Annotated in this window: 172 protein-coding genes, 3 tRNA genes, 3 pseudogenes and 1 riboswitch; of the genes and pseudogenes, 103 read left to right on the top strand and 75 right to left on the bottom strand. The window is 70.6% G+C overall.

Features of this window, described 5'->3' with window-relative positions:
- Positions 1-158 precede the first annotated feature (158 nt).
- The 8 genes from ACFWN7_RS04425 (at position 159) to ACFWN7_RS04390 (ending at position 9,514) form a co-directional block, all read left to right on the top strand.
- Positions 159-1,283 carry a GuaB3 family IMP dehydrogenase-related protein gene (locus ACFWN7_RS04425; RefSeq protein WP_376937515.1) on the top strand — a complete coding sequence of 375 codons (1,125 nt, stop codon included), beginning with the start codon at positions 159-161 and terminating at the stop codon, positions 1,281-1,283.
- Positions 1,284-1,422: 139 nt separating this feature from the next.
- Positions 1,423-3,135, top strand: coding sequence for a glycerol-3-phosphate dehydrogenase/oxidase (locus ACFWN7_RS04420; RefSeq protein WP_376937514.1), 1,713 nt, complete (start codon positions 1,423-1,425; stop codon positions 3,133-3,135).
- Positions 3,136-3,230: 95 nt separating this feature from the next.
- Positions 3,231-4,070 (top strand): SURF1 family protein, encoded by an 840-nt coding sequence (locus ACFWN7_RS04415; protein ID WP_376937513.1) that lies wholly within the window; start codon positions 3,231-3,233, stop codon positions 4,068-4,070.
- 332 nt (positions 4,071-4,402) lie between these two features.
- The gene (locus tag ACFWN7_RS04410; RefSeq protein WP_376937512.1) at positions 4,403-5,359 is read left to right on the top strand and encodes a S1C family serine protease; all 957 of its coding nucleotides are present in this window, start codon (positions 4,403-4,405) and stop codon (positions 5,357-5,359) included.
- Between the two features lie 9 nt (positions 5,360-5,368).
- Positions 5,369-5,875: a DUF3817 domain-containing protein gene (locus tag ACFWN7_RS04405; RefSeq protein ID WP_376937511.1), complete on the top strand. Its 507-nt coding sequence runs from the start codon at positions 5,369-5,371 to the stop codon at positions 5,873-5,875.
- Positions 5,872-7,455, top strand: coding sequence for a glutamine-hydrolyzing GMP synthase (gene guaA, locus ACFWN7_RS04400; RefSeq protein ID WP_376937510.1), 1,584 nt, complete (start codon positions 5,872-5,874; stop codon positions 7,453-7,455). The genes ACFWN7_RS04405 and guaA overlap by 4 nt, the downstream gene beginning before the upstream one ends.
- A 308-nt stretch (positions 7,456-7,763) precedes the next feature.
- Entirely contained in the window at positions 7,764-8,192 is a 429-nt protein-coding gene (locus tag ACFWN7_RS04395) for a YciI family protein (RefSeq protein ID WP_376937509.1), read from the top strand.
- Between the two features lie 20 nt (positions 8,193-8,212).
- A complete protein-coding gene (locus ACFWN7_RS04390; RefSeq protein ID WP_376937508.1) occupies positions 8,213-9,514 on the top strand; it encodes an RNA polymerase sigma factor in 1,302 nt (433 codons plus the stop codon).
- A gap of 130 nt (positions 9,515-9,644) precedes the next feature.
- Here the strand turns inward: ACFWN7_RS04390 and ACFWN7_RS04385 are convergent, their stop codons facing one another.
- A complete protein-coding gene (locus ACFWN7_RS04385; protein ID WP_376937507.1) occupies positions 9,645-10,460 on the bottom strand; it encodes a Bax inhibitor-1/YccA family protein in 816 nt (271 codons plus the stop codon).
- Positions 10,461-10,618: 158 nt separating this feature from the next.
- Between ACFWN7_RS04385 and ACFWN7_RS04380 the strand changes: the two genes are divergently transcribed.
- Positions 10,619-11,728, top strand: a complete 1,110-nt coding sequence (locus ACFWN7_RS04380; RefSeq protein ID WP_376937506.1) for a glycerophosphodiester phosphodiesterase family protein — start codon at positions 10,619-10,621, stop codon at positions 11,726-11,728.
- A 404-nt stretch (positions 11,729-12,132) separates the two neighbouring features.
- On the opposite strand, the gene ACFWN7_RS04375 is transcribed toward ACFWN7_RS04380, so the two are convergent.
- On the bottom strand, positions 12,133-13,023 hold the full coding sequence (locus tag ACFWN7_RS04375; protein WP_376937505.1) for a DUF559 domain-containing protein: 891 nt from the start codon (positions 13,021-13,023) through the stop codon (positions 12,133-12,135).
- A gap of 507 nt (positions 13,024-13,530) precedes the next feature.
- On the opposite strand from ACFWN7_RS04375, the gene ACFWN7_RS04370 reads away from it, so the two are divergent.
- Both ACFWN7_RS04370 and ACFWN7_RS04365 read left to right on the top strand, forming a co-directional pair.
- The gene (locus ACFWN7_RS04370) at positions 13,531-16,068 is read left to right on the top strand and encodes an ATP-dependent helicase (RefSeq protein WP_376937504.1); all 2,538 of its coding nucleotides are present in this window, start codon (positions 13,531-13,533) and stop codon (positions 16,066-16,068) included.
- A gap of 22 nt (positions 16,069-16,090) precedes the next feature.
- Positions 16,091-16,633, top strand: coding sequence for an NUDIX domain-containing protein (locus tag ACFWN7_RS04365; RefSeq protein WP_376937503.1), 543 nt, complete (start codon positions 16,091-16,093; stop codon positions 16,631-16,633).
- Positions 16,634-16,750: 117 nt separating this feature from the next.
- Here ACFWN7_RS04365 and ACFWN7_RS04360 read toward each other — a convergent pair whose 3' ends face one another.
- Both ACFWN7_RS04360 and ACFWN7_RS04355 read right to left on the bottom strand, forming a co-directional pair.
- On the bottom strand, positions 16,751-19,327 hold the full coding sequence (locus ACFWN7_RS04360; protein WP_376937502.1) for a hypothetical protein: 2,577 nt from the start codon (positions 19,325-19,327) through the stop codon (positions 16,751-16,753).
- 114 nt (positions 19,328-19,441) lie between these two features.
- Complete coding sequence (locus ACFWN7_RS04355; RefSeq protein WP_376937501.1) at positions 19,442-20,266, bottom strand: DUF72 domain-containing protein; 825 nt, start codon at positions 20,264-20,266, stop codon at positions 19,442-19,444.
- Positions 20,267-20,446: 180 nt separating this feature from the next.
- Between ACFWN7_RS04355 and sucC the strand changes: the two genes are divergently transcribed.
- The 12 genes from sucC to ACFWN7_RS04295 all read left to right on the top strand — a co-directional run bounded on the left by sucC (position 20,447) and on the right by ACFWN7_RS04295 (position 36,745).
- Positions 20,447-21,613, top strand: a complete 1,167-nt coding sequence (sucC, locus tag ACFWN7_RS04350; protein ID WP_376937500.1) for an ADP-forming succinate--CoA ligase subunit beta — start codon at positions 20,447-20,449, stop codon at positions 21,611-21,613.
- A 17-nt stretch (positions 21,614-21,630) separates the two neighbouring features.
- Positions 21,631-22,533 (top strand): succinate--CoA ligase subunit alpha, encoded by a 903-nt coding sequence (gene sucD / locus ACFWN7_RS04345; protein WP_376937499.1) that lies wholly within the window; start codon positions 21,631-21,633, stop codon positions 22,531-22,533.
- 86 nt (positions 22,534-22,619) lie between these two features.
- Positions 22,620-23,186, top strand: a complete 567-nt coding sequence (locus ACFWN7_RS04340) for a hypothetical protein (protein WP_376937498.1) — start codon at positions 22,620-22,622, stop codon at positions 23,184-23,186.
- A gap of 55 nt (positions 23,187-23,241) precedes the next feature.
- Positions 23,242-24,684, top strand: a complete 1,443-nt coding sequence (locus ACFWN7_RS04335) for a hypothetical protein (RefSeq protein ID WP_376937497.1) — start codon at positions 23,242-23,244, stop codon at positions 24,682-24,684.
- Between the two features lie 30 nt (positions 24,685-24,714).
- Positions 24,715-26,118, top strand: coding sequence for a DUF6350 family protein (locus ACFWN7_RS04330; RefSeq protein ID WP_376937495.1), 1,404 nt, complete (start codon positions 24,715-24,717; stop codon positions 26,116-26,118).
- Between the two features lie 87 nt (positions 26,119-26,205).
- Complete coding sequence (locus ACFWN7_RS04325) at positions 26,206-27,753, top strand: APC family permease (RefSeq protein ID WP_376937494.1); 1,548 nt, start codon at positions 26,206-26,208, stop codon at positions 27,751-27,753.
- Between the two features lie 23 nt (positions 27,754-27,776).
- Positions 27,777-28,367: a phosphoribosylglycinamide formyltransferase gene (gene purN / locus ACFWN7_RS04320; protein ID WP_376937493.1), complete on the top strand. Its 591-nt coding sequence runs from the start codon at positions 27,777-27,779 to the stop codon at positions 28,365-28,367.
- A 16-nt stretch (positions 28,368-28,383) separates the two neighbouring features.
- The gene (gene purH / locus ACFWN7_RS04315; protein ID WP_376937492.1) at positions 28,384-30,039 is read left to right on the top strand and encodes a bifunctional phosphoribosylaminoimidazolecarboxamide formyltransferase/IMP cyclohydrolase; all 1,656 of its coding nucleotides are present in this window, start codon (positions 28,384-28,386) and stop codon (positions 30,037-30,039) included.
- Between the two features lie 254 nt (positions 30,040-30,293).
- A complete protein-coding gene (locus ACFWN7_RS04310; protein WP_376937491.1) occupies positions 30,294-31,388 on the top strand; it encodes a Glu/Leu/Phe/Val dehydrogenase dimerization domain-containing protein in 1,095 nt (364 codons plus the stop codon).
- Positions 31,389-31,416: 28 nt separating this feature from the next.
- Positions 31,417-32,673 (top strand): dimethylargininase, encoded by a 1,257-nt coding sequence (gene ddaH / locus ACFWN7_RS04305; RefSeq protein WP_376937490.1) that lies wholly within the window; start codon positions 31,417-31,419, stop codon positions 32,671-32,673.
- Between the two features lie 347 nt (positions 32,674-33,020).
- Positions 33,021-34,940 (top strand): ABC transporter ATP-binding protein, encoded by a 1,920-nt coding sequence (locus ACFWN7_RS04300; protein WP_376937489.1) that lies wholly within the window; start codon positions 33,021-33,023, stop codon positions 34,938-34,940.
- Complete coding sequence (locus tag ACFWN7_RS04295) at positions 34,937-36,745, top strand: ABC transporter ATP-binding protein (protein WP_376937488.1); 1,809 nt, start codon at positions 34,937-34,939, stop codon at positions 36,743-36,745. Before ACFWN7_RS04300 ends, ACFWN7_RS04295 begins: the two co-directional genes overlap by 4 nt.
- Before the next feature lie 41 nt (positions 36,746-36,786).
- Here the strand turns inward: ACFWN7_RS04295 and ACFWN7_RS04290 are convergent, their stop codons facing one another.
- Both ACFWN7_RS04290 and ACFWN7_RS04285 read right to left on the bottom strand, forming a co-directional pair.
- Complete coding sequence (locus ACFWN7_RS04290) at positions 36,787-37,017, bottom strand: hypothetical protein (RefSeq protein WP_376937487.1); 231 nt, start codon at positions 37,015-37,017, stop codon at positions 36,787-36,789.
- Positions 37,014-37,772 carry a hypothetical protein gene (locus tag ACFWN7_RS04285; RefSeq protein ID WP_376937486.1) on the bottom strand — a complete coding sequence of 253 codons (759 nt, stop codon included), beginning with the start codon at positions 37,770-37,772 and terminating at the stop codon, positions 37,014-37,016. The genes ACFWN7_RS04290 and ACFWN7_RS04285 overlap by 4 nt, the downstream gene beginning before the upstream one ends.
- Positions 37,773-38,023: 251 nt before the next feature.
- On the opposite strand from ACFWN7_RS04285, the gene ACFWN7_RS04280 reads away from it, so the two are divergent.
- The gene (locus ACFWN7_RS04280; protein WP_376937485.1) at positions 38,024-38,686 is read left to right on the top strand and encodes a response regulator; all 663 of its coding nucleotides are present in this window, start codon (positions 38,024-38,026) and stop codon (positions 38,684-38,686) included.
- Positions 38,686-40,482, top strand: a complete 1,797-nt coding sequence (locus ACFWN7_RS04275) for a sensor histidine kinase (protein WP_376937484.1) — start codon at positions 38,686-38,688, stop codon at positions 40,480-40,482. The genes ACFWN7_RS04280 and ACFWN7_RS04275 overlap by 1 nt, the downstream gene beginning before the upstream one ends.
- A 7-nt stretch (positions 40,483-40,489) precedes the next feature.
- On the opposite strand, the gene ACFWN7_RS04270 is transcribed toward ACFWN7_RS04275, so the two are convergent.
- Together ACFWN7_RS04270 and ACFWN7_RS04265 are read right to left on the bottom strand one after the other, a co-directional pair.
- Positions 40,490-40,849: an MGMT family protein gene (locus ACFWN7_RS04270; protein ID WP_376937483.1), complete on the bottom strand. Its 360-nt coding sequence runs from the start codon at positions 40,847-40,849 to the stop codon at positions 40,490-40,492.
- Positions 40,846-41,298 (bottom strand): GNAT family N-acetyltransferase, encoded by a 453-nt coding sequence (locus ACFWN7_RS04265; protein WP_376937482.1) that lies wholly within the window; start codon positions 41,296-41,298, stop codon positions 40,846-40,848. Before ACFWN7_RS04265 ends, ACFWN7_RS04270 begins: the two co-directional genes overlap by 4 nt.
- Positions 41,299-41,493: 195 nt before the next feature.
- Between ACFWN7_RS04265 and ACFWN7_RS04260 the strand changes: the two genes are divergently transcribed.
- The 3 genes from ACFWN7_RS04260 (at position 41,494) to nagB (ending at position 45,079) form a co-directional block, all read left to right on the top strand.
- Positions 41,494-42,708, top strand: a complete 1,215-nt coding sequence (locus ACFWN7_RS04260) for an NADP-dependent isocitrate dehydrogenase (RefSeq protein ID WP_376937481.1) — start codon at positions 41,494-41,496, stop codon at positions 42,706-42,708.
- Positions 42,709-42,931: 223 nt separating this feature from the next.
- Complete coding sequence (locus tag ACFWN7_RS04255) at positions 42,932-44,104, top strand: ROK family protein (protein WP_376937539.1); 1,173 nt, start codon at positions 42,932-42,934, stop codon at positions 44,102-44,104.
- Between the two features lie 189 nt (positions 44,105-44,293).
- Positions 44,294-45,079 carry a glucosamine-6-phosphate deaminase gene (gene nagB / locus ACFWN7_RS04250; RefSeq protein ID WP_376937480.1) on the top strand — a complete coding sequence of 262 codons (786 nt, stop codon included), beginning with the start codon at positions 44,294-44,296 and terminating at the stop codon, positions 45,077-45,079.
- A 208-nt stretch (positions 45,080-45,287) separates the two neighbouring features.
- On the opposite strand, the pseudogene ACFWN7_RS04245 reads toward nagB, so the two are convergent.
- The 3 genes and pseudogenes from ACFWN7_RS04245 to ACFWN7_RS04235 form a co-directional block, all read right to left on the bottom strand.
- Positions 45,288-45,404 (bottom strand): annotated as a pseudogene (locus tag ACFWN7_RS04245) (recombinase family protein); the annotation flags it as partial.
- A gap of 143 nt (positions 45,405-45,547) precedes the next feature.
- On the bottom strand, positions 45,548-46,087 hold the full coding sequence (locus tag ACFWN7_RS04240) for a DUF6326 family protein (RefSeq protein ID WP_376937479.1): 540 nt from the start codon (positions 46,085-46,087) through the stop codon (positions 45,548-45,550).
- A gap of 28 nt (positions 46,088-46,115) precedes the next feature.
- The gene (locus tag ACFWN7_RS04235) at positions 46,116-47,144 is read right to left on the bottom strand and encodes an NAD(P)-dependent alcohol dehydrogenase (RefSeq protein WP_376937478.1); all 1,029 of its coding nucleotides are present in this window, start codon (positions 47,142-47,144) and stop codon (positions 46,116-46,118) included.
- A 131-nt stretch (positions 47,145-47,275) separates the two neighbouring features.
- On the opposite strand from ACFWN7_RS04235, the gene ACFWN7_RS04230 reads away from it, so the two are divergent.
- The 3 genes from ACFWN7_RS04230 to ACFWN7_RS04220 are packed head-to-tail and all read left to right on the top strand — an operon-like array spanning position 47,276 to position 49,780.
- Complete coding sequence (locus tag ACFWN7_RS04230) at positions 47,276-47,974, top strand: DUF2306 domain-containing protein (RefSeq protein ID WP_376937476.1); 699 nt, start codon at positions 47,276-47,278, stop codon at positions 47,972-47,974.
- A gap of 4 nt (positions 47,975-47,978) precedes the next feature.
- Positions 47,979-49,103: a sensor histidine kinase gene (locus ACFWN7_RS04225; protein WP_376937474.1), complete on the top strand. Its 1,125-nt coding sequence runs from the start codon at positions 47,979-47,981 to the stop codon at positions 49,101-49,103.
- The gene (locus ACFWN7_RS04220; protein WP_376937473.1) at positions 49,100-49,780 is read left to right on the top strand and encodes a response regulator; all 681 of its coding nucleotides are present in this window, start codon (positions 49,100-49,102) and stop codon (positions 49,778-49,780) included. The genes ACFWN7_RS04225 and ACFWN7_RS04220 overlap by 4 nt, the downstream gene beginning before the upstream one ends.
- Before the next feature lie 487 nt (positions 49,781-50,267).
- On the opposite strand, the gene ACFWN7_RS04215 is transcribed toward ACFWN7_RS04220, so the two are convergent.
- Entirely contained in the window at positions 50,268-50,858 is a 591-nt protein-coding gene (locus tag ACFWN7_RS04215) for a TetR/AcrR family transcriptional regulator (RefSeq protein ID WP_376937472.1), read from the bottom strand.
- Positions 50,859-50,953: 95 nt separating this feature from the next.
- On the opposite strand from ACFWN7_RS04215, the gene ACFWN7_RS04210 reads away from it, so the two are divergent.
- Positions 50,954-52,039, top strand: coding sequence for a hypothetical protein (locus ACFWN7_RS04210; RefSeq protein WP_376937471.1), 1,086 nt, complete (start codon positions 50,954-50,956; stop codon positions 52,037-52,039).
- Between the two features lie 22 nt (positions 52,040-52,061).
- On the opposite strand, the gene ACFWN7_RS04205 is transcribed toward ACFWN7_RS04210, so the two are convergent.
- Positions 52,062-52,472, bottom strand: a complete 411-nt coding sequence (locus tag ACFWN7_RS04205; RefSeq protein ID WP_376937470.1) for a YrdB family protein — start codon at positions 52,470-52,472, stop codon at positions 52,062-52,064.
- Positions 52,473-52,495: 23 nt separating this feature from the next.
- Complete coding sequence (gene purU / locus ACFWN7_RS04200) at positions 52,496-53,368, bottom strand: formyltetrahydrofolate deformylase (protein WP_376937469.1); 873 nt, start codon at positions 53,366-53,368, stop codon at positions 52,496-52,498.
- 165 nt (positions 53,369-53,533) lie between these two features.
- On the opposite strand from purU, the gene ACFWN7_RS04195 reads away from it, so the two are divergent.
- Positions 53,534-54,856 carry an MFS transporter gene (locus ACFWN7_RS04195; protein ID WP_376937468.1) on the top strand — a complete coding sequence of 441 codons (1,323 nt, stop codon included), beginning with the start codon at positions 53,534-53,536 and terminating at the stop codon, positions 54,854-54,856.
- Positions 54,857-54,971: 115 nt separating this feature from the next.
- Here ACFWN7_RS04195 and nagA read toward each other — a convergent pair whose 3' ends face one another.
- Genes nagA through ACFWN7_RS04165 form a run of 6 tightly spaced genes read right to left on the bottom strand, consistent with a single transcriptional unit; the run spans position 54,972 to position 60,693 of the window.
- Positions 54,972-56,129: an N-acetylglucosamine-6-phosphate deacetylase gene (gene nagA / locus ACFWN7_RS04190; RefSeq protein WP_376937467.1), complete on the bottom strand. Its 1,158-nt coding sequence runs from the start codon at positions 56,127-56,129 to the stop codon at positions 54,972-54,974.
- Positions 56,126-56,914 (bottom strand): DeoR/GlpR family DNA-binding transcription regulator, encoded by a 789-nt coding sequence (locus ACFWN7_RS04185; protein WP_376937466.1) that lies wholly within the window; start codon positions 56,912-56,914, stop codon positions 56,126-56,128. Before ACFWN7_RS04185 ends, nagA begins: the two co-directional genes overlap by 4 nt.
- Positions 56,911-57,792: a class II fructose-bisphosphate aldolase gene (locus ACFWN7_RS04180; protein WP_376937464.1), complete on the bottom strand. Its 882-nt coding sequence runs from the start codon at positions 57,790-57,792 to the stop codon at positions 56,911-56,913. The genes ACFWN7_RS04185 and ACFWN7_RS04180 overlap by 4 nt, the downstream gene beginning before the upstream one ends.
- Positions 57,789-58,820 (bottom strand): 1-phosphofructokinase family hexose kinase, encoded by a 1,032-nt coding sequence (locus tag ACFWN7_RS04175; protein WP_376937463.1) that lies wholly within the window; start codon positions 58,818-58,820, stop codon positions 57,789-57,791. The genes ACFWN7_RS04180 and ACFWN7_RS04175 overlap by 4 nt, the downstream gene beginning before the upstream one ends.
- Positions 58,817-59,824 (bottom strand): ROK family protein, encoded by a 1,008-nt coding sequence (locus ACFWN7_RS04170; RefSeq protein ID WP_376937462.1) that lies wholly within the window; start codon positions 59,822-59,824, stop codon positions 58,817-58,819. Before ACFWN7_RS04170 ends, ACFWN7_RS04175 begins: the two co-directional genes overlap by 4 nt.
- Positions 59,824-60,693 carry an SIS domain-containing protein gene (locus ACFWN7_RS04165; RefSeq protein WP_376937538.1) on the bottom strand — a complete coding sequence of 290 codons (870 nt, stop codon included), beginning with the start codon at positions 60,691-60,693 and terminating at the stop codon, positions 59,824-59,826. Before ACFWN7_RS04165 ends, ACFWN7_RS04170 begins: the two co-directional genes overlap by 1 nt.
- A gap of 415 nt (positions 60,694-61,108) precedes the next feature.
- On the opposite strand from ACFWN7_RS04165, the gene ACFWN7_RS04160 reads away from it, so the two are divergent.
- From ACFWN7_RS04160 to ACFWN7_RS04135, 6 genes are all read left to right on the top strand, one after another.
- Positions 61,109-62,359, top strand: coding sequence for an extracellular solute-binding protein (locus tag ACFWN7_RS04160; protein ID WP_376937461.1), 1,251 nt, complete (start codon positions 61,109-61,111; stop codon positions 62,357-62,359).
- 46 nt (positions 62,360-62,405) lie between these two features.
- Positions 62,406-63,410 (top strand): carbohydrate ABC transporter permease, encoded by a 1,005-nt coding sequence (locus ACFWN7_RS04155; RefSeq protein WP_376937460.1) that lies wholly within the window; start codon positions 62,406-62,408, stop codon positions 63,408-63,410.
- 3 nt (positions 63,411-63,413) lie between these two features.
- On the top strand, positions 63,414-64,322 hold the full coding sequence (locus ACFWN7_RS04150; RefSeq protein ID WP_376937459.1) for a carbohydrate ABC transporter permease: 909 nt from the start codon (positions 63,414-63,416) through the stop codon (positions 64,320-64,322).
- A 622-nt stretch (positions 64,323-64,944) separates the two neighbouring features.
- Positions 64,945-66,258, top strand: a complete 1,314-nt coding sequence (locus tag ACFWN7_RS04145) for an ABC transporter substrate-binding protein (RefSeq protein WP_376937458.1) — start codon at positions 64,945-64,947, stop codon at positions 66,256-66,258.
- Between the two features lie 83 nt (positions 66,259-66,341).
- A complete protein-coding gene (locus tag ACFWN7_RS04140; protein WP_376937457.1) occupies positions 66,342-67,316 on the top strand; it encodes a carbohydrate ABC transporter permease in 975 nt (324 codons plus the stop codon).
- Positions 67,313-68,221 (top strand): carbohydrate ABC transporter permease, encoded by a 909-nt coding sequence (locus tag ACFWN7_RS04135; RefSeq protein WP_376937456.1) that lies wholly within the window; start codon positions 67,313-67,315, stop codon positions 68,219-68,221. The genes ACFWN7_RS04140 and ACFWN7_RS04135 overlap by 4 nt, the downstream gene beginning before the upstream one ends.
- Before the next feature lie 61 nt (positions 68,222-68,282).
- Here ACFWN7_RS04135 and ACFWN7_RS04130 read toward each other — a convergent pair whose 3' ends face one another.
- Positions 68,283-70,049 carry a beta-galactosidase family protein gene (locus tag ACFWN7_RS04130; protein ID WP_376937455.1) on the bottom strand — a complete coding sequence of 589 codons (1,767 nt, stop codon included), beginning with the start codon at positions 70,047-70,049 and terminating at the stop codon, positions 68,283-68,285.
- 131 nt (positions 70,050-70,180) lie between these two features.
- Between ACFWN7_RS04130 and ACFWN7_RS04125 the strand changes: the two genes are divergently transcribed.
- On the top strand, positions 70,181-71,203 hold the full coding sequence (locus ACFWN7_RS04125) for a LacI family DNA-binding transcriptional regulator (protein WP_376937454.1): 1,023 nt from the start codon (positions 70,181-70,183) through the stop codon (positions 71,201-71,203).
- A gap of 34 nt (positions 71,204-71,237) precedes the next feature.
- Here ACFWN7_RS04125 and ACFWN7_RS04120 read toward each other — a convergent pair whose 3' ends face one another.
- Both ACFWN7_RS04120 and ACFWN7_RS04115 read right to left on the bottom strand, forming a co-directional pair.
- The gene (locus tag ACFWN7_RS04120; protein ID WP_376937453.1) at positions 71,238-72,884 is read right to left on the bottom strand and encodes a beta-N-acetylhexosaminidase; all 1,647 of its coding nucleotides are present in this window, start codon (positions 72,882-72,884) and stop codon (positions 71,238-71,240) included.
- A 28-nt stretch (positions 72,885-72,912) separates the two neighbouring features.
- Positions 72,913-73,332 carry a VOC family protein gene (locus ACFWN7_RS04115; protein WP_376937452.1) on the bottom strand — a complete coding sequence of 140 codons (420 nt, stop codon included), beginning with the start codon at positions 73,330-73,332 and terminating at the stop codon, positions 72,913-72,915.
- Positions 73,333-73,501: 169 nt separating this feature from the next.
- A riboswitch (ZMP/ZTP riboswitch) is annotated at positions 73,502-73,582 on the top strand.
- Positions 73,583-73,647: 65 nt separating this feature from the next.
- Between ACFWN7_RS04115 and glyA the strand changes: the two genes are divergently transcribed.
- From glyA to ACFWN7_RS04090, 5 genes are all read left to right on the top strand, one after another.
- Positions 73,648-74,937: a serine hydroxymethyltransferase gene (glyA, locus tag ACFWN7_RS04110; RefSeq protein ID WP_376937451.1), complete on the top strand. Its 1,290-nt coding sequence runs from the start codon at positions 73,648-73,650 to the stop codon at positions 74,935-74,937.
- 8 nt (positions 74,938-74,945) lie between these two features.
- Positions 74,946-75,830: a bifunctional methylenetetrahydrofolate dehydrogenase/methenyltetrahydrofolate cyclohydrolase gene (locus ACFWN7_RS04105; RefSeq protein ID WP_376937450.1), complete on the top strand. Its 885-nt coding sequence runs from the start codon at positions 74,946-74,948 to the stop codon at positions 75,828-75,830.
- A 163-nt stretch (positions 75,831-75,993) separates the two neighbouring features.
- Positions 75,994-77,565, top strand: a complete 1,572-nt coding sequence (locus ACFWN7_RS04100; RefSeq protein ID WP_376937449.1) for a cytidylyltransferase domain-containing protein — start codon at positions 75,994-75,996, stop codon at positions 77,563-77,565.
- Between the two features lie 17 nt (positions 77,566-77,582).
- The gene (locus tag ACFWN7_RS04095; protein ID WP_376937448.1) at positions 77,583-78,455 is read left to right on the top strand and encodes an N-acetylneuraminate synthase family protein; all 873 of its coding nucleotides are present in this window, start codon (positions 77,583-77,585) and stop codon (positions 78,453-78,455) included.
- A gap of 23 nt (positions 78,456-78,478) precedes the next feature.
- Positions 78,479-79,801 (top strand): DUF6716 putative glycosyltransferase, encoded by a 1,323-nt coding sequence (locus tag ACFWN7_RS04090; protein WP_376937447.1) that lies wholly within the window; start codon positions 78,479-78,481, stop codon positions 79,799-79,801.
- A gap of 18 nt (positions 79,802-79,819) precedes the next feature.
- Here the strand turns inward: ACFWN7_RS04090 and ACFWN7_RS04085 are convergent, their stop codons facing one another.
- Positions 79,820-80,356 (bottom strand): gamma carbonic anhydrase family protein, encoded by a 537-nt coding sequence (locus ACFWN7_RS04085; protein WP_376937446.1) that lies wholly within the window; start codon positions 80,354-80,356, stop codon positions 79,820-79,822.
- Positions 80,353-81,660, bottom strand: a complete 1,308-nt coding sequence (locus ACFWN7_RS04080) for an APC family permease (protein WP_376937445.1) — start codon at positions 81,658-81,660, stop codon at positions 80,353-80,355. The genes ACFWN7_RS04085 and ACFWN7_RS04080 overlap by 4 nt, the downstream gene beginning before the upstream one ends.
- A 33-nt stretch (positions 81,661-81,693) precedes the next feature.
- Here ACFWN7_RS04080 and ACFWN7_RS04075 point away from each other — a divergent pair, with 33 nt between their 5' ends.
- Complete coding sequence (locus ACFWN7_RS04075; RefSeq protein ID WP_376937444.1) at positions 81,694-82,173, top strand: YbaK/EbsC family protein; 480 nt, start codon at positions 81,694-81,696, stop codon at positions 82,171-82,173.
- 62 nt (positions 82,174-82,235) lie between these two features.
- Here the strand turns inward: ACFWN7_RS04075 and galK are convergent, their stop codons facing one another.
- Positions 82,236-83,429: a galactokinase gene (gene galK / locus ACFWN7_RS04070; protein ID WP_376937443.1), complete on the bottom strand. Its 1,194-nt coding sequence runs from the start codon at positions 83,427-83,429 to the stop codon at positions 82,236-82,238.
- Positions 83,426-84,550 carry a galactose-1-phosphate uridylyltransferase gene (gene galT, locus ACFWN7_RS04065; RefSeq protein WP_376937442.1) on the bottom strand — a complete coding sequence of 375 codons (1,125 nt, stop codon included), beginning with the start codon at positions 84,548-84,550 and terminating at the stop codon, positions 83,426-83,428. The genes galK and galT overlap by 4 nt, the downstream gene beginning before the upstream one ends.
- Before the next feature lie 83 nt (positions 84,551-84,633).
- Between galT and ACFWN7_RS04060 the strand changes: the two genes are divergently transcribed.
- Positions 84,634-85,461: a DeoR/GlpR family DNA-binding transcription regulator gene (locus tag ACFWN7_RS04060; RefSeq protein WP_376937441.1), complete on the top strand. Its 828-nt coding sequence runs from the start codon at positions 84,634-84,636 to the stop codon at positions 85,459-85,461.
- A 15-nt stretch (positions 85,462-85,476) separates the two neighbouring features.
- Positions 85,477-86,409: an aldose 1-epimerase family protein gene (locus tag ACFWN7_RS04055; protein WP_376937440.1), complete on the top strand. Its 933-nt coding sequence runs from the start codon at positions 85,477-85,479 to the stop codon at positions 86,407-86,409.
- Between the two features lie 12 nt (positions 86,410-86,421).
- Here ACFWN7_RS04055 and ACFWN7_RS04050 read toward each other — a convergent pair whose 3' ends face one another.
- Positions 86,422-87,600 carry a MarP family serine protease gene (locus ACFWN7_RS04050; RefSeq protein WP_376937439.1) on the bottom strand — a complete coding sequence of 393 codons (1,179 nt, stop codon included), beginning with the start codon at positions 87,598-87,600 and terminating at the stop codon, positions 86,422-86,424.
- Between the two features lie 169 nt (positions 87,601-87,769).
- Positions 87,770-88,435, bottom strand: coding sequence for a fasciclin domain-containing protein (locus ACFWN7_RS04045; protein ID WP_376937438.1), 666 nt, complete (start codon positions 88,433-88,435; stop codon positions 87,770-87,772).
- A gap of 187 nt (positions 88,436-88,622) precedes the next feature.
- Between ACFWN7_RS04045 and ACFWN7_RS04040 the strand changes: the two genes are divergently transcribed.
- The 4 genes from ACFWN7_RS04040 (at position 88,623) to ACFWN7_RS04025 (ending at position 93,027) form a co-directional block, all read left to right on the top strand.
- Positions 88,623-90,335: a cytochrome c biogenesis protein CcdA gene (locus ACFWN7_RS04040; protein ID WP_376937437.1), complete on the top strand. Its 1,713-nt coding sequence runs from the start codon at positions 88,623-88,625 to the stop codon at positions 90,333-90,335.
- 62 nt (positions 90,336-90,397) lie between these two features.
- Positions 90,398-90,994, top strand: a complete 597-nt coding sequence (gene sigK / locus ACFWN7_RS04035; protein ID WP_376937436.1) for an ECF RNA polymerase sigma factor SigK — start codon at positions 90,398-90,400, stop codon at positions 90,992-90,994.
- Complete coding sequence (locus ACFWN7_RS04030) at positions 90,991-91,872, top strand: anti-sigma factor domain-containing protein (protein WP_376937435.1); 882 nt, start codon at positions 90,991-90,993, stop codon at positions 91,870-91,872. Before sigK ends, ACFWN7_RS04030 begins: the two co-directional genes overlap by 4 nt.
- Positions 91,873-91,977: 105 nt before the next feature.
- On the top strand, positions 91,978-93,027 hold the full coding sequence (locus ACFWN7_RS04025) for an LLM class F420-dependent oxidoreductase (protein WP_376937434.1): 1,050 nt from the start codon (positions 91,978-91,980) through the stop codon (positions 93,025-93,027).
- A gap of 284 nt (positions 93,028-93,311) precedes the next feature.
- Here ACFWN7_RS04025 and ACFWN7_RS04020 read toward each other — a convergent pair whose 3' ends face one another.
- Entirely contained in the window at positions 93,312-94,490 is a 1,179-nt protein-coding gene (locus ACFWN7_RS04020) for a hypothetical protein (RefSeq protein ID WP_376937433.1), read from the bottom strand.
- A gap of 122 nt (positions 94,491-94,612) precedes the next feature.
- Here ACFWN7_RS04020 and ACFWN7_RS04015 point away from each other — a divergent pair, with 122 nt between their 5' ends.
- From ACFWN7_RS04015 to ACFWN7_RS03995, 5 genes are all read left to right on the top strand, one after another.
- Positions 94,613-95,932, top strand: coding sequence for a sensor histidine kinase (locus ACFWN7_RS04015; protein ID WP_376937432.1), 1,320 nt, complete (start codon positions 94,613-94,615; stop codon positions 95,930-95,932).
- On the top strand, positions 95,929-96,612 hold the full coding sequence (locus ACFWN7_RS04010) for a response regulator (protein ID WP_376937431.1): 684 nt from the start codon (positions 95,929-95,931) through the stop codon (positions 96,610-96,612). The genes ACFWN7_RS04015 and ACFWN7_RS04010 overlap by 4 nt, the downstream gene beginning before the upstream one ends.
- A 914-nt stretch (positions 96,613-97,526) precedes the next feature.
- The gene (locus ACFWN7_RS04005; RefSeq protein ID WP_376937430.1) at positions 97,527-97,736 is read left to right on the top strand and encodes a hypothetical protein; all 210 of its coding nucleotides are present in this window, start codon (positions 97,527-97,529) and stop codon (positions 97,734-97,736) included.
- A gap of 5 nt (positions 97,737-97,741) precedes the next feature.
- Complete coding sequence (locus ACFWN7_RS04000) at positions 97,742-98,380, top strand: DNA-directed RNA polymerase subunit beta (protein WP_376937429.1); 639 nt, start codon at positions 97,742-97,744, stop codon at positions 98,378-98,380.
- 161 nt (positions 98,381-98,541) lie between these two features.
- Positions 98,542-99,429 (top strand): aminodeoxychorismate lyase, encoded by an 888-nt coding sequence (locus tag ACFWN7_RS03995; RefSeq protein ID WP_376937427.1) that lies wholly within the window; start codon positions 98,542-98,544, stop codon positions 99,427-99,429.
- A 19-nt stretch (positions 99,430-99,448) separates the two neighbouring features.
- Here the strand turns inward: ACFWN7_RS03995 and pstB are convergent, their stop codons facing one another.
- The 7 genes from pstB to ACFWN7_RS03960 all read right to left on the bottom strand — a co-directional run bounded on the left by pstB (position 99,449) and on the right by ACFWN7_RS03960 (position 107,489).
- Positions 99,449-100,228 carry a phosphate ABC transporter ATP-binding protein PstB gene (pstB, locus tag ACFWN7_RS03990; protein ID WP_376937426.1) on the bottom strand — a complete coding sequence of 260 codons (780 nt, stop codon included), beginning with the start codon at positions 100,226-100,228 and terminating at the stop codon, positions 99,449-99,451.
- Between the two features lie 25 nt (positions 100,229-100,253).
- Positions 100,254-101,363: a phosphate ABC transporter permease PstA gene (pstA, locus tag ACFWN7_RS03985; protein WP_376937425.1), complete on the bottom strand. Its 1,110-nt coding sequence runs from the start codon at positions 101,361-101,363 to the stop codon at positions 100,254-100,256.
- Positions 101,363-102,301 carry a phosphate ABC transporter permease subunit PstC gene (gene pstC / locus ACFWN7_RS03980; protein ID WP_376937424.1) on the bottom strand — a complete coding sequence of 313 codons (939 nt, stop codon included), beginning with the start codon at positions 102,299-102,301 and terminating at the stop codon, positions 101,363-101,365. Before pstC ends, pstA begins: the two co-directional genes overlap by 1 nt.
- Positions 102,302-102,403: 102 nt before the next feature.
- On the bottom strand, positions 102,404-103,498 hold the full coding sequence (pstS, locus tag ACFWN7_RS03975) for a phosphate ABC transporter substrate-binding protein PstS (protein ID WP_376937423.1): 1,095 nt from the start codon (positions 103,496-103,498) through the stop codon (positions 102,404-102,406).
- Positions 103,499-103,647: 149 nt separating this feature from the next.
- The gene (locus ACFWN7_RS03970; RefSeq protein ID WP_376937422.1) at positions 103,648-104,583 is read right to left on the bottom strand and encodes an NUDIX domain-containing protein; all 936 of its coding nucleotides are present in this window, start codon (positions 104,581-104,583) and stop codon (positions 103,648-103,650) included.
- Positions 104,580-106,754 carry an RNA degradosome polyphosphate kinase gene (locus tag ACFWN7_RS03965; protein WP_376937421.1) on the bottom strand — a complete coding sequence of 725 codons (2,175 nt, stop codon included), beginning with the start codon at positions 106,752-106,754 and terminating at the stop codon, positions 104,580-104,582. The genes ACFWN7_RS03970 and ACFWN7_RS03965 overlap by 4 nt, the downstream gene beginning before the upstream one ends.
- Positions 106,755-106,799: 45 nt before the next feature.
- The gene (locus ACFWN7_RS03960; RefSeq protein ID WP_376937420.1) at positions 106,800-107,489 is read right to left on the bottom strand and encodes a DNA-binding response regulator; all 690 of its coding nucleotides are present in this window, start codon (positions 107,487-107,489) and stop codon (positions 106,800-106,802) included.
- A 97-nt stretch (positions 107,490-107,586) separates the two neighbouring features.
- Between ACFWN7_RS03960 and ACFWN7_RS03955 the strand changes: the two genes are divergently transcribed.
- The 5 genes from ACFWN7_RS03955 to ACFWN7_RS03935 all read left to right on the top strand — a co-directional run bounded on the left by ACFWN7_RS03955 (position 107,587) and on the right by ACFWN7_RS03935 (position 114,354).
- Positions 107,587-107,904, top strand: a complete 318-nt coding sequence (locus ACFWN7_RS03955; RefSeq protein ID WP_376937419.1) for a hypothetical protein — start codon at positions 107,587-107,589, stop codon at positions 107,902-107,904.
- Between the two features lie 138 nt (positions 107,905-108,042).
- Positions 108,043-108,651, top strand: coding sequence for an FABP family protein (locus ACFWN7_RS03950; RefSeq protein ID WP_376937418.1), 609 nt, complete (start codon positions 108,043-108,045; stop codon positions 108,649-108,651).
- Positions 108,651-109,811, top strand: a complete 1,161-nt coding sequence (locus tag ACFWN7_RS03945) for a YgfZ/GcvT domain-containing protein (RefSeq protein WP_376937417.1) — start codon at positions 108,651-108,653, stop codon at positions 109,809-109,811. The genes ACFWN7_RS03950 and ACFWN7_RS03945 overlap by 1 nt, the downstream gene beginning before the upstream one ends.
- Before the next feature lie 422 nt (positions 109,812-110,233).
- Positions 110,234-113,593, top strand: a complete 3,360-nt coding sequence (locus tag ACFWN7_RS03940) for a hypothetical protein (RefSeq protein ID WP_376937416.1) — start codon at positions 110,234-110,236, stop codon at positions 113,591-113,593.
- A gap of 14 nt (positions 113,594-113,607) precedes the next feature.
- The gene (locus ACFWN7_RS03935) at positions 113,608-114,354 is read left to right on the top strand and encodes a phosphoglyceromutase (protein WP_376937415.1); all 747 of its coding nucleotides are present in this window, start codon (positions 113,608-113,610) and stop codon (positions 114,352-114,354) included.
- Between the two features lie 3 nt (positions 114,355-114,357).
- Here the strand turns inward: ACFWN7_RS03935 and phoU are convergent, their stop codons facing one another.
- Positions 114,358-115,017, bottom strand: coding sequence for a phosphate signaling complex protein PhoU (gene phoU / locus ACFWN7_RS03930; protein ID WP_376937414.1), 660 nt, complete (start codon positions 115,015-115,017; stop codon positions 114,358-114,360).
- A 186-nt stretch (positions 115,018-115,203) separates the two neighbouring features.
- On the opposite strand from phoU, the gene ACFWN7_RS03925 reads away from it, so the two are divergent.
- Together ACFWN7_RS03925 and ACFWN7_RS03920 are read left to right on the top strand one after the other, a co-directional pair.
- Positions 115,204-116,451 (top strand): sensor histidine kinase, encoded by a 1,248-nt coding sequence (locus ACFWN7_RS03925; RefSeq protein WP_376937413.1) that lies wholly within the window; start codon positions 115,204-115,206, stop codon positions 116,449-116,451.
- A complete protein-coding gene (locus ACFWN7_RS03920; RefSeq protein ID WP_376937412.1) occupies positions 116,448-117,128 on the top strand; it encodes a response regulator in 681 nt (226 codons plus the stop codon). The genes ACFWN7_RS03925 and ACFWN7_RS03920 overlap by 4 nt, the downstream gene beginning before the upstream one ends.
- 39 nt (positions 117,129-117,167) lie before the next feature.
- Here ACFWN7_RS03920 and ACFWN7_RS03915 read toward each other — a convergent pair whose 3' ends face one another.
- Positions 117,168-117,650, bottom strand: a complete 483-nt coding sequence (locus ACFWN7_RS03915; protein ID WP_376937411.1) for a hypothetical protein — start codon at positions 117,648-117,650, stop codon at positions 117,168-117,170.
- Between the two features lie 161 nt (positions 117,651-117,811).
- On the opposite strand from ACFWN7_RS03915, the gene ACFWN7_RS03910 reads away from it, so the two are divergent.
- Genes ACFWN7_RS03910 through rlmB form a run of 4 tightly spaced genes read left to right on the top strand, consistent with a single transcriptional unit; the run spans position 117,812 to position 122,052 of the window.
- On the top strand, positions 117,812-118,294 hold the full coding sequence (locus ACFWN7_RS03910; protein ID WP_159603022.1) for a CarD family transcriptional regulator: 483 nt from the start codon (positions 117,812-117,814) through the stop codon (positions 118,292-118,294).
- A gap of 40 nt (positions 118,295-118,334) precedes the next feature.
- Positions 118,335-119,540, top strand: coding sequence for a 2-C-methyl-D-erythritol 4-phosphate cytidylyltransferase (gene ispD, locus ACFWN7_RS03905; protein WP_376937410.1), 1,206 nt, complete (start codon positions 118,335-118,337; stop codon positions 119,538-119,540).
- A 44-nt stretch (positions 119,541-119,584) separates the two neighbouring features.
- The gene (gene cysS, locus ACFWN7_RS03900; RefSeq protein ID WP_376937409.1) at positions 119,585-121,024 is read left to right on the top strand and encodes a cysteine--tRNA ligase; all 1,440 of its coding nucleotides are present in this window, start codon (positions 119,585-119,587) and stop codon (positions 121,022-121,024) included.
- Complete coding sequence (gene rlmB / locus ACFWN7_RS03895) at positions 121,021-122,052, top strand: 23S rRNA (guanosine(2251)-2'-O)-methyltransferase RlmB (RefSeq protein ID WP_376937408.1); 1,032 nt, start codon at positions 121,021-121,023, stop codon at positions 122,050-122,052. Before cysS ends, rlmB begins: the two co-directional genes overlap by 4 nt.
- 9 nt (positions 122,053-122,061) lie before the next feature.
- Here the strand turns inward: rlmB and ACFWN7_RS03890 are convergent, their stop codons facing one another.
- Together ACFWN7_RS03890 and ACFWN7_RS03885 are read right to left on the bottom strand one after the other, a co-directional pair.
- Entirely contained in the window at positions 122,062-123,381 is a 1,320-nt protein-coding gene (locus ACFWN7_RS03890) for a DUF4032 domain-containing protein (protein ID WP_376937407.1), read from the bottom strand.
- Between the two features lie 99 nt (positions 123,382-123,480).
- Positions 123,481-124,581, bottom strand: coding sequence for an ABC transporter ATP-binding protein (locus ACFWN7_RS03885; protein ID WP_376937406.1), 1,101 nt, complete (start codon positions 124,579-124,581; stop codon positions 123,481-123,483).
- Between the two features lie 272 nt (positions 124,582-124,853).
- On the opposite strand from ACFWN7_RS03885, the gene ACFWN7_RS03880 reads away from it, so the two are divergent.
- The 3 genes from ACFWN7_RS03880 to ACFWN7_RS03870 all read left to right on the top strand — a co-directional run bounded on the left by ACFWN7_RS03880 (position 124,854) and on the right by ACFWN7_RS03870 (position 127,093).
- Positions 124,854-125,792: a DsbA family protein gene (locus ACFWN7_RS03880; RefSeq protein WP_376937405.1), complete on the top strand. Its 939-nt coding sequence runs from the start codon at positions 124,854-124,856 to the stop codon at positions 125,790-125,792.
- 108 nt (positions 125,793-125,900) lie between these two features.
- Positions 125,901-125,973, top strand: a tRNA-Thr gene (locus tag ACFWN7_RS03875).
- Position 125,974: 1 nt separating this feature from the next.
- Positions 125,975-127,093 carry a DMT family transporter gene (locus ACFWN7_RS03870; RefSeq protein WP_376937404.1) on the top strand — a complete coding sequence of 373 codons (1,119 nt, stop codon included), beginning with the start codon at positions 125,975-125,977 and terminating at the stop codon, positions 127,091-127,093.
- On the opposite strand, the gene ACFWN7_RS03865 is transcribed toward ACFWN7_RS03870, so the two are convergent.
- Both ACFWN7_RS03865 and msrB read right to left on the bottom strand, forming a co-directional pair.
- The gene (locus ACFWN7_RS03865) at positions 127,090-127,644 is read right to left on the bottom strand and encodes a nitroreductase family protein (RefSeq protein ID WP_376937403.1); all 555 of its coding nucleotides are present in this window, start codon (positions 127,642-127,644) and stop codon (positions 127,090-127,092) included. The two genes, ACFWN7_RS03870 and ACFWN7_RS03865, sit on opposite strands and share 4 nt — an antisense overlap.
- 3 nt (positions 127,645-127,647) lie before the next feature.
- Positions 127,648-128,049 (bottom strand): peptide-methionine (R)-S-oxide reductase MsrB, encoded by a 402-nt coding sequence (msrB, locus tag ACFWN7_RS03860; RefSeq protein WP_376937402.1) that lies wholly within the window; start codon positions 128,047-128,049, stop codon positions 127,648-127,650.
- A 191-nt stretch (positions 128,050-128,240) separates the two neighbouring features.
- Here msrB and ACFWN7_RS03855 point away from each other — a divergent pair, with 191 nt between their 5' ends.
- The 4 genes from ACFWN7_RS03855 (at position 128,241) to groL (ending at position 131,352) form a co-directional block, all read left to right on the top strand.
- Positions 128,241-128,540 carry a DUF3263 domain-containing protein gene (locus ACFWN7_RS03855; protein WP_376937401.1) on the top strand — a complete coding sequence of 100 codons (300 nt, stop codon included), beginning with the start codon at positions 128,241-128,243 and terminating at the stop codon, positions 128,538-128,540.
- Positions 128,541-128,569: 29 nt separating this feature from the next.
- The gene (locus ACFWN7_RS03850) at positions 128,570-129,118 is read left to right on the top strand and encodes a LytR C-terminal domain-containing protein (protein WP_376937400.1); all 549 of its coding nucleotides are present in this window, start codon (positions 128,570-128,572) and stop codon (positions 129,116-129,118) included.
- A gap of 205 nt (positions 129,119-129,323) precedes the next feature.
- Positions 129,324-129,527 (top strand): cold-shock protein, encoded by a 204-nt coding sequence (locus ACFWN7_RS03845; RefSeq protein WP_376937399.1) that lies wholly within the window; start codon positions 129,324-129,326, stop codon positions 129,525-129,527.
- 205 nt (positions 129,528-129,732) lie between these two features.
- A complete protein-coding gene (gene groL / locus ACFWN7_RS03840; RefSeq protein ID WP_376937398.1) occupies positions 129,733-131,352 on the top strand; it encodes a chaperonin GroEL in 1,620 nt (539 codons plus the stop codon).
- 212 nt (positions 131,353-131,564) lie between these two features.
- Here the strand turns inward: groL and ACFWN7_RS03835 are convergent, their stop codons facing one another.
- The 4 genes from ACFWN7_RS03835 to ACFWN7_RS03820 form a co-directional block, all read right to left on the bottom strand.
- Complete coding sequence (locus ACFWN7_RS03835; RefSeq protein WP_376937397.1) at positions 131,565-131,855, bottom strand: WXG100 family type VII secretion target; 291 nt, start codon at positions 131,853-131,855, stop codon at positions 131,565-131,567.
- A gap of 124 nt (positions 131,856-131,979) precedes the next feature.
- The gene (locus ACFWN7_RS03830) at positions 131,980-133,833 is read right to left on the bottom strand and encodes an ATP-binding protein (protein ID WP_376937396.1); all 1,854 of its coding nucleotides are present in this window, start codon (positions 133,831-133,833) and stop codon (positions 131,980-131,982) included.
- Between the two features lie 32 nt (positions 133,834-133,865).
- Positions 133,866-134,558, bottom strand: a complete 693-nt coding sequence (locus tag ACFWN7_RS03825; RefSeq protein WP_376937395.1) for a response regulator transcription factor — start codon at positions 134,556-134,558, stop codon at positions 133,866-133,868.
- 29 nt (positions 134,559-134,587) lie between these two features.
- Entirely contained in the window at positions 134,588-135,292 is a 705-nt protein-coding gene (locus ACFWN7_RS03820; RefSeq protein ID WP_376937394.1) for a helix-turn-helix transcriptional regulator, read from the bottom strand.
- 108 nt (positions 135,293-135,400) lie between these two features.
- Between ACFWN7_RS03820 and folE the strand changes: the two genes are divergently transcribed.
- From folE to ACFWN7_RS03795, 5 genes are all read left to right on the top strand, one after another.
- Entirely contained in the window at positions 135,401-136,054 is a 654-nt protein-coding gene (gene folE / locus ACFWN7_RS03815) for a GTP cyclohydrolase I (protein WP_376937393.1), read from the top strand.
- Between the two features lies 1 nt (position 136,055).
- A complete protein-coding gene (locus ACFWN7_RS03810; RefSeq protein ID WP_376937392.1) occupies positions 136,056-137,300 on the top strand; it encodes an NAD(P)/FAD-dependent oxidoreductase in 1,245 nt (414 codons plus the stop codon).
- Complete coding sequence (gene folP, locus ACFWN7_RS03805; RefSeq protein ID WP_376937391.1) at positions 137,297-138,223, top strand: dihydropteroate synthase; 927 nt, start codon at positions 137,297-137,299, stop codon at positions 138,221-138,223. The genes ACFWN7_RS03810 and folP overlap by 4 nt, the downstream gene beginning before the upstream one ends.
- Complete coding sequence (locus ACFWN7_RS03800; protein ID WP_376937390.1) at positions 138,220-138,939, top strand: pyrimidine reductase family protein; 720 nt, start codon at positions 138,220-138,222, stop codon at positions 138,937-138,939. The genes folP and ACFWN7_RS03800 overlap by 4 nt, the downstream gene beginning before the upstream one ends.
- A 107-nt stretch (positions 138,940-139,046) precedes the next feature.
- On the top strand, positions 139,047-141,008 hold the full coding sequence (locus tag ACFWN7_RS03795; RefSeq protein WP_376937389.1) for a discoidin domain-containing protein: 1,962 nt from the start codon (positions 139,047-139,049) through the stop codon (positions 141,006-141,008).
- A gap of 139 nt (positions 141,009-141,147) precedes the next feature.
- Here the strand turns inward: ACFWN7_RS03795 and ACFWN7_RS03790 are convergent, their stop codons facing one another.
- From ACFWN7_RS03790 to ACFWN7_RS03780, 3 genes are all read right to left on the bottom strand, one after another.
- Positions 141,148-142,791 carry a DNA repair helicase XPB gene (locus ACFWN7_RS03790; RefSeq protein ID WP_376937388.1) on the bottom strand — a complete coding sequence of 548 codons (1,644 nt, stop codon included), beginning with the start codon at positions 142,789-142,791 and terminating at the stop codon, positions 141,148-141,150.
- 62 nt (positions 142,792-142,853) lie between these two features.
- Positions 142,854-144,719 (bottom strand): helicase-associated domain-containing protein, encoded by a 1,866-nt coding sequence (locus ACFWN7_RS03785; protein ID WP_376937387.1) that lies wholly within the window; start codon positions 144,717-144,719, stop codon positions 142,854-142,856.
- A gap of 8 nt (positions 144,720-144,727) precedes the next feature.
- Positions 144,728-145,003, bottom strand: coding sequence for a multidrug ABC transporter ATPase (locus ACFWN7_RS03780; RefSeq protein ID WP_376937386.1), 276 nt, complete (start codon positions 145,001-145,003; stop codon positions 144,728-144,730).
- A 110-nt stretch (positions 145,004-145,113) separates the two neighbouring features.
- Between ACFWN7_RS03780 and ACFWN7_RS03775 the strand changes: the two genes are divergently transcribed.
- A complete protein-coding gene (locus ACFWN7_RS03775) occupies positions 145,114-145,494 on the top strand; it encodes a cold-shock protein (RefSeq protein WP_376937385.1) in 381 nt (126 codons plus the stop codon).
- Positions 145,487-146,242, top strand: a complete 756-nt coding sequence (locus ACFWN7_RS03770) for a DUF3027 domain-containing protein (protein ID WP_376937384.1) — start codon at positions 145,487-145,489, stop codon at positions 146,240-146,242. Before ACFWN7_RS03775 ends, ACFWN7_RS03770 begins: the two co-directional genes overlap by 8 nt.
- Here the strand turns inward: ACFWN7_RS03770 and ACFWN7_RS03765 are convergent.
- Together ACFWN7_RS03765 and serC are read right to left on the bottom strand one after the other, a co-directional pair.
- Positions 146,236-146,484 (bottom strand): DUF2530 domain-containing protein, encoded by a 249-nt coding sequence (locus ACFWN7_RS03765; RefSeq protein WP_376937383.1) that lies wholly within the window; start codon positions 146,482-146,484, stop codon positions 146,236-146,238. The two genes, ACFWN7_RS03770 and ACFWN7_RS03765, sit on opposite strands and share 7 nt — an antisense overlap.
- Positions 146,485-146,489: 5 nt before the next feature.
- Complete coding sequence (gene serC, locus ACFWN7_RS03760; protein ID WP_376937381.1) at positions 146,490-147,602, bottom strand: phosphoserine transaminase; 1,113 nt, start codon at positions 147,600-147,602, stop codon at positions 146,490-146,492.
- 67 nt (positions 147,603-147,669) lie between these two features.
- Here serC and ACFWN7_RS03755 point away from each other — a divergent pair, with 67 nt between their 5' ends.
- The 3 genes from ACFWN7_RS03755 to ACFWN7_RS03745 all read left to right on the top strand — a co-directional run bounded on the left by ACFWN7_RS03755 (position 147,670) and on the right by ACFWN7_RS03745 (position 150,298).
- The gene (locus ACFWN7_RS03755; protein WP_376937379.1) at positions 147,670-148,362 is read left to right on the top strand and encodes a metal-dependent transcriptional regulator; all 693 of its coding nucleotides are present in this window, start codon (positions 147,670-147,672) and stop codon (positions 148,360-148,362) included.
- Positions 148,363-148,741: 379 nt separating this feature from the next.
- On the top strand, positions 148,742-149,440 hold the full coding sequence (locus ACFWN7_RS03750; protein WP_376937378.1) for a C40 family peptidase: 699 nt from the start codon (positions 148,742-148,744) through the stop codon (positions 149,438-149,440).
- Between the two features lie 360 nt (positions 149,441-149,800).
- A complete protein-coding gene (locus ACFWN7_RS03745; protein ID WP_376937377.1) occupies positions 149,801-150,298 on the top strand; it encodes an HNH endonuclease in 498 nt (165 codons plus the stop codon).
- A gap of 224 nt (positions 150,299-150,522) precedes the next feature.
- Here the strand turns inward: ACFWN7_RS03745 and ACFWN7_RS03740 are convergent, their stop codons facing one another.
- The gene (locus ACFWN7_RS03740) at positions 150,523-151,563 is read right to left on the bottom strand and encodes a lactonase family protein (protein ID WP_376937376.1); all 1,041 of its coding nucleotides are present in this window, start codon (positions 151,561-151,563) and stop codon (positions 150,523-150,525) included.
- Between the two features lie 95 nt (positions 151,564-151,658).
- On the opposite strand from ACFWN7_RS03740, the gene ACFWN7_RS03735 reads away from it, so the two are divergent.
- Positions 151,659-151,733, top strand: a tRNA-Arg gene (locus ACFWN7_RS03735).
- 16 nt (positions 151,734-151,749) lie between these two features.
- Here ACFWN7_RS03735 and ACFWN7_RS03730 read toward each other — a convergent pair.
- The 6 genes from ACFWN7_RS03730 to ACFWN7_RS03705 form a co-directional block, all read right to left on the bottom strand.
- Positions 151,750-152,445 carry a TMEM175 family protein gene (locus tag ACFWN7_RS03730; protein ID WP_376937375.1) on the bottom strand — a complete coding sequence of 232 codons (696 nt, stop codon included), beginning with the start codon at positions 152,443-152,445 and terminating at the stop codon, positions 151,750-151,752.
- Positions 152,446-152,492: 47 nt separating this feature from the next.
- On the bottom strand, positions 152,493-152,765 hold the full coding sequence (locus tag ACFWN7_RS03725) for a hypothetical protein (protein WP_376937374.1): 273 nt from the start codon (positions 152,763-152,765) through the stop codon (positions 152,493-152,495).
- A complete protein-coding gene (locus tag ACFWN7_RS03720; RefSeq protein WP_376937373.1) occupies positions 152,762-152,941 on the bottom strand; it encodes a hypothetical protein in 180 nt (59 codons plus the stop codon). The genes ACFWN7_RS03725 and ACFWN7_RS03720 overlap by 4 nt, the downstream gene beginning before the upstream one ends.
- Before the next feature lie 123 nt (positions 152,942-153,064).
- Entirely contained in the window at positions 153,065-154,111 is a 1,047-nt protein-coding gene (locus ACFWN7_RS03715) for an ATP-dependent DNA ligase (protein WP_376937372.1), read from the bottom strand.
- Positions 154,112-154,156: 45 nt separating this feature from the next.
- Entirely contained in the window at positions 154,157-155,830 is a 1,674-nt protein-coding gene (locus ACFWN7_RS03710; RefSeq protein ID WP_376937371.1) for an alkaline phosphatase D family protein, read from the bottom strand.
- A gap of 88 nt (positions 155,831-155,918) precedes the next feature.
- Complete coding sequence (locus ACFWN7_RS03705) at positions 155,919-156,449, bottom strand: Lrp/AsnC family transcriptional regulator (protein ID WP_376937370.1); 531 nt, start codon at positions 156,447-156,449, stop codon at positions 155,919-155,921.
- Positions 156,450-156,593: 144 nt separating this feature from the next.
- Here ACFWN7_RS03705 and ald point away from each other — a divergent pair, with 144 nt between their 5' ends.
- A complete protein-coding gene (gene ald / locus ACFWN7_RS03700) occupies positions 156,594-157,694 on the top strand; it encodes an alanine dehydrogenase (RefSeq protein ID WP_376937369.1) in 1,101 nt (366 codons plus the stop codon).
- A gap of 24 nt (positions 157,695-157,718) precedes the next feature.
- Here ald and ACFWN7_RS03695 read toward each other — a convergent pair whose 3' ends face one another.
- On the bottom strand, positions 157,719-158,024 hold the full coding sequence (locus ACFWN7_RS03695) for a rhodanese-like domain-containing protein (RefSeq protein ID WP_376937368.1): 306 nt from the start codon (positions 158,022-158,024) through the stop codon (positions 157,719-157,721).
- A 91-nt stretch (positions 158,025-158,115) separates the two neighbouring features.
- Between ACFWN7_RS03695 and ACFWN7_RS03690 the strand changes: the two genes are divergently transcribed.
- Positions 158,116-161,880 (top strand): AAA family ATPase, encoded by a 3,765-nt coding sequence (locus ACFWN7_RS03690; protein WP_376937367.1) that lies wholly within the window; start codon positions 158,116-158,118, stop codon positions 161,878-161,880.
- A complete protein-coding gene (locus ACFWN7_RS03685; RefSeq protein WP_376937366.1) occupies positions 161,877-162,092 on the top strand; it encodes a hypothetical protein in 216 nt (71 codons plus the stop codon). The genes ACFWN7_RS03690 and ACFWN7_RS03685 overlap by 4 nt, the downstream gene beginning before the upstream one ends.
- An 8-nt stretch (positions 162,093-162,100) precedes the next feature.
- On the opposite strand, the gene ACFWN7_RS03680 is transcribed toward ACFWN7_RS03685, so the two are convergent.
- Positions 162,101-162,481, bottom strand: coding sequence for an FmdB family zinc ribbon protein (locus ACFWN7_RS03680; protein ID WP_376937365.1), 381 nt, complete (start codon positions 162,479-162,481; stop codon positions 162,101-162,103).
- A gap of 29 nt (positions 162,482-162,510) precedes the next feature.
- Positions 162,511-163,089, bottom strand: coding sequence for a 5-formyltetrahydrofolate cyclo-ligase (locus tag ACFWN7_RS03675; protein WP_376937364.1), 579 nt, complete (start codon positions 163,087-163,089; stop codon positions 162,511-162,513).
- Positions 163,090-163,163: 74 nt separating this feature from the next.
- On the opposite strand from ACFWN7_RS03675, the gene galU reads away from it, so the two are divergent.
- The 4 genes from galU to ACFWN7_RS03655 all read left to right on the top strand — a co-directional run bounded on the left by galU (position 163,164) and on the right by ACFWN7_RS03655 (position 165,927).
- Positions 163,164-164,063 (top strand): UTP--glucose-1-phosphate uridylyltransferase GalU, encoded by a 900-nt coding sequence (galU, locus tag ACFWN7_RS03670; protein ID WP_376937363.1) that lies wholly within the window; start codon positions 163,164-163,166, stop codon positions 164,061-164,063.
- A gap of 2 nt (positions 164,064-164,065) precedes the next feature.
- Positions 164,066-164,728, top strand: a complete 663-nt coding sequence (locus ACFWN7_RS03665; RefSeq protein WP_376937362.1) for a GNAT family N-acetyltransferase — start codon at positions 164,066-164,068, stop codon at positions 164,726-164,728.
- Positions 164,729-164,779: 51 nt separating this feature from the next.
- Complete coding sequence (locus ACFWN7_RS03660) at positions 164,780-165,799, top strand: hypothetical protein (RefSeq protein WP_376937361.1); 1,020 nt, start codon at positions 164,780-164,782, stop codon at positions 165,797-165,799.
- A gap of 55 nt (positions 165,800-165,854) precedes the next feature.
- A tRNA-Ala gene (locus ACFWN7_RS03655) sits at positions 165,855-165,927 on the top strand.
- 279 nt (positions 165,928-166,206) lie between these two features.
- Here the strand turns inward: ACFWN7_RS03655 and ACFWN7_RS03650 are convergent.
- Positions 166,207-166,365 (bottom strand): annotated as a pseudogene (locus ACFWN7_RS03650) (fumarylacetoacetate hydrolase family protein); the annotation flags it as partial.
- 83 nt (positions 166,366-166,448) lie between these two features.
- Positions 166,449-167,096: an IclR family transcriptional regulator gene (locus ACFWN7_RS03645; protein ID WP_376937360.1), complete on the bottom strand. Its 648-nt coding sequence runs from the start codon at positions 167,094-167,096 to the stop codon at positions 166,449-166,451.
- A 78-nt stretch (positions 167,097-167,174) separates the two neighbouring features.
- Here ACFWN7_RS03645 and ACFWN7_RS03640 point away from each other — a divergent pair, with 78 nt between their 5' ends.
- The 8 genes and pseudogenes from ACFWN7_RS03640 to ACFWN7_RS03605 all read left to right on the top strand — a co-directional run bounded on the left by ACFWN7_RS03640 (position 167,175) and on the right by ACFWN7_RS03605 (position 176,429).
- Positions 167,175-168,164, top strand: a complete 990-nt coding sequence (locus ACFWN7_RS03640) for a tripartite tricarboxylate transporter substrate binding protein (RefSeq protein WP_376937359.1) — start codon at positions 167,175-167,177, stop codon at positions 168,162-168,164.
- A 3-nt stretch (positions 168,165-168,167) separates the two neighbouring features.
- The gene (locus tag ACFWN7_RS03635) at positions 168,168-168,659 is read left to right on the top strand and encodes a tripartite tricarboxylate transporter TctB family protein (protein WP_376937358.1); all 492 of its coding nucleotides are present in this window, start codon (positions 168,168-168,170) and stop codon (positions 168,657-168,659) included.
- A pseudogene (locus ACFWN7_RS03630) lies at positions 168,659-170,379 on the top strand (tripartite tricarboxylate transporter permease). The gene ACFWN7_RS03635 and the pseudogene ACFWN7_RS03630 overlap by 1 nt, the downstream one beginning before the upstream one ends.
- A gap of 63 nt (positions 170,380-170,442) precedes the next feature.
- Entirely contained in the window at positions 170,443-171,702 is a 1,260-nt protein-coding gene (locus ACFWN7_RS03625; RefSeq protein ID WP_376937357.1) for a CaiB/BaiF CoA transferase family protein, read from the top strand.
- Positions 171,699-172,622, top strand: coding sequence for a hydroxymethylglutaryl-CoA lyase (locus ACFWN7_RS03620; RefSeq protein ID WP_376937355.1), 924 nt, complete (start codon positions 171,699-171,701; stop codon positions 172,620-172,622). Before ACFWN7_RS03625 ends, ACFWN7_RS03620 begins: the two co-directional genes overlap by 4 nt.
- Positions 172,622-173,692, top strand: a complete 1,071-nt coding sequence (locus ACFWN7_RS03615) for an isocitrate/isopropylmalate dehydrogenase family protein (RefSeq protein ID WP_376937354.1) — start codon at positions 172,622-172,624, stop codon at positions 173,690-173,692. The genes ACFWN7_RS03620 and ACFWN7_RS03615 overlap by 1 nt, the downstream gene beginning before the upstream one ends.
- Before the next feature lie 41 nt (positions 173,693-173,733).
- The gene (locus ACFWN7_RS03610) at positions 173,734-174,726 is read left to right on the top strand and encodes an NAD(P)-dependent oxidoreductase (protein ID WP_376937353.1); all 993 of its coding nucleotides are present in this window, start codon (positions 173,734-173,736) and stop codon (positions 174,724-174,726) included.
- A 224-nt stretch (positions 174,727-174,950) separates the two neighbouring features.
- Positions 174,951-176,429 carry an MFS transporter gene (locus tag ACFWN7_RS03605; RefSeq protein WP_376937352.1) on the top strand — a complete coding sequence of 493 codons (1,479 nt, stop codon included), beginning with the start codon at positions 174,951-174,953 and terminating at the stop codon, positions 176,427-176,429.
- A gap of 20 nt (positions 176,430-176,449) precedes the next feature.
- On the opposite strand, the gene ACFWN7_RS03600 is transcribed toward ACFWN7_RS03605, so the two are convergent.
- Both ACFWN7_RS03600 and ACFWN7_RS03595 read right to left on the bottom strand, forming a co-directional pair.
- A complete protein-coding gene (locus ACFWN7_RS03600) occupies positions 176,450-177,145 on the bottom strand; it encodes a DNA alkylation repair protein (RefSeq protein WP_376937351.1) in 696 nt (231 codons plus the stop codon).
- A 19-nt stretch (positions 177,146-177,164) separates the two neighbouring features.
- Entirely contained in the window at positions 177,165-177,902 is a 738-nt protein-coding gene (locus ACFWN7_RS03595) for an NADPH-dependent F420 reductase (RefSeq protein ID WP_376937350.1), read from the bottom strand.
- Between the two features lie 151 nt (positions 177,903-178,053).
- Here ACFWN7_RS03595 and ACFWN7_RS03590 point away from each other — a divergent pair, with 151 nt between their 5' ends.
- A complete protein-coding gene (locus ACFWN7_RS03590; protein WP_376937349.1) occupies positions 178,054-179,115 on the top strand; it encodes an LLM class flavin-dependent oxidoreductase in 1,062 nt (353 codons plus the stop codon).
- 5 nt (positions 179,116-179,120) lie between these two features.
- On the opposite strand, the gene ACFWN7_RS03585 is transcribed toward ACFWN7_RS03590, so the two are convergent.
- From ACFWN7_RS03585 to hrpA, 9 genes are all read right to left on the bottom strand, one after another.
- On the bottom strand, positions 179,121-180,326 hold the full coding sequence (locus ACFWN7_RS03585) for a cation:proton antiporter (RefSeq protein WP_376937348.1): 1,206 nt from the start codon (positions 180,324-180,326) through the stop codon (positions 179,121-179,123).
- A 10-nt stretch (positions 180,327-180,336) separates the two neighbouring features.
- A complete protein-coding gene (locus ACFWN7_RS03580) occupies positions 180,337-180,831 on the bottom strand; it encodes a cation:proton antiporter regulatory subunit (RefSeq protein WP_376937347.1) in 495 nt (164 codons plus the stop codon).
- 45 nt (positions 180,832-180,876) lie between these two features.
- Complete coding sequence (locus ACFWN7_RS03575; protein WP_376937346.1) at positions 180,877-181,755, bottom strand: metal-dependent hydrolase; 879 nt, start codon at positions 181,753-181,755, stop codon at positions 180,877-180,879.
- 7 nt (positions 181,756-181,762) lie between these two features.
- Positions 181,763-181,939 (bottom strand): hypothetical protein, encoded by a 177-nt coding sequence (locus ACFWN7_RS03570; protein ID WP_376937344.1) that lies wholly within the window; start codon positions 181,937-181,939, stop codon positions 181,763-181,765.
- A gap of 75 nt (positions 181,940-182,014) precedes the next feature.
- The gene (locus tag ACFWN7_RS03565) at positions 182,015-183,178 is read right to left on the bottom strand and encodes an acyl-CoA dehydrogenase family protein (RefSeq protein ID WP_376937343.1); all 1,164 of its coding nucleotides are present in this window, start codon (positions 183,176-183,178) and stop codon (positions 182,015-182,017) included.
- Between the two features lie 9 nt (positions 183,179-183,187).
- Positions 183,188-184,084: a DUF4349 domain-containing protein gene (locus tag ACFWN7_RS03560; protein WP_376937342.1), complete on the bottom strand. Its 897-nt coding sequence runs from the start codon at positions 184,082-184,084 to the stop codon at positions 183,188-183,190.
- A 172-nt stretch (positions 184,085-184,256) separates the two neighbouring features.
- Complete coding sequence (locus ACFWN7_RS03555) at positions 184,257-185,078, bottom strand: aldo/keto reductase (protein ID WP_376937537.1); 822 nt, start codon at positions 185,076-185,078, stop codon at positions 184,257-184,259.
- Positions 185,079-185,099: 21 nt separating this feature from the next.
- Entirely contained in the window at positions 185,100-186,308 is a 1,209-nt protein-coding gene (locus ACFWN7_RS03550; protein WP_376937341.1) for an MFS transporter, read from the bottom strand.
- 74 nt (positions 186,309-186,382) lie between these two features.
- Positions 186,383-190,351: an ATP-dependent RNA helicase HrpA gene (gene hrpA, locus ACFWN7_RS03545; RefSeq protein ID WP_376937340.1), complete on the bottom strand. Its 3,969-nt coding sequence runs from the start codon at positions 190,349-190,351 to the stop codon at positions 186,383-186,385.
- A gap of 163 nt (positions 190,352-190,514) precedes the next feature.
- Here hrpA and ACFWN7_RS03540 point away from each other — a divergent pair, with 163 nt between their 5' ends.
- Positions 190,515-191,351, top strand: coding sequence for an aldo/keto reductase (locus tag ACFWN7_RS03540; RefSeq protein WP_376937339.1), 837 nt, complete (start codon positions 190,515-190,517; stop codon positions 191,349-191,351).
- Positions 191,352-191,832: the final 481 nt, after the last annotated feature.

Raw genomic sequence — 191,832 nt, 5'->3', positions numbered from 1 at the left:
AGCACTCGATGTGCCAGCCGGGCCGGGCCGCGCCCCCCCCCCGCGCCCCCCCGGGCCCGGGCGTGGGGGCGGGGGGGCGCCCGCCCGGGCCGCCCCCCCCCCCCCCCCCACCGCTCGATGGGCGGCTGGCCGGGAAGCGCGTTCGATAGGGTTGGACGGTGACCCAGGAGATCGAGATCGGCCGCTCCAAGCGAGGCCGCCGCGTCTACGCGTTCGACGACATCGCGATCGTGCCGAGCCGGCGCACCCGCGATCCCGAAGACGTCTCGGTCGGCTGGTCGATCGACGCCTACCAGTTCGACATCCCCTTCATCGCGGCGCCGATGGACTCGGTCGTCTCTCCGCGCACGGCGATCATGATGGGCCGCCTCGGCGGTCTCGGCGTGCTCGACCTCGAGGGCCTCTGGACCCGCTACGAAGACCCCGAGCCCGTGCTCGCCGAGATCTGCAACCTCACCCCCGAGAAGGCGACGGCCCGGATGCAGCAGCTCTACGCCGAGCCGATCAAGCCCGACCTCGTCACCGAGCGCCTCGCCGAGATCCGCGCGGCGGGCGTCACCGTCGCGGGCGCACTCTCGCCGCAGCGCACGCAGGAGCTCTACGCGACCGTCGTGGCGGCGGGCGTCGACCTGTTCGTCATCCGCGGCACCACGGTCTCGGCCGAGCACGTCTCGAAGAATCAGGAGCCGCTGAACCTCAAGAAGTTCATCTACGAGCTCGACGTGCCGGTGATCGTCGGCGGCGCCGCCACCTACACTGCGGCCCTGCACCTCATGCGCACGGGGGCGGCGGGCGTGCTCGTCGGCTTCGGCGGCGGTGCGGCGTCGACCACGCGCGCGACGCTCGGCATCCACGCGCCGATGGCCACGGCGGTGGCGGATGTCGCGGGCGCGCGCCGCGACTACCTCGACGAGTCGGGCGGCCGCTACGTGCACGTCATCGCCGACGGCGGCGTCGGCAAGTCGGGCGACATCGTGAAGGCCATCGCGTGCGGCGCCGATGCCGTGATGCTCGGTGCGGCGCTCGCAAGGGCCACGGACGCCCCCGGCTGCGGCTACCACTGGGGCCCCGAGGCGCACCACGTGAAGCTCCCGCGCGGCCAGCGCGTGCAGGTCGGCCAGGTCGCTTCGCTCGAAGAGGTGCTGTACGGCCCGGCGCCCGCCGCCGACGGCACCGCGAACCTCGTCGGCGCGCTTCGCCGTTCGATGGCGACGACGGGCTACTCCGACCTGAAGGAGTTCCAGCGGGTCGAGATCGTCGCCGCGCCGTACCAGGGTGCATAGCGGGCCGGCGCTACTCGATCGCCGACCGCTCGGGTAGCGTGGAGACCGATCGCGCGGCCCCGCCGTGAGGCCGCGGGGACGGGGTGCGACGATGGCGACACAAAGGCCGGCGACACAGACTGTGACGACCCGGCGGTCGGTGACTCGTTCGACGAAGCTCGGGCCCGAGGAGCGGGCGGCGGCGATCGCCCGCCTGAAGGAGAAGGAGCTCGACATCCTCGTCGTCGGCGGCGGCATCGTCGGCACGGGTGCGGCGCTCGACGCGGTCACCCGCGGACTCTCCACCGGCCTGCTCGAGGCCCGAGACTGGGCGTCGGGCACGTCGAGCCGTTCGTCGAAGCTCGTGCACGGCGGCATCCGATACCTCGAACAGCTCGACTTCAGGCTGGTGCGCGAGGCCCTCATCGAGCGCGGCCTGCTGCTGCAGCGCATCGCGCCGCACCTCGTGAAGCCCGTGCGGTTCCTCTACCCCCTGAAGCAGCGGTTCTTCGAGCGTGTCTACATCGGCGCCGGCATGCTGCTCTACGACATCTTCAGCTACACCGGCGGTCGGCCACCCGGGGTCCCGCACCACCGGCACCTGTCGAAGCGGCAGGTGCGCCGGGCCATCCCGTCGCTGGCGCCGAACGCCCTCATCGGCGGCCTCACGTACTACGACGCACAGGTCGACGACGCGCGCTACGTGGCATCCCTCGCCCGCACGGCGTCGTTCTACGGGGCGCACGTCGCGAGCCGGGTGAAGGTCGAGGGCTTCATCAAGGTCGGTGAGCGGGTCGTCGGCGTGAAGGCGCACGACCTGCAGAACGACGAGCACTTCGAGATCCGCGCGAAGCAGGTCGTGAACGCGACCGGCGTGTGGACCGACGACACGCAGCGGATGGTGGGCGAGCGTGGCACGTTCAAGGTGCGCGCGTCGAAGGGCATCCACCTCGTGGTGCCGCGCGACCGCATCCAGTCGGCGATGGGCATGATCTTCCGCACCGAGAAGAGCGTGCTCTTCGTGATCCCGTGGGGCAGGCACTGGATCATCGGCACGACCGACACCGACTGGAACCTCGACAAGGCGCATCCGGCCGCGACGGCCGCCGACATCGACTACCTGCTCGAGCACGTGAACGCCCTGCTCACCGTGCCGCTCACGCGTGAAGACGTCGAGGGCGTCTTCGCAGGGCTCCGGCCGCTGCTCGCCGGTGAGAGCGACCAGACCTCGAAGCTCTCGCGCGAGCACATCGTCGCGCACACCGTGCCGGGCCTCGTCGTCGTGGCGGGCGGCAAGTGGACCACGTACCGGGTGATGGCGACGGACGCGATCGACGCGGCCGCCGACGCGCTTGACGGTCGCGTGCCGCCCTCGACCACGCAGGACATCCCGCTGCTCGGTGCGGAGGGCTACCAGGCGGCGTGGAACAAGCGCGGCAAGATCGCCCGGGCCTTCGGCGTGCACAAGGTGCGCATCGAGCACCTGCTGAACCGGTACGGCACGATGACCGACGAGCTCCTCGACCTGATCCGGTCGGATGCCGCACTCGGCGAACCGCTCCCGGGCGCCGACGACTACCTCGGCGCCGAGGTCGTCTATGCGGCATCCCACGAGGGCGCCCTGCACCTCGACGACGTGCTCGCCCGCCGCACCCGCATCTCGATCGAGGCGTGGGACCGAGGGGTGTCGGCCGCGCCGGTCGCGGCGAAGCTCATGGCGGGTGTGCTGGGCTGGGACGAGGCGCGCGAGGCCCTCGAGGTCGAGCGCTACCTGCAGCGCGTCGCCGCAGAACGCGCGTCGCAGGAGCAGCCCGACGACGAGTCCGCCGACCGGGTGCGCCTCGCGGCGCCCGACATCGTGACCGTCGACTGACGGGGATCGCTCGGGCGGACTGGGCTCTGATCCCGCGCGGATAGACTGGAGCGCGACGCACTCGAGACCGGGAGTCCGCGCGCCCTATGCTCCACATGATGTTGCGCCCGCGCTGGGTGCTCGCGCTCGTCGCCGCCCTCGGCATCGCCGCGGCGTTCGCGCTGCTCGGCCAGTGGCAGCTCGAACGCGCGGTCGAGCAGGCCGCCGTGGTCGAGCGCCCGACCGAGCAGGTGCGGCCGCTCGCCGATGTCGCACAGCCCGACGGCTACACCGAGCAGGCGGCCACCGGACAGCGCGTCGAGGTCGCCGGCACGTTCGTGCCCGGCGACACGGTGGTCGTCGAGGGCCGGCTCAACGACGGCGCATCGGGCTACTGGGTCGTCGCCCACCTCGAGGTGACGGATGCCGCACGCGGCGGCCTGCCCGTCGCCCTCGGCTGGGCGGCCGACGACGACGCCGCGCACGACGCCGCCGAGCGCTTCGACGCGGGAGTCGGCGCCGGCGGGGGAGCGGCATCGACGGTCGTCGGACGCTTCCTGCCGAGCGAGGCGCCGATCGTGCCCGACGACGACGCCGACCCGTTCGCGATGCAGACCGTCGCCGTCGCCCAGCTCATCAACGTGTGGGCCGACTACGACGACCGGCCCGTCTACTTCGGGTACGTGACGGCCGCCGACCCCGCCGCCGGGCTCGAGGCGATCGCCTCACCGCCGCCCGAGACATCCGTGGAGCTGAACTGGCTCAACGTGTTCTACGCGGTCGAGTGGGTCGTGTTCGCCGGGTTCGCGGTGTTCCTCTGGTACCGGCTCGTGCGCGACGCCGTCGAGCGGGAGCGCGACGAGGCCGAGGCCGAGGCCGAGGCGGCGGCCGATCAGGGGGCGGCAGATGCCACGGGCCCGACGTCGCCGGATGCCGCGGGCACGTCGTCGCACTGAGTCTCGACACTGCTCCACTGCCACCCGTTCCCGGCCGTGGCGCGACCGCGATCGCGGGCGGCTGCTCCCCTCGAACACCGAGGGTCGAGTCCCGGGTTCGTGCGGGTCCACCCGCAGAATGCCGTGACTCGGGAGCGGGGTGATGCGCGTGCTGCGTCATTCCGCGGGGAGGCTTCCTGCGAGTTCCGGATTTGTGCGGCTCTTCTCGCAGAAACCCGGGAATCGCGCGCGCCGCGGTTGCGTCGCTCCACGCGACGGGCGCGTCGCTCCACGCGACGGGCGCGTCGCTCCGCGCGACGGGCGTCATTCCGCCTGCGGCGAACCGCGGACGCATGGCCGCCCGGTGGGGTGATGATGTGCGTGTGGCCACCGAAGATCCGCTCGACGCCTACTCGAGAGTCGTCACCACGGTCGCACGCACGGTGCTTCCGAGCGTCGCGAGCCTCGCGGTGCGGTCCGCGCGGGGTGCCGGTGCGGGAAGCGCGAGCGTCATCAGCGACGACGGCGTGCTGCTCACGAGCGCCCATGTCGTCGTCGGGGTGAACTCGGCCGAGGCGACGTTCGGCGACGGCACGTCGGTCGCGGTCGACGTGGTCGGTCGCGACGTGCTCTCCGACCTCGCGGTGCTGCGCGCACGCGGGCCGGTTCCGGCGCCCGTGCCGCTCGGCGACGCGGCGGCGCTCCAGGTGGGGCAGCTCGTCGTGGCCCTCGGCAACCCGCTCGGCCTGGCGGGCAGCGTGACCGCCGGCATCGTCTCGAACCTCGGCCGTTCGCTGCCGACCGCGAGCGGCCGCGTGATCGACGAGGTCATCCAGACGGATGCCGCGCTCAACCCGGGCAACTCGGGCGGCGTCCTGGCCGACGGCAGCGGGCGCATGGTCGGCGTGAACACCGCCGTCGCCGGCATCGGGCTCGGCCTCGCCGTGCCCATCAACCGGGCGACCCGCGACATCATCACGACCCTCATGCGCAACGGCCGGGTGCGCCGCGCGTGGCTCGGCATCGTGGGCGCGCAGGTGCAGCTCGCGCCGGCGCTCGCCGCCCGCATCGGCTCGCCGACCGGCCTCCAGGTGGCGGGCGTCGCAGCCGACAGTCCGGCCGAGCTCGCCGGCATCCGGCGCGGCGACATCGTCGTCTCGCTCGACCGCCGGAAGATCGTGACCTCGACCTCGATCCAGAAGCTCATGGTCGAGAACGCGATCGACCGACAGGTCGAGATGACGCTCTGGCGCAACGGGGCGCTCGTCGACGTCTTCGTCGTGCCCAGGGAACTCGTCGACGCGCCGTAGACTGTCGGCATGCCCCTCGAGCCGAAACTCGCCGATCTGCCGCGCATTCGCGGGGCGCTCCGCTTCTACCAGGTGGCCTCGGTCATCACCGGCGTGCTGCTGCTCGCGCTCTGCGCCGAGATGCTGATGAAGTACGCCTTCGGGCTCGAACTCGAACTCGGCGGGCCGCAGGGGTTCCTCGCCTTCGTTCCGGGCGACACGGTCACGGCTGTGAACCTCTCGACCGGCATCCTCATGGTGCACGGCTGGTTCTACGTGGTCTACCTCTTCAGCGATTTCCGGCTGTGGAGCCTCATGCGGTGGCCGTTCTCGCGGTTCATCCTCATCGCCCTCGGCGGCGTCATCCCGTTCCTCTCGTTCATCCTCGAGGTGCGCGTCGCGCGCGAGGTGCGTGCGTACCTCGCTCGGCGCCCTTCGACGAGCTCAGGGACCGGTTCGACCCCGCTCGCTGAGCCTGTCGAAGCGCGCCCTTCGACGAGCTCAGGGACCCCCGACACCGTGGAGGCGCAGCAGTGACCGACCAGCCCACCGAGCAGCGACCCGTGCTCGTCGTCGACTTCGGCGCGCAGTACGCGCAGCTCATCGCGCGGCGCGTGCGCGAGGCATCCGTCTACTCCGAGATCGTGCCGCACACGATCACGGCCGCAGAGGTCGCCGCGAAGAATCCCGTGGGCATCGTGCTCTCGGGCGGGCCGTCGTCGGTCTACGAAGCGGGCGCGCCGGCGCTCGACGAGGGCATCCTGCGGCTCGGGGTGCCGACGCTCGGCATCTGTTACGGCTTCCAGGTGATGGCGCAGCAGCTCGGCGGCGAGGTCGCGCACACCGGCCACCGCGAATACGGCTCGACCGCCGTCACGGCACGCACCGACGACGACAACGCGCTGCTGGGTGGGCAGCCCGTCGCGCAGACGGTGTGGATGAGCCACGGCGACTCGGTCGCGGTCGCGCCCGAGGGCTTCGAGGTGCTGGCATCGACGGCGACGACACCGGTCGCCGCCTTCGCGAACGACGAGCAGGGCTTCTACGGCGTGCAGTGGCATCCCGAGGTGAAGCACTCCGAGTTCGGGCAGCGGGTGATCGAGAACTTCCTGCACCGTGCCGCCGGCATCCCCGCCGACTGGAACTCGGGCAACGTCATCGCCGAGCAGGTCGCCCGCATCCGCGCGCAGGTCGGGTCGGGGCGGGTCATCGCGGGCCTGTCGGGCGGGGTCGACTCGGCCGTGGCCGCCGCGATCGTGCACGAGGCCGTCGGCGACCAGCTCGTGTGCGTCTTCGTCGACCACGGGCTGCTGCGCCAAGACGAGCGCCGTCAGGTCGAGGAGGACTACGTCGCGGCCACCGGCATCCGGCTCGTCACGGTCGACGCGGTCGACACGTTCCTCGACGCGCTCGCCGGGGTGACCGACCCCGAGGAGAAGCGCAAGATCATCGGCCGCGAATTCATCCGCGCGTTCGAGCGGGCCGAGCGCGACCTCGTCGCCGAGGCCGAGGCCGACGGCGAGCCGATCCGCTTCCTCGTACAAGGCACGCTCTACCCCGACGTGGTCGAGTCGGGCGGCGGCGCGGGCACCGCGAACATCAAGAGCCACCACAACGTGGGCGGCCTGCCCGAAGACCTGCAGTTCGAGCTCGTCGAGCCGCTGCGCACGCTCTTCAAGGACGAGGTGCGCGCCATCGGCCGCGAGCTCGGGCTGCCCGAGGCGATCGTGGGGCGGCAGCCGTTCCCGGGGCCGGGCCTCGGCATCCGCATCGTGGGCGAGGTGACGCGCGACCGGCTCGAGGTGCTGCGCGAGGCCGACGCGATCGCGCGCGCCGAGCTCACGGCCGCCGGCCTCGACCAAGAGATCTGGCAGTGTCCGGTGGTGCTCCTCGCCGATGTGCGCTCGGTGGGCGTGCAGGGAGACGGCCGGACTTACGGCCACCCGATCGTGCTGCGACCCGTCTCGAGCGAAGACGCGATGACCGCCGACTGGACGCGCCTGCCGTACGACGTGCTCGCGCGCATCTCGAACCGCATCACGAATGAGGTGCGCGAGGTCAACCGGGTCGTGCTCGACGTCACGTCGAAGCCGCCGGGCACCATCGAGTGGGAGTGACGACGGCGCCCTCCTCGCTGCCGTGAAGCGCCGGCGCCTTGCCCGCGGTGCCGACTCCGGGCCGCGGCGCCAGTTCGATGACAGGCGGACCCTCGCACCACCGGGAGTGCGACCCTCGCATCGAGCGTGCACGTGCCGCCCTCGTTGGGGCGCTGGGTGCACTCTCGATGAGGGACGACGGTGATCATCTGGGGGGCGGCGGCACGAGGCATCCGAAATTCGCTTCACGCACGTGTCGATCTGCGCATTGCCCGTTCGACGCCATGAGTGAGAGGGTCGAAGCGGCCCCGCGAACGAAGGAGAGCACCGTGAAGTACATGCTGATCATGCGCGCGAACGACGAGGGTGTGAAGGCCTTCGAGGACATGCCGTTCGAGCAGGTCATCGAGGCGATGGGCAGGTACAACGAGTCGATGATGAAGGCGGGCGTGCTGCTCACCGGCGAGGGCCTCACCGACGCCGCCGAGGGCTTCGTCGTCGACTTCGCGAGCGAGACGCCGCTCGTGACCGACGGCCCCTACGGCGAGACGAAGGAGCTGTTCAACGGCTTCTGGATCCTCGAGGTCTCGTCGAAGGAGGAGGCCGCCGAGTGGGCGAAGCGCGCTCCGCTCGGGGCAGGTGCGTTCCTCGAGGTGCGCCGTGTCACCGAGCTGGAGGACTTCCCGGCCGACAACGAGTGGGTCCAGAAGGAGGCCGGCTGGCGCGAGCAGCAGGCCGAGCGGGCATCGAAGGCCTGAATCGTCGGAAGGCCTGAGCGATGACGGATGCCCCGACGGCGCGTCGGGCGGACGGCACCGAGTCCGCCCGGCGCGCCGTCGAGGCCGTGTGGCGCATCGAGTCGGCGCGCATCGTCGCCACGCTCACACGCGCGGTCGGCGACTTCGGGCTCGCAGAGGACCTCGCCCAGGAGGCGCTCGTCGATGCGCTCGCGCAGTGGCCCGAGTCGGGCGTTCCGAGAAACCCCGGGGCGTGGCTCACGACGGTCGCGAAGCGCAGGGCGATCGACGGCTGGCGCCGGCGGGAGCGGTACGACGAGCGGCTCGCCGCGATCACCCACGACCTCGAGCAGGAGCAGGCGGAGGCGACGGATGTCTCGGGCGCGCTGCCGTGGGATCCCGACCGCATCGACGACGACGTGCTCCGACTCGTGTTCGTCTCGTGCCATCCGGTGCTCTCACGAGAGGCGCGGGTGGCGCTGACCCTTCGCGTCGTCGGCGGCCTCTCGAGCGAGCAGATCGCCCGGGCGTTCCTCGTGCCGACCGCGACGGTGCAGCAGCGGATCGTGCGGGCGAAGAAGACGCTCGCGGCCGCGAAGGTGCCGTTCGAGGTGCCCGACCGGGCCGAGTTCGGTGAGCGGCTCGGCGGTGTGCTCGGGGTGCTGTACCTCGTGTTCAATGAGGGGCACACGGCGAGCTCGGGCGAGGACTGGATGCGGCCAGAGCTCGGCCGGGAGGCGATCCGGCTGGGCCGCGTGCTCGCCGAGCTGACGCCCTCAGAGCCCGAGGTGCACGGGTTGGTCGCGCTCATGGAGCTCACCGCGGCGCGGTTCCCCGCGCGGCTGGATGCGGCGGGCGACCCCGTGCTCCTGGCCGATCAGGACCGTGCGAGGTGGGATCGTGGGCGGATCTCTCGCGGACGTGCCGCGCTCGCGCGGGCCGACGCGGTCGGCCGTGGTCGCGGAGCATACGCCCTGCAGGCGGCGATCGCCGAGTGTCACGCCGTCGCGGCATCCGTCGATGAGACGGACTGGGACAGGATCGTGGTGCTCTACGAGGCCCTCGGCCGACTCGCGCCGTCACCGGTCGTGGAGCTGAACAGGGCGGCGGCGGTCGCGATGGCGACTGGCCCGGCGTCGGCGCTGCGGATCGTCGACGAGTTGGTCGCCGGCGGCAGGCTCGCCGGGTACCACCTGCTGCCGGCCACCCGCGGCGAGCTGCTGTTGCGACTCGGCCGGGCCGGCGAGGCCCGCGCCGAGTTCGCCGTCGCTGCGCGGCTGGCCGGCAACGACCGTGAGCGTGCCGCGCTCGAGGCGAAGGCAGCCGTGGACGGCGCTCCCTGAGCTCGTCGAAGGGAGCGTCGAGCGTGTCGGTTCCCTTCGGCGGGCTCAGGGAACGGCGAGTTCAGGGAACAGAGGCAACGCGGAACGGCCGCCCGAGGGCGGCCGTTCCGGTTGGTGAGTGCGAGCTTCGTCAGTCGCTCGACTGCGCGATGGCGAGCATCCGCAGGATCTCGAGATACAGCCAGATGACCGTGACCATGATGCCGAACACGCCGGTCCACTCGAACTTCTTCGGGGCGCGGTTGCGCACGCCCTGCTGGATGAAGTCGAAGTCGAGCACGAGCGAGTAGGCAGCCATGATGACGACGAAGATGCCGAGGATCACGCCGAGCGGGATGCCGAGGATCTCGACGCTGCCGCGGAGGCCCCACGGGTTGCCTCCGGCGCCGCCGAAGATCATGATCCCGAAGTTCACGAGCGAGAACACGAGGTAGCCGACCATCGCGATGAGGAAGATCTTCGTCGCCTTCTTCGACGCGCGGATCTTGCCCGACGCGAAGAGCGCGAGGGTGACGCCGACCACGACGAGCGTCGCGATGACGGCCTGCGCGACGATGCCGGGGTTGATCGCCTCGTACCACGCCGAGATGCCGCCGACGAAGACGCCCTGGACGCCCGCGTAGGCGAGCACGAGCGCCGGCGACGGCTGCTTCTTGAAGACGTTCACGAGGGCGAGCACGAAGCCCGCGATGCCGGCGCCGATCCAGAGGAACGGCAGCGACTCGGACGTGAGCCAGCCGATCGCCGCGCCGACGACGAGCAGGCCGAACGCGACCGCCGACTTCTGGATCGTCGTGTCGATCGCCATGACCTCGCGGTCGGGCAACGTCGCGGGCTGGTTGTACATCTCCTGCAGCTGCTGCGCCGACATGTCTTGCGCTGCGGCGACGGCTCCCTGCGACGAGAAGGCGGAGTTCCGCGAGAATGCGGGATTGTCGAGAGCCATGGGGTTTCCTCTGCTTTCGGCTGTCGTCGGTGCTGTGGACGGGCGACCGGATGCGGCATCCGTGCCATTCACCAATCTACCCGTCGTAGCGGGGATAACACCCGGAGTTCTTCGCGGATTCCCGCGTCCGCGTCGCGAGCGTGGCTACGCTGGGGCGCATGCTGCAGGACTCGGGCATGCTCCCGCTCGTGATCGGCCACCGCGGCGCGCCGGGGTACCGTCCCGAGCACACCCGCTCGGCGTACGAGCTGGCGTTCGCCCTCGGCGCCGATGCGGTCGAGCCCGACATCGTCGCCACGCGCGACGGCGTGCTCGTGCTGCGTCACGAGAACGAGATCTCGGGAACGACGGATGTCGCGACCCGCGCCGAGTTCGCCGCTCGGCGCACCACTCGCGAGGTCGACGGCAGACCGCTCATCGGGTGGTTCACCGAGGACTTCACGTGGGCCGAGCTCTCGACGCTGCGGGCCAGGGAGCGGCTGGGGACCCTGCGGCAGTCGAGTGCGAGCTTCGACGGCCGGTACCCGGTGCTGCGGCTGAGCGACCTGTTCGCCCTCATCGACACGGCCGCCGACGAGCAGCGCCGGATGCTGCGCATGGTCGCCGAGTTCAAGCACGCGACCCACTTCGCCGAGCTCGGGCTGCCGCTCGACGAACTCTTCGCGGCGGAGCTCGACGTGGCCGGGTGGGGTCGCGGCGACGATCGGCTCGTCATGGAGTCGTTCGAGCTCGACCTGCTCGATCGGCTCGGCGCCCGCGGCATCCGAGGGCCTCGCATCTTCCTCGTCGAGGCGAGCGGCGCGCCCTTCGATCTCGTTCGCGCTGAGGGGCGGCGCGCCTCTCGGTACGACGAGTTCGTCACCGAGGCGGGGCTGCTCGGACTCGCCGGGCGCGTCGACGGAGTGAGCGTCGGCAAGGCGCGGCTCGTCGGCGACACGGGGGTCGTTCGCGCAGCCGGTCGCATAGGCGATGCGGGGGCGGATGCCGCGGGCGGGCGCACCCGGTCGCGCACGCCGGCGAACGGCGGGCCGCTCGTGGGCGCAGACCTCGTGGATGCCGCGCACTCGGCCGGTCTGCGGGTGTACACGTGGACGCTGCGACCCGAGAACCGTTTCCTCGCGGCGCCCTTCCGTCGCGGCAAGGCGCGTGCCGCGTACGGCGACTGGTTCGGAGAGTTCGAACTCGTGATCGGCACCGGCGTCGACGGCATCTTCGTGGACCACCCCGATCTCGGGGTCGAGGCGCGGCGCGCGATCGCCGGCGCCTGACCGCGCCGCGCGTCCGGTGCCGGGGCGACGCAGCCGACACGCAACGGTGCACCCGTCGCGTACCCGCACACCCTCGTGGGCGAGGGCCCGCGTACCCGCACTCGCCGCATTCCCATGCATCCGCCGAGTCCCGGATTCGTGCGGGTTCACCCGCAGAAACGCGGGACTCGCGTGCAGGGGCGCCCGAGGGCCGCGTCTCGCGGCGTGCGCACTCACTTGCGAGTCCCGGATTTGTGCGGGCTCACCCGCAGAAACGCGGGACTCGCGTGCAGGGGCGCCCGAGTGCCGCGTCTCGCTGCGTGCGAAGTCTTTCGCGAATCCCGGATTCGTGCGGGTCCACCCGCAGAAGCGCGGGACTCGCGTGCGGTACCACCGAGCGGGCGGAACGGCCGGGCGGGTTCCGGTCAGGCGAGCCATCCGCGCGACCGAAGTGCCGTCGAGACCAGGTGGATCGCGGTGGGGTCGCTCATGTCCTTCCGGATCCGCACCACGAGCCATCCGGCCAGGGCGAGCGCGTTGAGCCGGTCGACGTCCCGGCCGAACTGCTCCGCGTCGAGTCGATGCTGCTCACCGTCGTACTCGACCACGACGCGGTACTCGACGTACACGACGTCACCGGGAGTGGAACTGCCGTCGAGCAGGCGGATCGGTGTGTTCAGCGCCGGCTCGGGAAGGCCTGCCCCGACCAGGAGTTCGCGCAGTCTCGACTCACGCGGCGATGCGGACCCGCCGCGCATGCGGCCGCGAGCCGCTCGCACGTTCTTCGCGCCGCGGCGGGAGCCGAATCGTGCGATTACGGCGTCGAGTTCCGCAGGCGAGCAGAGCGGGAGTGGCCATCCCAGCAGCCGATCGCCCGCCTCGACGAGCTCGTCGACCGCGAGAACACTGCCGAGTTGGCACCAGGCTTCGGCCGGCGCGAGCACGGACAGTCCGAGGTGCGGCCTGACGTCGGGTCGCCGTTGGGCGCGATGGCCGATCACCCCCGCTGTCTCCGCCTCCCGCTTCGCCGAGCTGACGTGAAGTCGCGTGTCCCGCTCGATCCGAGCGGGAACCGGCAGTTCCCAGAGCCGTGCGGCGGTGGCGTGGCTGAACCAGTGCTCGTGCGGCATGCGCGCGGCATACGCCAGGCACCGGTCGCGCAGGGATTCGGGGGCGGATGTCGCGCGCACCCCGCAGAACGGACGCACGAGGTCGGCTGCACGCAGTCGCGAGGGTCGGATGCCGCGTGCGGCGGCTTCGGCGATGTGGAACGGCGCGAGTCGGAAGTCGAGGGGGAGCGGGGCGCGGCGGGCCATGCGTCGACCGTGCCGCACCGCGTCGCACCGCCCGCCCGAAGTCGCCCGCCCGCGTGGATAGCGCCGCGAATCCCGGGAATGTGCAGGACGAGTCGCAGGTATCCGGGATTCGCGCGGGTGCTCGGGTGTCGGAGGGCATGCCCTCCATGTCGAGTCACGGGTTTCTGCGGGTGAAGTCGCAGAAACACGGGATTCGCGAAGGTGGGTGAAGCCGCAGAAACATGGGATTCGCGGAGGTGGGTGGCATCGCAGAAACACGGGATTCGCGAAGGTGGGTGGCGTCGCAGAAACACGGGATTCGCGGAGGTGGGTGGCATCGCAGAAAGACGGGATTCGCGGAGGTGGGTGGCATCGCAGAAACACGGGATTCGCGGAGGTGGGTGGCGTCGCAGAAACACGGGATTCGCGGAGGACGGTGGATGACGGGCGCGGGGGTGGGCACCACGGGGGCGTCCGGCCGGCGGCGTACGCGGCGGTGTCGGATGCCGCGCCTAGACTTGATGGGACATGACGCTGATCCTCGACCCCGACGACCCGGCCGGCTGGCGCGAGGCGCCTGCCGCGGCATCCGGAATCGGCACCGACGGCCCCGGCGCCACCGCCGCCGGCGACGGCGGCGCCGGCTCGCGCCTCACCGACGGACTCAACCCCGAGCAGCGCGAGGCCGTCGAGTTCCGCGGCCAGGCGCTGCTCATCGTCGCAGGCGCCGGTTCGGGCAAGACCCGCGTGCTCACGCACCGCATCGCGAGCCTCATCGAGAGCCGCGAGGCGTGGCCGAGCCAGATCCTCGCGATCACGTTCACGAACAAGGCGGCCGCCGAGATGCGCGAGCGCGTCGAAGGGCTGCTCGGCGAAGGGGCATCCGGAATGTGGATCTCCACGTTCCACTCCGCGTGCGTGCGCATCCTCCGCCGCGAGGCCGAGGCGATCGGGCTGTCGTCGACGTTCACCATCTACGACTCGGCCGACCAGCGCACCATCCTGAAGCGCATCATCAAGGAGCTCGATGCCGACACCCTCGGCTTCACGCCCGCGAGCGCGCAGGCGAAGATCTCCAAGCTGAAGAACGAGCTCGCCGACGTCGAGTCGTACGCGCGCAACGCGAACACGAACGACCCGCAAGAGGTCATGTTCCTCGAGATCTTCCGCCAGTACACGCGGCGACTGCGCGACGCGAGCGCTCTCGACTTCGACGACCTCATCAGCGAGACGGTCTACCTCTTCCGTGCGTTCCCGAAGGTCGCCTCGCTCTACCAGCGGCGGTTCCGGCACATCCTCGTCGACGAGTATCAAGACACGAACCACGCCCAGTACTCGCTCATCCGTGAGCTGACGCAGCCGGTGCCGGCCGAGCGCGTGGCCGAGATGGAGCAGCACGGGTTCAACACGAGAGCACTGACGGATGCCGCGGGCCGCATCCCCGGGGCGAGCCTCACCGTCGTCGGCGACTCCGACCAGTCGATCTATGCGTTCCGCGGTGCCGACATCCGCAACATCTCCGAGTTCGAGCGCGACTTCGCGGGTGCCAAGGTCGTGCTGCTCGAGCAGAACTACCGCTCCACCCAGAACATCCTGAGCGCGGCCAACGCCGTCATCGCGAACAACTTCGACCGCAAGGAGAAGAAGCTCTGGACGGCCGTCGGCGACGGTGACAAGATCACGGGCTTCACCGGGTACACCGCGCACGACGAGGCGCAGTTCGTCGCCGACGAGGTCGAGGCGCTGCACCGGAAGGGCGTCGCCTACCGCGAGATCGCCGTGTTCTATCGCACCAACGCGCAGACACGAGCGCTCGAGGAGATCTTCGTGCGCTCGGCGCTGCCCTACCGCGTCGTCGGCGGTACGAAGTTCTACGAGCGCGCCGAGATCAAGGACGCGATGGCGTATCTCATCGCGGTCGCGAATCCGCTCGATGAGCTCGCACTGCGGCGCATCCTCAACACGCCGAAGCGGGGAATCGGGCCCGCCACTGAGACCGCGATCGCGCAGTTCGCCGAGCAGAACCAGATGTCATTCCGGCAGGCGATGCGAGCGGCATCCGGCCTGGGCCTCGGGCCGAAGGTCACGAAGGCGATCACGGGGCTCGCCACGGTGCTCGACGAGGCGGCGGCCATGCTCGTGCCGATCTCGCCGGCATCGACGGCCGGCGAGGCGAGCTCCCCGTCGACGGGCTCAGCGACCGGCGCGGCGAAGGTCTCCGATGTACTCGTCTTCCTCGTCGAGCAGTCGGGCCTCATCGGTGCGCTGCGCAACAGCCGCGACCCGCAAGACGAGACCCGCGCCAAGAACGTCGAGGAGCTCGTGGCGCAGACCCGCGACTTCGATCGCGAGAACCCGGGCGCTACCCTCGTCGACTTCCTCACGCAGGTGTCGCTCGTCGCCGCCGCCGACGAGCTCGACGATGCATCGGGCACCGTCTCGCTCATGACGCTGCACACCGCGAAGGGCCTCGAGTACCACGCGGTCTTCCTCACCGGCATCGAGGAGGGTCTGCTGCCGCACCAGATGTCGGCCACCGAGCCGGGCGGGCCGGCCGAGGAGCGGCGGCTCTTCTATGTGGGCATCACGCGCGCGCGCAAGCGCCTGTACCTGTCGCTCGCGATGAGCCGGGCGCAGTTCGGCGAGGTTGCCGTGGCGATGCCGTCACGCTACTTGCAGGAGATCCCCGAGGGGCTGATCGACTGGCGCCAATCACCCGGAATGGCCACCAGCCGCGGCGGCACCCAGCCGCGCGCGCTCAACGCGCGCCGCGGGCACGGGCAGGGCGGCGGCGTATGGGGCACCCGCGACCGAGACCTCGAGCGGTTCAGCGTCACCCGTTCCGACAAGCCCAAGACCGAGTGGGCGAACCGGGTCACCGGCACGGTGCGCGACAACGGCGACCTCACCCTCGAGGCCGGCGACCGCATCCGGCACGTCGACTTCGGCGAGGGCAAGGTCACCCAGGTCACCGGCGAGGGCACGAAGCGCGTCGCGCACGTGAGCTTCGACACCTCGGGCGCGAAGAAGCTCCTGATCAAGGTCGCGCCGATCGAGAAGCTGTGACCTCGGCGAACGAGGTCCCGTCGTGAGCTGGCCCACGCGCACCCGCCGCACCGTGTACGAGAATCCGTGGATCAGGGTCACCGAAGACCAGGTGGTCCGGCCCGACGGCGGCGACGGCATCTACAGTGTGGTCGAACTGCGCAACGACGCGGTGTTCGTCGTCGCGCTGACCGACGACGACGAGGTCGTGCTGATCACGCTCGACCGGCACACGGTCGGCGAGTCAGTCGAGGTGCCAGCAGGCGGCTCCGACGGCGAAGACCCCCTCGTGGCCGCGCAGCGCGAGCTGCTCGAGGAGGCCGGCCTCGAGGCATCCACCTGGCGCGAGATCGGGCGGATGGAGGCGCTCAACGGCATCTGCCGGGCCGCCGAGGTCGTCTTCCTCGCGACGGGCCTCCGGGAATCTGCGCATCCCGGTCATTCACAGGCCGAGGAGGGCATCCGGCGCGTGCGCGCCGTGCCGTGGGCCGAGGTCATGCGGATGGTGCGGCACGGCGAGATCCGCGACGGCGAGACCGTGGCTGCGCTCATGCACGCCGCGCTCGCGCTCGGCCGCGTCGGCTGACGCTCCAGCCGGCGCACGGAGCCGGCGCGCGGAGCCGGCGCGCGGAGCCGGCGCGGGGAGCCGTCGCGCGGGGCCGTCGCGATGGTTCGCGCGGCCGCCCGGGAGTCGTTCGCCCCGCTACCCGGGCGGGGCGAGCCCGGCGAGCCGCAGCAGCTCGCGGTGGTACTGGTGCACCCGGTAGTACTCTCCATGCGTCCCGACCTCGCCCGTATAGCCGCTCGTGTCGATCTCGTCGGCCGCGCGGTCGACGGGATTTCCCGGCACGTTGGCGAAGGCGGCGAAACCGAGGAAATCGGTCAGCCGCCACAGGCTGATCCACTCGCGCGCCGGAACGCCCGAGCGGGCGGGCGCGGCGGATGTGCGCTCCCGGCCGGCCGCGGCATCCGCCCGCCATGGATCGGCGGCCCACAGCCGTGGTCGCTCGCACGCCGTCACTCCGAGCACGTGCGGGCCGAGCAGCTCGGGGAAGAACCGCCCGAAATAGGGTCGCACCTGCACCCCGAAGGTGAGGAGGGCGACCCGGTCGCGGAGCGCCTCCCAGCCGGGATGCGCGGCGAGCGAGAAGAGTGCGGACAGAGCGACGACGCCGCCCATGCTGTGCGCCACCAGCACGACCCGGGTCGGTGCCCCGGTCGTGCGGTCGGGCGGCTGCTGCAGCCACCACAGCACACGGCGCGACACCTCGGGCACGGCCCGCTCGGTGTAGCAGGGCGCGCCCAGCGGATGCCCGGCGCGGGGGAGGAAGCAGGCGAGATCCCAGACCACGGCGAGCGGGCGCGACCGCTGCGCCGGGCCGACACCCGACACCAGGGCGGCGATGACGAGCACGGTGATGACACCCCACACCCCCATCGCCACGTCGAGCCAGGGGAAGGCGGCCGTGACGATGCGATCCGCGAGGGTCTGCGTGTCGACGGGCGCGACCGGGTCGAGCAGCCGCGGGTAGGCGATCGTGAGCACGACCCCGCCGACGATCGCAACGGCCGCGACGATGACGAGCACGCCGACGATCGGCTCGGCGAGGTGCAGCCTGGCGGCGACGGCGCGCTTGCGCTCGCGGACGGGGCCGAGGAGGGTATCGAGCTCGGCGGATGTCCCGACCGCCATCGGTCCGCCGACGGTCTCGGCCGGAGGCGTCTCCGGGCGATCGGAGGCGGTCCAGGCACGGGCGCGAGCGTCGACGTTCCGCGGGCGGAGGAGGGCGCCGCCGATGACGAGGAGGCCGACGATGAGCGCGACCAGTGCCGCACCGCCGAACCACGGATGCAGCGCGGGCACGCTCAGCACCGGGTAGCTCGCGCCGGCGTCGTCGACGACGTCGGGTGGAACGACCGACCCGTCGCCGCGCGGGAGCAGTGCGCTGGCGCCGGCCCCGCCGTTCAGCCAGTTGCCGACGGCAACCGAGAGCAGGCCCGAGAGGAGCAGGCTGATCGCGAGCGCTGCCGTGAGGAAGACGGTCTGCCCGAGCCCGTGCCAGGCCTCGAAGCGGGCGCCGCGCGCGGGAAGCCGGAAGAACGCGCTCGCGAAGACGATCACGGTCGCGCCCGCGACGATGAGGACCAGCACGATGCCCGACACCGAGACGCCCGTGGCCACCCAGCGCTGCCCCTGCCACGCATCCCGACTCCCGAAGCCGACCACGATCAGCGCGATGACGTAGATCGCTGCGCTCGACGCGACGAGCACCGCCGGCCACCAGGCGAACCGGCTCGCCGCCTCGCGATCGAGGGGCATCCGTTCGAACGGCATCGTCCGGGTGGCGAAGGCGGTCACGATCGCCGCACCGACCACCGCACACGACGCGAGCGCCACAGGCCAGGCGGCGCCATCGCCGCCCACCGCCGCCTGGAACGACAGCATCGCCGCGACGAGCCCCACGCCGGCGGCCAGGTGGGCGAGGGCCAGCCGGTGCGTCGCGCCGGCGCTGTGCCAGAACCCGCGCCGGGAGAGCAGCGCCGGCGACGCGGGAGCGGCCGTGTCGCCGTCTCGGGCGGCGACGAAACGTTCCGCGACGTCGTAGCGGAGGCGCGAGATGCTCGACAGCAGCCACACGCCGACAAGCGCGACGATCGGGACAAACGACAGGAGGGCCATCCGGCGCCCCGGCGTCCAGCTCTCGAGCGATGCGAACGGCCGGGGGAGCACCGTGCACAGCAGCGTGTCGGTGCCGAAGCACTGCAGGGCCACGACGTCGATCGACAGGTTCGCCAGGGTCGCGACGAGGGCGAGGGTGAGCAGCACCCCGAAGACCCGGATCGCTCCCGCCCGGGCGCGGAGCCGCACGCGATCGGTGCCCGTCGGGAGCCGCCACGCCCAGGCAGCGGCGTTCGCGACGCTGAACGGCAGCAGGAAGGTCCAGCCGATGCGGGCGAGCACGCCGAGGATCGCGGATGCCGCTCCGCCCGGCTTGCCCGACGCCGCGACGCCGGGAGTCGTGCGCACCATGCCGCCCCAGGAGTACGCCTCCCGGGTGATTCCGCGCGGAACGTACCCGCGCGCACGGTTCGCTCCCGGCGCCGCGCGCCTGGCCTCGACCGAGTCGGCCGTCGGCCGCCAGAATCCGCCGAGCGCGTCCCCCGCGACCCGGCGCACCTCGTCGGCGGGCACGTCGAGCAGGTCGTGCGGGGCGGTGTTGTTGACTCCGTGGATGCGGAGTTCGAGCACCCGGTCGGCCTGCATCGCGTCGCTCGGCATCGTCGTCACCTGGCCACCGCGGGGGTGCTCATGCGTCTATGCAACCACCGCTCGGCCGCTGTGACCAGCACGGCGCCCCGGAGTCCTGAGAGACGAACCTGCGATCCGTGCGCGTCAGCGCGCGAGCCGCGCGATGAGCGCCATCGCGTCGTATGGGGCGCGCACCTTGACGTCGTTGTCGAAGTACACGAACGCGTCCCGACCGGCGGCCAGGTGCGCCCGCACCCAGGCCTCCCACCGGTCGAGGCCCTCGTCGTCGTAGCCCGACGTGTACAGCTCCCGGTCGCCGTGCAGCCTCGCGTATGCGAAGTCGGCGGTGGTCCAGTCGAGCCGCGGGTACTTCCCGGCGGTGTCCGCGGTGACGGATGCCACATGGTGGCCGTCGAGCAGCGACCGCCACGTTTCTGTGTCGAAGCTCGGATGCCGCACCTCGACAGCGTGACGGATGCCGTGATCGGGCGGGGCGGCGAGCGCGAATGCGGTGCGCCCCGACATCCGTCGATCGCGGTGCCGTGCGAGGGCCGCCGCCTCACCGTGCGTGCGCGGCAGCCGCGCGAGGAACGCGTCGAGCAGTCCCTCGTCGAACCCGAGATCCGGTGGCAGCTGCCAGAGCACGGGTCCGAGCTGGGCGCCGAGCGCGAGCACGCCCGACGCGAAGAAGTTCGCGAGCGGAGCCTCGATGTCGCCGAGCCGCTTGATGTGCGTGACGAAGCGCGGTCCCTTCACCGCGAACACGAAGTCGGCCCGCACCTCATCACGCCAGCGCACCCAGTTCGCGGGCTTCTGCAGCGCGTAGAACGAGCCGTTCACCTCGATCGAGGTGACATGCCTGGCCGCGAAGGCGAGCTCGTCGGCCTGGCGCACGCCCCGCGGATAGAACTCGCCGCGCCATGGCGGGTACACCCAGCCCGAGATTCCGATGTGGGCGGTCGCCGTCATCTCGCCAGTCTCGCAGCGGGTCGCGGGGCGTACCAGCGCCACGTCCCGGTTCGGAGCCCCCGCCCCGGGGGAGTACGATGGTCGTCGGTCCGCGTATCTCGATATCGAGAGACCCTCGGCCGGGCCGCACCCACCAGCCCCTGTGCGCGATCGCGCGTGCGGATCGATTGGAAGTAGAGCGTGGATCTTTACGAGTACCAGGCCAGAGACCTGTTCGAGAAGTACGGGGTGCCGGTGCTGCCCGGCATCGTCGCAGACACTCCCGAGGAGGTTCGCGCGGCGGCCGAGAAGCTCGGCGGCGTCGTCGTGGTGAAGGCCCAGGTGAAGACCGGCGGCCGCGGCAAGGCCGGCGGCGTCAAGGTCGCGAAGACCCCCGACGAGGCGGAGGCGGCGGCAGGCGCCATCCTCGGACTCGACATCAAGGGCCACGTCGTGAAGCGCGTCATGGTGGCGGGCGGCGCCCGCATCGCGCAGGAGTTCTACTTCTCGGTGCTCCTCGACCGCGCGAACCGCTCGTACCTCTCGCTCACGAGCGTCGAGGGCGGCATGGAGATCGAGCAGCTCGCGGTCGAGAAGCCCGAGGCGCTGGCCAGGGTCGAGGTCGACCCGATCGCCGGAATCACGCTCGAGAAGGCCCGCGAGATCGCCGTCGCCGCGAACTTCCCGGCCGACCTCGTCGACAACGTCGCCGACGTCTTCGTGAAGCTCTACGAGGTGTATGACAAGGAGGACGCGACCCTCGTCGAGGTCAACCCGCTCATCCTCTCGGAGGACGGCGAGGTCATCGCCCTCGACGGCAAGGTCACGCTCGACGAGAACGCGGAGTTCCGGCACGCGGGCCACGCGCTCCTCGAAGACAAGGCGGCGGCCGACCCGCTCGAGGCGGCCGCGAAGGAGCTCGACCTCAACTACGTGAAGCTCGACGGCGCGGTCGGCATCATCGGCAACGGCGCGGGCCTCGTGATGTCGACCCTCGACGTCGTGGCCTACGCCGGCGAGAGCCATGGCGGCGTGAAGCCCGCGAACTTCCTCGACATCGGCGGCGGCGCGTCGGCCGAGGTCATGGCGAACGGCCTCGGCATCATCCTCGGCGACGCGCAGGTCAAGAGCGTGTTCGTGAACGTCTTCGGCGGCATCACCGCATGCGACGAGGTCGCGAAGGGCATCGTCGGCGCCCTCGCCGAGCTCGGCTCCGCGGCGAACAAGCCGCTGGTCGTGCGTCTCGACGGCAACAACGTCGCCGAGGGCCGCCGCATCCTCCAGGAGGCCGCGCACCCGCTGGTGACGCTGGCCGAGAACATGGACCAGGGCGCCGACAAGGCCGCCGAACTGGCGAACGCCGCGTAAGCAAGGGACGCAGAGAAATGACGATCTTCCTCAACACGGACTCCAAGGTCATCGTCCAGGGCATCACCGGCGGCGAGGGCTCGAAGCACACGGCGCGCATGCTCGCGGCCGGCACCCAGGTGGTCGGCGGCGTGAACGCACGCAAGGCCGGCACCACGGTGCTGCACCGCGACAAGGACGGCAACCCCGTCGAACTGCCCGTGTTCGGCACGGTCGCCGAGGCGATCGAGCAGACGGGGGCGGATGTCTCCATCGCCTTCGTTCCCCCGGCGTTCACGAAGGGCGCCGTGGTCGAGGCCATCGACGCCGAGATCCCGCTGCTCGTGATCATCACCGAGGGCGTGCCCGTGCAGGACTCGGCCGAGTTCTGGTCGTACGCGAAGGAGAAGGGCGAGAAGACCCGCATCATCGGGCCGAACTGCCCCGGCATCATCAGCCCCGGCGAGTCGCTCGTCGGCATCACCCCGGCGAACATCACCGGCAAGGGCCCGATCGGCCTCGTCTCGAAGTCAGGCACCCTGACCTACCAGATGATGTACGAGCTGCGCGACCTCGGCTTCTCGACCGCGATCGGCATCGGCGGCGACCCCGTCATCGGCACCACGCACATCGACGCACTCGCCGCGTTCGAGGCCGACCCCGAGACGAAGGCGATCGTCATGATCGGCGAGATCGGCGGCGACGCCGAGGAGCGCGCGGCCGACTTCATCAAGGCCAACGTCACGAAGCCGGTCGTCGGCTACGTCGCCGGGTTCACCGCGCCCGAGGGCAAGACCATGGGCCACGCCGGCGCCATCGTGTCGGGCTCGGCCGGCACCGCGCAGGCGAAGAAGGAGGCCCTCGAGGCCGCGGGCGTGAAGGTCGGCAAGACGCCGAGCGAGACGGCGAACCTCCTCCGCGAGGTCTACGCCGCCCTCTGACGCCCCAGCATCACGTCACAGAGCCCCGCCGGCCATCGCCTGCGGGGCTCTGTCGCGCGCAGGCGAGTGCGTGAGAGGGTGACTCCATGAGGGAGTCGACACCGGATGCCGCGGGGGTGCCCGGCCGGCACGCGTCGTCACCCCGTCCGAAGCCGACCTTCGCACGTGAGCTCGTGCGAACCACGTTCGTCACCGAGGAGTCGGTGTACGGCGTCATCCTCGTCTCGGGCATGATCGTCGTGGCCAGCTTCGGCGGCGGCGGGGGTTCCTACGAGGTGTTCTGGAAGGTGATCGGCACGGTCATCGTGTTCTGGGCCGCCCATGTGTACGCGGGCACGGTCGCGCATCACGGACTCGACGACGACCGCGTCATCGGGTTGCGCGAGGCGTTCAGGGAATCCGTCCGACGCTCGCTCGGCCTGCTCGCGTCGGCCATGATCCCGTCGTTCATCCTGCTGCTCGGCGCGACCGACGCGATCGACGATGCGCTCGCCGTGTGGTGCGCGCTCTGGGCGGGCGTCGTCGTGCTCGCCGTGCTCGGCTGGGTCGCCTTCGCACGCCGAGGCGCCGCCTGGCCGATGCGGGCGGCCGGCGCGCTCGGCACCGCGGCGTTCGGCCTGGCGATGATCGCGCTCAAGGCGTTCATCCATTGAGGGTGATGCGCCACGGGCCGCGGTGCGGCTAGGTTCGTCCCAGAAGGGGGCGCTCATGTCGGGTGGGAACGAGGCCGAGCTCGAAGCGCGCATCGCCGCGCTCGAGGCCGAGAACGAGGAACTGCGCGCGAACGCCCGCGACGAAGGGGCGGCGACGAGGCCGCTGACGGATGCCGCGGCATCCGTCGACGCACGACCGCCGCGCCGGCGCTGGGGTCGTACTGCCGCGGCCATCGTGCTCGTCGTGCTCGGCGTGCTGCTCGCCCCGGTCGCGGTCGTCTCCGCCTGGGCGCGCCTCGAACTCGTGGACACCGAACGGTTCGTGGCGACGTTCGCCCCGCTGGCCGAGGATCCGGCGGTGCAGCGGTTCATCGCGTCGGAGGTCACCGGTGCGATCGAGCGGCAGGTGGACATCCCCGAGCTCACCAAGGACGTGTTCGACGGCATCCGTTCGCTCGACCTCCCCGAGAACGCGAAATCGGCGCTCAGCCTGCTCGAAGCGCCCGCCGCCGAGGGCCTGAAGTCGCTGCTCGAATCGACCGTCACCGGGATCGTCGAGTCGCCCACGTTCGCCGACACCTGGGCCACGGCCCTCCGGTTCACCCACCGGGAGTTCGTGGCGGCCGTGCAGGGCGATCCGGATTCCGCGGTGTCGATCAGCGGCACGGGCGAGCTGAGCGTGCAGCTCGGACCGGTGATCGAGGAGGTCAAGCGACTGCTCGCCGAGCAGGGGATCGGCTTCGCGGAAGCGATCCCCTCCGTGCAGCTCAGCATCGTCGTCGCCCAGGCCGACAGCCTCGTGCTGGTGCAGTCCCTCTACGCGCTCGCCGTCGGCGTCGGAACGTGGCTTCCGTGGGTGTCGATCGCCCTGCTCGTCGCCGGGGTGCTCGTGGCGCGGAATCGGTCGCGGGCGCTGCTGTGGACCGCGATTGCGTTCTCGGTGAGCATGATCGTGCTGGCGGCGGGGTTCGGCATCGGTCGCGTCTACGCCATCGCGACGCTCAGCCCGTCGATCATGCCGGCGGACACCGTCGGCGTCCTCTTCGACGAACTGACCGAGCTCATGAGGTCGGTCACGGTCACCCTGATCGTGCTCGGCGTGCTCATCGCGCTGATCGCGTGGAGCACGGGTCCGTGGCGACCCGCCGTCGCGATGCGCGGCTTCGCCGCCGCAGGCTTCGACGGCCTGCGGTCCGCCGCCGCGCGTCACGGACTCACGACCGGAGGGTTCGGCGAGCGGCTCGACCGGATGCGCGGCGCAGCGTATGCGGCGATCGCGGTGATCGCCGCCCTCGTCATCCTGTTCGTGCGTCCGCTGACGGTGTCCCTGGTGCTCTGGACCGTCGTGCTCGCCCTGCTCGCGCTGCTCGTGGTGCAGGTGCTTCGGCGTCCGCCGGGTTCGCCGGAACCGGCGCCACGGGTGGGTCGGACGCCCGCGACGGCGACGCCGGAGCCGGTGCTCGCGAGTCTGCCCGATCCTGCACGTCGCACCGACTGACGGCGCGGCGCCGGGCTAAGCTCGCGGGCGATGAGACGCACGACGATCGCCCTGCTGGCCGCCCTCGAGGCATCCGTCGCGGCGCTCATCGGACTCGGCGTCGTCGTCGTGCCGCTCATCCTGCTGTGGGCGCTCCACTTCGGGCTCGCGGTCGACATCACGGTGCTGCTCCGCGCGGCCGCCGACGTGTGGCTGCTCGGCCACGGCGTCGACCTGGTGGTGCAGCTCGACCCGGTCACCGCCGCCCGCACCGCACTGCCGGGGGCCGCGGACCCGTTCCCGATCACGATCGCCCTGCTCGGATTCGCCCTCGTCTCGGTGGCGTTCGGCCGCCGCATCGGCCGCCGCTCGGCGGCGGGCGGGCACTCGTTCTCCGGTGGGATCGCGGCGATCCTCGTCTACGCGGCCGTCGGCGCGGTGCTCGCCGTCGTCGCGGGCGTCGACGCCGCGCGCGCCGATCCGTGGCAGGCGGCCCTGCTGCCCGCGTTCACGATGGCCCTCGGCGTCGTGATCGGAGCGGCCGGCGAGGCGCTCCGTCGGGCGTCGTCGACGGATGCCGCGAGCGGCCTGGTGCGTCGCGCCCTCGTGTCCCTTCCACTCGTGCTCGTGGCAGGCCTCCGTGCGGCCGTGCGCGTCGGCGCCGGCGCCGCCTTCGGCGTGCTCGCGCTCGGCGGGGTGCTCGTCGCGGTGCTCATCGCCCTCGACTATGCGACGATCGCGGGCCTCTACCAGGCACTGGGTGCCGGCGTCGACGGCGGCATCGCGCTCACCGTGGCAGAGCTCGCGCTGTTGCCGAACCTGGTGATCTGGGCCGCGGCGTGGCTGCTCGGCCCCGGATTCGCGATCGGGTCGGGCACCCTCGTCTCGACGAGCGGCACCCTGCTCGGCCCCGTGCCGGGCATCCCGCTGCTCGGGGCGCTGCCGGCCGAGGCTCCGGCACTCGGCGCGCTCTGGCTCATCGCACCCGTGCTGCTCGGCTTCGTGGGCGCGTGGGTGGTCGCGGCGACGGGTCCTGCGGTCGAACGCGCGAAGGCGCGGACGCCTTGGTGGATGCCGCTCGCGGTCGGCTTCGGGGCTGCCGCCGCTGCAGCCCTGGTGCTCGGACTCCTCGCCTGGTGGTCGGGCGGCGCTGCGGGCCCGGGCCGGCTTGCCGATGTCGGTCCCGATCCGTGGCCGGTCGCGGGCGTCGCCGCCGCGACCGTCGGGCTCGGCGCGATCGTCGGCGGCTACGCGGCGCGGGCACGCTCCGGCCGCGAGGCCGGGCGGGGCTCCGTCGCGCTCCGCACCCGCGACGAGCGGGAGCCGCGCCCCGGGTCGATTCCCGCGCACGACGAGCGGGAGCCGCGCCCCGGGTCGATTCCCGCGCACGACGTGCCCGAGCGGGCGCACCGCGAGTTCGTGTGGGGGTCGAACGGCCGCCGCGACCTCGAGTAGCGGCATCCGGTCGCCCCATGCGGCATTTCCGTGCGGTGCACGCGCTGGGTGCTAGCCTGCGCGTGACGGCGTGATCGAGGAGGATCCATGTCGAACCCGACTGCACCAGCTGCTCCGCCCCGCGAGGGCAAGGGCCTCGCCGCCGGCACCCTCGGACTCTGGGGTTCGACGGTGATCGGACTCGCCTCCACCGCCCCCGTGTATTCGCTCGCCGCGACGCTGGGGTTCGTCGTGCTCACGGTGGGCGCCCAGGCCCCGATCGCGTTCATCATCGCCTTCGTGCCGATGCTGCTCATCGCGTTCGCCTATCGGGAGCTCAACCGCGACGTGCCCGACTGCGGTACGGCGTTCACCTGGGCGACGAAGGCGTTCGGACCGTGGGTCGGCTGGATGGGCGGGTGGGGCGTCGCCGTCGCAGGCACGGTCGTGCTCGCGAACCTCGCCCAGATCGGCGGCATCTACTTCTGGTTGCTCGTCGCGCCCGACCTCGCCGAGAACGGGTTCGTGGTGACCGTCACGGGCGTGGTGTTCATCGCGCTCATGAGCTGGATCAGTTGGCGTGGGCTCGAGATCGGCGAGCGGATGCAGAACGTGCTGCTTGCGGTGCAGTACCTCGCGCTCATCCTCTTCGTGGTCTTCGCGACCTGGCAGGTCGTCACAGGTACCGCACCGGAGGGCTCGACCACGCCCGAGTGGAGCTGGTTCGACCCGTTCGCGTTCAGCTCGTTCGGCGCGTTCGTCGAATCGGTGCTCCTCGCCCTCTTCATCTACTGGGGTTGGGACACCTGCCTCTCGCTCAACGAGGAGACGCGCGATCCGAAGCGCATCCCCGGGCGGGCCGCGGTGATCACGACCCTCATCCTCCTCGTGACCTACGTGGGTGTCACGGTCGCCGCCATGTCATACGCCGGGCTTGGCGACGCCGGGATGGGGCTCGGCAACGAGGGCAACGCCGACGACGTCTTCTTCGCCCTGAAGGACGCGCTCTTCGGCCCGTGGGCGTGGCTCCTCGTGATCGCCGTCATGATCTCGGCCGTGTCGTCGACGCAGACGACGATCCTGCCGACCGCACGCACCACGCTCGCGATGGCGGTGTACCGGGCGCTGCCGAAGCGCTTCGCGACGGTGCATCCGCGCTACCACACCCCCTCGTTCTCGACGATCCTCATGGGCGTGGTCGCGAGCGTGTTCTACGTCGGCATGACGCTCATCAGCGACAACATCCTGCAGGACACGATCCTGTCGCTCGGGCTGGCGATCGCGTTCTACTACGCCATCACGGGGTTCTCCTGCGTGTGGTACTTCCGGCGCTCCCTGTTCTCCTCGTGGCGCCATTTCTGGAACCGGCTCGTGTTCCCGCTCGTCGGAGCCGTGCTGCTCACCTACGCCTTCGTCTACTCCGCCATCGACATGCTCGACCCCGAGTACGGCTACACCGTGATCTGGGGAGTCGGCGGCGTGTTCGTGATCGGCGTCGGATCGCTCGCCCTCGGTGCCGTGCTCATGATCGTGTGGGCGTTCTTCGCCGAGTCGCGGCCGTTCTTCCGCGGCGAATCGCTGAACCGGTCGACCGAGGTGCTCGTTCCCGACGAGGACCAGCCCACCTACCGTTCCATCGACGGCGGAGTCGCCTGAGCCGCACCCGGTAGGCTCGGAGGGTGCTGCAGCTCGTCGTGCTGATCTCGGGCACGGGATCCAACCTCCGCGCCCTCCTCGAAGCCTCCGAAGACGCCGAGTTCCCCGCTCGCGTCGTGGCGATCGGCGCTGACCGCGAAGCCGACGGGCTCCTCCTCGGCGAGGAGTTCGGCATCCCCTCGTTCACCGTGCCGTTCACGGCCTACGCCGACCGCGAGGCGTGGGGCGGGGCGCTCATCGAGCAGGTGCGGCAGTGGGGACCCGACCTCGTGGTGCTCTCGGGGCTCATGCGGCTCGTGCCGCCCGCGGTCGTCGACGCGTTCTCGCCCTTCCTCATCAACACCCATCCCGCGTACCTGCCCGAGTTCCCCGGCGCGCACGCGGTACGCGACGCGATCGCCGCGGGGGTCGATCAGAGCGGCGCGAGCCTCATCGTCGTCGACAACTCCGTCGACGGCGGGCCGATCATCGCGCAGGAGCGCGTGCCGGTGCTGCCGGGCGACACCGAACAGGCCCTGCACGACCGCATCAAGCCGATCGAGCGGCGCCTGCTGATCCAGACCGTGCTCGACATCGCCAACTCGCACCTCGACCTGAAGGAACTGAGCAGATGAAGGAACCGAGCAGATCATGAGCGGCCCCACCCACGACCCGAGCCTCTACCGCGAACGCGACCTCGTGCCGGTGCGCCGGGCGCTCCTCTCGGTGAGCGACAAGACCCGCATCACCGAGCTCGCCGCGGCCCTCGCCGCTGCCGGCGCCGAGATCGTCTCGACCGGATCGACGGCGCAGACCGTCCGCGACGCCGGGTTCCAGGTGACGGATGTCGCGAGCGTCACGGGTGCCCGCGAGATGCTCGACGGCCGCGTAAAGACCCTGCACCCGTCGGTGCACGCGGGCCTCCTGGCCGACCTCCGGCTCGAGCACCACGAGCGGGAGCTCGGCGACCTCGACATCGAGCCGTTCGAGCTCGTGGTCGTGAACCTCTATCCGTTCGCCGCGACGATCGCGGCCGGGGCATCCGAGTTCGACGCCGTCGAGCAGATCGACATCGGCGGACCGGCCATGGTGCGCGCCTCGGCGAAGAACCACGCGAACGTGGCCGTGGTCGTCTCGCCGGAGCGCTACGACGAGGTCATCGAGGCGATCGCCTCGGGCGGCACGACGCTCGCGCAGCGCAAGGCGCTGGCCCGCGAGGCGTTCCGGCACACCGCCACGTACGACATCGGGGTCGCCTCGTGGCTCGGCAGCGTCGTGGCGCAGGACCAGCCGGCCGACGAGTCGCCGTTCCCGGCCTGGGTCGGCGGATCGTGGACGAAGTCAGCCGACCTGCGTTACGGCGAGAACTCGCACCAGAAGGCGTCGCTCTACGCCTCGCAGGGCGGCCGTCCCGGCATCGCGCAGGCGGTGCAGCTGCACGGCAAGGAGATGTCGTACAACAACTACGTCGACGCAGATGCCGCGGTGCGGGCGGCGTTCGACTTCGACGAGCCCGCCGTGGCGATCATCAAGCACGCAAACCCGTGCGGCATCGCCGTGGCGTCGGCCCTTCGACCCGCTCAGGGCGGCGCCGAGGCCCCTTCGGCGAGCTCAGGGAGCGCCGACCCCATCGCCGACGCGCACCGGCGCGCGCACGAGTGCGACCCGGTGTCGGCGTTCGGCGGCGTGATCGCCGCGAACCGGCCGGTGACGCTCGAGATGGCCGAGACGGTGTCGGGCATCTTCACCGAGGTGCTCGTCGCGCCGGAGTTCGAGCCTGCGGCGGTCGAGCTGCTCACGCAGAAGAAGAACCTCCGGCTGCTCACGCTGCCCGACGGGTTCGCGCCGACGGCCGTGGAGCTGCGCCAGGTCTCGGGCGGGCTGCTCCTGCAGCAGGCCGACCGGCACTTCTCGCCCGCCTCGGGGTGGACCCTCGCCGCGGGCGAGCCCGCCGACGCGGCGACCCTCGCCGACCTCGAGTTCGCCTGGAAGGCCTGCCGCGCGGTGAAGTCGAACGCGATCCTGCTCGCGTCGGGCAAAGCCTCCGTGGGCGTCGGCATGGGCCAGGTGAACCGGGTCGACTCGTGCCGGCTCGCAGTGGAGCGGGCGGGCGAGCGGGCCGCGGGGTCGGTCGCGGCATCCGACGCCTTCTTCCCCTTCGCCGACGGGCTGCAGATCCTGCTCGACGCCGGTGTGCGGGCGGTCGTGCAGCCCGGCGGATCGGTGCGCGACGAGGAGGTGGTGCAGGCCGCTCGCGCGGCCGGCGTGACCATGTATTTCACCGGCGAGCGCCACTTCTTCCACTGAGCGCGACTCCTTCGCTCCCGCGCACATCCCTTCGTCCTCCCACCCCCCGGCGTTTGCATGACATTCGCCGATTTGTAGGACGCGGGGTCGGGCAACCGTCATGCAAACGGACGGATGTCATGCAAACCCGGGAGGGGGTGGCGGGTGCCGCCTCGGAGGCAGGTGCCCGCGGCGGTAGGCTTGAGGTGAGCGGCGCTCATGAGGCGCGCGCCACCGGTTCCGCCCACGAAGCGGATGATGAAGGAGAACGATCGATGACGATCACCCACGCCTCGGCCACCCCTGCAGCCGAGGTCAGCGCAGCACTTCCCACCGAGGCCCCCGAGCACGAGCGCGTGCTGATCACCCGCGGGCCGCGATCGGGCCTCACCATCATCGTCGCCGTGCATTCCACGCGGCTCGGGCAGGCCCTCGGCGGCGCCCGCATCTGGAACTACGCGCACTGGACCGACGCGCTCGCCGACGCGCTCCGCCTCTCGCAGGCCATGACCATGAAGAACGCGGCCGCCGGACTCGCCCGCGGCGGCGGCAAGTCCGTGGTCGCGGTGCCGCACGGCGTCACCCTCGACGAGGATGCCAGGCACAACGCCATGCTCGACCTCGGCGATGCGGTCGAATCCCTCGGAGGCGCGTACATGACCGCCGAAGACGTCGGCACGAGCGCCGAGCTCATGGCCGTCGTCGCCGAGCGCACCGAGCACGTCTGCGGCCTTCCGCCCGAGCAGGGCGGAGTCGGCGAACCGGCGGATGCCACGGCCGCCGGCGTCCACGCGTCGATCCTCGCCACCCTCGGCCATGTCTTCGACAACGCCGATCCGGCGGGCCGTCACTTCGTCATCGCCGGCCTCGGACAGGTCGGCGGCCGCCTCGCGCGGAGCCTCGCGGCAGCGGGCGCACGGCTCACGGTGACGGATGTCGCGGAGTCGAAGCGCGCGCTCGCCGACGAGCTCGGCGCCGCATGGGTCGCACCCGGCGAGGCCCACCTCGTCGAGGCCGACGTCTTCGTGCCGTGCGGACTCGGGGGCGTGCTCACCCGCGAGGTCGTGGACGCACTGCGCGTGCGCGCCGTCGTCGGCGCCGCGAACAACCAGCTCGCCGCCCGCGATGTCGCCGCACGCCTCACCGAGCGCCGCATCGTCTGGGCGCCCGACTTCGTGGTGAACGCCGGCGGCGTCATCTACCTCGATGTCGCGAGCACTCCCGACGCCGACCAGGCCGGGCTCGACGCGCGCATCGCGGGCATCGGCGACACCGTGGCATCCGTGCTGCGCTCGGCCGACGAGCACGGCACGACGTCGCTCGCCGCCGCCGAACGACTCGCACGCGAGCGCCTCGAAGCCGCGCGCTGAGGTGCCACGCGGCCGATAGGCTCGTGCGATGACGTCCCCCGCCGCCACGCCCCAGCCCGCCCCTGCCCGGTTCAGGCCTGCGCCGTCGCAGGGGCGGCGGGTGCTGGCGGTGCTCGCGTCCGCGGCATCCGTCGCCGTCGCCGCGATGCTCGTGGCGGTGCTCGCGTTCTTCATCGGCAACGGCCAGTCGCCGCAGGTGTTCGGGCAGCTCTTCGGGCACTTCTCGCTCGCCGCGCTCATCGTGTGGGTGCTGCTCGCGATCGCCAACGGCCTCGGGGCGACGAGGGCGTGGTTCCTCGCGCTCATCACCGGATTCACGTCGGCCTGCCTCGCCGCGCTCATCGCGACGACCGTGAGCGCGAACGCCGCAGGCAATCCGTTCTCGGGCGCGATCTTCCTGTTCGTGATCGGCTCGCTGGTGAGCCTCAACCTCGTGTTCATCCTCGCGGTCGTCGTCGGCGAGATGTTCCTCGCGCCGCGCGTCCTCCGCGGCGTGCTCGGCCATGCGCCACGTCGGGCGCCGCGCCGCGTCGCGCTCGTTCGCATCCCGGCGTCGAACCTCGACGAAGGAGAGCTCACCCATCTCGAGCGGCAGCCCGTCGACAAGGCCCGTGCCGACGAGCAGTGGGACAACTACTGCGCGGCGCTCGTCGCCGAGGGCTGGGAGACCGTCGAGGTCGACGGCGCGCCCGACCTGGCCGACTCGGTCTTCGTCGAGGACGCGGTCGTGTTCTTCGGCGACCTCGCCGTGATCACGAGCCCGGGTGCCGAGTCACGCCGCCCCGAGGTCGAGGCGGTCGAGCGCACCGTGCGCACCATCCCCGGCGTCACGGTGCAGCGCATCGAGCTTCCCGGCACCCTCGACGGGGGCGACGTGCTCAAGGTCGACGGCACGGTGTACGTCGGCGCGTCGAGCCGCACGAACGCGGAGGGCATCCGCCAGCTGCGGACACTCCTCACGCCGCACGACTACTCGGTCGTCGCGGTGCCCGTGACGAAGGCGCTGCACCTGAAGACCACGATGACGGCGCTTCCCGACGGCACGATCATCGGCGACCCGGCGCTCGTCGACGTGCCGAGCCTCTTCCCGGCGTTCCTTCCGGTGCCCGAGCCCGAGGGCGTCGCCGTGGTCGAGCTGTCGGGCGAATCGCTGCTCATGTCGTCGTCGGCGCCGCAGACGGCGGCCATGCTGTCGAGCCTCGGCTACCGGGTGGTCACCGTCGACATCGGCGAGTTCGAGAAGCTCGAGGGCGGGGTCACCTGCCTGTCGGTGCGGGTGCGATGACCGAATTCCTCTTGCACGCGGCATCCGAATCCCCGTAGTCTGAGGGGCTGGCCGCCGCGTGACATGACGCGGCCACGCGACGACGCAGACGATGACACAGACGATGACGCAGGAGGACACCATGCAGACAGACAGCTACGCCCGCCAGGTCGCGGTGAGTGGCACTGCCCGCCCGGTCGTCCGCCGCGAGGCGATCTCCGGGTAGCTTCACGCCCCCACGCAGGCGCAGCCTGCCCGTTCGCGGCCTCCGCCGCTTCCCGACGTCTCTTCGCACGTCCACCTCGCTCTGTTCTCGCCGATCGGCTCGCTCAGCGACGCCTCGGTGCCTCCCTCCGGAAGGAACCGGCTTGTCCGCCATCCCGCACCACCAGGACCCCAGCTCGACGCGCGTCGGCACCGTGCGCGCGCTGTTCCGGCTGCGCGAGTTCCTCGGCCCCGCAATGGCCGCCATCGTGGGCAGCATGGCCGCGTACCTCGTGGCGCAGCTCATCGCCCTCGCCATTCCGCAGGTGCTCGAGTCGATCGTCGACGGCCCGCTCGCCGACGGCGACCGGGCGGCGGTCGTGCCGCTCTCGCTGCTCGTGCTCGCGCTCGGCGCGGGCGAGGCCGCGATGTTCGCCCTGCGCCGCTGGCTCGTGCTCACGCCGACCACCCGGGTGGAGGCGCGCATGCGCAACGCGCTCTATGCCAAACTGCAGGACCTTCCCGTCAGCTTCCACGACCGCTGGCCGAGCGGGCAGTTGCTCTCGCGCGCCGTGAGCGACCTCGGCCTCATCCGTCGGTGGCTCGCGTTCGGCCTGGTGCTGCTCGTGATGAACCTCGTGGTCATCGTCATCGGCGCGGTGATCCTCATCTCGATGAGCTGGGTGCTCGGCCTGGTGTACCTCGCGTGCTCGGTTCCGCTGTGGATCGTCGGCTACCGCTTCGAGGGCCGCTACTCCGAGGTGTCGCGCCGGAGCCAGGACCAGTCGGGCGACCTGGCCACCGCGGTCGAGGAGTCGGTGCACGGCATCCGGGTGCTGAAGGCGTTCGGACGCGGCAAGCACGCGCTGAGCTCCTTCCGCGCCCAGGCCGAGCAGCTCCGCACGACCGAGATCGAGAAGGCGCGCCTCGACGCGAGCATCTGGGTGTGGATCCTCGTCGTGCCCACCGTGGCGCTCGCGATCTGCCTGGTGATCGGGGTGTGGCTCGCGTCGCAGGGGCAACTCACGGTCGGCCAGCTCGTCGCGTTCTTCGCGACCGCGGCGGTGCTCGCGTGGCCGATCGAGTCGATCGGGTTCCTGCTCGCCTTCTCGCTCGACGCGCGCACGGCGACCGACCGGTTCTTCGACATCATGGACAGCGAGAACACGGTGGTCGACCCCGAGCGCCCGGTCTCGGTCGATCGCCCGCGCGGCGAGCTCGCGTTCAACGACGTGCGCTTCCGCTACCAGGATTCCCCCGAGCGGTTCGGCGACCTGCTCGACGGCGTCGACCTCGTGCTGCAGCCCGGCGAGACGATGGCGCTCGTGGGGCTGACCGGCTCGGGCAAGACCACGCTCACCGCGCTCGCCACGCGGCTCTACGACGTCACCGGCGGGTCGATCACACTCGACGGCGTCGACATCCGTGCGCTCTCGCGTGAGGAGCTCCGCACCCACATCGCCATGGCCTTCGAGGACGCGACGCTCTTCAGCACGAGCGTGCGCGACAACGTGCTGCTCGGCCGCCCCGAACTCGCGGGCGACGCCCCCGAGGTGCGCGCCGAGGCCGAGCGGGTGCTCGACGAGGCGCTCCGCATCGCCCAGGCGGGGTTCGCCTACGACCTGCCCGACGGCGTCGACACGACCGTCGGCGAAGAGGGCATGAGCCTCTCCGGCGGGCAGCGGCAGCGGCTCGCGCTCGCACGCGCGGTCGCGGCATCCCCGTCGGTGCTGGTGCTCGACGACCCGCTCTCGGCGTTGGATGTCGCGACCGAGGCACGCGTCGAGGCCGAGCTGCGCGACGTGCTCGCATCGACGACCGCGCTCATCGTCGCGCACCGCCCGTCGACGGTCATGCTCGCCGACCGCGTCGCGCTTCTCGAGGACGGGCGCATCACCGCCGTCGGCACGCACTCGGAGCTCCTGCGCGAATCCGCGCACTACGCGTTCGTCATCTCGAGCCTGGTGGACGAGGAGCGGCGCGCGACGGCGGAGGCGGCATCCGTCTCCGAGGGTCTCGATACGCCCCCGGCTCCGCCGGGTGCACCTCGACCGGCGGAGGAACGAGAGGAGGCGACCCGATGAGCACCGTTCTGGGCGTGCAGGGCGAGGAACGCCACGACTTCACGAAGGCCGAGTCCAAGCAGATCCGGCAGCGCTCGCTGCGGCTGCTCGGGTCGCTGCTGCATCCGGTGCGCGCGCGGCTGTGGGCGACGATGGCGATCATCGTCGTGTCCACCGGCGCGCAGGTCGCGGGGCCGGCGCTCATCGCGTACGGCATCGACCGGGGCCTGCCCGCGCTCCTCGAGGGCGACTGGATGCCGGTCGGCGCCGCCGGTCTCGCCTACCTGCTGACGGGTGCGGCGGGCGCGCTGCTCATCGCGTGGTACATCCGGCTCGTCGCCCGCGTCAGCCAGGCCGTGCTGATCGACCTGCGCACCCGGGTGTTCCTGCACACGCAGAAGCTCTCGCTCGAGTTCCACGAGTCGTACACGTCCGGCCGCATCATCTCGCGACAGACGAGCGATCTCGACGCCATCCGCGAGCTGCTCGACGAGGGCATCAACGCGCTCGTCCGCGGCGTGCTCTACATGGTGTTCACCGCGATCGCGCTGGTGTGGCTCGACTGGCTGTCGGGTCTCGTGCTGGTCGGCACGCTCGTGCCGCTCGCGTTGCTCACGCGGTGGTTCCAGGTGCGCTCGCAGCGGCTGTTCCGCCGTTCGCGCGTCGCGAGCGCGAAGCTCATCGTGCAGTTCGTCGAGACGATGACGGGCATCCGCGCGGTGCAGGCGTTCCGTAAGGAGCGCCGCAACGAGCGGGTGTTCGGCGACCTCACCGAGGACTACCGCGACGTGAACGCCCGCGTGCTCGGCCTGTTCGCGGTCTACAACCCGTCGCTCGCCCTGATCGGCAACGTCGCGGTCGCGGTCGTGCTGCTCATCGGCGGCTTCCGCGTGGTCGACGGGGCGCTCGAGGTCGGCGTGCTGCTCGCGGCGGTGCTCTACACGAAGCGCTTCTTCGACCCGATGGAGGAGCTCGCGATGTTCTACAACTCGTACCAGTCGGCGGCATCCGCCCTCGAGAAGATCTCGGGAGTGCTGGAGGAGCAGCCGAGCGTGCCCGACCCGGCGAACCCGGTCGACCTGTGGAAGGCGCACGGACACGTGCGGTTCGAGGGCGTCGAGTTCGCCTACACGCCCGATCGCGTCATCCTGCCGCGGTTCGACCTCGACGTTCCGGCCGGGCAGACCGTCGCGCTCGTGGGCTCGACGGGTGCGGGCAAGTCGACGCTGGCGAAGCTCATCGCGCGGTTCTACGACCCGAGCGACGGCGTCGTGGAGCTCGACGGCGTCGACCTGCGCTCGCTGCACCCGAAGGACCTGCGGCGCGCGATCGTGATGGTCACCCAGGAGGCGTACCTCTTCTCGGGGTCGGTCGCCGACAACATCGCGCTCGGCAAGCCCGACGCGACCTTCGACGAGATCGTGGCCGCTGCGAAGGCGGTGGGCGCGCACGAGTTCATCGAGGGGCTGCCGAGCGGGTACGACACCGACGTGAACAAGCGCGGCGGCCGGGTGAGCGCCGGACAGCGGCAGCTGATCTCGTTCGCGCGCGCGTTCCTCGCGAACCCTGCCGTGCTGATCCTCGACGAGGCGACCTCGTCGCTCGACATCCCGAGCGAGCGGCTCGTGCAGGAGGGCCTCACGACCCTCCTCGCCGACCGCACGGCCGTCATCATCGCGCACAGGCTGTCGACGGTCGCGATCGCCGACCGGGTGCTCGTCATGGCGCACGGCCGCATCGTCGAAGACGGCTCGCCCGCCGAGCTCATCGCCGGGTCGGGGCGCTTCGCGGCACTGCACGCGGCGTGGCGGGACTCGCTCGTGTGACGCCCGCGCGCGGCATCCGTTGGGGCCGGATGCCGCGCCACTCACGCCCAGCCGAGAGTGCACACGCCGCCCCCAGCGGGGCGGGAGGTGCACTGTCGGCAGTGGCAGCATCCCGTTGAGCAGCGGATGTCGCGGCCGGTCACGGCGGGCAGCACCCCGATCGGCGCCGACGCGAAGTCGTCGAATCCGGTCGCCGTCGCCGCCTCGTTGAGGTATGCCCATGCGCTGTCGGGGCGCTCGGTCGCGCCCATGACCCGGGTGACGAGCGTCATCGCGGGCGCGACACGAAGGCGCTCGGCTCGATGAGGATGCGGTACCGCGACGGTGCAGCCGCCAGGGTGGCACGGATGCCCCGCGCGAGCGCCGCGAGCCCGGGCACCGGTTCGTCGTACGCGACCGGCAGCCCGCCGCCCAGGTCGAGTGTGTCGAAGCGAATCCCGTGGGCGCGCTCGAGCCGGCGCATGAGCGCGAGCGCGCGACGGATGACGTGCGCCCGGGGTTTCGCCGACACCGCCTGGTCGCCGACGTGGAGCGTGAAGCCCGCCACGCGCAGGCGCGCCCGCAGGCACTGCTGCACGAGCGGCACAGCGCCCTCTCGCCGCACGCCGAACCGCTCGGAGAGGTCGTTCCGCCCCAGGGCGTTCGGGTATGAGAGGCGCACCAGCACCGCGGCATCCGGCAGCTCCTGGAACTTCAGGGCCTCGGCGGCGCTGTCGACCACGAACGTGCGGATGCCGCGGAGGTACGCGCCGGTGATGTCGGCGACGGTCTTGACGGGGTGAGTGTGCAGGCAGCGACCGATCGCGACGCCCTCGCGCTCGAGCAGGTCGATCTCGCCGCGGGACGCGACCGCGAAGCTCGCACCGAACGCGTCCACGGCGCGGATGACGGCGGGATGGGGGAGAGAACCCGTCGCGAAGTGGATCCGAACTCCCGGCAGCTCCCGGCGGAGCGCGAGCAGCTGGGCGGTCACGCGATCGACATCGAGCACGAACAGCGGGGTGCCGGCTGCGAATATCGTGGTCATGAGAGGCGTCCCTTCGCGGGGGAGTTCGGAGACGACGGCGTCATCGGATGCCGCATGCGGCGATCCTCGTCGCGGCCGCCCCACACCGCATCGGGGCGGCCACCGATCCGCCGCGGTGCTGCCCCCGGGCTTCACGACGCCGCACCTGCCCCCACAACTGGGTGAGACGGCCGCAAGGCGCACGCGGTACGCTCGGCAGAGGCGGGTGACGCCCTCCCGAACGGTTGAGCCTGCCTGCGGACGGAGGAACGATGAACGACGCCCACCCCCTGCGCGTCGCGATCGCAGACGACGCCCTGCTGCTTCGTGAGGGAATCGCGAAGGTGCTCGAAGACGGCGGCATCGACGTCGTCGCCTCCGTCGGCACGGGCGACGAACTGCTCGAGGTCCTGCAGGGCGGCGGCATCGACGTGGCCGTCCTCGACATCCGGATGCCGCCGAGCTACCGCGACGAGGGCATCACCGCGCTCGAGCAGCTCCGCGCGGGCGGCTCGACGATCGGCGTGCTCCTCCTCTCGATGTACGCGACCCCCGAGTACGCCCTCCGCGTGATGGGCGCAGGCAGCGGCACGGGATACCTCCTGAAGGAGCGCGTGTCCGAGCCGCAGACCCTCGTGCGCGCCGTCGAGACCGTGGCATCCGGCGGCTCGGTCGTCGATCCCGAGGTCGTCGAGCAGCTCGTCAAGCGCACCCGGGCGGATGACCCGCTCTCGCGCCTCACCGAGCGCGAACGCTCGGTGCTCGAACTGATGGCCCAGGGCTACTCGAACGGCGGCATCGCCCAGACCCTGTTCCTCGGCCTGAAGACGGTCGAGACGCACGTGCGCAGCATCCTGCAGAAGCTCGACCTCGAGGAGTCGCCCGAGCATCACCGCCGCGTGCTCGCCGTGCTCACGCTCCTCGGCGAACGGTGATGGCGCCCGGCCGGAAAGGCCGGATCGCCAGACGCACCGCCGTCATCACCGTCGTGGTGGCGCTCAGCCTCACGATGGAGATCGCCGGGTTCCTGGCGACACCCGCGGCCGAGCGCGACGAGGTGTCGTACACGACGCTGCACGCGATCGTGCCGCTCGTCTTCGCCGCGTGCGCCGGAGTCGCGTGGGCGATCAGTCCCACCCGCGTCCCGCCGCGGCTCATGATCGCGTTCGTCGTGCTCTGGATCCCGCAGTCGATCTACTTCGTGATCGGCGCATGGGCATGGGTGTGGCCCCTCGTGCGCGGCGTCGACCTCGGCTGGGCGGTGGTCGCCGGCATCCTCGTGCTCGTCTACCCGAAGGGGTTGCTCAGCGACGGCTTCGACCGCTGGATCGCGGGCATCGCCATCGTCGCCTCGGTCGTGAACCTGCTCACGGTGCTGCTCTTCGCCAGCCCCGACGTCGTCGACTGCGCGTCGTGCGCGCCGAACCCGTACCAACTCGCGGACGCACCGCTCCTGTTCGGCATCGTCGACATCGGCTATCGCATGATCGGCGGCCTGCTCGCGCTCGCGATCGCCGGCCGCCTGCTCGTGCGCTGGGTGCGCGCGAGCGTGCCCGCGCGCACCGTGGCCTTCCTCATGCCGCTCGCCCTCTTCGCCTGGGCGACGACGCTCGCCGCGCAGGCCGTGACCTACGCGGTGGCGACGACGTCGGATGTCGTGCTGCAGACGGTCTCGCTCATCGCGATGGCGTCGATTCCCGTGAGCTTCGACGCGGGCGTCGCGCACACCCGGAACATGCGCGCACGGGTCGCCGACCTCATGCGCATCACGCGCGAGGGCGCCGATCGCGGACTCTGGGCGGAATCGCTCGCGCGCACCCTGCGCGACGCCTCGGTGCGCGTCTACTGGTGGGACGAGGAGCGCGGCCGGTATGCGGATGCCACGGGCACGCCCATCGAGGCATCCGACGCCGATCCCCGTGGCAGCCACAGCATCCTCCCCGTCGCATCGCCGCTCGGCGCGCCGATCGCGCTCATCCGCCACGACCGGGTGCTCACCGACAACATGCGCCTGCTCGACGGCGTGTCGAGCGCGCTCCGGCTCTCGGTCGACAACGGGCGGCTCCGCTCCGAGGTCGAGCGCACGCTCGAGCAGGTGCGCCAGTCGCGCACGCGCATCGTCGAGGCGGGCCTCGAGGCGAGGCGCCGCATCGAGCGCGACCTGCACGACGGCGCGCAGCAGCACCTCGTCTCGCTCGGGATGCGGCTCCGGCTCGCCGCGAACCAGGCGAGGGATCGCGGCGTCGAGCCCGTCGGGGTCGAGCTCGACGGCACGATCGGCATGCTGAACCAGGCGCTCAAGGAACTGCGGGAGCTCGCGCACGGCATCCACCCGAGCCTGCTCTCGTCGGGCGGCCTCGCCCTGGCGGTGCCCGAGCTCGCGGGGCGGTGTCCCGTGCCCGTCAGCGTCGAGGTGCAGGCCGAGGGGCGCCTGCCCGAGGTCATCGAGTCGACGGCGTACTTCGCGCTCGCCGAGGCGCTCGCCAACGTCGCGAAGCACTCGGGCGCGACCCGGGCCTGGGTACGGGCCCGCGTCTTCGACCACGAGCTGCAGCTCGTCGTGCGCGACAACGGCACCGGGGGCGCCTCGCTCGACCGCGGCACGGGCATGCTCGGCATCGTCGACCGCGTCGACGCGGTCGGCGGCACGATCGAGCTCGAGAGCCCGCCCGGGGCGGGCACCACGCTCACCATCCGGATCCCGCTCGGCGGGCCGCTCCGAGGGGAGTGAGCCGGCGTCAGGGCCGCCAGCGGCTCGCCGCGAGGTCGATGCGGTATCCGTCGGCGTCCTGAGTGGGCCGCAGCGGGGTGCCCTCGGCCTCGTAGTGCGGGCGGGCCATCCCGGCGTGACAGGTCGGTGGACGACCGCCGGCACGGACGACCCGCCACCACGGGACATCCGACCCGTACCTGGCCATGACCTGGCCCACCGCGCGCGCGCCGCGAGACCCGAGGAGCGCGGCGACGTCGCCGTAGGTGGCGACGCGGCCGGGCGGGATGTCGGCCACGACGGCGAGCACCGCCTCGACGAACCCCCCGGTGCCCGCTGAGTTCGTCGAAGCGGATGCCGCTTCGATGGACTCGGGCGCCGGAGTCACAGTTCGAGCGCGCCGATCACGTCGCCGTAGGCGGTCTCGCCCACGTCGACGAAGCCGATGCGGTGGAAGAACGCCTCGGGCCCCTCCTCACCCGGCTCCCACAGCACGGTGATGCGGTCGAAGCCGCGTCGCTTGGCCTCCTCTGCGAGGGCGGTCGCGAGGAAGCGGCCCACGCCCTTGCCCTGCACCTCGGCGTCGACGTTGATCCGCCAGATGCACGCCCGGAACTCCTCGTGCACGTTCTCGGGGTCGAAGTTGCCATGGATGAACCCGACGACGTGATCGCCCATGAGCGCGACGCGCTGCCACGCCGTGGCAGGGTTCACGACCGATGACTCGGCCGAGTACGTGACGGGAGCGATGAACTGCTCCTGCCCGGGCTTGAGGGAGAGGGAGTTCGCCGCAACGATGTTCGACGCCGACAGTTCTTCGAGTCGCAGGTCAGCCATGCTGCCAAGGCTAACCTGTGGCGCGCCGGGTCAGGTAGCCGACGCTGCGGCACGGGTGCGATCGCGCGAACGGATGCCGCGGCATCCGTTTGTCTCGATGTCGAGATATCTCCGCCGAGACGCTAAGCTTGACGGCGGCGTGTCCGCCCGCCCATCAGGCTTCGCAATCCCCCCGAGAACCAAGGAGAGATCCTCTTGTCCAAGATCAAGGTTGAAGGCACGGTCGTCGAACTCGACGGCGACGAGATGACCCGCATCATCTGGCAGGCCATCAAGGACTCGCTCATCCACCCGTACCTCGACGTCGACCTCGAGTACTACGACCTCTCGATCCAGAAGCGCGACGAGACCGACGACCAGATCACCATCGACGCGGCGCACGCCATCCAGAAGCACGGCGTCGGCGTGAAGTGCGCGACGATCACGCCCGACGAGGCGCGCGTCGAGGAGTTCGGCCTGAAGAAGATGTGGCGCTCGCCGAACGGCACGATCCGCAACATCCTCGGCGGCGTGATCTTCCGCGAGCCGATCATCATCTCGAACATCCCGCGCCTCGTGCCCGGCTGGAACAAGCCGATCATCGTCGGCCGTCACGCGTTCGGCGACCAGTACCGCGCCACCGACTTCCGCTTCGAGGGCGAGGGCACCCTCACGATGACCTTCACCCCGAAGGACGGCTCCGAGCCGCAGTCGTTCGAGGTCTTCCAGGCGCCCGGCGGCGGCGTCGCGATGGGCATGTACAACCTCGACGAGTCCATCAAGGACTTCGCGCGCGCCTCGCTGAACTACGGCCTCGACCGCAACTACCCGGTGTACCTCTCGACGAAGAACACGATCCTCAAGGCCTACGACGGCCGCTTCAAGGACCTGTTCCAGGAGGTGTTCGACACCGAGTTCAAGGAGAAGTTCGACGCGGCCGGCCTCACCTACGAGCACCGCCTCATCGACGACATGGTCGCCGCCTCGCTGAAGTGGGAGGGCGGCTACGTCTGGGCGTGCAAGAACTACGACGGCGACGTGCAGTCCGACACGGTCGCGCAGGGCTTCGGCTCGCTCGGCCTCATGACCTCCGTGCTCGCCACGCCCGACGGCAAGGTCGTCGAGGCCGAGGCGGCGCACGGCACCGTCACGCGCCACTACCGGCAGCACCAACAGGGCAAGCCCACCTCGACGAACCCGATCGCCTCGATCTACGCGTGGACGCGCGGCCTCGCGCACCGCGGCAAGCTCGACGGCAACCAGGAGCTCATCGACTTCTCGCACACCCTCGAGGACGTCGTGATCAAGACGGTGGAGTCGGGCGCCATGACGAAGGACCTCGCGCTCCTCGTCGGCCCCGAGCAGCCCTACCAGACGACCGAGGAGTTCCTCGCGACCCTCGCAGGCAACCTGAAGGCGCGACTGGCCTGATCGCCTGCGCCCGCGAACGGGTCGGATGCCGCGGCATCCGGCCCCTTCGGCGTTTCTGCCGCACGCCGTCACCTTCAGGTCACAAGTCGATAACAGCCCGCTGCAAGCGGTCGGGAGCACTTGCCACAGGTTTGTTCGTAAGCTTTACATAACAAATGTGACAGATGCGCTACGAAGCCCGGCCCTCGAGGCGACCGCGGCCCTGCAGGGGGCCGGCTCCGACGTGCTCACCGTGCCGTTCGGCGGCGCACCGATCTTCACGAGGTCGCGTGCGCTGCGGCCCACGGGCAAGGTCCTCCCCGGGCACGCTCGCAGCCACAACCGTGCGCTCGTGCTCCAGACCCTCTACACGGCTGGTGCGCAGAGTCGGGCGGATGTCGCGCGCGAGACCGGGCTGACCAGGGTCACCGTCTCCGACCTCGTCGCCGACCTCATCGCCGAGGGCCTCGTCGTGGAGCTCGGCCAGCGCGAGGACGCACGTCCCGGCAAGCCCGCGACCCTGATCGACGTCGACCGCGCCGCATTCCACATCATCGGCATCGACCTCTCCGAGCACCAGCGCTTCCTCGGCGCCGTCGTCGACCTCGAGGGCGGCATCGTCGCGCGCGCCGAGATCGCTCGCGACGGCGCGACGGGCGAGCAGGCGGTCGCTCTCGTCATCGAGCTCGTGCGACGCCTGCTCGCGAGCACCACGACGCCGGTGCTCGGCATCGGCGTCGGCTCGCCCGGCGTCGTCGACCCGCACGGCGTGGTGCGCTCGGCTCCGAACCTCGGGTGGAGCGACGTCGCGCTGCAGGCGCGTCTCGCCGAGGAGTTCGCCCTGCCCGTGCACGTCGCCAACGACGCCAACGTCGCCGTGCTCGCCGAGCACGGCGCCACCGACCACGACGACCTCCTGCTCGTGAAGATCGGCCACGGCGTCGGCGCGGGGCTGATCATCGGCGGGCGCCCTGTGATCGGCGGCGGCTTCGCCGCAGGCGAGATCGGCCATGTCGTGGTCGGCACAGACGGCGGCCCCCGGTGCGCATGCGGCAAGCACGGATGCCTCGAGGCCTGGCTCGCGGTGCCGAGGCTCACCGCCCAGCTCGACGAGCTCGACGCCGGCGCGCCCGACGCGGCATCCGCTCGCGACGACGTCCTGCGCGAGGCCGGCCGGCGGCTCGGCATCGTGCTCGCCCCCGTGGTCGCGGCGCTCAACCTGTCGGAGGTCGTGCTGAGCGGCCCCGCCGAACTGCTCGACGGCGTGCTCCATGAGGCGACGGTCGACACGCTCCGGCTGCGGACGATGGCGGCGCCGGGCCGCGACCTGAGGCTCCGGATGACCGAGCAGGCGGAGGACATCGTGCTCCGCGGCGCGGCCGTCATGGTGCTGTCCGGACAACTCGGAGTCTCGTGAGGGACTCCATGCTGCGCGGGTCGAGACCCCGTGAGGCTCGGCATCGTCACGGGGGCACGCACGGTATCCTGAACGCGTGGGCCGAGGACTCGGCCTTCTCGCATTCCCCGATCTCGCGCGGCCGGTGCATGACATCCCAGTCGGATTCCCGGCGGCCGCGATCGACGTCGCCCTCGTAGGAGTACACCAATGGCAGAAGTCGTGATCACCCAGGACGAGGATGCCGCGGGCACCCTCGTCGCCGACACGATCGTCTCCCTCATCCGCTCGAAGCCCGATGCCGTGCTCGGCCTCGCGACCGGGTCGACACCGCTCGCGAGCTATCGCGCACTCGCGCGCCGCATCGCCGACGACGCGATCGAAGTGCACGGCGTGCGGGGCTTCGCGCTCGACGAGTACGTGGGACTTCCCGCAGGGCACCCCGAGAGCTACCGCGCCGTGATCGCACGCGAGGTCGTGGAGCCGCTCGGCCTGACCCCCGACCTCATCCGCGTGCCGAACGGCGACCCGGCCTCGATCGAGCACGCGGGCGCCGACTACGAAGCGGCGATCACCGCGGCCGGCGGCGTCGACCTGCAGATCCTCGGCATCGGCCGCACGGGGCACATCGGGTTCAACGAGCCGGGCTCGTCGCTCGCCTCGCTCACGCGCGTGAAGACCCTCACCGAGCCGACCCGCTCGGACAACGCGCGGTTCTTCGATTCCCCCGACGACGTGCCGATGCACTGCATCACGCAGGGCATCGGCACCATCCTGCGTGCCCGTCACCTCGTGCTCCTCGCGTTCGGTGAGGCGAAGGCGCATGCCGTGGCCGCCGCCGTCGAGGGACCGATCTCGGCGAGCCAGCCGGGCTCGGCGATCCAGCTGCACCCGCACGCCACGGTCATCATCGACGAGGCCGCGGCGTCCGAACTGGAGAACCTCGACTACTACCGGCACGCCTGGGCGAACAAGCCGGCCTGGCAGGGCATCTGATCTCCCGATCCGCCCGGTCCTGGGCAGAACGGGTGAGCCGGGTCAGCGGATGCGTCCCGCTGCTCACACCGGGCCGGACCCGGAAAGCGGCAATCCGACGTGCCCGGCGATCACCTCGAACGCGTTGCGCCCGGAGCCCATGGAGACGCCCGGGCCGGGGTGGGTACCGGAGTCGTCAAGGTAGATCTGAACTCCGGAGCGGTAGCCGGTTCAGCACGCGAAGGCCCGCGCCGCGGTCGCGCAGCACCTGGGCGCAGCCGAGCATGTTCTGTGTCGATCGGCCGAGCCGATCCAAGGTCGTGATGACGAGCGTGTCCCCGGGTTCCTTACGGTAATCCTCCCCTCCATCAAACCCGTCGCGCGTCACCTACCGCTTCGTCCCAGTAGTAGTCGGTGTCCCACACCCGAGAGCCCACGCCGCGGCACCGAGGCAGACACCTGCGAACAGCGCGGTGACCGTTCCTCGGTTCAGGCTCGCTGCCGGAAGCGGTCGGCCTCACGGTCCGGGCTGGTCGCCATGGTCGCCGACGGCGCGGTGCGGGGCCAGGTCCAGGCGTACCGCAAGATAAGGGCGAGAACGATCACTTCCAGTGCGACGCCAACGACGTAGAAGTACATCCAGGACTCGCCCACCTGGCCCACCGCGTTGAATGCCGCGAAGGGGACCTGTACCGAGGCCACGATGAGGTTCGTGATGCGGTTGGCCCGGGCGGGCAGCGTCATCGACAGCACGACCATGAAGATCGGGATCGCCAGGAGGGTCAGCGCCGTGATCGCCCAGGTCTGGGTGATGTCGAACTCCCAGACGACACCGACGAGGATGTCATCGACGGTGCCGGGCTTGTAGAAGGCGAGAATGTCCACGTAGACGTACAGGAACATGAAGCTCGTCCACGCTGCCGCGAGCTTGACTTTGACCGGTGTCCGCGGGTCTTCCAGTGTGGTGGTGGCATGTTGACGTGTTCTCATCAGATACTCCGATGTTGTGGTGAGGATCGGCAGGTCCACGATCGTTGGCCACGACCGCGGGCACTTTCTATTCGTCTGTTGGGATATGGGTGGTGTCTGGTTCGGGGTGAGTGACGTGCAGCACGACGTTGCCCCGCTTGCGCCCGGTGTCGACGTAGCGGTGCGCCTCGACAATGTCGGCCAGGTCGAAGGTACGGTCGATGACGGCCTGGTAGCGACCAGAGTCCGCGAGGCTGACGAGGTGTGCGAGGTCGTCCGCGCCGGGTTTGCCGACGTCCCAGGTGACGAGTTTTCCCGAGCGTCGGCTCTGCCCGCGGCTGCGCAGCATTGACCACAGGTCGCTGATGACGAGCAGGAGTGCCCCGCCGGGGTTGATGGATGCCTCGACCCGGCCGAAGGGGGCGTTGCCGACGCAGTCGACGATCACGTCGTACGTGTCGCCGCCCGCGGTGAAGTCCTGTCGGGTGTAGTCGATGACCCGGTCGGCGCCGAGTGACGTGACCAGTTCGGTGTTCTTGCCGCTTGTCACGGCGGTGACGTCGGCGCCGAGCTGCTTCGCAAGCTGGATCGCGGCGGTGCCGACCGCCCCGGATGCTCCGTTGACGAGCACCGAGGTGCCCGGCCCGATCGCGACCTTCTTGAAGAAGCCCTGCGCGGTGATGCCGCCGAACACCAGCGTGACCGCCTCCCCGAGGGTCATGGTGGCGGGAGCCCGGGTGATCACGCCGTCGGCGGGCAGGCACGCGTACTCGGCGTGACCGCCGAACGATCCGCCCATCATGGCGATGACCCGGTCGCCGGGGGCGAAGGCGGTGACGCCGGCACCGACGGCCTCGATCACGCCCGCGGCATCCATGCCCAGGATGGGGCGGCTGGGCCGGAACACGCCGAGCCCGACGGCGGCGAGCATCCCGAGGCCGGCCGGGATGTCCCGAGAGCGAGCCCGGTGATCGGCGACACTCACCGTGCTCGCGTGCACCCGGATGAGGACCTGGCCGGGCTTGGGTGAGGGGATGGCGCGTTGATCGAGGTGAACCTCCTCTGGGGCGCCGAAGCGGCGGTAGACGGCCGCGGTCATGGTCGTGTTGGTTGTCATGACTCGATGCTCGCCGTCTCGGGGATGCGCGTCATCGGCCGAGAGGTCCGGATCCGGTCGGCCGAAAGTACGGCTCTGAGTCCGTGCTGAGGGCCGATGTCCGGGGCGCTCGATCAGGCGAACATCGAGTCATGTCGCAACGGATGACGACCACCCGCCCGGTTGCCGAGCAGAAGGGCAGGCGGCGGCGATCGAGGAGCGGGTGGCTTGCAATAACGGGCCTCCTGCTGCTCAGTGCACTCCCCGTGCTCGGCGGTGTGCTTCGCCTGAGGGAGGTGAGCGCCGACCCCGAAAGCACACTGCTGTCGGCCTCATCGGTGCCGATAGTTGCGCACATCGTGGCGATGAGCGTGTACTGCCTTCTGGGCGCGTTCCAGTTCTCTCCGGCACTGCGAACTCGGCGCGGTTGGCACCGTAGCGCCGGCCGTGCACTGATCCCCGCTGGATTCATCGCGGCACTGTCCGCCGTCTGGCTCGCGGTCTTCTTCGGTGGCCCCCCTGATGAGCTCGCACTCGCGATGATTCGTCTCGTGTTCGCCGTAGCGATGACAGTGTTTCTTGTGCTGGCAGTGATCGCGATCACGCGTCGCGACTTCATTGCGCACGGTGCATGGATGACACGCGCCTACGCGATCGCTGTCTCCGGCGGGAGCCAAGCGCTCGTCTTCGCGTTGTGGACGCTCATCGTCGGTGAGGTCGACGCATTCGGTGAGGCATGGCTCGTTGCCGCGGGCTTCGTGATCAACGGTGTCGTGGCGGAGTTGCTCATCCGGCGCCGGTCCCGCTGGCGGATGCGCGGGGTGTCGGGCCGTGGTGCGCTTGTATCATGACGTGGTGACCGGGCTCGTGCGTTCCGCGTGGAGTGCGCCGAGCGCCGTGCCCTCTCCGCCGCGCCGGGTCTGGCGGGATTGGGTTCTCGTGGCCCTCGTCGCCGTGGTGGCGGTGGTCGAGGGCACCCTCAGAACCGACCTGTCTCAGCCAGTGCTCGCGATGGTCGCGCTGCTCGCCGTGCTGCCGACCGTGCTGTGGCGCCGCACGAGGCCGCTGCTCATGCTCGTGATCGTGTTCGTCGTGATGGTGCCGATCGGCCTGCTGCTGCCTGATTCGAGCCTCTACTCGGGACTCTTCGTCATGGTGCTCGTCTACGCCCTGTTTCGTTGGGGTTCGGGGCGCGACCTGGTGATCGGGTCGGCCATCCTTCTCTCGATCCTCGGACTGTTCTTCGTTCGCGGGAGCGGTCTCGACGACCTGATCGGCGGGTTCGCGCTGCTGCTCACGGTCGCGCTGCTCGGTATCGCGTTTCGCTACCAGGCGGGATCCCGGCAACGTCGCCTCGATCGCATCCGGATGCTGGAGCGCGAGCACCTTGCCCGTGACCTGCACGACACGGTCGCCCACCACGTCTCGGCCATCGCGATCCGCGCCCAGGCGGGCCTCGCGGTGGCGGCACGGGATCCGCGCGCAGCGCAGGACGCGCTCGGCATGATCGAGGCGGAGGCGGCCAAGACCCTGAGCGAACTGAGGTCGATGGTGCGGGTGCTGCGGCAGGGCGAGCCGGTCGAGCTCGCGCCGAGCCCGCGGCTGGGTGACATCGAGCAGCTCGCTGGAACGAGGCCGGGCGGCGCAGCAGTCACCGTGAAGGTCGCAGGCGACGACGGCAGCATCCCGCCGCCCGTGGCCGCCGCGGTCTTCCGTCTCGCGCAGGAGTCGGTGACCAACGCCCTCCGTCACGCGCGGCAGGTTACCCGTGTCGACGTGCTCGTGGAGGCGGACGAGGGCGGGGTGCGGCTGAGCGTGACGAACGACGGAGACATCGCCGCGTCGCCGACGCCCGGCTTCGGCATCACCGGCATGATGGAGCGCACCGCCCTGCTCGGCGGCACCTGCCAGACCGGCCCGGCACCCGGCGGCGGGTGGGCCGTCACCGCGGTGCTGCCTCGTGTTGGATGGGCACCGTGACCATCCGCGTACTCATCGCCGACGACCAGGAACTCGTGCGCACAGGGCTGAGCATGATCCTCGACGCGCAGCCGGACATCGAGGTCGTGGGTCAGGCAGTCGACGGCAACGAGGCCGTCGCGCTGGCCCGAAGCCTGCGTCCGGATGTGTGCCTGTTCGACATCCGGATGCCCGGCCTCGACGGCATCGAGGCGACCCGCGTGCTCGCCGGCCAGGGCGTTGACGACCCGATGGCGGTCGTCATCATCACGACCTTCGACCTCGATGAATACATCTTCGCGGCGCTGCGGGCAGGCGCCAAGGGTTTCCTGCTCAAGGACGCCGGCTCGGTGCTGCTCGGCCAGGCGATTCGGGCCGCAGCACACGGAGATGCCCTCATCGCCCCCAATGTCACGGTGCGGCTGCTCGAGGCGTTCGCCGGAGCGGCGCCCGCCGCGCCGCTGCTGCAGCCGGTCGAACCGCTCACCGATCGCGAGGAGCAGGTGCTCGCGAAGGTCGCGATGGGGCTCAGCAACATCGAGATCGCGAGCGAGCTGTACATCACCCTCAGCACAGTGAAGACGCACGTCGCGAGCCTGATGACCAAGCTCGGCGCCCGCAACCGTGTCGAGATCGCCATCTGGGCGCATCAGACGGGGCGGATGCGCCCACGAACCACCGGCGGGGGCCACTCATGAGCAGGTCCTCCAGCGGCACAGCCCAGTCGCACATGCGGATCCACTTGCGGGCGCTCAACGCGTTGAAGTCGAGCTACTCGCGCGCCATGCCCTCGCCCGGGTGAGAACCTCGAGCACGACGTCAGCCTTGGCGTCCGCGTAGTGATTCATATCGCTCCACTGTTGTGATCCGGTCACCGGCGTCGCGGGCGATCTCGTTCGGCACGCCGAGGACGACCACCACCTTCTTCAGTGCCCGACCGGGCGGCACGCGGTGGACCGATCGTCGAGTCGTTCCAGGCCACGATGAACGGCTCCGCGGGGAGCGGACCGGCTCGGCACTCGATCGACGCGTGGGCGGTCAGCGCCATGCCGCCCGCCGCTCGTACGCCTCCAATGTCCGCACGCGCAGCCCCGCCCGCGCGAGGTAGCAGGCACAGACCCAGCCGTTCTGGCCGGCATCAATCACAATGGCGGCCGGCGCACTGGCGGATCCGTGTTCGGCGGGTCAGTGGGGGAGCGCTTCGGTCAACGCGCCGAGGTAGGCGTCCTCGTCGAAGTCGGCGACGATCGCGCGCTGCACCATGAACCCGGGCACGAGGCCGAGCGCGACCGGCGCAAAACGCGCCGCCCACGCGTCTGGGTCGCCCTCGACGCGACCGGGCACGGCGGTGGCCCATTCGACGAATTGCGTGCGCACGGTCGCTCGGACACGGCCGAGCACGCCCTCGACGAGTTCGCGGATCTCGGCGTCGACCGCAGCCTCGGCCCAGAGTTGCACGATGACGCCGCTGAACGGCTCCCGGCGCAGCCCGTCGAGGATGGTCGCCATGACCTCGCCCGGAGCGAGCGGGTCGCCGCCGGCCCGTCTGGCCTCGAGTTCGCCCTGGCGGGCGGCGAGGACGCGTCCGGCGACCGCGGCGAACAACTCCTTCTTGCCCGAGAAGTGGCCGTAGATCGCTCCGGCCGAGAGGCCGACCTCGTCGATGATGTCGGCCATCGATGTGCGCTGATAGCCGTTGACGGCGAAGCAGCGCAGCGCGCCGTCGATGATCTCGTCGCGGCGTGCGGTGCGATACGCCTCGGTCACCTTCGGCATGCTGGCCTCCAAGAAAAAGAATGCTCGTTCCTTGACAAGGATACGGCCGGAGCGGAAGATGATAAAGAACGAACATTCGCTTTCTTGGAGGAACGATGTCGAATCCGGATGCCACGACGACGCGCACTCCGATCGGCCGGGTCGTCGCGGTCGCACTCGCACTCGCCGCGGTCGTCGCCGTGATCGTCCTCGCGTTCTCGTGGCCGGCCGTTACCGCGGAGCCGAAGAACCTGCCGATCGCGATCGCAGGGCCCGCCGACGCGGTCTCCCCCGTTGAGCAGGCGGTCGACGACCAGTCGGCCGGCGCGATCTCCTTCGAGGAGGTCGACGACCGCGACGGGGCCATCGCCGGGATCGAGACTCGCGAGGTATACGGCGCCATCGTGCTCGGACGAGAGCCTGAGGTGCTCGTGTCGTCGGCGTCGAGCCTCGCCGTCTCCCAACTGCTCGGCGGCGTCGCCGCGCAGCTCGAGGAGGGCGTGAACGCGCAGGCCGCAGCGGCGGCCCAGGCCGCGGGCGCTCCCACGGCGCCGCCGCACATCGAGGTGACCGTGACCGATGTCGTACCGCTCGCCGACACCGACCCTCGCGGCACCGGCCTGACCGCGGCGCTGTTCCCGCTCGTGCTCGGCGGCATGCTCGGCGGCATCGTGATCTCGCTCGCCGTCATCGGAGCGATGCGCCGCGTGGTCGCCGTGCTGGTCTACGCGGCGGTCGGCGGTCTCGCGCTCGCCGGCATCCTGCAGGGCTGGTTCGGTTCGCTGCAGGGCGACTACTGGCTGAACTCGGCGGCGATCGCACTCGCGCTCGCCGCCGTCGCCGCGCCCATCACCGGGCTCGTCGCACTCATGGGCCGATCGGGGATCGCCGTCGGAGCGGTGACGATGCTGCTCGTCGCGAACCCGATCTCGGGCGCGGCGTTCCCCAAGGAGTTCCTCCCCGTGCCGTGGGGCGAGGCGGGCCAGTGGTTCCCGCCGGGCGCCGCGGCCACCCTCATGCGCGACCTCTCGTACTTCCCATCGGCCGACGCGACGTTCCCGTGGCTCGTGCTGGCCGCGTGGGCGGCCGGCGGCATCCTGCTCTCGCTCATCGGGCACTTCCGCGAGGCGGGCGGCGCGGAGCCCGACGCTGAGGCATCCGTCGCCGAGGAGTCGCACCGCGAGGCATCCGTCACCGTCTGACCGACGCGGGAGGGGCGCGGACTCAGCCGCCGAGCTGCTTGCGCCCGTTCAGGATGCCGCTGACCGCGGCCACGACGGAGAACACGACCGCCACGACGGGCTGGCCGAGCATCCACCAGCCGATCGCCGCCGCCGAGAACACGGCGATCTCCACGAGCGCCTTGCCGAACACGTCGACGTGGAGCACCGCCTTCGGCGAGACGAAGAGCGCCCACGCGAGGATCGCGAGCAACGGCGCGCCGATCCCGACGAGCACCCCGGGCCACGGGAGCGGAAACGCGAGGAAACCCCAGATTCCGAGCGAGACGAACGCGAAGAGCTCGAGGAGGAACCGGAGCACGTCGTTCGGTCCGACCTTCGGCTGCTGGGCGTGCCGCTGGGCGTGCCGCTGTTCGTGCCGCTGGTCGTGCTGCTCTCGCGGTGCGTCGTTCACGACGGTCAAGCCTACCCGCGCGCTCAGCGGAAGATGATCGTGCGGGCCCCGTCGAGGAGCACCCGCCGTTCGGCGAACCACTTCACGGCCTGCGACAGCGTGCGGCTCTCCTCGTCCTGACCGATGGCGACGAGTTCAGCGGGGCTGCGGGAATGGTCGACGCGCACGACGTTCTGCTCGATGATCGGCCCCTCGTCGAGATCGCTCGTCACGAAATGGGCCGTGGCGCCGATGAGCTTCACGCCGCGGGCGTGCGCCTGCCGGTAGGGGTTCGCGCCCTTGAAGCCCGGCAGGAACGAGTGGTGGATGTTGATGCAGCGTCCGGCGAGGGCGTCGCACAGCTCGGGCGTGAGGATCTGCATGTAGCGGGCGAGCACCACGAGCTCGATGTCGTGCTCTGAGACCGCGTCGAGCACGCGCTCTTCGAACCCGGCCTTCGACGCGGCATCCGTCACCGCGTGCGATTCGAACGGCACGCCGTAGAAGTCGACGAGATCGCGCAGGGTGCCGTGGTTCGAGAGCACCATCGGGATCTCGACCGGCAACTGCCCCGCGCGCTGGCGGAACAGCAGGTCGTTCACGCAGTGGCCCGCGGTCGACGCGAGCACGAGCGTGCGGAGCGGACGCCCGACCTCGTCGAGGTGCCAGGTCATCTGCCACGTCTCGACGACCGGTGCCAGGGCAGCCTCGAACTCGGCCCGGTCCGCGGGCGACTCCACCTGCACGCGCATGAAGAACCGCCCCGTGTCGAGGCTCGCGAACTGCTGGCTCTCGGTGATGTTGCCGCGTGCCGCCACGATCGCGCCGCTCACCGCGTGCACGATGCCGGGGCCGTCGGTGCAGGCGAGCGTCACGACCCAGTGGAACTGGTGCGAGGGTGCGGCATCCGAGGTCATCCGCCCAGAGTACTGCGTCGGGCGCGGTGTCCTGTGCCGGGCGTCGGGTAGGATGGTCTCGGTCGTGGCACACCCCGCGGCCCTGGGCGCGCACACGAGCGCGTAGTCGACCCGCACGGTGATCACACCCGCAGCGGGGAACGCCGTCGGAGAGACATCCCACCAATGTCGGTCACCGAACCCGTGCGCACACGCGCACCCGAGCGCACTCGCGCATCCCGACCCACTCGCTCATCCCAACCCACTCGCGCATCCCAACCCACTCGCGCATCCGAACTGCCCTGGCCGGGCCTCGTCATGCTCGCCGCGGGCGTGTTCATGTCCATCACCATCGAGATGCTGCCGACCGGGCTGCTCCCCGAGATGAGCGCAGGGCTCGGGGTCGCCGAACCCCTGGTCGGCCTGCTCGTGTCGGTGTTCGCGTTCGCGGTCGTCGTCACCTCGACGCCGCTCACCGCACTCACCAGCCGGATGCCGCGGCACGGCCTGCTGGTGATGGTGCTCGTCGTGCTCGGACTCACCACGCTCGCCTCCGCGTTCGTGCCCGAGTACTGGATGCTCGTCGCCGTGCGCGTCGTCGGCGGCGTCGCGCACGGGCTCTTCTGGGCGCTCGTCGCCGCCTACGCGGCACGGCTCGTGCCCGACCGCCTCATCGGCCGCGCCATCTCGGTCACCCTCGGCGGCGGCACGCTCGCCCTCGTCGCCGGAGTGCCCGCCACGACGGTGCTCGGGCAGGCGCTCGGCTGGCGTCCGGTGTTCGGCATCGTCGCCGCGCTCACCCTTGCCGCCGCCGTCGCGGTGTGGCGGTTCCTGCCGCCCGTCGGCACGGACGCCGGAGCAGCCCCGACCGCGGCGCGGTTCCGCCGCGGCGACGTGGCGCTCGGGCCAGTGCTGCTCGTGTGCGCGGTGACCGGGCTGACGATGCTCGGACAGTACGCCGTGTTCACCTACGTGGCCCCGCTCATCACGGATGTCGTCGGGCTCGACTCCGGAGCGGTCGGTCCGCTGCTCTTCGTGTACGGCGTCGCGGGTGCGGCCGGACTCGCCGTCGCCGGATCGCCGCTCGCGGCCCGGCCGGTGCGGGCGATGGCCGGTGCGATGGCGCTCGCCGCGGTGGCGCTCACCGTGCTCGGCCTCGCCCCCGGGGTCTGGCCGTCGCTCATCGCCTTCGCGGTGTGGGGTCTCGCCTTCGGTGCGATCCCGCCGCTCCTGCAGACCCGGCTGCTCCAGGCAGCGCCCGCCGGCCACCGCGACGCCGCGAGCGCCCTCTACACGACGGCCTTCAACATCGGCATCGGCGGCGGCGCCCTCGTCGGCGCGGTGCTGTTCGACTGGGTGGGCGTGCGGAGCCTCCCATTCGTCTACGCGGCGGTGCTCGTCGCGCTCACGGCCGTGCTGTCGCGCGAGGTCATGGGCCGGATGCGCCGGGGGCATCAGTCCACGATCGTCGCCCCGGCCACCGGGCCCGTGCGGTCGCCCGCGGCGTAGAGCTCTGAGGCGGCACCCGCGGCGCCCAGCCCGTGGGCGACGTGCTTTCCGGGTGCGGCTGATGCTTCTCCGTCGCGTGAACAGAAGCCGCGAACCGCGTCCACCGATGGGGCGCTCAGGCGAGGCGCACGCCCGCGCCCCACACCGCCTCGACGGTGTGGTCGGGCGACAGCAGCACGGCGTCGGCCGCGTAGCCGGGGGCGAGGCGGCCGAGGTCGCCCGCGCGCCCGATCGCCGCCGCGGGCGTCGCCGTCAGCGCGCCGACGGCGTCTTCGAGGGGGATGCCGCTGTCGATGACGGCGTGGCGAAGGGCCGCGTCCTGCGTGAGCGTGGAGCCCGCGATGGAGCCGCCCTCGAGGAGGCGTGCCACGCCGCCGTCGACGATGACCCCGAGCGACCCGAGCACGTACTCGCCGTCTGCGGCGCCCGCCGCTGCCATCGCGTCGGTGACGAGTGCGACGCGGCCGGGGGCGCCCGAGAACGCGAGTCGCACGACGTCGGGATGCACGTGCACCCCGTCGTTGATGATCTCGAGCGTCACGTGGTCGGCGTGCATCGCCGCCACGACCGGCCCCGGCGCTCGATGGTGGATGCCGCGCATGCCGTTGAATGCATGCGTGAGGATCGACGCCCCGGCATCGAACGCGGCGAGCGTCGCCTGGAAGTCGGCGCCCGTGTGCCCGACCGCGACGGCCACGCCCGCGTCGACGAACCTGGCGATCGCCTCGGGCGCACCGGCGTGCTCGGGCGCGATGGTGATCTGCCGCAGCATCCCGTTCGACGCCTCGAGCAGGTGATCGACGGATGCCGCATCAGCGGTGCGCAGCAGGACGGGGTCGTGCGCCCCGCGGAACTCGTGATCGAGGAACGGCCCCTCGAGGTGCGCGCCGAGCACGCGAGGGTCGGATGCCGCGACGCGGGCGATCGTCTCGAGGCGCCCCGTGAGCGCATCGACGGGCGCCGTCACGAGCGAGAGCACCGAGCGGGTCGTGCCGTGGGCGTTGTGCACGGCGAGCACGGTCTCGATCGCCGCCTCGCCCTCCTCGACGGAGGCGCCCCCGGCGCCGTGGCAGTGCAGGTCGATGAATCCGGGCACGAGGTGGCGGCCCGCGGCATCCGTGACCGAGGCTTCGGCGGATGCCGTATCACGCCAGGTGTCGCCGATGCCCGTCTGCGCCACGCGGTCGCCCTCGAAGCGCACCCACGCGTCGGCGACCGTGTCGTGCCCGCTGACGAGCCGGGCTGAGTGGATGACGGTCGCGGAAGTGCTCACTCGGCAACGATAACGTCGAAGCCCCGGTCGGCGAGACCCGCCAACTGCTCGGACGTCGCCCCGCGGTCGGTGATGAGCGTCGAGAAGAGACGGCCGGTGCCGATCGCCGCGAACGCCCGCTTGTCGAGCTTCGACGAGTCGGCGACGATCACGGCGTGCGCAGCCCGCGACGCCATGAGCGCATTGACCGCGGCCTCGCGTTCATCGTGCGAGGTCGGGCCCACGACGGGGTCGATGCCGTTCACGCCGATGAACGCGTAGTCGAGGGTGATGCTGCCGAGCACGGCATCGGTGTACGAGCCGACGAGCTCGTACGACCGCGCGTGCACGACACCGCCCGTGACGACCGTCTTGATCTGCGGGCGCATCGCGAGCTGCATCGCGATGTTGATCGCGTTCGTCACCACGGTGAGGCTCGGGTCGTGCGAGGGCTCCATGATGTCGGCTCGGGCCATGAGCGCGTCGGCGATCGCCGTCGCGGTGGTGCCGCCGCAGAGCCCGATCACCGCCCCGCGCGGCACGAGGGCGCTCGCAGCGTGCGCGATCGCCGCCTTCGCGACCGGGTTCTGCTGGTTCTTGTACCGGATCGGCAGGTCGTACGCCACCGAGTGGGCGACGGCGCCGCCACGCGTGCGGGTGAGGAGCTGCTGCTGCGCGAGGGCGTCGAGGTCGCGACGTGCGGTGGCGGGGGAGACGTCGAGACGGTCGACGATGGCGTCGACCTCGATCTGGCCGCCCTCGGCGAGCAGGTCGAGCACGGCGCTCAGGCGTTCGGCGCGATTCATCCGTTCTCCTTCGCGCTGGAGGCGAACGGGGCGGAGGCGAGCGGGGCGGAGGCGAAGAGCGTGAGCAGGCGCGCGGCCTCGCGCTCGACGGCGTCACGGCCGGCCGCGGTGTACTTGCGCGAGTCCACGACCGACGGATGCTGCGACAGGTGGTCCCGGATCGCCGCGGTGTAGCCGGCGTTCAGGTGGGTCGACACGTTGATCTTCGTGAGACCGGCGCGGATGCTGCGCACGATCGTGTCGTCGGAGACGCCCGACGACCCGTGCAGTACGAGCGGCACCGGCACGGCGCCGGCGAGCCGCTCGACGAGGTCGAGGTCGATCGCGGCGGTGCGCTCGGTCATCGCGTGCGACGAGCCCACCGCGACCGCGAGTGCGCCGACGCCGGTCTCGGCGACGAAGTGGGCGGCCTCGCCGGGGTCGGTGCGCACGCCGGGCGCGTGGGCGCCGTCCTTGCCGCCGATCTCGCCGAGCTCGGCCTCGACGAGCACGCCCGCGGCATCCGCATGCCCGACCACCCGGCGGGTCGTCGCGACGTTGTCGGCGAAGCCGAGCTTCGCGCCGTCGTACATGACCGAGCCGAAGCCGCGGTCGATCGCTCGGAGGGCGAGCTCGGGGTCCTCCGCGTGGTCGAGGTGCACCGCGATCGGCGCCGTCGACGCCTCGGCGATCGCGAGGGTCGCGAGCGCGATGGGCTCGAGGGCGCCGTGGTAGCGGATGCAGTTCTCCGACAGCTGCAGGACGACCGGCAGGCCCGCCGCTTCGGCGGCGCCGGCGAGCGCCTCGGCGGTCTCGAGGTGCACGACGTTGAACGCGCCGACGCCGCGTCCGGCGGCGTGCGCCTCGTCGAGGATGGTGCGGGTGGGGGTCAGGGTCACGAGTGCTCCTCGGTGATGATGCGATTCTCGGTCGGCTGGGTGCCGGCGGTCGGCTGGAACTCTGCTGTCGGACGGAACTCTGCGAACGGCGCGACGACGACCTCGGCCTCGAGCTCCGGATGCCGCGGCGAGAGCTCGCCCGCAAGGGGCATGAGCACGGCACTGGCCGACCACGCGGTCGCGCGGCGGGCGAGGTCGGTGCGGGCGCGGGCCGCGGCATCCGTGTCGGCTCCGAGGTCGTCGCCCGAGGCGAGCGCCGCGACGATGGCGGCCACGGCGGCGTCGCCGGCGCCCGTGGCGTTGCCGTGCAGGGGTCTCGGCAGCCGGGCGTGGATGGCGTCACCGGTTCGCCCGGCGACGACGAGCCCGTCGGCGCCGAGCGAGACGACCACGAGGCGTGCCCCGAGCTCGAGCAGGGCGCGCGCGCCGTCGAGCGGGTCGGAGCGGCCGGTGGCCCACTCGAGCTCTTCGCGGTTCGGCTTCAGCGCGTGGGCGCCGGCCCGTGCGGTGGCGAGGAGTCCGGGGCCGCTCGTGTCGGCGACGACCGGGGTGCCCGCGCGAACGAGGTCGGCGACGAGGTCGCCGAGGTCGTCGGTGCCGAAGCCGGGAGGAAGACTCCCCGACACGGCGACCGCGCGGGCGTTCCGCCCGAGACGAGCGGCCTCGCCGAGGAGGGCGGCGGCATCGGCGGCGTCCAAGGTGGCGCCGACCTCGTTGAGGATCGAGGTGTCGCCGCTGCGGTCGTCGACGACGGCGATGCTGCGCCGGGTGGGCGCGGTGACCGGCAGCAGTCGGTGCGGGACGCCGGATGCCGCGAGCTCGGCCGTGAACTCCGCGCCGGTCGCGCCGCCCGCCGTCGCCAAGGCGAGCACGTCGTGCCCCTCGGCGTGGAGCACGCGGGCCACGTTCAGGCCCTTGCCGCCCGCGCGGGACGCACCGGCGGGCACCCGATGCGTCTGGCCCGGCGTGAGGCCGTCGACGTGCCAGGTCATGTCGAGCGCCGGGTTCGGGGTCACGGTGAGGATCACGGCGTGCCCTCCCGGTCGATCGCCGCGGCGAGGTCGCGAGCGGCGAGCGCGGTGCCGAGCAGGCCCGCGTCGTCGCCCAGCCTGGCGTGCAGCAGCACGGGCCGGCGATGGAAGCTGAGCAGCGCGTCGAGACGCTCGCCGAGCGGCTCGAACAACGCGGCGCCGGCCTGCGCGAGCCCGCCGCCGATCACGACCGCCTCGGGGGCGAGGATCGCGACGAGTCGGGCGAGCTCCTCGGCGAGGGCGCGGACCGCGTCGTCCCAGATGCGCCGGGCGTCGGCGTCGCCGGCTTCGGCCGCGGCGAGCACCTCGCGTGCGCCGCGCACCGCGACACCCGACGCCGCCGTGTACCTGCGCGCGATCGCGCTGGCCGACGCCATGGTCTCGAGGCATCCGATCGCCCCGCACGCGCACCGTTCGCCGAGGGGATCGCTCAGCGCGTGACCCAGCTCGCCCGCATAGCCGCCGCCGGCGTACGGACGGCCGCCGAGCACGAGCGAGCCGGCGATGCCCGTGCCGATCGCGAGCACCACGACGTCGCCGTAGCCCTGCGCCGCGCCGAGCCGGTGCTCGGCGTCGCCCGCCGCGCGCACGTCGTGCCCGAACGCGACCGGGAGCCCGAGCGCGCGCTCGGCGAGCTCGCGGATCGGTGCGTCGCGCCAGCCGAGGTTCGAGGCGAAGACCCCGACGCCTGAGCGCTCGTCGACGAGCCCGGGCACGCTCACGCCGGCCGCGACCGGGTGCACGTCGGACGCCTCGGCCAGGTGCTCGCCGACGAGTGCGGCGAGCGACGCCACGACCGCGCCGGCGGGGTCGCTCTCGTCACGCGGGGTCGGCGTGCGGCGCAGTCCCAGGAGCCGGCCGTGCCGGTCGACGAGCGCGGACTTCGTGTCGGTGCCGCCGACGTCGAAGGCGAGCACCGCCTCGCCGGCGCCGAGGAGGGCAGCGGGCGTGGTCGTCGGGGTCGCGGCGACCACGGCGTCCGGTGCCTGGAATCCGTGCATCAGCCCGCGAGGATGACCGAGCGGGTGAGGTTGCGAGGCGAGTCGGGGTCGAGCCCCTTCGCCCTGGCGCGCTCGAGCGCCACGCGCTGCGCGCGGACGAGCTCGGCCATCGGGTCGAGACGGCCCGCCTCGAAGCGGGCGCCGGTCGCGGCGACCTCGTCGCCGAGGCCGGCAGGCGCGTCGCCGAAGTGCCACGTGACACGGCCGGGCGCCGCGATCGAGATCGGTCCGTGCCGGTACTCCATCGCGGGGTACGACTCGGTCCAGGACTGCGAGGCCTCGCGCATCTTGAGCGCCGCCTCGTGGGCGAGGCCGACGGCCCAGCCGCGGCCGAGGAAGGTGTACTGCTCGGCTCCGACGAGCTCGGGGTCGAGCTCCTCGCCGATCGCGCGCTCGGCGTCGGCGACGGCGCCGCCGAGGTCCTCGCCGAGCGACGCGCGGAAGAGGGCGAGCGCCGTCGTCGCGAAGCGGGTCTGAACGACCGAGCGCTCGTCGGCGAACGGCAGGGTCACGGCATCGTCGACCAGATCGACGAGCGGGGAGGACGCGTCGCCGATGACGCCCACGGTGCGCACGCGGCCGCGAATGCCCTCGACCAGCTGGAGCACCTCGCTCGTGGTGCCCGAGCGGGTCAGCGCCACGACCGCGTCATAGCCGCGGTCGACGAAGGCCTCGGATGCCGCGAAGGCATCGGTCTCGCCGTGGCCGCCGGCTTCGCGGAGCCATGCGTACGACTGCGCGATGAACCAGGAGGTGCCGCAGCCGACGACCGCGATGCGCGCGCCGGATGCCGGGAGCAGCGCCTGCTCGGCCGTGAGCGACGCCGCACGGGCCCAGGTCTCGGGCTGGGAGGCGAGCTCGGCCGCCATGTGGGCTGCGGGGGCGGCGGGGGTCTGTGGTTCGCTCACGATCGATGCTCCAGGTGGGGTGAGTGGTCCGTCACGCGGCGAGCCGCGGCGGCATGACGATTCAATGATTACAGATGACCATTCCGGATGTCTATCGATCAGTCGAGCGATTGTTTTTCGCATGACGGACCTGCTGCCGGGTTTGTGAGGAACCTGAACAAAATCTCGTAACAAATGTGTTTCGCGGCTTGACGGCCGCGAGGCATCCGTCATAGATTGCCCTGCGTCGAATGAACGAAGATGATCGTTATTCGGCGAAACAGTCAGGAAGCATCAAGGTTCGGGTTCGCTCGACTCCACGATTCCCGACCGTACGCACCGTCGCGCGAGGCTCAGCTGCGTCAGGTGCCCCCATCCACCAGAGTGAGGAAGCACAATGAAGAAGTCACTGCGTCTCAGCGCCGCAGTCGCGGTCGCCGCGGCCGCGTCGCTGACGCTCGCGTCCTGCGGGTTCGGCGGCGGCACGGGCGGCGACACTGCCGCCGACGGCACGACGACCCTCGACATGCTCGTCCCGAGCTACTCCGACGCGACCCAGGCGAACTGGGAGACGGTCATCGCTGGCTTCGAGGAGGAGAACCCCGACATCGACGTCAAGCTCGAGGTGCAGTCCTGGGACAACCTCGAGTCGGTCATCACCACCAAGGTCCAGGGCGGCGAGGCACCCGACATCTACAACGGCGGCCCGTTCGTCGGCTTCGCCGGCGACGGCCTGCTCTATCCGGCAGACGAGGTCGTCTCGTCCGAGACCCTCGCCGACTTCGATGAGGGCTTCCTCAAGACCGTGGAGTTCGAGGGGGCGCCGTACGCGCTGCCCTTCATCGCCTCCGCTCGGGCACTCTTCGTCAACAACGCGCTCCTCGAGCAGGCGGGCGTCGCGGCGCCGCCCACGACGTGGGACGAGCTGCTCGACGCCGCAACGAAGGTCTCCGCGCTCGGCGGCGGCGTCGCCGGCTACGGCATGCCGCTCGGTTCCGAGGAGGCGCAGGCCGAGGCGGCCGTGTGGCTCTGGGGCGGTGGCGGCACGTTCGGCGATGCATCGGAGATCACCATCGACGACCCGGCGAACCTGCCGGGCGCCGAGCAGATCAAGAAGATGATCGACGCGGGCGCCACCCAGGCCGACCCCGGAGCGACCGATCGCACGCCGTTGTTCGACATCTTCGTGCAGGGCAAGCTCGGCATGCAGGTCGGGCTCCCGCCGTACGTCGGCAAGCTCGCCGAGGACAACCCCGAGCTCGACTACTCGATCGTTCCGATCCCGACGCAGGACGGCAGCCCGATGACCGTCGGCGTCGGCGACCAGCTCATGGCTTTCCAGAACGACGGCGACAAGCAGGACGCGATCACGAAGTTCTTCGACTACTTCTACACGGCCGACGTGTACGTGCCGTGGGTGCAGGCCGAGGGCTTCCTGCCGGTCACGAAGTCGGGATCGGAAGAGCTCGGCGGTGAAGAGGCGCTCAAGCCGTTCCTCGACGTGCTCCCCGACGCGCAGTTCTACCCGACCACCAACCCCGCCTGGTCGTCGGCGGATGCCGCGTTCAAGGCGCTCTTCGGACAGATCCAGACCAAGCCCGCCCAGGAGGTCCTGACCGAGATCCAGACCCAGGTCGACGCGGGCTGATCCGAGCACGATCCCAGCACCCGGAAGGATCGGTGACCACCGAATCATGAGCACCACATCCGATGTGTCATCGACCCAGGCGGGGGCGGCCGACGGCCGCTCCCGCCCCGGCGGCCGAGGCCGCCGGCCGGGCGCCTCGCCCACCGGCGGCGAGCCCGGGCCCAAGCGTCCCGGAGGGCGAGAGCTCCTTGCATCCCTGCCCTGGATCGGCCCCGCGCTGATCCTCATCTTCGGCGTCGTGCTGTTCCCAGCCGTCGTCATGTTCTACAACTCGACCCGGGACATCTCCATCTCGGGTGTGGACAAGGGTTCCGTCGGCCTCGACAACTACATCGAGGTCTTCACGTTCCCGTACTTCTGGCCGATCTTCCTCCGCACGATCGTGTGGGTCGTCGTGGTCGTCGCCGTGACCGTCGTCATCTCCCTCGGGCTCGCCCAGATCCTGAACAAGGCGTTCCCCGGCCGCCGGATCGTGCGCCTCGCGGTGATCATCCCGTGGGCGGCATCCGTGGTGATGACGACGATGGTCGTCTACTACGGACTCGAGCCGTACTTCGGCATCATCAACAAGTTCCTCGTCGACATCGGCCTGATCGCCACGCCCGAGGGCTACGGCTGGACCCGCAACCCCGAGACGGCATTCGCCTGGTCGATCGTGGTCGCCATCTTCGTGTCGCTGCCGTTCACCACGTACACGATCCTCGCGGGACTCCAGACCGTGCCCGGCGAGGTGCTCGAGGCGGCCAAGATGGACGGCGCGGGCCCCGCTCGCACCTACTTCGGCGTCGTGCTCCCGCAGCTTCGCAGCGCCCTGAGCGTCGCCGTGCTCATCAACATCATCAACGTGTTCAACTCGCTGCCGATCCTCAAGGTCATGACGGGCTCGATCCCCGGCTACGACGCCGACACGATCATGACGATGATCTTCAAGTACATCCAGAACCAGCACAAGGTCGACGTCGCGAGTGCGCTCTCGGTCGTCGCCTTCGTCATCGTCATCGTGATCGTGGCGGTGTACGTGAAGGCCGTCAAGCCCATGAAGGAGGTCTGAGAGATGGCCGTCACCGCCCCCGCCTTCGAGACGATCGCCCCGCCCGCGGCATCCGCTCGCAAACGGCGCTACACCGAAGACCAGGTGCCGCTCGGCAAGCTGCTCCTCCGCATGCTCGCAGGGCTCATCGTGCTGCTCGTCTTCATCCTGCCGTACGTCATCATGTTCTTCGGCTCGGTGAAGACGAAGGCGCAGATCCGCTCGGTCGATCCCACCTACTTCCCCACGGAGTGGCACTGGGAGAACTACATCAACATGTGGTCGACGCCCGAGACGCCGCTGCCGCAGAACCTCGTCTCGACCATCATCATCTCGGTGTTCGCGACCCTGCTCGTGCTCCTCGTCGCGATGCCCGCGGCCTACTACACGGCGCGGTTCAAGTTCCCGGGCCGCATGGTGTTCCTCTTCCTCGTGATCGTCACGCAGATGCTGCAGCCCGCGGTGCTCACCTCCGGCCTCTTCCGGCAGTTCGTCGCGCTCGGCATGATCGACACCTGGGCGGCGATGATCTTCATCAACGCCGCGTTCAACCTCTCGTTCGCGGTGTGGATCATGCACTCGTTCTTCGCGGGCGTGCCCAAGGAGGTCGACGAGGCGGCGCAGATCGACGGCGCGGGCCGCATGACCGTGCTCTTCAAGATCAACCTGCCGCTGGTCTGGCCCGGCATCGTGACGGCGATCGTGTTCACGTTCGTCGCCTGCTGGAACGAGTTCGCGGCGTCGCTCGTGATCCTCTCCACGGCCGGAAACCAGCCGCTCTCCGTGGCGCTCACGAAGTTCGTCGGTCAGTACGAGACGTCGTGGCAGTACGTGTTCGGCGTGTCGATCGTGGCGATCATCCCCGTGGTGGTGCTGTTCATGCTCATCGAGAAGCGCCTCGTCGGCGGCCTCACTGCGGGCAGCGTGAAGTAGCCTGTTCCGGCCATCCCGTTCCCGCGGCATCCCGGTGGGAGCCAAGCGCGGCGACCCGCTCTCCGACCGGCGCACGCGCTTCGATCCGGACCCCGCGGCCCGATACGTCGACGGTGTACGACTCGTCGGCCGCGCCCGTGGCGCCGGTCTCAGCGGGCGTGACGTCGCGATCGACCATCACGAGCGAGATGTCGGATGCCGCGGCATCGCCGTCCTCCGGAAGGTCGTAGCCCGTGGCGGGCGCGCAGTTCGACGCCGAAGCCGGCGCCGACCGACCGTGCCGCGTCGGGCGCGACGATGCGAGACCGTGCGTCGAGCCGGAACGGTTCGACGGAGTCCTGCAAGGTCGGCGAGGCCGGGGCTGGAACGATGCCGGTCACGGTCACTCCGTCCTGGCCGGGCGACCGCCCTCGCATCGTCGGGGTCGCCGTGGCGAATCGTGTTCGCGCTGTACATTTCGTGCTAACGGTGTCGATTCGGACTTGAAATCCAGCGAAAAATAGATATTGTGAACGCAAACATTATTCTGACGGAGATGGAACGCACGCGAGTGCACCGCGTCAGCCGATGGATCCGCCCCGCGCACCACGGGGCGGCGATCACCTCAAAGAGGAGCGACAACATGACATCCAAGATTCGCTTCGCGCGTTCCGCCGCTTTCGCGGCGGTGGCGGCGATCTCCGCCTTCGGGCTCGCGGCCTGCAGCGCCGGTGGCGGCTCGACGGGCGGCGGCGACGGCGAACCGGTCGAGATCACCTACCTGCACCGTCTCCCCGACGGCGAGGGCATGACGCCGGTCAACGAGATCGTCGATCGGTGGAACGAGGAGAACCCCGACATCCAGGTGACGGCCACCAAGTTCGACGGCGCGGCGACCGACATGATCCTGAAGCTCGAGACCGACCTCAACGCCGGAACCGGGCCCTGCCTCGCGCAGCTCGGTTACGCCGAGGTGCCGCAGATGTACGTCAAGGGCCTGGTCGAGGACGTGGCCGACGAAGCCGCCAAGTACGCCGATGACTTCTCCGCCGGCGCGTACAGCCTGATGACCGTCGGCGATGCCGTCGTCGGCCTGCCGCAGGACACCGGCCCCCTCGTGTACTTCTACAACGCGACCGAGTTCGAGAAGCTCGGCCTCGCCGTTCCCGAGACGATCGAGCAGCTTGCGAGCGAAGCCGCAACCTCGGCCGCCGCGGGCAAGTACATCGCCGCGTTCACGCCCGACGAGGCGCAGTACTGGCTGTCGGCCCAGGCCGCCGCCGCCGGTGACACCTGGTTCACCACCGAGAGCGACGAGTGGAAGGTCGACACCGAGGGTGAAGGCTCGCAGACGGTCGCCGCACTCTGGCAGGGCCTCGTCGACAACAAGCAGGTCGTGGTGACGGAGCGCTGGGGCGAGGGCTTCCCGGCTGCGCTCAACGACGGCAGCCTCATCGGCCACGTCGGCGCCGCGTGGGAGGCCGGCTTCCTCCTCGACTCGCTCGACGGCACGCCCGCCGAGGGTCAGTGGCGTGTCGCGCAGCTGCCCGACTTCGGTGCGGGCGCGATGACCGGCCCTGACGGTGGCTCCGGCGTGGCCGTCATGAAGGGCTGCGAGCACCCTGCCGAGGCGATGGAGTTCAACGCCTGGTTCAACACGCAGGTCGACGACCTCGCTTCGCAGGGCCTCGTCGTCGCCGCGAACGGCACGCCTCAGACCAGCGAGAAGATGCTGCGCCAGTTCGGTGACCAGGACGTGCTCGCCGAGCTCGCAGAGGCATCGGCCAACCTGAACCCCGACTTCGTGTACGCTCCCGGCTTCGCGTCGCTGACCCCGATGAACGAGACCGCCTCGGGAGTCGCCGGCGGCTCGGCCACGGTCGCCGACATCTTCACCACGGCGCAGACCACCGCGGTCGCGACGCTCGAAGACCTCGGTCTGCCGGTCGCCGAGTGACGATCGGAGACGACTGACACCGCGCCGGCGGAGGACACGACACGTCGTGCCTCCGCCGGCGCCATTCATCGGACGGGAGAACCATGACCCTCACCACCCCCGCGGCCGCCCCTGCGGCCGCCGACGCGCCCGCGCCCGCGCCCACGAGAGGTCGCCGACGTCGCGGCCGGCGGGAAGCGGTGACCGGATGGCTGTTCATGCTGCCCTTCGCGATCCTCTTCGTCGTCGTCTTCCTGATTCCGATCCTCGTCTCGATCCAGTCGTCGCTGTTCGCGCAGCAGCCCTCGGGCGATGGCCTGTACGGCGGCGGCGAACTCGTCGACACGTTCGTCGGGTTCGACAATTTCGCGCTCGCGATCGGCAGCGCATCGTTCTGGACCGGCATGGGCAGAGTCGTGCTGTATGCGGCGATCCAGATCCCGGTCATGATCATCGCGGCACTCTTCCTGGCATTGCTGCTGGACTCGTTCATCGTGCGCCGTCCCGGCTTCTTCCGCCTCTCGTTCTTCCTTCCGTTCGCCATCCCGGGCATCATCGCCGCGATGATGTGGCTTTACCTCTACACCCCTGAGGTATCGCCCTTCATGGACTACCTTCCCGAGGGCACCGACCTCATGGGCCCGGGAATCGTCCTCTTCTCGATGGCGAACATGACGACGTGGACCTACACGGGCTACAACATGCTGATCTTCCTGGCCGCGCTGCAGGCCATTCCGCGCGACCTGTACGAGGCGGCGCGCATCGACGGGGCATCCTCGTGGCAGATCGCGACGCGCATCAAGGTGCCGCTCGTGCGCGGCGCCGCGCTCCTCGCCGTGCTGCTGTCGATCATCGGCACGATCCAGCTGTTCAACGAGCCCGTCATCATGGAGAGCGCGAACCCGTGGATGGGCAAGGCCTTTACGCCGATGATGCTCACCTACAACTCGCTGCTCGGCGCGGTCTCGCCGTCGGGCACCGGCATCGCCTCTGCCTATTCACTGCTGATGGCGGTCATCGCCGGAGTGCTCGCGATCGTGTATGCGCTGCTGCAGCGCCGGAAGGGAGACGTCGCATGAGTGCGACGACGCTGATCGAGACCGTTCGGAGCCGTTCGGCGAAGTCCGCTGCGGATGCCCCGCCGAAGGCGGTAGCCCCGAGCCCCATTGCGAAGGCGTTCGGCATCATCGCCCTCGTCATCGCCACCCTGTACTTCCTGGTTCCGGTCTTCTGGCTCTTCGTCGCCTCGACCAAGAACAACCGTGACCTGGTCTCGACCTTCGGGTTCTGGTTCGCGGAGTGGAACCTCGCCGAGAACTACGAGAGCCTCATGGCCTGGACCCAGGGACTCTTCTGGCAGTGGGTCGGCAACTCGATCTTCTACTCGGTGACGGCCGGCGTGGTCGGCACCCTGTTCGCCGTCATGGCGGGGTACGCGATCGCCAAGTTCGCGTTCCCCGGCAGGAAGATCGCGGTCGGCGTCATCATGGCGGGTCTGCTCATGCCCGTCGCGCTGCTCACCGTGCCGCTGTACATCGAGTTCCACGCGCTGGGCCTGGTCGACACCGTGTGGGCGATCATCATTCCCTCTGCGGTCTCGCCGTTCGGGGTCTTCCTCGGCATGGTCTACGCGCAGAGCTCGGTGCCGACGGAGCTGCTCGAGGCCGCTCGCATCGACGGGGCCGGCGAGGCACGCATCTTCTTCACCATCGTGCTCCGGCTCCTCGCCCCGGCGATGGTGACGATCTTCCTGTTCATCTTCGTGGCAACCTGGAACAACTTCCTGTTGCCGCTTCTGATGGTGTCGTCACCGGAACTGAAGCCCGTCACGCTGGGCCTGTTCGGCATGGTGAGCTACTTCGACCCCGACAAGGGCGCCGTCATGCTCGGTGCGCTGCTGGGCGTGATCCCGCTGATCATCCTCTTCTTCAGCCTGCAGCGCTACTGGCGGTCGGGCCTGGCCGCGGGCGCGGTCAAGGGCTGATCGCCAGCTCCAAGAACAGCGAGGCCCGCGGCATGCCGCGGGCCTCGCTTTCGTCATGCCATCAGGAGCCGATGAACTCCTCGCGCTCACCGAGCTCGGGCCGATCCCGCACCTCGACGGCGGTGCCGAGGCGGTCGAGGTCGAGCACGCGCACGTCGTTGCGCCCCTCGCGCCACAGGGGCGCCGGCGCGTACAGGGTCACCTGGGGCCCGGCCTCCCAGTAGCGTCCGAGCAGGAAGCCGTTGAGCCAGACCATGCCCTTCGCTCCGCCCGGGAAGGCCAGCCACGCGTCGGCCGGCTCCGAGACCTCGATCACAGCGGATGCCACGCCGTCGGCGCCAGCGTTGCCCATCGGATGCCACGCGCCCAGCGGCAGCACGCGGTGCGTCCATCCGTGCACGAAGCGATTGCCGAGCCGGACCCCGTGCAGGATGCCCTTCCGCTCGCCGATGTGCGGACCGTAGTTGATGCGACCCAGGCTCTCCACCGCGATCGTGACCACGGCCGTACGTGCGCTCCCCCCGATCTCGACGCTCGTTCGTCCGTCGCGCTCGAGCGTCGCGATGCGCCGACCGTCGACGAAGACGCCGGCGCGATCGTGCAGCCCGTCGATGGTGAGCACCGCGCCCTCGGGGAGCTCGGCGACCGCCTCGTAGACGACGACTCCGTCGGCGACGCCGAGGTCTTCGAAGGTCAGCGTCGCCGCCTGCGGTTCACCGGCCGGGATCGATCGCAGCGCCTCGATGAGTGAGACCTCGGCTGTGAGCGGCACGGACTGTGCGGGCTGGAATCGCGGCGCAGGGGGGATCGCCGGCAGCGGACCGTCATGGAACGGTGCGAACGACGCGCGCAGTGCGTCGAACTTCGCCCCGAGCGTTCCGTCTTCCGCGATGGGTGCGTCGGAGTCGTAGCTCGTCACGGTCGGTTGCAGGACGCGGTCCCAGTTCGCCCCGTTCCACAGCCCGAAGTTCGTGCCGCCGTGCGCCATGTAGAGACTGACGGAGCCGTCCGCTGCGAGCAGGTCATCGACCGTGCCGATCATGCTCTCGGCGCTGCGCACATGATGCCGCTCGCCCCAGTGATCGAACCATCCGCCCCACAGTTCGCTGCACATGAACGCCGCCCCGTCGGGCGCGAGGCGGCGGGCCTTGGCCACGCCGGTGCCGAAGGTGAAGGTCGGCAGCGCACCCTCGACCGAACCGTGTCGCTGCATGTCGGCGGTGATGCCGTCGGCCGTGGTGAACAACTCGACGATGCCGTGTGCGCGCATCAGGTCGCGCTGGTGTTCCAGGTGGGCGCGATCCGACCCGAACGAGCCGTACTCGTTCTCGATCTGCACCGCGACGATCGGACCGCCGTGGGCGGCCTGCAACGGCACGAGCCGGGGGAGCAGCTCCGCATACCACGCCTCGACCGCCCGCAGGTACTCCGGGTCGCTGGTGCGGATGCCGCGCGTTCGCCCGGTGAGCCAGGCGGGAAGACCGCCGTTCGACCATTCCGCACAGATGTACGGACTGGGGCGCACGTACACGTCCAGGCCGACCTCTCCGGCGAGCCCGATGTATCGCTCCACGTCGCGCCAACCGTCGAACCGAGGCTCGCCTTCGGTCTCCTCGTGGAAGTTCCATGGGATGTAGCTGTCGACCGTGTTCGCCCCCATCGCCGCGAGCCGGCGAAGCCGGTCCTCCCACTGGTCGGGGTGCACCCTGAAATAGTGGATCGCGCCGGCGAGCATCCGGTGGGGCCGACCACGCCGCCACAGCGAATTGTCGCGGTATGTGAGCGCAGCGACTGGCGCAACTCTTGCTCGAGTGTCGGTCGCGGTCATGCGGCGGCCTCCTTGGACTTGTGGGCGGCAAGGCCCTTACGTAAAGAATGTTTGCGTTCACATTATCGTGATTTCCGCGGTTGTGCGCGGTGCCATCGCCGTCGCCGGGGAACGCTCACTACGATGAGCACATGCCACGTCGCCCACAGCAGGACCGAGCACCGAGTCAGGTCGATGTCGCGCGAGCGGCAGGGGTCTCGACGCAGACGGTGTCCCGAGTGGTCTCGGGGCAGTCGAATGTGCGCCCCGAGACCGCGCGTCGTGTCATGGCGGCAGTCGATGAGGTCGGGTACCGGCTGCACGCGGCGGCCGCGTCGCTCGCGACCGGGCGCACTCGGACGATCGGCGTCATCTTCGTCTCGACAGCCCGCTACTCGACCAGCGCGATCCTTCTCGGCATCGAGGCGGTCGCCGCCGAGGAGGGATATGCGGTGACCACGGCGAGCGTCGCCCACCGCGCGGGGCCCGCCGCGTTCATCGGCGCCTTCGATCGCCTCGAACGCCAGGGGGCGGAGGGGATCGTGATCCTGGCACCCGTCGGGTACCTCGCCGAGACGCTGGGCTCCCGCACCGAGCGCACGCCCACCGTCGGGCACCGCCAGACGGACGGCTCGGGTCCCGACGCGCTCGTCGACCAGCGGGCGATCGCTCGCGTGGCCACCGAGCACCTGCTCGACCTGGGCCACCGCTCGGTCTGGCACGTCTCGGGTGACGAGTTCTGGCAGGAGTCCAACGCGCGTCGCGAGGAATGGGAGGACGTGCTCCGCGAGCGCGGGCTGACGCCGCCTCCGGTGATCCCGGGCGACTGGTCGCCGGAGTCGGGTTACCGTGCCGGGCGCACGATCGCGGCCATCCCCGATGCCACGGCGGTGTTCGTCGCCAGCGACGAGATGGCGTTCGGCGTGATCCGCGCCCTGCACGAGGCCGGACGAACCGTGCCCGACGACGTCTCAGTGGTCAGCGTCGACGACATCGCACTCGCGGCGTATGCGGCACCCGCACTCACCACCGTCCGTCAGCCGTTCGAAGACGAAGGGCGCGCCTCGGCGACCCGCGTGATCGAGATGATCGAGAAACGCGAGCCGGTCGCGGCGGAACCGCTCCGTCCGGAACTCATCGTCAGGGCCTCCTCGGCGCCGCCGCGCCCGGCGTAGCCTTCACGGCGACAGGCGGCGCCGTAGCGGAGCCTCACCAGGGCAGGTCGCCCGAGCGGTGGAAGTTCACGCCGAGCTCCTCGAATCGTTCGAGGAAGGCGACGAGGCGCGGGGCGAACTCGTCGAAGTCGCGGTGCGCGTCGCCTGCCGGCGCGGGCGACCAGCCGATCTCGGCGAGGGCGCAGAGACGCGGGAAGGCCATGAACTCGACGTCCTCGATCGAGGCCACCGTCTCCGTCCAGAGCGGTCCCTCGATGCCGAGCACCTCGTCATCGCCGACGCCCTCGAAGATCCGGGCGGGATCCCAGCCGTAAGCGTCTGCGACATCCGTCGTTCCGGCCCAGCTGACCCCGAGCACCGAGTCGGCGGGGTAATCGGGGTACACCTGATCGAGGTACGCGACGTCGGGCGGAGACATGACGATGGCGCCCCCCTGATCCAGGAAGGACCGCACGCGCTCGGTGCCGAGTTCGTCGGGCTCGGTGTAGCCCCAGTACTGTCCGATCGTGCCGGCGGGAAGGGCATCGGAGTCACCGAGTTCCTGCCAGCCGACGACGGTCTTGCCCGCTTCCGCCGCAGCCGCCGCGGTGAGCTCCATGAAGTAGACGTACTCCTCCTGGGTGTAGCCCGACACCTCGTCGCCGCCGAGGTGGAGGTAGGGCCCGGGAGCCAGTGCGGCGAGCTGGCGGATCACGTCGACTGCCATCCGCTCGGCTTCGAGGCTGGTCGGGCAGAGGGAACTGCCTCCGCCGGCCGCGAGCGTGTGCGGCGGCGGGGCGACGCCGTCGCAGGTGAGCTCGGGGTATGCGGTGAGGGCCGCGTGCGCGTGGCCGGGCATATTGGCCTCGGGCACGATCGTGACGTTCCGCTCGGCTGCGTACTCGACGATCCCCGCGAACTCCTCCTGCGTGTAGAAGCCGCCTGGACCCCCGTCCACCTCGTACATGCCGCCGACCTCGGTGAGCAGCGGCCAGCCTTCGATCTCGATGCGCCAGCCCTGATCATTCGCGAGGTGCAGGTGCAGCGTGTTGATCTTCAACATCGAGATCTCGTCGATGAATCGCTCGACCTCCTCCACCGAGAAGAAATGGCGGGCCACGTCGAGCATCGCGCTCCGGTAGGCGAAACGCGGGTGGTCGAGGATCTCGACCGCGACCACCTCGAGCGGCTCGGCGAGCACATCGCCGCGCTCGACGGCGGCCGGCAGGAGCTGCCGCAGCGTCTGCATGCCGTTCCACAGCCCTGCGCCGGTGGCCGCGCCGATGCGGATGCCCGTCTCGTCGACTCGCAGCCGGTACCCCTCGGCGGCGTGATCGTCGGGGACCTCGCCGGCGGCGAGCACGAGTGCGATGTCGCCCGGCTCGGCCTCGTCGTTCACGATCGGCAGTTCGAGGCCGCTCGCCGGGCGCAGCAGGGCGGCGAGCTGCTCGGCCACGACCTCCGCCTCGCTCGCTTCGGCATCGATCACGACCCGCGCGTCGGGCGCGAGCCGGAACGCCTCGCCCCTGACGCCCGTGATCTCGACCGGTTGAGGAACGACCGCGATGTCAGGCGCCGGTGGGGGCGGCGCGGTCGCCGCACCGATCAGGGCCGCTCCGGCCCAGACCGCGCCGGCCGCCGCGAGCGCTGCCACGAGCACCCATGCCGCGCGCCGCTTCACCGTGTTCGGCTCCCTCGACATGTAAGCCGAGCGCGGGCCGCGGCATCCGTCACCGCGCCGCTTCCTCGGGTTCCGCGTCGTCCGTGGCGTCGGGCGCCGTGGTCCAGAGCCCGAGCACGTTGCCCTCGGTGTCGCGGAAGTAGCCGAAGTAGCCCATGCCCGGGATCGTGGTCTTCGCCTGCACCACCGCGCCACCGGCCGCGACGATCTCCTTCAGGGCGGCGTCGATGTCGTCGACGTCGGCGGTGATGACCGGGTGCCGCAGATCGTCTGTGCGCTCCATCAGGCCGCCGTTGATCGCACCAGGTTCGAGCGGCTGCTGCGTCGCCTCGTCGACCGGCGTGGTCACCACGGTCGTGTAATCCATCCCGGGCACGCCGTCCAGCTGCCAGCCGAAGGCGGCACGATAGAACGTTCTCGCCCGGTCCTGGTCGTCGGCCGGGATCTCGAAATGCACTACTCCGGACATCGTCCGCCTCCTGCTCGCATCGTGGGCACGGCACGCCCGCGCCTGTTCCGGAGCGTAGTCCCAGGCGCGACCCGCCGAAAGCGGCTGAGGACGGGTGAGCTCGAGCGGCGGCCCGCGCACGCGTCGATGTCGACGGGAGCGCGCCGGCCGCGGCATCCGTTGCTATGCTTGCGAGCGTCGCGACTGGCGTTGAGATGGACACCATCGGGGAGCGACTGGCACGCACCGACCGCACGCCTGGGCCGGTACGCATTCCTCGGCGCTGGCGCGCGCGAGGCAGCATCCCCGCAGGTCCCAGTCACAAAGGAGCCAGTCTTGGCCGAAACCGCCGTCTCCCAGTCCGTCTTCAACGCGCCGCTGTCGGAGGTCGATCCCGAGATCGCCGAGGTGCTCGAGCAGGAGCTCGGTCGTCAGCGCGACTACCTCGAGATGATCGCGAGCGAGAACTTCGTGCCCGTCTCGGTGCTGCAGTCGCAGGGGTCCGTGCTCACGAACAAGTACGCCGAGGGCTACCCCGGACGCCGCTACTACGGCGGCTGCGAGTACGTCGACATCGCCGAGTCGCTCGCGATCGAGCGCGCGAAGTCGCTGTTCGCCGCCGAGTACGCGAACGTGCAGCCCCACTCGGGCGCCACCGCCAACGCCGCCGTGCTCGCGGCGATCGCGACCCCCGGCGACACGATCCTCGGCCTCGAGCTCGCGCACGGCGGTCACCTCACGCACGGCATGAAGCTCAACTTCTCGGGCAAGCTCTACAACGCGGTGTCCTACGGCGTGAACCCCGAGACCTTCCGCGTCGACATGGACGTGGTGCGCGACAAGGCCCTCGAGCACAAGCCGCAGGTCATCATCGCCGGATGGTCGGCCTACCCGCGTCACCTCGACTTCGCCGCGTTCCGCGAGATCGCCGACGAGGTCGGTGCGAAGCTCTGGGTCGACATGGCGCACTTCGCCGGACTCGTGGCCGCGGGCCTCCACCCGAACCCGGTGCCGCACGCCGATGTCGTGAGCTCCACCGTGCACAAGACGATCGGCGGCCCGCGCTCGGGCTTCATCGTCGCGCGCGACATGGAGCTCGCGAAGAAGCTCAACTCGAACGTCTTCCCCGGTCAGCAGGGCGGCCCGCTCATGCACGTGATCGCGGCGAAGGCCACGGCGTTCAAGGTCGCGGCATCCGAGGAGTTCAAGAACCGGCAGGAGCGCACCATCCGCGGCGCGCAGATCCTCGCCGACCGCCTGACGTCAGACGACTCGCGCGCGGCCGGGGTCGACGTGCTCACGGGCGGCACCGACGTGCACCTCGTGCTCGCCGACCTGCGCAACTCGGCGCTCGACGGCCAGCAGGCCGAAGACCTCCTCCACGAGGTCCTCATCACCGTGAACCGCAACGCGGTGCCGTTCGATCCGCGCCCGCCGATGGTCACCTCGGGCCTGCGCATCGGCACCCCCGCGCTCGCCACGCGCGGCTTCGGCGACGCCGAGTTCACCGAGGTCGCCGACATCATCGCGCTCGCGCTGCAGGGCGGGGCGGATGTCGCGGCGCTGCGTGCGCGGGTCGAGGCGCTCACGGCGGCGTTCCCGCTGTACCCGGGCCTCGTCCAGTAGGCGGCGACATGACCGCCATCACGCTGGACGGCGTCGCGACCGCGTCGGCCGTCAAGGCCGAGCTCGCCTCGCGCATCAAGCTGCTGAAGGCGCACGGGGTCGTGCCGGGGCTCGGCACCCTCCTCGTGGGAGACGATCCCGCGTCGCGCTCGTACGTCGCCGGCAAGCATCGCGACTGCGCCGAGGTGGGCATCGAGTCGATCCGCGTCGACCTGCCGGCGTCGGCGACAACGAACGACGTGCGCGCGGCGATCGCCGACCTGAATGCGGCATCCGAGGTCACCGGCTACATCGTGCAGCTGCCACTGCCCGCCGGGCACGACGAGAACGCGATGCTCGAGCTCATCGATCCCGACAAGGACGCCGACGGTCTGCACCCGACGAACCTCGGCCGGCTCGTGCTCGGCATCGAGGGCGAGCTGCATTCGCCGCTGCCGTGCACGCCCGCGGGCATCGTCGAGATGCTGCGTCGCTACGACGTGCCGATCCGGGGGCGGCACGTGACCGTCGTCGGCCGCGGCCTCACGGTGGGACGCCCCCTCGGGCTGCTGTTCACGCGCAAGGGCCTCGACGCGACCGTGACGCTCACGCACTCGCGAACGCAGGACCTGGCGGCAGAGGTTCGCCGGGCCGACATCGTCGTGGCGGCCGTCGGGGTGCCGCACCTCGTGAAGGCCGACTGGGTGAAGCCGGGTGCCGCGGTGCTCGACGTCGGCATCACGCGCGTGCAAGACGAGGAAACGGGTCGCGGAAAGCTGACCGGCGACGTCGACCCCGGTGTCGCGGCGGTCGCCGGGCACCTGTCGCCGAACCCCGGCGGGGTCGGCCCGATGACGCGCGCGATGCTGCTCGCGAACGTCGTGAAGGCCGCGGAGTTGCGCTTGCGCCGATAGCGGATCGCTGAATTCGACGAGCGAACGGATGCCGCGGGCAGGTGCCTGCGGCATCGGCGTCGGCGTCGATGGAAGTGGACATCGAATCCGTGGTCGCCTGACCGTCGCCGGACGTTCACCAGGCGTGCACCGGTTGGTCGCATCGCGCGCATAGCTTCGACCCATGAGCTCGACCGACCCCGCCGGGCCCGGCCCGCGACCGGCTGGTGCGCGTGGGGACGCGCACGGCCCTGAGGAACATCACGGGCAGAGGGTCGGCAGGCCGGCCGTGACGGTGTCGCAGGGGGCGGCGACCGAGACGGCCGGTCAGGCGGGGCGGTCCGAGCTCAGCCATTCCGGGGCGATCGCGATCATCCCCGCGCGCGGCGGATCGCGGGGGCTGCCGAGCAAGAACGTGGCGCGCGTCGGCGGGGTGCCGCTCGTCGCGCGGGCCGTGCATGCCGCGCTCGCGGCGGAGAGCATCGAGCGGGTCGTCGTCACGACCGACGACGACGAGATCGCGGATGTCGCCCGCGCGGCCGGGGCGGAGGTCGTCGAGCGCCCGGCCGACCTGGCGAGTGCCACGGCGTCGAGTGAGAGTGCGCTGCTGCATGCGCTCGAGGTGCTGGAGGGTGCGAGCGACGTCACCGTGTTCATCCAGGCGACCTCGCCGTTCATCGATCCCGCCGACCTCGACGCCGCCGTCGAGCGCGTGGCGGTCGGCGAGCGCGACATGGTGTTCGCCGCGACGCCGACGCACGGGTTCCTGTGGCACGAGCAGGCCGACGACGCGAGCGGTGCGAGCGCGGTCGGCGTGAACCACGACCCGTCGAACCGTCCGCGCCGGCAGGACCGCGAGCCCGAGTTCCTCGAGACCGGGGCGTTCTACGTGCTCCGCACCGACGGCTTCGTCCAGGCGCGGCATCGGTTCTTCGGGCGCATCGGCGTGCAGCGCGTGCACTTCGACACCGCCATCGAGATCGACGACTCCGCCGACCTCGCCCGGGCTCGGGCGCTCGCGCCGCGCGTCGACCGGCGGCTCGCGCGCGGGGTCGCGGCGGCGCTCGCGCGACGTGCCGGCGCCGGCACCGGGTGGGTAGCCGATCCGCGGCATCCGTTCGTCGACGTCGATGCGGTCGTGACCGACTTCGACGGCGTGCACACCGACGACACCGCGACCATCGACGAGCTCGGACGCGAATCGGTGCGCGTCAGCCGGGCCGACGGCGCGGGCGTGGCACGGCTGCGCGACGCCGGCATCCCCGTGCTCATCCTCTCCGCCGAGGCCAACCCCGTGGTGTCGCGGCGAGCCGAGAAGCTCGGCGTCGACTTCCTTCAGGGCATCTCCGACAAGGGTGCCGCGCTGCGCGAGTGGGCGGCGCCGCGCGGCATCCGCCTCGACCGCATCGCCTACCTCGGCAACGATCGCGGCGACATCCCGGCGCTGGACATCGTGGGCTGGCCGATGGCGGTGCCGGATGCCGCGCCAGACGCGCTCGAACGCGCTCGCCACGTGCTCGAGCGGCACGGCGGGCACGGCGCGGTGCGCGAGCTCGCCGAACTCGTGCTCGCCGCCCACGCCGCGACGACCGCCGCCGCGGCTCCCGTCGACGACGACTGGCGGGGCGAACATGTTGCCCGCGCCGCCGCACGCGAGGCGCGCGAGCTCGACCCGGCCCACCCGACCCGCCGGCAGCGCGAGGCGCGAGCCGCGGCATCCGCCGTCTACGACCCCGCGCCCTCGGCGCGACCCTGAAGAGAGAAGAGCCCCGAATGTCCGTGCGCATCGGCCACGCCGCCATCGGCGAGTACGAGCCCGTCTACGTCATCGCCGAGATCGGCCTGAACCACAACGGCGACCCCGAGATCGCGAAGCAGCTCATCGACGTCGCCGCCGCGTCGGGTGCCCAGGCGGTCAAGTTCCAGAAGCGCACACCCGACATCTCGACGCCCGAGCACATGAAGCTCACCCTGCGTGAGACGCCGTGGGGAGGGATGACGTACCTCGAGTACCGTCACCGCGTCGAGTTCGGCCGCGACGAGTACGCCGAGCTCGCGGAGCACGCAGCCTTCCGCGGCATCGACTGGTTCGCGTCGCCGTGGGATGTGCCCGCCGTCGCCGACCTCGAGGAGTACGGCGTCGTGGCGCACAAGATCGCCTCGGCGTCGGTCACCGACGTCGAGCTGCTCGAAGCGGTGCGCGACACGTGCAAGCCCGTCATCCTCTCCACCGGCATGTCCACCCTCGACGAGATCGACCGCGCCGTCGAGATCCTGGGCACCGACCGGCTCGTGATCCTGCACGCCACATCGAGCTACCCGATGCCCTCGGAGGAGGCGAACCTCCTCATGATCCCCGCGCTCAAGAGGCGCTTCCCCGGAGTGCCCGTCGGCTACTCGGGTCACGAGCGCGGCCTGCAGATCTCGCTCGCCGCGGTCGCCCTCGGAGCGGTCGCCGTGGAGCGTCACATCACGCTCGACCGCGCGATGTGGGGCTCCGACCACGCCGCATCGCTCGAGCCGCAGGGACTCGACCACCTCGTGCGCGACATCCGGATCATCGGTGAAGCCCTCGGCGACGGTGTGAAGCGCGTGTACCCGGGCGAGGAGGCCGCGAAGGCGAAGCTCCGCCGGGTGCTCGTGTGAGCTCCGGCGGTCGAGTGGGCCCGATGGGCCGTATCGAGAACCGAGCGGATGCCGCGACGCGGCGCCTGCTCGTCGTCGCCGACTCCGACTCCTACGTGAAGTGGGGTGCAGCGCTCGCGTCGACGATGCCCGCGACGTGGACGACGAGCCTCGTCGTCCTCGCATCGCCCGTGCTGCCGAGCCGTCGGCAGCTCGCGGATGCCCTCGCCGGCACGCGGTTCACGACCGGCGACGTGCACGTGCTCCACCTCGACGACCTGGGCGCGCTCGTGGACCGCGACGACCCGCACGCCGTGCTGCTGTCGCTCCGCGGGCCGTTCGTGCGCGTGGTCGCGCCGACGCTGGAGAGTCGGAGCAATCGCCCTGTGCTCCTGAGCGGGTTCCCCGGCCTCACGATCCCCGCCGTGCCGAAGGCCGTGGTCTACCGCGAGCAGACCGACCTCGTCGTGCTGCACAGTCGTCGTGAGGTGCGAGAGTTCCGGGCGAACGCCGCCGACCTCGGCGTCGACCGGCGCTTCGGGCTCGCGACGCTCCCGTTCCTGGCGGACGATCGGATCCCGGCCGGCGGTCGGGGAACGGCAGGCGATGCCGGGCGCGCCGCGGCATCCGATCGAACCGACCTGGTGTTCGCCGCCCAGGCGAAGGTGCCGACCGAGCGCGACGACCGCGTGCGGGTGCTCGAGGCACTCGCCGAGTATGCGCGCCGGCATCCCGGACAGCGCGTCGTCGTGAAGGTGCGTGCGCGGCGGGGCGAGGCGCAGACGCACTTCGAGGAGCACGACTACGCCGACCTCCTCCACGTCGCCGACGGAGTGCCGTCGAACCTGGTCGTGGAAGACGGTCCCATGGCCGAGAAGCTCGCCCGTGCGAACGCCGTCGTGACCGTGAGCTCCACCACAGCCCTCGAGGCGGTGGCGCTCCGCCTGCCGACGCTCCTGCTCGACGACTTCGGCGTGTCGCCGGCGATGATCAACACCGTGTTCGAGGGGTCCGGGCTGTTCGGTTCGCTCGACGACCTGGTGCACGGCCGCTTCAGGCACGCGGATGCCGCATGGACGAACGACAACTACTTCCATGGCTGCGACGCGGACGACTGGTTCGGGCGACTCGACGCGTTCGCCGAGGCCCGCGAGATCGTGCCGCTGCCGCGCCTCGAGCGGCGGCACGACCTCGCCGGCGGACTGCTCCGCAACGCGTACGAACGGCGACGGATGCTCGGGTCGCACGATCGCGAGCCGCTCGGCGCTGCCGCGTGGGGATTGGGACTGGTGGCTCGGCACGTCGTGCGCCGCCTGCGCCGCCTGCAGGGCGTGGGCGGTCTGCCGAACGCCGCCCTTCGAGGCTGAGACGCCTCGTCGCGCCGCTCAGTCCACCGGGGCGGTGTGCTTCTCGACGTGACGCAGGTAGGCGTCGGCGTTCCGGCGGATGCCCGCTCGCTCATCGTCCGTGAGCTCTCGTCGCACCTTGCCCGGAACGCCCGCCACGAGCGAGCCGGGCGGCACGACCGTGCCCTCGAGCACGACGGCTCCCGCCGCGACGAGCGAGCCCGCGCCGATCACGGCGCCGTTCAACACCGTGGCGCCCATGCCGATGAGGCAGTCGTCCTCGACGGTGCATCCGTGCAGCACGGCGCCGTGGCCGACCGAGACGCCTCGCCCGACCGTGAGCGGGAACCCGGCGTCGACGTGGCACACGACGGTGTCCTGGAGGTTCGCGCCCTCACCGAGCCGGATCGGCTCCGCCTCGGCACGGAGCACCGCGTTGTACCAGACGCTCGAGCCGGGTGCGAGGTGCACGTCGCCGACGATGACCGCGCCTGCGGCGACGAAGGCGCGCTCGTCGACGACGGGGGACGGGATGCCGGCGATCGTGAGGATTCGGGCCGAGGGGTCTGCGCTCATTGCGTCAGCCTACGTCGCACGGCGCGGCTCGCGAGACGGTAGGCAGCCCCGACGGCGAGCACGATGACGCCGGCCACGATCGACGGCAGCGGCAGCGTGACGACCAGCACGAGGCATCCGACTGCACCGGCGATCGACAGCCAGCGGGGGATGCGACGCTCCGCCCGCGGCTGGGTGATGGCGGAGAGATTCGCAACGACGTAATAGATCAGCACGCCGAACGACGAGAATCCGATCGCGCCGCGCAGGTCGGTGGCGAGCACGAGCACGATGACGGCGGCTCCGGCCGCGAGCTCGGCGATGTGCGGTACTCGAGAGCGCGGATGCACCGACGCGAGCACCGCGGGCAGTTCGCCGTCGCGCGCCATGGCGAGTCCGGTGCGGGCGATCCCGGCGATCAGCACGAGGAGTGAATCGAGCGCGGCGACGCCCGCGGCGATGCGCACGACCGGCTCGGCCCAGCCCCATCCGGCGGCCGCGACGACGTCGGCGAGCGGTGCGTCGGATGCCGCGAGCAGACGGGGCCCGAGTGCGAAGAGCGCGGCGGAACCGACAGCCGCGTAGACCACCACGACGACGACGAACGCCAGGATGATCGCCCGCGGGATCGTGCGCGCCGGATGCCGCACCTCCTCGCCGAGCGTCGCGATGCGTGCGTAGCCCGCGAACGCGAAGAAGAGGAGCCCGGCCGACTGCAGGATTCCGTACACCGTGCCGGGCAGCCCGGGTGCGAACGGCGGTACCACGGCGTCCCCGTACGTCGCGCCGAGCGCCGTGCTGCCTGTTGCCGCGGCAGCGACCCCGGCGATGACGACGAGAGCGAGCACGGCGATCACGGCGGCGACGAGCACGGCGCCGACGCGCGCGGTGCGGGTGATGCCGAGCAGGTTCACGCCGACGAGCGCGACCACGGCGGCGACGGCGATCGGTCGCTGCCATCCGGGCGGCGCGAGGTAGGCGGCTGCCGTGAGTGACATCGCAGCGCAACTCGCCGTCTTTCCGATCACGAACGACCAGCCCGCGAGGAACCCCGGCCACGGTCCGAGCCGTTCGCGCCCGTAGCGGTAGGCGCCGCCCGACTCGGGGTGCTGCACGGCGAGCTGCGCGGTCGAGCCGGCGTTCGCGAACGCGACGAACGCCGCGACGGCGAGACCGGTGAGCAGGCCCGCGCCCGCAGCCTGGGCAGCCGGGGCCCAGACCGCGAACACGCCGGCGCCGATCATCGCGGCGAGCCCGATCGCGACGGCGTCGGCGAGGCCGAGGCGGCGGGCGAGCCGTTCGTGCGAGGGCTGGGCGGAGGACACGGTCGCACTCTACGCGGATCGTAGGATCGGTTGATGACCACCCTCTCGCACCCCTCGGTCGACCGCGTCGCCGATGCGCTCGCCGTCCACGGACTCACGCCCGGGATCGTCTGGCTCGACGACGCCGTGACGACGGCGCAGCTGGCCGCCGACGCGCTCGGCGTGGAGGTCGGCCAGATCGCCAACTCGCTCGTGTTCACGATCGACGACGAGCCGATCCTCGTGCTCACCTCGGGCGCCCACCGCGTCGACACGGAGTGGCTCGGCGCCGAGCTCGGCGGGGTCATCCGCCGCGCCTCGAGGGAGACCGTGAAGGCGGCGACCGGCCAGGTCATCGGCGGGGTCGCTCCCGTGGGGCATCCGTCGCCGGTGCGCACGGTCGTCGACGTGCAGCTCGCCGACTACCCCGTGGTCTGGGCGGCCGCCGGCCACGCGAAGACCGTGTTCCCGACGTCGTTCGACGAGCTCGTGCGCATCACGGGCGGAACTCCGCGCGCGGTGACGCGAGACTGACCCTCCTCGCTCGACACCTGCATGGGCCGATGCGGGTGATGGCGACGGCCGCGTCGCGGCAGCTACGCGTCCCGTCGGGCACCCTGGCTCGGGCGCGCCGTGAACATCGCCGGCTCGCGGAAGCCCTGTTCGGCGAACGCCGCGGCGACCTCTCGCGTCACGACCGGCACGAGCGCGTCGATCATGAGGGCGATCGCCGCGCCGCCGAACCCACCGCCGGTCATGCGAGCGCCGATCGCGCCGTTCGCCTGTGCGGTGGCCACCGCGAGGTCGAGCTCGGGCACCGAGATCTCGAAGTCGTCGCGCATCGACACGTGCGAGGCATCGAGGAACGGGCCGATCGCTCCCGGACCGTGCTCATGCAGCGTGCGCACGGTGCCCTGCACGCGCTGGTTCTCGGTGACCACGTGCCGCACGCGGCGGAAGGTCTCGTCGTCGAGCAGCGACTTCGCGCGCTCCAGGTCGGCGGGGCGGAGGTCGCGCAGCGATTCGACCCCGAGGGCCCGGGCGCCCGCTTCGCACGAGGCCCGGCGCGCCGCATACCCGCCCGTCGCGTGGTCGTGCGACACGCGCGTGTCGATCACGAGGAGCGAGAGGCCGTCGGCGTCGAAGCCGAGCGGGATCACATCGGCGTCGAGGCTGCGGCAGTCGAGGAAGACTCCGGCATCGGCTTCGCCGAGCAGCGAAGCCGACTGGTCCATGATGCCCGTCGGCGCGCCGACGGCACGGTTCTCGGCGAGCTGCCCGACCTTCGCGAGCGTCGGCCGGTCGAATCCGAATCCCCAGTGCTCGTCGAGCGCGAGCGCGACGGCGCACTCGATCGCGGCCGACGATGACAGGCCGGCGCCGATCGGCACATCGGATGCGACGTGGAGGTCGACTCCGCGCGAGTGCTCGAGGTCGGCGCCGAACTCGCCGAGGGCCCACGCGACGCCGAGCGGGTACGCGGCCCAGCCGTTGACGGCATCGGGGCTGAGCTCGTCGAGGTGCACGGTCACTGCCTCGGGCGAGAACGACGACGCCACGCGGATGACGCGGTCGTCGCGGTCCCCGAGGGCGACGGCGGTGCGGCGGTCGATGGCGAACGGGAACACGAAGCCGTCGTTGTAGTCGGTGTGCTCGCCGATGAGATTGACCCGCCCGGGTGCCGACCAGACGCCGGCGGGCTGCCGACCGAACCACTCGGCGAATCCGTGCGCCGCCGCTGTCGAGGCCGTCGTCGTCGCCGACCCGGACGCGCCAGCCTTGTCGTTCATGCTTCGACCCCTCCGATCGCGGCGCGCAGCGCCTCGGCTTGTGCCTCGGGGGCGACGTCCCCGATCCATGCTCCCATCGCGGCCTCGGAGCCGGCGAGGAACTTCAGCTTGTCGACGGCACGGCGAGGGCTCGTGAGCTGCAGCATGAGCCGCACGTCGTCGCGGCCCTCGTGCACGGGCGCCTGGTGCCAGGCGGCGATGTACGGCGTGGGGGTCTCGTACAGCCGGTCGACGCCGCGCAGCAGTCGAAGGTAGAGCGAGGCGAGCTCGTCGCGCTCGGCGAGGGTCGTCTCGGCGAAATCGGGCACGTGCCGATGGGGGAGCAGGTGCACCTCGACCGGCCAGCGCGCGGCGAAGGGCACGAACGCCGTCCAGTGCTCGCCCGAGACGAGCATCCGGGGGCCGCCGCGCTCGCGTTCGAGGATGTCGGCCATGAGCGACGGCCCGTAGGCGTCGATCGACGCGAGCAGTCGCTCGGTGCGCGGCGTCACGTAGGGATACGCATAGATCTGACCGTGCGGGTGCGGCAGCGTCACGCCGATCTCACGGCCGCGGTTCTCGAACGGGAACACCTCCTCCACACCCGGCAGCGCCGACAGCGCGGCCGTGCGTCGCGCCCACGCCTCGATCACGGTCCGGGCCCGTGAGACGCTGAGCGTGCCGAACGAGCCCTCGTGCTCGGGGCTGAAGCACACGACCTCGCAGCGGCCGACCGACGGCAGCGAGCGCTCGAGCCCGATGCGACGCAGGGAGGCGAGCGCGTCGGCGCTGGAGGCATCCGGCGCGGCCGGTTCGGGACCGAACGACGGCGACCGGTTCTCGAACACGGCGACGTCGTAGTCGCTCGGGATCTCCGACGGGTTGGTCGGCGTCTGCGGCGCGAGCGGGTCAGCGTCGGCGGGCGGCAGGAACACGCGGTTCTGCCGGGCGGCGGCGATCGAGATCCACTCGCCCGTGAGCGGATCCTGCCGCATGTGGGCGGTCGCCGGACGAGGGTCGAGTGCCCGCTCGTCGATGGCGCGCTCGGCGCGAAGACTCGTGTCGGCGTCGTCGAAGTAGATGAGTTCGCGTCCGTCGGCGAGGGTCGACGGGCGAACCACGATGCGGGGGTCGGTCTGCACGCCGCCACGATACGCGACTTTCGTTTCGCAAACAAATGAGTTGCGTATTGCAAAGCGATCGCGAGCAGAGCAGAATTGCTTCCGTGACGGATGCCGCGACCACGACGACCGCGCCACTCGACGCCCCCCGACGACGCGAGCTCGCGCTCGCGCTCGTCGAAGAACGCGGGTTCGTACGGGTCGCAGAGTTGAGCGCCGCATTCGGCGTCACGACCGTGACCGCGCGCGCCGACCTCGATGCGCTCGAGCGCGACGGCGAGATCCGCCGGGTGCACGGCGGCGCGGTTCCCGTCACATCGGTGCTCGAGGCGGAGCGGCCCGACCGCGAGCCGACCTTCGAGGAGGCGCTCGCGGCATCCGTCGCACCGAAGCGCTCGATCGGCGAGCACGCCGCGTCGATGGTGAGGAGCGGGCAGAGCATCATCCTCGACGTCGGCACCACCACCCTGCAGATCGCCCGCGCACTGCGCGCCCGCCAGGAGCTCGACGACCTCGTCGTCTTCACGAACGGACTCTCCATCGCCCTCGAGCTCGAAGACGAGATCCCGCGGTTCACCGTCGTGGTCACCGGCGGGACGCTGAGGCCCAAGCAGCACTCGCTCGTGCATCCGCTCGCGGGCTCGATGCTCGACGAGGTGCACGTCGACCTCGCGTTCATCGGCTGCAACGGCGTCGACCCGCTGCACGGGGTCACGAACGCGAACCTGCCCGAAGCGGCGGTGAAGGCGCTCATGCTCCGGGCGTCCGCCCGGTCGATCGTCGTCGCCGACGGATCGAAGCTCGGCGAGGTGCATCTCGGCCGGATCGCGCCCATCGACGCCTTCGACGCGCTCGTCACGGATGCCGCGGCGCCGATGCCGCTCGTCGCCGAGCTCGGCGCCGCCGGGCTCGCGGTGGCGCTCGCAGGATGACTCTAAAGTGGATCCATGACTCTTCCCACGGGCGAGCAGTTCGTCCTCGAGACGTCGACGGCGAGCGGTGACCTCCAGGCGACGATCACCGCCGTCGCAGCCGGCATCCGAACCCTCAGCATCAACGGCATCGACCTCGTGCCCGCCTACGGTGAAGACGCGTCGCCGCCGTCCGGCGCGGGCATCGTGCTCGTCCCGTGGCCGAACCGCATCCGCGACGGTCGCTGGAACCACGACGGCGTCGACCGCCAGCTCGCGATCACCGAGCCGGCCCGCAACAACGCGATCCACGGACTGCTCCGCAACACCGAGTACAAGCCGATCGCCCGCGAACGCGACTCGGTCACGCTCGCCGCGACGATCTATCCGCAGCTCGGATACCCGTTCCTGCTCGGAACGGCGGTGCACTACGAACTCATCGCCGACGGCCTCGAGGTCACGCACTACGTCGAGAACCTCGGCGCCGACGCCGCCCCCGTGGCGATCGGCACCCACCCGTTCCTCAAGATCGGCGGCGTGCGCACCGAGGACCTCACCCTCCGTCTCGACGCAGCCAGCCACATCGAGGTCGACGACCGCCTGCTGCCGACGGGCGAGGTTCCCGTCGACGGCACCGACTGGGACTTCCGCGAGGGGCGTCGGGTCGGCGACGTCGAGCTCGACGACGCGTTCGGCGAGCTCGCGAGCGAAGACGGTCAGGTGCTGCACACGCTCACCGCCCCCGACGGCCGCAGGGTCTCGATCTGGGCCGACGACGAGTTCGACTACGTGCAGGTGTTCACGACCCGGGGGTTCCCGGGCGAAGAAGGCGATGTCGCCATCGCGGTCGAGCCGATGACCGCGCCCGCCGAGGCGTTCAACTCGGGCCGAGGCCTGCGCTGGCTCGACCCGGGCGAGGAGTGGCGGCTCAGCTGGGGCATCCGCTTCGAGGGCTTCAGCGCCGACTGACGCGCGGCGGGCCTATCCGGCGACGCACGAGCCCGAGTCCACCGGCTCGTCGAGTGCGGGCGCCTCGGCGGCGAGCGGTGCCAGCGTCGTGACCGGGATCGCGTAGCCGACGTTCTCGACCGACTCGGACTTCGCGAACACGACGCCGCCGACGGCTCCGTCGCCCGTGATCACGGGACCGCCCGAGTTGCCGTGGTCGACGTCCGCGGCGAGCGTCATCACGTCGCGCGTCGAGGTGCGCCCGCCCTCCTCGATCGTGATCGGTCCGACCGACATGACGCGTGCGGCCCGCAACTCGAACGGGCCGCCGAACGGGTAGCCGCCCACCGCGACATCCGCCCCCGCCGCCGCGTCCGCGACCGCGAGCGGTGGCGTCGCGAGCCCCGGCACGGCGATGAGGGCGAGGTCGTTCGCCGGATCGAACGCCACCACGCGGCCGGCGACCGCGGGTTGGCCGGGCGCCTCCACGATCGGCTCGGTCACGCCGGCGACGACGTGCGCGTTCGTCACGACTCGGTTCTCGGCCACGACGAAGCCGCTTCCCGAGAGGTTCTGGCCGCACTGGAATGCGGTGCCCGTGATGCGCACGACGGATGCCGCGGCGCGGGCGACCTCGGCGTCGTCGATGCCGCCGCTCGGCAGCTCGGGCGCCTCCGAGGGGCCGTCGAGCACGTCGAGGAGCCAGGGGATCCCCTCGCCGACCGCGGAGGTGCGGAGCTCGGCGAGGAGCGTCCGCGCCGGCGCCGGCGTGATCCGGTCGAGCGCCGTGAGCACGCGGGAGCCCGCCACCGCGGGGGAGAGCACGGGCACGCCCATCGCCGAGACGCCCGACGCGACGAGCGCCACCACGAAGGCGGTGACGATGAGGTTGCCGATCGCGCCGAGCACCCGGTCGAGCACGCCGAGCTTGATGGCACGCGCGCCGTGACGGAGGGCGCTGCCGACGATGGCGCCGAGCCACGCCCCGAACAAGAGGAGCACGAGCGCCGCACCGATCGCGGCGGGGGCCCGCCACTCGGGCGTGGGAACGATGGAGGCGACCCACGGCATCGCGAACCAGGCGGCGATGCCGCCGAGCACGAGGCCGACGAGGCCCGCGGCCGTGCGGAGGAGCCCGGCGCGGGAGCCGTGCACGACGGCGGCGATGAAGCCGACGACGAGCAGCACGTCGAGCAGCAGGCTCCAGCCCATCGTCGCCCTCCGTTCGGGTCGTGGCGCGGCGGTGCGCGAATGCGGAACCCCAGCCTGCGGCATCCGCCTCGGAGTCCGCTGAAGGCGCACCGAGCGCGCCCGCACGAACGAGCGGCCCCGGCGTCGAGAACTCCGACGGGGCCGCTCGCGCGTCGCACGATCGCGGGCGCTACACGGGCATCAGCACCGAGTCGATCAGGTAGACGGTCGCGTTCGCGGTGTGCACGCCGCCGCAGATGACCGCGGCGTCGTTCACCATGAGCGCATCACCCGAACCGGTGACCTCGACCGTGCCGCCCTGCACCGTCGTCTGCGTGCCGACGACCTCGTCGGGCGAGAGCTGGCCGGGCACCACGTGGTAGGTGAGGATGCTCGACAGCGTCGCCGCGTCGGTCTTCAGCGCCTCGATGGTGGCGGGGTCGATCTTCGCGAACGCGTCGTCGACCGGCGCGAACACGGTGAACTCGTCGCCGTTCAGGGTGTCGACGAGGTCGACCTCCGGGTTCAGCTGGCCCGACACCGCCGCGACCAGGGTCGTGAGGAGCGGGTTGTTCGAGGCGGCGACGGCGACCGGGTCGGTGGACATGCCGACGACAGAGCCGGGCCCGTCGGGCACCTGCTCGGCGTAGGCGGCGCAGCCGGGGCCGACGAGGTCGGCCGCGGGGTCCATCTCCATGGCCTCCTCGGTGGGCTCGGCGGTCTCTTCCGACATGGTGGGCTCATCGCTCTCGGCGGTGGGTGTGCCGCTCATACAGCCGGCGAGGCCGAGCACGGCGAACGCCGTGATCGAGAGGGCCGCGAGGGCGGTGCGTGTGCTGCGGGTCGTGGATCGCATCGGTGGACTCCTTCGTGGGTGCCGGCCCGCTGAGCGGGGCCTGCGAGGGGTTCGGTGCGGGTTCACCGGCGGATTGGACGGATGCCGCGGCACGCCCGAACGCAGGGGCGCACGCGCCGTGGCATCCGACCAATCGGTTCGACGCTCCGCTGCGAACCACTCGGTGACCCCGTGAAAGCAGGCATCCGTGATCACCCTCGCCCTCATCGGCCTCCTCGGCGGCCTCATCACCGGCATCTCGCCGTGCATCCTGCCGGTGCTGCCCGTCATCTTCCTGTCGGGCGGCGCGCAGAGCGCGAGAGGAACGACGGATGCCCCGCAGGCGGGCCGCTGGCGCCCCTACCTCGTGATCGCCGGCCTCGTGGTGAGCTTCAGTGTGTTCACGCTCGTCGGGTCGCTCATCCTCGCCGCCCTCGGACTGCCGCAGGACGTGCTGCGCTGGGCGGGCATCGTCGTGCTCGTGCTCATCGGCATCGGGCTCATCGTGCCGCGGTTCGAGGAGATCCTCGAGAAGCCGTTCTCGTGGATCCCGCGCAAGGACGTCGGCACCGAGCACGGCGGGTTCCCGCTCGGCCTCGCGCTCGGCGCCGTCTACGTGCCCTGCGCCGGCCCCGTGCTCGCCGCGATCACGGTGGCCGGGTCGACGGGTCGCATCGGCGTCGAGACGGTCGTGCTCACGCTGTCGTTCGCGATCGGCGCCGCGTTGCCGCTGCTGATCTTCGCGCTCGCCGGTCGTCGCGTCGCCGAGCGGGTGAAGACGTTCCGCACGCATCAGAAGACCATCCGCACCGTGGGCGGCGTCGTGATGATCGCGCTCGCCGTGGGCCTCGTCTTCAACCTGCCGCAGCTGTTGCAGCGGCTCGTGCCCGACTACACGAGCACCTTCCAGCAGGAGCTCGCCGACTCCGAGGAGATCACCCGTGCGCTCGACCTCGGCGGGCTGGTGAACGAGGAGAACGAGAAGCTCGACCAATGCACGAACGGCGCGTCCGAGCTCGAGTCGTGCGGCACGGCGCCGTCCATCACGGGCATCGAGCGGTGGTTCAACACCGACGACGGGGCATCCGTCGACCTCGACGACCTGCGCGGGCGGGTCGTGCTCATCGACTTCTGGGCGTACTCGTGCATCAACTGCCAGCGCTCGATTCCGCACGTGGTCGCGTGGGACGAGGCATACCGCGATGCGGGCCTGTCGGTCATCGGCATCCACTCGCCCGAGTACGCCTTCGAGAAGGAGGCGCGCAACGTCGAGGCGGGCATCGCCGCGTTCGGCATCGACTACCCGGTCGGGCTCGACAACTCGCTCGCGACGTGGACGAACTACCGCAACCGCTACTGGCCCGCCCACTACCTCATCGACGCCGAGGGCGTCGTGCGGCACATCTCGTTCGGCGAGGGCAACTACGCCGCGACCGAGGGGCTGATCCGCCGGCTCCTGGAGGACGCCGACCCGGATGTCGCGCTGCCGGGCGTCACCGACCAGGCCGACGAAACCCCCGAAGCCGGTTCCACGACGCCCGAGACGTTCCTCGGCACCACGAAGCAGGTGAACTTCGGCGGCGACGAGCCCTACCGGCGGGCGACGACCGACTTCTCGTTCCCCGAGGAACTCCCGTCCGACAGCTTCGCGCTCGACGGCGGCTGGGCACTCGACACCCAGTCCATCTCGCCGTCGGGCGGCGACGCCAGGGTGCGCCTGGACTACACGGCGAGCGAGGTGCGCATGGTGCTCGGCGGCTCGGGCACCGTCACCGTCGACGACGGGCGCACGACGCGCGAGATCGAGGTCTCGGGCGTGCCCCGGTCGTACGAGCTCGTACTGACAGATGCCGCGGCATCCGGCATCCTCACCGTCGCCGTGTCGGCCGCCGTCGACGCCTACTCCTTCACGTTCGGATGACCCATGCGCTCACTCCTACGCCCCCCGCCGCGGCGCACGCGACGCGGCACCGCCGATCTGCCATGCTTGAACGCGTGGCTGACGGCGGTGGCGACCTCACGGCATCGGCGCCCGGCCCGACCGTCGACGAACTGCTCGCGCGCGTCGGCAGCGGCGACCGGGAGGCGTTCGGCGTGCTCTACGACGCGACCTCGGCCCGCGTCCTCGGGCTCGTCAGACGGCTCGTCGTCGACCCCGCCCAGGCCGAGGAGGTGACGCAGGACGTGTACCTCGAGATCTGGCAGACCGCCCCCCGATACGACGCCGCGCGCGGCAGCGCCGTCGCGTGGATGTTCACCCTCGCGCACCGCCGGGCGGTCGACCGCATCCGCTCGGCGCAGTCCGCCCGCGACCGCGACCTTCGCATCGGCGCGCGCGACCTCGACGTGCCGGTCGACACCGTCGCCGAGGCCGCAGAGACCCGCCTCGAGCACGAGCGCGTGCAGGTCGCGCTCGGAGCGCTCAGCGACCTGCAACGCGAGTGCGTCGCGCTCGCCTATTATGGCGGCCTCTCGCAGAGCGAGATCGCCGATCGGCTGCACGTGCCGCTCGGCACCGTGAAGACCAGGTTGCGCGACGGGATGATCCGCTTGAGAACCGCATTGGGGGTGAGGACATGACCGGGCCGAACGACCAGGACGACCGCGAGCGCGACGAGCGCCGCGGGCGCCACGACGATCTCGCCGCGTACGCCCTCGACGCGGTGGATGCCGAGGAGCGGGCAGCCGTCGAGCGTGCGCTCGCGGCGTCGGCCGAGCTCCGAGACGAGGCCGAGGCCTACGCCGAGACGGCCGCCCAGCTCGCCGGGCTCGCCCCGCCGGTCGCCCCACCGGCCGAACTCAGGGCGCGGCTCATGGCAGTGCTCGACACGACGCCGCAGCTCGCGACGGATGCCTCGCCGGCGACGACGACGGATGCCTCGCCGGCGACGGATGCCGCGGCCGGCGCCGCCGACGCGGCCGGCGCGGACGCGACCGCCGTCGCCCCGGCAGCGCCGGCCCCGGCCGCGGCCGCTCCGGGCCGTGCGGAGACCGAGGCGCGCCGCCGCTGGTTCCAGCGGCCGGGTGCGATCATCGCGGCGGCGGCTGCCGCCGTCGTGCTCATCGCGGGTGCCGTCATCGGCATCGGCTGGCCCGGTCCCAACGGTTGGGGCGCCCAGCAGGAGAGGGCCGCGATCGCCGCGGCCCCCGACGCGGAGACGACGACGCTCGAGGCCCTGGGCGGCGGCGAGGTCACCCTCGTGGCCTCGGCGTCGCGGGGGCGCTCCGTCGTGGTGGCCGAGGGTCTGCCCGATGTCGGTTCCGAGCAGACGTACGAGCTCTGGTACATCGACGACGCCGGCGCGGCCCCGGCAGGAACCTTCGACACGACCGGTGGCGAGACGTGGCGGGTGCTCGACGGCTCGTTCACGCCCGGCGTCGCCGTCGGTGTGACGGTCGAACCGGCGGGCGGTTCCCTGCAACCCACGACCGAACCCATCGTCCTCATCGCCACGTAGTGGGGAGTGCACAATGGCGGCTGCGCGCCGTGCGGCGTCCGTTATGGTCTGAGGTGCCCGTCGGCACCACGCCGGGCCACCGCCACACACGACGAGGAGCGACGGATGCGCGTCGGCATGTTCCTGAACTACGCGGGCGGCTTCCGAGAGGCGGCCGACGAGGTCGTGGAGCTCGAGCGGGCGGGCATCGATCTCGTCGCGGTGCCCGAGGCGTACTCGTTCGATGCGGTGAGCCAGCTCGGGTTCCTCGCGGCACGCACCTCGACCATCGCGCTCGCCTCGGGCATCCTGCAGCTGTACACGCGCACGCCGACGCTCACGGCGATGACCGCGGCGGGCCTGGACTACGTCTCGGGCGGCCGGTTCGAGCTCGGCATCGGGGCATCCGGTCCGCAGGTGATCGAGGGTTTCCACGGCGTGCGCTACGACGCACCGCTCGCGCGCACCCGCGAGCTCGTCGAGATCTGCCGGTTGGCGTGGCGGCGCGAGCCGGTGATCCACGAGGGTGCGAAGTACCGCATCCCGCTTCCCGCGGGCGAGGGCACGGGCCTCGGCAAGCCGCTGAAGCTCATCAACCACCCGCTGCGCGACCGCATTCCGATCACGATCGCCTCGCTCGGCCCGAAGTCCGTCGAGCAGACCGCCGAGATCGCCGACGGATGGCTTCCGATGTTCTTCCACCCCGAGCGCGCCGGCGAGGTGTGGGGCGACGCGCTCGCCGCGGGTGCCGCGAAACGCTCACCCCAGCTCGCACCGCTCGACGTGTTCGCCAGTCCGGCGCTCGCCATCACCGACTCGGCGGATGTCGCGGCCGCCGCGCTCGCCGCCGTCAAGCCGCAGCTCGCGCTCTACGTCGGGGGCATGGGTGCGCGCGGCAAGAACTTCTACAACGACCTCATCGCGAGCTACGGCTTCGAGGCGGAGGCGACGAGGATCCAGGACCTCTACCTCGAGGGGCGCAAGGACGAGGCGATCGCCGCGGTGCCCGACGAACTCGCGCGGGCGATCTCCCTCATCGGACCGGCGTCGGAGGTCGCCGAGCGGGTCGCGGCGTTCCGCGCGGCGGGCGTCACGACCCTCGCGGTGACGCCGCTCGCCCGCACCTCGGCCGAGCGCGTCGCCCTGATGTCGGGTCTGCGAGCGATCGTCGGCTGAACCCTTCCCGGCACCCCAGCGCCGTTCCGTCACCCGTTCCCCCAGAACGGGTGTGGATGCTGGCGGTCGACCGGCGCGAGGTCTACCGTGAGAAACACCTGCACGAGGTGGTGCAGGAAGGGGAACCTGGGGAGGAGCCGCCGTGACGGGAGTGTTCGAGTTCTACCGGGAGCAGTCGGCGCACATGCGCGCGTGCACCACGACCCGCGTCGATCCCCGATAGCTCGAACACCCGTCGGGCGGTGCCCGGCGCCGGCGGGCAGCCGCCTCGACGACGTGTGCGGCTACCCCCGCGGCGTCGCGGGCGGCCGGGTCGTGTCGCCGCGCCACGCGGCATATGCCCACACCGCGAGGGCCAGCATCGGCCCCCAGAACCAGAGCGGCAGCACCAGGTTCAGCAGCACGCCGTCGATCACGCCGGCGTTGCCCATCATCCGGAGCATCGCCGGCGCCGAGATGCAGAGCACTGCCGCGGCCAGGAGGCCCGGTACGACGGCCATCTGCACGGGAACCGCACGTCCCCCGATTCGCGGCATCCACCGCGGGAAGCGCACACCCCACGGCAGGATCAGGCCGAGGGTGAGCACGCTCGCCGCGACCGCACCCGAGCCGAGCATGAGCCCGGTCGCGAGGGTGTCGGGGGTCATCGCGTCGGAGTCGGGGCCGAAGACGGGCCACGGGGTGAGCCACGTCGCTCGAACCACTGCGTAGGGCAACGGGCCGAGCGCGGCGAGGATGGTGATCATGCGGCGGTGCCGCACGATCCATGCTTCGAAGGCGCGGCCGCCGCGGCTCGTGCGCACGGCGATCACCCCGCGCGTCGACCACACGACGATCGCCGTGACGACGATGCCGGCGACGAGCAGGCCGGGTGCGTCGGCGGCGAGTGCGCCGGCGAATGCGGTCGCGAATTCCGCGATGCCCACGAAGGTCAGGCCGGCGAGCCAGACGGATGCCGCAACGAGCACGGCGAGGCCCGCGATCAGCGTCACGCCGAGACGCGGCGCGCGGAACAGGGTCACGACGATAGTGACGATGCCGGCGACCACGGCGGCGAGGCCGAACAGGTAGCCCGCGACGGCGATGATGCCGGTGCTCCCGAACGCGATGCCCATGACGATCGCAAGCGCACCCGAGGCGAACCCGAGCGGCGTGACCAGCCGAGGCCTCGAGCCGTCGACCGGCAACAGGGCGAGCACCACACCGGCCAGACCGGTCACGATCGCCGCCACGGCGACGGTCGCTGGCCCGAGGAACGCGTCCGCGGAGTCGAGCAACTTTCCGGCGCCGAACGGGTTCGACCCGGGCACGACGAGCCATAGGAGCCCGAGACCCGCGACTGCCGCGGATGCGATGAGGGCGACGTAGCCGATTGCGCGCAGCCTCCGATCCCGTCGCGACGCCGTGGCATCCCGCGCCTCCCGCGCCTCCCGCATCGATGGTGGGCTGTCTGTGGACGCCATGTCGTCTCCGATCTCGTGGCTGGTGCTGATTCGTTCCGCAGCCTCTCCCGTCGCCACCTGCCGCCGCCTCACCCGATCGGGTGAGACCCGCGACGCGGCCCACCGATAACGTGGATCGAGCAATGACCCTGCCAGCCCGCCTCCAGCCGTCGCCCGCGCTCGCTCGGGCCGACTCGCCGCGCGCGCCGTCGCTCGCCGACTGGGTGTGGGCGGGTGCCGCCGCCGCGGCCCTCCTGCCCCTCACCCTCGTCGAGATCCTCAACGCGGCGCGCCTTCCCCAGGACGGCAGCTGGCTCGCCGCAACGCTCACGCTGTATGCGGCGCTGCACGTGACGGTCGCCCTCCGTCGCCGCTGGCTGCGGGCAGCGCTGGTCGTGGCATCCGCCGCCATGCTCGGTCTCGTGCTCGCAAGCCTTCCCGGCATGCCGTACGACGTCGTGCTGCTGCCGTCGAGCCTCTGCTTCCTCGTCGTCGTCTTCACCGCCGCGGCGAGCGACGACCGGCTCGCCGACCTCGCCGGGGTCGTGGTGGGACTCGTCGGAGCCGCGATGATCACGGCCGTCTCGGTGCCCTGGGCGCCGACGGCCGACCCGCCGGCACTGATCGCGCTGGAGGGGTTCCTCGTCGCGTCGATCGGCGCAGCGTGGGCTCTGGGACGCTATCGTCGCGAGTCCCATCGCAAGCTCGCCGCCCAGGAGCTGGGGCGAGCGCAGGCCGCCGAGATCAGGCTGCAGGCCGACCGGGCCGCCGGAGCCGCCGAGCGTCGCCGCATCGGCCGCGAACTGCACGACGTGATCTCGCACTCACTCGCGGTGATGGTCGCGCAGGCCGAGGCCGCCCGCGTGCTGCAGGGCCGGGACGACGCCCGCTCGCGTGCCGCGATCGAGCAGGTCGTCGCGACGGGCCGCACGGCGATGAGCGACATGCGCGGCCTCCTCGGGGTGCTCGCCGAACCGCCGTCCGCACCGGCGGACGCGCCGGTCGGCCTGCCTCGTGAGCCGAGCCCCGGGCTCGACGACATCGCGGCGCTCGTCGAGCGCGCCTCGGGCCCGCAACGGTCGGCCGAGCTCACGGTGTCGGGCGCTCGGGGCCGGGTGAGTCCCGGCGTCGCGCTCACCGCCTACCGCGTCGTGCAGGAGTCGCTCACGAACACCCTGCGACACACCCAGCCGCCGACCCGCAGCGAGGTGCACCTCATGTGGGGCGGCGATGAGCTCGTCGTCGTCGTCACGGACGATGGCGGTCAGAGGGCGCCGGATGCCGTGTCGGGTGCGGATGCCGCGTCAGGTCCGGGCGGCGTCGGCCGCGGCATCCGGGGCATGCGCGACCGGGTCGAACAGGTCGGCGGGCGCTTCGAGAGCGGCCCCGGGGTCGTCGGCGAATGGCGGACGCGTGCGACGCTGCCCCTCACCACTGAGGAGTCCGGTGGAGGAGTCCGGTGACTGAGTCCGCTGCCGCCGACCGCATCCGCGTGGCGATCGCCGACGACCAGGCGCTCATCCGTTCGGCCGTCAGCGCCATGGTCGAGGTGCACGACGGCCTCGATGTCGTGGCCGAGGCATCCGACGGCGCCGAATTGCTCGAACTGGCCCGTGCGCACCGCATCGACGTGGTGCTGATGGACATCCGGATGCCGCGCCTCGACGGCATCCAGGCGACAGCGTCGCTGCGTCGTGACCACCCGCACACCCGGGTGCTCGTGCTGACGACGTACGACCTCGACGAGTACGTCTTCGCCGCGATCCGCGCGGGTGCGAGCGGATTCCTCACCAAGGACGCCTCGAGCGACGAGCTCGCCGAGGCGATCCGGTCGGTGCACGCCGGCGACTCGGTGATCGCGCCGCGCGCGACCGCGAGTCTCGTGGAGTTCGTCGCACGGGTGCCCGAACCCGTCGATGCGGAGGCGCTGCTCGCTCCGCTGACCGCCCGCGAGCGCGAGGTGCTCGGCGAACTGCTGACCGGCGCCTCGAACGAGGCGATCGCCCGCCGCCTCTTCATGACCGGCAACACCGTGAAGACGCACATCGCGTCGATCCTCGCGAAGCTCGGGCTTCCCGACCGGGTGCACGTCGTGATCTGGGCCTTCGAGAACGGCGTCGCCGGGCGCGTGCCGCCCCACTGACGGGCCCCGCCGAGTCGGGGGACCTGAGCCGGTCGGCGTGTCCTGGGAAGCGCGTGGTCGTGCGCTGCGCCGGCCGGCCCGGCCCGCCTGTTCGGGTCGCTCGACCCGATGCGACAGTTCTACGCGGCCGGCGCCACCCGCAGAAGGCCCTTGACACGGGACGTCGATCGTGTTGGGCGCCGACGGGTCCATCGCGTGGCTGTGCATTGGTGCCCCATGGGCATAGAGGGCCGCTGATAGGGTGGTCGATGCCCCTATAGCTCAGTTGGTTAGAGCAACGGACTTCAAATGAACAAGATGGAGCGCCAGCGCAGAAATGCGTTGGATGACCGCCGCTATATGCTGGAACACCCTGAGAGCCCGAGGTACTCGCATCGACCAGATGCAGTGACAATCCGAGGGATTGGGCAATCAGCAGGTAACCGTAAGGGAACCTCAGAGACTACACGCGGCGCACCTGAACGATTCGGTCGAAGGTGAAGATATAGTCCAGACTGCAAGCCGTGCGTCGCACGGTGGCTAGGGAAACCTAGTGCAGCAGGTTAATCCGTGGGTCCAGGGTTCGAGTCCCTGTGGGGGCACGATGACCCGTCGCAGGCGAGACCTCGCCAGCCCGGCGCCGTGCGTGTCAGTGGATGCACATACGCTCCGAAGATGAAGGTGTGCACGATCTGTCGAAACCCACGGGAGAACTCCGAATTCAACCGTAAGAGCGCATCACCTGATGGGTTGCAGAACGTCTGTCGCGACTGCAACCGCGCGCAGGCGCGCGCGTACTACGCACGAAATCGAGAAGCCCATGTGCGCGTCATCATGCGGCGCAAGGCGGCGCAGCGACGCATTGCGATCGATGCGGTGGGTGCCTACCTCCTCACGCACACTTGCGTCGATGCGGTGAGTGCGACATCCGCGTCTTGGACTTCGACCACCGTGTTGAAGCGAAGAAGCAGGCCGACGTGATGCGGCTGGTCCAGCACGGCTACTCGCTCGCGCGCATCATGGCCGAGATCGCGAAGTGCGACGTCCGCTGCCGCAACTGCCACGCCAGGGTCACCTATGAACGCATGGGCGACAACTGGCGAACCGCGTTGATGCTGCGCGCTCAGGGTGGCGGGGTAACCTGACGGCGATGGCTTCCGATTTCCACCGACCCACACGGTTCCCGCCGGGCATGTTCGAGGGCTACCTCGGCGCGGAAGATCCGGCGCAGGTCAGCCGCGTGGCGCACGACACGGCTGCGGCGCTCCTGTCGCGGGTGCGGGCGGATCCCGATCCGGCCGTCGTCGCGCGTCTCGTCTCCTACACCGACAAGCACGGCATCGACGCGATCGCCGAGCTGTGGTCGCACGCGTCGGCGAAGAGCCTCCCCGGCGCGCTCTGGCGCGTCTACCTGCTGCGCGCCCTCATCCAGCAAGATCCGCACGGCGTGAGCCATGCATTCCAGCGGGGCACCGAGGTGTCGCACACGATCGACCAGGTCGTCGCCGGCGCTCCGATCCCCGCGAGCGCGCCAGAGGTGCAAGACCTCGCCGACCGCATCCTGCAGGGACTCTTCACGGGTGACTTCGCCGTCGCGCTCGAGCGGGCGGCCGCCTTCTCGAGGCTCGTCGCCGCAGGCTTCGCGAGCCTCGCAGACGACGCCGATGCCACGGATGCCGCAAATCCCGACCGGCCCGGCGAACTCACGCAGCGCGCGCTCCGTCTCACGCAGCTCGCCGACGAGTTCGCCTCGTGCGCGAGGCTCTGGCGACGCGATTCGCTCGACTGAGCGCTTGGTCCGCCGCGGGAATGTTCGAGCTCCGCGCCTCGTTTACACTTGACGTGGCCGGGCCGCAGTAACCCCGGGCTCCAATATTCGCCGCTGCGAGCGGCCTCGCGCCGAGAGGCGTTCTGCGGCCCGGCCATACACATGCCGCGTAGCATCGAGGGATGGCCGGAACCGTCACCCTCCTCATCGAACCGCTCCCCGCCGACGCGACCGTGCCCGATCTCGATGCGACGTTCCGCGAGGTCGACGCATCCGCGCCGGCGCTGCGGGTGGGGGAGCTCTCGACGCAGCGCGGCGACGGCATCTTCGAGACGATCGGCGTGGTCGACGGCCACGCGCAGGAGGCCCGGCCGCACCTGGAACGGCTGCGGAACTCGGCGCGCATCTGCGAGCTTCCCGAGCCGAACCTCCCGCAGTGGGAGGCCGCGATCGCGCGCGCCGTGGCGTCGCTCCCGCAACACGGCGAGTTCGCGCTGAAGCTCGTGCTGAGCCGAGGCGTCGAGCGCGGGCCGGCCCCCACCGCGTGGTTGCACGCGTCGCCCGCCGCCGACTTCAGCGCGGCACGGGAGCGCGGCATCCGGGTCGTCACCCTCGATCGCGGCTACGCGCGAGGCACCGCAGAGCGCGCCCCGTGGCTCCTGCTCGGCGCGAAGACTCTGAGCTACGCGGTGAACATGGCGGCCCTTCGCGAGGCGAGGCGACGCGGTGCCGACGACACGATCTTCACGACCTCCGACGGGTACGTCATGGAGGGGCCCACCTCGACCGTCATCATCCGCCGCGGCGACGCGTACGCCACGCCCGCCCCGTCGGGCGCGATCCTGCACGGCACCACGCAGCGCAGCCTCTTCGAGCACCTCGAGGCGTCCGGCAGGCGCACCGAGTACCGCGACATCCCGATCGCCGACCTCGGGGCCGCGGATGCCGCGTGGCTCGTGTCGAGCGTCCGGCTCGCCGCGGGCGTCACCGAGGTCGACGGGCGGCCGATGCCCTACGACGCCGACGAGACCCGCGAGTTGAACGCCTACCTGCTGAGCCCACGCGACTGACGGAGCCCCGCGGCATCCGTCACCCGAAGCGGCCCGAGACGTAGTCCTCGGTGGCCTTGACCGACGGATTCGAGAAGATCGTCGTCGTGTCGTCGTACTCGATGAGGTTGCCGGGCTTGCCGGTGCCCGCGATGTTGAAGAACGCGGTGCGGTCGGAGACGCGCGAAGCCTGCTGCATGTTGTGGGTCACGATCACGATTGTGTACTCCTGCTTGAGGTCTTCAATGAGGTCCTCGATCGCGAGCGTCGAGATCGGGTCGAGCGCCGAGCACGGCTCGTCCATGAGGATCACCTCGGGCGAGACCGCGATCGCGCGCGCGATGCACAGACGCTGCTGCTGGCCTCCCGAGAGACCCGAGCCCGGGCGGTCGAGGCGGTCCTTCACCTCGTTCCAGAGGTTCGCGCCGCGCAGCGACTTCTCGACCAGGTCGTCGGCGTCGGACTTCGTGATGCGCCGGTTGTTGAGCTTCACGCCCGCGAGCACGTTCTCCTTGATCGACATCGTGGGGAACGGGTTCGGTCGCTGGAACACCATGCCCACCTGACGGCGCACGAGCACGGGGTCGACGTCGGGGTCGTAGAGGTTGTTGCCGTCGATGAGCACGTCGCCCTCGACGCGGGCGCCGGGGATCACCTCGTGCATGCGGTTGAGGGTGCGGAGGAACGTCGACTTGCCGCACCCCGACGGACCGATGAACGCGGTGACGCTGCGGGGTTCGATCTCGAGGCTCACGCCCTCCACGGCGAGGAACTTCGAGTAGTAGACGTTGAGGTCACGGACTTCGATGCGCTTGGACACGGGATTCCTAACTGGTGCGTGCGGCTCAGCGGCCGAACTTCGGTGCGAAGAAGCGGGCGACGAGCCGCGCGATGAGGTTCAGCGCCATGACGATGAGGATGAGCGTGAGGGCGGCGGCCCACGCACGGTCGAGGTATGCCTCGGCAGGATTGCCCTGGTTCGCGTACTGCGTGTAGACGAACACCGGCAGCGACTGCATGCGACCGTCGAACAGGTTGTAGTTCATGCTCGCCGTGAAGCCCGCCGCGATGAGCAGCGGCGCGGTCTCCCCGATGACGCGGGCGATCGAGAGCATGATGCCGGTCGTGATGCCTGCGATCGAGGTGGGCAGCACGACCTTCACGATCGTGAGCCACTTGGGCACGCCGAGGGCGTACGCCGCCTCGCGCAGCTCGTTCGGCACGAGCCGCAGCATCTCCTCGCTCGACCGCACCACGACCGGGATCATGAGCACGGCGAGCGCCACGGCGCCGGCGATGCCGGTGCGGGTGCCGGGCCCGAGGAAGATCGAGAAGAGCGCATAGGCGAAGAGGCCGGCCACGATCGACGGAATGCCGGTCATCACGTCGACGAGGAAGGTGATGCCACGGGCGAGCCGGCCGCGGCCGTATTCGACCAGGTAGATCGAGGTGAGGAGGCCGATGGGGATGGAGATGATCGCGGCGGCGCCCGTGATGAGCACGGTGCCGACGATCGCGTGCAGCGCTCCGCCGCCCTCGCCGGTGATGTTGCGCATCGAGAACGTGAAGAACTCGACGTCGAAGCGTGCGAGGCCGTAGGTCACGACCGTGATGCCGAGCGAGACGAGCGGGATCATCGCGAGCACGAACGCTCCGGTGACGAGGGCGGTGACGAGGCGGTCCATCGCCCGTCTGCGTCCCTCGACGAGCGTCGAGAAGAGCCAGATCGACGGGATGTACAGCAGCGCTCCGACGACCAGTGTGCCGCCCCAGTCGAACCCGCCGCCGTCGGCGAGGGCGAGCACGCCGTAGACGGCCGCCGCGACGGCGATTGCCGCGCCGAGGATGACCCAGGGGGCGGGCTTGGGCAGGCGACCCGCGGTGAGCGAGTTCGCGATCGGCGACGGGGCCGGCCGGGTCGAGGTCTCGGGTTCGGGCTTCGTGGTGGTCGTCATCAGTTGGCTCCCGAGAATTCCTTGCGACGGCTCACGATCCAGCGGGCGAACGCGTTGACCGCGAACGTCACGACGAAGAGGATGAGGCCCGTGGCGATGAGCACGTTGACGTTCATCCCGTACGCCTCGGGGAAGCTGAGCGCGATGTTCGCGGCGATCGTCGACGGGTTCACCGAGGTGAGCAGCTGGAACGTGACCGCACCGGTGGCCGAGAGCACCATCGCGACCGCCATGGTCTCGCCGAGCGCGCGGCCGAGGCCGAGCACCGATGCCGAGATGATGCCCGAGCGGCCGAACGGCAGTACCGCCACGCGGATCATCTCCCAGCGGGTCGCTCCGAGGGCGAGTGCCGCCTCCTCGTGCAGTACCGGGGTCTGCAGGAAGACCTCGCGGCAGATGGCCGTCATGATCGGCAGCACCATCACGGCCAGTACGACGGCAGCGGTGAGGATGGTGCGGCCCGTGCCCGACACGGGCCCGGCGAAGAGCGGGAACCAGCCGAGGTTGTCGACGAGCCAGGTGTAGAACGGCTGCACCGCCGGGGCAAGCACGCCGATGCCCCACAGGCCGAACACGACCGAGGGCACGGCCGCGAGCAGGTCGACGATGTAGCCGAGCACCGAAGCGAGTCGCCGCGGGGCGTAGTGCGAGATGAACAGTGCGATGCCGATGGAGACCGGCACGGCCATGAGGAGCGCGAGCGCCGCCGCCCATACCGTGCCGAAGACGAGCGGGCCGACGTACGACCAGAAGTTCGTCTCCAGGATCGAGGCCTCCTCGCTCGTGGCGAAGAGCGCGGGAATGCTCTGCACGATGAGGAAGATCGCGACCGCAGCGAGCGTCACGAGGATCATCGATCCGGCGAACACGGCGGAACCCGAGAAGACCCGATCGCCCGGCCGTTGCTTCGCCGTGATCGTGGTGGTGGCAGAGCTCATCTGGCGCAATCCTCGAGTTCTCTGGTTCGGTTGAAACTGGGGACATGGCCGTGCCCGACCCCGTCGCGTTCCGCGAAACCTTCGGGGTCGGGCACGAACCTCCTACTGGATCGAATCGATCACAGCCGTGATCTTCTCGCGCAGCGTGTCCGAGATCGGGGCGGAGCCCGAGTTCTCGGATGCCGCGTCCTGGCCCTCGGCGCTCGCGACGAAGCCGAGGTACTCCTTGACGAGCTCCACGTTCGCCGCGTCGGCGTACTCGGCGCAGGCGATGAGGTAGCTCACGAGCACGATCGGGTAGACGCCGGCCTCGGTCGAGGTGCGGTCGAGCTCGATCGCGAGGTCGCCCTCGGCGCGGCCCGAGACGAACGGCGAGGCGTCGACGATCGCCGACGCGGCCTCGGGCGAGTACGAGACGAATTCGTCGCCGACCTTGATCGCCACGGTGCCGAGACCCTCGGCGCGCGAGGCATCCGCATAGCCGATGGTGCCGGTGCCGTTCTTCACGGCGTCGACCACCCCGGAGGTGCCCTGTGCGGCCTCGCCGCTCTCGAACGGCCATTCCTCGACCGCGCCGGCGGTCCAGGCATCGGGCGCCGCGGCCGCGAGGTACTCGGTGAAGTTGCCGGTGGTGCCCGACTTGTCGGAGCGGTGCACCGCGGTGATCGCGAGGTCGGGCAGCGTCACGCCCGGGTTCGTCGCGGCGATCGCCGGGTCATTCCACTTCGTGATCGTGCCGGCGAAGATGCCCGCGACGGTGGCCGCGTCGAGGTCGAGGGAGTCGACGCCGTCGAGGTTGAAGATCACCGCGATCGGCGAGATGTAGACCGGCAGCTCGACGATCGAGCTGTCGGGCACGCACTTCTCGAAGCCGCCCGCTTCGATCTCCTCATCCTTGAATGCACGGTCGGAGCCGGCGAAGTCGCTGGCCCCGGCGAGGAAGGTGTCGCGTCCCGCGCCCGAGCCGGAGGGGTCGTAGTCGATCGTGACGTCGGGGTTCGCGGTCTGGAATCCGGCGATCCAGGCCGCTTGGGCCGTTTCCTGCGAGGAGGCGCCGGCGCCGACGAGGCTGCCCGAGAGCGACGAGGCCGACTCGTCGGCTGCGGCGGCGCCGCCCTCGTTCGAGGCACAGGAGCTGAGCGCGAGCGCCGCCGTGACGGCGAAGGCGATGGGCACGCCGAAACGCTTGAGGTTCACGTGATTCCCTTCCGGGGGGTTCGATTGCAGGATTCGGGGCCGGTGCCGACCCGCCTGCGACGGTAATCAGCTCGCCTTACGAGCTTCCGCCACGCCGGTGAACGGGAGGTGAACGAGGTCTGTCGGTGCGGGTGCCGCCGCCGCGATGGTCAGGCTCTCGGCGCGTGCGTCTCGATCGCGATGATGCCCGAGCCGGAGTTCGTCGCGGAGAGGTGCACGACGCTGAACGCCCCGGTCTCGAGCCCCGCGGCATCCGTCACGTACGAACCGAGCGGTGTCGCCGTCGCGAGGGCGATCTCCCGGATCATCTCGGGCAGCACCGGGCCGTGGCCGCAGATGACCGTGGTCTTGCCCGAGCGCACGCGCTTGCCGACGACGCGTCGCACCTCGGCGTCGTCGGACTCCCACGCGTCCTGACTGATGCCGGCCTCGCGCTTGATCTCGATGCCCGTCGCCGCCGCGAGGGGGGCGACCGTCGTCACGCACCGAACCGCGGGGCTCGAGACGATGCGCTTCGGCGCCCAGGCGGTGAGGGTGTCGACGAGGCTCGCGGCCTGCGCCACGCCGCGCTCGGCGAGCGGCCGCGAGGCATCCGGACCCTTCCATGCCCCTCGTCCGACGGCCTTGCCGTGGCGCAGGAGCAGGAGCGCGAACGTGCTCGTGACGCCCTGTTCGACGAGCTTCGCGAAGTTCTCCAGGATCTCCCTGTCGGGCTCGTAGCTGAGGTATCCGCGGGCGCGCTTGATCGTGACCCACTCGAGCGCGGCGACCTCCGCGTTCGGCTTGAACGTCGAGCGCTGCACCGAGCGCTCGCTCACCTCGGCCGCCCAGTAGTGCACGATCTTCTCCCGCCCGCTCGGCATCGGGTATCGCGAGACGCCGAGCGGCACGCCGAGCGCGACCTCGAGCCCCGTCTCCTCGGCGATCTCTCGCACGGCGGTGCGCGGCAGCGACTCGCCGGGCTCGACCTTGCCCTTCGGGATCGTCACGTCGCCGTACACGGTGCGGTGGATGACCAGCACGTGCAGCTTGCCGTCGATGAAGCGCCAGCACACGGCGCCCGCGGCGTAGACCGCAGTCGTCACCGTCGCTTCCCCGTGCGGGTGCGCCGTCCGATCTGCTGCATGAGGCGGCTCTGGATGTCGTCGAGCGGATGCCCCGCATCGTCGATCGAGTGGCGGGTCCACTCGCCGTCGCCGTCGAGCCACCACGAGCTCGTCGTCTCGGCCATGGCCTGGTCGAAGAGCGAGTCGATCTGGGCGAGGTGGTCGGGATCGACGAGCCGCACCAGCGCCTCGATGCGCCGGTCGAGGTTGCGGTGCATCATGTCGGCGGAGCCGATGTAGACCTGCGGGTCGCCGTCGTTCAGGAACGAGAAGATGCGCGAGTGCTCGAGGTACCGGCCGAGGATGGAGCGTACGCGGATGTTCTCGCTGAGCCCCGGGATGCCGGGGCGGAGGCTGCAGATGCCGCGCACCCAGACGTCGACCGGAACGCCGGCGTTCGAGGCCCGATACAGCGCGTCGATGATCGCCTCGTCGACCATGGAGTTCACCTTGATCCGGATGCCGGAGGGCCGCCCGGCCTCGGCGTTGCGCACCTCCGCCGCGATGAGCTTGAGGAGCCCCTTCCGCAGGTGCAGCGGCGCCACCAGGAGGCGTTTGAACTTCTTCTCGATCGCGTAGCCCGAGAGTTCGTTGAACAGGCGCGTCAGGTCTTTGCCGACCTGGTCGTCTGCGGTGAAGAGGCCGAGGTCCTCGTAGATGCGGCTCGTCTTCGGGTTGTAATTGCCCGTGCCGATGTGGCTGTAGTGGCGAAGTCCGCCCTTCTCCTGCCGGATCACCAGCGCGAGCTTGCAGTGGGTCTTCAACCCGACGAGGCCGTAGACGACGTGCACGCCGGCCTTCTCGAGCTTGCGCGCCCACGTGATGTTCGCCTGCTCGTCGAAGCGGGCCTTGATCTCGACGAGGGCGAGCACCTGCTTGCCGGACTCCGCGGCGTCGATGAGCGCCTCGACGATCGGGCTGTCGCCGGACGTGCGATAGAGCGTCTGCTTGATCGCGAGCACATCGGGGTCGGCGGCGGCCTGCTCCACGAACGCCTGCACGCTCGTGGCGAAGGACTCGTACGGATGGTGCACGAGCACGTCCTTGCGCGCGATGGCGGCGAACACGTCGGGCTTCAGGTTCGGTTCGGAGGGCAGCAGCTGCACGCTCGTGGTCGGCACGTGCGTGGGGTAGTGCAGTTCGGGCCGATCGAGCCGGGAGAGGTCGAAGAGCCCGCCGAGGTCGAGCGGGGCGGGAAGGCGGAAGATCCCCTGGTCGGGCACGTCGAGCTCGCGGGAGAGCAGACCGAGCGTCACCTCATCCATGTCGTCGGTGATCTCGAGCCGGATGGGCGGCCCGAAACGACGACGGAGCAGCTCCTTCTCGAGCGCTTTGATGAGGTTCTCGGTCTCGTCCTCCTCGATCTCGACATCCTCGTTGCGGGTCACGCGGAACACGTGGTGCTCCACGATCTCCATACCCGGGAACAGGTCGCCGAGGTGGTTGGCGATGAGGTCCTCGAGCGTGATGTACCGGGCGTCCTCGATGGTCTCCTCGGGGTCGACGCGCACGAAGCGCGGCAGCATCTGCGGCACCTTGACCCGGGCGAACTCCTGTCGGCCGGTCCTGCTGTTGCGCACGCGCACCGAGAGGTTGAGCGAGAGACCCGAGATATAGGGGAACGGATGCGCCGGATCCACCGCGAGCGGCATGAGCACCGGGAAGATCTGGCGGGAGAAGTATCCGTGCAGGTGGGCGGTCTCGCGCTCGCCGAGGTCGTCCCACGAGACGATGCGGATGCCGGCTTCGGCGAGGGCGGGCTTGACGAGCTCCTGGTAGACGGCGGCCTGCCGTTCCTGCAGTTCGTTGGCCTTCTTCGAGATGTCGCTGAGCACGTCGACCGGAGCACGGCCCACATTCGTCGGCACGGCGAGGCCGGTGAGGATACGGCGTTTCAGGCCCGCGACGCGCACCATGAAGAACTCGTCGAGGTTCGAGGCGAAGATCGCGAGGAAGTTCGCCCGCTCGAGCACGGGCTGCCGTGGGTCCTCCGCGAGCTCGAGCACCCGCTGATTGAACGCGAGCCAACTGAGTTCGCGATCGAGGTAGCGTTCGGCCGGCAGCTCGGGCGCGCCCTCGATGTCGAACGGCTCGAAGTCGTCGTCGAAATCGCTCGCGGTGCGGTCTTCGTCGAGGACGCTGTCGGTCATCCCCTCATCATGCCATTCGCGCCGACGACGCCGGCGGGTGCCGCGTCAATGCGCGGTGACGGGTGCGCCGTGGTCGTCGTCCTCGTGCACGTTGAAGCGGTAGCCCACGTTGCGCACCGTGCCGATGAGGCTGTCGAGATCGCCGAGCTTCGCGCGCAGCCTCCGCACGTGCACGTCGACGGTGCGAGTGCCGCCGAAGTAGTCGTAGCCCCAGACCTCGCTCAGCAGTTGCTCGCGGGTGAAGACCCGGGACGGATGCGCCGCGAGGAAGCGGAGGAGCTCGAACTCCTTGAACGTCAGGTCGAGCGCTCGCCCGTGCACCTTCGCCGAATAGCTGGCCTCGTCGATGACGACGCCGGACGTCTGGATGCGTTCGGCCGGCTGCGCGGACCGGGCGCGGCCGATGGCGAGTCGGATGCGGGCGTCGAGCTCTGCGGGACCGGCATGCTCGAGCACGACGTCGTCGACGCCCCAGTCGGACGTGACCGCGGCGAGACCGCCCTCGGTCACGATGAGGATGAGCGGCACCGACAGCCCGGTGGTGCGAAGGATCTGCGAGAGGGCCTTCGCGCCCGCCAGGTTCGTGCGCGCATCGAGGAGGACGAGATCGGATTCGGGCGCCCTCACCAGCTGCTCGGGCGAGGCGGGGATGACCCGCGTGCGGTGAGACAGGAGCGTCAGAGCCGGGAGAACGTCGTCGTCGTCCGCCGGCGACAGGATCAGCAGCTGCGCCACGGCAGTACCTCCTCCGTAGTCACCGGCCTCCAGTAGTAGGGTGCGGTCAATACTACGGGACGCCGACGGGCGTCAATGCGAGACGGGCGGGGAGCAGATGCAGGCGGACGGTGCACCGGCGAGAAGCGGATGGCCCGGCATCCTGCTCATCTGGGTCGTCGCCCTCGCCGGGGCGATCGCCGTCATCGTCCTCGCGTACACCGGCACGACGGATTGGTTCGGCGACTCCACGCCGGTCGGCGTCTACGCCGCCCTCGGCGTCGTCTTCGCGACGTGCGTGCTCCTGACACTCGCCGCGCAACTCGCCTCGCGCCGGCCCGAGGGGTTCGTCGCGAGGACGAGTTCGTCGATCGCCGGGGCCGTCGTCGTCGTCGCCCTCGCGGCCCTCGCAGCGGCCCCCGTCGTGCTCGTGTGAGCGGGTAGACTCGGAGCATGTCGCAGCTGCTCGCCCTCGAACTCCTCTTCATCGGCTTGCTCGGCCTCGCGAGCCTCGCGATCGCGTGGATCAGCGGCGTCGTCGTCTTCAAACTGTTCAGGGGGCAGCGCTAGTCGCATGATCGAGCTACCCGTCGACCTTCCGGCCGAGCTCGTCCCGCTCTCATGGCTCATCGGCGTCTGGGAGGGGTCAGGTGTGATCGACTACAAGGTCGCCGACGGCTCGATCTCGCATGAGTTCGGCCAGCGCGTGAGCTTCAGCCACGACGGAATGCCGTACCTCAACTACACCTCGTACACGTGGCTCTTCAACGATGAGCCCGACGGCGATCCCGAGCCCCTCGCCGCCGAGACCGGCTATTGGCGCATCGAACGGCAGCTCGGCGAGGGCGATGCCGGCCCGGCGCTGTTGCCGGCGGTCGGTCCGTCGCGCTACTCCGATGCGGAGTCGGTCGAGACACTGCGCAACGCCGGCGGGGGATTCGACCTCGAGGTGGCGCTCGTGCACCCGGGCGGCGTCGCCGAGCTCTACCTGGGGCAGGTGAAGGGGCCGCGCATCGACCTCGCCACCGACGCCGTCATGCGCACCGCCGGCGCGAAGGACTACGCCGCGGCGACCCGGCTCTACGGGCTCGTGGAGGGTCACCTCCTCTGGGCGTGGGACATCGCCGCTCTGGGGCAGGACTTGCGCACCCACGCCTCGGCCCGACTCGCGAAGGTGGACTGATGACGCACGACCCCTTCCTCGCGCTCGACGGTGCCGTGCCCGCCGAAGGCGTCGACGTAGGCGTCGCCGGCCATTACGGCAATCCCATCGTCGAACAGCGCCGACTCGAGCGCGGCGAGGCGGTCGTCGACTGCTCGAACCGCGGCGTGCTCACGGTCACCGGCGCCGACCGGCTCACGTGGCTGCACTCGATGGCGAGCCAGGCACTCGATCGGCTCGCTCCCGGAGGGTCGGCAGAGGCGCTCTTCCTTGACGCATCCGGCCGCATCGAGCACGTCGCGCACGTCGTCGACGACGGTGTGAGGAGTTGGCTCATCGTCGAGGGCTCCGACGCCGAACCCCTCGCGGCGTTCCTCGAACGCATGCGCTTCATGCTCCGCGTCGAGGTGGCCGACCGCACGGCCGAGTTCGCCGTCATCGGCGCCATGTCGACGTCGGCACTCGATGCCGCGACATCCGCTGCCCCACCGAACGGCGTCGCGCTCGACTGGATCGATCCGTGGTCGGCGCCCGCGCCCGGCGCGCACCGCTACGCTCCAGACGCGGGCCACCCGTCATCCGGCTGGCATTGGATCGAACGCGTCGTGCCACGTGCGGCCCTCGCCGACGCCGCGGCCGCCGTGCGCGCCGGCCGGGTCGCAGTGGCAGGCTCGCTCGCGGCCGAGGCCCTCCGCATCGCGGCGTGGCGCCCGCGCCTCGCCACCGAGGTCGACGAGAAGTCGATCCCGCATGAGCTCGACTGGCTGCGCAGTTCCGTCGACCTCGGCAAGGGCTGCTACAAGGGGCAGGAGACGGTCGCGAAGGTGCTGAACCTCGGCCGTCCGCCCCGGCGCCTCGTGCTGCTGCACCTCGACGGCAGCGACACGGTGCTGCCAGCACCGGGCGACGCGGTCGTCGGCGAGAAGGTGCGCCCCGAGCCCGCCGACGGCGCGGCACCCGAGCGTCGCACGGTCGGGCACATCACCTCGAGCGCCATGCACCACGAACTGGGCCCCGTCGCACTCGCCGTCGTGAAGCGCCAGGTGCCTGCCGCGCTCGAGCTCATCGTCGAGAGCCACGGCATCGATGTCGCGGCGGCACAGGTCGAGATCGTCCCCGCCGACGCGGGTGCGGCGGTCGAGGTGCCGAGGCTGCCGAGGCTGGGCGTCCGCAAGCCGTAGCGGGTCAGCCCGGCGCGACCGCCGCCCACGGCACCGTGAGCTCGCCGCGCCGTGCGCGCCCGCGCCGGGTCGATCTCGAGGCCGGCCCGGCGCAGGCGGTCGGCGTTCGTCGTCCCCCGCGTGAGGGATCCGACCGGCATCCGTCCAGGCTCGTAGCCCCTCGCGAGCGGTCTGCCGCCGGATGCACCCAGACCTGGGGGGGTTCACCCTGATGCGGCCGCACCTGAGGAGGGCCATAGTCGGGACTATCGCGACGAATCCTTCGGACCCGAGGGGAGGGTCTCGAAATGAACTCCATAATGCCGACCCCCAACACGGACACCCGTGCTCGAAGCGAGACGCCGAAGCCGAGACGTCGTCGCGGCTCTCGCCGCAGGGTGGCTGCCTTCACTCGCGCGTTCATCTCCAGTGACGACCTCCTGGTGACCGTGATCGCAGTGTCGATGACGCTCAGTGCGCTCTCGGTCTACCAGGCGACACGGGCCGCCGACGAAGCCGGCGAACTCCTCGATCAATCGCGCATCGTGCACGCTGAGGCCGCCCGCCAATCCGGCTACGTGGAAACGGTGATCGATCACGACGTCGAGATCCTCCGGCGCTACTGCGACGTGTCCTTCCAGCGCGACATGGGGCGAGTGTCATACCTCGACCCAGATCTGGATGTCTCGCAGTTGGTGACGACGACCCTCGAACTGGACATGCTCAGGCCGCTCCTGCTCGGAGATCGGGCGGCGGAGTGCGGGGCGGGCGTCGAGGCAGAGGAGGCTGCGTATTCTGCGACGCGTGCCGCCCAGACGGTGCAGAGCCTGCAGGGCGTAGATTACGTCCCCACTCACGGCGACGGCGCCGAGTTCGTCCACCGGGCCGCCGAACGCGACAGGAACGAGCAGGCGCTGATGCTTGCTGCGCTGCTCTTCGCGATCGTCGTGGCGGCCGCGATCGCCATCGATCAGCTGGGCGACCAGGCTCGCCGTCCTGGAAGGCTGCACATGCGAACCGCTCGGCGTTCGCGGCAGACGACGCTGCTCGTGTGCGCTCTGAGTTTCGCAGTGGGGACGATACTCCTCGTCGTCAACGGAGTCGCCTGGCCGCTCACCGTCGGCGTGCTGGCGGGTCTCTCGATCATCATCGTCGTGCAGTGGTGGTGGCTGCGGCGGCGCGGCCGCCCCGACGAGCCGACCCCGACCACACCCGGACGCTTCCAGTGGTGGGCTGAGATCACCGGCGCCATCACACTCATCGCGTTCTCGGCGGCCGCGGTGGGACTCTCGCTCGTCTCCATCCAGGAGCGCGATGCGAAGTCGGACGGCGACCGACTGACCGAGCTGGCGCAGGAGTTGCAGCGCAGCGGCCAGCAACAGGCACTCCGAGACCTGTCGACCTTGCCCATCGTCGGTCAGCTCGAGGCGCAGGAGGTCGCCGCTCGCCAACTCGCCGTGACGGACCCCGATGCTGCCGGCGATCTCGCCGAGATCGCCGCCACGCGCGTCATGTTCGACACGCAGAGCCAACGGATCGAGCGTGGTGCCAGAGGAAACGACACCGTCTTCAACGACAGTGGCGTCGACGGCTGCTCCGAAGCCGAACCCGTGGACGCGCTCCCTCCGAGCGAGCTGTACGCCTCACGCGAAACGAACCCCGAGATCGACGTCTACGCGTGGCATGTGCTGAAGCAACAGCAGGCCTCCCGGGAGTGCGACATCGCGGCCGCGGTGACACGCGACAGCGCTCGCATCTGGTCGTCCCACGCGTCGACCCTGACGATCGCGCTGGTGGTGCTGGGGCTCGCCGGGTTCCTCCTCGCCCTTGCCTCCAGTTCCGAGCGGTCGGCACGCAGCTCTCGATCCCTGCTTGCGATGGGGGCGACGGCCATGGCCGCCGGAGTGGTCTTCGGTCTCCTCACGGCACCCGACCTGCTCTGGCGTGCCCGGATTCCGAACACGGATGCCGTGCAGCGATTCGCCGCGGACCTCGCGGCCGGGTCTCAAGACCCGTGTGCGTCTCATGGGCGAGTGGAGGCCGCGATCGAGGCGTTCGATCGATATGGGCCGGCATTCGAGGCCATGGCATGGTCGCGGCACTGCCCCGCCGTGACATACGACTGGCCGTACATCTCGTCCGACGTCGACCGGGACGTCGTGCCGGCTCTCATCGCGGACATCTCGAGGGCGGTCGAGCTGGGACCGTCGACCCCGTTGCTGGTCGGGAACCTCGGGTGGTTCCACATTCTCCACGGGATCCAACAGGACGATGAGAGCGCGCTCCGAATCGGCATGGGACATACCGATGACGCCTTGGCACAGCTTGAAGACCAGCCTCGAGAACTGGCCCAAGGGGTGCATGCGTTCCGGTTCAACCGGGCGCTGGCGCTCGCGGCGCTCGGCGAGCGCGGCGCAGCATTGACGGCGTATGAGAAGGCCGTCGACTGTCTGGAGCCCGAAGCGGAATGCGTCGGGGGCGGCCTCCTCGATTGGGGCCTCACTGCGAACATGCTCCTGGCCGCGCTCGCGGATCTGGAGCTCTTGAGCGTCGCTGACGATCTGAGCGGGTATCGTCTGGCGATCCTCGGTCAGCGCGAGTCGACCCGAGAGGATGCGGCGCTCGCCGGCGCCACCCTGGAGGTCTTTCCGCAGGAGGTCCAGGTCGACACCGAGGTCGACACGCCCGTGGACTCGATCGTCTGGTACTACCGCCCCGGCGACAACATGACGTGGGCGGTGCTGTCGCAGCCGACGTACACGACGCTCTACTGGGGATCCCACCTGAACACTCCGGTGGCGGCCCGCGACCTGCTCGAACCCGGACAGTATCGCGCGGATGTCTACACCGACGGACAGCGGATCGCATTGCACGCCGATTGGGCGAGCGATGACGGCCTCGAGCGGCGCGAGTCGCGGCTCCTCGGGCTCAGCGCCGTCGTCCCCGGTGATTGGGAGGAGTCCACGGACAACGGCGTCGAATGGCACCTCGGCCCGACGGAGACGTCTGGGATCACGCTTCGGCGAGTGGAGGGCGTGGTGTTCGACGCCGTTGACGTGCTGTCGCACCTCGACCGGCAGTTGCATGACTGGTCGGCCACGGCGGCGCATGCGCATCTGGCGCCCGACCAGGACGGATGGTTCCTGGGGCTCCCCGACGTCCTCGTCGAAACAGAACCCGACACCGGCGTGAAGCTGGCAACCGGGCTCGATCCGTACGGATCCGAATCGGGGTGCGGTGGAGCCTTGTTCCTGGCGCGAATCGGCGGTGAGGGCGTCGATCCGGCATCCGTCCCGGCGCTCTACGACTCGATCGTCCTGGAGCGGCGGGCGGAGCATCTGCCCGACCTCGAGGGGACGCTCGCAACCGAGGGAGTGACCGTGGAAGTCCCGGCTGGCTGGGATGCCGCCGTCAGGCCCCCGGGTGGCACCGGGCGCCTGATGGCCGCAAAGGACTGCCCCGGCGCCGCCAACCTGCTGGTGGACCAAGAACCGTACGACGGCGACCTCGCCTCCTACGTCGACTCCGTCGTCGGCAGCTACCTCGACGATCCATCCGGGTTCCCCTCCTTCGTCCTCGAGGAGCGAGCGCCGCTCGAGGTGCAAGGCGCCCCGAGCGCGGAGCTGCTCCGGTACACCTGGCTGCCCGAGGGGTTCGCCGAGCCGATCCGCCAATGGCAGGTCTTCGCGCAGCGGGACGGAACCGTGACCTACGGCACCCTGACCACGTATGCGTCCGACCGCGAGTACTACGCAGACGACGTGGACCTGATCGTGAACTCGATGGTGCTCGGCGACCCTTAGCTAGGCTGTTCCACATGCCTTACACCCTCGTGCTGCTTCGCCACGGCAACAGCGAATGGAACCAGAAGAACCTGTTCACCGGTTGGGTCGACGTACGGCTCAGCGATCTCGGCGAGGCCGAGGCGAAGCGCGCCGGCGACCTGCTCGTCGAGCACGACATGCTGCCCGACGTGCAGCACACGTCGGTGCTCACCCGGGCCATCCAGACGGCGAACATCGCCCTCGACGTGGCCGACCGCGCCTGGATCGACGTGCGCCGCTCGTGGCGCCTGAACGAGCGCCACTACGGTGCCCTGCAGGGCCTCGACAAGGCCGAGACGCTCGAGAAGTACGGTCCCGAGCAGTTCCAGCTCTGGCGTCGTTCCTTCGACACTCCGCCGCCGCCGCTGGCCGACGACGCCGAGTGGTCGCAGGTCGGCGACCCGCAGTACGCGAACCTCTCCGACGACGAGATGCCCCGCACGGAGTGCCTGAAGGACGTCGTCGCGCGCATGCTGCCCTACTGGGAGACGGACATCATCCCCGACCTCGCCGCCGGCAAGACCGTGCTCGTCACGGCGCACGGCAACTCGTTGCGGGCCCTGGTGAAGCACCTCGACGGCATCTCCGACGAGGACATCGCTGAGCTCAACATCCCCACGGGCATCCCGCTCGTCTACCGGCTCGGCGACGACTTCATGCCGCTCGGTCCGGGTGAGTACCTCGACCCCGAGGCTGCGGCCGCGGGAGCCGCAGCGGTCGCCGCGCAGGGCAGGAAGTAGCGGTCAGGGCGCCGACTTCTCGGGGTCCCAGTCGCCCGTGACGAGGTACTGCACCTTCTTCGCGATCGAGACGGCGTGGTCGGCGAATCGCTCGTGGTATCGGCTCGCGAGCGTGACGTCGACCGTCTCGACGGCCTCGCCCTTCCAGGTCGCGCCGAGGACCTTGTCGAACACGTGGAGGTGCAGCGCGTCGACCTTGTCGTCCTCGTTGCGGATCTCCTCGGCGAGCACCACGTCCTCGGTGCGGAGGAGTTCTACGAGCTTCCGGGCGATCTCGACGTCGAGCCGCCCCAACTCGGCGAAGGTCGGCCGAAGCGACTTCAGCACGACCTTGTCGGGGTAGCGGTACCTCGCCAGCTGCGAGATGTGGGTCGACATGTCGCCCATGCGCTCGAGTGACGCGCTGATGCGCAGCGCGCTCACCACGATGCGGAGGTCGCGCGCCACGGGCTGCTGCCTGGCAAGGATCGTGATGGCGAGCTCGTCGAGCGCGACCGTGAGCTGGTCGATGCGGTAGTCGTCGGCGATCACCTCCTCGGCGAGCGTCACGTCGGACCTGTTGAAGGCACGGGTCGCCTTCTCGATGGAATCGGCGACGAGCTCTGCGGTCTCGACGAGTCGATCCTGCACCTCCCGCAGTTCCTGCTGGAACACCTCACGCATGTCACGTTCCTCTGTCTGCTCGGTTCCGCGCTGAACGCACGGTCGCACCGGTTCGATCCGGTCCCGCGACATCCTCCCGTCGTCAGGTGAACAGCAGGTGCCGGAAGGCTGAACATTCGTTAACCTACCCGCCGCCGTTCGGGGAAGCGTGAACCGCGCGCTTCGGGGCTGGTTATGGTGGGAGCCATGGACCCCATCTGGGTGGTGCTGACGGCACTGGCCTTCGGCATCTTCCTCGGCGCCGCCTTCATGATCGTGCTGCACATGGCCGAGCGGCGCGGATCGAGCGCCGCAAGAGTCGTCGCGCCCACGATCCCCGACGGCGTCGACCAGGTGCTCGAGGTGCTGGAGTCAGCCGGCATCGTGCTCGACCCGTCGAACAACGTGCTGAAGGCCTCGCCCGGCGCGCTGGCGATGGGCCTCGTGCGGCAGCAGTCGCTCGTGCATGCCGAGTTGCTCGAGCTCGTGGCATCCGTTCGACGCACTGGTGAGCCGGTCGACCGGGAGCTGACCGTGGCGCGCGGTCCGTTCGGTGAGTCGACGCTCCGGCTTCGGGTGCTCGTCGCCCGGCTCGGCACGCGGTTCGTGCTGGTGCTGGCCGATGACCGCACCGAGGCCCACCGCCTCGACGAGGTGCGACGCGACTTCATCGCGAACATCAGCCACGAGCTGAAGACGCCGATCGCCTCGGTGAGCCTCCTCGCCGAGGCCCTCGATCGCGCGGCCGACGAGCCGGAGCAGGTGCGCCGGTTCGCGGGTCGGCTCTCGGTCGAGGCGACGCGCCTCGCGCACATCACGAGCGAGGTCATCGAGCTCTCCAGGCTCCAGGCGCACGACGCGCTGCGGCCCGATGTGCTCGTGGGCATCGACGAGATCATCGCCGCGGCGGCCGACCAGAACCGCGTCGTCGCCGCGTCGAAGCGCGTCGACGTGGCGGTTCGCGCCTCGACGAAGGCGCACGTCTACGGCGACCGGGCACTCATGGTCGTCGCCGTGCACAACCTGGTCGCCAATGCGATCGCCTACTCGAACGAGGGCGGCCGGGTGGGCGTCGGGGCGAAGGTGGTCGACGACACGGTGGAGATCGCGGTCACCGATCAGGGCATCGGCATGGCGTCCGACGAACTCGACCGGGTGTTCGAGCGCTTCTATCGCGTCGACCAGGCCCGCTCGCGCAACACCGGCGGTTCCGGCCTCGGACTCAGCATCGTGAAGCACACCGTGCAGAACCACGGCGGCGACGTGCGCGTGTGGTCGCAGCCCGGTCGCGGCTCGACGTTCACGATCCGCCTGCCGATCGCGGAGTGGAGCGGCGGCGATGCCCCGCCCGCCCCTCCCGGCGCCGAGAAGGGCGCGAACGATGCCGCGGCGGATGTCGCGGCTCACGCACTCGCGACGGAACCCGTCGCACCGAATCGAGGAGAACCCACGTGACCCGCATCCTGCTCGTCGAGGACGAGATCGCCCTCAGCGACCCGCTCAGCTTCCTGCTCGAGCGCGAGGGGTATGACGTGGAGGTCGCGGAGGACGGACTCTCGGCCGTCACGGCGTTCGACCGGCAGGGCGCGGACCTCGTGCTGCTCGACCTCATGCTGCCCGGCCTGCCCGGCACGGAGGTGTGCCGCGAGCTCCGATCGCGTTCCACGGTGCCGATCATCATGCTCACGGCGAAGGACTCCGAGGTCGACATCGTGGTGGGCCTCGAGCTCGGAGCCGATGACTACGTGACGAAGCCGTACTCGACGCGGGAGCTGCTCGCGCGAATCCGGGCGGTGCTCCGCCGCCGCCTCGAAGTAGCGGATTTCGACGAGGCGGTCCTCGAAGGCGGGCGCGTGCGCATGGACGTCGACCGGCACACGGTGGAGGTCGACGGCGCGGTCGTGCCCATGCCGCTCAAGGAATTCGAGCTGCTCGAACTGCTCATGCGGAATACCGGGCGCGTGCTCACCCGCGGGCAGCTCATCGACCGAGTGTGGGGCTCGGACTACTTCGGCGACACCAAGACGCTCGACGTGCACATCAAGCGCATCCGCTCGAAGATCGAACGGCAGCCGTCGGAGCCGGTGCAGCTCGTCACCGTGCGCGGCCTCGGCTACCGCTTCGAGGGGTAGCGGGTGCCGCCGGCGCGCCGCATGCGGCGGTGATCGGCCCTACGGCGCCAGGTCGGCGTACTCGGGCAGGCGGCTGTCGAGCACCGGCACCTGCTTCTCGACGCCCTCGGCGTCGCCGTACTGGAAGTAGATCGGCAGGAGCGCACCCGGCTGGGTGCCGATCCCCTCGAGCAGGAGCGGTTCGAGCACGTCGATGCCTTCGACGTCGTCGACACCGAAGGCGACCGTGGCGCCCGATTCGACCTCGACGGTCTGCGTCTCGCCGCTGCCGGCACCGACCTGCACGCCGAGCTCGACGTCGTCGTCGCCGTTGTTCACGACGGTCATGATGAGGTTGCCGTCTTCGCCGTCGTCGCTGATGACGAGGACGTTGCGCAGGTGGAGGTCGCCGACGTTCGCCGAGACACCGTCGCTCGGTTCGTACTTCTCGGTGGTGGCCTGGTAGGTGACCATCGAGCAACCGCTCGCGACCAGCACGAGACCGATGGCCAGAGCAGCGGATGCCGCGAGACGCGCCTTCACAGAACCTCCAAGTGCGAGCGTGCGCGCGAAGCGATCCGGGCCCGCGCGAGGGAATCGAGTCCGAGTGTAGCCTACGGCGCGGCCTCGGCCTGGGAGGGGTGGCGAACCTTAGCACGATCCTGAATGTGATATCCTGAAAGTTGCCGAAAGGACATACATTCATGCTTTTTGAGGTTGGCGAGACCGTCGTTTACCCCCACCACGGAGCCGCAACGATCACCGAAGTGAAGAAACGGATCATCAAGGGTGAAGAGAAGCTCTACCTCAAGCTGAACGTCACGCAGGGCGACCTCGTCATCGAGGTCCCGGCCGAGAACGTCGATCTCGTCGGCGTGCGCGACGTCATCGGCAAGGAGGGCCTCGACAGGGTCTTCGAGGTGCTTCGCGCTCCCTTCACCGAGGAGCCCACCAACTGGTCCCGTCGCTACAAGGCGAACCTCGAGAAGCTCGCCTCCGGCGACGTCATCAAGGTGTCCGAGGTCGTGCGCGATCTCTGGCGTCGCGACCAGGATCGCGGCCTCTCCGCGGGCGAGAAGCGCATGCTCGCGAAGGCACGCCAGATCCTCATCTCCGAGCTCGCGCTCGCCGAGAAGACCGACGAGGAGCAGGCCTCGACCGTGCTCGACGAAGTGCTCGCCTCCTAGCCGCACACTCGATCACCGGCATGGTGGATACGCTCGACCCATGAGCGACCCGACCACCGCCGTCATCGTCGTCGCCGCGGGCAGCGGCACCCGGCTCGGCCATCCCGAGCCGAAGGCATTCGTGCCGCTCGGCGACGACACGATTCTCGGCGTCGCCCTCGATGCCGTCCTCGGCATGCACGAGACGCCTCACATCGTGGTGGTCGTGCCGGGCGACCGTGTCGACCAGACCCGGTCGCGCCACGAGCCGGCCGCGGCCGCGGCGTCCGCTGCATTCGACGTCGTCGCCGGTGGCGCCACTCGACAGGAATCGGTCTCGCGCGGGCTCGCGGTGCTCCCGCGCGCCGTCGACGTCGTGCTCGTGCACGACGCGGCACGGCCGCTGACGCCGTCGATCGTGTTCGACGAGGTCGCGGCCGCGGTGCGTTCACGTCGTCGAGGCGTCGTGCCGGCGCTCGACGTCGTCGACACGATCAAACGGGTCGGGTCGCACGGTCGCGTCGTCGAGACCGTCGATCGCGCCGAGCTCGCGGCCGTGCAGACGCCGCAGGGCTTTCCGCGGGTTGCGCTGCAAGAGGCGTATGTCGCCGCGACGACCGAGTTCACGGATGACGCGGCGCTCGCGGCATCCGCGGGGCTCGCGATCGACGTGGTGCCGGGCGACACGCGCGCATTCAAGATCACGGTGCCCGCCGACCTTCGCCGCGCGGAGGCGATCGTCGCCGAGCGGGTCGGGGCCCGTGGAGCCCGCGGACCCGGCGGCCCGGCGACGATGCCGCGCGTCGGCACCGGCATCGACGTGCACGCGTTCGCCGACGACCCCGACGCACCGCTCTGGCTCGCCGGCCTGCACTGGCCGGGGGAGCGCGGGCTCTCGGGGCACAGCGACGGCGACGCGGCCAGTCATGCCATCTGCGACGCCCTGCTCGCCGCGGCCGGCCTCGGCGATGTCGGCGCGGTGTTCGGCACCGGCGACCCGCGATTCGAGGGCGCGCACGGGGAGGTGTTCCTCGCCGAGACGGTGCGCCGTGTGCGCGAGGCGGGGTACGTCGTCGGCAACGTCACGCTGCAGGTCATCGGCAACCGCCCGAAGCTCGCGCCCCGCCGTGCCGAGGCGGAGGCGCTCCTGTCGGGGATCGTCGGCGCGCCCGTGAGCGTCGCTGCCACCACGACGGATGCGCTCGGCTTCACCGGTCGCGGAGAGGGCGTCGCAGCGATCGCGACGGCACTCCTCGTCCGGGCCTGATCGCGCCCCGTCTGACGTCGGTTCGCCGCCGGTAGTCTTGACGCGTGACCGTGCGACTCTACGACTCCAAGGCTCAGGCCCTGCGTGACTTCGTGCCCCTCCGCGAGGGGCGCGTCGGCATGTACGTCTGCGGTCCGACGGTGCAGTCGAGCCCGCACATCGGCCATCTGCGCAGCGCCCTGGTCTACGACATCCTCCGCAGGTGGCTGTCGTACCGCGGTTTCGACGTGGACTTCGTGCGAAACGTCACCGACATCGACGACAAGATCCTGGCGGCGTCGGCCGAGGAGGCCGAGGCCGGCGACGGCCGCACCGAGCAGTGGTGGGCACTCGCGTATCGCGTCGAACTCGAGTTCACCGCGGCGTACGGCCTGCTCGGCATCCTCGCGCCGACGTACGAACCGCGCGCCACCGCGAGCGTGCAGCAGATGCAGCAGCTGATCGCTCGGTTGATCGAGCGCGGCCACGCATACCCCGCACCGGATGCCTCGGGCGACGTGTACTTCGACACCGCGAACTGGCACGCCTACGGCGAGCTCACCCGCCAGTCGCGCGACCACATGGAGGCGGCGGCCGACGCCGACCCCCGCGGCAAGCGGGACCCGCGCGACTTCGCCCTCTGGAAGGGCCGCAAGGAGTCCGAGCCCGAGTCCGCATCCTGGCCGTCGCCGTGGGGCGACGGCCGGCCCGGCTGGCACATCGAGTGCTCCGCAATGGCGACCAGGTACCTCGGCGCCGAGTTCGACATCCATGGCGGTGGGCTCGACCTTCGCTTCCCGCACCACGAGAACGAACTCGCCCAGTCGACGGCGGCGGGCGACGCATACGCGAGGTACTGGGTGCACAACGGGCTCGTGAACGTCGGCGGCCAGAAGATGTCGAAGTCGCTCGGCAACTCGGTGTACGCGGGCGAACTGCTCGGGCTCGCCTCGCCGCTCGCCGTGCGCTACCTGCTGGGCGCCGCGCACTACCGCTCGACCCTCGACTACTCGCCGAACTCGCTCGCCGAGGCCGAGGCCGCGGTCGACCGCATCCGCACGTTCCTCGAGCGCGTGGAGCGACGCCTCGCGGGCACGCGGTTCGCGGGCGTCGGCAGCCCGCTCATCCCCGACGCCTTCGCCGCGGCGATGGACGACGATCTCGGGGTGCCGCAGGCGCTCGCGGTGCTCCACGACACCGCGCGCGCGGGCAACCAGGCGCTCGACGACGAGGAGCTGCACGACGCGGCCGCCATGCACGGACAGGTCGTCGCCATGGTCGAGGTGCTCGGCATCGACCCGCGCGACCCGCACTGGGCGCCCGCGGATGCCGGGCCTGCGGCATCCGCCCTCGACGCCCTCGTCACCCGCCTCATCGAAGACCGGCAGGCCGCCCGTGCGGCGAAGGACTTCCCCGTGGCCGACCGGATCCGCGCCGAGCTCTCGGCGGCGGGCATCACCATCGAAGACAGCCAGACCGGCACGCATTGGAGCTTGGGATCATGAAGGGCAGCAGCGGCAAGTCTCGCGCCGGAGCCGTGCGCAAGGGCGGCAAGGGCGCCGCCGGCAAGCAGGTCGGCACCGGAGGCCACGGGCGCAAGGCCCTCGAGGGCAAGGGTCCGACGCCGAAAGCAGAAGATCGCGCCTGGCACCCCGCGGGCAAGCGGAAGGCCGCCGAGGAGCGGTACAAGGCCGCAGGCGGCAAGGGCAGGGTCGCCGGTCAGGGCCAGCGCGCCGGGGCACCGCGCGGTGCCTCCGGCGCCTCGCGGCGGGCGAAGTCGGGCGATGAGTCCGAGATCGTCACGGGCCGCAACTCGGTCGTCGAGGCACTCCGTGCCCGCATCCCCGCGTCGACGCTCTACGTGGCCGCTCGCGTCGAGATGGACGACCGCGTCAAGGAGGCGCTGAAGCTCGCGACCAACCGCGGCATCCCGATCCTCGAGGTGTTGCGCCCCGAGCTCGATCGGCTCGCGGGCGAGGGCGGCGTGCACCAGGGCCTCGCGCTCAAGGTGCCGCCGTACGAGTACGCCCACCCGATCGAGGTGCTCGACGAGGTGCTCGCTCGCGATGAGACACCCCTGCTCGTGGCGCTCGACGGCATCACCGATCCGCGCAACCTCGGCGCGATCCTGCGCTCGACGGCCGCGTTCGGCGGGCAGGCCGTCATCGTGCCGCAGCGACGCTCGGTGGGGGTGAACTCGGCCGCCTGGAAGACCTCGGCCGGTGCTGCCGCCCGCGTGCCGGTGGCGATGGCGGCGAACCTCACGCAGACGCTCAAGACCCTGAAGGAGCGCGGCGTCTTCGTGCTCGGCCTCGACGGCGGCGGGGATGTCTCGCTGCCGGGCCTCTCGTGGGCCGACCGTCCGATCGTGGTCGTCGTCGGCAGCGAGGGCAAGGGGCTGTCGCGGCTCGTCGCCGAGACGTGCGACGCCGTCGTGTCGATTCCGATCAGCGCGTCGACCGAGTCGCTGAACGCCGGCATCGCGGCATCCGTCACCCTCTACGAGATCTCGAAGCTGCGCGCGTCTCGCTGACGAGCGAGCTCAGACCTTCAGGCGCCAGTCGTTCTCGTCGTCGGGATCGACGGCGGCGATCGACGAGGTGTCGGGCGGAACGACGTCGATGCTGGTCGTGATCGACCCGGTCGGCGGCCCGATCACGGTCGCCTCGTCGCGCCGGTGTCGCAGAACGGTGTTCACGTACGACGTCACGGCCTCGGCGAGGGGGACATCGTGACCGGACTGCTGCGCCAGGAACCAGCGGTGCTCGAGCAGTTGGTGGAACACCTCGGCGGGCTCGAGCTTGCCCCGGAGCTCAACCGGGATCGCCCGCACCACGGGCTCGAAGACGCGCATCAGCCACTCGTGCGCGACCATCTCCTCATCGAAGTCCGACTTGCCGTACGCGGCGCGATACGAGTCGAGGTCGTTCAGCAGCCGGCGCGCCTGGTTCTCTCCGGCATCGAGGCCGGTGAGCCGAAGGAGTCGCCGCTGGTGGTGGCCCGCGTCGACGACCTTCGGCTGGATGCGCACCGTCGTGCCCGTGTCGTCGGTCTTGATCGCGAGTTCCTCGATGTCGAAGCCGAGCTCGTTCAGGCGGTTGACCCGTTCGTTGATGCGCCAGCGCTCGGCGGTCGAGAAGGACTCGGAGCCCGTGAGCTCCGTCCACAGGCTGCGGTACGCCTCGACGATGCCGTTCGAGATGTTCACGGGGTCGAGCTCGTCGGCGACCCGGCCGCCCGCCTCGAGGTCGAGCAGCTCGCCGGCGATGTTCACCCGGGCGATCTCGAGGTCGTTCTCGCGTTGGCCGTTCGAGAGTCCGCCCTCGTAGAGCTTGCCGGTCTCGGCGTCGACGAGGTAGGCGGCGAATGCCCCCGCGTCGCGACGGAACAGCGTGTTCGACAGCGACACGTCGCCCCAGAAGAACCCGACGATGTGCAGGCGCACGAGGAGCACCGCGAGCGCGTCCACGAGCCGTGTCGCCGTGTCTGGTCGGAGCGTCTGCGAGAACAGCGCGCGATACGGCAGCGAGAACCGGAGGTGGCGGGTGACGAGCACCGGCTTCAGGGCCTCGGCCTCGGCATCCGTGCGGTTCGTGATGACCGCCACCGGTTCGACGCACGGGATCTCGAGGCGCTGCAGCATCCGGAGCATCTCGTACTCGCCCTTGGCCATCTCGGCCGTCGTCTCCTTGATCGCGACGACATGCCCGGCGAGATGGGCGAAGCGCACGAGGTGCCGCGAGATGCCCTTCGGCAGCGCCGCGATGGTCTCGTTCGGCCAGGATTCGAGGGGGAGCTCCCATGGGAGGTCGAGAAGGGCGGGGTCGGCCATGGCCGAGGTGATGGAGAGTGAACCGCTCATTGCAGTTCAGCGTAGCCGCGGTTCACCCTGCGCATGGAAACGGCGATGCCGGCCGGGCCGAGGGCCCGACCGGCATCATCGGTCTGCGATGCGGGTGTATCAGCTGACGACCGCCCGGTTGCCGAGGCGCTCGCCCGACTCGGCATCGAAGACGTGCACGTGGTTCGGCGTGGCGGTGAGGTACACGCGCTCTCCGGCGTTCGGGTGTGCGCGGCCGTCGACGCGGGCGACGATGTCGGTGCGCTTGCCCTCGACGATCGAGTGCCCGTAGAGGTAGCCGTCGGCGCCGAGCTCCTCGACGAGGTCGACGTCGACCGCGAGGCCCTCGCCCTCGTGCGGCGACACGACGATGTCCTCAGGTCGCACGCCGATGGTCGCGACCTTGCCGGTCGACTGGGCGAGCGTCTCGCGGTCGACCGGGACGGTGGCGGTGCCGAACATGATGCCGTCGTCGACGAGGTCGGCATGGAAGAGGTTCATCGCCGGCGAGCCGATGAAGCCCGCGACGAACACGTTCTGCGGCTTCTCGTAGAGGTCGCGCGGGGTGCCGACCTGCTGGAGGAGGCCGTCTTTCAGCACGGCGATGCGGTCGCCCATTGTGAGCGCCTCGGTCTGGTCGTGCGTGACGTAGACCGTCGTGACGCCGAGCCGGCGCTGGAGGGAGGCGATCTGGGTGCGGGTCTGCACGCGGAGCTTCGCGTCGAGGTTCGACAGCGGCTCGTCCATGAGGAACACCTGGGGCTGGCGCACGATCGCACGGCCCATGGCGACGCGCTGGCGCTGACCGCCCGAGAGGGCCTTCGGCTTGCGGCTGAGGTAGGGCTCGAGGTCGAGGAGCTTCGCCGCCTCGAGCACCCGCGCCGCGCGCTCCTCCTTGCCGACGCCCGCGATCTTGAGCGCGAAGCCCATGTTCTCGGCCACGGTCATGTGGGGGTACAGCGCGTAGTTCTGGAAGACCATCGCGATGTCGCGGTCTTTCGGGGGCACGTCGGTGACGTTGCGGTCGCCGATGAAGATGTTGCCCTCGTTGACCTCTTCGAGGCCGGCGAGCATGCGGAGCGACGTGGACTTGCCGCAGCCCGACGGGCCGACGAGCACGAGGAACTCGCCGTCGGCGATGTCGAGGTCGAGCTTGTCGACGGCCGGGCGGGTGCCTCCGGGATAGAGGCGGGTGGCGTTGTCGAACGTGACTGTTGCCATGGTTCTGCTTCTCCTTCACCGGCAGGTACGTGCCGGACGATCCGTTGTGAATGGAATGCGTCGACGTTGACGCCTCCTCAGTATCGCATGCGGTGCGGGTGCGCACGTGCCACGCGCGGATGCCGCGGACGCCGGGGTCCATCGGGTGCTCGCACCCGGTGCACGGCCCGCGCGCGGCATCCGCTTGGGTGATTCCCAGACACCCTCCCTACTATCGTGGGTGCGTTCGCGTGCATACGCGCGCGCCCTCACAGCAACCGGAGTGACCCTCGATGACCTACGGCGGATCCAGCCAGCCACGCCCGACCCGTAACGAACGCAGAGAAGCGGCGCGCGAGAAGGCGCGCCTCCTCCGCGAGGAGCACAAGAAGCGCGAGCGTCGCAACAGATTCCTCATCCAGGGCGGGATCATCGTGGCGGTGCTCGCGATCGCGGCCCTCGTGGTCACCCTGATCGTGCAGAACACGCGGCCCGCGGGCCCCGGCCCCCTGAACATGGCGAGCGACGGCATCCTGCTGACCGCGGGCGACGACGGCGGCGTCACCGTCGTCGAGACACCCGCGCTCGCCGCAGGCGAGGCGCCCACGCCCACCGTGCCAGATGAGAGCGGCACCGTGGCGAACATCGTCGTGTACGTCGACTACCTGTGCCCGTTCTGCGGCGACTTCGAGGCGACGAACTCCGAGTCGATCCGCACCATGGTCGAAGAGGGAGCCGCGACCCTCGAGGTGCACCCCGTCGCGATCCTCACGAACAAGTCGGCGGGCACGCAGTACTCGCTGCGCGCCGCGAATGCGGCCGCGTGCGTGGCGGATGCCTCGCCCGAGTCGTTCTGGGACTTCAACGCCCTCCTGTTCGAGAACCAGCCCGAGGAGGGCTCTTCCGGTCTCTCGAACGACGAGCTCAAGGCGTTCGCCGGCGACGCGGGGGCGTCGAGCCTCCCTGCGATCGAGCGGTGCATCGATGACACGCAGTTCAAGTCATGGGTGCAGGATGCCACCAACCGAGCACTCACCGAACCCGTGCCGAACTCCGACCTCCCGTCGATCACCGGCACTCCCACCGTGCTCGTGAACGGGCAGCAGTACGGCGGCTCGCTCGAGGATCCGGCCGAGTTCCAGTCCTTCGTGCTCCAGGCGACGAGCGCGACGTTCAACGACTCCGAGTCCACGCCGACGCCGACGCCCACGCCGACGGCACCGGCGCAGTAGCGGCATCCGACCCGGGGGTCCGGCTGGTGCCGGGCCATCGCCCCGTCGGGAGTTCGCGCTGCCGGGAGTTTCGCACTCTCGGTAGGATGTGGGAGAGGATCCTCCCTCGCCGGCTTGGCGCAATTGGTAGCGCACCGCTCTTGTAAAGCGGTGGTTGCGGGTTCGAGTCCCGCAGCCGGCTCTTGACCGAACATACGCGCACGGATGCCGCGGCCTCGACCGACCCGGCTGAACGGGCAGCCACCCCTCGGCCGAACGAGGCTTCGCCCGAACCGCCGGTCCCGCACGGGCACCGGCACGCGCACGCCGAGACGACGCGCCTCCCGTACTGGCTCGCGATCGTCTTCGCGCTCGCGTGCGGCGCGCTCACCGCCGCGCAGTCCCGCATCAACGGCGAGCTCGCCCGTGCCATCGACGACCCGTACTCGGCCGCGACGATCACCTTCGGCAGCGGACTCGTGATCCTCCTCTTCGCACTCGGCGTGTGGCGACCCGGGCGGCGCGGCCTCGCGAACGTGACGGCGGCGCTCCGCGACCGGCGGCTCGCGTGGTGGATGGTGCTCGGCGGACTCGCGGGCGCCTGGTTCGTGACGACCCAGGGGCTCTCGGTCGGCATCATCGGAGTGGCCCTCTTCACCGTCGCGATCGTGGCGGGCCAGACGCTAGGCGGCGTCGTGTTCGATCTGATCGGCCTCGGACCGGGCGGCCGCCGACCGCTGACGCCGACCCGCGTCGGGGGTGCGGCGCTCGCGCTGGTCGCTGTCTCGTGGGCCGTCTCGGCGCAGCTGGCGCGCGACATGCCCCTCGTGCTCATGCTCCTGCCATTCGTGGCGGGCGTCGGCGCCGGCTGGCAGCAGGCCGTCAACGGCCGCGTGCGCAGCATCGCCGAGAGCGCCCTCACGGCGACGGTCGTCAACTTCGCCGTCGGAACCGTGGCGCTCGTCACGGTGATGCTCGTGCACGCGGCATCCGCCGGCTGGCCCGAGTCGCTTCCGGGCGAGTGGTGGCTGTACGCGGGCGGCGCAGTCGGTTGCATCTTCATCGCCGGACAGGCGGTGCTCGTACGCATCGTCGGAGTGCTCGTGCTGGCGCTCTGCGGCGTGGCCGGCCAGCTCGCGGCGGCCCTCTCGCTCGACCTGCTGCTGCCGACCGCCGGAGGCTCCGTCGACGTCGCGACGATCGGCGGCACGGTGCTCGCGCTCGTCGCGGTCATGATCGCGGGCGTGCGATGGTCGCGGCGCAGGCACGTCGCCGTCGCACCGACTGCGGCCGCCGCAGCGCACGCGGCGCCGCCACCCTAGTCGAGCGTGGTCAGGCGCGCGGCGGCGATGGGGTGGCCGTGGCGGCCGGCCCGGCGGCCGGCCGGCACGCCGCCGACGTAGAGCCAGCCGAGCAGGCGCTCGTTCGCTGCCAGGCCATGCATATCGGCGACGAGCGGATGCCGCGTGTGCGGCCCGGTGCGCCACATGACGCCCCATCCCGCCTCGTCGAGCAACAGGCTGAGCAGGTGCGCGACGCCCGAGGCAGACGCCTCCTGCTCCCATTCGGGCACCTTCGCGTGCCCCGGCGTCGTGACGACGACGACTGCCAGCAGCAATGGGGCGCGCAGGGGCTTTCCGGCGAGCTTCGTCGCGGCATCGCCCTCGGCGCCGGCCGCGCCGACGAGTGCCGCGCCGAGTCGTTCCCGTGCAGAGCCTCGCAGCGCGATGAGGCGCCATGGCCGGAGCGAGGCGTGGTCGGCGACGCGGGCCGCGCCCTCGAGCAAGATCATGAGGGCCTCGTCGTCGGGTGCGGCATCCGTCACCTTCGACGACGACCTCCGCAGGAGCGCCGCCTCGAGGGCGGTGGCCACGACTCAGGACTCCGCAGTGAAGCCGAGCGAGATCGAGTTCATGCAGTAGCGATCGCCGGTGGGCGTTCCGAACCCGTCGGGGAAGACGTGGCCGAGGTGCGAGCCGCAGTTCGCGCATCGGACCTCGGTGCGCACCATGCCGAGCGTCGTATCCTCGCGGAGCTCGACCGCCTCGGGGCGAACCGACTCGTAGAAGCTCGGCCAGCCGCAGCCCGAGTCGAACTTCGTGCCGCTCTTGAAGAGCTCCGCTCCGCACGCGGCGCAGGTGTACACGCCCGCGCGCTCCTCGTCGAGGAGGTCGCCCGTCCAGGGGCGCTCGGTCGCGGCCTCGCGCAGCACCGCGTATTGCTCGTCGTCGAGTTCGGCGCGCCACTGCTCGTCGGTCTTGTTCACGGGGTACGCCATGAGTGTTCCTTCCGGTCGGTTGCGCCGACGGTCAGACACCATCGTCGCAGGTCATCCTGCACTCGTTGCAACATCCGACGGATGCCGCGTGTTCCGCCCGGCCGCACACGCCGCCGCCGCTCGGCGGCCTCACGGGCGGATGTCCCTAGGATGTGCTGCAGGCGGGGGTTCCGCCGCACGATGGGAGGACCATGAGCGCCGAGCCGATCGCCGCCCGCGGCGACGCGGAGGGCGGCCTCGACGAACGCTCGGTGCGCGTGCTCGAGTTCGAAGCTCGGGCGTGGCAGCAGGCCGGGCTCAAGGCGGAGGCGATCCGGGAGGAGTTCGGCATCTCGGGAGCCCGGTACTATCGGATCCTCGGCGAGCTCATCGATTCGCCTGCGGCGCTCCGGCACGACCCGATGCTCGTCAAGCGCCTGCAGCGGATGCGCGAGGCGCGTGCGGCGACGCGCGCGCGTCGCTCGCTCCCGACCGGCCGCATGCTCGACTGAGCGCGGCCCCGACCCCGACGACTGGACCCATGGCGCAGAAGTTCCCCCGCGATCGTTTCGACTCCATCCCGCACGGCATCGAGCGGGTGGGTGCGCATCGCGCGCCCGCGCGTCGCGGAGCGCGCTGGGTCGCGTTCGGCTGGGCGGCCCTCGCGACCCTGGTGCTCGTGGCGGTCGGCATCGGCGCCGTCGTCGTCTTCAACGACCGCCTGAACTTCGGCGATCCCGGCGCGGCGCAGACGCCGACGCCGACGCCGATCGCCACCGCCCCGCCCACGGTGGCCCCCGATGTCCCGGTCACCGTGCTGAACGGCACGACCACCACCGGGCTCGCCGCCCGCGCGGGCGAGGCGCTCGTCGCGGCCGGCATCCCGGTGGGCACGACCGCGAACGCGAGTGCCAGCGACCTCACCGAGACCGTGGTGTACTACGCGACCGGCGATCTCGAGGGCGCGGCGCGCGGCGTGGCCCAGGCCCTGCCCGAAGCGGACGTGCGGCTCTCGGAGCAGTTCGCCCAGATCGGCACCCCGCTCGTGGTCGTGCTCGGTTCCGACTATGCGGCGGCGACGGGCGGCTGATCGCAGGCGAATCGTTGCCATTCTGCGACATTTCCTTGCGTGGAGACCCTTGTGCCGCAGTATCTCGTCGTTGTTATCTGGACGTGGTCGCTCTATCCGTGTGAACGTCCGGTGCCGCTTGCGGCGCTCTGTCAGCACGAACGAGGGGGCCCGGTACAGGCGACAGGCACGTGCTGATCGATACACGGCAGTTTGGGAGCAACGCATGGCGAACGGAACCGTCAAGTGGTTCAACGCTGAAAAGGGTTATGGGTTCATCACCGTCGACGGCGGGGGCCAGGACGTCTTCGTCCACTACTCCGCGATCGACATGGCGGGCTACAAGGTGCTCGAAGAGGGCCAGCAGGTCGTCTTCGAGGTCGGCTCCGGTTCGAAGGGGCCGCAGGCCGAGGCCGTCCGCCCCGCCTAGACCACCCACGTGAACGCGCCGCCGGTGAACACGGGCGGCGCGTTCTCCCGTTGCGCGCGGCCCGCGGCGCGGAGAACAACGGTCCGCTGACCGAGCTCGCTTGCACTCGTGCCGGTAGAGTGCCAGAATCGTCTTAGCACTCACGCGTTTTGAGTGCTAACCCAACGAATCTTTGAAGACGTCCGGGAAAGGACGAGAAACACACATGGCAAAGATCATTGCTTTCAACGAGGAGGCCCGTCGCGGGCTCGAGCGCGGCCTCAACCAGCTCGCCGACGCCGTGAAGGTGACCCTCGGCCCCCGCGGTCGCAACGTCGTGCTCGAGAAGAAGTGGGGCGCGCCCACGATCACGAACGACGGTGTGTCGATCGCCAAGGAGATCGAGCTCGACGACCCGTACGAGAAGATCGGCGCAGAGCTCGTCAAGGAGGTCGCCAAGAAGACCGACGACGTCGCGGGCGACGGCACCACCACTTCCGTCGTGCTCGCCCAGGCGCTCGTGCGCGAGGGCCTCCGCAACGTCGCCGCCGGCGCCGACCCGATCTCGCTGAAGCGCGGCATCGAGAAGGCCGTCGAGGCCGTCTCCGCCGAGTTGCTGACGGCCGCCAAGGAGATCGAGACCAAGGAGGAGATCGCCGCGACCGCGTCGATCTCGGCCGCCGACGAGCAGATCGGCGCCATCATCGCCGAGGCCATCGACAAGGTCGGCAAGGAGGGCGTCGTCACCGTCGAGGAGTCGAACACGTTCGGCACCGAGCTCGAGCTCACCGAGGGCATGCGCTTCGACAAGGGATACCTGTCGGCGTACTTCGTCACGGACCCCGAGCGCCAGGAGGCGGTCTTCGAGGACCCGTACATCCTCATCGTCAACGGCAAGATCTCGAACATCAAGGATCTGCTCCCCATCGTCGACAAGGTGATCCAGACGGGCAAGCAGCTGCTCATCATCGCCGAGGACGTCGACGGCGAAGCGCTCGCGACGCTCATCGTGAACAAGATCCGCGGCATCTTCAAGTCGGTCGCCGTCAAGGCTCCGGGGTTCGGCGACCGCCGTAAGGCGCAACTGCAGGACATCGCGATCCTCACCGGCGGCCAGGTCATCTCCGAGGAGGTCGGCCTCAAGCTCGAGAACGCCACTCTCGACCTGCTCGGCCAGGCTCGCAAGGTCGTCATCACGAAGGACGAGACCACGATCGTCGAGGGTGCGGGCGACCACGAGGCCATCGCCGGCCGCGTCGCGCAGATCCGGGCCGAGATCGAGAACACCGACTCGGACTACGACCGCGAGAAGCTCCAGGAGCGCCTCGCCAAGCTCGCCGGCGGCGTCGCCGTCATCAAGGCGGGGGCGGCCACCGAGGTCGAGCTCAAGGAGCGCAAGCACCGCATCGAGGACGCCGTCCGCAACGCGAAGGCAGCCGTCGAGGAGGGCATCGTCGCCGGTGGCGGCGTCGCGCTCATCCAGGCCGGCGCGAAGGCGTTCGCGAACCTCGACGTCTCGGGCGACGAGGCGACCGGCGCCAACATCGTGAAGGTCGCCATCGAGGCGCCGCTCAAGCAGATCGCCCTCAACGCGGGCCTCGAGCCGGGCGTCGTCGCGAACAAGGTCGCGGAACTCCCCGACGGTCACGGCCTGAACGCCGCGTCCGGCGAGTACGGCGACCTGCTCGCGCAGGGCATCATCGACCCCGCCAAGGTGACCCGATCTGCGCTGCAGAACGCCGCGTCGATCGCCGGCCTCTTCCTCACGACCGAGGCCGTCGTCGCCGACAAGCCCGAGAAGAACCCGGCTCCGGTCGGCGACCCGACGGGCGGCATGGACTTCTAAGTCCGAACAATCCACGGCCGCACGGTCTGCTTCGCGCGATGGGCGTCTCCTCCGGGAGACGCCCATCGTCGTGTGTCGGGAGAAACAGCGAGGCCGCAATCGTCCGATGGCGGGCGGCGCCATCGGACGTTCCCACCGGACATCGGGGAATCGACCGACCTCGTTGTCGAATGTGGTGATCGTCGCGCCGTGCTCGGCGGCGTGCTTCGCGATCAGCGCAGGAACAGCCGCGCGTTCGCCTGCTCGGCGTCGGCATACTGGGTCGCCGCGATGCCCAGCGCGTGGCTCAGGTGGGCGAGGCTCTGCTCGACCTGCGTCTGCGTCGCACGCCAGTCGGTCACGGCCCCCTGGAAGGCGGTCGCGGCCTGCCCCGACCACGACGACTGCAATCCGGTGAGCTGGCCGAGCAGCGACGACACCTCGGCTTGGATGCGGCCGATCGTTCCCTGCACGGTCTGGGTGGCGGCCGAGACCTGCGCGGCGTCGACGTGATAGGTGGTCATGGGGTTCCCCTTCGGTCGGTGGTGGGGCCACACTATGGCGGCTCACGCTCGCGAGCTGTCGCGGGCCTCCCGCCCGTGTGCGGCATCCGGAACCGGAGGGCTCCTGAGGACGAGTCGAGTCGACTCAGCCCGCCACGACCGACTGCGGCGCCGCCGCGGAGCCCGCGAGCGGGAGGGACACGCGGAACGTCGCACCACCGCCGGGCGTCTCGACCACGTCGACCGCGCCGTTGTGCGCGGCGACGATGGACGAGACGATCGCGAGGCCGAGCCCCGAGCCGCCGGTCTCCCGTGTGCGCGACGTGTCGGCGCGCCAGAACCGCTGGAAGATCTTCTCCCGGATCTGCGGCGGGATGCCCTCGCCGTGGTCGACGACCTCGATCATCGCCCGCTCGGCGGCGTCGTCGATCGAGACGCGGATGTCGATGGGACTGTCGTCGGAGGTGAACCGGTTGGCGTTCGCCATGAGGTTCGTGATGACCTGGCGGAGCTTGTTCTCCTCGGCGAGCACGAGGGCGCGTCGCACCTGCGCGAGCGCCGGCGCGTCGGGTGCGGCCGTGCCGGGTGCGACGGGGGCGGCGGTCGCTTCCGCATCCGCGGCCGAGGTGTGCACCCTCGCCGGGTGCCGTTTCGATGCACCGGATGCCCCGGCGCCCGACTTCTGGCCCGAGCCACGGCGGCCCGAGCCGCCGGTCGTCTCGCCACGTTCGCCGCGTTCGCCGCGTTCGCCGCGCGGGCGCCGGCCCCGGAGACGGGCGAGCGTCGCCCCGGCGAACGAGATCGCCCCCGTCGCCGGCCGGTCGGCGGGTTCCAGTTCGACCTCGAGCTCCGGTGACGGCGTGCTGCTCGAGTCGGGCTCCTCGGGCGCGATCACCGTGACGGTGCGACCCGGATGCGCGGCCATGGCGTCGAGGGCGGCGTCGCGTGCGATCGGCACGAGATCGACTTCGGCGAGCTCGAGCGGCTTCGCCTCGTCGAGGCGGGCGAGCGCGAGGAGGTCCTCGACGAGGCCGCCCATGCGGATGGCCTCCTTCTCGATGCGGTCCATCGCCTGCGCGACCTCGTCGGGCGTCTGGAGCGCGCCCATGCGGTAGAGCTCGGCGTACCCGCGCACCGAGACCAGGGGAGTGCGCAGTTCGTGCGAGGCGTCGCCGACGAAGCGGCGCATCTGCTCGATCGTGCGTGCGCGGTCGCGGAACGCACGGTCGATGCGGTTCAGCATCGTGTTGAGAGAGCGGTTGAGGCGCCCGACCTCGGTGTTCGGGGTGGCTCCGCCGAGCCGCTGGCCGAAGTCGCCGTCGGCGATCGCTGCAGCGGTGCGCTCCACCTCGCGCAACGGCGTGAACGTGGTCGTCACGAGCATGCGCGTGAGCAGGGCGCCGACGAGCACGACGCCGAGGCCGAACCCGAGGAAGATCGTGAGGTACACGCCGAGCAGGCGCTCGGTGTCCTTCGATGAGATCGCGATGACGATGGGCGCGTAGTTCCCGCGTGGGTCGGCAGTCAGGAGTGCGCTGACGGCGCGGAAGGTCGGCTGGCCGTTCGCGTCGTCGAGCTGGTAGACGAGGTACTTGCCGCCGTTCTGCGCGTTCGTCTCGGTGACGTCGGCCTGCGTCAGCACCGCCGGGTACTCGGGGATGTTCTCGGAATCGCGGCCCTTCCAGTTGTGCCCGACGAACGCGCCGGTCTCGGAGTCGTAGATCGCGACGAAGACCTCGTCGGACGAGGTGAAGGTGAGATCGCTGAGGTCGGCCGAAGCGTCGGGCCGCCCGCCGTCGTCCTCGAAGTACTTCATGAGGTTGCCCGCGGCGATGGTGTCGAGTTTCGACGCCATCTGCTCCTCGACGTAGGAGCGGAGCATCGCCGCGGTGCCGATGCCCGAGACGAGGAGCCCGAGGGTGAGCATCAAGACGGTCACACCGGTGATCTTGGTGCGAAGCGAGATGCGGTTCCATCGCTCGGTGATCGTCTGATGCATGGCGGGGCCGAGTCTAGGCGGCGGAACCTGTGTCAGGGCTTGGAGGACTTCAGCATGTACCCGAATCCTCGCTTGGTCTGGATCAACGGTTCGGAGGAGTGCTGGTCGAGCTTGCGGCGCAGGTACGAGATGTAGCTCTCCACGATGCCCGCGTCGCCGTTGAAGTCGTACTCCCAGACGTGATCGAGGATCTGCGCCTTCGACAGCACCCGGTTCGGGTTCAGCATGAGGTAGCGCAGCAGCTTGAACTCGGTTGGGGAGAGCTCGACCGGGACGTCGCCCACGAGCACCTCGTGCGTGTCCTGGTCCATCGTGAGCTCGCCCGTGCGGATCACCGCGTCTTCCTCGGCGTGCATGGTGCGGCGCAGGATCGCCTTGATGCGCGCGACGATCTCGTCGAGGCTGAACGGCTTCGTGACGTAGTCGTCGCCGCCCACGGTGAGCCCGGTGATCTTGTCCTCCGTGTCGTCCTTCGCGGTGAGGAAGAGGATCGGCGCGGTGTACCCGGCGGTGCGCAGTCGCTTCGTCACGCCGAACCCGTTCATGTCGGGCAGCATGACATCGAGGATGATCAGGTCGGGCTCCTCTTCGAGCACGGCCGAGATGGTCTGGGCGCCGTTGCCGACGGCCCGCACGGCGAAACCGGCGAACCGGAGGCTCGTCGTGAGGAGGTCGCGGATGTTCGGTTCGTCGTCGACGATGAGAATGCGTGGTCCATCGCTCATGCACCGATTATCTTGACGTTCGCTGAAACTCAGCTGTGAGTCATGTGGGTGAGCGAGCGGTGGTGACCTGACGAGCCGGCGATGCGGATGCAGCATCCGCCCGATCCGGGATCGAGACGCACCCGCTCGGGGTCGTCGCCCACGGCGTCGGCCATGCCGCGGAGCATCGCGTGGTTGAGGTCGCAGACGACGCCGGGGTTCTCGCGCGCCAATCGATGGAACGGGCAGGTGCCGAGCACGGTGTCGTCGCCCTCCGCCCTCGGCTCGAGGCCGGCGTGCTCGAGCGCATCGTCGAGGTCGGCGGATGCCGCGGCGAGACGCCGCCCGGCATCGGTCGCCGCGAGGCGCAGCGCGTCGCGCACCGGCACGCCCTCGTCGACCGCGCGACCGATCGCCCGGGCCATGACCTCGCCTGCGAGCTCGTAGTGGCGGCGGGGCACCGTGAGGGAGACCTCCTCATCTGCGCGCAGGTACACCTTTGCGGGCCGGCCCGACCCGGGGCCGGTTCGGCCGGTGAGCCTGCGGAACTCGGTGGCGAGCAGCCCGGCGTCCGCGAGGCGTTCGAGGTGGAACGCCGCCGTGCTCCGCGCCAGCCCGAGCGCCGCGGCGACCCGGTCGCGGCTGAGCGGCTCGGGGCTGCGCGACACGGTCTCGTAGACGCGTCGACGCACCGGGTCGGCGAGTGCCGTCACCGCGGAGAGCGGGTCGTGCCGTCGTCGGTCGTCGGATGCCATGGTGAGATCATAATCTAAAATCAAGCCGTATTGACAAAAGAATCGGGCGGGCCTAGCGTCGGCATCCAGGAGACATCGACAGAGTGACAACCGACTCGAGGAGGAGCGATGACCACGAGCGACCTCGCCGCGCCGGCGGCCGGCGGGAGGATCCTCCACGCGGTGACCGAGACGGTGTCGCCCGACGAGTGCGAGCGATCCGTCGATCGGATCGGCGCCATCGCCGCCGCCGAAGACCTCCTCGCCGCGCTCGGCCGCGACGTCGACTCGCCGCATCTCGCCGACACGCCCCGGCGGTTCGCCGACGCGCTCATCGAGATGCTCACACCGCGGGAGTTCTCGCCGACGACGTTCCCGAACGACGACGGCTACGACGAGCTCGTCCTCGTGGCCGGCATCCCGTTCCACTCGCTGTGCGAGCATCACCTCCTGCCGTTCCGCGGCGTCGCCCACCTCGGCTACGTCCCGGGTGACCGGCTGATCGGCCTCTCGAAGCTCGCACGGTTCGTGGAACAGTTCACGCGAGACCTCCAGGTGCAGGAGCGGCTCACCCGCCGGATCGCAGACCGGCTGCTCGAGGTGCTCGATCCGCGGGGCGTCGGAGTCGTGCTCGAGGCGGAGCATCTCTGCATGTCGCTGCGCGGCGTGCAGGTCGAGGGCACTCGCACAGTGACGAGCACGCTCGTCGGCGTCGTGCGCGACGACGAGCGCATCCGCGGCGAGTTCCTCGCCCGTTGCGGCCTGCGCGGTTCGGAGGGCTGAGATGAGCAACGCATCCGGACTCGTGATCGTCGGTGGAGGCCTCGCCGGCGCCCGCGCGGCCGAGGCCGCCCGCCAGGCCGGCCACGCGGGGAGGCTCGTGATCGTTGCGGCCGAAGACGCGATGCCGTACATCCGGCCGCCGCTGTCGAAGGAGTTCCTCGCCGGAGGCGAGCGAACGGCCGTCGACGTGCACCCCGCCGAGTGGTACGACGAGCACCGCGTCGAGGTGTTGCGCGGGCGGCGGGTCACGGCCCTCGATCCCGCAGCGCACGCCGTCACCCTCGACGGCGACGACACGCTCCGTTACGACCGACTCCTGCTCGCCACCGGGGCCTCACCCCGCGGCTTCCGCGGGCCCGGCGCCGATCTCGACGGCGTGCACCTGCTCCGCACGGTCGACGATTCGGTCGCCCTCCGCGACGCGCTCGCGCCGGGCGGGCGGCGTGTCGTCATCATCGGGGCCGGATGGATCGGACTCGAGGTCGCCTCGGCGGCCAGGGGTTACGGCGACGAGGTGGTCGTGCTCGGCCGCGAGACCGTGCCGCTCAACGCCGCGATCGGCGACAGCGCGGGCGAGGTGTTCGCCGCCCTCCATCGCGAGCACGGCGTCGACCTCCGGATGGAGACGGCGGTCGCCGGCATCGTGGGCGAGGCCGGCCGCGTCACGGGTGTCGAACTCGACGGCGGCGACACCGTGCCCGCCGACGTCGTCGTGATCGGCATCGGCGCGATCCCCGAGACCGGGCTGGCCGAGGCAGCAGGCCTCGACGTCGACGACGGCGTGATGACGGATGCCGCGTTCCGCACGAGTGCCGCCGACATCCTCGCCGTCGGCGATGTCGCGAACGTGTTCCATCCGGTGCTCGGCCGGCGGATCCGCATCGAGCACTGGGCGAACGCCGAGAACGCAGGCAAGGCGGCAGGCCGTTCCCTCGCCGGCGAGCCCGTCGACTACGACGAGATCCCGTACTTCTACACCGACCAGTACGATCTCGGCATGGAGTACTCCGGCTACGGCGTGCTCGCCGCCGGCGTCGAACCGCTCTTCCGGGGCGATCGCGACGGCCGCGAGTTCATCGCGTTCTGGCTCGCCGGCGACCGCGTCGTCGCCGGCATGAACGTCAACGTGTGGGACGTCAACGAGTCGGTCCAGCGGCTCATCCGCTCGAAGGCCGTCGTCGACCCCGCGCGGCTCGTCGACATGTCGGTGCCCCTCGAGGAACTCGTGCCCGAGGCATCCGAGTGACCGCTGAGGGGCCGCGCGGCTGGGTCGACCCGCACCTCGTGCACCCGGTTCGCCGCATCGCAGGACTGGAGTCCGACTTCCGGCGCACCATTGCCGTGATGGCGGTCGTGAACCGCACGCCCGACTCCTTCTATGACCGGGGGGCGACCTTCGGACTCGATGCGGCCGTCGCGGCGGCACGACGCGCCATCGCCGACGGCGCCGCCTGGGTCGACATCGGCGGAGCGAGGTTCGGGCCCGGCCCGGCGATCCCCGTCGCCGACGAGATCGACCGGGTCGTGCCGGTCGTCGAGGCGCTTCGCGGCGCGGGCGCGGCCATCTCGGTCGACACGTTCCACGCCGAGGTCGCCGCTTCGGCGATCGCGTCCGGCGCGCACGTGATCAACGACACCACCGGCGTGCACGACCCGGCGCTCGCCGAGGTCGTCGCCGCGAGCGACGCGACCCTCGTCATCACCCACAGCCGCGCCGAACCCAGGCGGTGGTTCCCGCGCCCGCAGTACGACGACGTGGTGGGCGAGATCAGCGCCTTCCTCGAGGACCGCGTCGCGCTCGCGGTCGCGCGCGGCGTGCCCGAGGAACGCATCGTGCTCGATCCCGGGCACGACCTCAACAAGAACACGCTGCACTCCCTCGAGCTCACGCGCCGCTTCGGCGAACTCACCCGGCTCGGCTTCCCGCTCCTCGCGGCCGTGTCCAACAAGGACTTCATCGGCGAGACCCTCGATCGCCCCCGGAACGGCCGGCTCGCCGGGTCGCTGGCTGCCGCGGTGTTCTGCGCCCTGCAGGGCGCGCGCATCCTGCGCATGCACAACGTGCGCGAGTCGGTCGACGCGGCGCGCACGGTCGAGGCGATACTCGGATGGCGCGAGCCCGCCCGCCTCGTGCACAACGTCGTCGACGGGCCGAATGAGGAGTCATGAACGAGCCCGCCGCCCTCACACGCGAAGACCTCCTCGCCGCGTACGCCCTGCCTGATCGCACGACTCCCCGCGTGCGGATGAACTTCGTGATGAGCCTTGACGGCGCCGTCACGGTCGACGGGCGAAGCGGTGGCCTGGGCGACGCGACCGACCGGCGTACGATGCAGGTGCTCCGCACCCTCGCCGATGTCGTGCTCGTCGGGGCCGGCACGGTGCGGGTGGAGGGATACGGCGGGGTGAGGGTCGGCGAAGCGGATGCCGCGTGGCGGCGCTCGCACGGACTCGCCGACCAGCCCGGCATCGCCGTGGTCTCCTCCCGCCTCGACCTCGGCCCCGAGCATCCGTTCTTCGCACGCGCCACCGGACGCCCGATCCTCGTGACGCACGAGGGGGCGCCAGCCGATCGGCGCGACGCGCTCGCCGCGGTGGCCGATGTGATCACCTGCGGTCGCGACGCCGTCGACCCGCGCGCCATGATCGACGCCCTCGCCGACCGGGGGATGCCGCAGGTGCTCTGCGAGGGCGGACCGCACCTGTTCGGCGCACTCGTGGAGGCCGACGTCGTCGACGAGCTGTGCCTCAGCCTCAGCCCGACGATCGTCGGCGGCGACGCGGGCCGAATGGTGCGCGGTGCTCCCGAGGTACAACGCACGATGCGGCTGGGGCACGCGATCCCGGCGGGGGACCTGCTGCTCCTGCGGTACCTGCGCGCCTGATTCCACGCTCAGCTCCGCCGGAATTGCTGAATCCGGTTTACATCAGACATCGGACGTCGTACCCTCTTTGGGGGTGGCAACGTTGCCGCCATGAGCGAAAGGACATCATGTCTCTCATCCGTTCCCCGCGGCGCCGCGTCGGCGCCGCATCCCTGGCCGTGGCCGTGGCCGTGGGCCTGGCCACCGCGGTGCCACTGGCCGCGCAGGCGGACACCCGGCCGGCGCGGGACTTCGACGCCAAGCCGCCGCAGGCGGGCAAGCCCTTCTACACGGAGCAGCAGCTCGCGACCAATGGCGTGGGCTTCCCGAACTACCGCATCCCCGCGTTGACCGTGACGAACGACGGCGACATCCTGGCCTCGTATGACGGCCGGCCCACGGCGGCCGACTCGCCCGGGCCGAATTCGATCCTCCAGCGACGCTCGACCGACAACGGCGCGACGTGGGAGGAGCAGACGTTCATCCACGAGGGCAAGGTCGAGGCACCCATCGAGGGCTACTCCGACCCGAGCTACATCGTGGACCGGCACACCGGCGACATCTTCAACTTCCACGTGAAGTCCTTCGACCGCGGCTTCGGCAACTCGCAGCCCGGCGTGGATCCCGCCGACCGCAACGTCATCCACGCCGAGGTCAGCGTCTCCGAGGACGACGGCGTCACCTGGGAGCACGAGGTCATCACCGCCGACGTCACCGCCGACCTCGACTGGCGCTCGCGCTTCGCCGCATCCGGACAGGCCATCCAGCTCAAGTACGGCGAGCACGCGGGCCGGCTCATCCAGCAGTTCACCATCATCAACAACGACCTCGGCGGCGCCTTCCAGGCCGTCTCGGTCTACTCCGACGACCACGGCGAGACCTGGCAGGTCGGCGAGCCGGTCGGCGTCGGCATGGACGAGAACAAGACCGTCGAGCTCTCCGACGGCCGCATCATGCTCAACTCGCGCGACTCGCAGCGCTCGGGCTTCCGAAAGGTCGCCATCTCCGAGGACGGCGGCGTGACCTACGGCGAGGTGGTCATCGATCGGGAGCTGCCCGACCCGACGAACAACGCATCGATCGTGCGCGCCTATCCGAACGCGAAGGAGGGCTCGGACAGGGCGAAAGTGCTGCTGTTCTCGAACGCGGGTTCCTCCACGCAGCGTGTCAACGGTGTGGTGCGGATGAGCTTCGACGACGGTGAGACCTGGCCGGTGGCCAAGGTGTTCCAACCGGGCGGCATGGCCTACTCGACGCTCGCGACGCTGCCGAACGGCAACATCGGCCTGCTGTACGAGCCCGAGGCCGGCAACGGCGGCATCCGCTTCGCCGAGTTCAACCTCGCCTGGCTCGAGGGCCTGGCCGCACCGATGGAGATCGCGGATGTCGCGGCCGACAGCGGCTCCACCGTCGAGGTGCCGATCACGATCACGAACCAGTCGGGCCGCGCGCAGCCGCAGGCCGAGCTCACGCTCGACCTGCCCGAGGGCTGGGTGCTCGAGGACGTCACGCTGCCCAAGCTCCGCCCCGGGGCGACGGTGACCGCGGTTGCGCGGATCACGGTGCCCGAGGGCACGGCCGCCGGGACGTACGACGTGACCGCGCGCCTCACCTCGCGCGGCACTTCGACCGAGAAGTCGTTCACGGTGACGGTCGACCTGCTGGACAAGGCCGCGATGACGGCGACCGCCTCGAGCGAGAACGCGTCCACGGGTGAAGGCGCGGCGCAGGCGATCGACGGCGAGCTCGGAACGCACTGGCACTCGGCCTGGTCCGTGCAGCCGCAGCCCACGCACCCGCACGACCTCACCGTCGACCTCGGCGCCGTGCACGAGGTGCGAGCGCTGCACTACACGCCCCGGCAGAACGGCACGAACGGCCGGATCGGCTCGTACGAGGTGTACGGCAGCACCGACGGCGTGACCTGGGGCGAGCCGCTCGCGTCCGGTCGGTTCGCCGCCGGCACGGCCCCGCAGCGCGTCGCGTTCGACGCCACCGAGATCCGCTACATCCGGCTGGTGGCACTCGACGCGCTCGACGGTTCGCGATTCGCGTCGGTCGCCGAACTCGACGTCGAGGGTGCCCGCTGACGTCATCCCACGTCGCGACGCCCGCACTCCTCGAGGGCCATGGCCTCGAGGAGTCGCGGGCGTCGCGGCCGGTGTCGAGTGGCAGGCCGCACGGGGCAGCGCCAGGCCGCACGATGTGGCGCCAGGCCGCGAGGTGGCTTCAGGCCGCCTCGAGCGAGTGCGAGTCGAGGATCGTGTAGCTGTAGCCCTGCTCGGCGAGGAAGCGCTGGCGGTTCTGGGCGAAGTCCTGGTCGACGGTGTCGCGGGCGACGAGCGTGTAGAAGTTCGCCGACAGGCCCGACTCCTTCGGGCGCAGCAGGCGGCCGAGTCGCTGCGCCTCCTCCTGGCGCGAGCCGAACGAGCCCGACACCTGGATGGCGACGGTCGCCTCGGGCAGGTCGACCGAGAAGTTCGCGACCTTCGAGACGACGAGCACGGGGGTGCGGCCGTCGCGGAACTCCTGGTACAGCCGTTCGCGCTCGTCGACGGGTGTCGCACCGGTGAGCTGCGGGGCGCCGAGCGCGCCGGCGAGCTCGTCGATCTGGTCGAGGTACTGCCCGATCACGAGGATGCGCTCGCCGGCGTGCTTCGCGACGAGCTCCTTCACGACGTCGAGCTTCGCCGGCGCCGTCGCTGCCAGCCGGTAGCGCTCGTCGTCGGCGGATGCCGCATACACCAGCCGCTCGGACTGCGGCAGGTCGATGCGCACCTCGTAGCAGGCCGCGGGGGAGATGAAGCCCTGCGCCTCGATCTCCTTCCACGGGGCATCGAAGCGCTTCGGGCCGATGAGGCTGAACACGTCGCCCTCACGGCCGTCCTCGCGCACGAGCGTCGCGGTGAGGCCGAGTCGCCGACGCGCCTGCAACTCGGCGGTGAGCTTGAACACGGGCGCGGGCAGCAGATGCACCTCGTCGTAGACGACGAGGCCCCAGTCGAGTGCGTCGAGGAGCGCAAGGTGGGCGTACTCGCCCTTCCGCTTCGCGGTGAGGATCTGGTAGGTCGCGATCGTGACCGGCCTCACCTCCTTCACCTGACCCGAGTACTCGCCGATCTCCTCGGCGGTGAGCGAGGTGCGCCGCAGCAGCTCGTCGCGCCACTGGCGGGCGGACACGGTGTTCGTCACGAGGATGAGCGTCGTGGTCTTCGCGGTCGCCATCGCGCCCGCGCCGACGAGCGTCTTGCCCGCGCCGCACGGCAGCACGACGACGCCCGAGCCGCCGTCGAAGAAGTTGTCGACGGCCTTCCGCTGATAGTCGCGCAGGTGCCAGTCGGCCTGGTCGAGGTCGATCGGATGCGGCGTGCCGGGCGTGTACCCGGCGAGGTCCTCGGCGGGCCAGCCGAGCTTCACGAGCTCCTGCTTGAGCGCCCCGCGCGCCCAGGCCGCCACGAGGAAGCTCTCGTCGTCGATGCGCTCGGTGAGGAGGGGTGAGATCCGTTTGGCGCCGGCCACCTCGGTGAGCACGGCGATGTCGGGCGAGTGCAGCCGCAGTGCGCCGTCGTCCGTGCGATCGACCACGAGCCGCCCGTACCGGGCGACCGTCTCGCGCATGTCGACGGCGACGGTCTGCGGCACGGGGAACTTGGCGTACCGCTCGAGTGTGCTGAGCATGTCGTCGGCGTCATGACCGGCCGCGCGGGCGTTCCAGAGGCCGAGCCGCGTGATGCGATAGGTGTGCACGTGCTCGGGTGCGCGCTCGAGCTCGGCGAACACCGCGAGGTCGTGCCGAGCGTCTTCTGCGAGCGGGTGCGCGACCTCGAGGAGCACGGTGCGGTCGCTCTGCACGATGAGGGGGCCGTCTGACATAGCGTTCGAGTCTACGCCTCCCGGGCGGCCGATGCTCCGACGGTACGACCTCGCAGGCGTGCCTACACCTCTGTGGGTGCGCTGGTCACGGCGGCGATGGCTGAGAGCGGAAGGGTGCGCTCGATGTCGGCCTTGCGGTCGCGCGCCCGGAGGCGTCCGTTCGCGACACTGGCCGGTGCGAGCAGGTAGTCGGCCGTCTGCCCGCCCGGCATGATCACCGTGACGGTGAGTGTCTCCTTCGCGCGCGCCGCCGCCTCCAGCTGCCGAGCGAGCCATGCCTGCTCGGTCGCGCCCTCGTCGCCGGTCTCGAGCACCCGGTCGAGGAGCGCGACGATGGGGTCGGCCTTCGGCGCGGGTGCGGGTGCGGGTGCGAGTCGATGCCTGCGGAGGCGGACGATGTTGCCGCCGGCATCCTCGGCGGCGACCGGGTACTTCGCGTCGGAGAGCGCCCAGAACACGACATCGGGGGCGAATCGCGAGAGCAGGCGGTGGGGTCCCGTCTGCCTGAGCCCGAGCGATGCCAGCGCCTGGTCGACGGCCAGCGTGCGCACGAGCTGCTCGTCGTCGGAGCGGATCGCGGCATGCGCCGGCGCGTCGGCGCCGTCGGCGGCGGCCACCCGCACCGAGCCGAACCGAGCAGAAGCCTCGCCGACGAGATACGACAGCGGCTGCGGGATGCCCGTGAGCGAAAGGGCGCCGAGGAACCCGAGGATCGTCTCCGATGACTCTCCTGCCGCGAGTCCGCGGTTCACGGATGCCGCGGTCACGCGATATGTCGATGCCAGATCGCGACCCTCGACATCGGCGAACCCGCGGAGCCGGGCGTCGAGCGGCGGCTCGAGCGGACCCGGAGAGACGATCGTGAGGTCGTGCTGCAGGTACACCTTGTCGACCTGCGCCGGGAAATGCGCGGCGAGGACGCGCGCGGCGCGGTCGACGTCGCCGGCGAGCACGAGCCGGCCCGCCTCGACGGGCTCGCCGCCGACCGCGAGGCCGAGCGCCTCGGCGTCGTCGACCAGGCGGTCGAGTCCCTCCTCGAGCCAGTGCCCGCCCGCGGGATAGAACCAGCGCACGTCGTCGCGCAGGTCGGTCGCGGTGAGGTTCTCGCTGCGCCGCGCCACGAGCTCGCGGAGCGGGGCGGGGATCCGGTCGCGCCAGCCCTGGGCCAGGCGACGCCAGCGCGCCGCGGCGCTCTGCTGCGTCCACTCGGCGCCGAGGTCGGACTCGAGCCAGAAGGCTCCGTCGCGCACCACGAGCCCCGCCTCGTCGGCGCGGTGGAAGAGTCGGGGGAGCGCCTCGAGCGCGATGCCGCTGGACTCGGCGAGGCGTTTCGAATCGGGCAGGGCGATGCCGCCCTTCGCGAGCTCGCGAGCCGGCTGGCTGCCGAGCTCTGCGAGGAGCTCGGCGGTGGCGGCGACGGTGGCGTAGGCGGACTCGGCCGCGCGCCGCTCGAGCAGGCCGCGATCGACGTCGTCCACGGCCGTGAGCACGGGCGGCGCGGGTGCGGCGAGTTCTGCCGCGGGCGGGAGGTCCCGTCCGGTCTGGGTCGCGATGCGTGCCGTGACGGCGGTGGGCACGTGCACGCGCTCGGCCGTGCGAACGATGAGCAGGGTGCCGGCGAGCTCGCCGGCGAGGTCTGCCGCGGCATCCGACAGCTCAGCGGATGCCCCGAGCCGAACGAGCTCGTCACGCACCGCGTCGCCCGTCGTGTCGCCGTGCTCGTCGGCGACGGCGCAGGCGGCGGCGAGCACCGAGAGGTGACGCCGGTCGAGACGGCTGATCGCATGGTCGACGGAATCGGGCGTGAGCAGCACCTCGGCGAGGTCGAACAGGTCGCGAACTCCCGACGCGTCGAACTCGCGCGACCGCAAGGCTGACGCGAGGTCGGATCGCGGCAGCCCCCGAAGTCGTGCGGCGAGCTCGAGCATCGGCCCCGTCAGCTCGATCCGGCACGCGTGCTGCGAGCCCGGCGCACGCCGTTCACGATCAGCAGCGCGATCAGGAGCAGGATGGCGAGCGGCAGCCCGAACCACGGCAGCATGATGACGATCGGCCAGATGCCCCGGCTGAACCCGTCGTTCGCACCGGCCCCGGCCATCGTGCCGATCATGATGGCGATGAACGCGAGGATCGAGAGCCCGACGACGCCGACGAACATGTAGGCCAGGACTCGCTCGGCGCGGTGTTCGGTGATGGGGCCGGAATCGCTCACCCCTCCAGCCTAGGGCAGCGGGCCACCGCGGGGGGGCGGGGACTCCTAGACTGGAGGATGCACGGCGCCGCGACTTCCGCGCGCCCTCCGACGCGAGCGAGGTCCACACGATGCCCACCGGCAAGGTCAAGTTCTACGACGAGGAGAAGGGCTTCGGCTTCATCAGTGCCGATGACGGCCAGGAGGTCTTCCTCCACGCGTCCGCTCTTCCCGCCGGTGCGACCGTGCGAGCGGGTACCCGCCTGGAGTTCGGCGTCGCCGAGGGCAAGCGCGGCGCGCAGGCCCTCTCGGTGCGCGTGCTCGAGGCCCCGGTGAGCCTCGCGAAGGCCAATCGCAAGCCCGCCGACGACATGGCGATCATCGTCGAAGACGTCGTGAAGGTGCTCGACGGCATCGGCGCCGACCTGCGCCGCGGCCGTTACCCCGACAAGTCGAAGGCGCGCACCGTGGCCGCGGTGCTGCGCCGGGTGGCAGACGATCTCGATGCCTGAGCAGCCGGAGCGGGCCGAGGCCGCGGCGCCGGCCCCGTCGACGGATGCCCCGGCGCGCGGGTTCGTGGCCGACGAGGTGCTGCTCGCCTCCGTCGACCTCGCGCGACGCGCCCTCCTCGAGGTGACTCCTGCCGAGACCGTCGGGTCGGTTGCCGGCCACCGCGTGGAAGACGAGCACGTGCTCACCCTGCTGTTCGCATCCGACGTCTCCGGGTATCCCGGCTGGCACTGGAGCGTCACGATCGCGCGTGTCGACGACGGCGCGCCGACCGTGCTCGAGTCCGAGCTGATGCCCGGCGAGTCCGCGCTCCTCGCGCCCGAGTGGGTGCCCTGGTCGGAGCGGCTCGCCGAGTACCGTGCGGCGCAGGAGGTTGCGGCCGCTGCCGCGGCGGAAGCCGTCGAGGGTGAGCCGGGCGAAGCCGCCGTCGGCGATGGAACGCACCCCGCCGATGAGGACGAGCACGGGGTCGGCGGCGAAGACGACCTCGACGACGATGAAGACGATGAAGACCTCGACGACGACGATGAACTCGACGACGAGGATGAAGACGACGAGTTCGACGACGAGGCCGAACTCGACGGAGCGTTCGGCAGGGACGCCGGCGACGACGAGTTCGACGGGATCGACATCGACTCGCTCGACGACTCCGGCTCCGACGACGGCCCCGACGACGACGGCCCTGACGACGACGAGGGCTCAGACGACGACGAGGGCTCAGACGACGACGGTCGGCCGGCGCGCTACTGACGTACGTGCCGGTGACGGCGCAGCAGCACCACGACGAGACCGATGACGCCGACGACGGTGCCCACCACGGCGGCCCACACGAGCCAGCCGAGGTCGGCGTCGTCGAGCTGCGCACGGAACACGAGCGAGATCACCAGGGCGCCGACCCAGGCCGCTGTGCCGGCGAGTGCCGCCTTGCGCGCGTCCGCCCGCGCGGGGACCGGATCGGGTCGCCGTTCCGACTCGCTCAGCCAGAACCGCACGGGACTCAGTCCAGCCGCTCGAGCACGTAGTCGATGCAGGCCGTGAGGGCGCGCACGTCGTCGGGCTCGACGGCGGTGAATGTGGCGACGCGCAACTGGTTGCGTCCGAGCTTGCGGTAGGGCTCGGTGTCGACGACGCCGTTCTCGCGGAGGATCGACGCGATGCGCGAGGCATCCGTCGACTCATCGAAATCGATCGTGACGACGACCTGCGAGCGATCCGCGGGCTCGCCGACGAACGGCGTGGCGACCGAGCTGCGCTCGGCCCAGTCGTAGAGCACCGAGGAGGACTTCCGCGTGCGGGCATCGGCCCAGGCGAGGCCGCCGGCGCCGTTCATCCAGTCGAGCTGGCTCTCGAGCATCAGCAGCGTCGCCAGCGCGGGAGTGTTGAGGGTCTGGTTCAGCCGCGAGTTGTCGACCGCGTTCTTCAGCGACAGGAATTCGGGGATGTAGCGGTCCGACGCGGCGACGCGCTCGACGCGCTCGATCGCCGACGGGGAGAGGAGCGCGAACCAGAGACCGCCGTCGGACGCGAAGTTCTTCTGCGGTGCGAAGTAGTAGACGTCGAATTCCCGCGGGTCGACTTCGACGCCGCCCGCGGCGCTCGTGGCGTCGATGACGGTGAGCGCGCCGTCGCCCGAGACGCGGGTGACCGGGGCCATGACGCCCGTCGAGGTCTCGTTGTGCGGCCACGCGTAGACGTCGACGCCGTCGACCGCCTCGGGCGTCGAGCGCGATCCGGGCGCCGCCGTGCGGACGTCGGGGGCCTCGAGCCACGGCGCCGCGGCCTCGACAGCGAACTTCTGGCCGAACTCGCCGAACGAGCAGAGTTGCGCACGGCGTTCGATGAGACCGGATGCCGCGGCATCCCAGAATGCGGTCGAGCCGCCGTTGCCGAGCACGACCTCGTACCCGTCGGGCAGCGAGAACAGGTCGGCGAGTCCGGCGCGTACGCGGCCCACGAGCTGCTTCACCGGCGCCTGCCGATGCGAGGTGCCGAGGAGCCTCGGGCCCTCGGCGGCGAGGTGGGCGAGCTGTTCGGGGCGGACCTTCGACGGGCCGCAGCCGAATCGGCCGTCTGCGGGCAGGAGGTCGCTGGGGATCACGAGGCTCGGCATGGATCGAGTCTAGCGAGGGGCGGTGGCCGCTAGGCTGGATGGCGGGCTGCAACGTGGAGGGCTTCTGGTGACCGACCTCATCGACACGACGGAGATGTACCTCCGAACGATCCTCGATCTCGAGGAGGAGAACATCGTGCCGCTCCGCGCGCGCATCTCCGAGCGTCTCGGTCACTCCGGGCCCACGGTCTCGCAGACCGTCGCCCGAATGGAGCGCGACGGGCTGGTCGTCGTCTCGGGCGACCGCCACCTCGAGCTCACCCCCGCGGGGCGCAGCAAGGCGGTGCACGTCATGCGCAAGCACCGGCTCGCCGAACGGCTGCTCGCCGACGTCATCGGGCTCGACTGGGAGTACGTGCACGACGAGGCCTGCCGCTGGGAGCACGTCATGAGCGAGCAGGTCGAGCGCCGCCTCATCGAGATCCTCGGCCAGCCTCGCGAGTCGCCCTACGGCAACCCGATTCCCGGACTCGACGAGCTCGGGGTCCCGCCGGCAGCCCCGTTCATGCAGGGCGTCGTCCGGGTGCTCGATGCCGTCTCGCAGCGCGGCGAGGCCGTGCGCGGGGTCGTCCGCCGACTCGGCGAGCCCGTGCAGTTCGACCCCGAGTTGCTCGGGCAGCTCAAGCAGGCCGGCGTCGTGCCGGGCGCCTCGGCGACCTTCAGCAACTCGGGCGCGTACGTGCTCGTCGAGGTCGAGGGCGTCGATGGCGGTCTCGAACTGCCGAGCGAGGTCGCCGGTCACATCTTCATCGGCGAGTAGCGACCTCGTCGGCGAGCGGCGCGCCGTGATCCAAATGTGACATTCGGGCAGGCCTCGCGTATCGTCGTTCGAGTCCGTCGGCACGAAGCCGGTCGATGGAACGAGGATCGAGATCGCCCCCGCAGGCACCCACCGCTCGATCCAGAACCCGTGACGCGCCGCGAGCGCATCAGGTGGGACGGCGGAGCATCGCCGTGGGGCGGCGGAGGTACACGTTTTGGCCCGATTCCCCCGGCGTCGTTCCGTCAGGAGCACCGAACATGGTGCACTCTCGAAGGCGACACCCGCCACGAAGGCCACCGCAACCCGCACTCGAGACCACGCCGCGACGGTCGATGCGGCCGCGCTCCCGTCCACGCGTCGACTCAGACGCGGCGGGGTGGCCAACGTCGTGGTGATGACCGTCGCGGCCGGCATCGTCGGCACGCTCGCGATCCCCGCATACGCGTTCGCGCCCGGAACGGAGGGGCCCCAGTTCGCCACCTCGGCCGAGACCGAACTCACGAAGGCCCAGGCGCAGTCGGTCGAAGTGCCCGGCGATGTCATCGCGGCACCGGTCACGAAGGACGCCTACGCGGCCGTCACGGGAGCCGAGATCGAGGCCGCCGCCGAGGCCGCTGAGGCCGCCGCAGCCGCCGAGGCCGCGCGAGTCGCCGCCGAGCAGCAGATGACCTCGTACGCCGCCGGGTACTCCGGCCCGTCGGTCGGCGACTTCCTCCAGAATCCGCCGTATCCGGACTTCGACCTCGCGAGCGTGTACAACGTCGCAACGCAGTACATCGGCGTCCCGTATGTCTACGGCGGATCGACCCCCGCCGGCTTCGACTGCTCGGGCTTCATCATGTACGTCTATGCGCAGTTCGGCATCAGCCTTCCGCACTCCGCCGCCGGGCAGGGCGCGGCCGGCACCCGCATCTCGGAGGCCGACGCGCAGCCCGGCGACCTCGTCATCATGCCCGGTCACGACGGCTTCTACGCGGGCAACGGCCAGATCCTGCACGCGCCCTATGAAGGGGCATCCGTTCGCGTGCAGCCGATCTGGACGAGCGACTACTACATCGTGCGCATCGGCATCTGATTCGAGTACATCGCGTGACGCGATGCAAGAATGGCGCGCCGGAGGCAACCGGCGCGCCATTCTTGCTCTACTCTTGTACCCTGACGAACCGAGCCGGGCAGGGGAAGCCGATGGTCGAGACGCGCAGCACCCATTCCACGGGTGCGCGCGCGCACTTCGACCAACGGCGCAGCAGTCAGCCGAGCACGACCAGCGCGAACGCGCCGACGGGCACTGTCTTCACGACGGTGCCCGTTCTTCGTTCTCCGGATGATTCGCACGCGGCATCCGCCCCCTCCTCACCGGCACGCGCAGGCGCGCTCGGGGCGTCGATCCGTTCACGCGGCTGGAAGCCATCCAGTCCCGATCGAAAGGCACGCCATGCGCACCCTCGTGCTCAACGCGGGATATGAACCCCTCGCCGTCGTCTCCTTCAAGCGCGCACTCCTGCTCGTGATGAACCAGAAGGCCACCGTCATCCTCCACGAGGAGGGCAACCCGGTGTGCGCCGCGAGCGGCGCGTGGGATCGCCCGAGCGTCATCCTGCTCACGAGGTACGTGCGAACACCCCGGGTGCATGCGGTTCCGGTGAGCCGCCGGGGCGTGCTGCGCCGTGACGAGCACCGATGCGGGTACTGCGGGCGCTCGGCCGCGACGATCGATCATGTGCTGCCACGCTCGCGCGGCGGGCGCGACACCTGGGAGAACCTCGTCGCGTGCTGCCTGCGATGCAACAACACCAAGGGCGATCACACGCCGGCCGAGATGGGCTGGCAGCTGCGCTTCACCCCGCGTATGCCGCATGGCCGCAGCTGGGTGGTGCGGGGCTTCGAACGGCCGCTGCCGCAGTGGCACGAGTACCTCGCCATCGCCGCCTGAGCTCGTCGTTGTCGACAACATGGCGGTTCGGAGCGGCGAAGTTGGACGATTCGGCCAGTGAGTCCGCCGGGGCCATGCGGGTAACGTGAGACCTCAATCCACGGATGGGGCAGGTACCGCGATGACGCAGCCGCTTGACGACGCACGACTCGACGAGATCGGGCTCGTCGACGAGCTCGCCCCCGCCACCTCGGCGATCGTCATCCTCGGATACAACTGATCCTTCAGGGCACGCGCGCGAGGCACGCCGGGGCCGGAGTGCCGACGGTGCCGACGATCTCGGTCGGCACGCCGCGATCGAGCGCGACGATCGCGATCGAGTTCGAGCCCTGATCGGCGACGAGCACGAAGCGCTCGTCGTGCGTGAGGTTCAGGTCGCGCGGATGCCGCCCGCCCGTCGCCACCGAGGCCACGCGTTCGAGGGTGCGGGCGTCGGCATCGAACCGCAGCGCCACGAGTGCGTCGGCGTCGCGGTCGCCCACCAGCACGATGCCGTCGTGGGTGAGCCGGATCGCCGACAGCCCGAGTCCGCGCGGCTCGACGCGCTCGTCGACCGGGATCCATTCGAGCTCCCGGCCCTCGACGAGGTCGACGATGCTCGCCGTGCGGTCGAGCTCGTTCGCAACGATCGCGAACTCGCCCGCGCGTACCAGGTGACGCGGCCCCGCGCCGGCGTGGACGACGATGTCGTCGGCTCCGTCGTGCGCGAGGTCGGCGGGCAGTCCGGCGAGGCGCAGCACGCGCACGCGATCGGTTCCGAGGTCGGGCACGAGCAGCCGGTCGCGGGCCGAGTCGGCCACGGCCTGATGGGGGTGCGGCGACTCCTGCCTGTCGCGGTTCGGGCCTGAGCCCGCGAAGTCGGCGGCGAGCACGACGTCGGCCGCGACATCCGGCCCCACCGGGTGCACCGAGAGGCGCGCACCTGCGTAGTTGGCGGCGAAGATCAGGTCGCCCGCCTCATCGAAGGCGAGATGGCACGGGCCGGCGGCGCCGGTCGCCCCTGCGAGGCCGAACGGGTGCACGTCGTCGCCGTCGAGGGTCCACGTCGAGACACGACCCTCGGCCTGCTCGTGCACGATCCCGAGCACGCGGGTCGCCGGCGACACGGCGAGGTACATCGGGTTCGGGCCGACATCGATGGGCTCGCCGAGCGTCGCCGCGCCGTCGGCGGCGACATCCAGTGACCGGATGCCGCGGGCCGCCGACCCGAGCGCGCCCTCGGTCGACGCACCCACCCAGAACCTCGTGCCCGTCGACCCGTTCATGCCGCCCGCCTCGCTCACGTGGGCGCCCTGCGGCGCCGACCACAGGCTACCGCGCGTGAACAGGCCGGCGATCGCACGAAGTAGACTCGGACGGCGCCCTCGTAACTCAGGGGATAGAGTGCCGACCTCCTAAGTCGGAAGCGCAGGTTCGAATCCTGCCGGGGGCACCACAGGGTGACACGCGTGTCACGCACGTTCAACCAGTCCCGCGCGCTCCTCGGCGACGATCCGCGCCACTCGGCGTGTCGCCCATCGGCCGCTCAGCGGCCCGATCACGATGAGCAGCACCCAGGTCCAGCGTCCCCAATCGGCGCCGAACGCGTAGGCGATCGGGATCGACGCGAGGAAGACGACCGGTGTCGTCAGCGTGTCGAGGAAGCGCACCGTGTCGGCACGCCGCGGAAGCGGGTGCGTGAGCACTCGGTCGTGGCGCGCGACGAAGTACATCGCCGACTGCGCGAACACGGCGAGGCTGATGTTCACGGCATAGACGGCGACCGCCAAGGGCTCCTCAGCCGTTTCGGCGTCGCTGATCCCCTGGGTCGAGAAGGGCACGAGCACGACGAACGCGGTCGCGATGAAGTTCGCGGCGATCACGCCGGGGCTGATCGTGCGGAAGCGCGCGATGAGCCGATGATTCACCCGCCAGAAGACCGCGATCACCACGAAGCTGATTGCGAAGCCGGCCAATTCGGAAGCGAGCCCGCTGCTGAAGAGTGCGCCGAGGTCCGTCCAGTCGGATGCCTCGGGCGGTTCGATGTTCACGACGAGGAGCGTGATGGCGAACGCGTACACGGCGTCGAAGAAGGCGACGGCGCGCCCGAACTCGACGGAATCACGGTCGTAGCGCGTCCCCGGCGCTCGCGATTCGAGATCCGCCACGGGTCAAGTGTGCCGCGTGGGGCGCGGCTGCGGCATCCGACTCGCCGTCAGGTCCAGTCGACGGCGTGCATCCATCCGGCGATGTAGGCGCGCTCGTTCACGCCGAGTCGCACCTCGCTGCGAGGAACCGGTTCACCGTCGAGCTCGCAGAGTTCGAAGATGCGCACGACGACGCTTCGGCGGAGGGGCGCGTCGAGGTTCTCGAGCACCTCGCGCTGCAGCGGACGTTCGAGCATCGGCCACCAGATCCCGATCGGCGGCAATCCGTGCCGTAGTCTCGGTCGCTCCTCGTACACCGGATTGTCGAGCACGGAACTCATTGCGCCTGCTCCTCTTTCGTCGCGCCCGTCTCGGGGTCGCGGATCACCACGTGTTCGTCGGCGTCGGCGTCCTCCTCGGCACGCTGATGCTGTTCAGCCGCTGCGACGGCCTCATCGAGTTCGGTTGCCGCATTCGGATCAGAAGGGCGCGAATCGGTCGGGTTCGGATCTGTCATCGGTGCTCTCCCCGCTCACGGCCGACCACATCGACGGAGTCGGCCGAATTCGACCATACGCACGGGGAGCGATGTGGAAAAGGGATTGACGGGCACCGACGCCGGTGCTAGCCGACCGCGCGATCACTCGAGCACGTCGGCCAGGTCGTACGCCACCGGGCGATCGATCTGCTCGAACGTGCACGAACGCGCCTCCCGGTCGGGCCGCCACCGCTCGAACTGCACGGTGTGCCGGAAGCGCATTCCCTCGAGCTGGTCGTAGCGCACCTCCATGACGAGTTCGGGTCGGAGGCGAACGAAGGAGACGTCCTTGCTCGACGCGAACCGGCTGCGGTCGGTCTCGCCGGTGAGCGCCGCACCATGTTCGTCGCGCTCGACGTACGGCTCGAGCTCGTCCACGAGCTCCCTGCGCCGCGCGTCGCTGAAGGCCGAGACGCCGCCGACGTTGCGGAGCCCGCCGTCGTCGGTGTACAGGCCGAGGAGGATCGACCCGACGCCGGTGCCGGAGGCGTGCACGCGGTAGCCGATCGCGACGACATCGGCCGTGCGGCGATGCTTGGCCTTGAGCATCACACGCTTGCCCGGCGCGTACGGAGCGGCAAGCGGTTTCGCGACCACGCCGTCGAGCCCGGCACCCTCGAACTCCCGGAACCAGCGACGGGCCAGGTCGACATCGGTGGTGACGCGAGTGAGGTGGATCGGGTGGCCGAGCTCGCCGACGAGTGCCTCGAGGGCCGCGCGTCGTTCGGAGAATGGCTGTTCGGCGATCGACGCGTCGCCGATCGCGAGCAGGTCGAACGCCACGAACATCGCGGGTGTCTCGCGCGAGAGGAGTTCGACGCGGCTCGCGGCCGGGTGGATCCGTTGCGTGAGGGCCTCCCAGTCGAGTCGCTCGCGGCCCGCCGCGCCCGTGCTCACGACGATCTCGCCGTCGAGCACGCACGCTTCCGGCAGCAGGCGGGCGAATGCCTCGACGAGCTCGGGGAAATACCTCGTGAGCGGCTTCGCGCCGCGGCTGCCGATCTCGACGTGCTCGCCGTCGAACGCGACGATCCCGCGGAATCCGTCCCACTTCGGCTCGTAGACGAGGCCGCCGGCGATCGAGTCGGGCTCGGGCACCGCCGGCACGGCCTTCGCGAGCATCGGTGCGACGGTGGTCTCAGGCGCCATGCGACCACGATAGGCCCGGATGCCGCGTGGCGGCGAGGCATCCGCTCAGGCCGACAGCTCGGCGTCCCGCTTCACCGGCACGGTGACGGATGCGACTTCCTCCAGCCGGGGGTGCAGCTCGTCGCCGCCGTGGACCACTCCCGTGTGCCAGGTCATCGTCAGGCCGTCCGGGCCGTCCTGCAGCAGGGCGAGGTTGTTGTCGAACCAGGGGCCCTTGACGGTGTTCCAGCGGAAGGGCGGGTCGGGAACCTTCACGGAACGCGCGGCCGCGGCACCCAGCGGCGTGGCCACGCCGTACGACGTCGCCACCGCGAACCAGCGTATGAAGCGGGGCAGGGGGTTCCGCACCGGTGAGCAGACCGCCTGCAGGATGCGAGCCCCGCCGTCGCGCTGCACCTCTGCCAGGTACGAGAAGTGCACGTCTCCGGAGAGGAAGGTGACGGTCAGCGGCGACGGACCGCGTTCGCCGTCCGCCACCTCCATCGCCATCCGGGCGACGGCCTGGAAGCTGTTCTGGAACGCCGCCCAGTGCTCCAGGTCGACGGCTTGCCGGAGGCGCTCTCCGAGCCAGGCGGCGGGTCTGCCCCTGGCGCCCTGCGCGATCGCCTCGTCCCACGCCTCGACGTGGTGGAGGCCGATCGGCAGGAGGAACGGCAGCGAGCAGGCCACGAGCACGTGCCGGAACCCGCCGTGCATCTGATCGTCGAACCACGCGAGTTCCTGCGCGTCGAGCAGCCCGCGCGCCGACGGTGTGAGGTCCCGCGCGGCCCGGGAGTCGACGACGATCAGGCGCACATCGCCGAAGTCGCGGCAGTAGCTCCAGCGGTGGCTCGCCGGCTCCTTGTCGGCCCGGTCGGCGAACTCGTCGAGCGGGTCGGTGAGGTCGAGCTCCTCGGCGCCGTCGTACTCGCCGATCCGCCGCCACAACGGGTCGGCCGCGCGTTCCGCGGGCGACAGGTTGCCGAGGTGCTGATACACCCAGTACGACGCCAGGCCGGCGACGATGCGCCCCTGCCACCAGGAGGTGGCCTCCATCCTCCGCTTCCAGTCGAGTGACGCGTTCCAGTCGTCCCTGATGTCGTGGTCGTCGACGATCATGGCGGTCGGTACGCACGACAGCAGCCACCGATTGGCCTCGTCGGACCAGGCCAGCTGGTAGAGGTGGGCGTACTCCTCGAAGTCCTTGAGCTCCGTGCCCGGTCCCTCGTGGATGTCGCGTCGGCTGCGGATGAACTCCTGCATCTGGCTCGTGGTCGAATCGGCGTACACCTGGTCGCCGAGGAACAGCAGCAGGTCGGGCCGGATGTCGCGGCCCGCGGCGACCGCGAGCGCGAAGGCGCGGAGCGAGTCCACGCCGTGGGTGCGGTTGCCGGAGCGGTCGTGGGCGACGCTGGTGCGACACGATCCGAATGCCATCCGCAGTGGTCGCCGCGGCATGAGCGTGGAGATCGCCGACGGCGGGTACGCGGAATCGGGCTCCGGCCAGACGGATGCGCCGTCGATCTCCACCTCGTACGGCTGCGTCGAACCGGGCTCGAGTCCGTCGACCTCGACGAGGGCGTAGTGGTGGCCGTGCGCGACGAAGGTGCGTGCCTGCCATGACCGCCCTCCGGCGCTGACGCTCACCCGGCAGCCGGCTCGCGTCTCGACCCAGACGCTGGCCGAGGTCTCGTCGACGTGGCGCAGCATCGGTCCCAGCACCAGCGGTGAGGTCGCCATGCACCCGTTCTACCGCGTCCACGCCCGGGCGGCCACGGGTTGCGCATACGGCGGCGGCGAGGCATCCACTCGATTCAGGGGTCGGCGGTCAGAGCACGGTGCGCAGGCCCGCTGAGAGCGCGGTGTGGTGCTCGAACACGAGGTTCGTCTCGGTGAGGGCGACGGCCGGGTTCGCCGAGAGGTTCTTCAGCACGAACTGCCGCACGTGCTCGCTGTCGCGCACCCGCACGTGGATGAGGAAGTCCTCGGAGCCGCCGAGGAAGAAGAGCTGCGCGACCTCGGGCTGGGTGCGCAACTCGTCGGAGATCTGCTCCATCAGGTGGCGGGCGCCGGGCCGGATACGGACGCTCACCAGCGCCTGCAGTGTGAAGCCGAGGGCGAGCGGATTGATCTCGGCGGTGTACCGCGTGATGACGCCGCGTTCGCGCAGCGAGCGCACGCGGGCGAGGCACGTCGAGGGCGAGACGCCGACGGCTCGCGCGAGGTCGACGTTGGGGATGCGGGCGTTCTCGTGCAGGAGCGCGATGATCTTGCGGTCGGCGGCGTCGAGCGCAACGGGCCCGGATGCCCCGCCGGCGGCGCCGCCGGGCGCCTCGCTGATCTGCGGCAGATCGGCCACGGAGGACCCTCCTCCCGAATGAATGCGACGGATGCCGCCATGCTACCGAATTCTGTGCGAAACCTCTTCCGGCTGGGCGAACAACCGGCGACGATGGAATCGACAACCCACACAGCATTCGGCCCACAGCAAACGGAGCGACCCATGCACATCGGCGTGCCCGCAGAGATCAAGAACAACGAGTTCCGCGTCGCGATGACGCCCGCCGGGGTGCACGCACTCGCGCAGCGCGGCCACCACGTCGCCATCCAGGCGGGCGCCGGCGCCGGCGCCGGCTACCTTGACGCCGAGTACCTCGCGGCCGGTGCGACGATCGTCGCGACCGCCGCCGAGGCGTGGTCGGCCGACCTCGTGATGAAGGTCAAGGAGCCGATCGAGTCCGAGTACGGATTCCTCCGCGAAGACCTCACGCTCTTCACCTACCTCCACCTCGCGGCCGATCTGCCGCTCACACGTGCGCTCCTCGACTCGGGCGCCACCGCGATCGCGTACGAGACGGTGCAGCTGCCCGACCGGTCGTTGCCGCTGCTCACCCCGATGAGCGAGGTCGCCGGCCGGCTCGCGCCGCAGGTCGGCGCGGCGGAGCTGCACGCGTCGAAGGGCGGACGCGGGGTGCTCCTCGCGGGCGTGCCCGGCACGGCGCCCGCGAAGGTCGTCGTCATCGGCGGCGGAGTCGCCGGCGAGCAGGCGGCGGCCACCGCGCTGGGCCTCGGCGCCGACGTCACCGTGATGGACATCTCGCTGCCGAAGCTCCGCGAGATCGATGCCCGCTACGACCACCGGATCAAGACGCTCGCCTCGTCGCCCTACGAGACCGCACGCCAGCTGAAGGACGCCGACCTCGTCATCGGCGCCGTGCTCGTGCCCGGGGCGGCCGCGCCGAAGGTCGTGACCGATGAGATGGTCGCTGCGATGAAGCCGGGCGCGGTGCTGGTCGACATCGCGATCGACCAGGGCGGATGCTTCGAGGGTTCGCGCCCGACGACGCACGCCGAGCCGACCTTCCGAGTGCACGACGCGATCTACTACTGCGTCGCGAACATGCCGGGGGCCGTTCCGGCGACCGCGACGCCCGCGCTCACGAACGCGACGCTGCCGTATGCCCTGAAGATCGCCGACCTCGGCTGGGAGCACGCGCTCGCCGCCGACCCCGCGCTCGCGCTCGGCCTCAACGTCACCGGCGGTCGGCTCGTCAACGAGGGGGTCGCTCGCGCGCACGGGCTCGAGTTGCAGTCGGCACGCTGACGAGGCTGGCGCGGACCGCGCTCGTCACTCGTCGCCGATCGTCACGGGCAGGCCTTCGCGATGCCATCCGACGATTCCGCCGGTGATGTTCACGGCCTCGATTCCGTTCGCCTCGAGGTACTCCGTCGCCTGGGCGCTCCGACCGCCGAGATGGCACATGACGTAGACGGCGCGATCACGCGGAACCTCGTCGAGACGTTCGACGAGGGTGCCGAGCGGAATGTGCTGCGCGCCCTCGACGCGTGCCCGAGCGAACTCGTCGGGCTCGCGCACGTCGAGGATGTGCGCGTCAGGAGCGGCGTGCACATCGGCGGGGGTGGCGGTCTGCATACCTCGACGGTAGCAAGACACCGGGGTGCCGAAACGAGCCGGGCCGGGCGATGCTCCCGGGATTCCGTGCGAAGCAACGTATGGTGTCGGTGTGCGGCGGCTCGATCGGAACCATGATGAAGAAGAGGTCCTCGGCGCCGAATCGGATGCCGCAGCAGAACGACTCACCCCGGAATCCATGCGACACGACCTCACGAGCCCCGACGGCCTCAGCCTCGGCGATCCGGAACTCGTCGCCGGGAACGTCGCCGAGCCCACCTGGCGACGCTGGCAGGGCGACCTCGCCGAGGTCGGCGGACGCTCACCCCTCGTGCGTTTCGTCGACACGCCGCGCACCCGGATCGAGCTCTCCACGACGCATCCGGGCGGGCTCCCGCAGTTCATCACGGGCAAGTCGACCCTGCTCTCGAGCCTCATCCGTGACGAGCTCGCCCTTCGCAACGCCAGGCTCGCGGCCGCGGAGATCACGCAGAAGGGCATCGAGCTGCGCTCCGTGCGGGGCATCGAGTCGGTGCACCTCGCGATCGGCCTCGCCTCGTGGCGCAACGGCGGCGACGAGTACCTCGCGCCCGTGCTGCTCCGACCGCTCGCGATCCGTCGGTACGGACGCGACTTCGAGCTGAAGCTCAAGGGGCAGCCCTTCCTGAATCCTGCGCTCGCCCGCGAGCTCCGCGAGCAGTTCCAGATCACCCTTGACGCTGAGGCGTTCGTCGCCCTCGCGATCACCAACGGCGTGTTCAAGCCGCAGCCCGTGATCGACCGGCTGCGCGGCCTCACCTCGCACCTGCCGTGGTTCCACGTCGCACCCCGCCTGGTCGTCTCCTCCTTCGCCGAGGTCGGTCCCGCGCTGGCAGTGGATGCCGCGCGCCTCGACCATCCCCTCATCGACGCGATCGCCGGCAATCCCGCGGCGCGCGCGGCGCTGGCCGGCCACGGCGAACGTGCCCGCCCCGTGCCGCAGGACGAGCGACCGCCGTCGACCGACACCCTGCTGCTCGACGCGGATCCCGAGCAGGAGCAGGTCGTCGCCGAGATCGAGTCGGGCTCCTCGCTCGTGGTGAAGACGCTGCCGGGCACGGGCGGCACGCAGACGATCGTGAACGCGATCGGGGCGCTCGTCGCGAACGACAAGCGCGTGCTCGTCGTCGGCGCCCGCCGTGCGAGCCTCGACGGCATCGCGCACCGCCTCGGACAGGTCGGCCTCGGCGGCGCAGCCGTGACGACCGCGGGGCTCCGCCGCGACCTCATCCGGTCGATCTCGCGCAACGAGAAGGCAGAGCGGCCTCGCGTCTCCGACGTCGACGACGCCCTCGTGCGCCTTCGCAAGGTCCTCCTCGACTACCGCTCGGCGCTCACCCGGCGCGATCCCGAACTCCACGTCTCGGTGCTCGACGCGCTCGGCGAGCTCGCCCGGCTCGCACTCGTTCGCGATGCCCCGTCGACGACGGCCCGCCTCGACCACACGTCCCTCGTCGCGCTCGCCGAGGGGCGAGGGCGCGTCGCGCGCGACCTCGCGCGTGCGGCCGAGCTCGGCGAGTTCCGGTACGGGCCCGGCGACTCGCCATGGTACGGCGCATCGTTCACGTCGTCCGACGAGGCGACGCATGCGCACGAGCTCGCGAAACGACTCAGCGCGAGCGAGCTGCCGAGGCTCCTCGACCGCGGCCGCGGCCTCATCTCGCAGACGAGACTCCGGCCGTTCGAATCGGTCGCGGAGCTCGGCGTCTTCCTCCGGCTCCTCCTCGACGTTCGCGAGACCCTCGACCGGTTCCAGCCGTCGGTGTTCGACCGTCCGCTCGGCGAGCTCATCGCCGCGACATCCGCGAGGCGCGATTCGCCGGGGATGAGCGGGGCGAACCGCCGGCGCCTGCGCCGACTCGCGCTCGAATACGTGCGGCCGGGCGTGCACGTGACCGACCTGAATGCAGCGCTCCGCGGCATCCAGCAGCAGCGCACGCTGTGGCAGCGCTACTCCGAAGCCGGTGCGATTCCCGGGGTTCCCGTCGGCATCGACGACGTGCACGTCGCCTACCGCACGGTCGCCACCGACCTGGCCGCGCTCGATGCGCCGCTCGGCGTCGCGGGAACGCCGCGCCAGCTCGCCGCGCGACCCGTGGGCGAACTCGTGTCGGCCCTGACCGGCCTCGCCGCGGAATCCGAGGTGCTCACGAACCTGCAGGAGCGGACCGCGGTGCTGGCGCGACTGCGCGACCTCGGCCTCGACCCCCTGCTCCTCGACCTCGCGAAGCGCCACGTGCCCGAGAGTGCCGTGGTGGGCGAGCTCGAACTCGCCTGGTGGCAGTCCGTGCTCGAGCTGATGCTCGCGAACGACAGGGCGCTCCTCGGCGCGAACACGACCGTGCTCGACCGGCTCGAGAGCGACTTCCGGCTCGTCGATGAGGCGCACGCGTCGGCCGCCGGCGCCCAGCTGGCCTGGCACCTCGCCGACAACTGGACGGTCGGCCTGGTCGATCACCCCGACGAAGCCGAACGCCTGAAGCGGATGCTCCGGGGCGATCACGTGCGTCCCGCGACGCTGCATCACGACACGCCGCACCTCTTCCGCGCCCTCGCCGCCGTGTGGCTCGCCTCGCCCTACGACGTGCCCGGCATCGACGACGCGATCGCGTTCGACGCGGTCATCCTCGTCGACGCCGGATCGACGACCATCGCCGAGAACCTCGGGGCCATCCGGCGTGCGCGACAGGTCGTCGCGTTCGGAGATCCCGTCACGCAGACGCCGACGCTCTTCGAGACCGGCATCGACGACGCCGACGTGTCGCCGGCCGCTCCCGCCACCGAGCGCGGGGTCGATGCCCTGCACGCCGACTCGGCGCTCGCGCGGCTCGGTGAGCTGTTGCCTACCCTCACGCTCACCCGCAGCTACCGCGCCGGTGGCGAAGACCTCGCCGAGCTCGTCAACCGTCGGTTCTACGCAGGGCGCATCGCATCGCTGCCGTGGGCGGGCAGCTTCCTCGGGCACGGCAGCCTCGGACTGCACTACGTGCGCGGCAACGGCCTGCCCGACGCCGTCACGGGCACCGTCGAGAGCATCGACCAGGAGGTGGCGAAGGTCGTCGAGCTCGTGATGGAGCACGCCGTGAAGCGGCCGCGCGAATCGCTCATGGTGATCACGGCGAGCGCGAAGCACGCCGCCCGCGTGCACCAGGCGGTGCTCGCGGCGTTCGCGAAGCGCACCGATCTCTCGGATTTCATCCTGAACGACCGCGCGGAGCCGTTCACCGTGCTCACGCTCGAGCAGGCCGTCGCGCAGAGCCGTGATCGCGTCATCTTCTCCGTCGGCTACGGGCGCACCCCGCACGGGCGGCTCCTGTCGAGCTTCGGCTCCCTCGGCGAGGCCGGCGGCGACCGGCTGCTCGCGGTGGGCATGACCCGGGCGCGGCGATCGATGGACCTCGTGTCCGCCTTCCGGCCAGACGACATCGACGAGGAACGGCAGTCGCACGGCGTGCTCGCGCTCGCCCAGATCCTCTCGCAGACCGAGGAGCGCGCCGACGACGACGACGGCGTCGCCCGGGAGTCGATGCTCGGCGACCTGGCGGCGCGGCTCGGTCGTCGCGGCATCCGGGTCAGCGTAGGTCACCGCGGCCGGCTCGCGCTCGCCGCCGCGCACGCCGGGAAGGCCGTCGTCGTCGAGACCGACGAGGCGTTCGCGGGACTCAGCCTGAGGGAGTCCCTACGGCTGCGACCCGATGTGCTGCGCCGCCTCGGCTGGCACTACCTGCGCGTGCACAGCTTCGAGCTCTTCGGCGACCCCGAGGCCGTCGCATCACGTGTCGCTGCCCTCCTCGGCAAGCCCGATGCGGAACAGACGGATGCCGCGGTCGCACCATGAGCGACGACTCTCGCCGGGACGATGAGCCGCGCCAGCGTGTCGAGCGCACCCCCGGACGCGTGCGTCGCGCACGGCTGACGCCGGCGCCCGGTTCCGACCCCTCGCCCGAGGGGGCGACGTCCGAGTCGGAGGCGCAGCACCCGAGTCGCACGAAGAAGCGGCCGCACCCCGATGATGAGCGCATCACCCGGGAGCGGCCGCCGCACTGGTGAGCTGGGTGTCAGACTCCGCCGGCAGAGGAGCCGCCGCCGGCCGACGAGGTCGAGGGCGTGCCACCGGATGAGTCCGAGCCGGATGAGCCCGAGCCGGGGCCGGAGCCGGATGAGCCCGAGCCGGAGCCGGAGCCGGATGAGCCCGAGCCGGAGCCCGACGAGCCGGAGCCGTCCGTTCCCGAACCCGATCCGCCCGACGATCCGCCCTCGCCCGCACGCGAGTCGGTGCGGTAGAAGCCCGATCCGTTGAAGGTCACGCCGATGGTGTTGAAGAGCTTGCGGAGGCGGCCGCCGCAGAGATCGCACACCGTGAGGGCGTCGTCGGTGAAGGCCTGGTGGATGTCGAACGCGTTGTCGCATTCGGTGCAGCGGTAGGAATAGGTGGGCATGGCGACTCTTCCGGATCGAGGGTGCGGCGTCAGAAGGCGATGATCCGCGTCGGGGTCACGACGCCGTTCACGGCCTGGTCGTGCACCTCGCGCGGCACTTGTTCGACGAATTCGCCGTCGAAGACGACGGCGTACACCGGAGGACATTTTTCCATCGAACCGAGGGTCTTGTCGAAATAGCCGCGTCCCCAGCCCAGGCGCATGCCCGTGCGGTCGATCGCCGCAGCGGGAACGAGGATGAGGTCGACGTCGTTGATCGCCATCGGCCCGAGCAGTTCCCCCACCGCCTCGGGCACACCGTGGACCCCGAGCAGCTCGGTCTCGTCTTCGCCGACGGTCCAGTCGAGCAGTCCGTCTTCGCGGGTGACCGGGAACAGGACCCGGATGCCGCGTGCCTCCGCCCAGTGCACGAACGGCCGGGTGTCGGGCTCGGTCGGCATCGAGAGATAGCACGAGAGCGACTCGGCGCCCGTCGAACCGACGAGCTCCTCGAGCCGCGCGGTGATGCCCTCGGTGGCCTGCTCGCGCTCGTGCGCGGGCATGTTCTGTCGACGCTCACGGAGTTCGGCGCGGAGGATGCGCTTCTGGACATCCGGGTCGTCGGGCATGGCTCACATCCTAGGACGATCAGCGGCGACGCCGGACGCTCGCCGGTGTGCGACATCCGGTTACGCTGAGTCGCATGACTCAACGCATCACGAAGGCCGTCATCCCTGCGGCGGGACTCGGCACGAGGTTCCTCCCGGCGACCAAGGCGATGCCGAAGGAGATGCTGCCGGTCGTCGACAAGCCCGCGATCCAGTACGTCGTGGAGGAGGCGGTCGACGCCGGGCTCTCCGACGTCCTGATGGTGACGGGGCGCAACAAGAACGCGCTCGAGAACCACTTCGACCGCGTCACCGAGCTCGAGGCGACCCTGGTGCAGAAGGGCGACACGGCGAAGCTCGAGAAGGTCAACGAATCCACCGACCTCGCCGACATGCACTACGTGCGGCAGGGCGATCCGATGGGTCTCGGGCATGCGGTCCTCCGGGCGCGCATGCACGTCGGAGACCAGCCGTTCGCCGTGCTCCTCGGCGACGACATCATCGACGCGAGAGACCCGCTCCTCACCCGCATGCTCGACGAGCACGAGAAGCGTGACGCGACGATCATCGCACTCCTCGAGGTCGACCCGTCGTCCATCCACCTCTACGGCGCGGCCGCGGTCGAGGCGACCGACGACCCCGACGTCGTTCGCGTCACCGGCCTGGTCGAGAAGCCCGTCGCCGAGGTCGCGCCATCCAACCTCGCCGTCATCGGCCGGTACGTGCTGAAACCCGGCGTGTTCGACTTCCTCGAGCGCACCGAGCCCGGCAAGGGCGGCGAGATCCAGCTCACCGACGCGCTCATGGAGATGGCGGCCGACGTCGAGGGCACCGGCGGCGTCTACGGCGTGGTGTTCCGCGGGCGCCGCTACGACACGGGCGACAAGCTCGATTACATCAAGGCGGTCATCCAGCTCGCGGTCGATCGCAACGACCTCGGCCCCGAGCTGAAGCCCTGGCTCGCCGAGTACGTCGGCGGATTCGACCGGACCTGACGATGGCGGCGGCCACGATCCCCACGCTCCGTGACGGGGACGTCACGTTGCGGCCGATCCGCGCGCGCGACGCGAAGCAGCTGGAGCGCGTGCTCCTCGACAACCGGGGCTGGCTGCGTCAATGGGAGGCCACATATCCCGGTGGCGGTTCGGTCATCGACACGCGCGCGAGCATCCGGAACCTCCTGGCACACGCGCGGAGCGGCAACGCGCTGCCGTTCGTCATCGAGCACGGCGGGGAGATGGTCGGGCAGCTGAACGTATCGTCGATCACCTTCGGCTCCCTCTCGTCGGCGTCGATCGGCTACTGGGTGGCGCAGTCCGTCGCCGGTCGGGGCATCACGCCCGCCGCGGTCGCGCTCGCCACCGACTACTGTTTCTCGGTGCTGCGACTGCACCGCATGGAGATCTGCATCAGGCCCGAGAACCAGCCCTCGCTCCGCGTCGTCGAGAAGCTCGGCTTCAGGTACGAGGGCCTGCGGCGCCGCTTCATCCACATCAACGGGGACTGGCGCGACCACTTCGCGTTCGCGCTCGTCGTCGAGGAGGTGCCCAGCGGCGTGCTCCGCCGGTGGCGGGAGGCTCGTGTGCCCGAGCATGCCGCACGTGTGAGCGCCGAGGACCGCGCCGCCGCAGCCCACCCCCTGGGTCTCACCGATCGCTGACACCCGCGCGCCGTTCGGGGGCACCCGCCCGTGGTGTCCTAGCGTTGTCGCATGGACGTGATCGGTGGGGGACTGCTCGTGGCCGTCGCCGCGCTGCTCTGGATCGCGTACCTGCTGCCGAGCTGGCTGCGGCGGCGCCAGTACCTCGCGACCGAGCGCAATGCAGTGCGGCTGCAGCAGACGCTGCGCATCCTCGCCGAGACCGCCGAGACGCCCGAGGCCGTGCGCGTCGAGGCGACCGCGCGCGAGGTCGCGACGCAGCAGCGCATCCTGCATGAGCACGAGCAGGCGGCGCGGCTCGCAGCCCGGACCGCCGAGCACCTCGCGATCGCCGAGCGGCGGGCCGCCGAAGAGGCAGCGGATGCCGCACGCGAGCTCGCGGCATCCGTGCATGCTCCACCGACCGAGCCGATTCCCGTGATGACGCCGTCGGTCCCGGTGGCGAACCGCGCGGATCCGGTGCGCGCACGCCGCGCCCTGCGGCGGAGGCGCGCGCTCTGCTCGCTCCTCCTGCTGGTCTCGCTCCTCACTGCAACCGCCGGACTCGTGGCGGCGATGTTCGGCGCATCGCTCCTGATCGCGGCCGGGGGCGGGGCCGGGATCGCCGCGGCCGTCACCGGCATCGTTCGGCTTGCGAAGGTGCGCGCGGCCGTGGCGGCTGCCCCGCCGGTGGCGATGCCCGAGGCCGTGCCGTTCGAGCCCATCGAGCTGCCGGAGGAGTCCTCGGGCGAGCACGGCTGGATGCCGCAACCGCTCCCGAGGCCCCTGCACCTCTCACGCGGCACGATCGCGGCGACGGCGATGGCGTCGATCGAGGCCGCCGCCGAGCTGAAGCGCGCCGCCGCCGAGGCCGAGCTCGCACGCCGCGCCGAGGAGCTCGAGCCGGCGGTGCCCACGATCGCGCCCGCCGCCGCGGCACCCGCCGCGGATGCCGCCACGTCTGCCGCGGCATCCGGTCGCCCTGCCGAGGAGCACGCGAGTCCGTATGCGCGCATGGGCGCCGTCGACGACGCCCGGCCCGGTTTCGGCGACCTCGACGCGGTGCTCCGCCGCCGCCGGCGGGCAGGCTGACCCGCCGGCCGTGGTTCGAACCGGCCTCCCGGTGATGATAGGCTCGTTGTCGCTCGGGCCCATGGCGCAGTTGGTAGCGCGTCTCGTTCGCAATGAGAAGGTCGGGGGTTCGAATCCCCCTGGGTCCACCGTGCGCACAAGGTTCGAATTCTTGCCATCAGTAGCGTTGGCTTCGGTTCGGGCCTTGTCGCCGTTGTGGGACTGAGGCCCGCTTGCGCAGGCCGGACTCCTGGAACTGGGCGACCGGATACGTCCGCCGACTGTTGGGGCGCCGGCTTCGGCTGGACGGGAAAAGCCGGCAGCCGCTGGTCACCGACGCGTGCGGTGGAGGCCAGGCGGCCGGTCGAGAGCTTGCTCCCCGGGCCGAGGTCGCCGGGTCCGCGACCTCGGCTCGCTAGCCGGGGCGAAGGTCTCGCGCCAGCGGGCGTGCCGGTGAGGATGAAGTCGCCGGGCTCGAGCGTGACGAGCTGTGAGAGGTCGCTGACGATCTCGGCGGGCGAGAAGATGAGGGTCGAGGTCGAGTCTTCCGGCACGAGCTCGCCGTCGCGCCAAGTGCGCACCTCGATCGCGGTGGGGCGCCGTTGTCAGCCCAGCGCAGGTCGAACACGATTACGAATCCGGTCCGCAAGGACTCGATGCACCCGGCCGGTCAGCGGCTGAGCAGCGCCGCGAGCTCGTCAGCTGCGGCCGCCACGAACTTGCCCCACTGCTCGCCGGGCGTTGACGTCACGCGAGGCAGCGGCGCCACCAGGCATATCGCCGCCACGATCTCTTCGCCGACGCGCACCGGCGCGCTGACCGACGCCAGACCCACCGTGCGCTGGGAGATCGACTCGATCCAGCCAGGGTCGGTGCCGTCGTCCTCCTGCTGCGTCGACTCTCCGGACAGGATGCGACCCGCGGAGCCTCCCTCTGCCAAGGGCAGCACCCATCCGACGGGGAGCGTGACACGGAGCTCCTGCGTCGCATCGGCCGACTCCTGGCAGACGCGCACGTCACCGCGCCGGATCCAGAGCTGCGCCGACTCCGCGGTCTGATCGCGCAGCTCGGCCAGGATCGGCCGTGCCGCGAGTGCCAGGCGATTGGTGTCGAACCGCGGGCCCGCGTGGAAGCGATTTTCGCCATCCCGCGCGAGCAGGCCGTGCTCGACCAGTGCCATCGCGAGGCGGTGGGTCGTCGACAGATTCACACCGAGTTTCTGCGCGACCTCGCTGGCGGTCATCGGCTGGAACTCGACCGCGTCGACGATCGCCATGGCCTTGTCGAGTACGCCGATTCCTGTTACAGTCCCTCTCATAAAGTAGAAGTTTACTCCCAATATATGAGAGTCACAAGATCGACACCCCGTCGATCGGCTCCGAGAAGAGGAAACCCGATGAAGCGTCTCCTAGCACCAGCCACCGCCCTGCTGGCCATTGCCGCCATTGCCCTCACCGGCTGCTCCGCAAGTGCGGCAGGCTCCGGCGACGACTACCCGAACCGCCCGATCAACTTCAGCGTCGGCTCCGAGCCGGGCTCCGGCTGGGACGCGACCGCTCGCGCCCTCGTCGAAGTGATCGAACGCGAAGACGCTGTGCCCGTCCAGGTGAACGTGCAGAACCGCCCGGGAGCGGTCGGCTGCGTGCTGCTGAACGACATGATCAATCGCCACGCCGACGCCGACAACGAGATCGCGATGACGTCGGTCCCGCTGCAGTCGATGGAGCTGCGCGGTCAATGCGATGTGCACTACACGGATGTCACCGTGATTGCCCGCCTGTTGATCGAGAACTTCCTGGTCGCGGTTCCGGCCGACTCCGAGTTCCAAGACCTCGGAGCGCTCCTCGATGCCATCGCCGCAGACCCGCAGTCGGTGCCGATCGCGGCGAGCGGCGACGACCAGCTGCCGTTGGCCCTGCTCGTCGACGCCGCCGGCGGCAACCCGTCCGCGATCAACTTCATCGAGTTCGAGAGCGGTGGCGAGTACCTCACCGCGTTGATGAACGGCGATGTCGTAGCGAGCGTTTCCGGTGTCACTGAGTACGGAGCGCAGATCGAAGCCGGCGAGCTCCAAGGCCTCGCCGTGCTCTCGGAGGAGCGACTCGAAGCACCACTGGCCGATATCCCGACTGCAGTCGAGCTCGGCTACGACGTCACGCTGAACAACTGGCGCGGCGTCTACGGCCCCCCGAACATGCCCGACTATGCGGTCGAGTACTGGCAGGCGAAGCTGCAGGAGTTGCTCGAGACGCCGTCCTGGCAGGAGATCGCCGACCGCAATCAGTGGGGCACGGCGTACCTTGCGGGCGACGAGCTGCAGACGTTCCTCGACGAGTCGTACGCGCAGCTGCAGACAGCGCTCGAGAGCGTCGGGGCGGCGGGCTGACCCGTGGCTGCCGAGAATCTCAAGCGGCGGCCGAAGGATGTCGTCGCAGGCGCCGTCGTCGGTGTCCTCGGAGTGGCGTACACGATCGTCGCGCTGCAGACGCAGCCGGATCCCTCGTCCGCCTCGGTCATCGGACCTGCTGTCTTCCCGACGCTTCTCGGCATCCTGCTCGTCGCGGGCGGAGCCGCACTCGCCCTCACCGGGCTGCGGTTCCGCCCCGCCACGGCGGATGAGACGGAGCCGCCCACGAGGGACGGCAGGCGACTCTGGATCACACTTGCGATGCTCGCCGCCTACGTCGTCGCGTTCATTCCCGTCGGCTACCTGCTCTCGACTGCCGCGTTCCTGATGGGGGTCACCTCGTACTTCTCGCCGCGGAGCTGGAAGAGCAACATCGTGTACGCGGTGGTGTTCCCGGTGATCGTACTGGTGGTCTTCGAATACCTGCTTCGGGTGCCGCTGCCTGAGGGGCTGCTCGCGGGAGTGCTGCCCTGATGGATATCCTCGGCAACCTCGGTGAGGGCTTCGCCAACGCGCTGACCCCGATGAATCTGCTCTTCGCCTTCCTCGGGGTGCTGATCGGCACGGTGGTCGGAGTGATTCCCGGCATCGGCCCGACGACGGCGATCGCCCTGTTGATCCCCGTCTCGTTCGGGCTCGATCCGGTCAGCGGGCTGATCCTCCTGTGCGGCATCTACTACGGCTCCATGTACGGGGGGTCGATCACCTCCATCCTCATCCGAACCCCCGGCGAGATCGGCACCGTAATGTCGACCATCGACGGCTACGAGATGACAAGACGCGGCCGTAGCGGGCCGGCGCTGGCGACCGCGGCGATCGGCTCGTTCGTCGCCGGCACGATCTCGACGATCCTGCTGATGCTGCTCGCGCCCATGCTGGCGCAGGTCTCGGTGGCGTTCGGATCGAACGTCTACGCCCTGCTGCTTCTGCTCGCGTTGATCATGCTGTCGAACCTTACGGGCGGATCCCGGCTCAAGGCCGGTATCTCGACGGTGTTCGGCATGGCGGTCGCGATGATCGGTATGGATCCACAGGCCGGGTTCCCGCGCATGACGCTCGGTGTACTCGAGCTGACCAGCGGCATCGACTTCGCGATCTTCGCGATGGCCCTGTTCGCCATCCCGGAGGCACTGGCCAATCTGACCCGTCGTCATGTCGGGCCGGCGCCGGAGGTCGGCAAGGTCAAGATCTTCATGACCAAGGAGGACTGGCGCCGCTCCACCGCCCCCTGGTTCCGGGGGACCTTCCTCGGGTTCTTCGTCGGGCTCCTGCCGGCATGGGCACCCTCGGCTCCTTCTTCTCGTATCCGTTGGAGAAGCGTCTGTCCAGGAAACACCGGGACGAGTTCGGCAAGGGCGCGATCGAGGGCGTCGCGGGCCCTGAGGCGGCGAACAATGCCGGTGTCGGCGGAGGCCTCGTTCCCCTGTTCACGCTCGGCATCCCCGGTTCGCCGACGCTCGCGCTGCTGTTCTTCGTGTTCACGATGTACGGATTGCAGCCCGGGCCCCAGCTGATGTCGGAGCAGTCCACCCTGATCTGGGCGATCATCGCCAGCCTCTACATCGGCAACGTGCTGCTGCTGGTGCTCAACCTGCCGCTCGTCGGGGCGTTCGTTCAGCTGCTGAAGATCCCCGACGCGAAGCTCTACTCCGGAGTGCTGGCCTTCGTCACGCTGGGTGCCTATGCGCTGGGCTTCGACCTGTTCAGCATGGGCACGATGTTCGTGTTCGGGGTCATCGGTTATGGCATGCAGAGGTTCGGATTCCCGCTCGCCCCCGCTGTCGTGGGGCTCGTGCTCGCACCGATGCTGGAGTCGAGCATGCGCCGGGCGCTGCAGATCTCGGGCGGCGATCCGCTGACGTTCGTCGACGGCCCGCTGGCCATCGCGCTGACGGCGTCGATTGCGTTGGTGCTCGCGGCGCCGTTGCTGTTGCACATCTTCCGGCGAACCGGGATCGTGGCGACCGGGCTGTTCTCGGCGCGTCAGGTGGCGACCCGCGAACTCGAGCACCCGGGATCCGATCTGGAGACGCCCACCGGCTTCGGATTCACGACCGGAGCCGTGTCCGCGCAGGACATCGATCATCACGCCTCCCGGCACGACGCAGAAGGCGACGACCCAGACGGCGACGACGTCGAGAGCGACGACGTCGAGAGCGAAGGCGCCGAGAGCGATCGGACGGCCGATGCCTAGTCCGACGAGAACGAGCGCACAGCGCATCCCGAGCATCACGACACCATTCGAAGGAGCACTCCCATGACGGCGACCGCACCACTCGCGGGGATCCGCGTGCTCGAACTCGGCAACTTCATCGCCGCACCGTTCGCTGCCCGGCTGTTCGGCGACTTCGGCGCCGATGTCATCAAGATCGAACGCCCCGAGACGGGCGACGAGCTGCGCGACTGGCGCAAGACCCGGGGCGGATCGTCGATGATGTTCCGCACGATCGCGCGCAACAAGCGCTCGGTCGCGCTCGACCTGCACACGGAGGAAGGTCAGGAGGCGGTTCGCCGCATCGCCTCGAACTGCGATGTTGTGATCGAGAACTTCCGCCCGGGCACGTTGGAGCGTTGGGGAATCGGACCCGAGGTTCTCAAGTCCCGCAACCCCGACCTCATCGTCGTTCGCATCTCGGGCTACGGACAGACCGGTCCATACCGTGACAGGGCGGGGTTCGGCAGTTCGGCGGAAGCGTTCGCCGGCCTGCGCTACCTGACGGGCGAACCGGATCGGCCCGCGGGTCGCGCCGCCGCGAGCATGGGCGACACGGTCGCCGGCCTGTACGGCGCCATCGGGGCACTCATGCTGCTGTTCGAGCGCGCGCAGGGCCACGATATCGCACAGCGGTCCGTCGTCGACGTCGCGCTCTACGAGGGAGTCTTCAGCCTGCTGGAGTCGCTCGTACCCGACTACGACGCCTATGGCATGGTGCGAACGCGCACCGGCGGCCGGCTGCCCGGCGTCGTCCCGACCGGCTCCTACGCATGCGGCGACGGTCTCGAGGTGGTTATCGGCGGCAACTCGGCGTCTGTCTTCGCACGACTCATGCGGGCGGTCGGCCGCGACGACCTCGCCGAGGACCAGTCGCTGCGAAAGACCGACGCCCGCAGCGCCCGGGAGGACGAGCTCAACGGCGTCATCTCCGAATGGACGGGCTCGCAGGCACTCGAACAGGTTCTCGACGCCCTGCACGAAGCCGGCGTTCCGGCCGCTCCGGTGTACGACGCGCCGAGCATCGCCGACGACCGCCACTACCTCGCACGCGGCATGGTCCAGACACACGAGGTCGTCGTGGACGGCGAGCCCGAGTCGGTACGATTCCCGGGCGTCGTGCCGATCATTGCCGGCACCGAGGGCACGGTGCGCTGGCTCGGGCCGGAGCTCGGCGAGCATACCCGTGAGGTGCTGACCGAAATCGCCGGCTACGCCGAATGGGAGATCGACCGGATCACCGGCACGGCGGCCGAGCACAACGCGCACGAGCCTGCTGGCGCGCGGGCGGGTCTCGGCGCATGAGCAGCGTCACGATCACGGACGTCTATCTGCGCGACGGCCTGCAGGACGAGGATGTCGTCGTTCCGACCGAGCTGAAGGTGCGTATCGCGGGCCTGCTGGCCGACGCCGGAGTGCCGGCCATCGAGGCGGCCTCGTTCGTCAACCCGTCGAAGGTGCCGCAGATGGCCGACGCAGACGCCCTGCTCGCAGGGCTGGCGGACAAGGGATTGCTGGAGCGGGCGGTGGTCAGCGGATTGGCCGTGAACGATCGCGGCATCGACCGCGCGATCGCCGCGGGCACGCCGGTCATCTCGATCGTCACGAGCGCCAGCGAGGCCCACAGTCGAGCGAACGCGGGACGCTCGATCGATGAGGCGCTCGACAGCCTCGAGTCCGCCGTTCGGCACCACCCGGGCGTGCGATTCCTCGCCGGCGTCTCCACCGCGTTCACCTGTCCCTTCGAAGGCGACATCCCTACGAAGCGACTGGCGCACGTCGTCGACCGCTTCATCGCGATGGGCATCACCGACATCGGCCTCGCCGACACCCTCGGCACGACGCCGACCGAGCGCGTGCTCTCAGCCCTCGCGACCGTCATCGACGCGAACCAGCATGCAGATCTGTCGCTGCATCTGCATGACGCACACGGCCAGGCCCTCGCAACAGCACTCGCAGCGATCCAGCTCGGCGTCACCCGCTTCGACGCCGCGCTGGCCGGCTACGGCGGCTGCCCGTTCGCACCTGGCGCCCACGGCAACCTCGCCACCGAGCACCTCGTGCGCACGCTGCATATGGCAGGGCACAGCACCGGTATCGACGAGGCGGCCCTCGCGATAGCGGCGGCGGCGGCCCGAGCTGCGGTGGAGCAATCACCGCGGCTTCAAGCAACAGGATCACGACAACGGCACAGCAATGCAGAGAAGAGAACAGGACAGCCGTGATGCAGTACAAGATCGCCGTCATACCCGGTGACGGAATCGGGCCCGAAGTCGTCGACGCAGCACTGACTGTGCTTGCGGATCGCGAGACACGCTACGGACTCGAGCTCGACTACGTGTTCCATGACTACAGCGCAGATCTGTACCGCCGGACGGGCAGGAAGATCACCGCTGTCGAGATGGATCGTATCGGCTCCACGGCGCACGCTGTGCTGTTCGGCGCCATGGGCCTGCCCGACGTGCGCGGGCCGGGAGGGCTGGAACTGGGCGCCCAAGTCGAGATGCGGGCTCACTACGAACTCTTCGCGAGCCTTCGGCCGGTTCGGCTCTTCGCGGGGGTCGAAAGCCCCGTGAAGGCGAACGACATCGACATGCTCGTCATTCGCGAAACGTCCGAAGGGATGTTCGCGGGACTTGCGGACGAGCACGAGCCGAGCAATGAGCGCGCGAGCGATCGCATGACCATCACTCGCGCCACGTGCGAGAAGCTCTTCGACCTCGCATTCTCGCAGGCACGATCTCGGCGCCAGCGCGGCACGCCGGGACATGTGACACTGCTGCACAAGTCGAATGCATTGCGAAGCAACGTGCTGATGGAGAAGGTGTTCGACGAAGTCGCTGCCAAGAACGACGACGTCGGAAGCGCGAAGTTCTACATCGACGTCGGTTCCATGTATATGATCACGGATCCGGGGCGATACGATGTCGTCGTCACCGAGAACATCTTCGGCGACATCGTCTCAGAGTTGGCAGCCGGACTCGTGGGCGGTCTTGGTGTCGCGCCCTCTGCCGACGTCAGCCTCACGCACGGCGTCTTCCAGCCGTCGCACGGCAGTGCGCCCGACATCGCAGGCCAAGGGATCGCAAATCCAACGGCGATGATCCTGTCGACCGCGATGATGCTGGATTGGCTGGGCGAACGCCACGGGGACGGCCTGTTGACGAAGGTGGCGGGGGACATCCAGGGCGCTGTCGAGACGGTGCTGGCAGATGGGCCTCGTACGCGCGATCTCGGTGGTACGTCGGGAACGCAAGAGGTCGTGGACGCGATTGTTGCGGCCTTGCCGGCATAGCCGGGACGCGACTCCAAGAGACTCAAGAAAGCGGTGCGTTCATGACCCACAAAGTACTCGTCGTCAACCCCCTGAAGGACTACGTCGATGGCCTCGAGCACTCGACGCCGCCAGGATTCGATCTGCAGGTCATGCCTCCACGGTCGGATGTGTCGGACCTCTGCCGCGAAGCCGTGGACGCCGACTTCCTGATCTCAGGCGTCGACGTGCCCGAGGCGGTGTTCCGGGCCGCCAACAACGCCAAGTTCATCCAGTACATGAGCTCCGGCTACGGCCAGCTTCCGATAAACGTCCTCAACGAGCTGCAGGTGCCGGTAGCGCAGATGAAGACCCATTCGATCTCCGTCGCAGAGCACGCGATCACGCTCATGCTCGCGGTGCTGCGGCGCATTCCGGCTTCACTGCAGATCATGCGCGAAGGCAAATGGCGCCCCGATCTGGACGAGACGTCGTATTCCGAGCTCTACGGCAAGACCGTCGGCATCGTGGGACTCGGCAACATCGGACGCTGGATCGGGAAGATCGTGCACCACGGCTTCGCTGCCGACGTGGTCTTCTACGACGACGCGGAGATCCCGTTGACCGTATCCGAGCTCATCCCGGCCCGCGCCGTCTCGTTGGAAGAGCTGATGACGGTGTCCGACATCGTCGCCCTGAGTCTGCCGCTGAACGCGCGGTCCAACGGATTGATCGGACGCGACCAGCTCGCGCTGATGAAGCGCAGCGGCGTGCTCATCAATGTCGGGCGCGGTGAGGTCGTCGATGAGGATGCACTCGTCGAACACCTGCGCGAGAGGCGCATCGCGGGGGCCGGGCTCGATGTCTACCGCAACGAGCCGCTCGAGATGGGGAGCGAGCTGCTCAGCCTGGAGCAGGTCGTGTGCACGCCGCACATGGCGGGCGTCGGCTGGGAGAACGTGCAGCGCAGGATCGCGACGGTGTGGCGGAACATCGACACGGTCCTGCGTGGCGGCATCCCGAGCGGCGTCGTCACAGAGACGAAGCGAATGGTGGGCCCGCCGGCCGACGCATGACCTCAACGGTCGTGCATGAAATCGCACGTACTCCTGTCAGTCCCGCCGAACACCGATTGCTTGTGGTAGACACCGCGTGACCTGCGCAACTTCACCGTGCTCAGGGCGAAGCAGGGGTTCTCAACCTCTCTACGGAGGCCCACATTCGAGAGGCCGGCGTCCATGCAGACGCCGGCCTCATCTCGTCCGCAGGCCCCGACGGGGCGAGGCATAGGGTGAGTGGGATGACGCACGCGCCCGAGACCCGGTCGATCCCGCTCCCCGAAGGCCATCGCTGGCGAGCGTTCTGGGTCTGCGTGGCGGTGGCAGGGCTCACGATCATGGACCTCACGAAGGTCAACGTCGCGCTGCCCGCGATAGAGGAGGGGCTGGGGGCGAGCTCGACCGAGCTGCAGCTCGTCGTCTCGGGGTACGTGCTCACCTTCGGGCTCACGCTCGTGCCGGCGGGTCGCATCGGCGACCAGTGGTCGAGGCGGTGGATGTTCGTGATCGGGCTCACGCTCTTCACGCTCACGAGTCTCGCCTGCGCGCTCGCGCCGACGGCGGGCGTTCTCCTGGTTGCCAGGCTCCTGCAGGGAGTGGCCGCGGGCATCCAGATGCCGCAGGTGATCGGCCTCATCCAGCATCTCTTCCGTGGTGCCGAGCGGGGTCGTGCGTTCGGGCTCTTCGGAGCGACCATCGGCATCGCGACCGCCATCGGCCCGACGCTCGGCGGGCTCGCGATCGCGATCGGCGGGCCGACCGACGGATGGCGGTGGGTCTTCTGGATGAACGTCCCGCTCTCGGTCGTGGCGATCGCACTCGCCCTCTGGCTGCTGCCCGAGACGCATACGCCCTCGACTCGCAAGCTCTCGCTCGACCCGGTCGGCGTGCTGCTGTTCGGCGTCGCGGTGCTGTCGCTGATGTGGCCGTTCCTGTTCACCACGGGCTCCCCCGACGACAACCCGGCCAGGTGGTGGACGCTGGTCGTCTTCGTCATCGCCGCCACGGCGTTCGTCGTCTGGGAACGGCACTACGCGGCATCCGGACGACCGCCGCTCGTGCCGGTCGGCATGTTCGGAGTCGCCTCGTACCGCAACGGCACCCTGCTCGCGAGTGCGTACTTCATGGCGATGCCGCCGATGTTCCTGCTGACGAACCTGTACCTTCAGCTCGGTCTGGGACTCTCCGCCGTGTACGCGGGAATGGTGAGCATCGGCTTCGCCCTGGCGAGCGCCGTCACGTCATGGATCGGCGGCCGGCTCGTCGACCGGTTCGGCCGGCCGCTCGTCGTGTTCGGCCTCGTGCTCGTGCTCGCGGCCGCAGGGCTGCTGGTGCTGATCGCCCTCGCGGTGCCCGATGCGGTCACGCCCTGGGCGATGGCGGCGGCTCTCACCGCCGGCGGCGCCGGCGGCGGCCTCGTGATCTCGCCGAATCAGACCCTCACCCTCGCCGAGATCCCGCCGAAGCAGGGCGGACTGGCGGGCTCGGTCGGGCAGCTGGGTCAGCGCATCGGCACGGCCGTCGGCACCGCCGTGGGTCTCTCGTTGTTCTACGCGACCATCTTCCGTGAGAACGGCTCGGTCGAATCGGCCGACGTCACCGTCTACCACCACGCCTACGGATTCGGGATGCTCTCGGTCGCGATCTTCCTGGCGCTCGCCTGCGCCGTGGGCGTCGCCGACCTCGGCGCGCGTCGCCGGGAGCGCCGGGCGCTCGCCTGAACCATCGCCGCGGCGGCGTCTCAGCGGATCGCGAGGATGCGGGTGCGATCACCCTTCTCGTAGTGCTCGATCGCGGCGCGAAGGGCGACGCGCGGCATCGTGGCGGCATGTCGCTCGACGAAGGCCGTGAGCCGCGCGCGATCGACGTCTCCCGCTGCCCGGAGCACCCACCCGAGCGCCTTCTGCACGAACGGCGCGGGATCGTCGGCCAGCCGTTCGGCGAGGGCGTAGGCGTCGTCGAGCTCACCGCGCTTCAGGAAGGCGAAGGTCGCGACGAGCGCCGTGCGACGCTCGGGCCAGAATCCGGATGCCGCGAGCCGGGCGAGCGGGCTGCGATCGCGCCCGAGCAGGTACCCGCCGACGACGTCGCGTGCGGCGAGGTCGACCAGGTCCCACTGGTCGATGCGATCGTGGCGTCGCAGGTAGAGCTCGTAGAGCTCTGCACGTCGCTCGTCGGCGGTCTTCCGGTGCGCCGCGGACCTGCCCATGATGCTGCAGGCGAGCGCGCGCACCTCGTGGGGCGGCTGCTCGAGCAGCGCCTCGAGCTCGGCGACGGGCAGGTCGAGTGCCGTCTTCGCGAGGTCGAACACCGCGCCCATCCGCACGCCGAGGAACGGGGCGTCCGGGTCGGGCGGGAAGTAGCGCGTGTACTTCTCGCGCTCCTGCGCGGTTGCCAAGCCCTCGAGCGTCGCGACCAACCCCGCGGCATCCGTCATCGCACGTTCCTTCTCGCCGTCAGGCGGCGAGGTGGGCGGCCGGCGCGAGCATCGCCTCAAGCTCGCCGGCACTCAGCTCGCGCCCGAAGGCGGGATGCCCGGGCTCGAGCGCGCGGCCATTCGCGAGCGGGCCGCCATCCACCGCGTCGAAGCCGATGTCGTCGATGACGCGCGCGATGACGGCACGCGCGCCGGCGTCGTCGCCGACGACGGCGAGTGCCCGGCGCAGCGGTGAGCCGGCGTCCATGCTGTCGTCTTCCATCTCGTGGTATCCGAGGTGGTTGAGGGACTTGACGACCCGGGCGAGGGGGCTGCGCGCGGCGTTGATCTCACTCGTGGTGCGCTCGTCGGCGTCGATCTCGGCGATGTGCCCGTCGACCGGCGGCCAGTAGTTCATGGCGTCGACGACGATGCGGCCGCCGAAGTCGATCCACGGCACGGTTCCGGCCTTGCCGAACGGCACCGCGACGATGACCACGTCGGACTCGGCGACGAGCTCGGCGGGTGTTGCGACGCGAGCGCCGGGCGCGACGACGGCGATGAGGAGGTCGAGCGCGGTCTGGCGCGGGGAGCCCGACATGAGCACGTCATAGCCGGATGCCACGAGGAGACGCGCGAGCGCGGTGCCCACCTTGCCCGCACCGAAGATCCCGATGACCGGTCGATCCGCCACCACCTGCATGCCTCCATTCTCGCCGATGCGCCAATCGTGCGTCTCGCATGTGCGTCTCGCGCTGATCGATGCGTCGACATCCATCGGAACGTTGCGCGGATCGGGTGCATTCCCGGGATCCCGCGGCCCACGCCGGCTCCCAGGCCCGCAGCGGAGGTCGCGGAGGTCCGGTCGACGGGAATAGTCTCGGCTCGACGGGGGTTTCGTGCAATACATGCGTACGAATGGAAGTGGAATGGGCTTCGACGTGCCGGAGCGTCACGAGTTCGGACTCGACACCTTCGGAGACGTGACGGCCGGGCCCGACGGGTTGCTCCTGCCACACGCCGAGGTGCTGCGGAACGTCGTCGAGCAGGCCGTGCTCGCCGACCGCCTCGGACTCGACTTCTTCGGCATCGGCGAGCACCATCGCCACGAGTTCGCCGTCTCAGCACCCGAGGTCGTGCTCGGCACGATCGCCGGTCGCACCGAGCGCATCCACCTCGGTTCCGCCGTGACGGTGCTGAGCTCCGACGACCCGGTGCGCGTGTTCCAGCGCTTCGCCACCCTCGACGGCCTCTCGAACGGTCGCGCCGAGGTCATCCTCGGGCGAGGCTCGTTCGTCGAGTCGTTCCCCCTCTTCGGATTCGAGCTGAACCAGTACCAGGAGCTCTTCGAGGAGAAGCTGAACCTCTTCGCGGCGCTGCTGCCGCAGGAGCCCGTCACCTGGTCGGGCGAGCTGCGCTCGGCGCTCGCCGACCAGCTCGTCTTCCCGCCCGTTGAGCACGGCCGACTGAAGACCTGGGTCGGAGTGGGCGGCAGCCCCGAATCGGTGGTGCGCGCCGCCCACTACGGGCTCCCGCTCGTGCTCGCGATCATCGGCGGCAGCCCTGCCCGCTTCGCTCCGCTCGCCGACCTCTATCGCCGGGCGCTCGATCAGTTCGGCAACCCCCTCCAGCCCATCGCCATCCACTCGCCCGGCCACGTCGCCGACACCGACGACGAAGCCCTCGACACGCTCTGGCCGCACTACAAGGTCCTCATCGACCGCATCGGGAAGGAGCGCGGCTGGGGCCCCGTGAGCCGCGAGCACTTCGAAGACGAGGCCGGCCCGAACGGTGCGCTCTATGCCGGGTCGCCCGAGACGGTCGCCCAGAAGATCGCCGCCGCCATGCGATCGATCGGCGCCATGCGGTTCGACCTGAAGTTCTCGAACGGCACGCTGCCGCACGAGGCGATGATGGGCAGCATCGAGCGCTACGCGACCGAGGTCGTGCCGAGGGTGAGGGAGCTCCTCGCAGCCGCCGACGCGGCCTGACATGCTCAGGCGGGCCCGGACGCGGGGCCCGAAGCCGGGCGCGCCACGGCGCGCTTGCGCACGACGGCGCGGAACCACGCGGCATCCGGAAGCCGCGAGAGGAACGTGCCGGCGATGATCGTGATGAGCACGTACGCGGTGGCGAGCGGGGCCAGCTCGGGTGCGGCACCCGCGCCGACGGCGAGCCCAGCGATGACGATCGAGAACTCGCCGCGCGGCACGAGCGACAGGCCCGCGCGCCATTGGCCCAGGGTGCCCACGCCCGCGCGGCGTGCAGCGTATGCGCCCGTGACGAGCTTGGTGAGGATCGTGACCGCGGCGAGCGCGAGGGCTGCCGGGAGCATCGTCAGGAGCGCCGAGGAATCGGTCGTGAGGCCGAAGAACAGGAAGAAGGTCGCAGCGAAGAGGTCGCGCAACGGCGTCAGCACCTGGCTCGCGTTCGCGGCCACCCGGCCCGAAAGCGCGATCCCCACCAGGAAGGCGCCCACCGCAGCCGACACGCCGACCTGGGCCGCGAAGCCTGCGACGAGCATCGTGAGCCCGAGCACGCCGAGCAGCAGCGGCTCGAACTCGTCCGCCGGGAACATCCGGGACACGGCGTGGCCGTGGCGCAGGGCGATGTAGAGGATGAGGCTCACGACGGCCACCGCGACCGCCACGGAGATCGCGCCCTGCACGAGGCTGAGGCCCACGACGAGGGCCGAGAGTACGGGCAGGTAGAACGCCATCGCGAGGTCCTCGATCACGAGCACCGCGAGGATCGCCGGCGTCTCACGGTTCGACAGGCGCCCGAGGTCGCGCAGGAGCTTGGCGATCACCCCCGATGACGACACCCACGTCACGCCCGCGAGGGCCACCGCTGCGATCGGCCCCCAGCCGAGCAGCAGGGCGGCAGCCGCGCCGGGGAGCGCGTTGAGCGCCGCGTCCACGAGACCGGCGGTCCGCGCCGACTTCAGGCTCCCGAAGAGCTCGGGAGCCGTGTACTCGAGACCCAGCAGCGCGAGCAGCAGGATCACGCCGATCTCGGAGCCGGTCTCGAGGAACTCGGAACTCGCATCGAGGGGGATGACCCCGCCCTCGCCGAACGCGAGGCCGATCACGAGGTAGAACGGGATCGGCGAGATGCCGATGAGGAGGGAGAGGCGCCCGAGAAGGCTCATGCCGAGAAGCAGCGCGCCGACTTCGATGAGGAGCAGCGTGGTCTCGTGCATGCCCGCCGCCTCAGTCTGGGCCGTTGGAGAGCAGGCGAGCTACTCCGTCGAGTCCTTCACGGGTGCCGACGGCCACGATGACGTCGCCCGCGCGCAGCACCTCCGCCGGCGTCGGCGACGGGATGACTGCTGCGTCGCGGACGATCGCGACGATCGATGCGTGCGTTCGCGTCCGCGCCTTCGTTTCGCCGAGAGCCCGATTCAGGTACGGCGAATCCGTCGGCAGCGCGATCTGCTCGGTGTAGAGCCCGGCGGTCTCGTCGCTGAGGCTCTGGAGCCTGCTGAGCGTGACGGATGCCCCGAGCACGTCGGCCAGCGCCGCCGCCTCGTCGTCGTTCAGCGGGATGCTGTCGCGGGAGGCGTCGGGGTCCTCCACGTCGAAGATGGCCAGGTCTCGCTCGCCGTCGCGGTGCGAGACGACGCTGATGCGACGCCCGCCCTCGGTGACGAGGTCGTGGCGCATGCCGATCCCGGGCAGGTCGACCTTCTCGATACGAATACCCACGTTCGCCATCGTAGTCCCGCCGACCGGTGGCCCTGCAGTGAGATGTCAGTGTCGGAGGCGGGCCTCGGTGGTCATCTCGAGCACGGGCGTGCCGCCGTCGTCGACGACGGCGAACCCGGGCAGCACCGCCGAGAGCTCCGCGAGTGAGTCGAGATGCGTTCCGCCGCACGGGATCCGGGCGGCGCCGCCCGGCAGGTCGCACACCCACCACCGCCGATCGGTGAGCAGTTCGCCGTCGCGGTCGACGCGCACCGGAGCGCCGGACGCGATCCACCGGTCGAGCTGGTCGATGACGGCGCGGTCGAGTCCATCGGGTCCGTCGGTGAGCGATGCGGTGTCGAATCCCGCGCGGCGGAGCGACGTGTTCAGGCGATAGCGGTCGACGGAGCCGTTCGCGACGATGCGCGAGGACTCGATCGCGATGCCGTCGAAGTCGGGGCTGCCGAGCGCGTCCTCACGTGCCGGCTTCGACCAGCGGTCGGCGAGCACGCGGTTCAGCGCAAGTGAGGCGAGGTGGCAGGCGGTGTGCCCGGCCGACAGGGCGCGACGCGTCGCGGCATCCGCTTCGATGCGCACCGGGTCGCCGTCGGCGACGGCTGCGCCGGCATCGAGCAGATGCGCGACGAGGAACGACCAGCCCTCACTGCCCTTTCGCACGGGGATGTCGGCACCGAGGTGCAGCGACGCGCCGTCGGTGGCGGCCACGATTGCGTCGTGGATGAGATGGGCCTGGTCGCCCACGTGCAGGGTGCCGGAGTCGGCGGGCTGGTCGGGCCATGCGGCGTCGACCGGATGGAAGCTCGTGTTCTCGGTGATCACCGCGATGCGGCCCTCGGCCGCGGGTGCGACGTGCAGCACGCGGCTGGACGAGGCGAGCGCGCCGTCGGGGTACAGGACCCGTGTGTCGACGTCGGGGAGCGTCATCCCGTGTTCAGGCGCCGTCGGAACGGCCGAGGATGTTCATCGGGATCGCGACGGCGAGGCTGCAGCCGAGGATGCCGCCGAAGAACGCAATCGCCTCGAACCCCGGCAGGCTCACCGAGATGCTCATGAGCCACAGGCCGAACACGAAGAAGCCCATGGCGATGAGGAAAGCGACGACGTTCACGAGGACCTCCAGATGCGAATGCGGCGGGCTGCGCCGCCCGTCAGTCTACTGCCAGCCGCGCTCGCCGGTACGAGCTCAGCCGTCGAGCGGGCCGAGCCACGCGGTCGCGACCGTCGAGTGGGCCGACTCGTCGTCGGACGGGTGGAAGATGCCCGCGAGCACGTCGCGGTAGAGGCGACCGAGTTCGGACCCCGCGAAGTACGTCGAGCCGCCCGAGACGCGCACCGCCTGGTCGACCACGTGCTTCGCGGTCTCGGTGGCACGCACCTTCACGCCCGCGAGCTTCGCGAACCAGAACCTGCCGTGGTCGGCGAGCCCGTCGAGGTCGCGGGCGATCGCCAGCAGTTGCGGCTCGATGCCGTCCTGCGCGAGCGCGGCATCCGCGATCCGCCACCGGATGTCGGGGTCCTCTGCGAGCGTGCGGCCGTCGTTCTTCAGGGAGGTGCGCCGGTGCGCGGCGGTCACCGCGAGTTCGAGCGCCCGGGCGCCGATGCCCGCGTAGACCGACGCGAGAAGCAGTTCGAATGCCGCGAAGATGCCGAAGATGAACGGGTCGGAGTTCGGCCCGGCGTCGAGGCGTCGCACGATGCGGTCGGATGCCGCGAAGGCGCCGTCGAGCACCGTCGTGCGGCTCTGGCTCGCCCGCATTCCCATCGTGTCCCAGTCGTCGAGGATCCGGATGTCGGGGTCTTCGCGGTCGATGAAGCCGTAGACGATCTTCGGCGCGTCGGGCGAGACGGAGTCGAGGCCCATCGTGCCGAGCCGTGTCCACGCCGGGGAGAGGGACGTGAAGATCTTGCGGCCGGTGTAGCGGTATCCGCCGCCGGGCTGCGGGTCGGCGTTCGTGCGCGACCCGAAGAGCATGAGGTCGTTGCCCGCCTCGCTGATGCCGAAGCCGAAGATCTCGCCGGCCGCGGACTCGCGGAGCACGAACTCGAGCCCGTCGTCGCCGCGGTCGCGGAGGATCTTCGCGACGCCCGTCCAGACGAGGTGCATGTTCACCGCGAGCGCCGTCGACGGGGCGGCGCCCGCGAGCCGCATCTGCGCCCGCACCGCCTCCTCGAATCCCCAGCCGAGCCCGCCGAGCTCCTCGGGCACGAGTGCGGTGAGGTACCCGGCGCCCTGCAGGTCGGCGAGATCGTCGTCGAAGAACGCGTTGTCTCGGTCGTACGCCGCGGCACGCTCGCGGATGCGCTCGAGGAGGTCGTCGGTCAGCAGGGTGTCTGGCGTCGCGCTCACGACGCCAGACTACGCCCGCGGGGCCACGTCACGCCCGGCATCCGCAGGGCGGCGACCACGCGCGGCGAGGACGACGATCGCGACGATGATCGCGCCTGCGACGAGAGCCGCGGCGAGCCACGGCAGCAGCACGCCGACCGCGACGCCGAGCCACGCCGCGAAGCCCAGGAGAGCGTTCCAGCCGGCGACGAGGCCGCTCCAGAAGTCGTCGGGCACGGGGTCGGGGGCGACGGCCGCGGTGACGAGCTCGACCGTGATCGTCGAGAAGTCGACCTGGTCGACGAGCCAGTCGCGTTGCTGGGTGAGGCTGTCGAGCTCGGCCTGCCGGGTCGTGAGCTCCGACTCGATCGCGATGAGGTCGGTGATCGAGGTCGCGGCGGCGAGGAGGTCGCGGAGGCGATCGGTCGACGCCGTGAGGGCGTCGATGCGGGCGTCGAGGTCCTGGCGCTCCTGTGTGACATCCGAGGCGTTCATCGAGACGGAGTTCACGGTGCCGAGCCCGCGGAGCTCATCGACGAACGCGTCGAGCCGGTCTGCGGGAATGCGCACGGTGAGCGACGCGCTCGCCGGCTGGGAATCGGTGCCGGGCGTCTCGGTGCGGTTGTCGACGCGGCCGCCGGCGCGCTCGGCGAGGTCGGCGGTCTCCTCGGCCGTGGCCACCGGGTCGTCGACCGTGATCGACATCCAGCCGGTCGTGATCACGCTGCGATCGGCGAACGGTGCGTCCGCGGCCCCGCCCGCGGCATCCTCGGCGACCTCCCCCTGGAGCTTCTCCTGCTCGGGCGCGACCGGGCCCGACGGGCCGACCGCCGGCACGCCGGAGTCGGAGGCGCCGCCCATCGAGCAGCCGGCGAGGAGCAGCGCGGTGATCGCGGCCGCTGCCGCCGCGGGTGCGAGTCGTCTCATGCGCTCACTGTATTGCCGCGCCGGAATGCGTGGTCTGAAGCCTGCTGGGAGTCCGGTCACGATCGGATTGCGCTTCGCTGTGAATCGAGAGGCGGCCACAACGAACCGTGCGAGCCGCTCGTTCAGCCGCGGTCCTCGGGCCCGCCGCGGGGTTCACGAGCCCGTCGAGGGGTCAGTCGAGATCGGGGTCGCGTCCGGTGCGCTCGCCCGTCTCGAGCGAGGCGATCGCGGCGAGGTCGCCAGGGTCGAGGGCGAAGTCGAAGACGTCGAGGTTCTCGCGGATCCGCTCGGGCGTGGATGCCTTCGGAATCACGAGGTTGCCGAGCTCGACGTGCCAGCGCAGCACGATCTGCGCGGGCGTGCGGCCGTGCTTGTCGGCGAGGTCGTCGAGGAGCGGCGTGCCGAGCACCCGCCCGCGGGCGAGCGGCGACCACGCCTCGGTGCGGATGCCGCGGCCGTCGTCGAACGCGCGCAGCGCGGTCTGCGGCAGCCACGGGTGCAACTCCACCTGGTTCACGACCGGCGCGACACCAGTCTCGGCGACGATGCGCTCGATGTGGTGCTCGTGGAAGTTCGCCACCCCGATCGACCGGACGCGGCCGTCGTGCTGCAGGCGCACCAGTGCACGCCAGGTGTCGACGTAGCGGTCGGTGGACGGCACCGGCCAGTGGATGAGGTAGAGGTCGAGCGTGTCGAGGCCGAGCCGGGCCATCGACCGGTCGAAGGCGCGCAGGGTGGTGTCGTACCCGTTGTCGTCCAGCCATACCTTGGTGGTGACGAAGAGCTCCTCGCGCGGCACGAGCGCCTCCCGCACGGCGCGGCCGACGCCCTCCTCGTTGCCGTAGAGCGCGGCGGTGTCGAGGCGACGGTACCCGGTGTCGATGGCGTCGAGGCAGAGGCGCGCGGCATCCGCCGCCGGCACCTTGTACGTGCCGTACCCGAGCTGCGGGATGGTCGCGCCGTCGTCGAGCGACAGACGCGGGGCTGGTGTGATCGGCTGCGACATCCGTCGACTCTAGCTCGGCTGCATCGGCACCGGTTCGGTGTCGGGGATCGGGCTCGCGTCGCGACCCCGGAGGTCGGGATGCCATCGCCGGCCGACCGCGGGCACGACGACGCCGAGCAACGCGAGCGCAGTCGCCGCCCAGAACGCGCCCTGCGCGCCGTACCCGTCGATGAGGAACCCGGCGAGGGCGGATCCCAGCGCGGCGCCGATGAGCTGGCCCGTGCCGACCCAGCCGTACGCCTCGGCGGTGTCGGAGAACTTCACGCTCGCCGAGACGATGGAGAAGAGCACGGCCAGGGCGGGTGCGATGCCGATGCCGGCGATGAAGAGCGTGACCGAGAGCCACCAGAAGTCCATGACGAGCGCCGCGAGCGCGGTGCCGGCGAACACGATGAACATGCGGCGGGCCGTCGACCAAGGGCCGATCGGGACGTGGCCGAGGAACAGGCCACCGGCGAGGCTCCCGACGGAGAAGATCGCGAGCACGATGCCGGCCATTGCGCCGTCGTGGCCGAAGACCGCCACGACGCCCGCCTCGACCGCCGCGGCGGCTCCGATCAGGAGGAGGCCCACGATCGTCGCGAGCATGACCGGGGGGCGGGCGAGCACGGCGCCGAGCCGTCGCTTCGAGCGGGGGATGCGCACGCGGCCGAGCTCGGGGGAGGAGACGAACCAGATGCCGCCGCCGACCATGAGCGCCGCGGCGAGCAGGATGCCCCAGACGGTGCCGATCTGCGTCGACACGAACGTCGTGACGACCGGCCCGACCACCCAGATGATCTCCTGCGCCGAGGCGTCGAGCGAGAACAGCGGAGTGAGCTGGCGGGAGTTCACCATCTTGGGATAGATCGTGCGCACGGCCGGCTGCACCGGCGGCGTGGAGAGCCCGGCGATCAGCCCGACGGCCATGTAGAGCGGCACCGTGAGCGGCAGCACGCCGATCGCGACGATCGCCGTCACGCAGACCACGAGGGTCGTGATGAGCACCGGACGCATGCCCAGCCGGCCCATCAGGCGACTCGTGAGCGGACCCGCGACGGCCTGGCCGATCGAGGTGGCGGCGAGCACGAGGCCGGCGGCGCCGTACGACCCGGTCTGCTGCTCGACGTGCAGGAGGAAGGCGAGGGAGAGCATCCCCGACGGGAACCGTGCGGTCAGCTGGGCGGCGATGATACGAGCGACGCCCGAGGTTCTGAGGAGATCGGAGTAGCTGCCCACGGTGCGTCAACTCTATCGACGCGGGATCGTCCGTCGTCGGATCGAAGTCGCGGCGCGGTACTCAGCCCGGCGTGCTACGCGAGCGCCTTCGCGATGCGCTGCGGCGAGACCGGCTCGGCGGTGCGGAGCTCCTGTGCGAAGAGGCTGACACGGAGCTCCTCGAGCATCCAGCGCAGGCGCACGAGGTGCACCGGCGCCTCGGGGTCGATCGGGATGCGCCCGCCGGCGGCATCGAACGCCGCGGTCGACGGCTCGAGCTGGTTCATGGCCTGCCGGTCGCGGCCGGGGTTGTCGGTGAGCCTTCGCACCCGTATGACGATCGCCTCGAGGTAGCGCGGCAGGTGACGGAGCCGGTCGAGACCGGTGGCCGCGACGAAGCCGTTCGGCACGAGTCCATCGAGCTGGGAGCGCACGTCGCCGAGCGCCGCCATCAGGTGGATGCTCGACGCGCCCGCGATCGCCCGGTCGGCCTCGCGTGCGGTGCGCAGGATCCGTGCGACGAGCGCGACGGTCTCGAACATCCGCTCGACGACGCTCGAGGCAATCGCGTCGCGCACATCATCGAACTCGGCACGGGTGCGCACGAGCCCGTCGGGGTGGCGGGCTCGCAGCTCAGCATCGACGCACGCCGCGAGGCAGTCGTCGAGCAGGGCCCGCGTTCCGGGGTACGCGCTGGCTGCGAGGGCGAGCTTCTCCTCGTTCGAGAGGTGCTCCTGCACGTACGCGACGGGCGTCGGCGTGGCGAGCACGAGCAGGCGACGGATGCCGCGACGCGACGCCCGGTCGCGCTCCTCCGCCGTGGCGACGAGCCGCAGCGCGACCGACGTCTTCTCGTCGAGGAGGGCGGGGTAGGCGCGGATCACGTTGCCCGCCTGGCGGGTATCGAGGTGCGCGGGGAGCTCGTCCCACTCCCAGGCCGTGATTCCCGTGCGCTCGGCCGGCGCCGGCGCAGCGGCGGCTCGAGCGGTCGCCGTCGCCTCCGGTGGTCGAGGTGGCGCAGCCGGCCTTTCGAGATCGCCCTCGCGCGAGCCCGCGAACGTCGACGCCACCGCCCGTCTTGCCCGCCCGGCCAGACGCGCCTGCAGCTCGCCGAGGTCCTTCGACGACCCGATCGCGCGCCCGCGCTCGTCGACCGCACGGAATGTCATCCGCAGGTGCGGCGGCACCCGATCCAGGTCGAAGTCGCCGGGATCGACGGGCGCGAACGTCAGGCGGCGCATCGCCTCCCCGACCGCGGCGACGAGCGGCTCGCGCGCCACGCCCGTCTCAGGCCCCCCGGGCAGCTCGGCGGCGATCCTCGCCGCCCACTCCGCGGCGGGCACGACCTGCCGGCGCAGCACCTTCGGCAGGGTGCGGAGCAGTGCCTGGACCAGCTCGTCGCGGAGCCCCGGAACCTGCCAGTCGAAGCCGGCCGGCTCGATTCGCGGCAGCAGGACGAGCGGCACGACCACCGTCACCCCGTCGTCGTCTGCGCCGGGCTCGAAGCGGTAGGCGAGTGAGAGCGTCTGGTCGCCCTGCCGCCACCGGTCGGGGAAGCCGTCGCCGCGATCGGTGTCGGCCGCCTCGCCGACGAGGTCGGCGGCGGTCATCGCGAACAGGTCGGGCCGCCGGCGGTGCTCGCCGCGCCACCAGCGTTCGAACGCGCGCGTGTCCGCGACATCCGCCGGCACCCTCGCCTCGTAGAACGCCACGACGGCTTCGTCGCCGGCGAGGATGTCGCGGCGGCGGGTACGCTCCTCGACCGCGCCGAGCTCACGACGCAGCCCCCGGTTCCGGCGCACGAAGTGGAAAAGACGCGTGTCGAGCCTCGTCGTGTCCCAGTCCTCCTCGACGAGCGCATGCCGGATGAACAGCTCGCGCGCGAGCGCCGGGTCGACGCGGGAGAGCTGGATGCGCCGCTTCGGCACGATCGGCACGCCGAAGAGCGTCACTTTCTCGTCGGCGACGGCCGCCCCCTGCCTGCGTTCCCAGCGCGGTTCGCTGAAGCTGCGCTTCGCGAGCGGGCCGGCGAGCTGCTCGGCCCACGCGGGGTCGATGGCGGCGTTGGTACGGGCGAAGAGGCGGCTCGTCTCCACGAGCTCGGCACTCATCAGCGCAGCGGGGGGCTTCTTCGCGAGCGCCGAGCCGGGGAACACCACGAACCGTGCGTTGCGGGCGCCGAGGAACTCGGCCTGAGCCCTGCGCCCCCGGCCGCCCGCAGATCCTTGCGAATCCGACGCTCCCTTCGACGGGCTCAGGGAGCGCTCGTCGCGAAGCCCGATCTGGGAGAGGAGCCCCGCGAGCAGCGCCCGGTGGATGCCGTCGGCGTCGGGCTCGCCTGCCCGCTGGGCAACGTGAAGGCCGAGCGGCTTGGCGAGCCGCACGAGCTGGCGGTACAGGTCCTGCCACTCGCGCACGCGCAGGTAGTTCAGGAACTCGGCCTTGCACATGCGGCGGAACGCACTGCCCGAGAGGGCGCGCTGCTGCTCCTCGAGGTGGTTCCAGAGGTTGAGGAGCGACAGGAAGTCGCTGGTCGGATCGACGAACCGCGCGTGGAATCCGTCGGCCTGTTCGCGCTTGTCGAGGGGCCGTTCGCGCGGGTCCTGGATCGTGAGGCCGGCGACGATCGCGAGCACCTCGCGCGACACGCCCTGTGCCTTCGACTCGACAACCATGCGCGCGAAACGCGGCTCGATCGGCAGCCGCGCGAGCTGGCGGCCGACTCGGGTGAGCTGCGGCCCGTCGCCCACACCGCGCTCATCGAGGGCGCCGAGTTCGCGCAGCAGGTCGAGGCCGTCGCGGATGCCGCGGGTGTCGGGCGGCGTGAGGAACGGGAACTCCTCGATGGGCCCGAGCCCGAGCGACGCCATCTGCAGGATCACGGCCGCCAGGTTGGTGCGCAGGACCTCCGGATCGGTGAACTCGGGGCGGCGCTCGAAGTCGTCCTCCGCGTACAGGCGGATCGAGATGCCCTCGCTCGTGCGGCCCGAGCGACCCGAGCGCTGGTTCGCCGATGCCTGCGAGATCGGCTCGATCGGCAGCCGTTGCACCTTCGACCGCGCCGAGTACCGGCTGATGCGCGCGGTGCCGGCGTCGACGACGTAGCGGATGCCCGGCACCGTGAGGCTCGTCTCGGCGACGTTCGTCGCGAGCACCACGCGGCGCTTGAGCCCGCCGACCTTCGACGGCTCGAACACCTTGTGCTGGTCGGCCGACGAGAGCCGGCCGTAGAGCGGCAGCACCTCGGTCGCGCCCACCCCGCCGCGCCGGGTCGCGTGCGCGCGCACGGCCGCCTCGGCGTCGCGGATCTCGCTCTCGCCCGAGAGGAACACGAGCACGTCGCCGGATGCCTCGCGCTCGAGCTCGTCGAGCGCGTCGAGGATGCCCCGCTGCACGTCCTTGTCCTCTGCGGCGGCGCCCTCGTCGTCGCTGTCCTCGCCCCCCGCCCCGGCACCGGACTCCGCGACCAGCGGACGGTAGCGCACCTCGACCGGGTACGTGCGCCCCGACACCTCGATCACGGGCGCCGGCCGCCCCGATGCATCCGCGAAGTGCTTCGCGAAGCTCTCGGGGTCGATGGTCGCGCTCGTCACGATCACCTTGAGGTCGGGGCGCTTCGGCAGCAGGCGCTTGAGGTACCCGAGCAGGAAGTCGATGTTGAGGCTGCGCTCGTGCGCCTCGTCGATGATGATCGTGTCGTAGCGGCGCAGCTCGCGGTCGCGGTGGATCTCATTGAGCAGGATCCCGTCGGTCATCACCTTGATGCGCGTGCCGTCGCTCACCCGATCGGTGAACCGCACCTGATAGCCGACGAGGCCGCCGAGTTCGACCCCGAGCTCGTCCGAGATGCGTTCGGCGATCGTGCGGGCGGCGATGCGCCGGGGCTGCGTGTGCGCGATCGACGCGCGGCCGAGTTCGAGGCAGATCTTCGGCAGCTGCGTGGTCTTGCCCGAACCGGTCGCACCGGCGACGATCACGACCTGGTGGTCGCGCAGGGCGCGCGCGATCTCCTCACGCTGCGCGGAGACCGGCAGCTCCGGGGGATAGGTGATCGCGGGAAGCACAGCCCACCATCGTAAGCCGTCGCGCCGTTCGGCAGCTGAACGGCGAGACACGGCGCCGCGCGGCGCGGAGAACCCGGCGCTCTGATGGCCTCGTCCATCTCCGCGGCCGCGGCCCAGAGCGCGGCCGGTGCGGCGGCATGACCTGCCGTGATGGGATGGTCGTATGACCCAGCCCGCCGTGCCCCGCATCCAACTGAACGACGGCTTCTCGATTCCCCAGCTCGGATTCGGTGTCTTCAAGGTCGATCCGAACGAGACGGAACGCATCGTCTCCGACGCGCTCGAGGTGGGCTACCGCCACATCGACACGGCACGCATCTACGGCAACGAGGCGGGTGTCGGCCGTGCGGTCGCGGACTCCGGTCTGCCCCGTGAAGAGCTCTTCATCACGACGAAGCTGTGGAACGACGACCAGGGCACGCAGTCGGCCTTCGACGCGTTCGACGCGAGCCTCGATCGTCTCGGGCTCGACTACGTCGACCTGTACTTGATCCACTGGCCGGCGCCGGCGAACGATCGATACGTCGAGACGTGGAGGGCGTTCGAGCAGATCCGCGAGTCGGGCCGCGTTCGATCGATCGGGGTCTCGAACTTCCTCGCGCCGCACCTCGAACGCTTGATCGACGAGACCGGCACGGTGCCTGCGGTCGACCAGATCGAACTGCACCCGCAACACCAGCAGCCCGAGACCGCGGCCTTCGCCGAGGCGCACGACATCGCCATCCAGGCCTGGGGGCCGCTCGGTCAGGGGAAGTACCCCCTGCTCGAGCTGCCAGAGGTGACGGATGCCGCGTCCACCCACGACGTGACGCCCGCCCAGGTCGTCATCCGCTGGCACCTCCAGCGCGGCCACATCCTGTTCCCGAAGTCGAATCGTCGCGAGCGGATGGCGGAGAACTTCGACGTCTTCGGCTTCGAGCTCACGAGTGCAGAGGTCGATGCGATCACTGCCCTCGAGCGTGAAGTGCGCGTCAGCTCGCACCCCGACGAGATGAACTGACCCCGACCGGGTCGGGTCATGGGAAACGAGGCCGATCAGGCCGTTCGTGGCGTGTCGCGTCGCCGGGCACCGGCGCGACACGCCCGGGATGCATGCGTGATTTGGTCGAGCCGCCGTGCCCACGTAGATTCTTACTCATCGCCACGGCGGTGCGGGAAGCGGAAGCGGCCCGGCCGAGCAGGCGAGATTCTTAGCCAAATAGCCTCGAAGTCGCATTGCGACTCGGTGATTTCAAGCCTAAGATGAAACTCCACTTCGTCAGGAACACGACGTTCGCGTCGTGATCGCGGGTTCGCCCGCGTCCGGGGTTGGTCCCTGAGCCTGCAGAGAAGTGGTACCATAGATAGGTTGCCCTGGGAGCCGGCCGTGAGGCTGTAACTCAGGGGTGTCCGTTTCTTGAGAACTCAACAGCGTGCACTATGTTCAATGCCAATTTTTGAACCCTGTCCTCTGCCTTTTGGTGGGGGTGGGATTCCTTTGA

It is taken from the genome of Agromyces sp. NPDC058484 (assembly GCF_042720415.1).
Classification (GTDB): domain Bacteria; phylum Actinomycetota; class Actinomycetes; order Actinomycetales; family Microbacteriaceae; genus Agromyces.
This window is presented reverse-complemented; position numbering and strand designations above follow the sequence as displayed.

Excerpts from the sequence above, each read along its gene's own strand:
- ACFWN7_RS04415 (WP_376937513.1), top strand. The coding sequence starts at position 3,231 with ATGATGTTGCGCCCGCGCTGGGTGCTCGCGCTCGTCGCCGCCCTCGGC.
- ACFWN7_RS04410 (WP_376937512.1), top strand. The coding sequence starts at position 4,403 with ATGGCCGCCCGGTGGGGTGATGATGTGCGTGTGGCCACCGAAGATCCG.
- ACFWN7_RS04405 (WP_376937511.1), top strand. The coding sequence starts at position 5,369 with ATGCCCCTCGAGCCGAAACTCGCCGATCTGCCGCGCATTCGCGGGGCG.
- ACFWN7_RS04390 (WP_376937508.1), top strand. The coding sequence starts at position 8,213 with ATGACGGATGCCCCGACGGCGCGTCGGGCGGACGGCACCGAGTCCGCC.
- ACFWN7_RS04385 (WP_376937507.1), bottom strand. The coding sequence starts at position 10,460 with ATGGCTCTCGACAATCCCGCATTCTCGCGGAACTCCGCCTTCTCGTCG.
- ACFWN7_RS04380 (WP_376937506.1), top strand. The coding sequence starts at position 10,619 with ATGCTGCAGGACTCGGGCATGCTCCCGCTCGTGATCGGCCACCGCGGC.
- ACFWN7_RS04375 (WP_376937505.1), bottom strand. The coding sequence starts at position 13,023 with ATGGCCCGCCGCGCCCCGCTCCCCCTCGACTTCCGACTCGCGCCGTTC.
- ACFWN7_RS04370 (WP_376937504.1), top strand. The coding sequence starts at position 13,531 with ATGACGCTGATCCTCGACCCCGACGACCCGGCCGGCTGGCGCGAGGCG.
- ACFWN7_RS04360 (WP_376937502.1), bottom strand. The coding sequence starts at position 19,327 with ATGCCGAGCGACGCGATGCAGGCCGACCGGGTGCTCGAACTCCGCATC.
- ACFWN7_RS04355 (WP_376937501.1), bottom strand. The coding sequence starts at position 20,266 with ATGACGGCGACCGCCCACATCGGAATCTCGGGCTGGGTGTACCCGCCA.
- sucD (WP_376937499.1), top strand. The coding sequence starts at position 21,631 with ATGACGATCTTCCTCAACACGGACTCCAAGGTCATCGTCCAGGGCATC.
- ACFWN7_RS04340 (WP_376937498.1), top strand. The coding sequence starts at position 22,620 with ATGAGGGAGTCGACACCGGATGCCGCGGGGGTGCCCGGCCGGCACGCG.
- ACFWN7_RS04335 (WP_376937497.1), top strand. The coding sequence starts at position 23,242 with ATGTCGGGTGGGAACGAGGCCGAGCTCGAAGCGCGCATCGCCGCGCTC.
- ACFWN7_RS04330 (WP_376937495.1), top strand. The coding sequence starts at position 24,715 with ATGAGACGCACGACGATCGCCCTGCTGGCCGCCCTCGAGGCATCCGTC.
- ACFWN7_RS04325 (WP_376937494.1), top strand. The coding sequence starts at position 26,206 with ATGTCGAACCCGACTGCACCAGCTGCTCCGCCCCGCGAGGGCAAGGGC.
- purH (WP_376937492.1), top strand. The coding sequence starts at position 28,384 with ATGAGCGGCCCCACCCACGACCCGAGCCTCTACCGCGAACGCGACCTC.
- ACFWN7_RS04310 (WP_376937491.1), top strand. The coding sequence starts at position 30,294 with ATGACGATCACCCACGCCTCGGCCACCCCTGCAGCCGAGGTCAGCGCA.
- ddaH (WP_376937490.1), top strand. The coding sequence starts at position 31,417 with ATGACGTCCCCCGCCGCCACGCCCCAGCCCGCCCCTGCCCGGTTCAGG.
- ACFWN7_RS04295 (WP_376937488.1), top strand. The coding sequence starts at position 34,937 with ATGAGCACCGTTCTGGGCGTGCAGGGCGAGGAACGCCACGACTTCACG.
- ACFWN7_RS04290 (WP_376937487.1), bottom strand. The coding sequence starts at position 37,017 with ATGACGCTCGTCACCCGGGTCATGGGCGCGACCGAGCGCCCCGACAGC.
- ACFWN7_RS04285 (WP_376937486.1), bottom strand. The coding sequence starts at position 37,772 with ATGACCACGATATTCGCAGCCGGCACCCCGCTGTTCGTGCTCGATGTC.
- ACFWN7_RS04280 (WP_376937485.1), top strand. The coding sequence starts at position 38,024 with ATGAACGACGCCCACCCCCTGCGCGTCGCGATCGCAGACGACGCCCTG.
- ACFWN7_RS04275 (WP_376937484.1), top strand. The coding sequence starts at position 38,686 with ATGGCGCCCGGCCGGAAAGGCCGGATCGCCAGACGCACCGCCGTCATC.
- ACFWN7_RS04265 (WP_376937482.1), bottom strand. The coding sequence starts at position 41,298 with ATGGCTGACCTGCGACTCGAAGAACTGTCGGCGTCGAACATCGTTGCG.
- nagB (WP_376937480.1), top strand. The coding sequence starts at position 44,294 with ATGGCAGAAGTCGTGATCACCCAGGACGAGGATGCCGCGGGCACCCTC.
- ACFWN7_RS04235 (WP_376937478.1), bottom strand. The coding sequence starts at position 47,144 with ATGACAACCAACACGACCATGACCGCGGCCGTCTACCGCCGCTTCGGC.
- ACFWN7_RS04230 (WP_376937476.1), top strand. The coding sequence starts at position 47,276 with ATGTCGCAACGGATGACGACCACCCGCCCGGTTGCCGAGCAGAAGGGC.
- ACFWN7_RS04215 (WP_376937472.1), bottom strand. The coding sequence starts at position 50,858 with ATGCCGAAGGTGACCGAGGCGTATCGCACCGCACGCCGCGACGAGATC.
- ACFWN7_RS04210 (WP_376937471.1), top strand. The coding sequence starts at position 50,954 with ATGTCGAATCCGGATGCCACGACGACGCGCACTCCGATCGGCCGGGTC.
- purU (WP_376937469.1), bottom strand. The coding sequence starts at position 53,368 with ATGACCTCGGATGCCGCACCCTCGCACCAGTTCCACTGGGTCGTGACG.
- ACFWN7_RS04195 (WP_376937468.1), top strand. The coding sequence starts at position 53,534 with ATGTCGGTCACCGAACCCGTGCGCACACGCGCACCCGAGCGCACTCGC.
- ACFWN7_RS04185 (WP_376937466.1), bottom strand. The coding sequence starts at position 56,914 with ATGAATCGCGCCGAACGCCTGAGCGCCGTGCTCGACCTGCTCGCCGAG.
- ACFWN7_RS04170 (WP_376937462.1), bottom strand. The coding sequence starts at position 59,824 with ATGCACGGATTCCAGGCACCGGACGCCGTGGTCGCCGCGACCCCGACG.
- ACFWN7_RS04165 (WP_376937538.1), bottom strand. The coding sequence starts at position 60,693 with ATGGCGGCCGAGCTCGCCTCCCAGCCCGAGACCTGGGCCCGTGCGGCG.
- ACFWN7_RS04160 (WP_376937461.1), top strand. The coding sequence starts at position 61,109 with ATGAAGAAGTCACTGCGTCTCAGCGCCGCAGTCGCGGTCGCCGCGGCC.
- ACFWN7_RS04155 (WP_376937460.1), top strand. The coding sequence starts at position 62,406 with ATGAGCACCACATCCGATGTGTCATCGACCCAGGCGGGGGCGGCCGAC.
- ACFWN7_RS04150 (WP_376937459.1), top strand. The coding sequence starts at position 63,414 with ATGGCCGTCACCGCCCCCGCCTTCGAGACGATCGCCCCGCCCGCGGCA.
- ACFWN7_RS04145 (WP_376937458.1), top strand. The coding sequence starts at position 64,945 with ATGACATCCAAGATTCGCTTCGCGCGTTCCGCCGCTTTCGCGGCGGTG.
- ACFWN7_RS04140 (WP_376937457.1), top strand. The coding sequence starts at position 66,342 with ATGACCCTCACCACCCCCGCGGCCGCCCCTGCGGCCGCCGACGCGCCC.
- ACFWN7_RS04135 (WP_376937456.1), top strand. The coding sequence starts at position 67,313 with ATGAGTGCGACGACGCTGATCGAGACCGTTCGGAGCCGTTCGGCGAAG.
- ACFWN7_RS04130 (WP_376937455.1), bottom strand. The coding sequence starts at position 70,049 with ATGACCGCGACCGACACTCGAGCAAGAGTTGCGCCAGTCGCTGCGCTC.
- ACFWN7_RS04125 (WP_376937454.1), top strand. The coding sequence starts at position 70,181 with ATGCCACGTCGCCCACAGCAGGACCGAGCACCGAGTCAGGTCGATGTC.
- ACFWN7_RS04120 (WP_376937453.1), bottom strand. The coding sequence starts at position 72,884 with ATGTCGAGGGAGCCGAACACGGTGAAGCGGCGCGCGGCATGGGTGCTC.
- ACFWN7_RS04115 (WP_376937452.1), bottom strand. The coding sequence starts at position 73,332 with ATGTCCGGAGTAGTGCATTTCGAGATCCCGGCCGACGACCAGGACCGG.
- ACFWN7_RS04105 (WP_376937450.1), top strand. The coding sequence starts at position 74,946 with ATGACCGCCATCACGCTGGACGGCGTCGCGACCGCGTCGGCCGTCAAG.
- ACFWN7_RS04100 (WP_376937449.1), top strand. The coding sequence starts at position 75,994 with ATGAGCTCGACCGACCCCGCCGGGCCCGGCCCGCGACCGGCTGGTGCG.
- ACFWN7_RS04095 (WP_376937448.1), top strand. The coding sequence starts at position 77,583 with ATGTCCGTGCGCATCGGCCACGCCGCCATCGGCGAGTACGAGCCCGTC.
- ACFWN7_RS04090 (WP_376937447.1), top strand. The coding sequence starts at position 78,479 with ATGGGCCGTATCGAGAACCGAGCGGATGCCGCGACGCGGCGCCTGCTC.
- ACFWN7_RS04085 (WP_376937446.1), bottom strand. The coding sequence starts at position 80,356 with ATGAGCGCAGACCCCTCGGCCCGAATCCTCACGATCGCCGGCATCCCG.
- ACFWN7_RS04075 (WP_376937444.1), top strand. The coding sequence starts at position 81,694 with ATGACCACCCTCTCGCACCCCTCGGTCGACCGCGTCGCCGATGCGCTC.
- galK (WP_376937443.1), bottom strand. The coding sequence starts at position 83,429 with ATGAACGACAAGGCTGGCGCGTCCGGGTCGGCGACGACGACGGCCTCG.
- ACFWN7_RS04055 (WP_376937440.1), top strand. The coding sequence starts at position 85,477 with ATGACTCTTCCCACGGGCGAGCAGTTCGTCCTCGAGACGTCGACGGCG.
- ACFWN7_RS04050 (WP_376937439.1), bottom strand. The coding sequence starts at position 87,600 with ATGGGCTGGAGCCTGCTGCTCGACGTGCTGCTCGTCGTCGGCTTCATC.
- ACFWN7_RS04045 (WP_376937438.1), bottom strand. The coding sequence starts at position 88,435 with ATGCGATCCACGACCCGCAGCACACGCACCGCCCTCGCGGCCCTCTCG.
- sigK (WP_376937436.1), top strand. The coding sequence starts at position 90,398 with ATGCTTGAACGCGTGGCTGACGGCGGTGGCGACCTCACGGCATCGGCG.
- ACFWN7_RS04030 (WP_376937435.1), top strand. The coding sequence starts at position 90,991 with ATGACCGGGCCGAACGACCAGGACGACCGCGAGCGCGACGAGCGCCGC.
- ACFWN7_RS04025 (WP_376937434.1), top strand. The coding sequence starts at position 91,978 with ATGCGCGTCGGCATGTTCCTGAACTACGCGGGCGGCTTCCGAGAGGCG.
- ACFWN7_RS04020 (WP_376937433.1), bottom strand. The coding sequence starts at position 94,490 with ATGGCGTCCACAGACAGCCCACCATCGATGCGGGAGGCGCGGGAGGCG.
- ACFWN7_RS04015 (WP_376937432.1), top strand. The coding sequence starts at position 94,613 with ATGACCCTGCCAGCCCGCCTCCAGCCGTCGCCCGCGCTCGCTCGGGCC.
- ACFWN7_RS04000 (WP_376937429.1), top strand. The coding sequence starts at position 97,742 with ATGGCTTCCGATTTCCACCGACCCACACGGTTCCCGCCGGGCATGTTC.
- ACFWN7_RS03995 (WP_376937427.1), top strand. The coding sequence starts at position 98,542 with ATGGCCGGAACCGTCACCCTCCTCATCGAACCGCTCCCCGCCGACGCG.
- pstA (WP_376937425.1), bottom strand. The coding sequence starts at position 101,363 with ATGACGACCACCACGAAGCCCGAACCCGAGACCTCGACCCGGCCGGCC.
- pstC (WP_376937424.1), bottom strand. The coding sequence starts at position 102,301 with ATGAGCTCTGCCACCACCACGATCACGGCGAAGCAACGGCCGGGCGAT.
- ACFWN7_RS03965 (WP_376937421.1), bottom strand. The coding sequence starts at position 106,754 with ATGACCGACAGCGTCCTCGACGAAGACCGCACCGCGAGCGATTTCGAC.
- ACFWN7_RS03955 (WP_376937419.1), top strand. The coding sequence starts at position 107,587 with ATGCAGGCGGACGGTGCACCGGCGAGAAGCGGATGGCCCGGCATCCTG.
- ACFWN7_RS03950 (WP_376937418.1), top strand. The coding sequence starts at position 108,043 with ATGATCGAGCTACCCGTCGACCTTCCGGCCGAGCTCGTCCCGCTCTCA.
- ACFWN7_RS03945 (WP_376937417.1), top strand. The coding sequence starts at position 108,651 with ATGACGCACGACCCCTTCCTCGCGCTCGACGGTGCCGTGCCCGCCGAA.
- ACFWN7_RS03935 (WP_376937415.1), top strand. The coding sequence starts at position 113,608 with ATGCCTTACACCCTCGTGCTGCTTCGCCACGGCAACAGCGAATGGAAC.
- phoU (WP_376937414.1), bottom strand. The coding sequence starts at position 115,017 with ATGCGTGAGGTGTTCCAGCAGGAACTGCGGGAGGTGCAGGATCGACTC.
- ACFWN7_RS03925 (WP_376937413.1), top strand. The coding sequence starts at position 115,204 with ATGGACCCCATCTGGGTGGTGCTGACGGCACTGGCCTTCGGCATCTTC.
- ACFWN7_RS03910 (WP_159603022.1), top strand. The coding sequence starts at position 117,812 with ATGCTTTTTGAGGTTGGCGAGACCGTCGTTTACCCCCACCACGGAGCC.
- ispD (WP_376937410.1), top strand. The coding sequence starts at position 118,335 with ATGAGCGACCCGACCACCGCCGTCATCGTCGTCGCCGCGGGCAGCGGC.
- rlmB (WP_376937408.1), top strand. The coding sequence starts at position 121,021 with ATGAAGGGCAGCAGCGGCAAGTCTCGCGCCGGAGCCGTGCGCAAGGGC.
- ACFWN7_RS03890 (WP_376937407.1), bottom strand. The coding sequence starts at position 123,381 with ATGAGCGGTTCACTCTCCATCACCTCGGCCATGGCCGACCCCGCCCTT.
- ACFWN7_RS03885 (WP_376937406.1), bottom strand. The coding sequence starts at position 124,581 with ATGGCAACAGTCACGTTCGACAACGCCACCCGCCTCTATCCCGGAGGC.
- ACFWN7_RS03880 (WP_376937405.1), top strand. The coding sequence starts at position 124,854 with ATGACCTACGGCGGATCCAGCCAGCCACGCCCGACCCGTAACGAACGC.
- msrB (WP_376937402.1), bottom strand. The coding sequence starts at position 128,049 with ATGGCGTACCCCGTGAACAAGACCGACGAGCAGTGGCGCGCCGAACTC.
- ACFWN7_RS03855 (WP_376937401.1), top strand. The coding sequence starts at position 128,241 with ATGAGCGCCGAGCCGATCGCCGCCCGCGGCGACGCGGAGGGCGGCCTC.
- ACFWN7_RS03850 (WP_376937400.1), top strand. The coding sequence starts at position 128,570 with ATGGCGCAGAAGTTCCCCCGCGATCGTTTCGACTCCATCCCGCACGGC.
- ACFWN7_RS03845 (WP_376937399.1), top strand. The coding sequence starts at position 129,324 with ATGGCGAACGGAACCGTCAAGTGGTTCAACGCTGAAAAGGGTTATGGG.
- groL (WP_376937398.1), top strand. The coding sequence starts at position 129,733 with ATGGCAAAGATCATTGCTTTCAACGAGGAGGCCCGTCGCGGGCTCGAG.
- ACFWN7_RS03835 (WP_376937397.1), bottom strand. The coding sequence starts at position 131,855 with ATGACCACCTATCACGTCGACGCCGCGCAGGTCTCGGCCGCCACCCAG.
- ACFWN7_RS03830 (WP_376937396.1), bottom strand. The coding sequence starts at position 133,833 with ATGCATCAGACGATCACCGAGCGATGGAACCGCATCTCGCTTCGCACC.
- ACFWN7_RS03825 (WP_376937395.1), bottom strand. The coding sequence starts at position 134,558 with ATGAGCGATGGACCACGCATTCTCATCGTCGACGACGAACCGAACATC.
- ACFWN7_RS03820 (WP_376937394.1), bottom strand. The coding sequence starts at position 135,292 with ATGGCATCCGACGACCGACGACGGCACGACCCGCTCTCCGCGGTGACG.
- folE (WP_376937393.1), top strand. The coding sequence starts at position 135,401 with ATGACCACGAGCGACCTCGCCGCGCCGGCGGCCGGCGGGAGGATCCTC.
- ACFWN7_RS03810 (WP_376937392.1), top strand. The coding sequence starts at position 136,056 with ATGAGCAACGCATCCGGACTCGTGATCGTCGGTGGAGGCCTCGCCGGC.
- ACFWN7_RS03800 (WP_376937390.1), top strand. The coding sequence starts at position 138,220 with ATGAACGAGCCCGCCGCCCTCACACGCGAAGACCTCCTCGCCGCGTAC.
- ACFWN7_RS03795 (WP_376937389.1), top strand. The coding sequence starts at position 139,047 with ATGTCTCTCATCCGTTCCCCGCGGCGCCGCGTCGGCGCCGCATCCCTG.
- ACFWN7_RS03790 (WP_376937388.1), bottom strand. The coding sequence starts at position 142,791 with ATGTCAGACGGCCCCCTCATCGTGCAGAGCGACCGCACCGTGCTCCTC.
- ACFWN7_RS03785 (WP_376937387.1), bottom strand. The coding sequence starts at position 144,719 with ATGCTCGAGCTCGCCGCACGACTTCGGGGGCTGCCGCGATCCGACCTC.
- ACFWN7_RS03775 (WP_376937385.1), top strand. The coding sequence starts at position 145,114 with ATGCCCACCGGCAAGGTCAAGTTCTACGACGAGGAGAAGGGCTTCGGC.
- ACFWN7_RS03770 (WP_376937384.1), top strand. The coding sequence starts at position 145,487 with ATGCCTGAGCAGCCGGAGCGGGCCGAGGCCGCGGCGCCGGCCCCGTCG.
- serC (WP_376937381.1), bottom strand. The coding sequence starts at position 147,602 with ATGCCGAGCCTCGTGATCCCCAGCGACCTCCTGCCCGCAGACGGCCGA.
- ACFWN7_RS03745 (WP_376937377.1), top strand. The coding sequence starts at position 149,801 with ATGCGCACCCTCGTGCTCAACGCGGGATATGAACCCCTCGCCGTCGTC.
- ACFWN7_RS03740 (WP_376937376.1), bottom strand. The coding sequence starts at position 151,563 with ATGAACGGGTCGACGGGCACGAGGTTCTGGGTGGGTGCGTCGACCGAG.
- ACFWN7_RS03725 (WP_376937374.1), bottom strand. The coding sequence starts at position 152,765 with ATGAGTTCCGTGCTCGACAATCCGGTGTACGAGGAGCGACCGAGACTA.
- ACFWN7_RS03720 (WP_376937373.1), bottom strand. The coding sequence starts at position 152,941 with ATGACAGATCCGAACCCGACCGATTCGCGCCCTTCTGATCCGAATGCG.
- ACFWN7_RS03715 (WP_376937372.1), bottom strand. The coding sequence starts at position 154,111 with ATGGCGCCTGAGACCACCGTCGCACCGATGCTCGCGAAGGCCGTGCCG.
- ACFWN7_RS03710 (WP_376937371.1), bottom strand. The coding sequence starts at position 155,830 with ATGGCGACCTCACCGCTGGTGCTGGGACCGATGCTGCGCCACGTCGAC.
- ald (WP_376937369.1), top strand. The coding sequence starts at position 156,594 with ATGCACATCGGCGTGCCCGCAGAGATCAAGAACAACGAGTTCCGCGTC.
- ACFWN7_RS03695 (WP_376937368.1), bottom strand. The coding sequence starts at position 158,024 with ATGCAGACCGCCACCCCCGCCGATGTGCACGCCGCTCCTGACGCGCAC.
- ACFWN7_RS03685 (WP_376937366.1), top strand. The coding sequence starts at position 161,877 with ATGAGCGACGACTCTCGCCGGGACGATGAGCCGCGCCAGCGTGTCGAG.
- ACFWN7_RS03680 (WP_376937365.1), bottom strand. The coding sequence starts at position 162,481 with ATGCCCACCTATTCCTACCGCTGCACCGAATGCGACAACGCGTTCGAC.
- ACFWN7_RS03675 (WP_376937364.1), bottom strand. The coding sequence starts at position 163,089 with ATGCCCGACGACCCGGATGTCCAGAAGCGCATCCTCCGCGCCGAACTC.
- galU (WP_376937363.1), top strand. The coding sequence starts at position 163,164 with ATGACTCAACGCATCACGAAGGCCGTCATCCCTGCGGCGGGACTCGGC.
- ACFWN7_RS03665 (WP_376937362.1), top strand. The coding sequence starts at position 164,066 with ATGGCGGCGGCCACGATCCCCACGCTCCGTGACGGGGACGTCACGTTG.
- ACFWN7_RS03660 (WP_376937361.1), top strand. The coding sequence starts at position 164,780 with ATGGACGTGATCGGTGGGGGACTGCTCGTGGCCGTCGCCGCGCTGCTC.
- ACFWN7_RS03645 (WP_376937360.1), bottom strand. The coding sequence starts at position 167,096 with ATGAGAGGGACTGTAACAGGAATCGGCGTACTCGACAAGGCCATGGCG.
- ACFWN7_RS03640 (WP_376937359.1), top strand. The coding sequence starts at position 167,175 with ATGAAGCGTCTCCTAGCACCAGCCACCGCCCTGCTGGCCATTGCCGCC.
- ACFWN7_RS03625 (WP_376937357.1), top strand. The coding sequence starts at position 170,443 with ATGACGGCGACCGCACCACTCGCGGGGATCCGCGTGCTCGAACTCGGC.
- ACFWN7_RS03620 (WP_376937355.1), top strand. The coding sequence starts at position 171,699 with ATGAGCAGCGTCACGATCACGGACGTCTATCTGCGCGACGGCCTGCAG.
- ACFWN7_RS03615 (WP_376937354.1), top strand. The coding sequence starts at position 172,622 with ATGCAGTACAAGATCGCCGTCATACCCGGTGACGGAATCGGGCCCGAA.
- ACFWN7_RS03610 (WP_376937353.1), top strand. The coding sequence starts at position 173,734 with ATGACCCACAAAGTACTCGTCGTCAACCCCCTGAAGGACTACGTCGAT.
- ACFWN7_RS03605 (WP_376937352.1), top strand. The coding sequence starts at position 174,951 with ATGACGCACGCGCCCGAGACCCGGTCGATCCCGCTCCCCGAAGGCCAT.
- ACFWN7_RS03600 (WP_376937351.1), bottom strand. The coding sequence starts at position 177,145 with ATGACGGATGCCGCGGGGTTGGTCGCGACGCTCGAGGGCTTGGCAACC.
- ACFWN7_RS03595 (WP_376937350.1), bottom strand. The coding sequence starts at position 177,902 with ATGGATGTCGACGCATCGATCAGCGCGAGACGCACATGCGAGACGCAC.
- ACFWN7_RS03590 (WP_376937349.1), top strand. The coding sequence starts at position 178,054 with ATGGGCTTCGACGTGCCGGAGCGTCACGAGTTCGGACTCGACACCTTC.
- ACFWN7_RS03585 (WP_376937348.1), bottom strand. The coding sequence starts at position 180,326 with ATGCACGAGACCACGCTGCTCCTCATCGAAGTCGGCGCGCTGCTTCTC.
- ACFWN7_RS03575 (WP_376937346.1), bottom strand. The coding sequence starts at position 181,755 with ATGACGCTCCCCGACGTCGACACACGGGTCCTGTACCCCGACGGCGCG.
- ACFWN7_RS03560 (WP_376937342.1), bottom strand. The coding sequence starts at position 184,084 with ATGAGACGACTCGCACCCGCGGCGGCAGCGGCCGCGATCACCGCGCTG.
- ACFWN7_RS03540 (WP_376937339.1), top strand. The coding sequence starts at position 190,515 with ATGACCCAGCCCGCCGTGCCCCGCATCCAACTGAACGACGGCTTCTCG.